Source organism: Polaromonas sp. (assembly GCF_029945685.1).
Taxonomy (GTDB): Bacteria; Pseudomonadota; Gammaproteobacteria; order Burkholderiales; family Burkholderiaceae_C; genus Polaromonas.
Window position 1 is genome coordinate 272,748 of the sequence record NZ_JAQSDA010000025.1, and the last position, 212,912, is coordinate 485,659.

The 212,912-nt window shown below is 63.4% G+C and carries 184 protein-coding genes and 3 tRNA genes (1 of these 187 only partly in view); 107 read left to right on the forward strand and 80 right to left on the reverse strand.

Going from position 1 to position 212,912, the window contains the following annotated elements:
- Positions 1-227 carry the 5' portion of a stomatin-like protein gene (locus tag PSV26_RS17165; RefSeq protein ID WP_300520460.1) on the reverse strand. 685 nt of this gene lie to the left of the window's left edge, so 227 of the gene's 912 nt are visible here — the first part of the coding sequence; it begins with the start codon at positions 225-227; its stop codon lies beyond the left edge, outside the window.
- Positions 228-290: 63 nt separating this feature from the next.
- Positions 291-719: an NfeD family protein gene (locus tag PSV26_RS17170; RefSeq protein ID WP_300572704.1), complete on the reverse strand. Its 429-nt coding sequence runs from the start codon at positions 717-719 to the stop codon at positions 291-293.
- A 173-nt stretch (positions 720-892) separates the two neighbouring features.
- Between PSV26_RS17170 and PSV26_RS17175 the strand changes: the two genes are divergently transcribed.
- Complete coding sequence (locus PSV26_RS17175) at positions 893-3,169, forward strand: arginine/lysine/ornithine decarboxylase (protein ID WP_300572361.1); 2,277 nt, start codon at positions 893-895, stop codon at positions 3,167-3,169.
- Between the two features lie 35 nt (positions 3,170-3,204).
- Here the strand turns inward: PSV26_RS17175 and PSV26_RS17180 are convergent, their stop codons facing one another.
- Positions 3,205-4,137 (reverse strand): DNA ligase, encoded by a 933-nt coding sequence (locus PSV26_RS17180; protein WP_300572363.1) that lies wholly within the window; start codon positions 4,135-4,137, stop codon positions 3,205-3,207.
- 184 nt (positions 4,138-4,321) lie between these two features.
- Between PSV26_RS17180 and PSV26_RS17185 the strand changes: the two genes are divergently transcribed.
- Positions 4,322-5,059 (forward strand): GNAT family N-acetyltransferase, encoded by a 738-nt coding sequence (locus tag PSV26_RS17185; RefSeq protein WP_300572364.1) that lies wholly within the window; start codon positions 4,322-4,324, stop codon positions 5,057-5,059.
- A 109-nt stretch (positions 5,060-5,168) separates the two neighbouring features.
- Here PSV26_RS17185 and fabI read toward each other — a convergent pair whose 3' ends face one another.
- A complete protein-coding gene (gene fabI, locus PSV26_RS17190; RefSeq protein WP_300572366.1) occupies positions 5,169-5,975 on the reverse strand; it encodes an enoyl-ACP reductase FabI in 807 nt (268 codons plus the stop codon).
- Between the two features lie 120 nt (positions 5,976-6,095).
- Here fabI and PSV26_RS17195 point away from each other — a divergent pair, with 120 nt between their 5' ends.
- The 12 genes from PSV26_RS17195 to PSV26_RS17250 all read left to right on the forward strand — a co-directional run bounded on the left by PSV26_RS17195 (position 6,096) and on the right by PSV26_RS17250 (position 22,700).
- Complete coding sequence (locus tag PSV26_RS17195; RefSeq protein ID WP_300572707.1) at positions 6,096-7,880, forward strand: extracellular solute-binding protein; 1,785 nt, start codon at positions 6,096-6,098, stop codon at positions 7,878-7,880.
- Between the two features lie 46 nt (positions 7,881-7,926).
- Positions 7,927-8,961, forward strand: coding sequence for a microcin C ABC transporter permease YejB (gene yejB, locus PSV26_RS17200; RefSeq protein WP_300572368.1), 1,035 nt, complete (start codon positions 7,927-7,929; stop codon positions 8,959-8,961).
- Positions 8,945-10,084, forward strand: a complete 1,140-nt coding sequence (locus PSV26_RS17205) for an ABC transporter permease (protein ID WP_300572370.1) — start codon at positions 8,945-8,947, stop codon at positions 10,082-10,084. Before yejB ends, PSV26_RS17205 begins: the two co-directional genes overlap by 17 nt.
- Positions 10,081-11,793 (forward strand): dipeptide ABC transporter ATP-binding protein, encoded by a 1,713-nt coding sequence (locus PSV26_RS17210; RefSeq protein ID WP_300572372.1) that lies wholly within the window; start codon positions 10,081-10,083, stop codon positions 11,791-11,793. Before PSV26_RS17205 ends, PSV26_RS17210 begins: the two co-directional genes overlap by 4 nt.
- Before the next feature lie 246 nt (positions 11,794-12,039).
- A complete protein-coding gene (rimP, locus tag PSV26_RS17215) occupies positions 12,040-12,615 on the forward strand; it encodes a ribosome maturation factor RimP (RefSeq protein WP_300562994.1) in 576 nt (191 codons plus the stop codon).
- Between the two features lie 19 nt (positions 12,616-12,634).
- On the forward strand, positions 12,635-14,155 hold the full coding sequence (gene nusA, locus PSV26_RS17220; protein ID WP_300520482.1) for a transcription termination factor NusA: 1,521 nt from the start codon (positions 12,635-12,637) through the stop codon (positions 14,153-14,155).
- Positions 14,156-14,182: 27 nt separating this feature from the next.
- The gene (gene infB / locus PSV26_RS17225) at positions 14,183-17,080 is read left to right on the forward strand and encodes a translation initiation factor IF-2 (RefSeq protein WP_300572373.1); all 2,898 of its coding nucleotides are present in this window, start codon (positions 14,183-14,185) and stop codon (positions 17,078-17,080) included.
- A gap of 59 nt (positions 17,081-17,139) precedes the next feature.
- Positions 17,140-17,508: a 30S ribosome-binding factor RbfA gene (gene rbfA / locus PSV26_RS17230; RefSeq protein ID WP_300572375.1), complete on the forward strand. Its 369-nt coding sequence runs from the start codon at positions 17,140-17,142 to the stop codon at positions 17,506-17,508.
- A gap of 89 nt (positions 17,509-17,597) precedes the next feature.
- Positions 17,598-18,614 carry a tRNA pseudouridine(55) synthase TruB gene (gene truB, locus PSV26_RS17235; protein ID WP_300572377.1) on the forward strand — a complete coding sequence of 339 codons (1,017 nt, stop codon included), beginning with the start codon at positions 17,598-17,600 and terminating at the stop codon, positions 18,612-18,614.
- Positions 18,615-18,649: 35 nt separating this feature from the next.
- The gene (gene typA, locus PSV26_RS17240; RefSeq protein WP_300520492.1) at positions 18,650-20,473 is read left to right on the forward strand and encodes a translational GTPase TypA; all 1,824 of its coding nucleotides are present in this window, start codon (positions 18,650-18,652) and stop codon (positions 20,471-20,473) included.
- 209 nt (positions 20,474-20,682) lie between these two features.
- Positions 20,683-21,567: a DMT family transporter gene (locus PSV26_RS17245; protein WP_300520495.1), complete on the forward strand. Its 885-nt coding sequence runs from the start codon at positions 20,683-20,685 to the stop codon at positions 21,565-21,567.
- The gene (locus PSV26_RS17250) at positions 21,564-22,700 is read left to right on the forward strand and encodes an enoyl-CoA hydratase/isomerase family protein (RefSeq protein WP_300572378.1); all 1,137 of its coding nucleotides are present in this window, start codon (positions 21,564-21,566) and stop codon (positions 22,698-22,700) included. The genes PSV26_RS17245 and PSV26_RS17250 overlap by 4 nt, the downstream gene beginning before the upstream one ends.
- Before the next feature lie 7 nt (positions 22,701-22,707).
- On the opposite strand, the gene PSV26_RS17255 is transcribed toward PSV26_RS17250, so the two are convergent.
- The 4 genes from PSV26_RS17255 to smpB form a co-directional block, all read right to left on the reverse strand.
- Positions 22,708-23,529 (reverse strand): anti-sigma factor, encoded by an 822-nt coding sequence (locus PSV26_RS17255; protein ID WP_300572380.1) that lies wholly within the window; start codon positions 23,527-23,529, stop codon positions 22,708-22,710.
- Between the two features lie 12 nt (positions 23,530-23,541).
- Positions 23,542-24,081, reverse strand: a complete 540-nt coding sequence (locus PSV26_RS17260) for a sigma-70 family RNA polymerase sigma factor (RefSeq protein WP_300520504.1) — start codon at positions 24,079-24,081, stop codon at positions 23,542-23,544.
- 27 nt (positions 24,082-24,108) lie between these two features.
- A complete protein-coding gene (locus PSV26_RS17265; protein ID WP_300520507.1) occupies positions 24,109-24,480 on the reverse strand; it encodes a hypothetical protein in 372 nt (123 codons plus the stop codon).
- Between the two features lie 128 nt (positions 24,481-24,608).
- Entirely contained in the window at positions 24,609-25,163 is a 555-nt protein-coding gene (smpB, locus tag PSV26_RS17270; RefSeq protein WP_240523512.1) for an SsrA-binding protein SmpB, read from the reverse strand.
- A gap of 55 nt (positions 25,164-25,218) precedes the next feature.
- Here smpB and PSV26_RS17275 point away from each other — a divergent pair, with 55 nt between their 5' ends.
- On the forward strand, positions 25,219-25,671 hold the full coding sequence (locus PSV26_RS17275; RefSeq protein WP_300520510.1) for a type II toxin-antitoxin system RatA family toxin: 453 nt from the start codon (positions 25,219-25,221) through the stop codon (positions 25,669-25,671).
- A 5-nt stretch (positions 25,672-25,676) separates the two neighbouring features.
- Positions 25,677-26,015, forward strand: a complete 339-nt coding sequence (locus PSV26_RS17280; protein WP_300520512.1) for an RnfH family protein — start codon at positions 25,677-25,679, stop codon at positions 26,013-26,015.
- A 14-nt stretch (positions 26,016-26,029) separates the two neighbouring features.
- On the opposite strand, the gene PSV26_RS17285 is transcribed toward PSV26_RS17280, so the two are convergent.
- Complete coding sequence (locus PSV26_RS17285; protein WP_300572382.1) at positions 26,030-26,566, reverse strand: DUF4124 domain-containing protein; 537 nt, start codon at positions 26,564-26,566, stop codon at positions 26,030-26,032.
- Positions 26,567-26,709: 143 nt separating this feature from the next.
- Between PSV26_RS17285 and guaB the strand changes: the two genes are divergently transcribed.
- The 7 genes from guaB (at position 26,710) to PSV26_RS17320 (ending at position 34,388) form a co-directional block, all read left to right on the forward strand.
- Entirely contained in the window at positions 26,710-28,179 is a 1,470-nt protein-coding gene (gene guaB / locus PSV26_RS17290) for an IMP dehydrogenase (protein ID WP_300520518.1), read from the forward strand.
- A 64-nt stretch (positions 28,180-28,243) separates the two neighbouring features.
- The gene (gene guaA, locus PSV26_RS17295; protein ID WP_300572384.1) at positions 28,244-29,857 is read left to right on the forward strand and encodes a glutamine-hydrolyzing GMP synthase; all 1,614 of its coding nucleotides are present in this window, start codon (positions 28,244-28,246) and stop codon (positions 29,855-29,857) included.
- A 126-nt stretch (positions 29,858-29,983) separates the two neighbouring features.
- A complete protein-coding gene (locus PSV26_RS17300; RefSeq protein WP_300520524.1) occupies positions 29,984-30,991 on the forward strand; it encodes a GAF domain-containing protein in 1,008 nt (335 codons plus the stop codon).
- Between the two features lie 52 nt (positions 30,992-31,043).
- Complete coding sequence (locus PSV26_RS17305; RefSeq protein WP_300520527.1) at positions 31,044-31,682, forward strand: FMN-binding negative transcriptional regulator; 639 nt, start codon at positions 31,044-31,046, stop codon at positions 31,680-31,682.
- A 1-nt stretch (position 31,683) separates the two neighbouring features.
- Complete coding sequence (locus PSV26_RS17310; protein ID WP_300572386.1) at positions 31,684-31,923, forward strand: hypothetical protein; 240 nt, start codon at positions 31,684-31,686, stop codon at positions 31,921-31,923.
- A 66-nt stretch (positions 31,924-31,989) separates the two neighbouring features.
- A complete protein-coding gene (tadA, locus tag PSV26_RS17315) occupies positions 31,990-33,390 on the forward strand; it encodes a tRNA adenosine(34) deaminase TadA (protein WP_300572388.1) in 1,401 nt (466 codons plus the stop codon).
- A 47-nt stretch (positions 33,391-33,437) separates the two neighbouring features.
- Positions 33,438-34,388: an LD-carboxypeptidase gene (locus tag PSV26_RS17320; RefSeq protein ID WP_300572389.1), complete on the forward strand. Its 951-nt coding sequence runs from the start codon at positions 33,438-33,440 to the stop codon at positions 34,386-34,388.
- Between the two features lie 69 nt (positions 34,389-34,457).
- On the opposite strand, the gene PSV26_RS17325 is transcribed toward PSV26_RS17320, so the two are convergent.
- Complete coding sequence (locus PSV26_RS17325) at positions 34,458-34,778, reverse strand: hypothetical protein (RefSeq protein WP_300561269.1); 321 nt, start codon at positions 34,776-34,778, stop codon at positions 34,458-34,460.
- A 312-nt stretch (positions 34,779-35,090) separates the two neighbouring features.
- On the opposite strand from PSV26_RS17325, the gene PSV26_RS17330 reads away from it, so the two are divergent.
- Together PSV26_RS17330 and PSV26_RS17335 are read left to right on the forward strand one after the other, a co-directional pair.
- Complete coding sequence (locus PSV26_RS17330; RefSeq protein ID WP_300572390.1) at positions 35,091-36,521, forward strand: aldehyde dehydrogenase family protein; 1,431 nt, start codon at positions 35,091-35,093, stop codon at positions 36,519-36,521.
- A gap of 82 nt (positions 36,522-36,603) precedes the next feature.
- Complete coding sequence (locus PSV26_RS17335) at positions 36,604-39,141, forward strand: penicillin acylase family protein (protein WP_300572392.1); 2,538 nt, start codon at positions 36,604-36,606, stop codon at positions 39,139-39,141.
- Between the two features lie 28 nt (positions 39,142-39,169).
- On the opposite strand, the gene PSV26_RS17340 is transcribed toward PSV26_RS17335, so the two are convergent.
- Both PSV26_RS17340 and PSV26_RS17345 read right to left on the reverse strand, forming a co-directional pair.
- Positions 39,170-41,347, reverse strand: coding sequence for a catalase (locus PSV26_RS17340; protein WP_300572394.1), 2,178 nt, complete (start codon positions 41,345-41,347; stop codon positions 39,170-39,172).
- Between the two features lie 76 nt (positions 41,348-41,423).
- Positions 41,424-41,681 (reverse strand): hypothetical protein, encoded by a 258-nt coding sequence (locus PSV26_RS17345; protein ID WP_300572396.1) that lies wholly within the window; start codon positions 41,679-41,681, stop codon positions 41,424-41,426.
- A gap of 406 nt (positions 41,682-42,087) precedes the next feature.
- Between PSV26_RS17345 and PSV26_RS17350 the strand changes: the two genes are divergently transcribed.
- From PSV26_RS17350 to PSV26_RS17420, 15 genes are all read left to right on the forward strand, one after another.
- A complete protein-coding gene (locus PSV26_RS17350) occupies positions 42,088-42,381 on the forward strand; it encodes a hypothetical protein (RefSeq protein ID WP_300572398.1) in 294 nt (97 codons plus the stop codon).
- 31 nt (positions 42,382-42,412) lie between these two features.
- Entirely contained in the window at positions 42,413-42,661 is a 249-nt protein-coding gene (locus PSV26_RS17355; RefSeq protein ID WP_300572400.1) for a hypothetical protein, read from the forward strand.
- Positions 42,662-42,949: 288 nt separating this feature from the next.
- Positions 42,950-44,533, forward strand: coding sequence for an FAD-dependent monooxygenase (locus tag PSV26_RS17360; protein ID WP_300572402.1), 1,584 nt, complete (start codon positions 42,950-42,952; stop codon positions 44,531-44,533).
- Positions 44,530-44,727, forward strand: a complete 198-nt coding sequence (locus tag PSV26_RS17365; RefSeq protein WP_300520554.1) for a hypothetical protein — start codon at positions 44,530-44,532, stop codon at positions 44,725-44,727. The genes PSV26_RS17360 and PSV26_RS17365 overlap by 4 nt, the downstream gene beginning before the upstream one ends.
- The gene (locus tag PSV26_RS17370; protein ID WP_300572404.1) at positions 44,717-45,166 is read left to right on the forward strand and encodes a MarR family winged helix-turn-helix transcriptional regulator; all 450 of its coding nucleotides are present in this window, start codon (positions 44,717-44,719) and stop codon (positions 45,164-45,166) included. The genes PSV26_RS17365 and PSV26_RS17370 overlap by 11 nt, the downstream gene beginning before the upstream one ends.
- Before the next feature lie 130 nt (positions 45,167-45,296).
- The gene (locus PSV26_RS17375; protein ID WP_300572406.1) at positions 45,297-47,783 is read left to right on the forward strand and encodes a YgiQ family radical SAM protein; all 2,487 of its coding nucleotides are present in this window, start codon (positions 45,297-45,299) and stop codon (positions 47,781-47,783) included.
- 127 nt (positions 47,784-47,910) lie between these two features.
- A complete protein-coding gene (locus tag PSV26_RS17380) occupies positions 47,911-48,705 on the forward strand; it encodes a helix-turn-helix transcriptional regulator (protein WP_300520560.1) in 795 nt (264 codons plus the stop codon).
- 66 nt (positions 48,706-48,771) lie between these two features.
- Positions 48,772-49,653, forward strand: coding sequence for a DMT family transporter (locus PSV26_RS17385; RefSeq protein ID WP_300572408.1), 882 nt, complete (start codon positions 48,772-48,774; stop codon positions 49,651-49,653).
- 221 nt (positions 49,654-49,874) lie between these two features.
- Entirely contained in the window at positions 49,875-50,189 is a 315-nt protein-coding gene (locus PSV26_RS17390; protein ID WP_300572410.1) for a hypothetical protein, read from the forward strand.
- Positions 50,190-50,293: 104 nt separating this feature from the next.
- Positions 50,294-51,823, forward strand: a complete 1,530-nt coding sequence (locus tag PSV26_RS17395; protein ID WP_300572432.1) for a serine hydrolase — start codon at positions 50,294-50,296, stop codon at positions 51,821-51,823.
- An 11-nt stretch (positions 51,824-51,834) separates the two neighbouring features.
- Positions 51,835-52,131, forward strand: a complete 297-nt coding sequence (locus PSV26_RS17400; RefSeq protein ID WP_300572434.1) for an EamA family transporter — start codon at positions 51,835-51,837, stop codon at positions 52,129-52,131.
- Between the two features lie 592 nt (positions 52,132-52,723).
- Positions 52,724-52,957 (forward strand): DUF1737 domain-containing protein, encoded by a 234-nt coding sequence (locus PSV26_RS17405; RefSeq protein ID WP_300520567.1) that lies wholly within the window; start codon positions 52,724-52,726, stop codon positions 52,955-52,957.
- A gap of 118 nt (positions 52,958-53,075) precedes the next feature.
- Positions 53,076-53,636: a GNAT family N-acetyltransferase gene (locus tag PSV26_RS17410; RefSeq protein ID WP_300572436.1), complete on the forward strand. Its 561-nt coding sequence runs from the start codon at positions 53,076-53,078 to the stop codon at positions 53,634-53,636.
- A gap of 80 nt (positions 53,637-53,716) precedes the next feature.
- Positions 53,717-54,271 (forward strand): NADPH-dependent FMN reductase, encoded by a 555-nt coding sequence (locus PSV26_RS17415; protein ID WP_300572437.1) that lies wholly within the window; start codon positions 53,717-53,719, stop codon positions 54,269-54,271.
- Positions 54,272-54,589: 318 nt separating this feature from the next.
- The gene (locus tag PSV26_RS17420) at positions 54,590-55,483 is read left to right on the forward strand and encodes an acyltransferase (RefSeq protein WP_300572439.1); all 894 of its coding nucleotides are present in this window, start codon (positions 54,590-54,592) and stop codon (positions 55,481-55,483) included.
- A 149-nt stretch (positions 55,484-55,632) separates the two neighbouring features.
- Here the strand turns inward: PSV26_RS17420 and PSV26_RS17425 are convergent, their stop codons facing one another.
- A complete protein-coding gene (locus PSV26_RS17425) occupies positions 55,633-58,476 on the reverse strand; it encodes an ATP-binding protein (RefSeq protein ID WP_300572710.1) in 2,844 nt (947 codons plus the stop codon).
- A gap of 243 nt (positions 58,477-58,719) precedes the next feature.
- Positions 58,720-59,454 (reverse strand): helix-turn-helix transcriptional regulator, encoded by a 735-nt coding sequence (locus PSV26_RS17430; protein WP_300572441.1) that lies wholly within the window; start codon positions 59,452-59,454, stop codon positions 58,720-58,722.
- Between the two features lie 163 nt (positions 59,455-59,617).
- On the opposite strand from PSV26_RS17430, the gene iaaH reads away from it, so the two are divergent.
- Positions 59,618-61,135 (forward strand): indoleacetamide hydrolase, encoded by a 1,518-nt coding sequence (gene iaaH / locus PSV26_RS17435; protein WP_300572443.1) that lies wholly within the window; start codon positions 59,618-59,620, stop codon positions 61,133-61,135.
- A 457-nt stretch (positions 61,136-61,592) separates the two neighbouring features.
- A complete protein-coding gene (locus tag PSV26_RS17440) occupies positions 61,593-62,348 on the forward strand; it encodes a hypothetical protein (RefSeq protein ID WP_300572445.1) in 756 nt (251 codons plus the stop codon).
- 108 nt (positions 62,349-62,456) lie between these two features.
- Here PSV26_RS17440 and PSV26_RS17445 read toward each other — a convergent pair whose 3' ends face one another.
- Complete coding sequence (locus PSV26_RS17445) at positions 62,457-63,203, reverse strand: sulfite exporter TauE/SafE family protein (RefSeq protein WP_300572447.1); 747 nt, start codon at positions 63,201-63,203, stop codon at positions 62,457-62,459.
- Between the two features lie 107 nt (positions 63,204-63,310).
- Between PSV26_RS17445 and PSV26_RS17450 the strand changes: the two genes are divergently transcribed.
- Entirely contained in the window at positions 63,311-64,201 is an 891-nt protein-coding gene (locus PSV26_RS17450) for a LysR family transcriptional regulator (RefSeq protein ID WP_300572449.1), read from the forward strand.
- A 21-nt stretch (positions 64,202-64,222) separates the two neighbouring features.
- Here the strand turns inward: PSV26_RS17450 and PSV26_RS17455 are convergent, their stop codons facing one another.
- Positions 64,223-65,389, reverse strand: a complete 1,167-nt coding sequence (locus PSV26_RS17455) for an FRG domain-containing protein (protein ID WP_300572451.1) — start codon at positions 65,387-65,389, stop codon at positions 64,223-64,225.
- Between the two features lie 526 nt (positions 65,390-65,915).
- Here PSV26_RS17455 and PSV26_RS17460 point away from each other — a divergent pair.
- Positions 65,916-66,824: a DMT family transporter gene (locus PSV26_RS17460; RefSeq protein ID WP_300572453.1), complete on the forward strand. Its 909-nt coding sequence runs from the start codon at positions 65,916-65,918 to the stop codon at positions 66,822-66,824.
- A gap of 136 nt (positions 66,825-66,960) precedes the next feature.
- On the opposite strand, the gene PSV26_RS17465 is transcribed toward PSV26_RS17460, so the two are convergent.
- Both PSV26_RS17465 and PSV26_RS17470 read right to left on the reverse strand, forming a co-directional pair.
- The gene (locus tag PSV26_RS17465) at positions 66,961-68,457 is read right to left on the reverse strand and encodes a CYTH and CHAD domain-containing protein (RefSeq protein ID WP_300572454.1); all 1,497 of its coding nucleotides are present in this window, start codon (positions 68,455-68,457) and stop codon (positions 66,961-66,963) included.
- A 131-nt stretch (positions 68,458-68,588) separates the two neighbouring features.
- Positions 68,589-69,515, reverse strand: a complete 927-nt coding sequence (locus PSV26_RS17470; protein ID WP_300572456.1) for a CoA transferase — start codon at positions 69,513-69,515, stop codon at positions 68,589-68,591.
- 197 nt (positions 69,516-69,712) lie between these two features.
- Here PSV26_RS17470 and PSV26_RS17475 point away from each other — a divergent pair, with 197 nt between their 5' ends.
- Together PSV26_RS17475 and PSV26_RS17480 are read left to right on the forward strand one after the other, a co-directional pair.
- Positions 69,713-70,282: a DUF2975 domain-containing protein gene (locus PSV26_RS17475; RefSeq protein ID WP_300572458.1), complete on the forward strand. Its 570-nt coding sequence runs from the start codon at positions 69,713-69,715 to the stop codon at positions 70,280-70,282.
- A gap of 3 nt (positions 70,283-70,285) precedes the next feature.
- On the forward strand, positions 70,286-70,498 hold the full coding sequence (locus PSV26_RS17480) for a helix-turn-helix transcriptional regulator (RefSeq protein ID WP_300520592.1): 213 nt from the start codon (positions 70,286-70,288) through the stop codon (positions 70,496-70,498).
- A 53-nt stretch (positions 70,499-70,551) separates the two neighbouring features.
- Here the strand turns inward: PSV26_RS17480 and pobA are convergent, their stop codons facing one another.
- Entirely contained in the window at positions 70,552-71,736 is a 1,185-nt protein-coding gene (gene pobA, locus PSV26_RS17485) for a 4-hydroxybenzoate 3-monooxygenase (RefSeq protein WP_300572460.1), read from the reverse strand.
- A gap of 115 nt (positions 71,737-71,851) precedes the next feature.
- Between pobA and PSV26_RS17490 the strand changes: the two genes are divergently transcribed.
- Positions 71,852-72,691: an IclR family transcriptional regulator C-terminal domain-containing protein gene (locus PSV26_RS17490; protein WP_300572461.1), complete on the forward strand. Its 840-nt coding sequence runs from the start codon at positions 71,852-71,854 to the stop codon at positions 72,689-72,691.
- Positions 72,692-72,706: 15 nt separating this feature from the next.
- On the opposite strand, the gene PSV26_RS17495 is transcribed toward PSV26_RS17490, so the two are convergent.
- The 9 genes from PSV26_RS17495 to PSV26_RS17535 form a co-directional block, all read right to left on the reverse strand.
- Positions 72,707-76,051, reverse strand: coding sequence for a PAS domain-containing protein (locus tag PSV26_RS17495; RefSeq protein ID WP_300572463.1), 3,345 nt, complete (start codon positions 76,049-76,051; stop codon positions 72,707-72,709).
- 194 nt (positions 76,052-76,245) lie between these two features.
- On the reverse strand, positions 76,246-76,983 hold the full coding sequence (locus PSV26_RS17500) for an ABC transporter ATP-binding protein (RefSeq protein WP_300572465.1): 738 nt from the start codon (positions 76,981-76,983) through the stop codon (positions 76,246-76,248).
- A gap of 85 nt (positions 76,984-77,068) precedes the next feature.
- Positions 77,069-77,818 carry an ABC transporter ATP-binding protein gene (locus tag PSV26_RS17505; RefSeq protein WP_300572467.1) on the reverse strand — a complete coding sequence of 250 codons (750 nt, stop codon included), beginning with the start codon at positions 77,816-77,818 and terminating at the stop codon, positions 77,069-77,071.
- Complete coding sequence (locus tag PSV26_RS17510; protein ID WP_300572469.1) at positions 77,811-78,824, reverse strand: branched-chain amino acid ABC transporter permease; 1,014 nt, start codon at positions 78,822-78,824, stop codon at positions 77,811-77,813. The genes PSV26_RS17505 and PSV26_RS17510 overlap by 8 nt, the downstream gene beginning before the upstream one ends.
- On the reverse strand, positions 78,821-79,684 hold the full coding sequence (locus PSV26_RS17515; RefSeq protein ID WP_300520605.1) for a branched-chain amino acid ABC transporter permease: 864 nt from the start codon (positions 79,682-79,684) through the stop codon (positions 78,821-78,823). The genes PSV26_RS17510 and PSV26_RS17515 overlap by 4 nt, the downstream gene beginning before the upstream one ends.
- A gap of 9 nt (positions 79,685-79,693) precedes the next feature.
- Entirely contained in the window at positions 79,694-80,320 is a 627-nt protein-coding gene (locus PSV26_RS17520) for a LysE family translocator (RefSeq protein WP_300572471.1), read from the reverse strand.
- Positions 80,321-80,415: 95 nt separating this feature from the next.
- On the reverse strand, positions 80,416-81,615 hold the full coding sequence (locus PSV26_RS17525) for an ABC transporter substrate-binding protein (protein ID WP_300572473.1): 1,200 nt from the start codon (positions 81,613-81,615) through the stop codon (positions 80,416-80,418).
- 146 nt (positions 81,616-81,761) lie between these two features.
- The gene (locus PSV26_RS17530) at positions 81,762-83,339 is read right to left on the reverse strand and encodes a benzoate-CoA ligase family protein (protein ID WP_300572475.1); all 1,578 of its coding nucleotides are present in this window, start codon (positions 83,337-83,339) and stop codon (positions 81,762-81,764) included.
- A gap of 76 nt (positions 83,340-83,415) precedes the next feature.
- Complete coding sequence (locus PSV26_RS17535) at positions 83,416-83,904, reverse strand: flavodoxin domain-containing protein (protein ID WP_300572477.1); 489 nt, start codon at positions 83,902-83,904, stop codon at positions 83,416-83,418.
- 99 nt (positions 83,905-84,003) lie between these two features.
- Here PSV26_RS17535 and PSV26_RS17540 point away from each other — a divergent pair, with 99 nt between their 5' ends.
- The 3 genes from PSV26_RS17540 (at position 84,004) to boxB (ending at position 88,159) form a co-directional block, all read left to right on the forward strand.
- Positions 84,004-84,912, forward strand: a complete 909-nt coding sequence (locus PSV26_RS17540) for a helix-turn-helix transcriptional regulator (RefSeq protein ID WP_300520614.1) — start codon at positions 84,004-84,006, stop codon at positions 84,910-84,912.
- The gene (boxC, locus tag PSV26_RS17545; RefSeq protein WP_300572479.1) at positions 84,909-86,612 is read left to right on the forward strand and encodes a 2,3-epoxybenzoyl-CoA dihydrolase; all 1,704 of its coding nucleotides are present in this window, start codon (positions 84,909-84,911) and stop codon (positions 86,610-86,612) included. The genes PSV26_RS17540 and boxC overlap by 4 nt, the downstream gene beginning before the upstream one ends.
- Before the next feature lie 122 nt (positions 86,613-86,734).
- Entirely contained in the window at positions 86,735-88,159 is a 1,425-nt protein-coding gene (gene boxB, locus PSV26_RS17550; RefSeq protein WP_300520617.1) for a benzoyl-CoA 2,3-epoxidase subunit BoxB, read from the forward strand.
- A 111-nt stretch (positions 88,160-88,270) separates the two neighbouring features.
- On the opposite strand, the gene PSV26_RS17555 is transcribed toward boxB, so the two are convergent.
- The gene (locus PSV26_RS17555; protein ID WP_300520619.1) at positions 88,271-88,663 is read right to left on the reverse strand and encodes a DUF488 domain-containing protein; all 393 of its coding nucleotides are present in this window, start codon (positions 88,661-88,663) and stop codon (positions 88,271-88,273) included.
- A 152-nt stretch (positions 88,664-88,815) separates the two neighbouring features.
- Between PSV26_RS17555 and PSV26_RS17560 the strand changes: the two genes are divergently transcribed.
- The 8 genes from PSV26_RS17560 (at position 88,816) to PSV26_RS17595 (ending at position 96,274) form a co-directional block, all read left to right on the forward strand.
- Positions 88,816-88,892, forward strand: a tRNA-Pro gene (locus tag PSV26_RS17560).
- 42 nt (positions 88,893-88,934) lie between these two features.
- Positions 88,935-89,011 (forward strand) — tRNA-Arg (locus PSV26_RS17565).
- 428 nt (positions 89,012-89,439) lie between these two features.
- Positions 89,440-89,985: a DUF4402 domain-containing protein gene (locus PSV26_RS17570; protein ID WP_300520620.1), complete on the forward strand. Its 546-nt coding sequence runs from the start codon at positions 89,440-89,442 to the stop codon at positions 89,983-89,985.
- Positions 89,986-90,134: 149 nt separating this feature from the next.
- On the forward strand, positions 90,135-90,593 hold the full coding sequence (locus tag PSV26_RS17575; protein WP_300572481.1) for a DUF4402 domain-containing protein: 459 nt from the start codon (positions 90,135-90,137) through the stop codon (positions 90,591-90,593).
- Between the two features lie 35 nt (positions 90,594-90,628).
- Complete coding sequence (locus PSV26_RS17580; protein ID WP_300572483.1) at positions 90,629-91,546, forward strand: molecular chaperone; 918 nt, start codon at positions 90,629-90,631, stop codon at positions 91,544-91,546.
- Between the two features lie 45 nt (positions 91,547-91,591).
- Positions 91,592-94,789, forward strand: a complete 3,198-nt coding sequence (locus PSV26_RS17585; RefSeq protein WP_300572485.1) for a collagen binding domain-containing protein — start codon at positions 91,592-91,594, stop codon at positions 94,787-94,789.
- Positions 94,779-95,354 carry a hypothetical protein gene (locus PSV26_RS17590; RefSeq protein ID WP_300572486.1) on the forward strand — a complete coding sequence of 192 codons (576 nt, stop codon included), beginning with the start codon at positions 94,779-94,781 and terminating at the stop codon, positions 95,352-95,354. The genes PSV26_RS17585 and PSV26_RS17590 overlap by 11 nt, the downstream gene beginning before the upstream one ends.
- A 236-nt stretch (positions 95,355-95,590) precedes the next feature.
- Positions 95,591-96,274 (forward strand): hypothetical protein, encoded by a 684-nt coding sequence (locus PSV26_RS17595; RefSeq protein ID WP_300520628.1) that lies wholly within the window; start codon positions 95,591-95,593, stop codon positions 96,272-96,274.
- A gap of 85 nt (positions 96,275-96,359) precedes the next feature.
- Here the strand turns inward: PSV26_RS17595 and PSV26_RS17600 are convergent, their stop codons facing one another.
- The 5 genes from PSV26_RS17600 to PSV26_RS17620 all read right to left on the reverse strand — a co-directional run bounded on the left by PSV26_RS17600 (position 96,360) and on the right by PSV26_RS17620 (position 102,067).
- Positions 96,360-97,619: an acyl-CoA dehydrogenase family protein gene (locus PSV26_RS17600; protein ID WP_300520630.1), complete on the reverse strand. Its 1,260-nt coding sequence runs from the start codon at positions 97,617-97,619 to the stop codon at positions 96,360-96,362.
- A 28-nt stretch (positions 97,620-97,647) separates the two neighbouring features.
- Positions 97,648-98,754 carry a phosphotransferase gene (locus PSV26_RS17605; RefSeq protein WP_300520631.1) on the reverse strand — a complete coding sequence of 369 codons (1,107 nt, stop codon included), beginning with the start codon at positions 98,752-98,754 and terminating at the stop codon, positions 97,648-97,650.
- Between the two features lie 4 nt (positions 98,755-98,758).
- Complete coding sequence (locus PSV26_RS17610; protein WP_300520633.1) at positions 98,759-99,484, reverse strand: Crp/Fnr family transcriptional regulator; 726 nt, start codon at positions 99,482-99,484, stop codon at positions 98,759-98,761.
- Positions 99,485-99,616: 132 nt separating this feature from the next.
- The gene (locus PSV26_RS17615; protein ID WP_300572489.1) at positions 99,617-100,396 is read right to left on the reverse strand and encodes an oxepin-CoA hydrolase, alternative type; all 780 of its coding nucleotides are present in this window, start codon (positions 100,394-100,396) and stop codon (positions 99,617-99,619) included.
- 150 nt (positions 100,397-100,546) lie between these two features.
- Positions 100,547-102,067, reverse strand: coding sequence for a 3-hydroxyacyl-CoA dehydrogenase (locus PSV26_RS17620; protein WP_300572492.1), 1,521 nt, complete (start codon positions 102,065-102,067; stop codon positions 100,547-100,549).
- A gap of 271 nt (positions 102,068-102,338) precedes the next feature.
- Here PSV26_RS17620 and PSV26_RS17625 point away from each other — a divergent pair, with 271 nt between their 5' ends.
- Together PSV26_RS17625 and PSV26_RS17630 are read left to right on the forward strand one after the other, a co-directional pair.
- Positions 102,339-104,105, forward strand: a complete 1,767-nt coding sequence (locus PSV26_RS17625; protein WP_300572495.1) for a hypothetical protein — start codon at positions 102,339-102,341, stop codon at positions 104,103-104,105.
- A gap of 165 nt (positions 104,106-104,270) precedes the next feature.
- Complete coding sequence (locus PSV26_RS17630; RefSeq protein ID WP_300572498.1) at positions 104,271-106,322, forward strand: hypothetical protein; 2,052 nt, start codon at positions 104,271-104,273, stop codon at positions 106,320-106,322.
- Positions 106,323-106,352: 30 nt separating this feature from the next.
- Here the strand turns inward: PSV26_RS17630 and PSV26_RS17635 are convergent, their stop codons facing one another.
- From PSV26_RS17635 to lexA, 3 genes are all read right to left on the reverse strand, one after another.
- Complete coding sequence (locus PSV26_RS17635; protein WP_300572501.1) at positions 106,353-107,360, reverse strand: D-2-hydroxyacid dehydrogenase family protein; 1,008 nt, start codon at positions 107,358-107,360, stop codon at positions 106,353-106,355.
- A 191-nt stretch (positions 107,361-107,551) separates the two neighbouring features.
- On the reverse strand, positions 107,552-107,950 hold the full coding sequence (locus tag PSV26_RS17640) for a hypothetical protein (protein WP_300572504.1): 399 nt from the start codon (positions 107,948-107,950) through the stop codon (positions 107,552-107,554).
- Between the two features lie 150 nt (positions 107,951-108,100).
- Positions 108,101-108,793 (reverse strand): transcriptional repressor LexA, encoded by a 693-nt coding sequence (gene lexA, locus PSV26_RS17645; RefSeq protein WP_176491238.1) that lies wholly within the window; start codon positions 108,791-108,793, stop codon positions 108,101-108,103.
- A gap of 127 nt (positions 108,794-108,920) precedes the next feature.
- Here lexA and PSV26_RS17650 point away from each other — a divergent pair, with 127 nt between their 5' ends.
- From PSV26_RS17650 to PSV26_RS17660, 3 genes are read left to right on the forward strand one after another with little or no spacing between them, the layout of a single operon-like run.
- Positions 108,921-109,880, forward strand: a complete 960-nt coding sequence (locus tag PSV26_RS17650; protein WP_300572506.1) for an asparaginase — start codon at positions 108,921-108,923, stop codon at positions 109,878-109,880.
- Positions 109,881-109,884: 4 nt separating this feature from the next.
- Positions 109,885-110,304 (forward strand): hypothetical protein, encoded by a 420-nt coding sequence (locus PSV26_RS17655; protein ID WP_300572509.1) that lies wholly within the window; start codon positions 109,885-109,887, stop codon positions 110,302-110,304.
- 27 nt (positions 110,305-110,331) lie between these two features.
- Positions 110,332-110,811, forward strand: coding sequence for a DUF6152 family protein (locus tag PSV26_RS17660; protein WP_300572512.1), 480 nt, complete (start codon positions 110,332-110,334; stop codon positions 110,809-110,811).
- A gap of 82 nt (positions 110,812-110,893) precedes the next feature.
- Here the strand turns inward: PSV26_RS17660 and adk are convergent, their stop codons facing one another.
- From adk to PSV26_RS17690, 6 genes are all read right to left on the reverse strand, one after another.
- Positions 110,894-111,550 (reverse strand): adenylate kinase, encoded by a 657-nt coding sequence (adk, locus tag PSV26_RS17665; protein WP_300572515.1) that lies wholly within the window; start codon positions 111,548-111,550, stop codon positions 110,894-110,896.
- A gap of 109 nt (positions 111,551-111,659) precedes the next feature.
- On the reverse strand, positions 111,660-112,427 hold the full coding sequence (kdsB, locus tag PSV26_RS17670; protein ID WP_300572518.1) for a 3-deoxy-manno-octulosonate cytidylyltransferase: 768 nt from the start codon (positions 112,425-112,427) through the stop codon (positions 111,660-111,662).
- Between the two features lie 45 nt (positions 112,428-112,472).
- Positions 112,473-112,655 carry a Trm112 family protein gene (locus PSV26_RS17675; protein ID WP_300572521.1) on the reverse strand — a complete coding sequence of 61 codons (183 nt, stop codon included), beginning with the start codon at positions 112,653-112,655 and terminating at the stop codon, positions 112,473-112,475.
- Positions 112,636-113,676 (reverse strand): tetraacyldisaccharide 4'-kinase, encoded by a 1,041-nt coding sequence (gene lpxK, locus PSV26_RS17680; RefSeq protein WP_300572524.1) that lies wholly within the window; start codon positions 113,674-113,676, stop codon positions 112,636-112,638. Before lpxK ends, PSV26_RS17675 begins: the two co-directional genes overlap by 20 nt.
- A 2-nt stretch (positions 113,677-113,678) precedes the next feature.
- Entirely contained in the window at positions 113,679-114,107 is a 429-nt protein-coding gene (locus tag PSV26_RS17685) for a biopolymer transporter ExbD (protein ID WP_300561119.1), read from the reverse strand.
- A gap of 115 nt (positions 114,108-114,222) precedes the next feature.
- The gene (locus PSV26_RS17690; RefSeq protein ID WP_300572527.1) at positions 114,223-114,864 is read right to left on the reverse strand and encodes a MotA/TolQ/ExbB proton channel family protein; all 642 of its coding nucleotides are present in this window, start codon (positions 114,862-114,864) and stop codon (positions 114,223-114,225) included.
- A 341-nt stretch (positions 114,865-115,205) separates the two neighbouring features.
- On the opposite strand from PSV26_RS17690, the gene xseA reads away from it, so the two are divergent.
- From xseA to PSV26_RS17705, 3 genes are all read left to right on the forward strand, one after another.
- On the forward strand, positions 115,206-116,501 hold the full coding sequence (gene xseA / locus PSV26_RS17695; protein WP_366946015.1) for an exodeoxyribonuclease VII large subunit: 1,296 nt from the start codon (positions 115,206-115,208) through the stop codon (positions 116,499-116,501).
- 58 nt (positions 116,502-116,559) lie between these two features.
- On the forward strand, positions 116,560-117,141 hold the full coding sequence (locus PSV26_RS17700) for a Fe-Mn family superoxide dismutase (RefSeq protein ID WP_300561113.1): 582 nt from the start codon (positions 116,560-116,562) through the stop codon (positions 117,139-117,141).
- Between the two features lie 240 nt (positions 117,142-117,381).
- A complete protein-coding gene (locus tag PSV26_RS17705; protein ID WP_300572533.1) occupies positions 117,382-119,619 on the forward strand; it encodes an NADP-dependent isocitrate dehydrogenase in 2,238 nt (745 codons plus the stop codon).
- Positions 119,620-119,704: 85 nt separating this feature from the next.
- On the opposite strand, the gene PSV26_RS17710 is transcribed toward PSV26_RS17705, so the two are convergent.
- The gene (locus PSV26_RS17710; protein WP_300520858.1) at positions 119,705-120,103 is read right to left on the reverse strand and encodes a DUF192 domain-containing protein; all 399 of its coding nucleotides are present in this window, start codon (positions 120,101-120,103) and stop codon (positions 119,705-119,707) included.
- Positions 120,104-120,283: 180 nt separating this feature from the next.
- Positions 120,284-120,733: a cell envelope biogenesis protein TolA gene (locus PSV26_RS17715; protein WP_300520674.1), complete on the reverse strand. Its 450-nt coding sequence runs from the start codon at positions 120,731-120,733 to the stop codon at positions 120,284-120,286.
- 147 nt (positions 120,734-120,880) lie between these two features.
- Here PSV26_RS17715 and icd point away from each other — a divergent pair, with 147 nt between their 5' ends.
- The 5 genes from icd (at position 120,881) to PSV26_RS17740 (ending at position 128,298) form a co-directional block, all read left to right on the forward strand.
- The gene (icd, locus tag PSV26_RS17720; protein WP_300572536.1) at positions 120,881-122,134 is read left to right on the forward strand and encodes an NADP-dependent isocitrate dehydrogenase; all 1,254 of its coding nucleotides are present in this window, start codon (positions 120,881-120,883) and stop codon (positions 122,132-122,134) included.
- Positions 122,135-122,359: 225 nt separating this feature from the next.
- Positions 122,360-122,728, forward strand: coding sequence for an ATP-dependent Clp protease adapter ClpS (gene clpS / locus PSV26_RS17725; protein WP_300520677.1), 369 nt, complete (start codon positions 122,360-122,362; stop codon positions 122,726-122,728).
- A gap of 82 nt (positions 122,729-122,810) precedes the next feature.
- Positions 122,811-125,147, forward strand: coding sequence for an ATP-dependent Clp protease ATP-binding subunit ClpA (clpA, locus tag PSV26_RS17730; RefSeq protein ID WP_300520679.1), 2,337 nt, complete (start codon positions 122,811-122,813; stop codon positions 125,145-125,147).
- Between the two features lie 197 nt (positions 125,148-125,344).
- Complete coding sequence (gene sbcB, locus PSV26_RS17735) at positions 125,345-126,814, forward strand: exodeoxyribonuclease I (RefSeq protein WP_300572539.1); 1,470 nt, start codon at positions 125,345-125,347, stop codon at positions 126,812-126,814.
- A gap of 638 nt (positions 126,815-127,452) precedes the next feature.
- The gene (locus tag PSV26_RS17740; RefSeq protein ID WP_300572542.1) at positions 127,453-128,298 is read left to right on the forward strand and encodes an SRPBCC family protein; all 846 of its coding nucleotides are present in this window, start codon (positions 127,453-127,455) and stop codon (positions 128,296-128,298) included.
- Positions 128,299-129,144: 846 nt separating this feature from the next.
- Here PSV26_RS17740 and PSV26_RS17745 read toward each other — a convergent pair.
- Entirely contained in the window at positions 129,145-129,777 is a 633-nt protein-coding gene (locus PSV26_RS17745) for a glutathione S-transferase (protein WP_300572545.1), read from the reverse strand.
- Positions 129,777-130,748, reverse strand: coding sequence for a rhodanese-related sulfurtransferase (locus PSV26_RS17750; RefSeq protein WP_300572548.1), 972 nt, complete (start codon positions 130,746-130,748; stop codon positions 129,777-129,779). The genes PSV26_RS17745 and PSV26_RS17750 overlap by 1 nt, the downstream gene beginning before the upstream one ends.
- A gap of 223 nt (positions 130,749-130,971) precedes the next feature.
- Here PSV26_RS17750 and PSV26_RS17755 point away from each other — a divergent pair, with 223 nt between their 5' ends.
- Complete coding sequence (locus PSV26_RS17755; RefSeq protein WP_300572551.1) at positions 130,972-132,111, forward strand: PHB depolymerase family esterase; 1,140 nt, start codon at positions 130,972-130,974, stop codon at positions 132,109-132,111.
- Positions 132,112-132,193: 82 nt separating this feature from the next.
- On the opposite strand, the gene PSV26_RS17760 is transcribed toward PSV26_RS17755, so the two are convergent.
- From PSV26_RS17760 to PSV26_RS17770, 3 genes are read right to left on the reverse strand one after another with little or no spacing between them, the layout of a single operon-like run.
- Complete coding sequence (locus PSV26_RS17760; protein WP_300572554.1) at positions 132,194-132,682, reverse strand: DUF1499 domain-containing protein; 489 nt, start codon at positions 132,680-132,682, stop codon at positions 132,194-132,196.
- Entirely contained in the window at positions 132,679-133,164 is a 486-nt protein-coding gene (locus tag PSV26_RS17765; protein WP_300572557.1) for an EVE domain-containing protein, read from the reverse strand. Before PSV26_RS17765 ends, PSV26_RS17760 begins: the two co-directional genes overlap by 4 nt.
- Before the next feature lie 23 nt (positions 133,165-133,187).
- Positions 133,188-133,958 (reverse strand): TSUP family transporter, encoded by a 771-nt coding sequence (locus tag PSV26_RS17770; protein ID WP_300520693.1) that lies wholly within the window; start codon positions 133,956-133,958, stop codon positions 133,188-133,190.
- A 255-nt stretch (positions 133,959-134,213) separates the two neighbouring features.
- Between PSV26_RS17770 and PSV26_RS17775 the strand changes: the two genes are divergently transcribed.
- The 3 genes from PSV26_RS17775 (at position 134,214) to PSV26_RS17785 (ending at position 136,700) form a co-directional block, all read left to right on the forward strand.
- Entirely contained in the window at positions 134,214-135,140 is a 927-nt protein-coding gene (locus PSV26_RS17775; RefSeq protein ID WP_300572560.1) for a 2-dehydropantoate 2-reductase, read from the forward strand.
- A gap of 233 nt (positions 135,141-135,373) precedes the next feature.
- Entirely contained in the window at positions 135,374-136,093 is a 720-nt protein-coding gene (locus tag PSV26_RS17780; protein ID WP_300572561.1) for a Crp/Fnr family transcriptional regulator, read from the forward strand.
- A gap of 232 nt (positions 136,094-136,325) precedes the next feature.
- Positions 136,326-136,700, forward strand: a complete 375-nt coding sequence (locus tag PSV26_RS17785; RefSeq protein ID WP_300572564.1) for a hypothetical protein — start codon at positions 136,326-136,328, stop codon at positions 136,698-136,700.
- A gap of 196 nt (positions 136,701-136,896) precedes the next feature.
- Here the strand turns inward: PSV26_RS17785 and PSV26_RS17790 are convergent, their stop codons facing one another.
- The 3 genes from PSV26_RS17790 to bla all read right to left on the reverse strand — a co-directional run bounded on the left by PSV26_RS17790 (position 136,897) and on the right by bla (position 138,927).
- The gene (locus PSV26_RS17790) at positions 136,897-137,490 is read right to left on the reverse strand and encodes a carboxymuconolactone decarboxylase family protein (RefSeq protein WP_300572566.1); all 594 of its coding nucleotides are present in this window, start codon (positions 137,488-137,490) and stop codon (positions 136,897-136,899) included.
- A gap of 161 nt (positions 137,491-137,651) precedes the next feature.
- Positions 137,652-137,927, reverse strand: a complete 276-nt coding sequence (locus tag PSV26_RS17795; protein WP_300572569.1) for a DUF1232 domain-containing protein — start codon at positions 137,925-137,927, stop codon at positions 137,652-137,654.
- Positions 137,928-138,021: 94 nt separating this feature from the next.
- Positions 138,022-138,927, reverse strand: coding sequence for a class A beta-lactamase (gene bla, locus PSV26_RS17800; protein WP_300572571.1), 906 nt, complete (start codon positions 138,925-138,927; stop codon positions 138,022-138,024).
- A gap of 123 nt (positions 138,928-139,050) precedes the next feature.
- Here bla and PSV26_RS17805 point away from each other — a divergent pair, with 123 nt between their 5' ends.
- Positions 139,051-139,911, forward strand: a complete 861-nt coding sequence (locus PSV26_RS17805; RefSeq protein WP_300572573.1) for a LysR family transcriptional regulator — start codon at positions 139,051-139,053, stop codon at positions 139,909-139,911.
- Positions 139,912-139,940: 29 nt separating this feature from the next.
- Here PSV26_RS17805 and PSV26_RS17810 read toward each other — a convergent pair whose 3' ends face one another.
- The 7 genes from PSV26_RS17810 to PSV26_RS17840 all read right to left on the reverse strand — a co-directional run bounded on the left by PSV26_RS17810 (position 139,941) and on the right by PSV26_RS17840 (position 152,277).
- Complete coding sequence (locus tag PSV26_RS17810; RefSeq protein ID WP_300572576.1) at positions 139,941-141,416, reverse strand: RNB domain-containing ribonuclease; 1,476 nt, start codon at positions 141,414-141,416, stop codon at positions 139,941-139,943.
- Positions 141,417-141,566: 150 nt separating this feature from the next.
- Positions 141,567-142,655, reverse strand: coding sequence for an ATP-dependent Clp protease proteolytic subunit (locus PSV26_RS17815; RefSeq protein ID WP_300572579.1), 1,089 nt, complete (start codon positions 142,653-142,655; stop codon positions 141,567-141,569).
- 55 nt (positions 142,656-142,710) lie between these two features.
- Complete coding sequence (locus tag PSV26_RS17820) at positions 142,711-143,874, reverse strand: Shedu immune nuclease family protein (RefSeq protein WP_300572580.1); 1,164 nt, start codon at positions 143,872-143,874, stop codon at positions 142,711-142,713.
- A 352-nt stretch (positions 143,875-144,226) separates the two neighbouring features.
- The gene (locus tag PSV26_RS17825; protein WP_300572713.1) at positions 144,227-144,865 is read right to left on the reverse strand and encodes a GNAT family N-acetyltransferase; all 639 of its coding nucleotides are present in this window, start codon (positions 144,863-144,865) and stop codon (positions 144,227-144,229) included.
- Between the two features lie 267 nt (positions 144,866-145,132).
- The gene (gene upp / locus PSV26_RS17830; protein WP_300572583.1) at positions 145,133-145,774 is read right to left on the reverse strand and encodes a uracil phosphoribosyltransferase; all 642 of its coding nucleotides are present in this window, start codon (positions 145,772-145,774) and stop codon (positions 145,133-145,135) included.
- A gap of 248 nt (positions 145,775-146,022) precedes the next feature.
- On the reverse strand, positions 146,023-150,522 hold the full coding sequence (locus tag PSV26_RS17835) for a hypothetical protein (RefSeq protein WP_300572586.1): 4,500 nt from the start codon (positions 150,520-150,522) through the stop codon (positions 146,023-146,025).
- Positions 150,523-150,795: 273 nt separating this feature from the next.
- Positions 150,796-152,277 carry a helicase HerA-like C-terminal domain-containing protein gene (locus PSV26_RS17840; protein WP_300572589.1) on the reverse strand — a complete coding sequence of 494 codons (1,482 nt, stop codon included), beginning with the start codon at positions 152,275-152,277 and terminating at the stop codon, positions 150,796-150,798.
- 88 nt (positions 152,278-152,365) lie between these two features.
- On the opposite strand from PSV26_RS17840, the gene PSV26_RS17845 reads away from it, so the two are divergent.
- From PSV26_RS17845 to PSV26_RS17900, 12 genes are all read left to right on the forward strand, one after another.
- Entirely contained in the window at positions 152,366-153,091 is a 726-nt protein-coding gene (locus PSV26_RS17845) for a YebC/PmpR family DNA-binding transcriptional regulator (protein WP_300572592.1), read from the forward strand.
- Positions 153,092-153,093: 2 nt separating this feature from the next.
- On the forward strand, positions 153,094-153,384 hold the full coding sequence (locus PSV26_RS17850; RefSeq protein ID WP_300520714.1) for a hypothetical protein: 291 nt from the start codon (positions 153,094-153,096) through the stop codon (positions 153,382-153,384).
- Positions 153,381-154,700, forward strand: coding sequence for a phosphoribosylamine--glycine ligase (gene purD, locus PSV26_RS17855; protein WP_300572595.1), 1,320 nt, complete (start codon positions 153,381-153,383; stop codon positions 154,698-154,700). Before PSV26_RS17850 ends, purD begins: the two co-directional genes overlap by 4 nt.
- A 5-nt stretch (positions 154,701-154,705) precedes the next feature.
- Positions 154,706-155,344, forward strand: coding sequence for a 1-acyl-sn-glycerol-3-phosphate acyltransferase (locus tag PSV26_RS17860; protein WP_300572598.1), 639 nt, complete (start codon positions 154,706-154,708; stop codon positions 155,342-155,344).
- Complete coding sequence (gene hemF, locus PSV26_RS17865; RefSeq protein ID WP_300572601.1) at positions 155,341-156,261, forward strand: oxygen-dependent coproporphyrinogen oxidase; 921 nt, start codon at positions 155,341-155,343, stop codon at positions 156,259-156,261. The genes PSV26_RS17860 and hemF overlap by 4 nt, the downstream gene beginning before the upstream one ends.
- A gap of 5 nt (positions 156,262-156,266) precedes the next feature.
- Positions 156,267-156,890, forward strand: a complete 624-nt coding sequence (nadD, locus tag PSV26_RS17870) for a nicotinate (nicotinamide) nucleotide adenylyltransferase (RefSeq protein WP_300572715.1) — start codon at positions 156,267-156,269, stop codon at positions 156,888-156,890.
- Between the two features lie 46 nt (positions 156,891-156,936).
- On the forward strand, positions 156,937-157,728 hold the full coding sequence (gene rsfS, locus PSV26_RS17875) for a ribosome silencing factor (RefSeq protein WP_300572604.1): 792 nt from the start codon (positions 156,937-156,939) through the stop codon (positions 157,726-157,728).
- Positions 157,725-158,192 (forward strand): 23S rRNA (pseudouridine(1915)-N(3))-methyltransferase RlmH, encoded by a 468-nt coding sequence (rlmH, locus tag PSV26_RS17880; protein WP_300572606.1) that lies wholly within the window; start codon positions 157,725-157,727, stop codon positions 158,190-158,192. Before rsfS ends, rlmH begins: the two co-directional genes overlap by 4 nt.
- Positions 158,193-158,326: 134 nt before the next feature.
- Positions 158,327-158,929 (forward strand): nucleoside triphosphate pyrophosphatase, encoded by a 603-nt coding sequence (locus PSV26_RS17885; RefSeq protein WP_300572609.1) that lies wholly within the window; start codon positions 158,327-158,329, stop codon positions 158,927-158,929.
- A gap of 24 nt (positions 158,930-158,953) precedes the next feature.
- Positions 158,954-160,435 carry a ribonuclease G gene (gene rng / locus PSV26_RS17890; protein WP_300520729.1) on the forward strand — a complete coding sequence of 494 codons (1,482 nt, stop codon included), beginning with the start codon at positions 158,954-158,956 and terminating at the stop codon, positions 160,433-160,435.
- A gap of 19 nt (positions 160,436-160,454) precedes the next feature.
- The gene (locus PSV26_RS17895; protein WP_300572612.1) at positions 160,455-161,204 is read left to right on the forward strand and encodes a polysaccharide deacetylase family protein; all 750 of its coding nucleotides are present in this window, start codon (positions 160,455-160,457) and stop codon (positions 161,202-161,204) included.
- Positions 161,201-162,382 carry a glycosyltransferase family 4 protein gene (locus PSV26_RS17900; protein WP_300572615.1) on the forward strand — a complete coding sequence of 394 codons (1,182 nt, stop codon included), beginning with the start codon at positions 161,201-161,203 and terminating at the stop codon, positions 162,380-162,382. The genes PSV26_RS17895 and PSV26_RS17900 overlap by 4 nt, the downstream gene beginning before the upstream one ends.
- 42 nt (positions 162,383-162,424) lie before the next feature.
- Here PSV26_RS17900 and PSV26_RS17905 read toward each other — a convergent pair whose 3' ends face one another.
- Both PSV26_RS17905 and msbA read right to left on the reverse strand, forming a co-directional pair.
- Positions 162,425-163,297, reverse strand: coding sequence for a glycosyltransferase (locus tag PSV26_RS17905; protein WP_300572617.1), 873 nt, complete (start codon positions 163,295-163,297; stop codon positions 162,425-162,427).
- Positions 163,294-165,048, reverse strand: a complete 1,755-nt coding sequence (gene msbA / locus PSV26_RS17910; RefSeq protein WP_300572718.1) for a lipid A export permease/ATP-binding protein MsbA — start codon at positions 165,046-165,048, stop codon at positions 163,294-163,296. Before msbA ends, PSV26_RS17905 begins: the two co-directional genes overlap by 4 nt.
- Positions 165,049-165,404: 356 nt before the next feature.
- Between msbA and PSV26_RS17915 the strand changes: the two genes are divergently transcribed.
- The 8 genes from PSV26_RS17915 to PSV26_RS17950 all read left to right on the forward strand — a co-directional run bounded on the left by PSV26_RS17915 (position 165,405) and on the right by PSV26_RS17950 (position 171,666).
- A complete protein-coding gene (locus tag PSV26_RS17915; RefSeq protein ID WP_300520733.1) occupies positions 165,405-166,169 on the forward strand; it encodes a glycosyltransferase family 2 protein in 765 nt (254 codons plus the stop codon).
- Between the two features lie 79 nt (positions 166,170-166,248).
- A complete protein-coding gene (gene tolB, locus PSV26_RS17920) occupies positions 166,249-167,472 on the forward strand; it encodes a Tol-Pal system beta propeller repeat protein TolB (protein WP_300572721.1) in 1,224 nt (407 codons plus the stop codon).
- 50 nt (positions 167,473-167,522) lie between these two features.
- The gene (gene pal / locus PSV26_RS17925) at positions 167,523-168,065 is read left to right on the forward strand and encodes a peptidoglycan-associated lipoprotein Pal (RefSeq protein ID WP_300572620.1); all 543 of its coding nucleotides are present in this window, start codon (positions 167,523-167,525) and stop codon (positions 168,063-168,065) included.
- 69 nt (positions 168,066-168,134) lie between these two features.
- A complete protein-coding gene (ybgF, locus tag PSV26_RS17930) occupies positions 168,135-168,842 on the forward strand; it encodes a tol-pal system protein YbgF (RefSeq protein ID WP_300520864.1) in 708 nt (235 codons plus the stop codon).
- 55 nt (positions 168,843-168,897) lie between these two features.
- Positions 168,898-170,013: a YeeE/YedE family protein gene (locus tag PSV26_RS17935; protein WP_300520735.1), complete on the forward strand. Its 1,116-nt coding sequence runs from the start codon at positions 168,898-168,900 to the stop codon at positions 170,011-170,013.
- Between the two features lie 84 nt (positions 170,014-170,097).
- The gene (locus PSV26_RS17940) at positions 170,098-170,922 is read left to right on the forward strand and encodes a tRNA threonylcarbamoyladenosine dehydratase (RefSeq protein ID WP_300520736.1); all 825 of its coding nucleotides are present in this window, start codon (positions 170,098-170,100) and stop codon (positions 170,920-170,922) included.
- Between the two features lie 80 nt (positions 170,923-171,002).
- Positions 171,003-171,078, forward strand: a tRNA-Lys gene (locus PSV26_RS17945).
- Positions 171,079-171,258: 180 nt separating this feature from the next.
- Complete coding sequence (locus PSV26_RS17950) at positions 171,259-171,666, forward strand: BLUF domain-containing protein (protein WP_300572623.1); 408 nt, start codon at positions 171,259-171,261, stop codon at positions 171,664-171,666.
- 107 nt (positions 171,667-171,773) lie between these two features.
- Here the strand turns inward: PSV26_RS17950 and PSV26_RS17955 are convergent, their stop codons facing one another.
- The 7 genes from PSV26_RS17955 to dapC all read right to left on the reverse strand — a co-directional run bounded on the left by PSV26_RS17955 (position 171,774) and on the right by dapC (position 179,859).
- Positions 171,774-172,283: a hypothetical protein gene (locus tag PSV26_RS17955; protein ID WP_300572626.1), complete on the reverse strand. Its 510-nt coding sequence runs from the start codon at positions 172,281-172,283 to the stop codon at positions 171,774-171,776.
- 93 nt (positions 172,284-172,376) lie between these two features.
- On the reverse strand, positions 172,377-174,398 hold the full coding sequence (locus tag PSV26_RS17960; RefSeq protein WP_300572628.1) for an ATP-binding cassette domain-containing protein: 2,022 nt from the start codon (positions 174,396-174,398) through the stop codon (positions 172,377-172,379).
- A gap of 72 nt (positions 174,399-174,470) precedes the next feature.
- The gene (gene prmB, locus PSV26_RS17965) at positions 174,471-175,361 is read right to left on the reverse strand and encodes a 50S ribosomal protein L3 N(5)-glutamine methyltransferase (protein ID WP_300572630.1); all 891 of its coding nucleotides are present in this window, start codon (positions 175,359-175,361) and stop codon (positions 174,471-174,473) included.
- Positions 175,358-176,551: a succinyl-diaminopimelate desuccinylase gene (gene dapE / locus PSV26_RS17970; protein ID WP_300572632.1), complete on the reverse strand. Its 1,194-nt coding sequence runs from the start codon at positions 176,549-176,551 to the stop codon at positions 175,358-175,360. The genes prmB and dapE overlap by 4 nt, the downstream gene beginning before the upstream one ends.
- 20 nt (positions 176,552-176,571) lie before the next feature.
- Complete coding sequence (locus PSV26_RS17975) at positions 176,572-177,765, reverse strand: PilT/PilU family type 4a pilus ATPase (protein WP_300520865.1); 1,194 nt, start codon at positions 177,763-177,765, stop codon at positions 176,572-176,574.
- A 58-nt stretch (positions 177,766-177,823) separates the two neighbouring features.
- The gene (gene dapD, locus PSV26_RS17980; RefSeq protein ID WP_300520769.1) at positions 177,824-178,651 is read right to left on the reverse strand and encodes a 2,3,4,5-tetrahydropyridine-2,6-dicarboxylate N-succinyltransferase; all 828 of its coding nucleotides are present in this window, start codon (positions 178,649-178,651) and stop codon (positions 177,824-177,826) included.
- On the reverse strand, positions 178,648-179,859 hold the full coding sequence (dapC, locus tag PSV26_RS17985) for a succinyldiaminopimelate transaminase (RefSeq protein WP_300572635.1): 1,212 nt from the start codon (positions 179,857-179,859) through the stop codon (positions 178,648-178,650). Before dapC ends, dapD begins: the two co-directional genes overlap by 4 nt.
- A gap of 334 nt (positions 179,860-180,193) precedes the next feature.
- Here dapC and smc point away from each other — a divergent pair, with 334 nt between their 5' ends.
- The 3 genes from smc to ligA all read left to right on the forward strand — a co-directional run bounded on the left by smc (position 180,194) and on the right by ligA (position 187,104).
- The gene (gene smc, locus PSV26_RS17990; protein ID WP_300520773.1) at positions 180,194-183,727 is read left to right on the forward strand and encodes a chromosome segregation protein SMC; all 3,534 of its coding nucleotides are present in this window, start codon (positions 180,194-180,196) and stop codon (positions 183,725-183,727) included.
- Between the two features lie 85 nt (positions 183,728-183,812).
- Positions 183,813-184,892, forward strand: coding sequence for a cell division protein ZipA C-terminal FtsZ-binding domain-containing protein (locus tag PSV26_RS17995; RefSeq protein ID WP_300572638.1), 1,080 nt, complete (start codon positions 183,813-183,815; stop codon positions 184,890-184,892).
- 121 nt (positions 184,893-185,013) lie between these two features.
- Complete coding sequence (gene ligA / locus PSV26_RS18000; RefSeq protein WP_300572641.1) at positions 185,014-187,104, forward strand: NAD-dependent DNA ligase LigA; 2,091 nt, start codon at positions 185,014-185,016, stop codon at positions 187,102-187,104.
- 5 nt (positions 187,105-187,109) lie between these two features.
- Here ligA and PSV26_RS18005 read toward each other — a convergent pair whose 3' ends face one another.
- Complete coding sequence (locus PSV26_RS18005) at positions 187,110-187,559, reverse strand: YbaN family protein (protein ID WP_300520778.1); 450 nt, start codon at positions 187,557-187,559, stop codon at positions 187,110-187,112.
- A gap of 104 nt (positions 187,560-187,663) precedes the next feature.
- Between PSV26_RS18005 and def the strand changes: the two genes are divergently transcribed.
- A complete protein-coding gene (gene def, locus PSV26_RS18010) occupies positions 187,664-188,203 on the forward strand; it encodes a peptide deformylase (protein WP_300572644.1) in 540 nt (179 codons plus the stop codon).
- Positions 188,204-188,221: 18 nt separating this feature from the next.
- Here def and PSV26_RS18015 read toward each other — a convergent pair whose 3' ends face one another.
- The 3 genes from PSV26_RS18015 to map form a co-directional block, all read right to left on the reverse strand.
- The gene (locus tag PSV26_RS18015; protein WP_300572647.1) at positions 188,222-188,752 is read right to left on the reverse strand and encodes an OmpA family protein; all 531 of its coding nucleotides are present in this window, start codon (positions 188,750-188,752) and stop codon (positions 188,222-188,224) included.
- Between the two features lie 217 nt (positions 188,753-188,969).
- Positions 188,970-191,612, reverse strand: a complete 2,643-nt coding sequence (locus tag PSV26_RS18020) for a [protein-PII] uridylyltransferase (protein WP_300520786.1) — start codon at positions 191,610-191,612, stop codon at positions 188,970-188,972.
- Between the two features lie 45 nt (positions 191,613-191,657).
- Positions 191,658-192,521 (reverse strand): type I methionyl aminopeptidase, encoded by an 864-nt coding sequence (gene map / locus PSV26_RS18025; RefSeq protein WP_300520788.1) that lies wholly within the window; start codon positions 192,519-192,521, stop codon positions 191,658-191,660.
- A 151-nt stretch (positions 192,522-192,672) separates the two neighbouring features.
- On the opposite strand from map, the gene purL reads away from it, so the two are divergent.
- From purL to PSV26_RS18040, 3 genes are all read left to right on the forward strand, one after another.
- Positions 192,673-196,731 (forward strand): phosphoribosylformylglycinamidine synthase, encoded by a 4,059-nt coding sequence (gene purL, locus PSV26_RS18030; RefSeq protein WP_300572649.1) that lies wholly within the window; start codon positions 192,673-192,675, stop codon positions 196,729-196,731.
- Between the two features lie 123 nt (positions 196,732-196,854).
- Positions 196,855-197,685, forward strand: coding sequence for a DUF2189 domain-containing protein (locus PSV26_RS18035; protein ID WP_300572652.1), 831 nt, complete (start codon positions 196,855-196,857; stop codon positions 197,683-197,685).
- A gap of 220 nt (positions 197,686-197,905) precedes the next feature.
- Positions 197,906-200,326, forward strand: coding sequence for a catalase (locus PSV26_RS18040; protein ID WP_300572655.1), 2,421 nt, complete (start codon positions 197,906-197,908; stop codon positions 200,324-200,326).
- Positions 200,327-200,409: 83 nt separating this feature from the next.
- On the opposite strand, the gene PSV26_RS18045 is transcribed toward PSV26_RS18040, so the two are convergent.
- The 5 genes from PSV26_RS18045 to PSV26_RS18065 form a co-directional block, all read right to left on the reverse strand.
- The gene (locus PSV26_RS18045; RefSeq protein ID WP_300572658.1) at positions 200,410-201,195 is read right to left on the reverse strand and encodes a peptidylprolyl isomerase; all 786 of its coding nucleotides are present in this window, start codon (positions 201,193-201,195) and stop codon (positions 200,410-200,412) included.
- A gap of 59 nt (positions 201,196-201,254) precedes the next feature.
- Positions 201,255-201,551, reverse strand: a complete 297-nt coding sequence (locus tag PSV26_RS18050) for a BolA family transcriptional regulator (RefSeq protein WP_300520796.1) — start codon at positions 201,549-201,551, stop codon at positions 201,255-201,257.
- A complete protein-coding gene (locus PSV26_RS18055) occupies positions 201,548-202,168 on the reverse strand; it encodes a septation protein A (RefSeq protein WP_300572661.1) in 621 nt (206 codons plus the stop codon). The genes PSV26_RS18050 and PSV26_RS18055 overlap by 4 nt, the downstream gene beginning before the upstream one ends.
- 113 nt (positions 202,169-202,281) lie before the next feature.
- On the reverse strand, positions 202,282-202,692 hold the full coding sequence (gene msrB / locus PSV26_RS18060; protein WP_300520800.1) for a peptide-methionine (R)-S-oxide reductase MsrB: 411 nt from the start codon (positions 202,690-202,692) through the stop codon (positions 202,282-202,284).
- Between the two features lie 38 nt (positions 202,693-202,730).
- On the reverse strand, positions 202,731-204,209 hold the full coding sequence (locus PSV26_RS18065; protein WP_300572663.1) for a YdiU family protein: 1,479 nt from the start codon (positions 204,207-204,209) through the stop codon (positions 202,731-202,733).
- Between the two features lie 334 nt (positions 204,210-204,543).
- On the opposite strand from PSV26_RS18065, the gene PSV26_RS18070 reads away from it, so the two are divergent.
- From PSV26_RS18070 to PSV26_RS18080, 3 genes are read left to right on the forward strand one after another with little or no spacing between them, the layout of a single operon-like run.
- The gene (locus PSV26_RS18070) at positions 204,544-206,595 is read left to right on the forward strand and encodes a hypothetical protein (RefSeq protein ID WP_300572666.1); all 2,052 of its coding nucleotides are present in this window, start codon (positions 204,544-204,546) and stop codon (positions 206,593-206,595) included.
- On the forward strand, positions 206,592-207,599 hold the full coding sequence (locus tag PSV26_RS18075) for an ATP-binding protein (protein ID WP_300572669.1): 1,008 nt from the start codon (positions 206,592-206,594) through the stop codon (positions 207,597-207,599). Before PSV26_RS18070 ends, PSV26_RS18075 begins: the two co-directional genes overlap by 4 nt.
- Entirely contained in the window at positions 207,580-209,313 is a 1,734-nt protein-coding gene (locus PSV26_RS18080; protein WP_300572672.1) for a hypothetical protein, read from the forward strand. The genes PSV26_RS18075 and PSV26_RS18080 overlap by 20 nt, the downstream gene beginning before the upstream one ends.
- Here PSV26_RS18080 and PSV26_RS18085 read toward each other — a convergent pair.
- Positions 209,307-210,545, reverse strand: a complete 1,239-nt coding sequence (locus tag PSV26_RS18085) for a hypothetical protein (RefSeq protein ID WP_300572674.1) — start codon at positions 210,543-210,545, stop codon at positions 209,307-209,309. The two genes, PSV26_RS18080 and PSV26_RS18085, sit on opposite strands and share 7 nt — an antisense overlap.
- Positions 210,546-211,424: 879 nt before the next feature.
- Between PSV26_RS18085 and PSV26_RS18090 the strand changes: the two genes are divergently transcribed.
- Positions 211,425-211,760, forward strand: coding sequence for a hypothetical protein (locus tag PSV26_RS18090; RefSeq protein WP_300572676.1), 336 nt, complete (start codon positions 211,425-211,427; stop codon positions 211,758-211,760).
- Between the two features lie 316 nt (positions 211,761-212,076).
- Here PSV26_RS18090 and PSV26_RS18095 read toward each other — a convergent pair.
- Positions 212,077-212,912 (reverse strand): efflux RND transporter permease subunit (locus PSV26_RS18095; protein WP_300572679.1); only part of this gene is annotated, 836 nt, incomplete at its 5' end.

Sequence of the window (212,912 nt, forward strand, 5' to 3'; positions counted from 1 at the left end):
TCGCGCGTGATACAGACCTGGCTGGGGACATCGAGCGGGATTTCCTTGAGCGAGTGTTTGTAGGCGACGCGGTCAATGAAGGGAATCAGGAAATTGAGGCCCGGTGTCAGGCTGCCGTGGAATTTGCCCAGCCGTTCGACGACCCAGGCGTTTTGTTGGGGCACGACCTTGATGCTGCGCGCGATAAAAATGACGGCAATCACCAGGATGACGAGTGCTATTTCCATGAAGTTCTCCGTTAGATCAAAGGGGGTGGACGTTTGCCGCCCACCGCGACAGCATGCAATGTCTCACACTTTTATGACGACCAGGCGGTTTCCGTCCAGCTCCTTGACCTTGAACAGGCCGGGTTCCGGCGCGGCGTGATGACCCGCCAGCACCACTGTCCACTGCGCACCGCGGTATTTCACGCTGGCAGTGGCATCGTCGTTCCATTGCTGCACATGCACGGTCTCGCCGATGTCCATCTGCACGTCCCGGTTGGCATTGGCCTGGGCGGGCTTGGGGCTCTTGCTGCGTTTCCAGTGCCAGGCCACCACGGCGCCGCCGCCGACCGCCGCCGCAACCACAATCTGCAGCATGACGGAGGCACCCAGATGGGCCGCCAGGGCCGCTGCTGTCATGCCGACGGCCAGCATGAGGAGGTAAAACGTGCCTGTGACGAGTTCCAGTGCCACGGCGGCACCTGCCAGCAACCACCAAATTGTCGAATCGGCCAGGGTTGTCATGTCGCGTTCCCTTCGTTTCCTAAAAGCCACATTCTGGGCTACAAACGTCCCGGGGCAAGCTTAACCCCAACCGGGAAAGGCCAAGCCGGCGCCACTGACCGCAAATATCCTTACACTTCGGCCCTGATTCGTTTTTTTTGGCAGCTCCAGGCAAAGGCCTTTTGATGAAATTCCGCTTTCCCATCGTCATCATTGACGAAGACTTCCGCTCCGAAAACACCTCCGGGCTGGGCATTCGCGCCTTGGCGCAGGCCATAGAAACAGAGGGTTTTGAGGTGCTCGGTGTCACCAGCTACGGCGACCTGTCGCAGTTTGCGCAGCAGCAAAGCCGTGCCAGCGCCTTCATCCTGTCGATTGACGACGAAGAGTTCACGCCGGGACCGGACCTGGACCCCGCCGTGCTGAACCTGCGCCACTTCATTGAGGAAGTGCGGCGCAAGAACCTGGACGTGCCGATTTACGTCTATGGCGAGACCAAGACCTCGCGCCACATTCCCAACGACATCCTGCGCGAACTCCACGGCTTCATCCACATGTTCGAGGACACGCCCGAGTTTGTGGCGCGGCACATCATTCGCGAGGCCAAGAGTTACCTCGAAGGCGTGCAGCCGCCGTTTTTCAAGGCGCTGCTCGATTACGCCGAAGACGGTTCCTACTCCTGGCACTGCCCGGGACACTCGGGAGGCGTGGCTTTCCTGAAAAGCCCGGTGGGCCAGATGTTCCACCAGTTTTTTGGCGAGAACATGCTGCGCGCCGACGTCTGCAACGCGGTCGAGGAGCTCGGCCAGCTGCTGGACCACGACGGCCCGGTGGGCGCCTCCGAGCGCAACGCGGCGCGTATCTTCAATGCCGACCACTGCTTTTTTGTGACCAACGGTACGTCCACCTCGAACAAGATGGTCTGGCACCATACCGTGGCGCCCGGCGATGTGGTGGTGGTGGACCGCAACTGCCACAAGTCGATCCTGCACGCGATCATCATGACCGGCTCGATTCCGGTGTTCCTGAAGCCGACACGTAACCACTTCGGCATCATCGGCCCGATTCCGAAAGAAGAGTTCGAGCCGGCTTCCATTCAGGCCAAGATCAAGGCCAACCCGCTGCTCAAGGGCGTGGACGCGAAGAAGGTCAAGCCGCGTGTGTTGACCATCACCCAGTCCACCTACGACGGTGTGCTGTACAACACCGAAACCATCAAGGGCATGCTCGACGGCTATGTGGAGAACCTGCATTTCGATGAAGCGTGGTTGCCGCATGCAGCCTTCCACCCGTTTTACGGCAGCTACCACGCGATGGGAAAAAAACGCGCGCGGCCCAAGCAGGCCATGGTGTATTCGACGCAGTCCATCCACAAGCTGCTGGCCGGCATCAGCCAGGCCAGTCACGTGCTGGTGCAGGACTCGCAGACTGTCAAGCTTGACAGGCACCTCTTCAACGAGGCCTACCTGATGCACACCTCTACCTCCCCGCAGTACAGCATCATTGCCAGCTGCGACGTGGCCGCCGCCATGATGGAGCCGCCCGGCGGCACCGCGCTGGTCGAGGAAAGCATTGCCGAGGCGCTGGACTTCCGCCGCGCGATGCGCAAGGTCGATGAGGAATATGGCGACGACTGGTGGTTCAAGGTCTGGGGCCCGGAAAAACTGGTGGACGAGGGCATTGGCCGCTCGGACGACTGGATCATCAAGGGCGAGTCCAAGAACGCCAAGGCCGGCGTCAACTGGCACGGCTTCGGCAAGATGGCGACCGGCTTCAACATGCTGGACCCGATCAAGTCCACGGTGGTCACACCCGGCATGGACCTGAACGGCAAGTTCGCCAAAACCGGCATTCCAGCCAGCATCGTGACCAAGTTCCTGGCCGAGCATGGTGTGGTCGTGGAGAAAACCGGCCTCTACAGCTTCTTCATCATGTTCACCATCGGCATCACCAAGGGCCGCTGGAACAGCATGCTGACGGCGCTGCAGCAGTTCAAGGACGACTACGCCAAGAACCAGCCGATGTGGCGCATCCTGCCCGAGTTCTGCCAGAAGTACCCCAAGTACGAAAAAATGGGCCTGGCTGACCTGTGTCAGCACATCCACAACCTGTACGCCAAATACGATATTGCGCGGCTGACCACCGACATGTATTTGAGCGACCTCACGCCGGCCATGAAGCCTAGCGACGCTTACGCGCACATCGCCCTGCACAAGACCGAACGCGTCGAGATCGACAAGCTCGAGGGCCGCATCACGGTGGGGCTGGTCACGCCGTATCCGCCGGGCATTCCGCTGCTGATTCCCGGCGAAGTGTTCAACAAGAAAATCGTCGACTACCTGAAGTTCTCACGCGAGTTCAATGCGCAATGTCCGGGCTTTGAGACCGACATTCACGGCCTGGTTGAAGTGGAAGACGCCAACGGCAAGAAGCACTACTACGCCGACTGCGTGAAAGAGTAGAGGCGCTGGGCCGGCAGGCAGCCGGCGGGGGAAGCTCAGGGCCGAGCCGGCGCCATGTCTTCCCGAACCCGCAGGAAGCTCGCAAAGCGGGGAATGCCGCTGTCATTCAAGCCGCGAAACCTGTAGGTCACAACGCTTCCCACGGGCGGCGGGTGGCGCCGCTGTTCGTCGCTGAAGCCGGTGCCCAGCTTGAAGCGTGTGCCCGGCACGCCGTCCTCCCGCACCGTCTCGACCAGCAAGGCGCCCAGCGCGGCGGCATATTTACCCTGGCCCGGCAGGTGAGCCAGCACACGGGCTTCCGCGTCCTCATGCGTCTTGACCTTGAGCAGGTCGTCGGTGCGCGCGGCCTTGTAGAGCGAGGCGCCGCGGTGCAGCATCAGGCCTTCGCCGCCCAGCCTGACAGTCCTGGCCAACAGGCGCTGGAGTTCGCCATGGCTGGCCACCCGAGACTGCGCCACCGCCTGGACCCAGGGTTGGTCGATGCGGCTGACCACCCCGTTCAGGGCCGGAATCCGCTCGGTGAAGGTTCCGGGCTGCGTCGGCAGATCAAACACCATGAAGCGCAGGGCGCGCCATGCGGCATCGTCAGGGGTTTGCTGGCGCACGGTGGAGACCGCCCTGGAGAATTGGCCGCGGCCAGCCCACAACTCGCCGTCCAGGGGCTGCCTGGGCCAACCCGCGGTGAACCAGGCCGGGGCGGCGATGCGTTCGCCGCCGCGTGTCAGCAACTTTTCGCCGTCCCAGTAACCGCGTACCCCGTCTAGTTTTTCACTGACCCAGTAGTCCTGCAGCGCGATGCCGGGGTGGTAGACATTGGCCAGCATCAGCGACGGGCTGTTGCCTGCCGCCGCCGCGGGAAGGGCAGGCGCCAGCAGGGCGGTCAACGCCAGCAGCCAGGGCAGCGCGCAGATGCGAAGGAAAGCGCCGCGCGCGCGGGTGAGAGTGAGCGTGAGTGGAGGTGCCGTCATGTTGCTGGATTTATTGCATGATTCATGCCGAGAGCGCCCGAGGGGAGGGCGCAGGCAGCTATCAAAACAGTAGTATTGCGTTTTCCCGTTCTGGCCGTTTTTCCCGTTTTCCGCGGCCTGCGGCTGACGATTGTGCGGTCTGGGACGGGCCTGCTGCAAGTCTGAACCGGTACAAACTTCATTCATGAACGCCAAAGATGTTGCTTCCATAGAACAGGCCACCCTGGCTGCCGTGGCCCCCGACACCGTGGAGCAGCGGGAAGGCTGGCTGTTGCCTGTCGATCACGGAACCATAGGCCGCGCCAGAAGTGCCGTGCCGCTGCAGCACACGGAGGCTGACCCGGGCGTGCTGGGCCGCATCGAGGCCTATTACGCGGCGCGAGGTCTTCCGGCGGTGTTTCGCCTGGCCACCGACGTCTGTTTTGACGGTTTGCGCCATGAACTGCGCCGGGGCGGCTACAGCGCCGACAAACCCACACTGGTGCAGCTGGGCACGGTGGCGCGCATGCGCGAAGTGTCTTCGCAGGCGAGCGCCGAGGTCCATGCTGCGCCGGATGCGGCCTGGACGGCGCTTTTCCTGGGCGAGGGTTTTGATCCGGTGGACGGCGCCTGCCGGGTCAGGGCACTGGGCCGGGCGCAGGGCTCGGTGTATGCCAGCGTACGTGAGGGCGGCGAAGTTCTCGCCGGCGGGGTGGCGGCTTTTAGCCATGGCTGGGTCAGCGTGCACGGCATGCGCACCGTCGCAGGCCATCGCGGACGCGGACTGGCCCGCCAGGTGCTGGCCGGGCTGGCCGACGCTGCGCTGGCGCGGGGTATGGTGCGGGTCCTGCAGGTGGAAGCCGGCAACACCACTGCGCAGGCGCTGTATCAGCGCGCGGGTTTTGACACCGCTTGGTCTTATGTGTACTGGCGCCGCGCCTGAGCAGCCGGTTCAGCACGGCTATGCTCACATTTTAATAGCTGTTGTCGCCCGTGCATCAAGGGCTGAAGCCATATTTGGCTTCAAACCCGGGATGAGACCCTGAGCCGGTTCAGCTCGCCTCGGCGTCGCGGCCGATGCCGGCCGTGTGGCTGAAGCCGCCATCCACATAGGTGATTTCGGCTGTGACGCCCGAAGCCAGGTCCGAAAGCAGGAAGGCAGCCACGTTGCCCACATCCTCGATGGTGACGTTGCGCCGCAGCGGCGAGGCGGCGGCCACCATGCCGAGCAGCTTGCCGAAGTCCTTGATGCCGCTGGCCGCCAGTGTCTTGATCGGGCCGGCGCTGATGCCGTTGACGCGCATGCCCTTGGGGCCCAGCGATTCGGCGAGGTAACGCACGCTGGCTTCCAGGCTGGCCTTGGCCAGCCCCATGGTGTTGTAGTTGGGAATGGTGCGCTGGGCGCCCAGGTAAGTCAGCGTGAGCAGTGCCGACTTGGGGTTGAGGTGGGGCAGGGCAGCCTTGGCCATCGCCGGAAAACTGTAGGCGCTGATGTCATGCGCAATCTTGAAGCCCTCGCGGGTCAGGCCTTCAAGGAAGTCCCCGGCGATCGCCTCGCGCGGCGCGAAACCGATGCTGTGCACAAAGCCGTCAAAGGTCGGCCAGGTCCTGGCCAGGTCCGCAAACAGGGCCGCAATCTGCGCGTCGTCGCCCACATCGCAGTCAAAAATCAGCTTGGAATCGAAGTCGGCGGCAAATTCGGTGATGCGGTCCTTGAAACGCTCGCCCACATAGCTGAAGGCTAGCTCGGCCCCCTGGGCATGGCAGGCCTTGGCAATGCCGTAAGCGATGGACCGGTTGGACAGGACGCCCGTGATCAAGAGTTTTTTGCCGGTGAGAAATCCCGTGGGTGTGCCCATGCTTGTGCTCCAGTGTGTGCGAGGAAACGGGCAAAGGGCGCGCTGCGTGCATGGCGCTCTTTGCCAACCTAAGTAGTGCAGAATTGTCGCATGCGGGATTTGTCGTTTTTGCGGGCCTTGATGACGGCCGTTCTGGTCTGCCTGGCGCCGGCGTCCTGGGCTGCCCACGCCTATGCGCAGTTCGGCGACATCAAGTACCCGCCGGGCTTCACCCACTTCGACTACGTCAACCCCGCCGCGCCCAAGGGCGGCGAGATCCGCATGGTGCCGCCGACCCGGCCCACCAACTTCGACAAGTTCAACCCCTTCACGCTGCGCGGCACCGCGCCCTACGGCATCGGCACGCTGATGATCGAGAGCCTGCTGACCGGCAACGCCGAGGAGCCGACCACCGCCTACGGGCTGCTGGCCGACGACGTCGAGGTGGCGCCGGACCGGCTGTCGGCCACCTTCCGCCTGCATCCCAAGGCGCGCTTTCAGGACGGCTCGCCGGTGCTGGCCGCTGATGTGCTGCATTCGTTCACGCAGTTGACCGGCAAGCTGGCCGCGCCGCAATACCGCAGCATCTACGCCGAGGTCAAGGCGGTGAAGGTGCTCGCCGAACGGGTGGTGCGTTTCGATTTCGCAGTGCCCAACCCCGAGTTGCCGCTGGTCGTGGGCGGCATGCCGGTGTTCAGCCGCGCCTGGGGCGGCGGCAAACCGTTTGACCGCATCGTGTCCGACCTGCCCATAGGCTCCGGCCCCTACAAGCCCGCCAGCCTGGCCATGGGGCGCGACATCACCTATGTCCGCGACCCGGCCTACTGGGGCGCCGAGCTGCCCAGCCGCAAGGGGCAGTTCAACTTCGACCGCATCACCTTCAAGATCTACCTTGACGAAACCTCGCGTTTTGAGGGCCTGAAAGCCGGCGAATACGACTTCATGCGCGAGTTCATCTCGCGCAACTGGGCGCGCCAGTACACCGGCAAGCAGTTCAGCTCGGGCGAACTTATCAAGCGGGCTTTCGAGAACCGCAACCCCGGCGACTTCCAGGGCTATGTGTTCAACCTGCGCAAGGAAAAATTCCAGGATGTACGCGTGCGCCAAGCCATCGGGCTGGCCATGGATTTCGAGTGGATGAATCGCCAGCTGTTCTACGGCATCTACAAACGTGTCAACGGCTATTTTCCGAACAGCGAGTTTCATGCCGCTGGGCTGCCCAAGCCCGACGAACTGGCGCTGCTGGAGCCGCTGCGCGCCAGGCTCACACCTGCAGTGTTTGGCACGGTGCCGGTGGCGCCCGCCACCACGCCACCGGGCAGCCTGCGGCAGAACCTGCGTCAGGCCCAGGCGCTGCTGCGCGAAGCCGGCTGGACTTACCGCGATGGCGCGCTGCGCAATGCCAAAGGTGAGGCCTTCACGATGGAGTTCCTCAACGACCAGCCTTCACTGGTGCGCATCGTCGGGCCTTTCCAGAAAGCGCTGGAAAAGCTGGGCATCACCATGACTTACCGGGTGGTCGATTTTTCCCTGTCCAAGCAGAAGATGGACGCCTTCGATTTCGAGATCACGACCTTGCGGCTGCCGGGCTCGACCGCACCGGGCAGCGAGTTGCTGGAGCGTTTTGGCTCTGAAGCGGCAAAGACGCCCGGCTCGTCCAATGTCTGGGGCATTGCCGACCCGGCGGTTGATGCCTTGCTGCAAAAGGTGGTGACCGCCAGAACCCGCCCCGAGCTGGGCGCCGCCATGCGTGCGCTGGACCGGGTGCTGACGCACGGCTTTTACTCGGTGCCGCAGTACTACGGCGACGCCTTCCTGATCGGTTACCGGCCTGCGCCGTTTGTGTTGCCGGCGACAATTCCACCGTACTACCAGGCGGACACCTGGGCCATGAGCACGTGGTGGGCTTCGAGCGCGAATAAATGACCTCCCACGCTTTTCACTTCATGCATTTGCTGCCCCCTGCATAACCATGGCCAGCTACATCCTCAAGCGCCTGCTGCTGATGATTCCCACCCTGCTGGGGGTGCTGCTGCTGACCTTTGCCATGGTGCAGTTTGTGCCCGGCGGCCCGGTCGAGCAGATGGTGGCGCAGCTGCAGGGGCGCGATTCCGGTGGCGAGCGGGCGGCGGCCACCGGCTCCGGCTACCGTGGCCGCCAGGGCCTGGACGCGCAGCGCATCGAGGAAATCCGGGCGCTGTATGGCTTTGACAAACCCGTGCACCAGCGCTTTTTCCAGATGCTGGGGCAGTTCGCGCGGTTTGATCTCGGGAAAAGTTTTTACCAGCACAAGGACGTCTGGCAACTGGTCAAGGAAAAGCTGCCGGTGTCCATCAGCCTGGGGCTGTGGACCTTTTTCATCAGCTACCTGATCGCCGTGCCGCTCGGTGTGGCCAAGGCGGTGCGCGCCGGCTCCCGTTTTGACTTTGTCACCACGCTGATCGTGCTGATCGGTTACGCCATTCCCGGCTTTGTGCTGGGCGTGGCGCTGCTCGTGATTTTTGGAGGGCAACTGCAGTGGTTTCCCTTGCGCGGGCTGACTTCGTCGAACTGGGAGACCCTCAGCTGGGGCGCCCGCATCACGGACTACCTGTGGCACATCACCTTGCCGGTCACGGCCATGGTGCTGGGGAGTTTTGCGGTCACGGCGGTGCTGACCAAAAACTCATTTCTGGAAGAAATTCGCAAGCAGTATGTGCTGACGGCGCGCGCCAAAGGCCTGTCCGAGCGCCAGGTGCTCTGGAAACACGTGTTTCGCAATGCGCTGATCCCCATCATCACGGGTTTTCCGTCGGCCTTCATCGGCGCTTTTTTCACCGGTTCGCTGCTGATCGAAACCCTCTTTTCGCTCGACGGCCTGGGCCTGCTCAGTTATGAAAGCGTGATCCGGCGCGACTACCCGGTGGTGCTGGGCACGCTGTACCTGTTCACCTTGATTGGCCTGCTGACCAAGCTGGTCTCGGACCTTTGTTATGTCTGGGTTGATCCCCGTGTCAAATTTGATTAGCCCCCCCGAAGCGGCCGAAGGCCGCCTCCCCCCCAGGGGGGCGCAGCCTGTGGACGGGCAAAGCCCGATCCACGGCGGCCCTGAAACAGACAAGCCCGTGTCCAGGTCTCCTTCTGGGCGGGCCTGGCAGCGTTTCCGGCGCAACAAGCTGGGCTACCGCAGCCTGGTGATTTTCTGCGTGCTGGTGGTGCTGAGCCTGTTTGCCGAGGTGTTGTCCAACGACCGGCCGTTGCTGGTGCGTTACGAGGGTGCGTTCTACTTTCCGCTGGTCCGGGACTATTCGGAGAAAACCTTTGGCGGGGATTTCGACACACCGACCGATTACCTCGATCCCTTTGTCCGCGCCAAACTCAGGGAAGGGGACAATTGGTCGGTTTATCCGCTCAATCCCTACGGCCCGCGCACCATCAACTATTTTGCGAAGGAGCCGAACCCGTCGGCGCCGTCGCGCGACAACCTGTTTGGTACCGACGACCGCGGACGCGACCTGCTGGCCCAGCTGATCTACGGCTTCCGCCTCAGTGTGCTGTTCGGGCTGGCGCTGACGCTGATCGGTGTGGTGGTCGGCATCATCACCGGGGCGGTGCAGGGTTATGTGGGCGGCAAGACCGACCTGGCCTTCCAGCGTTTCATTGAAATCTGGGGTTCCATGCCCGAGCTCTACCTCTTGATCATTTTCAGCGCAATTTTTGCGCCCAGCGTGGCTGTGCTGCTGCTGCTGCTGAGCCTGTTCGGCTGGATGGGCCTGTCCGACTATGTGCGCGCCGAGTTTTTGCGCAACCGGCAGATGGATTACGTGCGCGCTGCGCGCGCGCTGGGTGTCGGCAACCTGCAGATCATGTGGCGCCACATCCTGCCCAACAGCCTGACGCCGGTGGTCACCTTTCTGCCTTTTCGCATGAGCGCGGCGATTCTGGCGCTGACCTCGCTCGATTTTCTGGGCCTGGGTGTGCCGCCCGGCACGCCCTCGCTGGGAGAGTTGCTGTCCCAGGGCAAGGCCAACATCGACGCCTGGTGGATCTCCCTGTCGACCTTCGCGGTGCTGGTGATGACTTTGCTGCTGCTGACCTTCATGGGGGATGCGCTGCGGGATGCGCTGGACCCACGGAAAGCGGACAAATGACGGCCCCCACGCTCCGCACTGACGTGTCGTCGCTGCCCCCCGAGGGGGCTGAACTTGCTCGGGGCGGCCCTTCGCCGCGTTCGACGGCCCCCACGCCCGGCACGGAGGTGTCCTGTCTTCTTGAGGTCAAGAATCTGCGCGTGTCCTTCGCCGGCAAGGAGGTTGTGCGCGGCATCGACTTTTCCATCCAGCCCGGTGAAAAACTCGCGCTGGTCGGGGAGTCGGGCTCCGGAAAAACCGTCACCGCACTGAGCCTGCTGCGCCTCGTGCAGAACGCTGCCATCAGCGGCAAGGCGACCTTCGCCGGACATGACGGGGCTGTCGACCTGCTGTCCCTGCCCGAGCGGGCCTTGCGCGGTATCCGCGGCCAGGACATCGCGATGATTTTCCAGGAGCCGATGACGGCCCTGAACCCGCTGTTCACCGTGGGTGAGCAGATTGCCGAAGTCCTGCAGCTGAAAAAGGCCCTGACGCCCGCCGAATCTGCGCAGGCAGCTATTAAATTGCTAGCGGATACCGGCATCCCCGAGGCCGCCCGGCGTGCGGGCTCCTACCCGCACCAGCTCTCGGGCGGCCAGCGCCAGCGCGCCATGATTGCCATGGCGCTGGCCTGTCAGCCCAAATTGTTGCTGGCCGACGAGCCGACCACGGCGCTGGATGTCACGCTGCGCACGCAGATCCTGGACCTGCTGACCGGGCTGCAGCAGCGCAACGGCATGGCGGTGCTCCTGATCACCCACGACCTGAACCTGGTTCGGCGCTTTGCCGACCGCATTGCCGTGATGGAGGACGGGCGCATTGTGGAGACCGGGCCGGTGGCGCAGGTGTTCGAGCAGCCGCAGCATGCCTACACCCGCAAACTGATCGACAGCCGGCCGGCACGCGATGTGGTGGAGCGCCGGGTTGACCCGGCCGCCGCCGCGGTGCTGCAGGCCCGGGACCTGCGGGTGACGTACCCGCTGCCGATTCCCGGGGTGCGCGGCTGGTTTCGCAAGGGCGAGTTTGTGGCACTCCATGGCGCCAGTTTCCAGGTCCCCGCCGGCCAGACCCTGGGGGTGATCGGGGAGTCCGGGTCGGGCAAATCCACGCTGGCCCTGGCCGCGCTGGGCCTGCATCCGCACCAGGGGCAGCTGCTGGCGGCGGGCCAGGCCTGGAGCGGCGATGCGGCCGCCAACAAACGTATCCGCCGCGCGGTGCAGGTGGTGTTCCAGGACCCGTTTTCCTCGCTCTCGCCGCGCATGACGGTCGAGGAAATTGTCGGGGAAGGCCTGCGCGTGCACGAGCCGGGGCTGTCCGCCGGCCAGCGGCGTGAGCGGGTGCTGCAGGCGCTGGCGGAGGTGGGCATGGGCGAGACGCAGTTTCCGGGGTTGTTACAGCGTTATCCGCACGAGTTTTCCGGGGGCCAGCGCCAGCGCCTGGCGATTGCCCGGGCCCTGATCATCCAGCCCCAATTGCTGGTGCTGGACGAACCGACCAGCGCCCTGGACGTGACGATCCAGAAACAGGTGCTTCAGCTGCTGCAAAAACTCCAGCGCGAGCATGGCCTGAGCTACCTGTTGATCACCCACGACGTGGACGTGATCCGGGCCATGGCGCACCAGGTCATGGTGCTCAAGGACGGCGAGGTGCTGGAAGCCGGCAGCGTGGACGAGGTGCTGGAGCGGCCGCAGCATCCTTACACCCAGACCCTGGTGGCGGCACAAGGCTGACGCGAACTCTGTCAATTCAGGCCATTATTTTCTGATTTCGCCGCTTTCCCCGGAATTTGCGGATACCGCACCGGCCCGGCCTGCGCGAGCGGCAGTGAATTCCGGCATGTAAACTGCTTGCACAGGCGTCAGCAGCAGGTTACAATATGCGCTTCACGACCAAATGGGCGGGTTTTCACCGCCCATTTTTTTTGGGCGTTTGTTTTTGCAACCCTGACTTTTACGAAGCTGCTTTTTTAGAACTGAATGGCATTACACGAGACGATTGAGCAAACAGTCACAGGACTGGGTTACGAGCTGGTGGACATCGAGCGCACCGCCGGTGGTTTGCTGCGCGTGACGATTGACCAGCCTTATGTCCAGGGTGCCGAACAGTTCATCAATGCGGAAGACTGCGAAAAAGTCACGCGCCAGCTGCAGTTTGTGCTGGAAGTGGAAGGGGCCGCGTATTCCCGCCTCGAAGTGAGCTCGCCGGGCATAGACCGCCCCTTGCGCAGCGAAAAGGATTTCGAGCGGTTTGCAGGCGAGTTGATCGACCTCACGCTGAAGGCGCCCATCGGGGCGGCGGCCGCGGCCGGGTCCGGCGTGTCGGCCAGCCGTAAAAAATTCCGCGGCACGCTCGAGCGTGCGGCTTCCGGGTGGCAGATTGTGTGGAGCGAAGAGCCCGCCGTCAAACCCGGGCAAAAGATAAGCAAGAAGAGGATTCCCGCACCGCTGCAGGCGCTGGGTTTCACGCTGGATGAAATAGTGCAGGCGCGTCTGGCGCCCGTTGTCGACTTCAAGGGGCGCCGGCCGAAAAGCGCACCCGCCACAGAGATATAAAGAAAGGCAGGCTTGTGAAATGAATCGCGAACTGTTGATGTTGGTTGATGCCATATCGCGTGAGAAAAATGTTGAACGTGACGTCGTCTTTGGCGCGGTCGAGCTTGCGCTCGCCTCGGCCACCAAAAAGGTGTACGCAGACGGTGTAGACATCCGCGTGGTGGTGGACCGTGATAGCGGCAACTACGAAACCTTCCGTCGCTGGCTGGTGGTGCCTGACGAAGCCGGTCTGCAAAACCCCGAAGCCGAAGAGCTGGTCAGCGATGCGCGCGACGAGATCGCGGACATCGAAGAAGGCGACTACATCGAAAAGCCGGTCGAAAGCCTGCCGATCGGCCGCATTGGCGCACAAGCGGCCAAACAGGTCATCCTGCAGAAAATCCGTGACGCCGAGCGCGAGATGCTGCTCAACGACTTCATGTCACGCGGCGAGAAAATTTTTGTCGGCACCGTCAAGCGCATGGACAAGGGCGACATCATTGTCGAATCCGGCCGTGTTGAGGGCCGACTGCGCCGCAGCGACATGATTCCGAAGGAAAACCTGCGCTCCGGTGACCGCGTTCGCGCCATGATCATGGAAGTTGACAACACCCTGCGTGGTGCACCCATCATCCTGTCGCGCACCGCGCCCGAGTTCATGATCGAGCTGTTCCGCCAGGAAGTGCCCGAGATCGAGCAGGGCCTGCTGGAGATCAAATCCTGCGCCCGCGACCCTGGTTCGCGCGCCAAGATTGCCGTGCTGTCGCACGACAAACGCGTCGATCCGATCGGCACCTGTGTCGGCGTGCGCGGCACCCGTGTCAACGGCGTGACCAACGAACTCGCCGGCGAACGTGTCGACATCGTGCTGTGGAGCGAGGATCCGGCCCAGTTCGTGATTGGTGCGCTGGCCCCGGCCAACGTGTCGTCCATCGTGGTGGACGAAGAGCGTCACGCCATGGATGTCGTGGTGGACGAGGAAAACCTCGCCATCTCGATCGGCCGTGGCGGGCAGAACGTGCGCCTTGCCGCAGAACTGACCGGCTGGAAGATCAACATCATGACGGCCGACGAGTCTGCCGAGAAGCAGGCGACCGAGACCGACACCAGCCGCAAGCTTTTCATGGAAAAACTCGATGTGGACGAGGAAATCGCCGACATCCTGATCTCCGAAGGCTTCACCAGCCTGGAAGAAGTCGCCTATGTGCCGCTCCAGGAAATGCTGGAGATCGAGTCCTTCGACGAGGACACGGTCAACGAACTGCGCACGCGCGCCAAGGACGCCTTGCTGACGATGGAAATCGCCAGGGAAGAAGATGTTGAGGGCGTTTCGCAGAACCTTCGCGATGTCGAAGGCCTGACGCCGGAACTGATTGCCAAATTGACCGATGCGGGCGTGAGCACCCGTGACGACCTGGCCGATCTGGCCGTCGATGAATTAACCGATATCACCGGCCAGTCTGCGGACGAAGCCAAAGCCCTGATCATGACCGCACGCGCGCACTGGTTTGCCGATGAGGCTGCAGAGCCCGCCGCGCCGGCAACGGCCCAAGAGCAATGATCATGGAGGCCAGCAGGAAAAAAACATATGTCCAGTACCACTACCGTCGCTGAATTCGCAGCTGAACTGAATAAACCCACCGCCACCCTGATCGAGCAATTGACCAGTGCCGGTGTTGCCAAGGCGCAGGCCTCGGATCCCCTGTCAGAGGCCGACAAGCAGAAGCTGCTGAGCTATCTGCAGGCGGCCCACGGCACCGCCAGTGCCGAGCGCAAGAAAATCACGCTGGTCAAGAAATCGACCACCGAAATCAAGCAGGCCGATGCCACCGGCCGCGCGCGGACCATCCAGGTCGAGGTGCGCAAAAAACGCACCTTCATCAAGCGCGATGAAGGGTCGGAGCAGCCTGTCGAAGAAGTGGCCGTGCCGGCTGCCGCACCTGAAGTGCCGGTGATTGACAATGCCGAACTGGTTCGCCGCGAGGAAGAGGCCAGCCGCCACGCCGAACTGCTGCGTCGGCAGGAAGAAGAACTGACCGAAAAACGCCGCCTGCGTGAAGAGCAGGACGCCAGGGACCAGGCCATTGAAAATGAGCGCCAGGCCGCCGAGCAAAGCGCGCTGGCTGCTGCGCAAGTCGCCGAGGCTGCCAGGAAGCTGGAAAAACCCACCATCGGCAAGATCATTCCAGCCAAGGCTGCGGCTGCGCAAGCGCCTGCTGAGCCGGACAGCGCTGCCGTGGCGCTGGCGGCTTCGAAAGCCGCCGACGCCAGTGCCGCCCAGGCAGCCGCCAAGGCCAAGGCCACCGCCGAGTTCCAGGCCGACGCCGTGAAGGCGCAGGACCTGCAGGACCGCCGCAAGAAAGCCGAGGCAGAGGCCGCCGGCATTCGCGCCATGATGAACGCACCCAAGCGTGTTCTGGTGCCGCACGTCGACCCCAAGGCCGTCATCAAGGGCACGCTGCACAAGCCTGCCGTCGTCCCGGGCGCTGCGAAGCCGGCTGCGCCGGGTGCGGTGGCGGGTGCCGCGGGCAAGAAGGAAGTCAAGTCGGAGAACCTGTCTTCGACCTGGAAAGACGACGCCGCCAAGAAAAAAGGCGAGATCAAGACCCGTGGTGCGCCCGTCGTGCCGGGTCGTGGCAATTTCCGTGGCGGCCCGCGCGGCCGTCGCAGTTCGGACCGCGATTCGCGTTCCGAGTCCAGCTTTGTGGCGCCGACCGAGTTCAAGGTCATCGAGGTGCATGTGCCGGAGACCATCACGGTGGCCGAGCTGGCCCACAAGATGAGCGTGAAGTCGTCCGAGGTCATCAAGCACCTGATGAAGCTGGGCCAGATGGTCACCATCAACCAGCCGCTGGACCAGGACACCGCGATGATCGTCGTGGAAGAGATGGGCCACAAGGCAGTCACGGCTTCGCTGGACGATCCGGAAGCTTTTGCCGACGAGGACGTCCAGGGCCAGCAGGCCGAGTTGCTGCCGCGCGCGCCGGTTGTGACCGTCATGGGTCACGTCGACCACGGCAAAACCTCGCTGCTCGACTACATCCGTACGGCCAAAGTGGCCTCCGGCGAAGCCGGTGGCATCACCCAGCACATCGGTGCCTACCACGTGGAAACCCCGCGCGGCATGGTGTCCTTCCTGGACACGCCGGGCCACGAAGCGTTTACCGCCATGCGTGCCCGTGGCGCCCAGGCCACCGACATTGTGATCCTGGTGGTGGCGGCCGACGACGGCGTCATGCCGCAGACCAGGGAAGCCATCAAGCATGCGAAAGCGGCCGGGGTGCCTATCGTCGTGGCGATCAACAAGATTGACAAGCCCGGTATCAACATGGAGCGTGTCAAGGGCGAGCTGGTCACCGAAGAAGTGATTCCTGAAGAGTTCGGCGGCGACGTGCCTTTTGTCGGCGTGTCGGCCCATACCGGCGCCGGCATCGATGCCCTGCTCGAGCAGGTGCTGCTGCAGGCCGAGGTGCTGGAACTGAAGGCGCCGGTGGATGCGCTGGCCAAGGGCCTGGTGATCGAAGCCCGCCTTGACAAGGGCCGTGGCCCGGTGGCGACCGTGCTGGTGCAGTCCGGCACGCTCAAGGCCGGCGACGTGGTGCTGGCCGGTTCGACCTTTGGCCGCGTGCGCGCCATGCTGGACGAAAACGGCAAGCCGATCAAGACGGCGGGCCCATCGATTCCGGTGGAAATCCAGGGTCTGACGGAAGTGCCGCAGGCCGGTGACGAATTCATGGTCATGCTCGACGAACGTCGTGCCCGTGAAATTGCCACCTACCGTGCCGGCAAGTTCCGCAACACCAAGCTGGCCAAGCAGCAGGCGGCCAAGCTGGAGAACATGTTCTCCGACATCGGCGCCGGCGAGGTCAAGATGCTTCCGATCATCATCAAGGCCGATGTACAGGGTTCGCAGGAAGCGCTGGCGCAGTCGCTGCTCAAGCTCTCGACCGACGAGGTCAAGGTGCAGCTGGTCTACTCCGGTGTCGGCGGCATTTCCGAGTCCGACGTCAATCTGGCGATCGCCTCCAAGGCCGTGGTGATCGGGTTCAACACCCGCGCCGATGCCCAGGCCCGCAAGCTGGCCGAAAACAACGGTGTGGACCTTCGTTACTACAACATCATTTATGACGCTGTGGACGAGTTGCGCGCTGCCATGTCGGGCATGCTGACGCCGGACAAGAAGGAAGAAGTCATCGGTACGGCCGAGATTCGCCAGGTGTTCAAGGTCAGCAAGATCGGCTCGATTGCCGGCTGTATGGTCACCGCCGGTGTGGTTCGCCGCAGCGCGCGCCTGCGCCTGCTGCGCGAAAACATCGTCATCTTCACCGGTGAACTCGACTCGCTCAAACGTTTCAAGGACGACGCGAAGGAAGTCAAGGAAGGCTTCGAATGCGGCTTGAACGTCAAGGGCTACAACGACATCCAGGTGGGCGACATGCTGGAGTTCTTCGAAATCCGTGAAGTGGCCAGGACACTGGAGGCCTGATCGCCGCAAGGCAGGCTGTCCCGAAAGGGCAGCCCGCCGACCGGCAGGCCTACTCACCCATGCGTAAAAAATCATCCACCCCGAATCGCGGTTTTCGCGTCGCCGACCAGATCCAGCGCGATCTGACGGAGCTGATCGCGCGCGAACTCAAAGACCCGCGGGTCGGGATGGTGACCATCCAGGCCGTCGAGGTGACGCCCGACTACGCGCATGCCAAGGTGTTTTTCAGCGTGCTGATCGGTGACCCGAAAGAATGCGAAACAGCACTGAACCAGGCCGCTGGTTTTCTGCGCAACGGCCTGTTCAAGAAGCTGATGATCCACACGGTGCCGACCCTGCATTTCCAGTTTGACCGCACGACCGAACGTGCGGCCGACATGAACGCCCTGATTGCCAAGGCGGTTTCCTCCCGCTCCCAGGACGATTGAGTTCGCGCCGTTTCCCTTGATGACAGGTTCAGGGACAACGGTGCCAACGAAACGCCGGGCTTGCCCGCGCGTCGAGCCTGTCGGAATTTATGACGCAAACTTCTCCTCATCGCCAAAAGATACAGCGCCGTCCCGTGCATGGCGTGTTGTTGCTCGACAAGCCGCTGGGCCTGTCGAGCAATCAGGCCTTGCAGAAAGCGAAGTGGCTGCTGCGTGCGGACAAGGCCGGTCATACCGGCACGCTGGACCCGCTGGCGACCGGCGTGTTGCCCCTGTGTTTCGGCGCGGCCACCAAGTTCAGCCAGTTGCAGCTCGACGCCGACAAGACCTACGAAGCCGTGCTGCTGCTGGGCCAGAAAACCAGTACCGCCGATGCCGAAGGCGAGGTGATTGAAACGCGCCCGGTTCCGGCCATCACTTTGGCGCTGCTGGACGAGTTGACGCGTCGTTTCACCGGGTCGCAAACCCAGGTCCCGCCCATGTATTCGGCCCTGAAGAAGGATGGCAAGGCGCTGTACGAATATGCGCGCAAGGGCCAGGACGTGGAGCGGGAAGCCCGTCACATCACCATTTACAAGCTGAATATGGCTCCGGCCCTTGATCCACGGGCGCAAGCAGCTATCAAAATCATAGTGTCGTGCAGCAAGGGTACCTACATCCGCACGCTCGGCGAGGACATCGGCGAGGCCATCGGCTGCGGCGCCCACCTGGGCTCGCTGCGGCGGCTGGAGACCGGCGGTTACACCGACCGCCAGTGCGTGAGTCTGCCTGTGCTCGAAGCCATGAGCGAGGCCGAACGTGAGGCCTGTTTGCTGCCGGTGCAGTCGCTGGTGGCCGCTTTTCCGTCTGTCACATTGGACGCCGATGATGCAGGGCGCTTCCTGAGCGGCCTGCGTCGCCGCGGCAGCCCGGGCCAGTGGGGGCCTGACGCCGCGCTGGTGCAGGTCTTCGGGTCTGATCCTGCGGCTTTCCTGGGCTCGGCCCATGTCACCGCCGATGAATTGATCCCCGGGCGCCTGCTCAGCCCGATTGAAATCCAGGACATGCTGATTGCCTGCCCGTCCCCCTCTTCCAGCCCTGCGGCGCCTGCCGCACTGGCCCATTAACCAGCCACCGAATTGAAGTTTTTAGAAAGCGAACCATGAGCCACAAGCAAATCCGAAACATCGCCATCATCGCCCACGTTGACCACGGCAAGACCACCATGGTCGACCAGCTGCTGCGTCAGTCAGGCACCTTTGCCGAACACGAAAAAGTGGTCGACACCGTGATGGACAACAACGCCATCGAAAAAGAGCGTGGCATCACCATCCTGGCCAAGAACTGCGCCGTGACCTGGGAAGGTACCCACATCAACATCGTCGATACCCCCGGCCACGCCGACTTCGGCGGTGAAGTCGAGCGCGCCCTGTCCATGGTGGACGGCGTGGTGCTGCTGATCGACGCGCAGGAAGGCCCGATGCCGCAGACGCGCTTCGTGACCAAGAAGGCGCTGGCGCTGGGCCTCAAGCCCATCCTGGTGGTCAACAAGGTGGACAAGCCCGGAGCGCGCCCGGACTATGTGGTCAACGCCGCTTTCGACCTGTTCGACAAGCTCGGTGCTACCGACGAACAGCTCGATTTCCCCGTGGTGTATGCCTCCGGCATCAACGGCTGGTCGTCGATGGAAGAGGGGGCGCCCGGTGAGCAGTGGGGCCCCGACATGTCGGCCCTGTTCAACACCGTGCTCAAGCATGTGCCGCACCAGGAAGGTGATCCGGCAGCGCCGCTGCAACTGCAGATTTCCGCGCTCGACTTTTCGACCTTTGTGGGCCGCATCGGTGTCGGTCGCATCAGCCAGGGCACGATCAGGCCCATGATGGATGTGGTGGTGATGGAAGGCCCGGACGGCAAGGCCGTCAAGGGGCGAATCAACCAGGTGCTGACCTTCCAGGGCCTGGAACGTGTGCAGACCGAAGAAGCCGGCCCCGGCGAAATCGTTCTTATCAACGGCCTGACCGATATCGGTATCGGCGTGACCATCACCGACCCGGTCAACCCGGCGCCGCTGCCCATGCTCAAGGTCGATGAGCCGACACTGACCATGAACTTCTGCGTCAACACCAGCCCGCTGGCCGGCCGTGAAGGCAAGTTCGTCACCAGCCGCCAGATCTGGGACCGCCTGCAGAAAGAGCTGCAGCACAACGTGGCCCTGCGCGTCAAGGAAACCGACGAAGAAGGTATTTTTGAGGTCATGGGCCGCGGCGAGTTGCACCTGACCATCCTGCTGGAAAACATGCGCCGCGAAGGCTTCGAGCTGGCCGTGTCCAAACCCCGCGTGGTCTACAGGGACATTGATGGCGTGCGCCACGAGCCGATCGAGCTGGTGACGGCCGACATCGAGGAAACCCACCAGGGCGGCGTCATGCAGGCCCTGGGCGAGCGCAAGGGCGACCTCGTCAACATGGAATCCGACGGCCGTGGCCGCGTGCGCCTCGAGTACCGCATTCCGGCGCGTGGCCTGATCGGTTTCACCAACGAATTCCTGAACCTGACGCGCGGTTCCGGACTGATTTCCAACATCTTCGACAGCTACGAGCCGCACAAGGGTGAGATCGGTGGCCGCAAGAACGGCGTGCTGATTTCCATGGACGACGGTGAAATTTTCACCTACGCCCTGGGCAAGCTGGACGACCGCGGCCGCATGTTCGTCAAGGCCAACGATCCGGTGTACGAAGGCATGATCGTTGGCATTCACAGCCGTGACAACGACCTGGTGGTCAACGCGACGCGTACCAAGCAGCTGACCAACTTCCGCGTGTCCGGCAAGGAAGACGCGATCAAGATCACGCCGCCTATCGAATTGACGCTGGAATACGGCGTCGAGTTCATCGAGGACGACGAGCTGGTCGAGATCACGCCCAAGTCGGTCCGCCTGCGCAAGCGTTATCTCAAGGAAAGCGATCGCAAGCGCGCAGGGCGTTGAGCCCCCACGTTCGCTCATTTCCTGTAGCTCTCTGCCCCCCGGGGGGGCGCTGCGCCTGCGGGCTGGCAAAGCCAGTCCCGCGGCCCCGGCGGGCATGAAGTCGGGGAGGGCGGCGACAGGGTTGAGCGCCTGAACACGGCCGCTGTGCGCTTCGCTCCCAGCGGCCTTTTTACTTTGTACAGGGATGTCCGTCCGAAACTCTTGCAATCATGAAACTCACGCATTCCAGAGCCGTCCTCCTGATGATCGCCATCACGCTGATGTGGTCGATCGCCGGGGTGGTGACGCGCCATCTTGAATCGGCCCGCAGTTTTGAAGTGACCTTCTGGCGCAGTTTTTTCACGCTGCTGTCCTTGCTGGTCCTGCTGCCGCTGTTCCAGGGACGCGCGGTGTTCTCCAGAATCCGCCATGCGGGCCGCTTCCTGTGGCTGTCGGGGGTCTGCTGGAGCATCATGTTCACTGCCTTCATGCTGGCGCTGACCATGACCAGTGTGGCCAATGTGCTGGTCACCATGGCGCTCGGGCCTTTCCTGACCGCGCTGATCGCCCGGGTGTTCATCGGCCACCGGATCGCGCCCCGCACCTGGTTCGCGATTGCCGTGGCCGGCGTGGGCATTGCCTGGATGTACGGCAGCCAGCTCAGCTTGGGCGGCGGTATCGCGCAGTTCGCCGGCACGCTGGTGGCCTTGCTGGTGCCCATGGCCGCGGCCGTGAACTGGACGGTGGTGCAGCGCAGCCAGGCGCATGGCGAAAGAATCGACCTGGTGCCGGCCGTGCTGGTGGGCGCCGCGATTTCTTCGCTGCTCACGCTGCCGCTGGCGTTTCCGTTTGTGGCGACGCCGCACGACATCGGCCTGCTGGCCCTGCTGGGCCTGGTCCAGCTGGCGATCCCCTGCGTGCTGTCGGTGGTCTGTGCCCGGGTGCTGAAGGCGCCCGAGATGGCCTTGCTGGCGCTGCTGGAGATCATTTTCGGCATTCTGCTGGCCTGGGCCGGCGCGGGCGAGGTGCCGGCGGCCAGTGTGCTGACCGGTGGCCTGCTGGTTATCGGGGCGCTGGTGGCCAATGAATTGATGGGATGGAGACAAAGAGCATGAACCAGACAACAACACACACACCGGCCCACAGCGAGATCCTGACCGAGGTGCGCGGGCGGGTCGGCTTCATCACGCTGAACCGGCCCAAGGCGCTCAATGCGCTGTCGCTGTCCATGGTGCGCGAGCTGGCGGCAACGCTGACGGCATGGCGCGATGACGCGGCCGTGGTGGCCGTGGCCATTCGCGGGACCAACAAGGCGGGGCGTCCCGGCACGCCGGAGAGCCTGTTCGGCGGATTTTGCGCCGGCGGCGACATCCGCTTTTTTCACCAGGCCGCGCTCGCCGGCGACACGGGCCTGGACGCGTTTTTCACCGAGGAATACCGCCTCAACCACCTGATCCACAACTATCCCAAACCCTACATTGCCTTCATGGACGGTGTGGTGATGGGCGGTGGCATGGGAATCAGTGTCGGTGCCAGCGTCCGCATCGTGACCGAACACACCAGGATGGCCATGCCGGAAACCAACATCGGGTTGTTTCCCGATGTCGGCGGTGGCTACTTCCTGAGCCGCTGCCCGGGCAGTGTGGGGGAGTACCTAGCGTTGACCGGGGTGGTGATTGGTGCGGACGAGGCGCTCGCCTACGGCCTGGCCGACATCGAGCGGCCCGCTGCCAGCCTGCCGGGTCTGTGGCAGCAGCTGGGGGATCAGGCCTTTTCCGATGTTTCCGCGGCCGAGTTATGGATTGCTACTAATTTTGTAGCTGGTGGCGCCCGTCGTGAAAGGGCTGAGGGCAGATTTGATGCTTGTTTTTCGCTGGCCCGGGTGAAACACATCGTCGATGCCCTGGAAGCCGCGAAGGACGACGACTGGGCGCAAAAGACCGCTGTCGTGCTGCGCAAACGCTCACCGCTGATGCTGCATGTGACCCTGGAGCAGATCCGCCGCGCCCGCAGCATGAGCCTGGCGGACGATCTGCGCATGGAGCGCGACATGGTGCACCACTGCTTCCACCTCCGCCCAGGCGCGGCCGGCGAAACGGTCGAGGGCATACGCGCACTGGCCGTCGACAAGGACTACACGCCGAAGTGGAACCCGGCCCGCATTGAAGACGTCAAGCCGCAGATGGTGCAGGCGTTTTTCGCCAGTCCCTGGGCGGCCGACGCGCATCCCCTTCGCGACCTCCAGTGAAGCGGCGCTAAAGCTGCTGGTAGACCAGCTCGGCCAGCCGCATCAGTTCCTCGCGCGCGACCGGGCCGCTCATGGCATATCCAAAGCCCTGGTCGGTCCAGTAAAACGCCGGCACCGGGCCGTCGCTGCTGTAACTGAAAGCGGTTTCTGCGTTCGCCGGCTTGCCTGCCGCAGGGCTGCCCTCAAGCGCCCCCAGGTACAGGGTCACGCGCACGCCCGCAGCGTTCTGGAACATGAACTGCGCGCGGGCGCCGCCATCCCCGGGCAGCAGCCGGCCGCCCACCAGTTCATAGCCCTGACTGGACAGCAGCGGCAGCTTGAGCGGCTTGCCCAGGCGTTTGGAGAGCCATTGCACCAGGTGCTCCTGCTGGGCCGCGCCGACTTCCACCGGATGTCGCACTTCCGGCGCAAACACCGCATGGGCCAGCGTGGCCTGCTGCGCAAAAGCCTGGCTGGCGCGTGCTGCATGGCCTGCGGCATAAAAGGCCTTGCCGCCGAGCTGCCCGTGCGCCGTCCAGCCGACGGCAAAGGCCAGCAACACGCCGGCGGCCATGCCACCCCAGCGCCACCAGGGGTCCAGCGCCTGCCGCTCACGCGCGCTGCGCTGCACGGTCGCCAGCAAGGTTTCAGGGATGGATTCGTCCAGCAGCTTCTGGTGCAGGCCGCGCAGTGTTTCGCGCTGGTCCTGCCAGGCCTCCAAGGTCTCGCCAGCCACGGGATCTTCCGCGACGCGTGCCATGGCGGTCGCGCGCTGTCCGGCCGTCAGTTGTCCATCGACCAGCGCATTGAGCTCGTCGTGGGTCAGGGGAGGTGTTCTTGAAGCGTCCATGGTGTGGGCTTGTTAGGGAAGTCGCCGCAAGGCGGAAACGTTCCCGGGACTGTCTGTGGCCGCCTGAAACTGCGCCGGTTTGTCCATCAGCTCACGCAGGCGGCTGCGTGCCCGCGACAGGCGCGACATGACGGTGCCCAGCGGCACGCCCACCACGCGGGCGACCTGCTCGTAACTCATGTCTTCCATGCTGACGAGCAGCAGCACGGCACGCTGGTCTTCGGGCAGCCGGAGCAGGCAACGCTGCAGGTCCAGGGCCTGGTCCTGCCTTGCATCGGGCGCTGCCAGCGTGTGGGCCAGTTCATCCACATCGAGCGCAGGGCCCGCCTGCAGCTGCCGCGCCGCACTGCGTCGCTGGTTCATGAACAGGTTGTGCATCAGGGTGAACAGCCAGGCCCGCAGATCGGACCCGGCTGTCCAGAGACGCCATTTGCTGCAGGCGCGTTCCAGTGTGTCCTGCACCAGGTCGTCGGCGGTCCAGGCATCGCCGGTCAGCGCGCGGGCGTAGCGCCGCAGCCCGGGAATCTGTGCAATCAGCTCGGAACGATCCATGGATGGCGTTCAACCCGGCCTGCAAATTCAGGGCTTGACGATGTGCCAGACGTTCTGCACGCCGTCGCCGGTCTTGTCGCCAGCCTTGCTGTCCTTGATCCAGTAGTACAGCGGCTTGCCTTTCATGGCCCACTGCTTCTTGCCGTCATCGCGCGTGATGATCGTGTAGTCGCCCGAGGCCTTGTCCGTCTCGGCCGCCATCAGCGGCGGCCAGTTGGTGGCGCAGGGGCCATTGCAGACGGACTTGCCGCTGCCGGTGACATCGCGGTCAAAGGTGTAAAGCGTCATGCCGTTCGGGCCGACCAGCATGCCATCGGCGACTTTGGCGGGCGGGCTGGACATGGAGGCGCAGCCGCCGAGGAGGGCGGCGGTGAGGACGGCGATGGTCAGGAATTTCATGGTGGGCTCCGGTAGGTGAGTTTGGTTGGGCAGAACAGCTCTGCCACCGGATAAACACCCTCAGGGACCAGTTTATTCCCTGCCCTGCAAAATATTTCTCAATGCCAGGCTTCGGGCGGGCGGGGTCGTCAGCGGCTGCGCGACTTCATCGCGCGTTCGACCTCGCGCTTGCCTTCGCGGTCCTTGATGGTGTCACGCTTGTCGTGTTCGCCTTTGCCCTTGGCCAGTCCCACCTCGCATTTGACCTTGCCGGCCTTCCAGTGCAGGTTCAATGGCACCAGGGTGAAGCCTTTCTGCTCGATCTTGCCGATCAGGCGGCGGATCTCGTCCTTGTGCATCAGCAGCTTCTTGGTGCGCACCGAGTCCGGGCGGACGTGGGTGGAAGCGGTCCCCAGCGGGTTGATCTGGCAGCCGATCAGGAACAGCTCGCCGTTGCGGATCACCACGTAGCCGTCGGTCAGCTGCACCTTGCCCTCGCGCAGCGACTTGACCTCCCAGCCTTCAAGCACCATGCCGGCCTCGAAGCGCTCTTCGATGTGGTAGTTGAAGGTCGCTTTTTTGTTGTCGGCAATCCGCACGGCCGCAGCGGCAGCCTTGGGGGTCAGGTTGATCGCGGGCTTGCCAGTGGATTTTCCGGAGGACGCGGCGGCCGGTTTTTTGGAGGATGCTTCTTTGGTGGCCATGTGGAAAAGGTAAGGGCGGCGTCGACTAATACAATCGAGCGCAGCCCACGATTGTATGAAAACCGTTCACAAGTCCGTTTTGATCTGGTACAGCGCAGCCGAAATGTTCGCCCTCGTCACCGATGTCGCCAGTTACCCGCAGTTCCTGCCCTGGTGCGACCAGGCCAAGGTGGTCGAAGAGGGCGCGCAGGGGATGACAGCCAAAGTCGGCATCGCATTTGCCGGTATCCACCAGAGTTTCACCACCCGCAACACGCATGTGCCGGACCGACAGGTCTCGCTCAAGCTGGTGGACGGGCCGTTTTCAAAGCTGGACGGCGACTGGGACTTCACACCCCTGGGCGACGGCAGCCAACGCGCCTGCAGGGTGGATCTGACCCTGCGCTACGACTTCGACAATGCGGCGCTGGCAGCGCTGGTGGGCCCGGTGTTTGACAAGATTGCCGGCAGCCTGGTCGACGCCTTTGTAAAAAGGGCGACCCAGGTGTATGGCGAGGCCGCGGTCTGAACGACATGGTGGCGCTGGACATTTCCCTGCTGTACTCGCCCGGTCCACGCCAGGTGCGCGAGTGGCATTTGACGCTTCCGACCGGTAGCACCGTGGCGCAGGCCATTGCAACGAGCGGCATATTGGCCGAGTTTCCGGAGCTGGCGGCAGGCCGGCTTGGGGTCGGCATCTGGGGCCGGAAAACCACTTTGCGCCAGCAGCTGCACCAGCAGGACCGGCTGGAAATCTACCGCCCGCTGAGGGTGGACCCGAAGATCGCGCGGCGCGAACGTTTCAGCAAGCAGGGGGTGAAGAAATCGGGGTTGTTTGCCACTAAAAGGGCAGGGGCCAAGGCCGGGTACTGAGCGCGAGCGGCAGCCTACTTGCAGTCGCTGTCGATGATCGCCTGCAGGCGCTTGCTTTCCGCTGCACGCCCGGTGTCGTCCATGATCTCGCGCTCGCCTTTGGTGTTGGTCGTCGATATGCGCACACCCGACTGGATGGTCACCATGGCCTTTTTCGTACGTTCGCAGTTGTCAGCTCTGCCTTTGGCGACTTTTTCTTCTTCGGCCTTTTTCTTGGCCGCTTCTTCCTCTTCCAGCTTTTTCTTCCTGGCTTCCAGCTCTGTGTCCTTGCCGGAAATTTTCGGAACATTGGCCTTTACGGCCGGCGTCGCCGTTGCAACAGGAGAAACGGCTTCCGCGGGCTCGGTGGGAGCGACAGCCGCCTTGGCGCCACGCCGACCGCCGGGCTGCTTGAGGATGTCCTTGTCCTGGATGTCAGAGGGGGGCGGACGGTCACTGAACACCTTGCGGCCGTCCTTGCCAATCCACTGCCACTGGGCGGCGGTCGACAGGGCAAAAGTCCAGCCGGCAATCAGCAGAACAATGTGTTTGAGGGTGATTTTCAGTTCCATGGGTTCAGTGTACTGGTTGCGCTCCTGCACGCGACGATGGACACCGCCTGGCGTGGCCTTTTTGTAACGCGGCAGGGAAGACTTTGGGCGCTAGGGTTTGTACCGACCGGCGCGGGTACAATCGTGTTTTTGGAGCCATCCCTATGCGCCTACTCGGCAAAGCGCTCACCTTCGACGACGTATTGTTGGTGCCAGCGTTCTCCCAGGTCCTGCCCAAGGACACCTCGCTTTCCACCCAGTTCTCAAGAAACATCCGCCTGAACCTGCCCCTGGTTTCGGCTGCGATGGACACGGTCACCGAAGCCCGGCTGGCCATTGCCATTGCGCAGGAGGGCGGAATCGGCATTGTTCATAAAAACCTGACAGCGCAGGAGCAGGCTGCCCATGTGGCCAAAGTCAAGCGTTATGAGTCGGGCGTCGTGCGCGATCCGGTGGTCATCACGCCCGAACACACGGTGCTGCAGGTGCTGGAGCTGTCCGAGCAGCTCGGCATCTCGGGCTTTCCGGTCTGCGACGGCGGCAAGGTGGTGGGTATCGTGACCAGTCGCGACCTGCGCTTCGAGACCCGCTACGACGTCAAGGCGCACCAGATCATGACGCCGCGCGAGAAGCTGATCACGGTCAAGGAAGGCACGTCTGCCGCCGAGGCCAAGGCCCTGCTCAACAAATACAAGCTTGAGCGCCTGCTGGTGGTCAATGACGACTTCGAGCTCAAGGGCCTGATCACGGTCAAGGACATTACCAAACAGACCAACTTCCCCAATGCCGCACGCGACGCCTCAGGTCGCCTGCGTGTGGGTGCGGCGGTCGGCGTGGGTGAGGGCACCGAGGAGCGTGTTGAAGCCCTGGTCAGGGCCGGTGTGGACGCCATCGTGGTCGACACCGCCCACGGCCACAGCCACGGCGTGATCGAGCGCGTGCGCTGGGTCAAGAAGAACTATCCGCAGGTCGACGTGATCGGCGGCAACATTGCCACTGGCGCTGCTGCGCTGGCCCTGGTGGAAGCGGGCGCCGATGCGGTCAAGGTCGGCATTGGTCCCGGCTCCATCTGCACCACCCGTATCGTCGCGGGTGTGGGTGTGCCGCAGATCATGGCGATTGACAGTGTGGCCATGGCGCTGCGCGGTACCGGTGTGCCGCTGATTGCCGACGGCGGCATCCGTTACAGCGGCGACATCGCGAAGGCGATTGCCGCCGGCGCCGGCACCGTGATGATGGGCGGCATGTTTGCAGGCACTGAAGAAGCCCCCGGTGAAGTGATTCTGTTCCAGGGCCGCAGCTACAAGAGCTACCGCGGCATGGGCAGCATAGGCGCGATGCAGCAGGGCAGTGCCGACCGCTATTTCCAGGAAGCCACCACCGGCAACCCGAACGCCGACAAACTGGTGCCCGAAGGCATTGAAGGCCGGGTGCCTTACAAGGGTTCCATGGTCGCCATCATCTACCAGATGGCCGGCGGCCTGCGCGCCAGCATGGGTTACTGCGGTTGTGCCACCATTGAAGACATGCGCAACCAGGCCGAGTTTGTCGAGATCACGACGGCCGGCATTCGCGAAAGCCATGTCCACGACGTGCAGATCACCAAGGAAGCGCCGAACTATCGGGCAGACTGACCATCCCGATGGCCCGAGGCGTCCGCGAAGGACGCCTTTTCTTTTTTTGCCTGAAACGCCTCTCATGCAGCACCAAAAAATCCTCATTCTCGATTTCGGCTCCCAGGTCACCCAGCTGATTGCGCGGCGCATCCGTGAAGCCCATGTGTTCTGCGAAGTCCATCCCTGCGATGTGACCAGCGACTGGGTCCGCGACTACGCGCAGGATGGCACGCTCAAGGGCATCATCCTGTCGGGCAGCCATGCCAGCGTCTATGAGGACAGCACCGACAAGGCGCCACAGGCGGTGTTCGATGTAGGGGTTCCCGTGCTCGGCATCTGCTACGGCATGCAGACCATGGCGCACCAGCTCGGCGGCATCGTGCAAAGCGGGCACAAGCGTGAATTCGGCTCCGCCGATGTGCGGGCGCATGGCCATACCCGGCTGCTCGAAGGCATCCAGGACTACGCGACCTCCGAAGGCCACGGCATGCTGGATGTGTGGATGAGTCATGGCGACAAGGTCACCGAGCTGCCACCCGGCTTCAAGCTGATGGCCAGTACCGACAGCTGCCCGATCGCCGGCATGGCCGACGAGGAGCGCCGGTTTTACGGCGTGCAGTTCCACCCTGAAGTCACACACACCAAGCGCGGCGCGGCCATCCTGGAGCGTTTTGTCCTTGAAATCTGCGGCACCCGGGCCGACTGGATCATGGGCGACTACATCAGCGAGGCGGTGGAAAAAATCCGCGCCCAGGTTGGCAGCGAGGAAGTGATCCTCGGTCTGTCCGGCGGCGTCGATTCGTCCGTTGCGGCGGCGCTGATTCACCGCGCCATCGGCGACCAGCTGACCTGCGTGTTTGTCGACCACGGCCTGCTGCGCCTGAACGAGGGCGACATGGTGATGGACATGTTCGTCGGCAAGCTGCATGCGAAAGTCATCCGCGTCGATGCCGCTGACCAGTTCCTCGGCCACCTCCAGGGCGTCAGCGACCCGGAAGCCAAGCGCAAGATCATCGGCCGCGAGTTCGTGGAAGTGTTCAAGGCCGAAGCCGGCAAGCTCAAGAACGACCATTCGCGCCACGTGGCCTGGCTGGCCCAGGGCACGATTTACCCGGACGTGATCGAGAGCGGCGGCGCCAGGAACAAGAAGGCCATCACGATCAAGAGCCACCACAACGTGGGCGGCCTGCCCGAGCAGCTCGGCCTGAAGCTGCTCGAACCCCTGCGCGAGCTGTTCAAGGACGAAGTGCGCGAGCTGGGCGTGGCGCTGGGCCTGCCTTTTCACATGGTGTACCGCCACCCCTTCCCGGGCCCGGGCCTGGGCGTGCGGATTCTGGGCGAAGTCAAAAAGGAATACGCCGATTTGCTGCGCCGCGCCGACGCCATCTTCATCGAAGAGCTGCGCAACTTCATCGACGATGCCACCGGCAAGAGCTGGTACGACCTGACCAGCCAGGCGTTTGCGGTGTTTCTGCCGGTGAAAAGCGTGGGCGTCATGGGCGACGGTCGCACCTACGACTACGTGGTGGCCCTGCGCGCGGTGCAGACCAGCGACTTCATGACCGCCGACTGGGCCGAGCTGCCCTATGCGCTGCTCAAAAAGGTCTCCAGCCGCATCATCAACGAAGTGCGCGGCATCAACCGCGTGACCTACGACGTCAGCAGCAAACCGCCCGCAACGATTGAGTGGGAATAGCGCGGGGCCGAGCCGCTGCGCGTCCCGGGCCATTGCGGCCCGATAATGGCCGGCTGTTGCGCCCAGCCGCATGACCCTGATCCGCGCAATACTTCGGTATTCAGTTAGATTCCTCCGGTTTGATCCATGCTTCCTGCGCCTTTTCCCCTCAATGAAACTGAGCGCCTGCAGGCGCTCAGAGCGGGCTTCTGCGCCTATGCTCCGCGTGAAGAGCGCTTTGATCGCATCACCCGCACTGCCAGGCGACTCTTGCACGTGCCGATCGCGCTGATTTCCATCATCGAGCAGGACGAGCAATGGTTCCGTTCGGTGCAGGGCCTGGAAGTGGCGCACACGCCCAGGGATATTTCCTTTTGTGGCCATGTGGTGGCCATGAATCAGTCTTTTTGCATTCAGGATGCATTGAACGACCCGGACTTTTCCGATAACCCGCTGGTGACCGGTCCGCCGGGCATACGCGCCTACCTGGGCTGGCCACTTGAAATTGCCCCCGGTATTGCTGTGGGCTCCTTGTGCGTGATCGACACCATGCCGCGCACCTTCGACCGGGAAGACTACGCTGCCCTGTCGGACCTGGCGAGCATAGCGGCAGCGGAGCTGAAGATCAACGCCATGTCCAGCTTGCAGAACAAGCTGCTGATGCAGCTCAGCGCCTTGCAGCGTCAGGGCGCACTTGACCCGCTGACCGGCTGCTGGAATATTCGCGGGTTCAGGCAGTTGCTGACCCTTGGCGTCGAAGATGCCCGCAAACAGGGCACCGATCTGGCGCTGTGTCACCTGCATGTGGACAACCTGACCGAGGTGGCAAACGCAGCCGGATACGCCAACCATGATGCGGTGACGCTCATGCTGGCCCAGGTGTTGCGGCGGCGGCTGCCGGATCATGGCGCGCTTGCGCGTCTGGGCCCGCAGGACTTCTGTGCGATCGTTCCCTCGCCTTCTGCGCTGGACTTGGAGCAGGAACTCGCCCGGCTGACCTTCCCCAGTGTGACCGTGGACTTGCCAAGCGCCAAGCTGAAGCTGGACATGGCGCTGAAGGTTCAGGTTGCCTGGCTCGCAGAGTTCGGACCTGGCGCCACACCCGACAGCCTGTGGGCGCATGTGCTTGCAGCATCCAGAGCGGGGGTTCGATAACGCCGGAATGGCTTCAGATTCGGGCTGCAGGTTTTGTACGATACTCCGGCCTATGTACATGCCACCTCAATTCAAGGGCGACCGTATTCAGGCAGCGGCGCTGATCAACCAACACCCGTTTGCCACCCTGATCAGCGTGGACGACGCGGGGTTGCCTTATGTGACGCACCTGCCGCTGCATCTGGAAGCCAGGGGCGAGCAGCTGGTGCTGCTCGGTCATGTGGCCAAGCCCAACCCGCACTGGCGTTACCTGCAGGCCAGGCCGCAGGCGGTTGCAACCTTTCTCGGACCCCATGCCTACCTGTCACCCAAGGTCTATCCCGATCTGGCGCGTGTGCCGACCTGGAACTACCTGGCCGTGCATTGCACGGTGCAGGCCACGTTGATCGAAGATCCGGCCAGCAAGGACGCCCTGCTGAAAAAGCTCATCGGTGACCACGAGCCGGCCTATGCAGAGCAATGGCGCGGCCTGGGCGAGGAGTTTGCCCACAAGATGCTGGCCGGCATCATGGCTTTTGAATTGCAGGTTACCGATCTGCAGTGCAAGCTCAAACTCAACCAGCACCGGACCGAGGCACACGCGGCCATGAAAACCATGTACGCCGCTGGTACGCCCGACGAACAGGCGCTGGCTGGCTGGATGGACCGGCTGGGCATGGGCGCCGCCCCCAACGCCCGCGAGGAGACCTGACATGCGTGCCGTCTTTGGCGTTCTGAGCCTGCTGATTGTTGTCGCCATCATCGGCGTGCTGGCGAAAAAGCAGCTCTCCCCGGCGCCTGTGAAGGTGGCACCGGCAGACGCTGGCCTGGCTTTGCCCGCGCTGGAGTCCGGCGCCACACCGCAGCAGCAAAGCCAGCAGATCCAGAATCAGGTGCGCCAGTCGATTGAGAGCGCGATGCAGCAGACCCGGCCCATGCCGGAAGACAAATGATCCATATCAAATCGGGCTCTGGCCCTTGTGATAATTGCGCAAGCTGCTATTAAAAACGAAGCAATCATGAGCGATGCCGACTACATGCAACTGGCACTGGCGCAGGCCCGGCAAGCCGCCGAGGCGGGCGAGGTGCCGGTGGGTGCCGTGCTGGTGCGGCATGGTCAGGTGATCGCCACCGGCGGCAATAACCCCATCAACGGGCATGACCCGACGGCCCATGCCGAAATGCAGGCCCTGCGGTCTGCCGCCCAGGCCGGGGGCAACTACCGGCTCGACGAGTGCGAACTGTTTGTCACGCTGGAACCCTGCGCCATGTGCGCCGGTGCCATGCTGCATGCGAGGCTCAAGCGTGTGGTGTTCGGTGCACCGGATCCGAAAACCGGGGCCGCCGGGTCCGTCATCGACCTGTTTTCCAACCCGCAGCTCAATCACCAGACGCGGGTAGAGGGCGGGGTGCTGGCCGCGGAATGTGGCGTGCTGCTGCAGGATTTTTTCCGGCAGCGGCGCAGCGAACAGCGCCAGGAGACAAAACTCAACCATCCCCTGCGCGACGACGCGCTGCGCACGCCCGACAGCGCGTTCGCCGGTCTGCCGGACTATCCCTGGGCTCCCCGGTACATCAGCGACCTGCCGTCCCTGGCCGGCCTGCGCATGCATTACCTGGACGAGGGGCCGCGCGCCCTTCGTCAGGCTCAGGATGACCGGATGACGTGGCTGTGCCTGCACGGCAATCCGGCCTGGAGCTACCTGTACCGCAAGATGATCCCGGTGTTCCTGGCGGCCGGTGACCGGGTGGTGGCGCCCGATCTGATCGGTTTCGGCAAAAGCGACAAACCCAAAAAAGACAGCTTTCACAGCTTCACCGGGCACCGGCAGATCCTGCTGGAGCTGGTCGAACGGCTGGACCTGAAGAACATGGTGCTGGTGGTGCAGGACTGGGGTGGCCTGCTGGGCCTGACCCTGCCGATGGCCGCACCCGAGCGTTACCGGGGCCTGCTGGTCATGAACACGACGCTGGCGACCGGCGACGTGCCCCTGTCGCCGGGCTTTCTGGCCTGGCGCGAGATGTGCACCAAGAACCCGGAGTTCGATGTGGCACGCCTGTTTGCGCGCGGCAACCCGCAGATGCGTGCCGAAGAATGCGCCGCCTACAACGCGCCTTTCCCCGACCGGGGCTACCGCGCCGCCCTGCGCGCCTTTCCGGCCCTGGTGCCGGAGGCCGAAAACTCGGACGGTGCAGCTGTTTCACGCGACGCCCGCAGTTTCTGGCGCGAACGCTGGCAAGGCCGGAGCTTGATGGCTGTCGGTGCGCAGGACCCGGTACTCGGCCTGCCGGTCATGCAGCAGTTGCAGGCCATGATCCGGGGCTGCCCCGAGGCCACGGTGTTGCCCCAAGCAGGGCATTTTGTGCAGGAGCAGGGGGAAAGCATTGCCCGGCAGGCGGTGCGTTCTCTGGGCGGCTGACCGCCGGCTTGGCGGTGCCCGGTCCGGGCAGTGGGATACTTCGTCTCGTGAAAAAACATATCTACATCTACTCCCCCTCCAGCGCCGTGCGCGACAAGGCTGCTTTCAAGCGCGGCGTGCGGCGCCTGACCGCGCTGGGTTACGAGGTCGAGCTTGACGAGGCCGCGCTGAGCAGCTACCAGCGTTTTGCCGGCGACGACGAAACCCGGCTGGCCGCGATCGCCCGGGCGGCCGCCAGCGGTGCCGATGTGGCGTTGATCTCCCGGGGCGGCTACGGCCTGACACGCCTGCTGCCGCATATCAACTACAAGGCGCTGGACAAGGCCGTGTCCCGGGGAACGCGTTTTGTCGGCCTGAGCGATTTCACGGCCCTGCAAAATGCGCTGCTGGCCAAAACCGGGGCAGTGACCTGGGCCGGTCCGGCACTCGGCGAGGACTTCGGAACCGAAGGCCAGCCGGACGACATCATGGAAGCCTGCTTTGACGACCTGATCACAAGGCAGGGCGAAGGCACCGGCTGGCGGCTGCCGAAAATTGCTACGAAATCAATAGCTGGCGGCGCTTGGCAGGCGGGGGCTGACGGCCAATTTGGCGTGAAGAATGCAGTGTTATGGGGCGGCAACCTTGCGGTGCTGAGTTCGCTCGTGGGCACCCCTTACCTGCCTGAGGTGAAGGGTGGCATTCTGTTTCTGGAAGAGGTGCATGAACACCCGTACCGGCTGGAGCGCATGTTGACACAGCTGCTGCACGCTGGCGTGCTGGCGCGGCAGAAGGCGGTGGTGCTGGGGCAGTTCACCAACTACAAGCTCGTGCCGCACGACAAGGGGTTCAAGCTGGCCACGGTGGTGGCGTGGTTGCAGCGCCAGATCAAGGCGCCGGTGCTCAGTGGGCTGCCTTTTGGTCATGTGCCGACCAAGGTGGTGTTGCCGGTGGGAGAGAAAGTGACACTGGCCGTAGAGGACCGGGATGCTTTCCTTCTCTGGGGTCACAGCCATTGAGCAGGGGAAACCTACCTGACAGCCGGGCGTTTTTAATGGGCTGCGGCGCCTCGCCCGGTGGTGGGCGGCCTAGCTGGTCAGGGAGCTGCGGCGGGAGCCGAGACTGCCGGGCAACAGGCCGTCAAACATCTTGGTGATGCCACTGACCTTCTGGCGGGCGATCGTTTCGCCCTGCATGGCCGACAGCACGGCCATGACGTCACCACGGGCATACCAGAGACCTTGCGCATCCTGGGCATAGCGCACGCGCAGCGCAATTTTCGGGTAGTGTTTCTCGCCAAACTCACCGAGTTCGTTGAGCATCAACTGCCGAATGCTTTCGGTCCTCTTTTCCAGGCTGGAAGGCGTCACTTCACCACCATGGAGCAGACCCAGCAAACTGCTTTTCAAATCAGGTTTAATCCAGCGCATAGAGCTTGTGCTTTCGATAGTTGGGCGGTGCGGAGCCGTGCGGTCTGGTAGATTAAGCCTCCACGGTGACAGATGCAAGATCTATCCTGTGACATGGTTAACGTAAAACAACAAATAAATCAACGCGTTAGTAAGCAAATGTCATGTTGATTCTTGCATCGCATACCAAAGTAGTACTTTTTAATTCGTCACGCGTCGACCTTGCAATGAAAATTACCAGGATTTTCTTTGTGACTTATTTGCCTCTTGTCTCCCTGTTTTTTCCCAACAACCTCCCTTTTCGAGCCTGATATGACTACCTACCCTTCGCACTACATCAACGGCCAGTGGGTCAAGGCCCAATCGGCTGAGACCCTGCCGGTGCACGACTCCAGCACCGAGGAGGTCATGGCAACCGTGCCGGCCGGCACAGCGCTGGAGGCCGAGCGCGCCGTGCTGGCCGCCCGCGCTGCTTTTGACGCTTGGTCTGCCTTGCCCGTCGAAGACCGGGCGGCCTACCTCGACAAGATCGCGGCCGGTCTGAAAGCCCGGACCGATGAGATGGCACAGACCATCGCCCGCGAAGTCGGCATGCCGCTGAAAATGGCACGCGCAGTCCAGGTGGGTGGGCCCACCTGGCACTGGGGCAACTTTGCCAAAATCGCGCGTAATTTCGAATGGGAAAAGAAAATCGGCAACTCGCTGGTGGTGCGCGAGCCGATCGGCGTGGTGGGCTGCATCACGCCCTGGAACTTCCCGCTCAGCCAGATCACCCTGAAAATCGCGCCGGCGCTCGCCGCCGGCTGCACCGTGGTGCTCAAGCCCAGCGAGATTGCGCCCGTCAATGCCATGATCCTGGCTGAAATCATTCACGAAGCCGGCCTGCCGCCCGGCGTGTTCAACCTCGTCAACGGCATGGGCCCGGTGGTTGGGGAAGTGCTGGCCACCCACCCCGAGGTGGATATGGTCAGTTTCACCGGGTCCACACGTGCCGGGAAACGTGTCGGTGAGCTCGCCAGCCAGTCGGTCAAACGTGTGGCGCTGGAACTCGGCGGCAAGTCGGCCAGCGTCATTCTTGACGATGCCGACATGGAGGCGGCGGTCAAGGGCACGATCTCGGCCTGCATGCTCAACAGCGGCCAGACCTGCTCGGCCCATACCCGCATGCTGGTGCCGGCCGGCCGTTATGACGAGGTCAAGGCACTGGCGAAAACCGCCATCGCCAAGTTCAGCGTCGGCCCCAGCCTTGAGGAAACCAGCAAGCTCGGACCGCTGGTCAGCGCGAACCAGCGTGACCGTGTGCTGGGATTCATCCGCACCGGCATCGAGGAGGGCGCCGACGTGATTGCGGGCGGAGCCGAGCCGCCCGCCTTCGACAAAGGCTACTTCGTGCAGCCCACCATCCTCGGCATCAAAGCCACCGACACCCTGGCCCAGGAAGAAATTTTCGGACCTGTGCTGGTGGTCATTCCGTACAAGGATGAAGAAGAAGCTGTGGCGATTGCCAACAACACCATTTACGGTCTGGGCGGCGGCGTCTGGAGCGGCAACGACGACCATGCGATCAAGGTCGCGCGGCGCATCCGCACCGGACAGATCGACATCAACGGCGGCCCCTTCAACGCGAATGCGCCTTTTGGCGGCTACAAGCAGTCAGGCAATGGCCGCGAAGCGGGGGTGTACGGGTTCGAGGAGTTTCTGGAGATCAAGTCGCTGCAGCTCAAGCCGGTCGCGGCCGCCTGATCGCCGGCCGCCTGATGGCCGGCACCTGATTGCTGGGGGCCTGATTCGGTTAGGCTATCGCCACAACAAGGAGGAGGCAATCATGGTCTGGATCAAACGGTTTTTCTGGGTTTTGCTGGTGCTGCTCGCAGGGCTGGCGGCTGCGCTGGCCGTGTACGCCACGCGGGCCTTGCCTGCACTGGATGGCGAACTCAGGCTGCCCGCCCTGGCAGCGCCCGTGACCGTGGCGCGCGACGGTGCCGACGTCACCCACATCAAGGCCCAGACCCCGCGCGACGCCTGGATGGCGCTCGGTTACGTGCATGCGCAGGAGCGCGGCTGGCAACTGGAGTTCAACCGCCGGGTCATGCACGGCGAGCTCTCCGAGGTGCTGGGCGAGGCCACGCTGGACACCGACCGGCTGATGCGCACGCTGGGCATCATGGAGGCGGCGCAGCGCCAGTGGCAGGTGCTGCCGGCCGAGGCAAAACAGGCGCTGCAGGCCTACAGCGACGGCGTCAACGCGTTTTATGCCGGTGGCGCCCAGGCGCTGTCACCGGAATTCCACATCCTCGGCGTCAAGCCCGGTGGCGCCGGCCTGCCGTGGACGCCGCAGGACAGTGTGGGGTGGGCGCTGATGATGGCGCTCGACCTGGGCGGCAACTGGGGCAATGAGTTTGCGCGTCTTTCTGCAGCCAGGGTTCTCAGCACCCAGGAGTTGTGGCAGCTGTTCACGCCCTACCCGGGGGAGGCGCCGGCCTCCAGAACCGATTTCGCCAAACTATATGCCGGGCTCGGGGTCTTCCGCCCCGACGCTATCAAAACAGGAGCTGTCGCGCCATTACAGGAAAGGGATGGAGGCCTTTTCGGCATGCAAACCCTGGCCGCAAAGCCGGACCTGCTGGCGCTCGACATCAACGACTGGGCCGCCAACATCGGCAACGTGGAAGGCAAGGGATCGAACAACTGGGTGGTGGCCGGCGGCCACACCGTCAGCGGCAAACCCCTGCTGGCGAACGACCCGCACCTGGGTCTGTCGGCGCCTGCCATCTGGTACTTCGCCCGGCTGCAGGCACCCGCGGGCAAGGGGGCCGACGGCAAGGCCACCCCTGCGCTGGATGTCATTGGTGCCACTTTGCCAGGCCTGCCCTTTGTGGTGCTGGGCCGCACGGCCAGGGTGGCCTGGGGCTTTACCAACACCGGCCCCGATGTGCAGGACCTCTACCTCGAGCAGATCAATCCCGCCAACCCGCAGCAATACCGGGTACCCGGCAGCGGCGCGGTGCAATGGGCAGACTTCAGCACCCGCAGCGAAACCATCCGGGTCAAGGGCAAGCCCGACGTCAGCCTGAAGGTGCGCATCAGCCGCCACGGCCCGGTGCTCAGCGATGCGCAGAAAACCCATGCCGAGTTGCTGGACACCGCCAGGTACGTGATCGCACTGCGCTGGAGCGCGCTGGAAACCGAGAACCTGACCGCCGTGGCGGCCTTGCGCGCCAACCAGGCGCAATCGGTGGACGAGCTGATCGCCGCCTACGCCGACCACCACTCGCCGATGCAGAACGTGGTGATGGCTGACGTGACCGGCAAGGTCGCCTACAAGGCGATCGGCAAGGTGCCGCTGCGCAAGGCCGACAACGACATTCTCGGCATCGCGCCGTCACCGGGCTGGGACGCCAGATATGACTGGGCGGGCTGGTTGCCCTACGCGCAGACGCCGCAGGCCGATGCGACGACGATCGGCAAAAAGGGCTGGTTCTCCAATGCCAACCAGAGCGTGGTGCCGGCGGGTTCCGACCTTTTCCTCGGGCAGGACTGGGTCGTGCCTTACCGCTTCGACCGCATCGAAAAACTGCTGTCCGCCCAACCCCGGCATGACGCCGCATCCATGCAGGCCATCCAGTCCGACCAGCTGTCGTCGGCGACCTTGCGCTTGTTGCCCTTGTTGCAGAAAACCGTGTCGCAGCATCCGCTGGCCGCGCAAGCGCAGTCGGCGCTGGCCGGCTTTGACGGTGTGATGCGGGCTGACAGTGCGGCGCCGCTGATTTTTTCGGTCTGGGTCGATGAACTGACCCGCGGCGTGATCGGCAGCAAGCTGGGCGAGGCGCGCTTCAAAAGCATGTACGGCAAGCGCCATTTCCGCAGCGCGATTGAAGAGATGGTGGAGCGCGACGACAAGGCCTGGTGCGGGGCCGCCGGCTGTGCCGCCCAGTCCACGGCGGCGCTGGACCGCGCCCTGACGGCCCTGCAGGCCAAGTGGGGCAGCCAGCCTGCGCAATGGAAGTGGGGCGAGGCACACCCGGCGCTGTCGGCGCACCGGCCTTTCAGCAATGTGGCCGCGCTGGCGCGGCTGTTTGACGTCAGTGTGCCGACCGGCGGGGACTCGTTCACGGTCAATGTGGGCCAGTACTGGCCCAATGATGAAAAAATTCCGTTCGCCAACCGGCATGCCGCCTCGCTGCGCGCGGTTTACGACCTGGCCGACCCCGAAAAATCGCGGTTCATTTACCAGACCGGTCAGAGCGGCCTGTTTTTTTCCGGCCGCTACCGCGACATGAGCGGCACATGGGCCGACGTCGGCTACCGCCCGCTGCAGATGAACCCGGCCGGCTTCACCCACGAGCTGAAGCTCAAGCCCTGAGTCGGTCCCGCCTGAACCCCCGCGGGCTTCAGGCGGGGACAGCGTCCACGTTGAGCCGGTCCCAATGGCGATGTTGAGCCATGGCGCTTATCAGGGCCTGTGAGAGCTGGCCGTCGGCCGCCTTGCGCGAGTCCCCCAGCAGGATGCCCGCGGTGGGCTCCATCAGCGCGCCGTCCCTGGTGTCCAGCGCAAAGCCCAGCGTGCCGAGCAACTGCGCGCCCTCGTTGAGCGCGCAGACAGTCTTGCAATGTTTGTAAGCCTCAAGCACGAAATGGACCGCGTCACCCAGCAGGGCCAGGGCGGCAGTACTGGCCGTGCCGCCTGGTATGAGCACCGCATCAAACATGATGGACGAGGTGTTGGAAAACGTGTGGTCCGCAGGCAGCTGCTTGCCTGAGGAGGTGGTGACATGGCCGAGCTGGGGCGCAACCACCTTGCACTGGGCGCCGGCGTCCAGCAGCTCCTGATGCAGGCGCTTGAAACTCAGCAGGTCCACGCCATCGGCAACCAGAATGGCAACCTTGCGTGTGCGGATGTTGTCGCTGGCCGGCCGGCCGGACATGCTCAGCGCCGCGTCGTCGTCGACGCTCTGCGCAATACGGTATTCGCGAAAGCCCAGCCGTCCGGCTGCGGCCCTGGCATCGGGGGCGTTGATGCCCAGCGGCGCCGCCACCCGGGCGGCCAGCCGGGCATCCACGTGCGCCAGGTTGTCGACCATGCGCTGGCGGATGTCGGGCACCTCGACCTTGGACAGCTCAAACCGGAAGGCTGCCACGATGTGGTCTTTTTCTGCCGGGCTCTGGCTGTTCCAGAACAGTGTGGCCTGCGAAAAATGGTCGTCAAAGGAGGGACTGCGCCGGCGGATCTTCGGGGATTCCAGCACCTGGGGGTGGGTGTGAAAGCCCTGGGTGCCGCCATCGGCGCGAAATTCCGCGCCTGTCGCCAGGGTGTTGGGTTCGTAAGCCACCCGACCCTTGCTGATGCCTTGGCGGTGCATGCCGTCACGCTGGAAGTTGTGGAACGGGCAGACCGCCCGGTTGATCGGGATCTCGTGAAAGTTCGCCCCGCCCAGGCGCGACAGCTGGGTGTCCGTGTAGGAAAACAGGCGCCCCTGCAGCAGCGGGTCGTCGCTGAAGTCAATGCCCGGCACCAGATGGCCGGGGTGAAACGCCACCTGTTCGGTTTCGGCAAAAAAATTGTCCGGGTTGCGGTTGAGCACCATCTTGCCGATGAGCTGCACCGGCACCACTGATTCGGGAATCAGCTTGGTCGGGTCCAGGATATCAAAGCCGAGCTTGTCTTCCTTGCCTTCCTCGATGATCTGCACACCGAGTTCCCACTCCGGAAAGTCGCCCCTGTCGATGGCTTCCCAGAGGTCCCGGCGGTGGTAGTCCGCGTCTTTTCCGGCGATTTTCTGGGCTTCGTCCCAGGCCAGGCCGTGGACGCCGAGTTTGGGTTTCCAGTGAAACTTCACAAAATGCGAATCGCCGTGCGCATTGATGAAACGGTAGGTGTGCACGCCAAAACCTTCCATCATCCGGTAGCTGCGTGGAATGGTGCGGTCCGACATCGCCCACATGAGCATGTGGGTCGATTCGGGCATCAGCGAGACAAAGTCCCAGAAGGTGTCGTGTGCGCTCGCGGCCTGCGGCATCTCGTTGTGCGGCTCGGGCTTGAGGGCATGGACCAGATCGGGGAACTTGATTGCGTCCTGAATGAAGAAGACCGGGATGTTGTTGCCCACCAGGTCGTAGTTGCCTTCATCGGTGTAGAACTTGACGGCGAAACCGCGCACGTCGCGCACCGTGTCGGCCGACCCGCGTGAACCGGCGACGGTGGAGAAACGCACGAACACCGGGGTTTCCAGCTCGGGATTCTGCAAAAAGCCGGCGCTGGTGAACTGCGTCATCGGCTTGTAGAGCTTGAAAAAACCGTGTGCCGCGGAGCCGCGTGCATGGACAACGCGCTCCGGGATGCGCTCATGGTCGAAGTGGGTGATTTTTTCGCGGAGGATGAAGTCCTCCATCAGCGTCGGACCACGCACGCCAGCCTTGAGCGAATTGTGGTTGTCCGGAATGTGCAGACCCTGGTTGGTCGTCAGCGTGCTGGCGGCGTCTGCAGTAAAAGCCTGGAGCTGTTTTTGCTTTTCGGTGGCCCCGGGAGAAAGCTTGGGGGCGCTGGCTGTACTGCGCTTGGGTTGCGTCATCAGGGTTCCTTGGAAATGGTTCAAAAAGTGGGGGTTGTCGGCCGGACAGAAAGCCCCTGCGGCAACGGACGGGGCGCTAACTGGACTCGCAGTCGAGCAGACGCTCCAGGCCTTTGGCAATCATCATCACAGCCAGTGTCGCCACCAGGGCGACCATCAGCCAGGCAATAAAGGTTTGCAGCGACTCGACCATGCCATCGGGCAACATGGCCAACAAAACGCCCAGGCAGACCAGGGCGCCCACCAGCCAGACTGCGGGTTCGAAAGGAGAATGCCGCCGCCGAGTGCCCTGGGGGCCGGGGGCGTCGTCGGGGGAGGATGCTGCGAGTGCCATCGGGTGTCCTCATGGGAAGTGAGCGGTGGAACAAAGAACCCTGGGGGAAACATTGCATAAGAGCAATCGCAGCTTAAGAGCCCGCGCGGCCGGGGGGCGTAGTTGGGGGGCGCCAGTGGCTGTAAGGGCCGTCGCGAGCCCTTGTAAGACAGGTCTTACTTCAATGCGTCGCGCTGCCTGACTGCCAGTTGGTTCGCTCAAACGTTCTCCCATGCCGTGCCCCTGCCGCGGCCGGGACATCCTCCTACAGCGCGACAGTGGGCTTTCCCTCAGGCCGGACCGCTCAGGCCTCGTAAGGTTTCAGGACTGCAACAAGGGGGATACGGCCGGGTTTGAAGTCGCCCTTGTTCACTCATTCGTTTTAGTGCCCCGGAAGATCCGGATATGACATGGAGAAAGTGCCTTGATGATCACGCCACGCCACGAAGATGAAAACACCGGGTCTGTTGTGCCATCGTGGCCGCTGAACGACGATGTGCCGCAGTCGGCCGAACAGGCCGTGCTGAGTAACCCCGTTTCGGACGGGACTCCTGCGCCTGCCGGCGAAGGTGCGGGACCTGCGGGTGTGCTGGGTCATTACCGCGCAGCACTGGCCGGCCAGGTGGCGCGCAGGCCGGGGCAGTCCGCGTTGCTTGCGCTGGCGGCGGGCGCCTTGGGCGCCGCGCTGCTGCGGTCCGCGGTCAGCCGCCGCCGACGCTGACATCTGCGCGGCACCTTGTGGAAAAGCGTCCATGAGCCTTCATCCCACTCTTCCCGCCTGGAAGGCCCACCTGCCACCCGGTAGCCCGCCGCCAGTGATGCCGCCTGCACAGGACCCGTCGCCCGAGGTGATCGAGTTACCGCCGGGTGAGCCCGTCCAGCCGGTGCGGGAGCCAGGCCATGTGAGTCCGGCGCAGGCCTTCATCGGTCTCGAAAACAGCGCGCAGATGGCCCTTCGCGCTTTGGCTCGCTGCTGTCACCTCACGGCCGTTCAGCCTTGACACCTTCGTCCGGCGCATAAGGGCGAAACCACCGGTCTTCGGGCTGGTGGATGGTATGCCGCGGAACACGGCAGCCATCCTCTTCGTCTGTTGCAGCCTCATGGTCAGCAGCACCTGGCGGCCCCCTTCCGGCACGCGGCCAAAAGCAAACCGTCACCCGGCGCGAGCCAGTGGCCGGCCAGCTGCGCTGGCGGGGAACAACCGGATGGTAATGTCCATCTGGTTGCGCCTGCAACCACTTTGTCTTTTGCTTTATAGTTGTGTCTGCAACCAACCAGGCCGCTGCCCATGACCTCCATGATTTCCCCGTTCCCGGACCGCGTGCCGGTGCTGATTGCCGGCGGCGGACCGGTCGGTCTCACCCTGGCCGCGCTGCTCTCGCGTTACGGGATCGACTGCCTGGTGGTAGAGGCCGACGAGGCTTACTGCAGCGGCAGCCGCGCCATCTGCATGTCGCGCCGCTCGCAGGAAATCCTCGGCTGGATCGGCGCGGACAGGCCGCTGGTGGACAAGGGCCTGTCCTGGGTGGGCGGGCGCAGCTACTGGCGCGACGCCGAGGTGCTGCATTTCCAGATGCCCAGCGAGCCCACCCAGCGTTTTGCGCCCATGGTCAACATCCAGCAGTTTTATGTGGAGGAGTTTGCGCACCGTGCCGGTACGGCGCAGATGGACGTGCGCTGGTCCAGCCGCGTGACGGCCGTAAGCAATGTTGCCGCTGGCGTCGATGTCGAAGTCCAGAGCCCCTCGGGAATACACAAGGTTCACGCCGACTGGGTAGTCGCTTGTGACGGTGGGCGCAGCACCGTGCGCGAGCAGCTCGGCCTGCAGCTGCAGGGCACGCAGTACGACGGCAAATACGTCATCGTCGACATCGTGCAAAAAACAAAAAGGGCGGTCGAGCGTCTGGCCTGGTTCGACCCGCCGTCCAACCCGGGCTCGACCATCCTGATGCACCGCCAGCCCGACGATGTCTGGCGCATCGACTACCAGATCCGTGACGACGAAGACCCTGTCGAGGCGGTCAAACCCGAAAACGTCTTGCCGCGTGTGCAAAGCCATTTGCGCATGATCGGCGAGGACGAGCCCTGGGAGCCGCTGTGGATCTCGATCTATAACGCCAAATGCCTGAGCCTGGACAGCTACCGTCACGGCAGCGTGCTGTTTGCCGGCGATGCCGCGCACCTGGTGCCCATCTTCGGCGTGCGCGGCCTCAACTCCGGGCTCGACGATGCCGGCAACCTGGCCTGGAAGCTGGCCGCCGTGATCGAGGGCAGGGCGGCCGAAAACCTGCTCGATTCCTATTCCACCGAGCGGGTACACGCCGCGCGCGAAAACATCGCCTATGGCGCCAAAAGCACCGAGTTCATGGCGCCGCCCAACTTTGCGTTCAAGCTCATGCGCGAAGCCACCTTGCGGCTGGCGCTCAGCGACGACAAGGTGCGGCCGCTGATCAACCCGCGCCAGTCCTCGCCCATCACCTATGTGAACTCACCGCTGAATGTGCAGCAAGCCGGTGCCTGGGCCAGCGATCTGGCCGCGCCCGGTGCGCCCGCGCCCGAGGCCCTGCTGGCCGGCCCGAACGGCCCGCTGCATCTGACGCAATGTTTTGGCCGCGACATGCTGTGCCTGGTGTTTGCCGACGGCGCTTTGCCCGATGCGCTGCGGGACTTGCCGCAGCGCGGCGTGGCGGTGCTGGCGATAGAACCCGAGGCCGACACCCTGGGCCAGGCGCGCCAGCGTTACGGCCTGCCCGACGCTGCGGCCGAGGCCCTGGTGCTGGTACGTCCTGATGGTTATGTGATGGGCCGCTGGCGCGGCCTGGACCCGGCGCCGCTGCTGGCCGCCCTGGAACAGAAAGGATTCGCCGTATGACCGATGCCGACCTTGACCGGAGTTATTCCGCCCTCTGTGAAGCCCTGGCCCAGATGGGCGAAGCCCGGGCGCCGCTTCTGCTGGCCATGCTCAGCCTGTCACTGATGAGCCGCTTTGAAGATGCCGACGAGGTCTTGCCGCTGATTGCCAATGCGCAGACGCAGTGCGCCGCCGGGGCTGGTGATGCCGCGTAAACCCGCTGGTACCCTGCGGCTGGACGAGTTCCTGACCTACCGGCTGCACCTTGTCAACAAGCTGACCGACAAGTTCAGCAGCGACGCCTATGCCGACGAGTTCGGCCTGCCCGTTGGCGAGGCCCGCTGCCTGGCGGCCATCGGCAACTTTGCGCCGCTCTCGGTGATGGAACTGGCAGCCAAAGCCAACCTCAACAAGGGCCAGGCCAGCCGCGCGGCCCAGGCGCTGGTGGACCGCGGCCTGGTGTGCAAGGAGGCCAGCACCTCCGACGGTCGAGGCGTGGTGCTGACGCTGACCCCGGCCGGCCAGGGTTTGTGGAGCCGCGTGATGGCGTTGATTGCGCGGCGCAATGACGAGATTTTTGGCTGCCTGTCGGCCACGCAGCAGCAGCAGCTGGGCCGCATGCTGGACCGGTTGATTGCCCATGCCCGGGCCTGAAACAGTCGTTTAAACGCCAAATCGGCTTGATTTGGGTTGATTCGGGGTACGAAGTACCCATGTGAGGAGCACAAGCGGGCTTAAAACCTTAAAATCGAGGGTTGCCCTTCCAGGTCCTCTTTAGGCCCCCATGAACGCCCCCATCGACGTCTCCTTTTTCGCGCGCGCCGCCAAACCCCTGACCAGCTACCGTAAGTACTGGGCCAGTCGCTTCGGCACGTCGAAATTCCTGCCCATGAGCCGGGCCGAGATGGACCAGCTCGGCTGGGACAGCTGCGACATCATCATCGTCACCGGTGACGCCTATGTGGACCACCCGAGCTTCGGCATGGCCGTGATCGGCCGCATGCTGGAGGCGCAAGGCTTTCGCGTCGGCATCATCGCGCAGCCCGACTGGCAAAGCGCGGACCCCTTCAAGGCCCTGGGCAAACCGAACCTTTTTTTCGGCGTCACCGCCGGCAACATGGACTCGATGATCAACCGCTACACGGCGGACCGCAAGATCCGCAGCGACGACGCCTACACGCCCGGCGACATTGGCGGCAAGCGGCCCGACCGCGCCGCCATCGTCTATTCGCAGCGCTGTCGCGAGGCTTACAAGGACGTGCCCATCATCCTGGGCGGTATCGAAGGTTCGCTGCGCCGCATCGCCCATTACGACTACTGGTCCGACAAGGTGCGCCGCTCCATCGCGGTGGACGCCAAGTGCGACCTGCTGCTGTACGGCAATGCCGAACGCGCGATTGTCGAAATTGCCCACCGCATCGCCGCCAAGGAACCGGTCGCCACCATGACCGACATCCGCGGCACGGCTTTCATCCGCCGCACCGGCGACGAGAGTGCGCAAGGCTGGTTCGAGATCGACTCCACCAGCGTGGATGCGCCAGGCCGGGTCGAGGCGCACGTCAACCCCTACCTGATGATTTCGGAGCAGGCCAAAGAGCAGGGCGCCAGTTGTGCGCGGGAGGACGAGGCCGCTGAAGTCGCGGCACAGGCTGAGGTCGATGCCAAGGCCTCACTCCCTCTCCCGAGGGGTGAGGGCGCGGCGAAGCCGCTGCTGGCCGCAGCCCATGCCCGGTCTTCAGCCAAGACAAACGCGGGGAGCCCTCACCCTGACCCTCTCCCAGGGGGCGAGGGGACAAAAGCCAACCCCACCATCCAGCCGCTGACCTTCGTCCCCAACCCCAGCCTTTCCCACATGCAGGGCAAGATCAAGGTCCCGCCGCGCGACCGTTCGGTGATCCGCCTGCCGTCTTACGAGCAGGTCAAAAGCGACGCCGTGCTCTACGCCCATGCCAACCGCGTGCTGCACCTGGAAACCAACCCCGGCAACGCCCGTGCGCTGGTGCAGGCGCACGGCGAGGGCGCCACCGCGCGCGACGTGTGGATCACGCCGCCGCCGATTCCGCTGACCACGGCCGAGATGGACTACGTGTTCGACCTGCCGTACGCACGCGCCCCGCACCCGGCCTACCAGGACGAAAACGGCAGCCACGACGGCGCGACCAAGATCCCGGCCTGGGAAATGATCCGTTTCAGCGTGAACATCATGCGCGGCTGTTTCGGCGGCTGCACCTTCTGCTCCATCACCGAGCACGAAGGCCGCATCATCCAGAGCCGCTCCGAAGACTCCGTCATCCGCGAGATCGAAGCCATCCGCGACACCGTCAAGGGTTTCACCGGCGCGATTTCCGACCTGGGCGGGCCCACCGCCAACATGTACCGCATCGGCTGCAAGTCGCCCGAGATCGAATCGGCCTGCCGCAAGCCGAGCTGCGTCTACCCGGGGATCTGCCAGAACCTCAACACCGACCACAACCCGCTGATCAAGATGTACCGCCGCGCGCGGGCGCTCAAGGGCGTGAAGAAAATCCTGATCAGCTCCGGCCTGCGTTACGACCTGGCCGTGCAGTCACCCGAGTACGTCAAGGAACTGGTCACGCATCACGTCGGCGGCTATTTGAAGATTGCGCCCGAGCACACCGAGCAGGGCCCGCTGACCAAGATGATGAAGCCCGGCATCGGCAGCTATGACAAGTTCAAGCAGATGTTCGAGAAGTACAGTTTAGAGGCTGGCAAGAAGCAGTTCCTGATTCCCTACTTCATCGCCGCCCACCCCGGCACCAGCGACGAAGACATGATGAATCTGGCGATCTGGCTCAAGAAAAACGGCTTTCGCGCCGACCAGGTGCAGACCTTTTACCCGTCGCCCATGGCCACCGCCACGACGATGTACCACACCAACAAAAACCCGCTGCGCAAGATCACGCGCGACAGCGAGACGGTGGACATCGTGCGCGGCGACAAGCGGCGCCGCCTGCACAAGGCCTTTTTGCGTTACCACGACGCCAACAACTGGCCGCTGCTGCGCGAGGCCCTGAAAGCCATGGGCCGCGCCGACCTGATCGGCAACGGCAAGCACCATTTGATTCCGACCTTCCAGCCCATGACCGACGGCGGTTACGTCAGCGCGCGCAAGAAAAATTCGACCACCGTGACGGCCAAACCCGTCACGCCTGTGAAGGGGCGCATCCTGACCCAGCACACCGGCCTGCCGCCGCGCGACAACGGCTCGGGCAAAGCAGGCGCCAAGCCGTTCGTGCGCAAGGTGCGCTGATCGGAAAGGCCGGGGGTCTTTAAAAAAAATCGGCCGCTAGCCCTTATCTGGTGGGCGCCACCAGCTATTAAAAAAGTAGCGACTTGTTGGCGCTGGTCATGCCGGCGTCTGCGGTTTACAGTCAGGCATGCCCCAAGACCGAACCCTGCTGCAGCACAGTCCCCAACTGAAGGTGGAGCGTGTGCTGCTGCATGAGCGTGGCGTCCAGTGGAGCCCCAGCTACCAGGTGGCCACCCAGCGCCTGGTCTTGCCGGCCAGCGGCGCCACCGAGTTCCGCATCGCCGGGCAACACATCCTGCTTGACGGCCTGACCGCGCTGTGCCTGCCCACCGGGGTGCCCTACCAGATGAAACCCTGTGCGGATGCGACGCGCACCAGCATCGTCGTCAGCGCGCAGCCGGGCATGTCCCACACGCTGCCGCCGCCGGATGCCTGGCTGCTGACGCCGCGTGTGCTGTGGCGGCTGCGCCTGCACTGGCGTGCGTTGGCGCGTGGTGCCGCGGGCGCCCGGCTTGGCGATTCCACCCAGGCCTTGCTGCAGGCCGTGCTGCCGCTGGCCGGCCCCGCGCCACGCAGTGAAGGACGCAGTGCTGCGGCGGTGCAGCGGGCGCGTCGTTTCATGGTGGAGCGTACCGCAGCCATGGGCGCCACGCGCTGGACCCTGGACGACGTGGCCGACGCCGCCTGCGCCTCGCCGTTCCATCTCGCGCGCTGCTTTCGCCAGCACACCGGCCTGAGCCTGCATGGCTACCGCCAGCGCCTGCGCCTGACGACGGCGCTGCAGCGCCTGGAAGAGGGCGAACGCGACCTCGCCGCCCTAGCACACGACCTGGGCTACAGCAGCCAGAGCCACTTCGGGGCAGCTTTTGTGCGCGAACTCGGCATCACACCCGCACAGGCCCGGCGCGAACTCACGGCCTGAAACAAGCGCCGCCACAAACGCAGGAATCTGATAGCCGCCACTGGCCCGCGCAGCCAGACTGCGTGGATGAACCGCAACCTCGCTGTCGGCCTGCTGGCCGCACTTGCCGCCGCCCTGATCGGCAGCGGCTGGCAAATCGCCTCGCGCCACGGCGTGACCACCACCCTTGGGCCGCTGGAAATAGCCGTGCTGCGTTACGGCGTGCCGGCCGTTGTGCTGTTGCCGCTGCTGCTCCAAACGGGTTTGTTGCCCCAAGGTCTGCCGCGCCGCCGGCTCGGTGTGCTGGTACTGGGCGGCGGTTTGCCCTTCGGCCTGCTGGTGCTGGCCGGGGCGCAATGGGCGCCGGCCGCGCACATGGGTGTGTTCATGGCCGGCAGCGTGCCGCTGTTCACCGCGCTGGGCGCGCGGCTGGTGCAGGGCGAGCGCATCACCGGCCTGTGCCTGGCGGGCCTGCTGTTGATCGGTGCTGGCATGGCGATGTTCGGCGCCAGCAGCCTGGCCGATGCGGCGCAAACGTGGCGCGGCGACTTGCTGTTCATCCTGGCCGCGGTGGTGTGGGCGCTCTACACACTGGCGTTTCGCGGCAGCGGCCTCACGCCGTGGCAAGGGGCGGCGGTCATCAATACCTGGTCGAGCTTGTTGCTGCTGCCTGTGCTGCTGGCCTTCGGTGCGCCGCGCCTGTTGACCGCGCCATGGGTTGACGTTGCCTGGCAGGCGCTGGGGCAGGGTGTCATCGCTGGCCTGCTGGGGCTGGTGACCTACATGATCGCCATTGCGCGGCTGGGCGCGGCGCACGCCTCGTTGTCCGCCGCGCTGGTGCCGATCAGCACTGCTCTCGGCGCGGCTTGGTTGCTGGGTGAGCCACTCGGTGTGAGTACGCTGGCGGCGAGTGCGCTGGTGGCGGGTGGTGTGGCGCTGGCCGGCGGTGCATGGGGACGGCGTGTCTGAGGCACGTTTACCCGGACGGTCATTACAATTTCATTCTTTGGGGTTTGTGGTTCCATTTAATTGTGCGGGATAGACAACAGATGTACGGAAACAGAATCGTGACAAGTACTTACGCTGCCGGTCTACCAGATGAATCCGCAGTCGCCGAGCTATACCGCAGGTTTTGCGGCCTACATCACGTTAGACATCACAAACTCTCGCGCGAAAGCTCCACATGACTTTTGACCTGCCATCTGGTTGATCGCGACCTCGACCTCAGTGCACTGGATGCCCAATTCAAGAACGATGAAATGGGCGCCAGCGCCTACGACCCGCGCGTCATGCTCAAGATCGTTTTCAGCGCGGTCGCGCTTGTGTATCTCAACTCCGTCGCCTGGCACACCAGCCTCGCCTTCGCCTTTTCGCAAAAGGCAGTCCAACGCGCCTATCTGCGCAACTTCGCCCGCCTGACCAAGGTGTCAGGGGCGGTCGTCGGTGCCTTTGGCATGCGGCTGATCGTGGGAACCCTGCAGGAACTGCGCACCCGCATGCCGTGACACGCAGGCTGACCACCCAGCGGGATGGCGTGCGCTTTGTTGGCGCCCTTCGCCTTGGAGCAGAGTCCGGCTACGATGCTGTGCAGCACCTCCAAGGAGAAACCATGCGTCAGCCTGCCAAACTCTGGCCTGCCTTTATCACCGCCACTGCGCTCTGCATGCCGTTGGGCGCGCAAACTCATTCAGGGCCATGGCCTACCCAGCAATGGGCAACGGCCACACCGGAAGAGCAGGGCATGGACTCGCGTGGGCTCGCGGCGCTGGTGGACTTTGGTGCCGCCAACGAGATGGACAGCCTGGTGGTCACGCGGCATGGCCGCCTGGTGGCCGAGGCTTACTACGCGCCTTTCAAACCGGGCATGCGGCACCGGCTCAATTCGGCCACCAAAGGCGTGGTGGCAACGCTGACGGGCATCGCCATCCAGCAGGGCAAGCTGGCCGGCACCGAGCGCCCGGTGCTGGAATTTTTTGCAGACCGCACCGTCGCCCATGTGGACGACCGGAAGAAGGCGATGACGCTGCAACACCTGCTCGACATGACCTCCGGCCTGGACTGGAAGGAGCCGCTGACGGACCAACGGCCGGACTCCCTGTTCGAGATGCTGCGCAGCCCGAACTGGGTGCAGTTTGTGCTGGACCGTCCGATGGCGCAGGCGCCGGGCGCGGCCTTCAACTACAGCAGCGGCAATTCACAATTGCTGACCGCCATTCTGGCGCGCCAGACCGGCATGGCCGTGCCCGATTTCGCGGCGCAGCAGCTGTTCCGGCCGCTGGGTATTTCGGGTGAGCAGTGGCGAAAGGACCCGCAGGGAGTCGCCACCGGCGGGTTTGGCTTGTACCTGCAGACGCGCGACATGGCCAAGCTCGGTTACCTGTACCTGCACGGCGGCGAGTGGGAGGGAAAACAGATCGTCCCGCGCAGCTGGGTGGACCGGGTCTACCAGGCCATGGTGCCGATGATGCTTTCTGCCACCACAGACCTGCGTTATGGCGACCAGTGGTGGACCCTTCCCGCGCGCAAGGCCTACATGGCCGTGGGTTACCACCGGCAGATCATTCTGGTGCTGCCGCAGAGCGGTGTGGTCCTTGCGTTGACCGGCCGGAAAAACTACCCCCTCGACCAGATGCTGGACCTGGTGGACGCAGCCGTGAAATCAGACAAGGCCCTGGCTCCCAACCCGGACGGCGTGGCCCTGCTGGCACAGCGTGCCAAAGAGGTGGCCAGCGAGAAACCGCAGGCTGCAGCCGCACCTCCCCTGGCCCAGGCCATTTCAGGCAAGACCTACCGCCTGGCCCCCAACAACCTGGGCGTCAGGGATTTCACGCTGCACCTGGGGGGCTCGCCGTCGTATGAGATCGTCAGCTTCGTGGCACGCGGCAGCAGCGACACGAAGAAGGTGTCGCTGCCGCTCGGGCTGAACGGACAGTTCGCGCCGGCCGGCGCCACCGACGGCGCCGTCTTCGTCAGCAAGGCCAGCTGGACCGACCTCGACACCCTGAGCGTGCTGGTGCGTCAACCCGAGGAAGCCGAGACGGTGCGTTACGTTCTGAAGTTCACCGGCAACAAGGTGGCTCTCACCCATGTCAACGCGTTTGGCTTTCAGCAAAACCTGACCGGTGAAACCAGCGACTGACAGGGCTGCCGGTGCTGCTGGGGGTGGGTGCACCGCGCCTGCTGAGCGCGCCCTGGACCGACGTGGCCTGGCAGGCGCTGGGGCAGGGCGCAGTCGCCGACCTGCTGGGGTTGGCGACCTACATGATGGCCATTGCAAAGTTGGGCGCGGCGCGGGCCTCGCTGTCGGCGGCCCTGGTGCCGCTCCTGACGGCCGTGGGCGCTGCCTGGCTGCTGGGCGAGCCACTGGGTGCCAGCACGCTGGCTGCCAGTGCCCTGGTGGCTGGCGGCGTGGCGCTGGCCGGCGGTGCATGGGGACGGCGTGCCTGAGGCACGTTTACCCGGACGGTCATTACAATTTCATTCTGTGGGGTTTGTGGTTCCATTTAATTGTGCGGGGTAAACAACAGATGTCTGAAAACCGAACTGCGACAAGCACTTGCGCTGCCGGGTGTCCCAGATTAATCAACAGCCGCCAAGTTATGCAGCAGGTTTTACGGTCTAAATGACGTTAGAGCGCAATGTCCGCTTGGTTGCTCCTCGTTTTCACCTGCGCCTGCGCGGCGCTGGCAATAGACGCCTTCCGAATGCGTGAGCCATTGCGTGAGACACCGTGGCGCTTCTGGCCGACGGAATGGAAAAAGGGCCAAGGCCACCTTACCCTCGCGCAACAGGACGAACTGCAACGCCAATCCAGCGTGCGTCATTGGTCATTTCTTGGTTTGGGCTGGTTGGCGTGGTGTTTCTCCCTAATGACTGTTCTCCTTGCGGTTCTCACGGTGAGAGCCTTCGCGTCATGAGGGACCGGCAGCCTCTCGTGGAGCGCTCTAACAGGTTGTTCGACACGGACGCACACTTGCTTTCGTGCGCTTCGCTCACGCGCCTCATGTGCGCCGGTCAACGCCGACGTTAAGCATCAACTATGGATAAGAGCATCTCAATCGAATCACCACGACCCCCCGACGGTTTGCCGATGTATCGGCTGCTCACGGGACCAGACGACGCTGCTTTCTGCCGCCGTGTCAGCGAAGCCATTGCTTTGGGATACAAGCTCTACGGATCGCCCTCAGCAACTTTCGACGGAAAAACTGTCATCGTTGCGCAAGCCCTTGTTTGGCCGTCCGTCCAAACTGCAATAGCGCACTCGCAATCGTGATCGAGTTCACAGCTCGTTCTGGTCGCTTGATGTTGAACAGCCAACGCGGTCCCGCAACTCAAGGCTTCGACTTCGGCGCGTATGTTGTGGTCCTGTTGCCTTTAACCTCGGGCATCGCATGACTGAGACTTCCGAAATTGATCGCGTCGTCTTCCACGAAGTCACCGCCGACAGGTGGCCTGACTTCGAGAGGCTTTTCGAATGTCGAGGCGGCCCAAAGGCTTGTTGGTGTATGGTCTGGCGCGCCACGCCAGAGGAAGCAAAGCACACGGATGGCGTAAGCCGCAAAGCCGCCATGGCCAAACGTATCGCTGCCGGAACGATGGTCGGGTTGCTTGGCTATCTTGATGAAGAGCCCGTCGCGTGGTGCTCCGTGGCACCACGATCGACCTATCGTCGGCTCGTTGATGATGGCAGCCTCGACGAAGGTATTTGGTCAATCGCTTGCTTCTTCGTTGTTCGCAGACTGCGCGGTCAAGGTATTACTCAGCGAATCATTGCCGCAGCTACCGACTTTGCCAGGTCCAGAGGCGCGTCGATTGTGGAGGCTTATCCGGTCGATCCAGAGTCTCCGAGCTATCGGTTCATGGGTTTCGTTCCCACATTCGAAGCCGCAGGGTTTTGCGAGGTGGGGCGCGCCGGTACTCGGCGACATGTTTTTCAGCTGAGGCTTGCGTGAGTGAAGCGGTGCCCAACCCTACAGTCAAACGGACCTGCGCGAAAAGCCGCACAGGCCGCTCTCTTTAAACGCAAGTCGTCATGAACCTCCTCGCCATCTCTGGGAGCCTCAGGGCTGCCTCGATCAATTCGGCCTTCTGCCGAGTTGTCGCCCGGCTTGCTCCGGCGTCACTCCCGGTCACGGTGTTCTCCGGGCTCGGTGAACTCCCTCTCTTCAATCCAGACCTGGAATCCAGCCTGCCGCGCTCAGTGCAGGAGTTCCGCACCATCGTCGGCCGCGCAGACGCACTCCTCATCGCAAGCCCGGAGTACGCCCATGGCATTTCGGGTGTCATGAAGAACGCACTCGACTGGCTCGTCAGCTACGAAGGTACTGTTCACAAGCCAGTTGCGCTCATCAACACGTCACCTCGCGCGCGGCATGCCTATCAGTCCTTGCGCGAGATCTTGCAGACCATGTCGGCCAGCATCATTGACGAGGCATCGATCTCGCTTCCGTTGCTGGGCTCCTGCACAACTGAAGATGCCATGCTCTCCGCGCCTGAGGTGCACCGCTCTGCTCAAGCAGCTCTCGCGGCAATTGTTGCGCACCTGGCCGGCTCAAGCCCCAAAGGCCCAACATTCCCGTTGGCATAGAGCGCCGGCGCAGAGATGACGCCTGACCCTTCGTATACGGACTCCCCCACAAAGGCAGGGAACTGACCGATCGTTTTGTGCCAGCCGGTTCTCGCCGCATGGATTCAGGGCCAGGCCCAGGATGACGCGCGGAGGAGGGCGGGACGGGGTTTGCTTACTTCTGAATAAAATCAGCCGTCAGCCCTTATTCGACGGGCGCGACCAGCTATTAAATAAGTAGCATTCCGGTGCATTCCAGTAACGCCGTTGCGCTGCCTTTGACCTTCCACAAGGCCGGGCATGTCCGGGCGCGCAACAATTCAGGTTTTTGAACTGCCCATGCTCGGATTTCTGCCTTCCTTTCTCCGCGGTGTGATTGCGCTGCTTCTGCTGGTCATCAACACGCTGTTCTGGTGCACGCTGCTGTTTGCCGCGTCGCTGGTCAAGCTGGTGCTGCCTTTCAAGGCGGTGCGTGTGCGCATCGACCCCTTGCTCAACGCGATTGCCACCGCCTGGATCGCCTGCAACAGTGGCTGGATGCGGCTGACGCAAGCTACCCGCTGGGACGTGGCCGGTGTGGACGCGCTGCGTTACGAAGGCTGGTACCTGGTCAATGCCAACCACCAGTCCTGGGTGGACATCTTTGTGCTGCAGCATGTGCTGAACCGGCGCATTCCCATGCTGAAGTTTTTCCTCAAACAGGAACTGATCTGGGTGCCGGTCATCGGCCTGGCCTGGTGGGCGCTGGACTTTCCCTTCATGAAGCGCCACACCAAGGCCGACCTGCGCAAACACCCCGAGCGGCGCCTGCAGGACCGCGAGGCCACCAAACGTGCCTGCGAGAAATTTGCGCTGGTACCCACCAGCGTGATGAACTTCGCCGAGGGCACACGTTTCACGCGCGCCAAACACGCGTCGCAGGCCTCGCCCTACCGGCATCTGCTCAAGCCCAAGGCCGGCGCGCTGGCGCTGGCGGTCAACGCCATGGGCGAAAAATTCCACTCGCTGATTGACGTGACCATCGTCTACCCGGCCGGTGCGCCGTCCTTCTGGCAGTTTCTCTGCGGCCAGGCGCCCCGCATCATCGTGCACGTCCAGCAGTTGCCGATTCCCCCCGAGTTCAGCGAGGGGGACTACGCCGCCGACGCGGAGTTTCGCATGCGTTTCCAGCAATGGCTTGCCGACCTGTGGGAGCGCAAGGACCAGCAGATCAGCCTGCTGCTGCAGCGCTGAACTTTCCGGATGGGCAACAAGAATGCAAGAAAAACAGGCCTTTGGCCCTTGTCGGTCGTGCGCTGGCAGCTATAAATTCAGTAGCAACCGGCAGCCGGAAACCGGAAACAGCCATGAACTCCACCCAGCCCTGGCGCGGGCCTTGGGGTTCAGGCCGGCGCCGGGCCGGCCGAACGCGCCTTGGCAAGCACGCGCTTGAGGGTGTGCAGCACTTCCTCGTTCGAGGTGTTGGCTTTGACCAGTACCGCAGCAAACCGGGCGGCCTCGGCACGGCTCAGCGCCGTGGCGGAGAACACCACCACCGGCGGTGACGGGTGCAGCGCCTCGATGTCTGCAAGCACCTCCCAGCCCGACCCACCGCGCAAGGTCAGGTCCAGCAGCACCAGGTCGAAGTGCTGCTCCCGCAGCCGCGCACGTGCTTCCTCGGGTGAGGCGGCAAACTCGAAAACCGCAAAGTCCTGCGCAATGGCGGCCGTGATGCGCTGCATGTCGAAGTCGTCCTCGACATGCAGGATGCGCGGCTTGCCTGCGGCCATGCGGCCGATGGCAAGTTCAAGCGCGAGGATCAGCTGGTTTTCGTTGATGGGTTTTTCCAGCCAGTCCGAGACGTTCAGCGGCAGGTTGTTGCATTCGATCCGTTCCTCGCTGGCCGAGGCCGACACCACAACGATGGGCAGATCGCGCGTGTGTGCCTGCCGCCGCAAGGTCAGGACCAGCGTGATGCCGTCCTGGTCGGGCAGTCCCAGGTCCACCGTCATTGCGGCGTAGCTGGTCTTTTCCAGAAAGGCCAGTGCCATGGTGGCGGTGTAGGCGCGGTCCACGTCAAAACCGCCTTTTTCCAGCATCAGGCCGATCAGGTGGGCCATGTCGTGGTCGTCTTCGCACACGAGAATGCGCGGGCGTGTACCGGCCGCTGTGGTGGCAGCAGGCGTGGTGGTGGCCGGCGTTGCCAGGAGCTGGTCCTTGGGCTGCGGCCATTGTGATTGCGGCAGCTCAAGGAAAAAGGTGGTGCCCGCTCCGGCTTCACTGTCGAAACCGATGCTGCCGCCCAGGCGTTCGATGATCGCCTTCGAGATGTTCAGGCCCAGCCCGGTGCCGCTGGTCTGGCGCGTGTCGGACGAGTCGGCCTGCGAGAACTTCTGGAAGATACGCTTGCGAAACTCGTCGGGAATGCCGGGGCCGCGGTCGCGCACCTCGACCCGCACGCCCAGGCCGGCGCGCGTGACATGCACATCCACCGTTTCATCCGGCGGGGAAAACTTCATGGCGTTGGACAGCAGGTTGGTCACGACCTGGGTGAGGCGGTCGCTGTCCGCGTAGACCTGCAGGGTCTCGTCGGGGCAAAACAGGCGCAGTTGCACGTTTTTTGCGGTACCGAAACCTTCGTTGGCCGCCAGCGCCTGCTCCAGCAGGGGTTTGAGCAGCAGCACCCGCAGGTCGAGCTGCATCTTGCCGGACTCGATCTTCTCGATGTCCAGAATGTCGTTGATCAGGCGTATCAGGCGCTCGCAGTTGTTCTTGGCAATCTCCACCAGTTTCCTGACACCGTCGGGAAGCTGGCCGGCCACGCCGCCGGCAATCAGGCCCAGCGAGCCGCGGATGGAGGTCAGCGGGGTGCGTAACTCGTGGCTGACGGTGGAGACAAACTCGCTCTTGGCGCGGTCCAGCCGCTTCAGTTCAGTGACGTCATTGACCAGCGAGTAAAAACCGACGACCCGGCCTTCCTCGGCGTCCTCGCCGTATCGCGGGAAGTAGTGAACCAGGTAGTCGCGCAGGTCGCCCTCCGGGTTTTTTTGCGAGCGTTCGTAAACCACCGGATAGCCCGACATCACCTCCTCGATCCGGGGCCGCACCGCCTCATACAGCTTGTCGCCGGTAACCTCGCGCAGGGTTTTTCCGTTGATCTGCGCATACGTCAAACCGAAGGCTTTTTCATAGGCCTGGTTATGAAAGCGAAAGCGCTCCTCGGCATCGACATAGGTGATCCAGGCCGGAACGGTGTCCGTGATCTCGCGCAACTGGGCGTTGGCATCACGTGCGGCTTTCTCCGAGTGAACCAGTTTGCGCACCAGCGGCGTGACCAGAACACTGAGCAGCAGCATGCCGACAATCGCCAGACCCGCCAGCAGGGGCAGGATGTACTTGAGCTGCGCATAGACGGGCGCGTAGAGCTCCTTCTGGTCGATCTTGAGCACCATGCCGAACCCGAATGGCGCAAGGGGCGCGTAGGCGGCCGCCACCTGTTCGCGCCGGTAATCCTGGGCAACGATGATGCCGGTCTTCCCGAGCAGGGCGTGGTTCATGGGCAGGGCTTTACCCTCGACGACACGCGCAACGCGCCTGAACTCCGTGCCGGACAGGCGCCCCAGAAAACAATCCATGTCATTGCTGCCATTGTCCAGCTGTGCGCAGATGGCGGACTCGGCACTTTGGCCTATGGTGGCCACATCACCAAAGACCCTGGTCAGCAAGGGGCGGGCGGCCTCCGTCGTGACCTCGCCCACGCGGCGGCCCTGGGAGTCGAGGATGTCCAGGCGCGTCCGGACAATGAATCTGTCGTTCCATTGCAGGTAGGCGCGGTCCTTCTGGCTCAGCAGGACGTGTTGATGGTCATCGCGGGAAAAACTGCCGGCGCGGGCCACTTCACGGCCGTCCGCAGCATGAAAGGCCAGGCCATCGAAGCCGGTGGGAAGAAACGAGATCGCGGCCCGCTGTATGGTCAGTGCTGCCGCGGCATCGTCCGGCCTGGCCTCGAGAAGCTTCAGGGTTTCCACCAGAAAGGGACGCGTCGCCACGGTACGTGCGTCGGTCAGGGCCTGGCTGATCTGGCTTTCAAACAGGCGGGCATTGCTTTGCAGCGTTGCCTGCAGACTGCGGCTGAGAACAGACTCTGTCTGCCGCTCCATGACGACATACGCGGCCAGACCTGCTGCCAGATTCGCCGCCAGAAAGATGATCCCGCCGATGAGGCTGATCCGGTGATCTTGGCGCATTGAAAACAAGGGGACTCTCTTCGTATCGGGAGTTTGATTATCCAGCGTTGCCGCGCCGGTGCAGCGCCTTCCCACCTGAATACGTGTCAGGGAAAGCGCCGTGAGCGTCGTTTGCGCGTGCACCCGGGACGCTGCCGGGGACAGGCGGTGCCGGTTCTCACAATTCGCTATCGTTTTGGTAGCTGCAGGCGTAGATTTTACAAGGAATCCGGGCCTATTTTATGGAATGTCTGGCGGCCACATTCAGTGCAGGCGGTCAGCCAGCTGGGCCAGGCCGGCGCGGCGGTGCACGCCGAGTTTGTCGAACAGGCGCTGCAGGTAGGTGCGCACACTGGGCAGGGCAATCGCGAGTTCGCGCGCAATTTCCTTGTCGGTCAGGCCGCGGCAGACGCAGCGCGCCACCTCCATTTCGCGCCGGCTCAAGGGCACGGCTGGCAGGCAGTCCAGTGGCGCCGGCAAGGAGCGGCGCGCGCGCCGCAACGCGGCCACGAAGGCCGGCGCGATCAGGTCCAGCAGCTGCTTGTCGTGGGCCGTGAACTCGTTGCCGCTGCGGCCGCGCCAGATACGCAGGTCGCCCAGCGCCTCGTCGCCGTCGAAGGCATGCAGGTTGATGCCCCAGTACAGGCCGTCGCGCGCCAGGAAGTCGTTGAAGAACTCGGTTTGCAGGAACGCCTTGCGCGGCATCACCTCGCTGACCAGGGTGGCGTGGCGGCGTGACTGCAGCGCGAAGGTGATCGGGTCGCGGTACTGGTACCAGGCCTCGTAGCGCTGCAGGTTGGCCGGGTCCATGTTGACGGCCACCGGGTGGGCAAAGCAGCCCGAGGGCGCGCTCCAGATGTAAGAGGCAAAGTGGTCGGCGCGGAACAGCGCCAGCGTGGCCTGGCCCATGCGCTCCCGGATTTCGCGCTCGTTCAGGTCTTCGGCCAGCAGCGAAAAGCAGGTGGCCAGTGCGCGTTGCTCGGTGCCGGACAGGAACATGGCAGGCCTCTCAGGGAGAACAGGGGTGAACCGGTTGGAGCGGCAAGCCTAGCGCGAACAACGGCCACGGTCAATCTGCCATGTCATCGAATTCGATGACAGACAGCCAGGGCGGCGGGCGCGATGATTTTGCGGCAAGCACCACCATTCACCAGGAGCGACCATGTCCCGTTTTTCCCTTCCTCACACCTGCAGCGCCCTGGCCGCCGCAGCCGCACTTTCGGCCTGCAGCGGCCCGGGTGGTCTGCGCGGCGCGCCTGACATCGACACGCTCACCGCCACCGAAGCCGCAGCCCGCATCTGTAGCGGCGCGCTGAGCAGCGAAGCGCTGGTGCAGGCCTACCTGTCGCGCGCTAGGGCCCGGCCCGAGCTGAACGCCTTTGTCACGCTGGACGACACCGGCGCCCTGAAGGCCGCGCGCGCGGCTGACCAGCGCCGCGCCGGGGGCGGCCCCTGCCTTGCGCTGCAGGGCGTGCCCATCGTCGTCAAGGACAACATCCAGGCCCGGGGCCTGCCCGCCACGGCGGGCACGCCGGCACTGAAAAACTTCGTGCCCGCCGCCGACGCGCCCGTGTTGCAGAAGCTGCGCGATGCCGGCGCCATCGTGCTCGGCAAGACCAACCTGCACGAGCTGGCTTTTGGCATCTCGGGCTACAACCCGGCCTTCAACACCGGGCCCAACCCCGGCGTACGCAACGCTTACGACGCCAGCAAGATGGCCGGGGGCTCGTCGTCCGGCAGTGCGGCTGCGCTGGGCGCGCGCATGGCGCCCGCCGGACTGGGCACCGACACCGGCGGTTCGCTGCGTATTCCCTGCGCGCTCAATGGCTGTGCATCGCTGCGGCCCAGCATGGGCCGGTACCCGCAGGCCGGCATCGCGCCGATTTCCCACACGCGCGACACCGCCGGCCCGATGGCGGTGGCCATGGCCGACGTGGAGCTGCTCGACCGCGTGGTCACCGGCGCGCCCGCCCTGGTGGCCGCCGACCTTCGGGGGGTTCGCCTCGGCCTCGTGCCCGGCTTCCTGGCCAACCTTGACAGCGACACACGCGGCGCCTGGGAAGCGGCGCTGGCCCGGCTGAAAACGGCTGGCGTCACCGTGGTCGATGTCGCCATGCCGCAACTGGCCGAGCTCAATGGCAAGGTGGGGTTTCCGCTGGCGCTCTACGAAGCCTACGACGACATGGTGGCCTACCTGGCCAGATACAACACCGGCGTCAGCATCGGCCAGATGGCAGCAAGCATCGCCAGCCCGGACGTGAAAGGCACTTACGACGCGCTGGTGATTCCGCGCAAGCTGCCCGGCCCGAACGGACTGGTCGATGCCGCGCCCATCTATCAGGCGGCGATCACCGTGCACCGGCCCGCGCTGGTCAAGCTGTATGCCGACACCTTTGCCGGCCAGCGGCTCGATGCGCTGGTGTTCCCCACCGTGCCGCGCACCGCGCTGCCCGCCACGCCCGAAGCCAGCAGCCTGGAGAACTTCGGCCTGTTCATCCAGAACACCGACCCCGGCAGCAACGCCGGCATTCCCGGCATCCAGCTGCCCATGGGCCTGGGCGCCAGCAGCCGCCTGCCGGTCGGGCTGGAGCTGGACGGACCGGCCGGCAGCGACCGGCGACTGATTGCGATTGGTCTGGCGCTGGAAAAGGTGTTGGGGCGTTTGCCGGCGCCGCGCTAAGCGTTCGCCCTCCGCCTGGCCTGTCGAGGCGCTGTAACGGGACAGGTTTTCGGGATTGCTACTGTTTTCATAGCTGCTGGAGCCCGCCGGAGAAGGGCTAAAGGTCTTTTTTACTTGACGTTTTCAGTCAAGGGGCTTCCAGCCGGCCAGCCTGCACCCTCGGCCAGGGCGGCGCTGGCAGCCGCACCGCGTTGTTCATGCACCCGCCCATGCGCCGGCGGCGTCCGGCGCGAAGTCCTGACGATCTGCACCGTGCCTGCGCGTGAGCGTGCGGCCTGCCGCTGGTCCTCGTTATGATCTTGCCCGGGGCGCGTCCTGCCGTCTGCCCCCGCCGACTGTCATGCTCCGGGCCGCACGTTGCTGCTGCTACTGCGTGACTTCCCTTTTTTTGACGACCCGGCCTTCCCTGCGTGGAGGGCGGGAGACGTTTTTGCCAACCATCCCTGACGAATTCACCATGAACATCACGGTCAACCCAGAATTGCTTGCCTACATCGATCCGCTGACGGCCGACGAACGCGAGGCCCTGGAGCGCAGCCTGCTGGCCGAAGGTTGCCGTGATGCGCTGGTGCTGTGGGGCGACATGCTGGTGGACGGCCACAACCGCCACAGCATCTGTACCCAGCACGGCATCCCTTTCAACACCGTGCAGAACAGCCATTTCAAATCCATGGACGACGTGCACCTGTGGATGATCGACCAGCACCTGGGCCGGCGCAGCGTTTCCGACTTCCAGCGCGGCGTGCTGGCCCTGCGCAAAAAGGACATTCTGGCGGCGCGCGCACAAACAACGGCGGATGCCTCTTCCGCGTCCGACCAGGCGCCAGACGGCCCGACCCCGGCGCCCGGCCCCCTGCTGACGCGCGACGCGGTGGCCAAGGCGGCCCGCATCAGCAGCAACACCATCAGCCAGATCGAGAAGATCCAGAAGTCGGCCGCGCCCGAACTGATGGCGGCGGTGAAGTCCGGTGCGATTTCCATCAACGCGGCCGCCACCGTGGCCTCGCTGCCAGTCGAAGCGCAAGTGGCCGCCGCCGCCGGTGGCCGCAAGGAACTGCAGCAGGCCGCCCGCCAGGTGCGCGAAACCCGCGCCGTGGCGCGCACCGAACCCGAATCACCCGAGGGCGTGATTGCGCGGCTGCGGCAGACCATCAGCGAACTGACGGCGGAAAATGCCGCGCTCAAGGCGCAGCTTGCCGGGCAAGGGCGCTGAGTTGGCAGCACCGGTGAGTTTGCCTCTCACCGGGTTTTATGAGTCAAACAGGCCTACAGCCCTTATGCAACGTACGCAATCAGCTATCAAATAGTGAGCATTCGGGCGTCACCAGCCCTGCCACACCAGCCAGCCGCCCAGCACCAGCAACCCGCCCAGGAAGCACGCACGGAAGCCGTCCTGGCTCAGGTCGTCGCGCAGGTTCTGGCCCAGCCACATGCCCAGCATGGCAGGCAGCAGCATCAGCAATGACTGCGCAGCCGAGTCGGCATTCAGGTGGCGGCTTCCCGCCAGCGCCCCTGCCAGCGCGAGTGTGGAGACCGTGAACGACAAGCCCAGCGCCTGCGCCATCTCGTCCTTCTTCAGCCCCAGCGCCTGCAGCCAGGGCACGGCCGGCAGCACAAACACGCCGGTCGCCGCCGTCAGCAGGCCGGTCAGCGTGCCGATGAGGCCGGACAGGCCCGCTTCCCGCTTCGGCCTGGGTGGCGGCAGGCGCAAGCCCGCCAGCATGGCCAGCGCATAGGCGACCAGGCTCAGGCCCAGCCACAGCATCGCGTGCCCGCCCGGTGTGGCCATCCAGCCGCGCCCCAGCCAGACGCCCAGGCAGACGCCCGCCATCATGGGCCACAGCCGCCTGGCCAGCGCCCGCAGGTGCCCGCCGCGCGACATCTGCCACAGGTTGGTCGCCAGCGCGGGCAGCACGAGCAGGGCCGCGCCTTCGGCCACCGGCATCATCAGCCCCAGCAGACCCATGGCCACTGTCGGCAGGCCCATGCCCAGCACGCCCTTGACGCCGCCCGCTGCGAGAAAGACAAAACTCACCAGCACGAACTCGTGGACGTCGGGGACAAACATGTCTGCTCCTCAAATGCGGGATTGCAGTGTGGCCCGATATCGTCGCCCTGACCATCTGTCTTTGCTTGAGGTAGGCTCAGCGCTGTGTGTAGCCACCGGTGACCTCAATGCGTTTTGACTGGACCGACCTTCAGCTTTTTGTGCACGCCTGCGAAGCCGGCAGCATGACGGCCGCCGCCAGCCGCTCGCACCTCACGCTGGCTGCCGCCAGCGCGCGCCTGCGCGGCATGGAAGCGCAGGCCGGCGTGGCGCTGCTGCTGCGCCACTCACGCGGCGTGCGGCCCACGGCCGCCGGCGAAGCGCTGCTGCGCCACGCCCATGCCGTGCTGGCACAGATGGCCCAGCTGCGCGGCGAGCTGGCCCTGCATGGCCGCGGTGCCCTCGGAAAAATCCACCTCATGTGCAACACCTCGGCCCTGGTGCAGCACCTGCCGCCACTGCTGGCGGCCTTCCTGAAGGAGCACCCGTCCATAACCACCGTGGTCGAAGAAAGCGCCAGCCCCCTCACCGTGCAGGCGGTGAGGCAGGGCGCCACCGACATCGGTATTGCGTCCGATGCGGAAGACATTACCGGGCTGCAGACAGCTTTTTTCTGCAAAGACCCGCTGGTGCTCGTGCTGCCGCGCGGGCACGCGCTGGCGCGCAGCCGCTCTGTGGCTTTTGAACAGGTGCTCGATTTTGAGTTGGTGGGGTACAGCGCTTCGAGCGCCTTGCACACTTATCTCAGCCTGCAAGCGGCACAGCTGGGCAAGCCCATGCGTGTTCGCGCCAACATCGGCAGTTTTGATGCGATGTGTACCTTGGTGGAGCAGGGTGTGGGGGTGGCGGTGGTGCCGGCTGCTGTGTTGGGGCGAAGTAGTGGGAACGGGCGGCTCACTGTGCGTCCCATGTCGGATGGGTGGGCCAAGCGATCGCTGGTGTTGTGTGCGCCGATGGATCTGGTGGAGTCGCAGCCGGCGGGGCGGTTGTTTCAATTCTTAAATGCGAGCGACTTATAAGCTTTCTTTGAGCTGAGTAGCTCAATGCTCTACGGGGGGAGACGATAGTTCGGGAAGTGCGGCTGGAGGCAACTCTCTAGATTTGGAGATCATTGAGTATTTGATCATCCTGCTAATTCCGTCTAGTCCTGGGAACAGTGTTGCTGCGGTGAGTCCCATAAGCTCTAGATCCCTTAATGCTGCATTTGCGCAACTTATCGGAACGTCTGCTGCGTACATGAATGTTTTCCCAGCGACGTCTTCTATCTCGTGAATGAAGGCCTGCAAATTTGCCACATTAGTGACTAAAAATTGCCCCTGTTGAGCCAGTATTCTTGGGTTAAGTCTGGGGGAAACGCTCAGTGCGGCTACGTATGAGCTGATGATTGGTAGAGTAACAATACGCGGCGAAAAGAAATTTAAAAACTCGTGTGTTAGTGCATAGACGCGAACGTGAGTCGCGGTAGGCCGATAGATCTTCATTTCTACAGCGTCCGTGAACGCAAAGAATGCAGCGATGTAAGGGGATCTCGTCCAGTCTAGTAGTGGTGTTGGAAGTCCGTGATGCTGAGCGAGGCCTAATAGCATGCCGTAGTCATCCCCATTCCTCATATCAATGGTTTGGTTTAGTACGCCTTCTGAGAAAAATCTAAATGTATGTAATTCGTTCCAGCAATAGCGTTCAAGCCGGTTTCTACCAATTCGGTGTAAGGTTGTTGACAATTCGAATGAGTTATTTCCATGTCCTCTAAAGGATACGGCATTGCCTTCAGTTGTGATTCGGTCTGACCATAACTTAAAATCACTCCATGTTTTACAGCGTGTCGCATTCAATGCCTTCGTTTTTTGTGGATTGATGCGCACCTTGGCGATCACGAGCGCCCCCTCTGGCGATATCCAAGATCCGTGTAAGAAATTGCCCTTTTTCTTCAACTCCACTGTGTAGCCGCTCCTAATGAGCTCCGCTTGGGCTTCGGTCAACTTCGAATAAATAATTTCCCCATTTTGGGGGGACGCTTCATAGAGATTGGTCAGTGTTAACTTTAGCCCTTGCACTGAGTAAGTGCAGTCGGCTAGTGCGGCGCGCCGGAAGTCGTCTGTCCACCAGTGGATCATCGCTTTCGACGGTTCATCGGCGTCTACACAGAGCATGAGTCGTGCATGCTTCTCCGATATTGTTAGCATTCCGAAATGCTGTCCTAGCTTCATTTATCCCCCCTTGCCATACTGGCGCTGTTATGCGCCTTCCGCTCTCGCTGCCGCCGTTGTAAAGGCTTTTAGGTGGCAGCTTACGAGTGAACAGGCGTGTGATGAATAGTTAGCCTTCTAACCTATGTTGCTAGTGAAGTAAAGTGACCTTAAGTGAAGAAGATCGCTGTAGTCGCGTTGAACGTTCATCGGCGGTACTGGTACTCATAGCGTAATTTCGTACATCGGATTGTTTCCACTAATTGAACAAAACCATTTGTTGCCGGCTATAGCTGGTGTCAAGGCCAGCTGAAAAACAGTCAAACTATCTTGGCTATGATGCTGCAATGCACTTCCAACTATCTCCCCCTTCCGCCTGACTCGCACTGCACCCGGCTTCACGCCGGGTCGCGCATGCGGCCGCGCTTGTTCTGATTGACGCAGGACAACAGAACGCGGCCACGAGTTGACGCGCCTGCCTGCCTTTTTTTCTTTCCTCTGGCTGCATACAGCCTTGCAGCAGGCGCACGGATGGAGATCTTTTTTCATGAATTCCCGAACATCGGCCGCTTTGGCCTGGGGTGGCGTCCTGCTTGCGGGCGTCTTGTGGGGTGTGGGCGCGTTGGTTGCCCAGTCGGTGATGCAGGGCGGCGGCATGTCGCCTTTCAGTTTGTCTTTAGCGCGTTTTGCGCTGGGTCTGCCGCTGTTGTGGTGGTGGCACTGGCGGCAGGTGGCTGCCACGCCGGCCGCCGGTCAATGGCGGAACTTGCCGTGGCGGGAGAGGGCGCTGATCGTTCTTACCGGCCTGGCCATGGCGATGAACGTGACCTGCTGGTTCATGGGTGTCAGCTACATCGGTGCCGCCTTGCCGACCGTGATTTCGATTTGCTGCGCGCCGGTGATCGTGGCGCTGCTGTCGGTGTTGCGCGGCTATGAGCGTGCCAGCGGGCGGTTATTCGCAGCGCTGGTGCTCGCGCTGATTGGCGTTGGCTTGATCGTTTTGCCGGCTGAAGCGCTCGTGCTGCCGAAAGACTACGCAGCGGGCCTGGCCTGGTCGTTTGCGTCGGCGGCCTTGTACGCGCTGGTGGTGCTGGGCAATGCGCGCATGCCGGCGCATGTGCCGGCCGTCAGCGCCTCGGCCTGGGGCATGACGGTGGCGGCGCTGTTGATGCTGCTGCTGGCCGGCGCGCAGGGCATCACCTGGCCACGTGACGGCGTGGCCTGGCTGCAGGTGGCTTACACGGGTGTGGCGACTACCTCGGTTGCTTACCTGGCGTTTGCGTGGGGCGCGCGTCGGCTGTCACCGACGGCGGCCGTCGTGGGCACGTTGATTGAACCGCTGGTGGCGGCATTGGCAGCGGCCTGGTTGTTTGCCGAGCCGCTGACGGTGCGGCAGGGCGTGGGCGCCTTGTTGCTGGGTGCGGCGATGGTGCTGCTGGCGCGGCGTTCTTCTTGACGGGGCTCGGCGCTGTTCTCTCTGAGTTTGGCCTGTCCTGAGCCTGCTGAAGGGAGAAGGGGCGAAACGAGAAAGGCTTCGACAGGCTCAGCCCGAACGGGGTGTAGCGGGTCTGTCACGAGTTGCGAAAGTATCGTTAGTCCCAGAACGGCCGGGCCTGCCGGGCCAACAGGTCGCAGGCCTGCTGGCAAGCCTGCACATGCATTTCGCGGCGGGCGCTGAGCCAGCCCGCGCCGAACAGGGCGCGCGGGTCGTGGCCCGACAGGCCTTGCCAGACCTGTAGCGCCGCCACTTCGTCGTGGTAAGTGCCCAGCGCGTCCTGCAGCGGCTTGAGGGCCGCCAGGTAGGCGCCGGCCTTGCGTTTGGCGAAGAGGGGCTGCGCAAATTCGGCCAGGTAACGCAGGCGTTTGAGGCGCTTGCGCAGTGCGTGTTGTTCGGCTTCGGGCAGGGCCGTGAACTGGCTGCCTTGCGCCAGCACCTGCTTGTGCAGTTTGGCGAGGCGCTTGCGCAGGAATTTCTTCGGCGATGTGTCGTCAGGTGCGGACGCGCCCTCGTCGGGGGCGGTGTGAACAAAACCGATCAGGCCCAGCAGGGCCTGCTGGAAAACCGGTGTGCGTACCGACTCGGCGGTGCCGGGCAGGGCGCCCAGGGCCTCGTGCCAGTCCAGCGGCGGGCCGCCTGCGGCTTCGATCCGGGCCTGCAGCGTGCCGAGCAGGTAGTCGCGGTCGCGGTGCTGACCCAACGCGCGGAAAACGGCAGCCAGCGGCGCCTCCCATGCATCGCCCTGGTCACCCCAGCCGCCGGCGAGGGCCCCGAGTTCCCGCAGCGCGGTGCGCAGCCGGCGCAGACCGACGCGCAACTGGTGGATGTTCTCTGCGGCGCTGCAACCGCCGGCCACGTCGCTGGCGTTGGCCAGCACCTGTTCCAGGCAGGCAGCCACCGCGGCGGCAGCCACCTCGCGGCCCGGGGCGTGGCGGGGAAAGCGCGGCGCTTCGGCGCCCACGGCCGCGCCGAAGTCCTGGCCCAGCGCCAGGCGCTGGCCTTTGAGGGATTTGCTCACGTTGCTGAGCCACAGGCCATGCCTGAGGCACCAGGTGCTGGCCAATGCCACCGCGCCAGCTGCCTGGCCCTGCTTGAGTTCGAGCTCGAGCTCGCGCACCGGCAACGTTTTGTCGCCGGCGGTAATGTGGCCCTGGTCCAGCGCCAGCTCGACCAGCGCGCCGCGCGCCCGCACGATTCGCGTGAGGCGAACCATGTCGGTTGCGTAGACAAGGGTGAGGTCGGGAGCCGCCGCATCGGGCGGCTGCTTGTTCAGGGCCTGGCGGATGCGTTCGCCGACCGGCGTGCCGTCGTGGCGCGACAGGTCGGGCAGGGGCGCGGTCCGGCTGCCCAGCACGACGTTGTGTTCGAGCCGCTCCAGCGGCCGGCTGCCCGGGGCCTTGGCCGTCTGCACCCAGTGTCGGCCCTCCTTGCGCAGGCGCAGCACCACACCCCGTGCCGCCAGCGCACCGTCTGCCGTGTCGAAGTAGCGCGCCCGCAGGCGCTGGGTGCGTGTCATGCCGCGACGCAGCGCCGCCTCCACCGAAGCGAGCCGGGCGGGCGGGATTTCAAGCTTGAGTTCGAACTCGGTCATGGTGGGGCCTGTGGCGGGAGGGTGCCTCCATCCTACGCGCCCGGGCGCCATGCCCTACACGCAGCAGGCGGCCTTCTGCCGGTTTATGAAGCCATATCGGCCTCCAGCCCTTATGGGTCGGTCGCCAAAAGCTATGAATTCAATAGCGTGTGCAGGGGAATGTCTTTCGCCGTGGCCAGCTGGTCGAGCTGCGCGCGTGTCTGTGTGAGCATGAAAGCCGCTATCGCCTGGTGGGTGGCGGGAGCGAACATGGCCTGGATGCTTGCAGCCTCCACGCCCGCCGCGGCGCACAGGGCGGCGGCGAAGTGCGGCTCCAGCGCGGCCACCGCCACACGGCCGTCGCGGCAGGGGTAGACCCGGTAGCCGGCATGCGCACCACCGACCGAACCGGTAGGCTGTGTCAGGCCCCATTGCCGCGGCAGGGCCAGGTAGGCCGCCGCATCGGACAGGGCCACTTCGATGAAGGCGCCGCGCGGATGCGGGTCGCCCGAACCGGCATAGGGCTCCTGCCGCTGCAGGGCCGCCTGCAGAACGGCTTCGCTGGCCATCAGCGAGCCACTCATGTCGGCGTACAGCGTGGCGGGCAGCTCCAGCCCGGGCACCAGGCCGTTGTCGGCCAGGTAGGTCAGGTCGTGGCCGGGTTCCTCGGCGCGGGCGCCGGGGGCGCCGACGATGGCGACATGCGACAGGGCGGGGTAGAGCGTGTGGATTTTTTTCCAGCCCAGACCGAGCTTTTCTATTGCCGAAGGACGGAAGGAGGTGAGCAGCACGTCGGTTTTTTCAAGTTCGCGGTGCAGCGCCTTCTGGCCGGCGTCGGTTTTCAGGTCGGCGGTCAGCACTTTCACACCTTCATGCAGCTGCGCGTAGGCCGGTTTGTTGTACAGGCCCATGGGGTCGCCCGAGGGCGGCTCGAGCTTGATGCAGGTGGCGCCCATCTGCCGGCAACGCATCAGCGCGGCCGGGCCCGGCAGGTTAAGTGCCAGGCTCAGGATGCGGATGCCCTGCAGGGCCCGGAGGGGAGGGGTTTTGGCAGCGGCAGAGGGTGAGGAAGAAGACATCGGGGTGGTGAAGGGTCGGGAGGAAAAGCGGTGCTGGAGGGCGGCGCTGAAGCGTCCGGGTGCACTTGACCTTACCAGACTTTCTGGCCGCAGAGGCGATGGAATTATTTTGTAAAACTTAATGTTTTACAGATAATAATTATTGTATTACAGATATTTAAGGCCATAATACCTGCCACACGACACAGGAGTCATCCATGAAAAATGCATTTGCCGCAAGCACCCTGGCACGCCCTGACGTGCAACGCCTGAACAGTGCCTTTGCCTGGGTTTGCGCCCTGTTGGCGGTGGCCTTGCCGCTGGCTGTTCTCTACCAGCTGGTGACCACATCGACGGAGGGTTTGTTGCTCCGATCGGGCGTCAGCCTGACGGCGCTGCAGGCAGCCATGCTGGACGTGGAGCTGTGGCAGCGCATGCTGGTCGTGGTGCTGGGGATGGTGCCGGTGTGTTGCGCGTCCTACGGGCTGGTCTGCGCCATGCGCTGCTTTTCGGGCTTTTCCCAGAGCGAGTATTTCAGCCTGCGCAACGTGCGTTATCTGCGCGGTTTCGCTGCGGGTGTTTTCGCCTCGGTGGTGGCGGGGTTTTTCGGCGCCATGGCGATCAGCGTGGTGTTGACCCTGGGCGCGCCGGCTGGCCAGCGCGCGCTGTCCCTCGGTCTGGGCAGCAACGAGCTGCTGACGCTGCTGTTTGCCGGCATGGTGTGGCAGATCGCCGCAGTCATGGCCAAGGCCGTGGCCCTGGCGGAAGAGAACGCCCAGTTCGTCTAGCCCGTGGGCATCGTCGTCAAACTCGACGTGATGCTGTCGCAGCGCAAGGCCAGGTCCAAGGACCTGGCTGCCTACGTCGGCATCACGCCAGCCAACCTGTCACTGCTCAAGCAGGGTAAGGTCAGGGGCGTGCGTTTCGATACCCTGCAAAAGATCTGCGAGTTTCTCGACTGCCAGCCCGGCGACCTGCTGGTGCATGAGGCGGATGGCCAATGACGGGGAGCCGTCAGCCCATCCGTCCGTGAGACCGTGACCCCGACACACCGGCCTCAGTTGCCGAAATCGAGCGGCAGGCCGACGTAGTTTTCGGCGACCGAACGGGCGCCGGTCTCCGAGTGGACGATGTAATCCAGCTCCGCGTCCTGCAGCTTCTGGCCGATCGGGCCGTTTTCCGGGAAGTGGTGCATCAGGCTGGTGAACCACCATGAAAAACGTTCGGCGCGCCAGATGCGCTTGAGGCAGCGTTCGGAATAGGTGTCGATGCCAGCTTCGGTTTTGTCGGCGTAGAACTCGATCAGCGCACTGGACAGGTATTTCACATCGGTGGCGGCCAGGTTCAGGCCCTTGGCGCCGGTGGGCGGCACGATGTGGGCCGCGTCCCCGGCCAGGAACATGCGTCCGAAACGCATGGGTTCGGCCACGAAGCTGCGCAGCGGGGCGATGCTTTTTTCGATCGAGGGACCGGTGACGAGTTTGTCGCGGCCGCTGGCGTCCAGGCGCAGGCGCAGCTCGTTCCAGAAGGCGTCGTCCGACCAGGCTTCAACCTTGTCGGTCAGCGGCACCTGCAGGTAGTAGCGGCTGCGCGTGGCGCTGCGCTGCGAGCACAGCGCAAAGCCGCGTGTGCTGTTGACATAGATGAGTTCATGGTGCACCGGGGGGGTGTCGGAAAGCACGCCCAGCCAGCCGAAGGGGTAGACCTTTTCGTACTCGGTCACCGCGCCCTGGGGCACGCTGGCGCGGCACACGCCGTGAAAGCCGTCGCAGCCGGCGATGAAGTCGCATTCAATTTCATGCGTCTGCCCGTTTTTCTCGTAAGTCACGCGCGGCTTCTTCGTGTCGAAGTCGTGCACGGCGACGTTGCCGGCTTCGTAAATCGTGGGCAGGCCGGCCGCCTGGCGCGCATCCATCAGGTCGCGGGTGACCTCGGTCTGGCCGTACACCATGACGTTCTTGCCGCCGGTCAGGCCGTTCATGTCGATGCGGTGGCGCTCGCCCTTGAACAGCATGTCGAAACCGCCGTGCACCAGCCCTTCCTGGTGCATGCGCTGGCCGACGCCGGCTTCGTCGAGCAGGTCCATGCTGACCTGCTCGAGCACGCCGGCGCGGATACGGCCCAGCACATAGTCGCCGCTCTGCCGCTCGACGATCACGGCGTCAATGCCGGCCTTGTGCAGCAACTGGCCGAGCAGCAGGCCGGACGGGCCTGCACCGATGATGGCAACCTGGGTACGCATGTCTGTCTCCACTTCGTTTGGGCTAACCGGCAAGCGTAGGCCCTGCGTCTGCCCGCCGCCAGACCGACGCGCGGGCGATGCACGATCTGCAGGCGGTTTGTGCGATGATCGCGCAATGAGCAGAAATTCCCCACCCGACGGGCCGCCGGGCGCGGTCCTCCAGACCAGCCGGCCGATTGCCAGGGCCGACATGATCGAAGGCATGGCCAAGGGCATGGCGGTGCTGGAGAGTTTTGACACGCAGCGCCAGCGCCTGAACGCCACGCTGGCCGCCGAACGCGCCGGCATCACACGCGCCGCCGCGCGCCGCCACCTGCTGACGCTGGCGCACCTGGGTTACCTGGAGACGGACGGCAGCTATTTCTGGCTCGCACCCAAGGTGCTGCGTTTTTCAGGCAGTTACCTGGCGTCGGCACGGCTGCCGCGCGCCGTTCAGCCCACGCTGAACCGCCTGGCGGCGCAGACCCAGGAGTCTTTCTCGGCCGGGGTGCTCGATGGCGACGAGGTGGTGATCGTCGGGCGCAGCGGCTACGAATGGAAAAACGGAACCGGCGGCGCGGTACGCGTGCTGGCCTACGGCCTGCACCTGGGTGCGCGCCTGCCGGCCCATGCCACCTCCACCGGGCGGGTGCTGCTGGCCGCCAAACCCAAAACCGGCCTGACACAGTGGCTCAAGGGCCGGACCTTGCCGCGCCTGACCACCCGCACCATCATCGACATCCGGCAGTTTCGCGCGGTGATCGAACAGGTTCGCGTCGACGACTGCTGCCTGGCGGTGGAAGAACACGAGCTTGGGGTGCATGCGCTCGCGGTACCGCTGCGCAACATGCAGGGCAAGACGGTGGCTGCGCTCAATGTCGTCGCGTCGCCGCAGCGCCTGAGCGCCCAGCAGATGCAGCGTGACCTGCTGCCGCTGCTTTTCGATGCCGCCAGGGAACTGCGGCCGCTGATGTAGCCGCCCGGCAGGGCGTCATGCGTTGGTCGGCAGCGTGAAGAAGAAAGTCGCGCCCTGTTCCGGCGCCGACTCGGCCCAGATGCGGCCGCCATGGCGCGAAATCACGCGCGCGACGGTGGCCAGACCGATGCCGGTGCCCGCGTATTCGGCGACATCGTGCAGGCGCTGAAAGGTGCCGAAGAGCTTGTCGGCATAGGCCATGTCAAAGCCGGCGCCGTTGTCGCGCACAAAGAAGGCGCCGCGCGGTGACAGCCGGCCCACTGAAATTTCGGCGTTGGAGCAGCGAGCGCTGAATTTCCAGGCATTGCCCAGCAGGTTTTCCATGACGGCTTGCAGCAGCCGGCTGTCGCCATGCACCAGCAGGCCTGGCTCGACGCTGTACACCACATGCCGCGACAAGTCGGCGGATTGCAGGCGCGCGAGGATTTCGGAGCTGATGGCGCTGAGGTCCACCGGTTCGTGCTGGACCGCCTGCCTTGTCACATGGGCCAGGGACAGCAGGCCTTCGATCAGGTGGCCCATCCTGTCGACACCGGCCTGGATACGTGCCAGGTAGTGCTGGATCCTGGGACTTGCCTGGTCCCGGAGCTCCTTGAGCAGCAGACGACTGAAACCGTCCACCGTGGTCAGCGGCGAGCGCAGGTCGTGGGATACCGAGTAGGAGAACGCTTCCAGTTCCGCGTTCGACAGCCGCAGGGCGGTCTCGGTCGCCTTGATTTCCGTGATGTCCACATCAATGCCGACCCAGAACATCTCTTCGCCGGTCTCGTTGAACACCGGCGACACGCGGTAGGACATGAGGCGGTAGCTGCCGTCCGGCGTGCGCAGGCGCCGGGTTCCAGCGTGGGGCATGCGGGTCTGGCGGTGGTTCTGCCATGCGTCAAGCATGCCTGCCAGATCATCCGGATGCACCAGAGACATCCAGGCGGTGCCGTGCCAGTCGGGCGGCTCCCCACCGAAAAGCTGGTACCAGGCCTGGCTGACAAAGGTGGCATTGCCCTCCGGGTCAATAGTCCAGATCGGGTACGGCGCCTGCTCGGCCAACGCCCCGAGCAGTGCTTTCTGACGGGACAATTCGCCTGTGCGCTGGGCGATTTTTTCCTCCAGGCTGCTGTTGAACTCCTGGACCTGGGCCAGCAGCTTGACGTTGTCGATCGCGATCAGGGCCAGCTCGGCGAGTTCGGTGGCAACGTATTCGTCCTGCCGGGTGAACTCGCCCGCGTGTTTGTCCGAGAGCTGCAACAGGCCGACGTTGCTGCCGTCACGTCCGGTGAGCGGCACGGCGAGCCAGCCGCGCATGGGCGGGTGCCGGTCCGCATAGGCGCCGAAGCCGCGCCAGCGCGGATGGGCCTGGAGCTCCGCCTGCGTCAGACGCAGGGGCCGGTTGGTCTCGCCGATGACGGCGGAGATCCCGCTGCCATCGGGCGGCTCGATCAGATGGCGGTAGTTCGCGTATTTGTCGGACAGCGACAGCGCGGTGAGGACCTGGCCCTTTTCAGGGCCGCGACGCAGGCTGATGGCCGCCTGGTGGGCGCCGATGACCCTGCGCGCCTGGTCCGCCACTTCCTGCATGACCGCGTCCAGCGAGTGGTGCTGGGTGATGGCCTGGGCCGCCTCTGCGGCACGCTGCAGGGTTTGCAGATGGGCCTGTAGTTCATGTTCGGTCTTGACGCGTTCGGTGACATCCTGCAGCGCCCCCTGCATGCGGACGATGGCGCCGTGGCTGTCCCGTACGGCCTGGCCCATCGAGCGAACCCAGATGTGGCGGCCGGTGCCGGTCACCATTTCCACCTCGACATCGAAAGACGCGCCGCTTCTCACACATTCCTGAGCCACCCGGTCGGCCAGCGCCCGCGACTGTTCTGTGCAGAGGTCGATCGCAGACCTCAGGGTGGGGGTGCTGCCCTGGGGGTGCTCAAGGATCAACAAGGCTTCATCCGACCAGTGAAGCCGCATCTCGGGCAACTCCAGCGCCCAGCCGCCCAGCCGGGACAGCTGGCCCGCCATGCGCAGCAGCGCGGTTTGTGCATGCAGCGCCGCTTCGGCCTGTTTCAGGTCGTCAATGTCGGTGGAGGTGCCGTACCACGAGACAATGCGCCCGGTGGCGTCGCGATTGGGAAGCACCCGCGCCAGTTGCCAGCGGTAGCTGCCGTCAGCGCAGAGCAGGCGGTGTTCGTTGTGCAGGCTTTGTCCGCTGTCGATGGCGAGGCGGAAATCCGCGGCGGTTCTTTCCAGGTCATCCGGATGCACCCGGGTGAACCAGCCGCCCTGCAGCGAGGCTTGCGCCGGTTGCCCCGTCACCTGGGTCCATTGGTCATTGACGAAAGCCATGTGACCGTTGGCATCGGTGATGAAAACGATTTGCGGCATGGCCTGCGCCAACTGACGAAAGCTCAACTGGGTCCGTGCCCGCTGCTGGGAATAGCGGTAAAGCAGCATCGACATCAGTGCTACCGTCGCCGCCGCTGCCAGCCAGATCAGCCAGGCCAGCGTGGCGAACCGCTTCCAGGGGGCCAACACCTCCTCATAGGGAGCGCCGGCGTAGATCACCAGCTGGGGATACGCGTCGATGACGCGGTAGGCGATGATGCGGACGCGACCATCGATTGCGCTGGTGGTCTGATAGACGCCTTGCGTGCTCCGGGGGAGCTGTTCGGAAAACAGGGGTAGATCGGGAAAGGCCTTGCCCATGACGTTGTCGTCCATCGGACTGCGCATCATCAGCACCCCGTCGCGCCGGAACAGCGCAATCGCGCCGCCGGCGCCCAGGTCCACCCCGCGCCAGAGTCTGTCGAAGTAGGGTGGTTCCACCGCGGCCACGATGACGCCTGCAAAGGCGCCGTTGGCCGCCCGCAGTGGCCTGGACGCGCTGATCAGCCAGGTGCCTGTCGAGCGGCTGCGCACCGGCGTGCTGATGTGAAAACCGGTCGAGGGGTTCTGCTGGTAGATGTGGAAATACTCGCGGTCGGCCAGCTTGATACCGATGTTGTCGAGGTCTGAATCGAAAACGATGCGGCCGTCGGTATCGACCACCCAGATCGCGCGAACGTAGGGCAGGCCGCTGAGCTGCTCGCGCAGCATGGCGCGCGCCGAGTGTTCGTCCAGCCGTTTTTCCTCCTGCAATGCCCGCAGGCGGTTGGCTGCCAGTTGCAGGCGCTGGTCCACCGTCTGAAAGGATCGGCCGGTTTGTTCCTCGATCACCTGCACCAGGGACTGGATCAGTTTTTCCCCGGCGCGCACGGCTTCGCCGCGAAGGTAAAAAAGTGCGATGGCGACCGCGCAGGCGGAAACAAGCATCAGGCCGCCGGTCACCCAGGCAATCGGGCGGCCGATCGAGTCCTGTGCAGAGTCTGCATGCATCCGGGATGGCCGGAGCGGCGCATCAACTTGCCAGGGCCAACGCATGCATCCAGCCTTTCAGGGGGCCGGTCAGGACGCCCGGCATAAGACCATGATGCCATGCAGGTCGAACTTTGTCGATTCTGTCCGGCCCTTGCCGCGCCAGAACCGGTGAGGCTCGCTTCGTTGGGTGGCGTGGCCGCGGTTTCGGCGTGTCAGACGCCCAGGTATTGCGTGAGGAGCTCCGGCCGCGCCTGCAGGTCGGCCGAACTGCCTTCGAACACCACTTCGCCCTTGACCAGGATGATGTTGCGGTCGGTGATCTGGGTGACGTGTTTCCAGTTCTTGTCGACGATGACGCTGCTGATGCCGCTCTCGCGGATCACGCCGCAGATGCGCCAGATCTCGCGTGCGATCAGCGGTGCCAGGCCTTCGGTGGCTTCGTCAAGGATCAGCACGTCGGGGTTGGTCATCAGCGCACGGCCTATTGTGAGCATCTGCTGCTCGCCGCCACTGAGTTGCTGACCGCCGTGGCCGAGACGTTCTTTCAGCCGGGGGAAGGTCTCCAGCACGCGTTCGTAGGTCCAGTCGTGCCTTCTGCCCACGCCGTCTGCAGCGCTGCCCGGTCTGCCGGCGCGCGCGGCCATCTTGAGGTTCTCGACCACGCTGAGGTTGCCGAAGATGCCACGGCCCTCGGGCACGTAGGCGATGCCGAGCTGGGAAATCTCGTAGGGCGCGCGGCCCAGCATCGCCTGGCCCATGATGTCCAGGCTGCCCGAGCGCGGCTTGACCAGGCCCATGATGCTTTTGAGCAGGGTGCTTTTACCCATGCCGTTGCGGCCCATGAGGCCGATGGTTTCGCCGCGCGCCACGGAAAAGTCGATGCCGCGCAGGATGTGGCTGGCGCCGTAGTAGGTGTGGATGCCTTTGGCATCGATCAGCAGGTCGGCCATCAGTCAAGCCTCCGACGGGCCGCCCCTAGGAGGCTTGGGCCCCCTTGGGGGGCAGTGCAGTACACGAAGTGACAAGCGTGGGGGCTCATGATTCCTCGCCCAGGTAGGCGGCCTGCACGCCGGCGTCGGCGCGGATCTCGGCGGGTGTGCCGCTGGCAATCACCTGGCCGTTGACCATCACGGTCAGCCGGTCGGCCAGCGTGAAGACGGCGTCCATGTCGTGTTCGACCAGCAGGATGCCGTGGTCGGCCTTGAGTCTGAGCAGGAGAGCCACCATGCGCTCGGCCTCGGCCACGCCCATGCCGGCCAATGGCTCGTCGAGCAGCAGCACCTGCGGCTCGGTGGCCAGCGTCATGGCAATTTCAAGCTGGCGCTGTTCGCCATGGCTGGTGGCGCCGGCGATCGCCTGTTTTCGGTTCTCCAGACCGGAAAGCTCAATAGCCCTTTCCGCGCGGTCGTTGACTGCTCTCAAATGAGTAGCGCGGCTGAGCCACTGCAGGGCATGCGGCTGGCGCGACTGCGCGGCCAGGCGGACGTTTTCCCAGACGGTGAAGGGCAGGAAGATATTGGTTTTCTGGTAGCTGCGGCCCAGGCCCTGGCGCGAGATTTTTTCCGGGTTCCATCCGGTGATGTCGCGCTCGCCCAGCCGCACCGAGCCCGAGCTGGGCGGCAGGTCGCCGGACAGGAGGTTGGTCAGCGTCGATTTGCCGGCGCCGTTGGGGCCAATCACCGCGTGGATCTGCTTGCGGTGCAGGTCCAGCGACACGTCGTTGACCGCTGCCAGGCCGCCGAAACGTTTGGTCAGATGTTGGGCAGAAAGCAGAACCTCACTCATCGCCAGCCCCCCGACGCTTGCCGAAGCGTTCGACCAGGCCCAGGATGCCGCGCGGCGCAAACGTCACCAGCAGCACGATGAACAGGCCCATCCAGAGCTGCCAGTGTTTGCCGAGGTTCACCGTGCCGACGGTGGGCAGGTCCTTGAAGACATGCAGCAGGTACTCGAAGGCAAAGGCGCCGACAATCGCGCCGGCGAAGTTGCCCATGCCACCCAGAATGACCATCATGATGGCGTGCGCGCTCATGTGAAAACCCATGAGTTCGGGGTTGATATAGCCGGTTTGCGTGCCCCACAGGTAGCCCGCCAGGCCGGCCAGTGCGCCGGCCAATGTGAAGGCCGTGAGTTTGTAGCGAAAGGTGCCGTAACCCATGGCCCGCATGCGGTGTTCGTTGACCCGGATGCCGGCCAGCGCGCGGCCGAACGGGCTCCACAGCAGGCGGCGCAAAAAGGCGTAGACCCCCAGCATCACGGCCAGTGTGAAGTAATACAGCGTGCGTTTGTTGTCCAGGTCAAAGGGCATCCAGCCGAACAGGCTGGCGTCGGGCCGGAAATTGATGTACAGCCCGTCCGAACCGCCCAGCACCTTGTTGTCAAAGAACAGGAAAAACACCATCTGCGCAAAGGCCATGGTGACCATGATGAAGTAGATGCCGTGGGTGCGAACGACGAAAAAGCCGATGATCAGCGCGGCCAGCCCCGAGGCCAGCACAGCCACCGGCAGCGTCCACCACAGGCTGACGGCCTCGCCTTGCGGCATCAAAAAGGCCAGCGCATAACCGGCCAGGCCGAAGTAGGCGGCATGCCCCAGCGAGACCAGGCCGGTGACGCCTTGCAGCAGGTCCAGGCTCATGGCAAAAATCGCCATGATCATCATGCGCGTCACCATCTGGGTGTAGAAGTCGGTGCCGGCAAAAGGGAAGGCGACGAGGGCAACCAGGCCCAGCACCAGCGTGACCTGCACGCCGCGCGGCAGGACTTCCAGGTTGGCTTTCATCGTGCTCATTGCTTGAACAAACCTTCAGGCTTCCAGAGGAGAACTGCGGCCATCAGCATGTAGACCAGCATGCCCGCCACCTGCGGCAGCAGCACCTTGCCGAAGGTGTCGACCAGGCCAACCAGCAGCGCGGAAATGAGGGCGCCGCGCACCGAACCGATGCCGCCGATCACGACCACCACAAAACACATGATGAGCACCTGCGAGCCCATGTTGGGGTAGACACTGGCGATCGGCGCGGCGATCATGCCGGCCACCGCGGCCAGTGTCACGCCGAGGGCAAACACCACGGCGTGAATCAGCTTGATGTTGATGCCCAGCGCGCCGGCCATGTCGCGGTTGAAGGCGCCGGCGCGGATCTTCATGCCGAGCCGGGTTTTTGAAATCAGCAGGTACAGGCCGACGGCCAACGCAATACACACGCCGGACATGAAGAGGCGGTAGACCGGGTAGGACAGGTTCTCGGTCAGCGGGATGGAGGCGCTGAGCAATTCGGGAATCGGCACACCATGGACGTCGTCGCCCCACAGGATGGAGCGCAGTTCTTCAAAGATGTAGATCAGGCCGAAGGTCAGCAACACCTGGTCCAGGTGGTCGCGCTGGTAGAAGTGGCGAAACAGCAGCCATTCCAGCGCAAGCCCGAAAATCGCCGACAGCACGGCCCCGCCGAGGATGGCCAGCGTGAGGCTGCCGAAATAGGCGCTGAGCGACCAGGCGAGGTAAGCGCCCAGCATGTAGAAGCTGCCGTGGGCCAGGTTGACCACGCCCATGATGCCGAAAATCAGCGTCAGGCCGGCGGCCAGCATGAACAGCAGCAGGCCGTACTGGACGCTGTTGAGCAGCTGGATGAGAAAGTTCGCGAGATCCATCGTGTCGCTTCAGGCATGCCTGCGGGTGAGCAACAGGAGCCCGCCCATGAGTGTGAACAGCCCGCCCGAGACGCGATTGAACCAGCGCACCGCGCGGCTCGAACGCAGCAGCGGTGCAATGCGCGAGACGCCCAGCGCGCAGCCGCTGAGCACGCTGAACTCGAAGGCCATGAAGGTCAGCGCGAGGATGGCGAACTGCGGCACGAAAGGCTCGGCCGGATTGAGAAACTGGGGAAAGAAGGCGGCGAAAAAAAGCACGGCCTTGGGGTTGCTCGCACCGACGAGGAATCCGCGCAGGAAAAACGAACGGCGCGGCGTTTCAGCCGGGCCCGCATCGGCCCGCAGCACCGAGGCGTCATTGCGAAAGGTTTTGACGCCCAGGTAAATCAGGTAAGCCGCACCCAGCACCTTGGCCACCGTGAAGGCCGTTTCCGAGGCCGCCAGCAGCGCGCCCAGGCCCAGCGCTGACAGCAGCATCACGCCCAGCACGGCGCTGACGCTGCCGGCCACCGAGGTCATGGCCTTGCGTGGGCCATGGTTCAGCGAGGTCGTCATGCACATCAGCATGGTCGGGCCTGGGGTGAAGATCAGCAAGGCGACGGCCGCGAGGTAGAGGAAGTAGGTGGTGACGGTCATGGGGAAAGCGAAAAGGATGGTCGCTGCGAAGCCAAGCAATACGCGTAAAAAAAATGGGAGGTTTACGAACCTCCCATTTTGGCGGGAAAGAAAGCTTAGCCCATCTTGCAGCCGGCGCCGGAATCGGCCAGCGCCTTGGCAGCCACGCCGATCACCTTGTTTTCCTTGTTTTCGACCTGGCGCAGGTAGATGTCCTGAACCGGGTTGTGGGCCTTGCTCATGGTCCACTTGCCGCGCGGGCTGTCGATCACGGCGGACTCCATCGCCTTGTACAGGGCAGGCTTGCTGTTGAGGTCACCCTTGACGGCATTGGCTCCCTGGATCAGCAGCAGGCCGGTGTCGTAACCCTGCACGGCGTAGACGTCAGGCTGGCTCCGGTAGGCCGTGGCATAGGCCAGGCGGAAGGCCTTGTTGCGCGGCGTGTCCAGCGAGTCGCTGTAGTGCATGGTGGTGATGATGCCGTCGGCCGCGGGGCCGGCGGCGTCCAGCACACCTTCGGTCAGAAAGCCCGATCCGTACAGCGGAATCTTGCCTTTGAGGCCGGCCGCGGCATAGTCGCGGATGAACTTGGCAGCGCCACCACCGGCAAAGAAGCAGGCCACGGCGTCCGGCTTGAGGGCGGCGATTTCGGTCAGCAGCGCCTGGAACTCAACGTTGGGGAAGGGCAGGCCCAGCTCCTTGATGATGGTGCCGCCGGCCGCGGTGTAACTTTCCTTGAAGCCCTCAAAGGCCTCGTCGCCGGCAGCGTATTTCCAGGTGATCCAGACGGCTTTTTTGTGGCCGCGGGCGACCATGGCCTGGCCCAGCGCGCGGGTGGGCTGGGAGTTGCTGAAGGAGGTACGAAAGACGTTGGGCGCGCACAGGCTGCGGGTGGCGGCATGCACGCCGGCGTTCGGGATCAGGCTCAGCACGCCGGAGTCGCGCACCACTTTCTGGATACCCATCTGCACGCCAGAGTGCACCGTGCCAACCAGCACGTCGACCTTGTCGCGCTGCACCAGCTTGCTGGCGTTTTCAACGCCCTTGGAAGGCTCGGACTCGTCGTCCACCTTGAAGTACTCGATCTCGCGCCCGCCGAGTTTGCCGCCCTGCTGGTCGATAGCGAGGCGAAAACCGTTTTCAATCGCCACGCCGAGCTGCGCGAAGGTGCCGGTGTAGGGCAGCATGAAACCCACGCGCACCTTGCCCGATTGCGCCCGCGCCATCTGGGGGAGCAGCAGACCGGTGGAGGCGGCGCCGATGACGGCAGCACTCTGGCTCAGGATCAAACGACGTGAAGGAAGGCGTGAGGTCATGGATAACTCCTGGTTGGAACGGAAGGGCAGACGCCGGAAGGCCTCAATGGTAATGGCGGTCGGCGCCCGACACCCTAGTGAAAAACCCGAGATTGAAGATTAAATTGTTTATGCCTAAAGCAATTACCCTGCCAGCCCCTGTGCACTCAAGCGGTGCCCTGGCGCAGCTTGAAGCGCTGGATCTTGCCGGTGGCGGTTTTCGGCAGCTCGTCCACAAATTCCACCCAGCGCGGGTACTTGTAGGGCGCCAGTTGCTGCTTGACGTGGGCCTTGAGGTCGTCAGCCGACGCGGCCTGCCCCTTCTTGAGCACCACAAAGGCCTTGGGTTTGACCAGCTGGTCGGCGTCGGCCAGACCGACCACCGCCACTTCCAGCACCGCCGGATGTGTCATCAGCGACGCTTCCACCTCAAAGGGCGAGACGTAGATGCCGCCAACCTTGAGCATGTCGTCGGTGCGGCCGCTGTAGGTGTAGTAGCCGTCGGCGTCCACCGTGTATTTGTCGCCGCTGCGTGTCCACTCGCCGGCAAACGTGGCTTTGGTCCTGGCGCGGCTGTTCCAGTACATCAGGGCCGAACTCGGGCCGCTGATCTGCAACTCGCCGATTTCGCCCGCACCGCAGTCATGGCCGTCGTCACTGACGATGCGCAGCGCATAACCGGGCACGGCCTTGCCGGTGCTGCCGTAACGCACGTCGCCGGGGCGGTTGCTCAGGAAGATGTGCAGCATTTCGGTGGAACCGATGCCGTCGAGGATGTCGCAGCCGTACTCGGCGGTCCATTTGTTGCCAATGCCGGCGGGCAGGGCCTCTCCGGCGCTGGTGCAGACGCGCAGGTTCAGTTCGCTCCCTGGCGGCCGCGCCGGGTCCGCCAGCAGGGCGGCGTACAGCGTGGGTACGCCGTAAAAGAGGGTGGGCTGGTGCTCTTTCAGGATGCGGAAGACCTCGGCCGGGGTCGGTCGCGCCGGCAACAGGATGGCCGTGGCGCCCACGCTCATCGGAAAGGTCAGGCCATTGCCCAGCCCATAGGCAAAAAACAGCTTGGCGGCAGAGTAGACAACATCGGATGCCCGGATGCCCAGCACGCCGCGGCCATACAGCTCGGCGGTCTGGATCAGGTGGCTGTGCAGGTGCACCGTGCCCTTGGGCGTGCCGGTGGAGCCGCTCGAATACAGCCAGAAGCAGGCGTCGTCGGCACAGGTGGGCGCTACTGTTTTGGTAGCTGCCTGCGCACGCACCATCTGGGCCAGAGCCGTATTTGATGATGAATCGTCGCCGGCCGTGATCACCGTGCGCAGGGTCGGGATCTGGCCGATCAGTGGCTCGAACGCCGGCAGCAGGGCTTTGGAGACGATCAGGCCCTGGGCGCGCGAGTCGCGCAGCATGAAGTCGAAGTCGGGCGTGGTCAGCAGGGTGTTGGCCGCCACCGGCACCACACCGGCCAGAATGCAACCGAGGAAAGCCACCGGCCATTCCGGGGTGTCCAGCATCGCCAGCAGGACGCGGCTCTCGGGCGCGAAGCCCTGGGCCCGCAGCGCGTTGGCAAAACGGTGCGCCTGCTCGTCGAGTTCGCCATAACTCAGGGTGGCGCCGCTGACGGCGTCGATGAAAGCCGGCTTCCCGGGGTGGCCGGTATTGCGTGCCAGCAGGTCATGGGCGGCGTTGTAGTCGCGGGGGATGTCGACACGCGGGGGGCTCACCGAGTGGTCGGCGCTGCTCAGGTTCATGGGGTCTCCGGGTGCTCTTGTTTTTATAGCTGCCTGCGCCCGCTGTTATTGGGCTGGGAGCTGTTTTGAATGAAAATCAGGCAGCTTCGGTGCTGGGGGAACTGCTCAGGGCCAGCGCCAGCCACTCGCGGCACCAGGCGGCGCCCTCGGTTTCCGGCAGGGTGCCGGCGCTGGCGTCGTGGCACCAGACTTCACCGATGCGCTGGGCGCCCAGGCCCTGCAGGCGCTCGTCAAACTTCTTGCCGCCGAAACAGAAGGTCTGCAGGTAGGTGCGGTCGCCGAGGGCAATCACGCCGTAACGCACATGGCCCAGAAATTTGGGTTGGGCATCGAGCGAGTCATACAGCTGCCGGGCGTTGTCGGGCACATCCCCCTGGCCGTAGGTAGAAGAGCAGATGAGATATATCGCATCTTCATCAGTAGTGCTGTCGAAAACGCTGATGTCCAGACCGTCCATCAGCTGCACCTCGATATCACTGACGAGATCGGCACAATCCATCTGGATGGCCTGGGCTACATAGTCGGCCGTGCTGGTCATGGTGCCCACGAGAATTTTGAGTTTCATCAGTGATCTCCAAAAAGATGCAATAAACTGCTTGACAAGCGTTTGACGTGAAGTATAGTGCAATATTGATCTAACGCAAACTTTTTTCAAATAATGCAGATGTCCAGGCTCGAAACCCTGTCCGAACAGGCGAACAAGGCGACGCTCGTCGAGCTGGGCGCCCGCGTGCGGGCCTGGCGCGCCCGCCGCGGCATGACGCGCAAGGCGCTGGCGAGCGATTCGGGCCTGAGCGAGCGTTTCCTGGCCGATGTCGAAAGCGGCAAAGGCAATGTCTCGATCAATTCGCTGGAAGCCGCGGCGCGCGCGCTGAACATCTCCATTCTCGAACTGCTGCAGGACGCCCCCCGCCCGGCGCTGGCCCGTGTCCAGGGGCTGCTGGGCCGGCTCGACGACACGCAGCTCGACCAGGCTTACGCGCTGCTCGGCAGCACTTTCGGCCTGACTGATGCGCTCGGCCGCGAGCAGCGCATTGCCCTGATCGGCCTGCGCGGCGCGGGCAAGTCCACGCTGGGCCTGAAGCTGGCCACCGAGCGCGGCGTGCCTTTTGTCGAACTCGACCGCGAGATCGAGCGTGAAGCCGGCACCAGCATGAATGAAATCCTGCTGCTGCACGGGCAGGCCGGATACCGCCGCTATGAGCGTCGTGCGTTGTTCCGCATCGCGGAGGACCATGCCGACGGCGTCGTCATGACCACCGGCGGCAGCATCGTCAGCGAGCGCGAAACCTTTGACCTGCTGCAAAGCCGCTTTTACTGCGTCTGGCTCAAGGCCAGCCCGGAAGAACACATGGCACGCGTGGTGGCGCAGGGCGACATGCGGCCCTTCAATGCCACTCGCGGCGCCACGGACGAAGCCATGGAAGACCTGCGCCGCATCCTGGCCAGCCGCGAAGCTCTGTATGCCCGCGCCGACGCGGTGGTGGACACCGCCGCCCGAACCCTCAAACAAAGCCTGAAAGACCTGGAGCGCGCTGTTCCTGTTCAGGCGCTACCCAAGGAGACCCCATGAACGCGATGACCGAACCGCTGTTGTTCAAGCAGGTGATTGAAGGCCAGGAGCGCGAGCTCGTGAGTTTTGCCACCCACCCCACCAAGTACCAGCACTGGACGCTGAGCGTGGAGGGCGATGTGGCGCGGCTGAAGCTCGACATCAACGAGGACGGCGGCATCAAGCCGGGCTACAAGCTCAAGCTCAACAGCTACGACCTCGGCGTGGACATCGAGCTGCATGATGCGATCAACCGCATCCGTTTCGAGCACCCGGCCGTCAAGGTGGTGGTGTTTGAAAGCGGCAAGGAGAAGATCTGGTGCTCGGGCGCCAACATCTACATGCTGGGCCTGTCCACGCACGGCTGGAAGGTCAACTTCTGCAAATTCACCAACGAGACCCGCAACGGCCTCGAAGATTCCTCGCGCAATGATGGCCTGAAAGCCATCGCTGCGGTGACCGGCGCCTGCGCCGGCGGCGGTTACGAGCTGGCCCTGGCCTGCGACCGCATCGTGATGGTTGACGACCGTTCCAGCACCGTGAGCCTGCCCGAGGTGCCGCTGCTCGGCGTGTTGCCCGGCACCGGTGGCCTGACCCGCGTGACCGACAAGCGCAAGGTGCGCCGCGACCTGGCCGACATCTTCTGCACCACCAGCGAGGGTGTGCGCGCCGACCGCGCGAAAGACTGGAAACTCATCGATGCCTATGCCAAGCCGCAGCAGTTCAGCGCCTTGCTTGCTACTGAAATAGAAGCGCTCCGCGCCCAGTCCACAAGGGCTGCAGCCTCAAAAGGCATTGAACTGACGGCGCTGAAAGTGCTCATCGACGACGCCGGTTACCACTACAGCGTGGTCGATGCCCAGGTGGACCGCGCCACGCGCATCGCCACCATCACGGTGAAGGCCCCGGCCGCCGCGATTGAGTCCACACCTGAAACGATCGAGGCTGCAGGCGCCAACTGGTACCCGCTCAAGCTGCAGCGCGAACTTGACGACGCCATCCTGAATCTGCGTACCAACGAACTCGAAGTCGGCACCTGGGTCATCAAGACCACCGGCGATGCCGGGCAGGTGATTCGTATGGACGAGGTGCTGGCCAGGCTCAAGGACCACTGGCTGGTCAAGGAAACCACGGGCGCGCTGCGCCGCACGCTGGCGCGCATCGATGTGACCAGCCGTTCGCTGATTGCGCTGGTCGATGCCGGTTCCTGTTTTGCCGGGACGTTTTACGAGCTGGCCCTGGCCTGCGACCGCATCTACATGCTGGACCTGCCCGATTCGCCCGACGCCGCGCCCGCCCTGCAACTGAGCCCGGCAAATTTCGGCTGGTTCCCGGCCGTTAATGGCCTGACACGGTTGCAGACGCGGTTTTACGAAGACAGCACCACCATCAGCCAACTGGAAAAACTCGGCGACAGCAAGCTGCGTGCCGATCAGGCCCTGGAGCTCGGCCTGGTGACATTGACGCCTGACGACATCGACTGGGATGACGAGATCCGCATCATGCTGGAAGAGCGCGCCTCCATGTCGCCCGACGCCATGACCGGCATGGAAGCCTCGCTGCGCTTTCCGGGCAAGGAGACCATGGAAACACGCGTGTTCGGCCGCCTCAGCGCCTGGCAGAACTGGATTTTCATCCGTCCGAATGCGGTGGGTGAAGACGGCGCGCTGAAACTTTTCGGTACCGGTAAAAAAGCGAAATTCGACTGGAAGAGGGTGTAACCCCCCGAAGCGCCTGCGGCGCCTCCCCCCAGGGGGCGCCCGCTGCGGCCCGGCAAAGCCGGTTCCGCGCCGGCACTCGGTTTGATTGCACTTCTCGCAAGCACTTTTATTGAAAGATCACCATGAGCACCATTGACCTGCAAGCCCTGATCCCCAACAACGTCAACCTCGGCGAAAACCGCCAGCTGCAGCGTGCGCTCGAGCACTGGCAGCCGGCCTTCATGAGCTGGTGGGACGAAATGGGCCCGAGCGACTTCAACGCCAAAGAGGTCTACCTGCGTACCGCCGTCGGCGTGGACGCGTCCGGCTGGGCCAGCTACGGCTATACCCCCATGCCCGACTACCGCTGGGGCATCTTTCTGGCCGACCAGGAAGAAAACCGCAAGATCGGTTTTGGCGACCACATGGGCGAGGACGTCTGGCAGGAAGTGCCCGGCGAGTACCGCAGCGCCTTCCGCCGCCTGATCGTCACGCAAGGCGACACCGAGCCGGCCTCGGTCGAGCAGCAGCGTCTGCTGGGCCACACCGCGCCCAGCTTGTACGACCTGCGCAACCTGTTCCAGGTCAACGTCGAGGAAGGCCGGCATCTGTGGGCCATGGTCTACCTGCTGCACGCCCACTTCGGCCGCGATGGCCGTGAGGAAGCCGAAGAGCTGCTGACCCGGCACAGTGGCGACGCCGACAAGCCGCGCATCCTGGGCACTTTCAACGAACCCATGGACAACTGGTTGAGCTTCTTCATGTTCACCTATTTCACCGACCGTGACGGCAAGTTCCAGCTCAAGAGTTTTGCCGAAAGCGCCTTCGATCCGCTGGCGCGCACCACGCGTTTCATGCTGACCGAAGAAGCGCATCACATGTTTGTCGGCGAGACCGGCATTGGCCGCGTGATCAAGCGTACGCTGGAAGTCATGAAGGAGCTGGACACCGACAACGTGGACACGCTGCGCAAGGCCGGCGTGATCGATTTGCCGACGATCCAGAAATTCATGAACTTCTGGTTCACGTCGTCGCTGGACCTGTTCGGCTCGGAAGCTTCGTCGAACGCCGCCAACTACTTCAGCAACGGCATCAAGGGCCGGCCGGACGAAGCCAAGTTTGCCGACCACGTCGAACGCGACAGCGAAATGACCATCCAGGTGCCGGACGGCAAGGGCGGTTTGAAGAACGAAACGATCTCGACACGCAACGGCATGAACGAGATCACGCGCCTGGAATACGTGAAGGACTGCAACGTCGGCGTGACGCGCTGGAACATGGCGATCAAGCGCGCCGGCGTGGATTTCGAGCTGAGCCTGCCGAACACGCGTTTTCGCCGCAGCGTCGGTGCCTGGTCGGCCGCCCACACCGATCCGCAGGGCAACCCGATCAGCGCGGCCGAATTTGAAGCCAGAAAAGACGCCTGGCTGCCGACGGACGAAGACAAGACCTTCATCCACAGCCTGATGCACCGTGTGACCGAACCCGGCAAGATGGCCGGCTGGATCGCACCGCCGGACCGCGGCATCAATGCCAACGCAATTGAATACGAGTACGTCAAGCTTTGAATATGGCCCCCACGCTTGCTCACTGCGTGTAGCCGCTGCCCCCCGCGGGGGCCGCTGCGCCTGCGGCCCGGCGAAGCCGGTTCCGCGGCCCCTGCTTGAAGGGGGGGGCGGTCAGCGCTCGGCGATGGCCGCGCCGCGCTCCTTGAGCAGGTCCCGCAGCAGCGATCGGTGGCAGCGCGCCTCGTTCTCGCAGTAACAACCCATGGCGAAATTGGTTTGGTGTGAGAGCGCTGCCAGCAGGTCGAGGTTGCGGCTGGCATCGGGCTCATTCATTTCAGCGCGGTACTTCCTGCCGAAGGCCGCCCAGTCCTTGTCGGATTCGACGGATTGGCCGAGCTTCATGGTCTCCGCGCTCGGGGCGAGGTTGGGGTACCAGACGTCGTACCAGTCCTGCGCGGCGAATTCACTCTTGGGTACGCCGCGTGGTGGCCGTCTGACCGTGCCTATGCGCAAACCTTCACCCGCCTGCCGGGGTGTGCCCAGCCTCACGATGCGTATGCCCATGGGCGTCTCCTGTGTTGACGGTGTGTCAGGGGTGCCATTGTGAAACCTTTTGTGCGGCTCTGACCGGCACCGTCCTTGGCCGGGCCGTCTCTGCAAATAAACGCAATGAGACGCAAAGTAGGGCCATGTTCGAGCTATAATATTTGACTAGTCGGAGTGTGGCGCAGTCTGGTAGCGCACCTGGTTTGGGACCAGGGGGTCCAAGGTTCGAATCCTTGTACTCCGACCAAGAATCCAATGAAAAAGCTCACTCTGTGGGCTTTTTTCATATCTGCCCGTAGCTCAGTTGGATAGAGCATCAGCCTTCTAAGCTGAGGGTCGGGGGTTCGATCCCCTCCGGGCAGACCAATGCTCCACGCATTGCGTCCTCCAACCCTCCCCATTTTTCAGTGTTCTGACCATCGCTGGCGCCGCCTTGCTGCCTTGCGCGGTGTTTTGGCGCGCTCATGCGTTGCGAAATCACGTCGGTTTGCCCGGCCGTCGGGAAATGGAAATAAGCCCAAAGTCATAGAACGGGCAGGCTGGATAGATGGAAATTTGGCCTTTTAGCATAAAAATTATTGATCTGTAAAAAGATCACCAAATTCATCAAAAATTTCCCCACAAAAGTCACATATTGATAAATAAAATTGCAAAAAAGATACAAAAAAAGTCTGCCAAAAGGACGAGGTAGATAGTCCGCCGGCCTGGTGTGCAGCTTTCCCACCTCCGCGACAAGGCGCAGGCCTGGTCAGGCGGGGGCAAGTAGAAGTTGATTCATTAACGAAGGAGTGATCATGAAATCGGAGAATTTTTCGACATTCAAGCGCCGCGCCCTGCATACCGCACTTGTCTCAGCCCTGGTTCTGGGCACGGCGGGGCACGGCATCAACTCGCAGGCTGCGACAGCCTCCAACGATGCCACCGCGACCGTGGTGGCGCCGATCGCCATCGCGGCTGGTTCGACCTTGCGCTTTGGATCGTTTTCGACCAGCGCGGCCGGCCAGACGGTGAGCGTCAACGCGACGAGCGGCGCGCGCACCAACAGCGGCACCTTGCTTGTCACCTCAACGGTTGGCCGGGCCACATTCAACGTCACCGGAGAAGGGACGCTGACTTACGCAATTACCCTGCCGTCCAACGGAACAGTGACCATCACCACGGGTGGGGCGACTGCACCCGAAACCATGGCGGTCAGCAATTTCTCCAGCGACCCGTCCGGCACCGGTGCATTGACTGCCGGTGCGCAGACGCTGGGGGTCGGGGCCACCATCACGACCGTGGCCAGCCAGGTGGCCGGCGCATACACCGGAAGCTTCAACGTTTCGGTGGACTACAACTAAACAGTCCCTGATTGCGGCAGGACGGGCCACCTGGCGAACGTCCTTGCCGAAAGAATGGGATCTGGCCGGCGAGCCGGCGTGGTTTCCGGGCCCCAGGCCCCCCCACACCTGGCCTCGGGTTCCAACGGGGTTGTCGGGAAATACCTGCGATGAAAACGCTCAAGCTCCTGTTCGCGCTGGCCTGCGCGGCCGCCACCGCATCCACGGGTTGGGCGCAGGCGCTGGTGGCCAACCAGCCGCTGGCCTTTGGCAGCTTTGCTCCAGGCGTCAGCAGCGGAACGGTGACCGTCAGCGCTGCCGGCGCGCGCAATTCTGGGGGAGGTGTTTTTCTGGTGCCTTCGGGTTCCGGTTCCGTTGCGTCGTACACCGTGAGCGGCACCAGCAGTGCCACCTATGCGATTACCTTGCCATCGAACGGTGTGGTGGTGTTGACGAGTGGCCCGAACTCCATGGCGGTCAACAACTTCGCGAGCAGTCCGGTGGGTGCCGGCCTGATAGGTGGCGGTGGGACGCAGACATTGACCGTCGGCGCCACGCTCAGCGTCGGAAGCAACCAGGCCACGGGCAGTTACAGCGGCAGTTTCAACGTCACGGCTGAGTACAACTGACAAGCCACGCTTCATGAAATACGAGGTACCTCCGCATGACACGCTTTTTTTTTGATGTCCATCCAGCCACAGCAGGGGACGCGCGGTTGTTGGCGATCCTGAAGGCCCACTGCAAGCTGCGACGCATCGGCTGGCTCGCGGGGGCATGGTTCATTGTGCTGGCCACGCCTCCCGCGCTGGCAGACCTGATGCTGTTCCCCACGCGAGTCGTGTTTGAAAAAAACCAGCGGGCGGCCCAACTGGAGCTGATCAACAACGGACAGGAGAGCACCACGTACCGCGTCCACCTGGTGAACCGGCGCATGAACGAAACCGGTGAATTCACTGCGGCCGAACCTCCCTTGCCCGGGGAGCATTTTGCCGATGCCCTGCTGCGTTATTCGCCGCGGCAGGTGGTGCTGGCCCCGGGCCGGGGCCAGACCATCCGGATCCTGTTGCGCAAGCCGGCAGACCTGCCGGTGGGCGAATACCGCTCACACCTGCAGTTTGATCTGGTGCCTGAGGCTACCGGCGCCAGCAGCATTGACGCCCAGGGGACCAAGCCGGGTCCGGGTGAAGTCGGGGTCCAGCTGAGGGCGCTGGTCGGCGTGTCGATTCCCGTGATCGTGCGGCATGGGGAAACCTCGGCCACCGTCACGCTGACCGGGCTGGAACTGCCCAGGCCCGCAGCCGGCCAGCCTGCCGCGCTCGCCGTGGTGCTGGAGCGCGCCGGCAACCGCTCTGTGTACGGCGACCTGGTGGCGACATTCACGCCGCAGGGAGGTGTGCCGCAGGAGGTCGGAAGAGCCGGCGGCGTGGCGGTGTACACGCCCAATGCCTTGCGTCGCGCGAGGCTGGAACTGCAGCCGCCCGCAGGCGTGGTGCTGGCACGGGGAACCCTTCGCCTGAGCTACCGGGAGCGCGCCGACACTGGCGGCAAGTTGCTGGCTGAAGCTTCCATCGAATTGCCCTGAGCGGGGACAGCGGCTGCGCCCACCCATGACGCAGCGGCTTTCAGCATGAGGGGTCACGCATTTTTTTTCAACCTCGCCAGCGGGGTTTCGATGCGCCGTTGCAGGATCCGGGTGCTGCTCCCGGCGGCACTGGTGTTGGTGCCGGGCCTGGCGCTCGCCAGTGTGTCGATCAGCGCGGCGTCTCTGGAAAGGAGCGAAGCCCGAACCCGCATCGTGCTGGAGTCCCGCACGGAGTTGCGCTTCAGCCTGTACATCCTGCGCCAGGCCGGGCGCGTGGTGCTTGAGCTTGAAGAGGTGGAACTCAATGCGGCGCTCACGGCGCTGGCCGGCCAGATCGCTGCCGATCACCCCTACCTGCAACCCATGCAGGTCAGGCCTTCCTCCTCCGGCACCGGGGCGGTTCTTATCGAGTTCGGACTCAAGGCAGAAGCCGAACCCAACATTTTTTCGATCAAGTCCGAAGGGGGCAGGGGCTACAAACTGGTCCTGGACATCACTCCCTCTGCCGCACCACCAGCACGGGCGCTGCCCCCGGCAGGAGCCCCGCTCTGGCAGCAGCCGATGCTGGAGGCAGCAACGGCCCCGCCGGCGCCGGTCACGGCTGCCGGGCCCGTGCGCCGCGCCGATGAGTTGAACCTCGTGTTGCTGGAGGTGCAGCTCGATGAACATGTCCTGACCGATGCCATCACGACCTACCAGGCGGGCCGCGAGACCTTTCTTCCGCTGGGCGAACTGGCCAGGCTGCTGACGCTGGCCATCCGCACGCAGGCTGACCAGGGCACGGCCGACGGTTACGTGCTGAGCGAGGCACGGGGCTTCAACCTGGATGCGGGGCAGGGCAGGATCACCCTGGCCGATCAGACCCAGCTGTTTGACCGGACGCTGGTCCGTCTGCAGGGCGACGACATCTATGTCGCGGCTTCGCTGTTGTCGCGCTGGTTGCCGATCGATTTCGAGGTGGACGTGAGCAGCCTGACGCTTCGGGTCAAGCCCAGGGAGCGCCTTCCCTTGCAGGAGCGTCTGGAGCGTGAGCGCCGGGCAGGCAAGCTGGGCGCCCGCCCCGGTTACGAAGACCCGGGCTACCCACGGGTGGACATGCCTTACCGCCTGCTGGGCGTGCCGTTCATCGACCAGACTTTCGGGATGGGGCTGCGAAACGGCAATGGCAGCCGGCAGACCAGCGCCAGCTACACCGCCTACCTGACCGGCGACCTGCTGGGAATGGAATCGGCCTTTTTTGTCAGCAGCACCCGACAGGACCCGTCGCCGGACGTGCGCTTCACGCTGGCACGCCACGACCCCGATGCCGGCCTGCTCGGCCCTTTGCGCGCCCGGTCGGTGATGTTCGGCAGCGGTGTGTCCTCCCCCAGCGTGACCCACATCGCCGGCCGCAGTGCAACCGGCAAGGGTTATGGGCTGACGCTCAGCAATCGTCCCATCACCCAGCCGACCAGTTTTGACCGCCATACGCTGCAGGGCGACCTGCCGCCCGGCTGGGATGTGGAGTTGTATTTCAACGAGGCGCTGGTCGGTTTTCAGAGCTCGCGTGCGGACGGCCGCTACAGCTTTGACGACCAGCCGCTGGCTTATGGGACCAATGAATTTCGCCTGGTGTTTCACGGACCACTCGGCCAGCAACGCGTGGAGCGACAGAGCTTTTTGCTGGAGCAGTCGAGTACACCGCTCGGCGCGTTTTACTACAGCCTCGCCCAGCACCAGGACAATGCAGGCCAGTCGCGCTCCGTGGCCCAGTTCGAGTGGGGTCTGAACAAGTACCTGACCGGAACCGGCGGCTTTGTCCGTTTGCCGTCGTCCCTGACCACCGGCAGCACCGCCGCGGCGGCCACTGGCGCCGCCGGTAGCGACGGACAGCTGTACAGCAACCTGGGCCTGCGCGGCTTCTGGAAATCCTTCATTCTCAGCAGCGACCTTTTCCGCTCGCCCAACGGCGGATGGCTCAATGAGTCAGGCCTGAAGACCCGCGTCGGACCTGTCGCATTGAGTTACAGCCACCTGCAGCTCAAGGACTTCTACAGCGAGCTGTTTTTGCCCACCACCGATCCTTTGCGCACGCGCGACAAGTTGCGGCTGGACGGCACCATTGCAGCGGGCTTGTTGCCGCGCTTGCCGGTGACCGTGGAAGTCCAGCGCGAGCAGTTTCAATCCGGCCTGAGCAACATGGCCCTGACTGGCCGTGTGGCCGCCTATGTCAAAGGCACCTCAGTGGCCAATCAGCTGACCTGGCTGAAATCGGGCAGCACGACCACGGCCACCGGTGCCCTGCAACTGAGTTACCGGGTGGGGGTCACCGGTTTGAGTGGCCAACTGGGCTACAGCCTCAAACCCCGGGCAAAACTCGATACCGTGGTGCTTTCGGGCGACAGGCGACTGGGCGAAGGCTATCTGCTCAACCTGGGTCTGGTTCGATCCATCAGTAGCCGGGAGACCCTGTACACGGCAGGCCTGAACAAAAGCCTGGGCAGTTACGGGCTGGGCCTGAGCACCAGCTATTCCAGCACGGGGGTGCTGACCGTGGGCGTGCAACTCTTTATTGCCATGGGCCGGGAGCCGCGCCAGGGGCAGTGGCGTTTTGACGCGTTGCCCAAGGCCGACAGCGGCGCAGCATCGGCGCGTGTTTTTGTGGACGCCAACGGCAATGGCACCATGGACGCTGGCGAAGAGCCGGTTGAAAACGCGGCCATCACTGTCAACGGAAGCCGGGCACCGGTGCGGACGGATGCCACGGGGATTGCCTGGCTGGACCGCTTGCCGACGCGGCAACACGTGGACCTGGCTGTCGACACGCAGACACTGGAGGACCCGTACTGGGCGCCGCAGCGCAAAGGGGTGCGTGTGGTGCCGCGTCCCGGGCATGTGGCTGAAATCGATTTCCCGATCATTTTGACCAGCGAAATTGATGGCACCGTTTACCTGGTCGAGGGCAATACACGTCGCGGCATCGGCGATGTGGTGATCGAATTGCTTGACAGCAACCGGCGCGTCGTCACTACAATCAAAACCAGTTCGGACGGTTACTACATTGTCCCGGCCATCCCCCAGGGCCGCTACCATGTGCAGGTCTCCATGGAGCAACTGGGGAGGTTCGGTCTGGTCGATCCAGGTGTGCGCGAGATCAACATCCTGCCCGACGGAAAATTCATCAACGGCGTGGATTTCCTGCTGCGAAAGATGTCCGCCGGCGCGGTGTCTGGTCTTCCCCGTGAGGAGCATCATGAAAAATAGCGAACGGCGACCAAAAATTCCCCAACCGGCCATGGCCTGCGCGCTCCTGATCGGTGGCCTGGGTCTGATGACCAGCAGCAGCCAGGCGGTGACCGCAGTGGGCACCGCCAGCGCAACCGTGGTGGGGTCGGTAGCGGTCATCATCACCGGCCCCACACCGGCGCCCGTACCCGTACCCGTGTCGACGCCTGTGCCCGCGCCTGCACCAGCGGCTGTGGTGGACGAAACGCCCCCGGCCTTGTCGGGAACCGTCTTCACGGTTGAGAGTTTCACGAGCAGCCTGTCCACCAGCGGCCCTTTGCTGCGTATCGGAGGGGCGCCTCCCGCCGGCACCGGCGGGAGTGGCGTCCCGGGCGGCGGGGCGGCGGAAGCGGGGCCCGGGACGCAGGCCCCCACGGCTGCGCAGGGCAGCGTGGGCGCGGGCGCCGCGCCGGCGGGCGCCAGCACCGCGACCGTCAATGTGACGCGCAAGGCCGATGGCTCCCTGGCCGTCAGCGGTGGCTCAGGGTTGACCTTCGCCGTGTCGCAACCGGTCAACGGCTCGGTCAACATCGAGTACAACTGACTCGACTGCCACTTCGCTTGCTCGCGGTGATGCTGGCTGGAATGGCTTGCCGGTCGCGCCCGAAGCGAAAGCCGCACGCTTACCGCAGCCCGTGGACCTGACGACAGTTGGGTGAAGGCACTCATTGACCTGGAACATGACCGCAAACTTTGGAACTATGATGGCGAAAAGGCTGCCTGCGCCAATTGCTCGCAGATGGACCACTTCTCGAGCACTTCAAGAGAAAAGCCGGAATCATGTTTGAGCGACTGAAAAAGGTCTTTGTGCGAAGCGAGGCTCAGCCGCCGGTGGCGGCAAGGCCCGACGCGGTTTCGGAGTGGGCCGGCACGCACGGCTTCAGTTACGCCAGCCAGGACAAGGGCGCCGGTTTTGTGCTCACTGGCAAGCTGCGTGGCAAGAGCTGGAAGCTGGAGAGCGGGGCGGCATCGCGCGACTACATCGCCGGTGAGGAACTCCGCGCCCGCGCGGCGCTGGATATCAACGAAGATGTAGCGGTGCTCATCATGAACCGGCCACTCAAGGAGTCGCTGGAAAAACGTGCTTATGCTATTTACACCGACACCTTGCAGACCACGGCCGATCCCAGCCTGCCCGAGGAAATGCGCTGGCTTGCGATGTACGAGGAGTTCGGCTGGAGCAGCCTGGTGCCCGAGTTCTGGGAACGTTACACCGTGCTGGCCGACCGGCGCGAAAATGCCCTGGCCTGGCTGGACAGCAACCTCGCCGAACTGCTGCTGCACTGGCCCGAGCCGGGTCCGGATATGCAAACCCCTTTCATCCTCATGCTGCTGCGCGGCAAGGCCTACCTTCGCATGCAGTACAGCCCGCCCAGCATCGCCACACTCCAGCATGCCGCGATCGTTTACACCAGCGCCTGTGAGTCGGCGCTGTCCGGCCTGTCGACGGATATTCCCCTCTGATTCAAGCCAAAAAAGGCCTGAGCCCAATAAATACGGGCGCAGCCAGCTATTGTTTATATAGCTGAGCAGCGCCCGTTTCTTTCTTTCAGCTGCCGCGGGTGATCGGCATCTCGACCTCGCCCGGCATGGCCAGGTGTTTGGCCAGTTCCAGCTTGGCCAGCGAGGCGCGGTGGACTTCATCGGGGCCGTCGGCCAGGCGCAAGGTGCGTTGATGTGCGTAGGCATAGGCGAGCGGGAAGTCGTCAGACACGCCGCCGCCGCCATGCGCCTGGATGGCCCAGTCAATGATCTGGCAGGCCATGTTGGGCGCCACCACCTTGATCATGGCGATTTCGGCCTTGGCGACCTTGTTGCCGACCGTGTCCATCATGTAGGCTGCTTTCAGCGTCAGCAACCTGGCCTGGTCGATCATGCAGCGCGCGTCGGCAATGCGTTCGTGCCAGACCGACTGGCGCGCCACGGGCTTGCCAAAGGCGATACGGGTGTTCAGGCGCTTGCACATCAATTCAAGTGCGCGTTCGGCAATGCCGATGCTGCGCATGCAGTGGTGAATGCGTCCGGGGCCGAGGCGGCCTTGCGCAATTTCAAAGCCACGGCCTTCGCCGAGCAGCAGGTTGCCCACCGGCACGCGTACGTTGGTCAGCCGCACTTCCATGTGGCCGTGCGGTGCGTCGTCGTAGCCGAACACGCTGAGCGGGCGGATCACGGTGATGCCGGGCGCATCGGCCGGCACCAGGATCATGGACTGCTGCTCATGGCGGCCGGCGTCGGGATTGGTCTTGCCCATCACGATGTAAATGGCGCAGCGGGGGTCGCCGGCGCCCGACGACCACCATTTCAGGCCGTTGATCACATAGTCGTCACCGTCGCGCACGATGCTGCACTGGATGTTGGTGGCGTCGGACGAAGCCACTTCGGGCTCTGTCATCAGGAAGGCCGAGCGGATTTCGCCCTTGAGCAGGGGTTCCAGCCAGCGGTCCTTGTTGGCTTCGGAGCCGTAACGCGCAATGGTTTCCATATTGCCGGTGTCGGGCGCCGAGCAGTTGAAGATTTCGGGCGCAAACGGCACACGACCCATGATTTCGCACAGCGGCGCGTATTCGAGGTTGGACAGACCTTCCGGCGCGCGCGGCGAATGCGGGAGGAACAGGTTCCACAGACCGGCGGCACGCGCCTTGGGCTTGAGCTCCTCGATGATGGTTGTCGGGATCCACGGGTTGCCCTTGGCGCGGTTTTCGGCAATTTCGCGGAAGAAACGCGCCTCGTTCGGGTACACATGCAGGTCCATGAAGGCCAGCAGGCGGGCCTGCATCTCTTGTACCTTCGGGGTGAAGTTGAATTCCATGTAGCTATCTCCTGGGTAAAGGTTTCTTTTAGCCGGGCTTGTGGCTCGACTGGCTTTTTTGCGCAAAATCCCATGCCATGCGGGCCAGTGCAGGCGCGCCTTTGGCAGAGGCGACGGCCTGGGCGCTGGCTGCAGTACCCGCTTCGACCCGTTTGGCAATGCCCTGCAAAATGGCGGCAAGCCTGAACAGGTTGTAGGCGAGGTAAAAATTCCAGTCGGCCTTGATCAGCTCGGGGCTGGCAAAGCCGGTGCGTTCGCAGTACAGGCGGATGTACTCAGCTTCCGTGGGAATGCCCAGACTGGCCACGTCCAGGCCGCCAATGCCGCGGAAAGCGCCGGGCGGAATGTGCCACGCCATGCAGTGGTAACTGAAGTCGGCCAGCGGATGGCCCAGGGTGGACAGCTCCCAGTCCAGCACGGCCAGCACACGCGGCTCGGTCGGATGAAACATGAGGTTGTCGAGCCGGAAGTCACCGTGCACGATGGACACCATGGCCTCGTCGCGTGCGCTGGCCGGAATGTTCTCGGGCAGCCATTTCATGAGGGCGTCCATCTCGGGAATGGGCTCGGTGATGGAGGCGGTGTACTGCTTGCTCCAGCGGCCGATCTGGCGCTCGAAATAGTTGCCGGGCTTGCCGTACTCGGCGAGCCCGCGCTCGGCGAACTTCACCTTGTGCAGCGCGGCAATGACGCGGTTCATTTCGCGGTAGATATCACCGCGCTGGGCATTCGTCATGCCCGGCAAGGCCTGGTCCCACAGGACGCGACCTTCGACAAACTCCATCACGTAGAAGGCGCGGCCTATCACGGCCTCGTCTTCACACAGGCAGTACATTTTGGCGACCGGCACGTCCGTGCCCTGCAGCCCGGTCATGACCTTGAACTCCCGCTCGACCGCATGCGCCGAAGGCAGCAGTTTCGCGACCGGCCCCGGTTTGGCGCGCATCACGTACGAACGCTGCGGCGTGATCAGCTTGTAGGTCGGATTCGACTGTCCGCCCTTGAATATTTCGGCACTGAGCGGGCCCTGGAAACCCGGCAGGTGCTTCTCGAGATAGGCACTGAGCGCGTCCATGTCGAAAGCGTGCTGGCCCGAAACCGCGCGGGTGCCCAGGAAATGGTCAAAGTTGCTCATTGCTTCATTTTTCCAGGTCGGCTTCAGAAATGCGCATCAGCGCTTCACGGTTGCGCACCACCAGGCCGCCCGGCTCGATACGTATCGCGTCCTCGCGCTCCATGGCCTTGAGTTCCTGGTTCACACGCTGGCGCGAGGCACCCAGCAGCTGCGCCAGTTCCTCCTGCGCCAGTTGCAGGCCGATGCGCACTTCCCGTCCGTCGCTCAGGCTGCTGACGCCGTAACTGCGCACCAGGTGCAGCAACTGCTTGGCCAGCCGTGCGCGCAGGGGCAGGGTGTTGAGGTCTTCCACCAGACCGTAGAGCTGGCGGATGCGGCGCGCGTGAAGGCGCAGCATGGCTTCGTACAGCTCTACATGCGCAGCCAGGATTTTCCTGAAGTCGGCCTTGGCCACACACAGGATGGTGGTCTCGCCATGGGCGTAGGCGTCGTGCGTGCGCCGGTCGCCGTCGAAGATCGCCACATCGCCAAACCAGATGCCGGGTTCCACATAGGTCAGCGTGATCTGCTTGCCCGAAATGGATGTGGAACTCACCCGCACGGCACCTTTCGCGCAGGCAATCCATTGTTCCGGTGGGTCGCCGCGGGCACAGATCAACTGGCCATCCTTGAAACGTTGGACGAATGCGCATCGAAGTATGTCGTGCCTGAGTGAGGGAGATAGGGATGAAAACCAGCGACCACCGTTGATGGCCTCTCTTTCGTCTATCGTAAGAATGGGATCGTCCATAGCCTGTCTTTTGGGTGACTCACAAAAGAGCTATTGTCACGCCAGCGACGGTGCCACAGACCTCCATCTGTCGCCTCGGTGTCCCGGTCGCGCGCCGACTGCACAGGCACGGCCTGCGCTCGTGCGGCCGGCTCAATCGTAGGCCGGCGGCCGCTTTTCCAGAAAAGCCGCAATGCCTTCCCCGCCATTGGGGTGGTGCAGGTTGCGCACAAAATGCCCGCGTTCGGCGTCCAGCTGCTGGCTCAGGGTGTTGCCCTGTGCGTCATTGATGAGTTCCTTGATGCTGGCCAGCACATTGGGCGCGCGTGTATTGAGCGTATCGGCCAGTTTCAGCGCCTCGTTGAGCGCATCACCGGCGGCAACGCTGCGATTGACCAGGCCCAGGGCGTGGAGCCGCGGTGCGCCTATTCGCTCGCCGCACATCAGAAGCTCCGCAACGAGCGTGCGCGGCAGGGCGCGGCCCAGCGCCCAGCTGCCGCCGCCGTCAGGTGACAGCCCGACGTTGCTGTAGGCCATGACAAACACCGCGTTGTCTGCCGCAACCACGAAGTCGCAGGCCAGTGCGAGTGAAAACCCGGCGCCGGCAGCGGCGCCCTCGACCGCAGCAATCACCGGTTTCGGGAAGGTGCGTATCGAGTCGATCCAGCTGTGCAGGCCGCTGATGCTCTGGACCTGCACCTCCGGCGGCTGTTGTCGGTTGCCCTGCAGTCGATGCAGGTTGCCGCCAGCGCAGAAGTTTGCGCCCTCGCCGGTGATCACCACGCTACGGATGTCGGGGTTGTTCTCGGCCGCGTTGAGCGCTTCCACGCCCGCGGCATAGATTTCCGGGCTCAGCGCATTCTTGAATTCCGGGTTGCTCAGGGTCAGCACCAGGGTGGCGCCGTCGCTGGTGCTTTTAAGTGCGCCTGCCATGTCAGTTTTTCCAGTTCAGCGAAATAGGGAACAAGCAGGAAGCGTGGTCTCGTGCAAACGGGGGCCGTGGATCCGGCTTCGCCGGTCCACAGGCGCCGCCCCTTCGAGGAGGGAAGGCGCTACACGCAGTGAGCGTCCGACGGGGGGGAGTCATGACTCTTCGTGCATCAGACTCAGGCCGATCGCACCGCGGCGACGCAGCCACGGAGAAGGGCGGTAACGCGGATCGCCGTAAACAGTCTGCATGTTGAACAGCACTTCGAGGACGTTGGTGGGGCCGTAACGGTCGCCCATGGCGAGTGGGCCCATCGGATAGCCCAATCCCAGCGTGACGGCGGTTTCCAGGTCTTTGGGGCTGCAGATGCCCTGCTGGCAGATGTCGCTGGCGATGTTGACGATGGCGGCCACCACCCGTTGAGTGACAAAGCCGCCGCTGTCGCGAATCACGCTGACGGCCTTGCCGTCGCGCGCAAACAGCGCGTGCGCGGCGTCACGCATGTCGCTGCGGGTTGCCGGGTTGGTCGCCAGCACGCGGCGCTTGCAGGCTGCGTCGTCGATCAGCATGTCGATGCCCACCGTGCGCGCCGGGTCGAGTCGCTCGACCACAGCCACGGTGGTGATGTCAAAGCCCAGGGGCGCGACCAGCACGAGTGCATTCATCGAAGGTGATGCACCGGTCTCGATGCTGGCGCCTAGGTTCTTGAGCAATTGCAGCAGCTCCGACCTGCGCGCCGACCGAGGTGACACCCAGACCGGCGGCATCTCGGCGACCAAAGGCACAGGCGGCTCTGCAGGGGTTTGCGCGACGCCGTCTGGGTACTGGTAAAAGCCTTCGCCGGTCTTGCGGCCCAGCAGGCCACCGGCCAGACGCTGTGCGGTAATCACGCTTGGCCGGTAGCGCGGTTCCTCGTAGTACTGGTGGTACACCGACTCCATCACAGGGTGGGAGACATCCAGCGCCGTCAGGTCCATCAGTTCAAACGGCCCGAGTTTGAAGCCGGCCTGGTCCTTGAGGATGCGGTCAATGGTGGCGAAATCGGCAATGCCCTCACTGACAATGCGCAGGGCCTCGGTGCCATAGGCCCGACCGGCGTGGTTGACGATGAAGCCCGGCGTATCCAGGGCCTGCACCGGCGTGTGCCCCATCTGCCGGGCGTAGTCCGCCAGCGCGCTGCAGGTTGCGGCGTCCGTCTTGAGTCCGGCAATCACCTCGACCACCTTCATCAGGGGAACAGGGTTGAAAAAATGATAGCCAGCGAATCGCCCCGGGTGCTTGAGTCCGGCGGCAATCGCCGTGATGGACAGCGAGGACGTGTTGCTGACAAGGATGGTTTGCCCGGAAACAACACTTTCCAGTGACAAAAACAGTGACTTCTTCACATCCAGACGTTCTACAACCGCTTCGATCACAAGGTCACAATCGGCCAGATCGTCCAGGGTTTCCGCCCGAAGCAGGCGGGCTTTGTGGGCGCTGGCCAGTGCGCCATCGATGCGGCCCTTGTTCACCAGCTTGTCCCACTGCCCTGCCAGCGCGTCGCGTGCCTTGTCGGCTGCACCCGGCTGGGTATCGAACAGCTTGACTGTGCTGCCCGCCTGAGCCGCGATTTGTGCAATGCCCCGGCCCATGGCGCCTGTGCCAACCAGGCCTACAGTTTGATATAGAGGTTTCATGGAAAAGTATTATCCAGCAGCCCGGACCGCATCCGGCGCCCGGCTGGAGGGGCGCATGCACGCCCTGCGCCGTTTGCGTGCTCCCGTAGCGCCGGTTAGACTTGCGCGTCGGGTTCATCCGCGACGGTTCAGGGGTGCGGGCTGCAGGGGCCAGGCGGCTCGGCTCAGCGCCTGAAGGGCATGGGGCGTTGTCTCTTTTTCGTCCCAGCGACCGCTGTCTGCGCCTCCCGTATGTGCCGGACATGCCAGAATCAGCCAAGTGAATACCTTTATGCACCCACTCAAGCGCCATGCCCTTCTGACCGGGGGCTTGTGGCTGTGTCTGTCGGCGGGTGCTTTGGCGGTCACACTCGGGCCCAGCACCCGCTCAGCCGTGCTGGGTCAGCCGCTCGATCTTTCCATGCAACTCATGCTTGACGCCGGTGAAGACCCGCAGGCCCTGTGTCTTGAAGCCGATGTTTTCTATGTGGACAAGCCGCTCGACAAGGCCAGTGTCCGGATAAGCCCTGAAAAGGCTTCCGGCGCGCAGGACTGGCTGGTCCATGTCCGCTCTGCGATACCCGTCGAAGGACCCGTGGTCACCGTGCATCTGCGTGCCGGGTGCGTACAAAAGACCATGCGTCGCTATGTGGTGCTGGCGGCGGCCAAACCGCGCGCGATGGGCGCCAGTGTGCAAACCGCGCTGGCGGCGGCAGATCAGCAGCCACTGCCTGCGGGCCTGCCTCCGGCACAGTCAGCGTTGGGCGGCGCGACAGAGAGCAACAAGGTCCAGACGCTGGAAGCCGAAGTTCGCCAATTGCGCGCCGACATGATGCGCAACGAGGCGGCGCTGGCCGAAAGCCGGCACCAGCTCGAGCAGGCCGAGAGCGCGCGATTTGGCAAGGTGGTTGTGTATGGCCTGGCAGCACTTTTTTCCATCGCAGTCATGGGGCTGCTCTTTCTGCTGTACCTGCGCTCCACCGCTCGGGCGGAGCGCACCGGTCCGTCCCCGGAACACAGCAATTTCAGCCCGGAATCCGTCTTCTCGACGGGCGTGACGCTGGCAACTGCAAGCCGGTCCGCCAAGCTCGAGGTCAATGAATCCCTGTTCGACGGGCTGAAGCGTGCATCCCGCTCTCCAGAGAGCGAGTCGATCCCGTCGCTGCCGCAGCGCGACCGGCCCCGCTTTTCGGTCAGCGTGCCTTTCGTGCCCCGTACCGTCAAGGTTCCGGAACTGTTCGATCTTCAGCAGCAGGTGGAATTTTTCAGTTCCCTGGGGCAGCAGGACAAGGCCATTGCGCTGCTTCGCAAGCACCTGGTTGACAACGTCAAAACCAGTGCGCTGGTTTATCTGGACCTGCTCGATCTCTACCACCAGGTTGGCAATAGGCAGGACTATGAAGACTTGCGTGACGATGTCAACAAGGTCTTCAACGCCCGGGCCCTGCCTTTTGACCGTTACACAGCCACCAGTGCCGGGGGCGCCGCCTATGCTGCCATTTTGTTGCGGATTCAGGCCGCCTGGCCGACGCGGCAGGTCTTCAAGATCATTGAAGAGGCCCTGTTCAGGGAGCCGGGGGAGGGCGCCGAGGTGCTGGCCCTGGAGGAGTACCGCGAACTGCTGCTGCTGTATGCCGTGGGCCGCGAAATCATCGACCTTGAATCGGGCACGGCAAGCGGTCGCGGCGACACCCAATGGCCCGATCTTGCAATGCAGCCGAGGTCCTCACCGCGACTGGGTCTGGACATCGACCTGACCCAACTGGCTGGCGGTAGCGACAGCAAGCCTGCAGGCAACCGGGCAACGGCCACGACCTCAGCGGCGGGGCGAGGTGCCCGAACGGAAAGTGCGCGTACCGATTCCGCCTCCAGCCTTGCGGAGCTGCTGCATGCGGCACGGCGCAGGGACAGCCAGCGTACCGGAGCTGCAGCCCTGGCCTCACCGCTGTCCATTGCGCCCAACTCCGTGAGGCCGACAGGGCTGGATTCGCTGGTGGACTTTGACGACTACGACACCGGCTACCGCCCCGACGACTTCGACAAGTCCAGCAGATCCTGAAGAGTATTGCTGCTGGCCAGCCAACCGGGCCTGCAGGGCCGGCAGGGCCGGCACGGGGCCGGAGTTTCCTTAGCCTTCACCATCCGTTCCTGGCACCCTCCAACGGACCGCCTGCCGTCTTGCGTTGTGTCAAAATGTAAGCATGCATACTTTTTTATTCACCCCTTGAGACCTTCCCGGTTCCTGCTGGCGGTGATGCTGGGATGCTGGATGACGAGCGGGATGGCCATTTCGCTGGGTCGCAGCCAGGGAGCCGTCTTTGTGGGGAGAGCCCTGGACATCTCCATCCAGGCGGTACTCGACGGCACCGAGAACTCAGCCACCTCCTGCCTGGCCGCCGAGGTGTTTTATGCAGATAGCCGGGTGGAAAGTTCCCGGGTCCGTATTTCCCTGGCGAAGGCCGGCCCCGGCCGGGAAGCCCTGATCCGCGTACGGACCTCCGCTGTGGTGGACGAGCCAGTGGTGACGGTGCTTGTACGTGCCGGCTGCGGCTCACCGATGGAAAGGCGTTATGTCCTGCTGGCCGACCTGGCGCCCCAGCAGGCGAGCGCCGTTGCTGGGAGCCCGCCGGTGTTGTCCCCCGAGCGTGACGCGCTGCTCCCCCTTCCTGTGGGAGCCCCGCCGGTGTCTGCTGTTGTGAAGCCAGGTCCGTCGACCAGCCGTCTCCGGCAGCAAGTCAGGCGCGATGCAGACCCCGCAGCACCGCTTCCGGCAAGGTCAGTAATCCGGGTGCCTGGAAAACCTGCTGCGCGACTCACACTCGAGCCGCTGGATCTCCTGCTGGAATTGCCCCCGCAACTCAAGGCTTCCCGGGAACTGCTGAGCTTGCCAACGGTCAGCATCGAGCAACGCGCCATGGCAGCAGCCATGTGGAAAGCCCTGACCGCGGAACCTGGCGACGTTCTCCGGGATGCTGAAAAGATGAATGCGATGGCGTCGGACCTGCTGCGCCTGAGCGCCGAGACCCGGGTCCACCGGGAGGCACTGGTCGCTCTCAAGGGTCAAATGCAACAGCAGGACGTCGCGAGGGCCTGGGTCTATGCAGGCATTGCCGTGCTGAGCCTGGCTCTCCTCATCGCGGCCTATGTGTTGCGGTGGCGCCGCGCCGCGTTGCGGATGGACGAACCCGATGGACCCTGGTGGCGCAGTAAAAAGCCTGGCGAGGGGAAATGGTTTGCCCGGGACACCGGCGCCTATGCCAATGATCGTGCGGACAGCATTCCGGTGGACAGTGATCTGCTGTACCTGGCACCGCAGGAACGGCAGGAGAGCGCGCCACGCCAAGGCGATGCGCCTTTGCCGCCAGCGCGAAGGGCCACTGCCGGCCCCCTGTCTCCCGTGTCCCGCCGCGACAGGATGGATTTCGCGCTGAGCATGCCCCACACGCCTCGTCCCGTCAAAGCCGAAGAACTCTTCGATGTCCAGCACCAGGCTGAATTTTTCATCTCCATTGGAAAGCCCGAACAGGCCGTGGCCGTGCTGCGCAGTCATGTGTCCGAGGAGGTTCAAACCAGCGCGCTGGTTTATCTGGACCTGTTCAGCCTCTACCACCAGCTCAAGCGCCGCGAGGACTTCGAGGCCTTGCGCGTGGAATTCAACCGGCTGTTCAATGCCGACTTGCCTGCGTTCGAGTCGTACTCGGGCACCGGTCCGGGTCTGGAGGCCTACCAGGCGGCCTTGTCCCGCATCGTCGCGTTATGGCCGACGCCCAAGGTCCTGGAAGTGATCGAAGAGTCCGTGTTCCGCAAGCCGGGGTCTCGTGCGGAAGCCTTTGGCCTGGAAGCCTATCGCGAACTGCTTTTTCTCTACGGTATCGCCAAGGAGATCGTCCATTCCCAGCCTGCTGCGGGGGAGAGCCTGCTGGATTTTGATCTTCCTTCCCTGCCGGACGCCGACCCGACTGGCCTGGCCCAACGGCGCGTGCCGGCGGAGCTTGCCGGTCGTACGGCGATCCAGCCGCTTTCGGCAGCGTCTGGCGGCGAGCGCGAGGCGGCTTTCCCGTCCTTGCGTGCCGACACCGCCCTGGACATCGATCTGGGCACACTGGAGGCCGACAGGCCCCACCTGACAGCAGGATTCCCTGCCGGCCTTGCCCCCCCACTGAAAACGGCTGTTCCGGCGGCCCTGACGGATGCATTTGGCGATTTCAACCTGATCGACTTCGAAGTGTCGGGGTCCTCAGGCTCGCCTGCGGCGGTCAGGCCGGCAAAAATGTAGGACCCGGTGGCGGGCTGGATGAACGTCGGATCAGCGGCGTACCTGCAGCGCCCCGGGGTTCACGATATTGGTGGGCGTGCCCTTGATGAAGTTGACCACGTTGTCAAAGGCAGAGCTGAAATACATTTCGTAGCTTTCCTGCTCCACATAGCCGATATGCGGCGTGCAGATGCAGTTTTCGAGGCGCAGCAAGGCATGGCCCTGCAGGATGGGTTCGGACTCGAACACATCGACGGCCGCCAGTCCCGGGCGCCCGCGGTTCAGGCTGGCGATCAGAGCTTCGGGTTCGATCAGCTCGGCGCGTGAAGTGTTGACCAGCACCGACGAGGTTTTCATCTGCGCCAGGTCTTCCAGTGTCACCGCGCCGCGTGTGTCGTCCTGCAGCCGCAGGTGCAGGCTGAGCACATCACTGTCCCGAAAAAACTCACCTTTGGAAAGGGCCACCTCATAACCGTCGGCCTGGGCGCGCGCCCGCGAAGCCTGGCTGCCCCAGACCAGGACGCGCATGCCGAAAGCGCGGCCATATCCGGCAACAATCTGGCCGATCTTGCCGTAGCTCCAGATGCCCAGGGTCTTGCCCTTGAGTACCGAGCCAATGCCGAAGTTGGCCGGCATCGAGGCATTTTTCAGGCCGGCCTGCTGCCACGCGCCATGTTTGAGGTGCGAGACATAGTGCGGAATCCGGCGCATCGCGGCCATGATCAGGGCCCAGGTGAGTTCTGCCGGCGCGGTCGGGGAGCCGATGCCCTCGGCCACGACAATGCCGCGTTCGGTGCAGGCGCCGACGTCGACATGGCTGCCGACCCGGCCGGTCTGGGCAATCATCTTGAGTTTGGGGAGTTTCTCGATCAGCTGGCGCGGCAAATGCGTCCGTTCGCGGATCAGCACGATCACATCGGCATCCTTGAGTCGTACCGAGAGCTGGCCTATGCCCTTGACGGTGTTGGTGTAGACCTTGGCCTGGTAGGCGTCGAGTTTTGCGGCACAGGCGAGTTTGCGCACCGCATCCTGGTAGTCGTCAAGGATCACAATATTCATGCCGATATTGTGCCTGCAAGTTTCCCCCTCCGAGACGCTGCGCGCACAGGAACGGCAAGCCGTCCGAAAGGAAAGCAGCGTCCCTCGCGCTTGCTGGCCGCCGCGCGGCAGCAAGCGCCGCAAGGGTTCTTGCCTGCCTGTCCAGGACGGAACCAAGGACGGCAGGCCCACCGCCCGACGGTCGTGTTTTTTCAGGCCACCTGGACCGCGGTCTCTCGTTGGGCCATGCGATCGAGCTCGGCGCAGACATCGGCCATACGGCCCGAAATGACCATGCGCCCGGCGCAGGAGGGGCTCACGCCGGCCTCGAATTCGCGGACGATTTTCAGTCGGCGCGGCGACGTGGCCTTGACCACGGTTTGACACGGCTTGTGGCCTGTCATCGACGCCGGGCGGGCACCGGCGGCAGTGTTTTTGAGGGCCGCTGGCAACTCGCCCGTCGCCTGGCGGCGTGACACCGTGACAAATCCGGGCAAGGGGGGCGCTGGCCGGGCCGGCCGCAGCAAGGCGGCAAGCGCCTGTAGTGGTGAGCGCAGCAAGGACAGAAGGGGTGAGAGAGCGGGTGAACGTGAAAGAACGGCGATTCCCATGAGAACTCCAGAAGTAGAGGTAAACACAGGCAGGATTGAAAACTGAACAACCGCCGCACCAGGGTGTTGGTCCACGCGACCAAACGCCCGCCACCTGTTGCACGGAAAAAATGGGGCGCAGTCCCTGCATGGGTACTGCCCGGACCACGGCTACATCAGCATGGTGTTGCGTATGAGGCCCACAGCCAGCCCCTCGATTTCAAAGGCATCGCCAGGCTCGACCACGATGGTTTTGAAGTCGGGGTTTTCGGGAAGCAACTCGATCAGGTTCTTGTTGCGGCGAAAGCGCTTGACGGTGACGTCATCACCCAGGCGGGCCACCACGATCTGCCCGTTTTTGGCCTCCTTGGTCTGTTGCACGGCCAGCAGGTCGCCGTCCATGATGCCGGCATCGCGCATGCTCATGCCGCGCACCTTGAGCAGGTAGTCGGGCTGGCGCTGGAACAGGCTGCTTTCGAAATAGTAGGTGTGGTCCACATGCTCCTGCGCGAGAATGGGGCTGCCAGCAGCAACCCGCCCTACCAGGGGCAGGGCGAGTTGGGCCAGGCTTTGCAACGGCAGGGAAAACTGTTTGATGCGGGATTCGTTGATGGAGCGCAGGGTGTCGCTGCGCAGGCGGATGCCGCGCGAGGTGCCGCTGACCAGCTCGATCACGCCTTTGCGGGCGAGCGCCTGCAGGTGTTCTTCGGCGGCGTTGGCGGACTTGAACCCGAGTTCATTGGCAATTTCGGCCCGGGTGGGCGGGGCGCCGGTGCGGGCGATCGCGCTTTGAATCAGTTCAAGTATCTGCTGCTGGCGCGCAGTCAGTTTGGGCATTTCAGAAAAATCGTTGAAGCTGCTCATCACGGGGCTCCTTGTCAAACAGGGGGTTCCATCGTCCAGAATGGAGTGGGAAACCGGGGCAAGCTGTTTTAATATCCAGTAGCTGTATTTTCATCCAGTTTTTTAAAGAATGCAAGTCTCAACGCTTATGAACCGAAAAATCGTGATTCTGGGTACCGGCGGCACGATTGCCGGCACCGCCGCCAGCTCCTCGGACCATACCGGCTACACCGCCGCGCAGGTGGGTATTGCCCAACTGGTAGGTGCCGTGCCAGCCCTGGCCGGGGGCCCTTGCGATCTGGTGACCGAGCAGGTGGCGCAGATCGACAGCAAGGACATGAGTTTTTCCGTCTGGGCCCGGCTTGCCGAGCGGGTCAGCCACTTTCTGGCGCAGCCCGAGGTGCAGGGCATCGTCGTGACCCACGGCACCGACACACTGGAAGAAACCGCCTGGTTGCTGCATGCCTTGCTCGTTCCCGCCAAGCCGGTGGTGCTGACCTGTGCGATGCGACCGGCCACAGCGCTGGCGCCCGACGGCCCGCAGAACCTGCTGGACGCGGTGGCTGTCGCCGCGCATCCCGGCGCACGCGGCGTGCTGGCGGTGTGCGCGGGCGTCATTCACGGCGCGCCAGACGTGCAGAAGGTGCACACCTACCGCCTCGACGCCTTCAGCTCCGGCGATGCCGGGCCGGTCGGTTATGTTGAGGAAGGGCGCCTGCGTTTAATGAGAAACTGGCCAGAAGCCCCCGTCCATAAAGCGCTAGCAGCTATCAAAAAGATAGTGACACAGCAGGACGGCTCCGGCTGGCCGCGTGTCGATATCGTGATGAATTACGCCGGCGCCGGCGCCAGCGTGGTGCAGGCGCTGGTGGCCAGTGGGGTGCAGGGTCTGGTGGTGGCGGCGACGGGCAATGGCACGCTGCACCAGGATCTCGAGGCGGCCTTGCTGCAGGCGCAGGCGGCCGGCGTGCGCGTGGTGCGTGCCACACGCTGCCTGGAGGGCAGGGTGCTCCCTAGGGCCGGCGACCTGCTGGCCGATTCGCAGGGCCTGAGCCCGGTCAAGGCGCGGGTGGCGCTGATGCTTGAATTGATGGCCAACGGCAGTTGACGCGATGTTTGCAGCATTGAAATCCCACGTGTGGGCTTACCCGGCGCTGGAGATGGTGCATATCAGCGGCATTGCGCTGCTGCTCGGCAACCTGGTGCTGCTGGAATTGCGCGTGTTTGGCCTGGGTGCGGCCTTGCCCGTGCGGGAGCTGGCGCGCCTGAGCCTGGGCCTGGCGCTCAGTGGCTTTGTCATCGCTGCTGCGTCCGGCCTGTTGATGTTTGCCTCCCAGCCGGCCGAGTTGCTGGCGAATCGGGCTTTTACCCTGAAGATGCTGCTGTTATTCAGCGCGGCGTGTAATGCAGCCTGGTTCCACGGGCGCGGCTCGCTCGACAAACTCGATGTCTGGGCGCGCGTGCAGATGGGGGTGTCCACCCTGATCTGGCTGGCCGTGCTGGCATGTGGCCGCTGGATCGCCTACCGCTAGGCACACCATTCTTCAAGGAGTTGACCCATGAAACGACGTGACCTGATCGGAGCAGCATGTGCCGTATCCAGTGCCGGCCTGATGCCTTTGGCGTGGGCGCACCACGGCTGGAGCGGCTTTGACCAGGACCGGCCGATCTACCTCGAAGGCAGGGTGCTCAAGTCCCTTTGGCAGAACCCGCATGTGGAGCTGGAAATTGAATTGCCGGCCACCATGAAGCTGCCGGCCGACCTGGCCCAGCGCGCGCTGCCGGCCCAGAGCGCCCCGGTCGATGGCAAAGCCTTGCTGGCCAAAGCCGTGTTGCCCACGCGCCAGGACAGGCGCTGGGAGATCGAGCTGGCGCCCCTGACGCGACTGCAGGCCTGGAAAGTCGCTGAAATCAAACCCGGCGCGCTGGTCTCGGTACTGGGGTTCACCTTTGCCGGTGAGAAGGGGGACGCGGTGTTACGCGCCGAGTACCTGTTTGTCGACGGCAAGGCGTATGGCCTGAGGTCCAGTCCGGCCTGAGTGACGGTGAATGGTGCCGAGTGACGCCCAGCAAAAAGGCCGTCTGCAGACGGCCTTTTTTTTTAATGTGCGGCGAGAGCGTTCAGGCCGACAGCGCTTCAAAGGCCCGAGCAGTGATTTCGTCCACACCGCCCATGCCGCTGATCGCGCGGTATTTCGGCGCGGCTTCCGGCGCCGCCTTGGCCCAGCTCGAGTAGTAGTCCACCAGCGGGCGGGTTTGTGCGCTGTAGACCTCGAGGCGCTTGCGCACGGTTTCTTCCTTGTCGTCTTCGCGCTGGATCAGCGGTTCGCCGGTCACGTCGTCCTTGCCGTCCACCTTGGGCGGGTTGAACTTGACGTGGTAGGTGCGGCCCGAGGCCGGGTGCGAACGGCGGCCGCTCATGCGCTCGATGATGGCCTCAAACGGCACGTCGATCTCCAGCACGTAGTCCAGCTTCACGCCGGCGGATTTCATCGCGTCGGCCTGGGGAATGGTGCGCGGGAAACCGTCGAACAGAAAACCCTGGGCGCAGTCCGGTTGGGCGATACGTTCCTTGACCAGGTTGATGATCAGGTCGTCGCTCACCAGCGCGCCCGAATCCATGATTTTTTTGGCCTGGATACCCAGTGGCGTGCCGGCCTTGACCGCAGCCCGCAGCATGTCACCGGTGGAAATCTGGGGGATGCCGTATTTCTGGCAGATGAAGGTCGCCTGTGTTCCCTTGCCAGCGCCTGGCGCGCCCAACAAAATCAGTCTCATGGATGTCCTTGGATTTTTATGAATTCAGCAGCGGACGGGTGGCCTGATGCCGGCCCCAGCCTCACATTATTTTGACTTGGAGGATAGCATGCGTCCCCCTGCGTGCAGCTTACACAAACAGCCGTCGCACGCGCTCCAGGTCCTCGAGGGTGTCGACGCCGGGCCCGGGCGCCTGTGCGGTGACGTGGACGGCGATGCGGTGGCCGTGCCAGAGCGCGCGCAGCTGCTCGAGTTGCTCGAGCCGCTCCAGCGGCGCTTGCGGCAAGCCCGGGAACTGCCGCAGGAAGCTGACGCGGTAGCCGTAGATGCCCACGTGGCGCAATGGGAGCGGCAGATCCTGCGCCGCCGCGGCGGCCTGCCACCAGGCCTGACCGGAAAAATCCCGCGCGGCCGGGATAGCGGCGCGGCTGAAATACAGCGCGGTGGCGCGCGCATCGAGCACCACCTTGACCACATTCGGGTTCCGCAGTTCATCGAGGCTGGTTATGGCATGGGCGGCCGTGCTCATGGCGCAGTCGCTGCGGCTGTCCAGCAACTTCGCGACGGCGTCGATCAGCGCCGGGTCGATCAGCGGCTCGTCGCCCTGCACATTGACCACACATTCCGCATCAGCCAGGCCAAGCAGGTCGCAGGCCTCGGCCAGCCGGTCACTGCCGCTCGGGTGGTCGGAACGGGTCAGTATGGCGGTCACGCCAAAGTCGGCGCAGGCCTGCACGATCTGGGGGCTGTCGGCCGCCACCACCACGCGTGCGGCGCCACTCTGGAGGGCGCGCTGCGCCACGCGGACCACCATGGGCACGCCGGCGATGTCGGCCAGCGGCTTGTCGGGCAGGCGGGTGGACGCGAGGCGGGCCGGAATAAGGACGGTGAAACTCATGCGCGGCAGGTCACAGGCCGAGTTCCTCGTCGAAAGCATCCAGGATCACAGCCCGAGTTCCTTGTCTGTGAGGGTGCGCGCCTCGCTCTCGAGCATCACCGGCAGGCCGTCGCGGATCGGGTAGGCCAGACGTGCGCTGCGCGAGATCAGCTCCTGTTTTTCACGGTCGTAATCGAGCGGGCCCTTGGTCACGGGGCAGACCAGCAGTTCAAGCAGTTTGGTGTCCATGGGAGGATGGTAATGGAGAAAGCAGGGGGTCCAGCAGGGCGTCGAACGCCGTGAAGAAGGCCGCCTCGGGGGAAAACACCAGCGGCACGGCCAGCACATCCGCTTGCCGGGGAAACAGCTTGACCGCGTCCTTTTCGGTGCAAATCAGGGTGTAGCCCTTGTCCTGCGGGCGCGGGTAGCTATCAAAACTGTAGTGGTCGGGCAGGTCCCGCGTTTCAGCCAGCACCAGGCCACGGGCGCGCAGCATGGCGAAAAAGGCTTCGGGTTTGGCGATGCCGGCCAGTGCGAGCACCGGCTGGCCCGCCAGGCTGTCGAGTGGGACGCGGCTGCCGTCGGCGCGCCGTGCGTGGTCGGCCAGCTGCCGGCTTGACCGGAAGCCGTCGAAGGCCGGCAGCGCCGCGGTGTGCAGCACCAGGTCAATGCCGCGTCCGCCGGCGCGCACGCCGCGTTGCAGGCGCTCCGGCCAGGGCTCGCGCAGGGGGCCGGCCGGCAGCAGCCAGCCGTTGCCGACGCCGCGCTCGTCGAACACCGCGATCTCGATGTCACGCTGCAGTGCGTAATGCTGCAGGCCGTCGTCGCAGACGATCACCTGTGTCTGGTGGTGCGCCGCAAGCAGCGCACGCGCGGCTTCGGCGCGCCGGGTCGCTACAAAAACAGGAGCGCCTGTCGCCCGCCGGATAAGGGCTGGCTCGTCGCCCGAGGCTTCGATGGGGGTGCCCGGCAAGACCTCGAGGCACTGCGCACTGGTGCGCCCGTAGCCGCGCGAGACCACGCCGACCTGCAGACCGCGGGCCTGCAGGTGCTGCACCAAGGCAATCACCGCCGGCGTCTTGCCGGCGCCGCCGGCCACCACGTTGCCCACCACCACCACCGGGACGGACAGGCGTTCAGATTTGAAGTAGCCGGCCCGGAAGGCCAGCCGGCGCAACTCGGCCAGGAGGCCGTAGAGCCGTGACAGCGGCCAGAGCAGGCAGGCGAGCAGGCCGCGCCGCAGCCAGGCCTGCTGCAGCCGGGTCGCCACGGTCAGCGGGCGCCGGCCTGCGCCGCGCTCTGGGTGGCAAAGGTGATTTGCGTCAAGCCGCTGCGCCGGGCCGCTTCCATCACGGTGATGACCGATTGGTGGGTGGCGCTGGCATCGGCACTGATGATGATCACGCTGTCCTTGCCGGCCTTGGCCGCCGCGCTGATGGCGGCGCTCAGCGCCTCGATGCTGCGGCCGGACACAGGCACCTTGCTGACCATGTAGCGGCCGTCGCTGCTGACGGCGACGATCACTTCCTTGGGGTAGTCGCGCTGCTGGTCGGCGTCGGCCACCGGCAGCTTGATCTGCAGTTCGGTGAACTTGCTGTAGGTGGTCGACAGCATCAGGAAGATCAGCACGACCAGCAACACGTCGATGAACGGAATCAGGTTGATCTCGGGTTCATCGCGCGATGAGCGGCGAAAGTTCATGCCGCGCTCCTGAGGGGCTGGGTGGTCGGAGTTTTTTCGCCGGGCCGCCCCAAGAAAATATGTGCCCCCTCTGGGGGCAGCGAAGTACGCGAAGCGACGAGCGTGGGGGCCTGATTCATGATTTCCGGAGGGTGTTCAGGTGGCGCACAAAACGCTCGGAGGCGATTTCCATCGTGAGCAGGTAACCGTCCACCCGGGCGCGGAAATAGCGCCAGAAAATCAGCGATGGAATCGCCACGATGAGGCCGAAAGCGGTGTTGTACAGCGCAATCGAAATACCTTGTGCCAGTTGTGCGGGGTTGCCGCCGGCGGCATTGGCCACGCCGCCACTGCCGGCCTGCGAGCCGAAAATCTCGATCATGCCGATCACCGTGCCGAGCAGACCCAGCAGCGGCGCGGCCGAGGCGATGGTGGCCAGAGCTGCCAGGTAACGCTCCAGCGTGTGGGCGGCGCGCCGACCCGCGCCTTCGAGGGTGGAGCGCAGATCGTCCTCGCTGATGCGCGGGTTGGTGTTGAGCGCACGAAAACCGCTGGCCAACACCTCCCCGAGCAGGGAGTTCTGCTCAAGATGCGAGACCACGTCGGGGGCGGGCACGGAGCTGCGCGAGACAGTGATGGCCTCATCCAGCAAGCGGGGCGGGGCAATTTTTCCGGTTTTGAGGCTGACAAAACGCTCGATGACCAGGGCCAGCGCCAGGATGGAGCAGGCAACCAGGGGCCAGATGGGCCAGCCTGCGGCTTGTATGATCGAAAACAAGTAAACGTCTCCCGGCAAATAGTTGCTGTGGATTATGGCCCAGCCCAGAACGCGAACCGGACGCGTCCTCGGGGGCCCGCCCCGTTGTCGCCAGCTGCCCGCTTGTAGGACCTAACTCACAGATCTTGTGGATAACTTTGTTAGCAAGTGGCCGCCAGGGGCCCGCGAGGCCGCGCCAAATGGGCGATGTGACAGAACGATGAAAAAATAAGCAGAATATAGTTCTTATAAATCAATGAGTTACACGAATTCTTCTAGTCATTCCCGGCAAACCGCGGGTTTCACCCTGCGTTCATGCGGCACTGTGGAGTATTACCCCCGGTTCTTCGAGGGGTTTACGCGTGTTTGAGTCCGCGGGCGCGTCAGAAAGAGTGTCGCCGGGCGTGCGCGTCTGGCCCGTGGGTTCCTTGCTGCGCGCGATTGCCGACAGCCTGGAGGCACGTTTCAACCCAGTGGCCGTGCAGGGGGAGGTCAGCGGGTTTTCGCGGGCCGCCAGTGGCCATTGTTATTTTTCGCTGAAGGACGCGCAGGGCCAGATCCGCTGCGCGATGTTCCGGCGGGCCGCCGGCCTGCTGGATTTTTCGCCACGCGACGGCCTGTTGGTCGAAGTGCGTGGCCGGCTTGGCGTCTACGAGCCGCGCGGCGAACTGCAGATGGTGGTCGAGTCCATGCAGCAGGCCGGGCAGGGCAACCTGTTTGAGCAGTTTCTCCTGCTCAAGGCCAGGCTGGAGGCCGAAGGCCTGTTCGACGCGGGCCGCAAGCGGGCCTTGCCGCTGCTGCCGCGCGCCATCGGCGTGGTGACCTCGCTGGGCGCAGCCGCCCTGCATGATGTGGTGACGGCCTTGCAGCGCCGCGCGCCGCACATTCCGGTGGTGATCTACCCCGCCAGCGTGCAGGGCGCGCAGGCGCCCGAGGAGTTGCGCCATGCCCTGCGCCAGGCCAGCGAGCGCGCGGAGGTGGATGTGCTGCTGCTGGTGCGCGGCGGCGGGGCCATGGAAGACCTGTGGGCCTTCAACGACGAGCAACTGGCGCGCCTGATCGTGGCGTCGCCGGTGCCCGTGGTGTGCGGCGTCGGCCACGAGACCGATTTCACGATTGCCGATTTTTGCGCTGACCTGCGCGCGCCCACCCCCACCGCGGCGGCCGAAATGTGCGCCCAGCCGCAAAGCGTCTGGCTCGGTGCGCTGGACCTGGCAGAGGATCGCCTGCAGGACGGCGTGGAGCGGCAACTGCAGGCCCAGAACCAGCGACTCGACTGGGCGGCCTCCCGTGTGAGCCGGCCGTCACATCTGGTCACACGTCAGCAGGCCCGGCTGGCCGGACAGACGCAGCGCCTGCGGCATGCGCTGCAGTCAGGTGTGCAGCGGGAGAACCACCGCCTCCAGGGACTGGCGCTGGCTTTCCCCCAGGCCGTGGCGGAAGCGCTGGCCCGACAACAGCGCAGGCTCGAGCGTGCGCAACTCAGGCTGGAGCCGCTCGATCCCAAGCTCGTTCTGCAGCGCGGTTATGCGTGGCTGGCCGACCTGCAGGGCCAGGCCGTCACCAGCGCCCGCGCTACCCACCCCGGGCAGGCGCTGCGCGCTACCCTTGCCGATGGCGAGGTCGATTTGACCGTTTCTGCACCGCGGCTGATTTAGTTTTTACAATGGCCGTCGACACCGGCTTTATCAACAACACCTCACGAGGAAAAAAAACATGGAACACAAACTCCCCCCACTCCCGTACGCCATCGACGCGCTGGCCCCCCACTACAGCCAGGAAACGTTTGAGTACCACCATGGCAAGCACCACAACGCCTATGTGGTCAACCTCAACAACCTGCAAAAAGGCACCGAGTTCGAGGCCATGACGCTCGAAGAGATCATCAAGAAATCCAGCGGCGGCGTGTACAACAACGCGGCGCAGATCTGGAACCACACGTTTTTCTGGAGCTGCATGAAGCCCGCCGGTGGTGGTGAGCCCTCCGGCCCACTCGCCGCCGCCATCAACGCCAAGTTTGGTTCCTATGCCGCTTTCAGGGAAGCCTTTGTGAAATCGGCTGTCGGCAACTTTGGTTCGGGCTGGACCTGGCTGGTGAAAAAAGCCGACGGCTCGGTTGACATCGTCAACACCGGCCCCGCCGGCACGCCGCTGACCACCGCCGACAAGGCGCTGATGACGGTGGACGTGTGGGAACACGCCTATTACATCGACTACCGCAACCAGCGCCCCAAGTTTGTCGAGACTTTCCTCGACAAGCTGGTGAACTGGGACTTTGCAGCGGCAAACTTCGCCTGAATCTGCCAGGCGCTTGCGCTGCGCCGCTGACCCCAGAAAAAGCCCGAAGATGTCTTCGGGCTTTTTTTTGCCCGATAAAAAACGCACTCCAAATGGCGTAATTTCGTATCGTGGCATCGCATTGCATAAAATGCTTGTCAGGCAGGTCCCGTTCCCTCAAGGAATCGGGCACCATCCGATCATGCCCGCCGGTCTGCGAACCAGCCGGTGGCGTTCCCATAACAGTTCTGGAGATAAGCGATGAGCAACGAGCAACCCACCATCATTTACACGCTGACCGACGAAGCCCCGTTGCTCGCGACCGCCTCCTTCCTGCCCATCGTGCGCACATTTACGGCGCCGGCAGGGGTCAAGGTCGAGACCGCCGACATTTCGGTGGCCGGCCGCATTCTGGCCCAGTTCCCGGAATGTCTGACCGAGCAGCAACGCGTGCCCGACACCCTGGCAGAGCTTGGCAAGCTGACGCTCAAGCCGCAGGCCAACATCATCAAGCTGCCCAACATCAGCGCGTCGGTGGCCCAGCTCAAGGACGCGATCAAGGAACTGCAGGGCAAGGGCTACAAGATCCCCGACTACCCCGAAAGCCCCAAGACCGACGAAGAAAAGGACATCCGCGCGCGCTACAACAAGTGCACCGGCAGCGCCGTGAACCCGGTCCTGCGTGAAGGCAACTCGGACCGCCGCGCCCCGAGGGCTGTCAAGGAATACGCCCGCAGGAACCCGCACAGCATGGCTGACTGGAGCCAGGCCTCGCGTTCACACGTCTCGCACATGCACGCCGGCGATTTCTACCATGGCGAGAAGTCGATGACGCTGGACCGCGCGCGCGACGTCAAGATGGAACTGCTCACCAAGAGCGGCAAGACCATCGTGCTCAAGCCCAAGGTCGCGTTGCTGGACCGCGAGATCATCGATTCGATGTTCATGAGCAAGAAGGCGCTGGTGGCGTTCTACGAGAAGGAAATCGAGGACGCGCACAACACCGGTGTCATGTTCTCGCTGCACGTCAAGGCGACCATGATGAAGGTGTCGCACCCCATCGTCTTCGGCCACTGCGTGAAGATTTTCTACAAGGAAGCGTTCGAGAAACACGCCAGGCTGTTCGAGGAACTGGGCGTCAACGTCAACAACGGCATGGTCGATCTGTACAACAAGATCGGCACCCTGCCGCAGAGCAAGCAGGACGAGATCAAGCGCGACCTGCACGCCTGTCACGAAGGCCGTCCCGAACTGGCCATGGTTGATTCGGCCAAGGGCATCACCAACTTCCATTCGCCCAACGACATCATTGTGGACGCCTCCATGCCCGCGATGATTCGCAATGGCGGAAAGATGTGGGGCGCCGACGGCCGGTTGAAGGACGTCAAGGCCGTGATGCCGGAGTCAACCTTTGCCCGCATCTATCAGGAGATCATCAACTTCTGCAAGTGGCACGGCGCGTTCGATCCCAAGACCATGGGCACCGTGCCCAATGTCGGCCTGATGGCCCAGCAGGCCGAGGAATACGGCTCGCACGACAAGACCTTCGAAATCGCGGAAGACGGCGTGGCGAACATCACCGACCTCGCAACCGGCGAGGTGTTGCTGAGCCAGAACGTGGAAGCGGGCGACATCTGGCGCATGTGCCAGGTCAAGGACGCGGCCATCCGCGACTGGGTCAAGCTGGCCGTGACCCGCGCGCGCAACTCCGGCATGCCGGTGGTGTTCTGGCTGGATTCCTATCGCCCGCATGAGGCGCAGATGATCACCAAGGTCAAGATGTACCTGCACGAGCATGAGACAGCGGGCCTGGACATCCAGATCATGAGCCAGGTGCGTGCCATGCGTTACACGCTGGAGCGCGTCGTGCGCGGGCTGGACACCATCAGCGCCACCGGCAACATCCTGCGCGACTACCTGACCGACCTGTTCCCCATCATGGAACTCGGGACCAGCGCCAAGATGTTGTCGGTCGTGCCCCTGATGGCCGGCGGCGGCATGTACGAAACCGGTGCCGGGGGGTCGGCGCCCAAGCATGTGCAGCAGCTGGTCGAGGAAAACCACCTGCGCTGGGACTCACTGGGCGAATTCCTGGCGCTGGCCGTGTCGCTGGAAGATATGGGCATCAAAACCGGCAACGCGCAGGCCAACATTCTGGCCAAAACGCTGGATGCCGCCACTGGCAAGCTTCTCGACAACAACAAGAATCCGTCGCCCAAGACCGGTCAACTGGACAACCGCGGCAGCCAGTTTTACCTCGCCATGTACTGGGCACAGGAATTGGCCACCCAGACCGAAGATGCTGCCCTGGCGGCCCGCTTCGCTCCGCTGGCCAAGGCGCTGGCGACCAACGAGCAGGCCATCATCGCCGAACTTCAGGCCGTGCAGGGCAAGGCGGTGGACATTGGTGGTTACTATCAGCCCGACCTGACCAAACTGGATGTTGTGATGCGACCGAGCAAGACCTTGAACGCGACACTGGCGTCTTTCAAGGGGTAAACCAACTTGACGCCTTGACCGGGGCACAAAAAAGCCGACTTCGCGTCGGCTTTTTTCATGGTGCCGCCAACGCAGCGCGTGGCGTTCAACGGGGTTGCGCGAACACCGGTCCCGACAGTTTGCTGCCCGCCTTGATGCCTTTTTTGGCAAACCAGCCGACGTTCATCTCCAGCACGTAACGCACCGGTTTTTCCGAGCAGTGCGAGTCTGTCGTCTGCGGTTTCATGTCGGCCAGGTTCACGATGGTGCCGTCGTCGGCGACAAAGGCAGCGGTCAGCGGCAGCAGGGTGTTTTTCATCCAGAAGCACTGTTGGGCAGGCTGTTCGAACACAAACAGCATGCCTTCGGTGGCCGGCATCTCCTTGCGAAACATCAGGCCGATCTGCCGCTGCTCCGGCGTCAACGCGACTTGCGCGTCGACCTGGTGCATGCCTGCCGACAGTTTGGCTCGCGGCAGGTTGGTTTGCGGCGTTCCTTGCGCCATCGCGCATCCGGCGCTCAACACCAGGGAGCAAAGTGCGAGCGTCAGCCCGCGCGGGGGCGACTTGAGGGCAGCAGGCAAAAAGGTCATGAAGCGTTCCACCGTAGAGGGGTCAAGCTGCCAGCATAAACGACAGCCATGAAAAATGCCCGCAATGCGGGCATTTCGGGTGCGCGCGAAGAATTACTTCTTGGCAGCAGCGGCTTTGTCTTCTTTGGCTTTCTTGGCAGCAGCGGCTTTTTCAGCTTTGGCGGCTTTGGCAGCAGCTGCTTTTTCTTCCTTGGCTTTCTTTGCAGCAGCGGCTTTTTCAGCTTTGGCGGCTTTGGCTGCAGCTGCTTTTTCGGCTTTTGCGGCTTTAGCGGCCTTGGCGGCAGCAGCTTTTTCGGCCTTGGGGTCAGCTTTGGCAGCTGGCATGGCAGGCGTGGCAGGGGTAGCAGGCGTTGCCGGAGTGGCAGGCGTTGCTGGCATGGCAGGCATCGCTGGCTTGGCCGGCTGTGCCGGCTGGGCAGGCGTCTGAGCAAACACGCCAACGGCGAAAAGGCCAGCGATCAGGGCAGCAAGAATCTTGTTCATTTGGAGTTTTCCTAAATAAGTTTTTGAACCAGGTCCCCCGAAAAACTCGTGGACCTGCATGTAACGAGGCCCGTTTGCAAACGGTTGACACGCCGGCGCTTAAATATGTCGGCGGAAGTTTTGGGGCTAAAATTTCAGGGTTACCCCTTAAACAGCGCCCGGCAGTCATTCACTGCAAGGTCAAGCGCGCACCGGAGACTTCATTACATGTACCAGCACATCAAGGTGCCCACGCAGGGTCAGAAAATCACTGTCAATGCCGACAATTCATTGAATGTCCCGGACGAGCCGATCATTCCCTTCATTGAAGGTGACGGCACGGGTGCGGACATCACGCCTGTGATGCTCAAGGTGGTTGATGCGGCCGTGGCCAAGGCCTACGGCGGCAAGAAAAAAATCCACTGGATGGAAGTCTACGCCGGGGAAAAATCAACCAGGATCTACGGTCCCGACGTCTGGCTGCCGGAAGAAACCCTGGCCGCGGTCAAGGACTACGTGGTCTCGATCAAGGGCCCGCTGACCACGCCGGTCGGCGGCGGCATCCGCTCGCTGAACGTGGCCCTGCGCCAGGAACTGGACCTCTACGTCTGCCTGCGTCCCATCCAGTACTTCAAGGGCGTGCCCTCCCCGGTGAAAGAGCCCGAGAAGACCCACATGGTGATCTTTCGCGAGAACTCGGAAGACATCTACGCCGGCATCGAATTCGAAGCCGAGTCCGACAAGGCCAAGAAGCTCATCAAGTTCCTGCAGGAGGAAATGGGCGTCAAGAAAATCCGCTTTCCCAATACCTCGGGCATCGGCATCAAGCCTGTGTCCAGGGAAGGCACCGAGCGTCTGGTGCGCAAGGCCCTGCAGTACACCATCGACAACGACAAGCCCAGCCTGACGATTGTCCACAAGGGCAACATCATGAAGTTCACCGAAGGTGGCTTTCGCGACTGGGCCTATGCGCTGGCTGCCAAAGAGTTCGGTGCGGTCGAGATCGACGGCGGCCCGTGGATGAAGTTCAAAAATCCGAAAACGGGCAAGGAAATCACCGTCAAGGACAGCATTGCCGACGCCTTCCTGCAGCAGATCCTGCTGCGCCCGGCCGAATACTCGGTGATCGCCACGCTGAACCTCAATGGCGACTATGTCTCCGACGCGCTCGCCGCGCAGGTGGGGGGTATCGGTATTGCGCCCGGTGCCAACCTCAGCGACACCATCGCGATGTTCGAGGCCACCCACGGCACCGCCCCCAAATACGCCGGCAAGGACTATGTGAACCCCGGTTCCGAAATCCTGTCAGCCGAAATGATGTTGCGTCACATGGGCTGGACGCAAGCCGCCGACCTGATCATCAGTTCGATGGAAAAGTCGATCGAGTCCAAGAAAGTCACCTACGACTTTGCCCGCCTGATGGACGGCGCGACCCAGGTCAGCTGCTCCGGCTTCGGCCAGGTCATGATCGACCATATGTAAGAAAAGCAGGCTGCCGGGCAGCCCGCCGTGCCCGCCAGGGCCCGCGCGGCCGGGAAACCCGGCAGAACATGCTGCAAAGCCGTCGCGGCGCAGGTCCGGCGGCTTTTTTCATGGGCTTTTGAACCGTCAGGTAAAAAGTCAAATGTGCGCGCTTGATTGTCGCGTTCCCGCCACCAATTTCCCTGTCAGACGCACTGGACAATTCCGGTCGCTAGAATGAATTCCATGGCCAGCAAACCTCCCAAAACCCCCGCACCACCCAAGGCACCGGCCTTCAAGCCCGATGATGCCAACGGCGGGGATGCGGTTGTGCTTGAACGCCGTCCGCAGAAGACGGAGCCGCCGCAGATGTACCAGGTGGTGCTGCTCAACGACGACTACACCCCGATGGAGTTTGTCGTCGTGGTGATCCAGGAATTTTTCAACAAGGACAGGGAAACGGCCACGCAGATCATGCTGAAGATCCACCTCGACGGCAAAGGGGTGTGTGGCGTGTTTTCCAAGGACGTCGCGTCCACCAAGGTCGACCAGGTCACGGAAGCGGCGCGAAAGAATGGCCATCCGCTGCAGTGTGTGTGCGAACCCATTGAATAATTGAAATAACAGCCCATATCGGCTTGAAGAGTTACACAATGATCCCGTCAGATATCCCAGCAGCAAGCCGAAAGGAAAAGCAATGATTGCCCAGGAACTAGAAGTCAGCTTGCACATGGCCTTTGTCGAGGCCCGCCAGCAGCGCCACGAGTTCATCACCGTGGAACACCTGCTGCTTGCCTTGCTCGACAACCCGAGCGCCGCCGAGGTGCTGCGCGCATGCTCGGCCAATATCGATGACCTGCGCAAGTCGCTGGCCAACTTCATCAAGGACAACACGCCGCAGGTCGCCGGCAGCGACGACGTGGACACGCAGCCCACGCTGGGTTTCCAGCGTGTGATCCAGCGCGCCATCATGCACGTGCAGTCCACCGGCAACGGCAAGAAGGAAGTCACCGGCGCCAATGTGCTGGTCGCCATCTTCGGCGAAAAAGACTCGCATGCCGTGTATTACCTGCACCAGCAGGGCGTGACGCGCCTTGACGTCGTGAACTTCATCGCGCACGGCATCAAGAAGAGCGACCCGCCCGAGCCCACCAAGGCCGGCGAGAGTGCTGCCGAGAACGAAGAGGGTGGCGAGAAGAACGAAAAAGCCTCGCCGCTGGAGCAGTACACCCAGAACCTGAACCAGCTCGCCAAGGAAGGCAAGATCGATCCGCTGATCGGCCGCCACTACGAGGTCGAGCGCGTGATCCAGATCCTGTGCCGCCGCCGCAAGAACAACCCGCTGCTCGTCGGTGAAGCCGGCGTGGGCAAGACCGCCATTGCCGAGGGCCTGGCCTGGCGCATCACGCAAAAAGACGTGCCCGAGATCCTGGCCGAAGCACAGGTCTATTCGCTGGACATGGGCGCCTTGCTGGCCGGCACCAAGTACCGCGGCGACTTCGAGCAGCGCCTCAAGGGCGTGCTGAAGGCGCTGAAAGACAAGCCCAACGGCATTTTGTTCATCGACGAGATCCACACCCTGATCGGTGCCGGTGCGGCCTCGGGCGGCACGCTGGACGCGTCCAACCTGCTCAAGCCCGCGCTCAGTTCCGGCCAGCTCAAGTGCATTGGCGCGACGACTTTCACCGAGTACCGCGGCATCTTCGAAAAAGATGCGGCCCTGTCGCGCCGCTTCCAGAAAGTCGATGTGGTCGAGCCGACCGTGCAGGAGACGGTGGACATTCTCAAGGGCCTGAAGTCGCGCTTTGAAGAGCACCACAGCGTCAAGTACGCCGTGGCCGCCCTGCAGGCTGCGGCCGAGCTCAGCGCCAAGTACATCAACGACCGCCATTTGCCCGACAAGGCGATTGACGTGATCGACGAGGCCGGCGCCGCCCAGCGCATCCTGCCGCCGTCCAAGCGCAAGAAAATCATCACCAAGGCCGAAGTCGAGGAGATTGTGGCCAAGATCGCGCGCATTCCGCCCGCCAACGTGTCCAACGACGACCGCGGCAAGCTCAAGACGCTGGAACGCGACCTCAAAAGCGTGGTGTTCGGGCAGGACAAGGCGCTCGACGTGCTCGCGTCTGCCGTCAAGATGGCGCGCTCCGGCCTGGGCAAGGACGACAAGCCGATCGGCTCCTTCCTGTTCTCCGGCCCCACCGGCGTCGGCAAGACGGAAGCGGCCAAGCAGCTCGCCTACATCATGGGCATCGAGCTGATCCGCTTCGACATGTCCGAGTACATGGAGCGCCATGCGGTGAGCCGCCTGATTGGCGCGCCTCCGGGTTACGTCGGTTTTGACCAGGGCGGCCTGCTGACCGAGGCCGTGACCAAGAAGCCGCATTGCGTGCTGCTTCTCGACGAGATCGAAAAGGCGCACCCGGACATCTTCAACGTGCTGCTGCAGGTCATGGACCACGGCACACTGACGGACAACAACGGGCGCAAGGCCGACTTCCGCAATGTGATCATCGTCATGACGACCAATGCCGGTGCCGAGACCATGAACAAGGCGACCATCGGTTTCACCAACCCGCGCGAGGCGGGCGACGAGATGGCCGACATCAAGCGCCTGTTCACGCCCGAGTTCCGCAACCGCCTCGACGCGGTGGTGAGCTTCAAGGCGCTGGACGAAACCGTCATCCTGCGCGTGGTCGACAAGTTCCTGCTGCAGCTCGAAACGCAACTGGCCGAGAAGAAGGTCGATGTCACCTTCACCGACACGCTGCGCAAGTACCTCGGCAAGAAGGGCTTCGATCCGCTGATGGGCGCACGGCCGATGCAGCGCCTGATCCAGGACACGATACGCCGCGCGCTGGCCGACGAGTTGCTGTTCGGTCGCCTGATGGACGGCGGGCGCCTGACGGTCGACATGAAGGTCACGACCGACGACAAAGGTGTGGAAAACGGCGAGGTCGTGCTTGACATCCAGCCGCTGCCCAAGAAGGAAGGCAAAGCCAAGCCCGAGCCGGAAGAAGCCACCGCCGACTGACGCAGAGTCCCCGGGCCGCCGGAAAATGGCGTCACGGTCCCCAAGAGCCTGAAAATGCCCAAAAGGCCGGTAGCATCACGCTGCCGGCCTTTTTCTTTGGCTGCGGAAAATGCTCCTGAAACCATAGCTGCTCGCGCCCGTGCTGTAAGGGCCGGAAGCACTTTTGACACACTACCCTGGCTGACAGACCCCCACCGATGGCGACGCACACCTTTCTCTGGCACGACTACGAAACCTTCGGCCTGAACACGCGCCGCGACCGGCCGGCGCAGTTTGCCGGCATACGCACCGACGCCGAGCTCAACGAGATCGGCGAGCCGCTGATGATGTACTGCCAGCCGGCGCGCGACTACCTGCCCGACCCGTCCTCCTGCCTGATCACCGGCATCACGCCTCAGCTGTGCCTGGAACGCGGCCTGCCGGAGCATGAATTTGCGTCCCGCATCGAAGCCGTGCTGGCCGAGCCCGGCACCATCGGCGTCGGCTACAACACCATCCGTTTTGACGACGAGGTCACGCGCCACCTGTTCTGGCGCAACCTGATCGACCCCTATGCGCGCGAATGGCAAAACGGCTGCGGCCGCTGGGACCTGCTCGACGTGGTGCGCATGGCCTACGCCCTGCGGCCCGAAGGCATCCAGTGGCCCATGAAGCCGGACGAACGCCGGCCTGCTGAAGCGGGGGCCATGCGGCCCAGCTTCAAGCTCGAAGACCTGGCGCGCGCCAACGGCCTGCTGCACGAGACGGCGCATGACGCGCTGTCGGACGTGCGCGCCACGATTGCGCTGGCCCGCGTGATCCGCACGGCCCAGCCCCGGCTGTTCGACTTCTGCCTGGGGCTGCACAAGAAGGACCGCGTGGCCGCCGAACTGGGCCTGCCCACCAGCCCGCAGACGGCCCAGCCCTTTCTGCATGTGTCGGGCATGTTCCCGCCCGAGCGCGGCTGCCTGGCCGTCATGTGGCCGCTGGCCATGCACCCCGCCAACAAAAACGAGCTGCTGGCCTGGGACCTGGCGCATGACCCGGGCGAGCTGCCGCTGCTCGACGTGGCCACCCTGCGCCAGCGCCTGTTCAGAAAAAGCGCCGACCTGCCCGAAGGTGTGCTGCGTCTGCCGATCAAGTCGGTGCACCTGAACAAATCGCCCATGGTGGTGCGCAAGCTGTCCACCCTGAGCCCGGAGATGGCAGCCAGGTGGGGCATCGACATCGAAGCCGCGCTACGCCATGCCGAAAAAGCCGCCGACCTGCCCGACATGAGCGCGGTCTGGCCCGAGGTCTTTGCGCGGCCCAAAGAGGGCGCGCCCGACGTGGACGAAGACCTGTACGGCGGCTTCATCAACAACGACGACAGGCGCCGGCTCAACAAGCTGCGCGCCTTGCCGCCGGCCGAACTCGCGCACAGCCGTACCGGCTTCGACGACGACCGGCTCGAAGAGCTGGTGTTTCGCTACCGCGCCCGAAATTTTGCCGAGACACTCTCGGCGGAAGAGGCCGAGCGCTGGGAGGCGCACCGCACTGCGCGGCTGATCGAAGGCGAGGGCGGGGCGCGCCATGTCGATGCGTTTCTGGCCGCGCTCGATGTGCTGTCGGAAACGGCGGACGAGCGCGGTGAGGAAGTGCTGGGGGCGCTGTACGAGTATGTGGAGATGGTGGCGCCGGAGGTCTGAACTGGCGCAACTGCGTATTCCGGTCTACTTGACCACCAGTGCCGGCAATCGTTGACCAGCAGCCCTATAAGTTCTGGTCTTGACCATGTTGACTACTGACTTACACGGCAGAGCGACTTGGTTCTATCGGTCAAGCAATAAACATTTGCTTCGATGGCAGAATGCGGCCAGAAGCGGGTGATGGCGCGACCCCAAGCGACTGTCCGCTACAGACTGAACAGAGTCATTCGACTTTGCGATCTGCTGACTCCAAGGCGACCATTCAGGGGCGCCCCAGTAAATCTGCGCTGTAGGGCCAATTTCGCCATACCGAGCCCCCGCAACCGGCCAGGAGATGACCTCGGCTGGCGCCAACCGGGTCCCTGCTTCAGCCTGGATGCTGTCTGTCAGTTCTGGATGCCCGATGGTCGCTATATCGGATACCGGCCATTGAGCCCATGGCGAGCCAACCTTTTAGGCTTGAGATGAACTTGCCCCTACGTCACAAAACGCATCAGCAGCCTTGGGCTGTTCTGACGCTCGCCGGGCAAAGGTTTCGCAAGTTGAGCGCAGCGGTACACAGATCAATTCCATTTTTGGGGGCCTGAGGCTAAGCGAAAGGCGAGCTGCAATGAGATGCCTCACTGCATCTCCAGCATATGTCCAAAAAACCCGGTATCGCCAATCAGGCACAGGAACAGATCAACCGGCAACTTCGGGCTGATCATCTTCGCGCTGGCCGTGATCGTGGGGTTTTTCACGCCGCCATTGTGCAATTGATGCGGCGTTTTGTGGCCCTGTCCGGCTTGCGCTTCAGTGAGGCTTCTTTTGGGATCAGTCCAGATTTGTTACTAGCGCATTGGGCTACTAGAAAAATAAGATGTGACTTCAGCAAACAGCCAGACGACTGCAAGCGTTCAACCTTGGCTACTTTGCTGAAATTCCAGCGATTTGCCTATTGGGGCGTTCGCACAACACTGTTAACAGAATTTTTCTGGAGCATCACTATGAATCGATTTATCTACAACAGTTTCGGAGCAATCGGGCTCATGCTGTCGATTACCAGCTTCGCAGCCGGCAATTTGACGGTCGCCCGAGAGGTCACGGTTGATCAGCCACCAGCGACGGTCTGGAAGTTGCTGCGCGAATTCAACTCACTCGACGTCTGGTTGCCGCCGGTGCAAAGCAGCGAGGCAAAGGGCAATTTGACCCAACCTGGGGCCATGCGCATACTTGACCTGGGCGGCGGTGCAAGTGTTACCGAAAAGCTGTTGGCTTTCGATGATGTCAAACGCAGCTATAGCTATGCCTTCATCAAGGTACCTTTGCCTGTAAAAAACTATGTTGCCGCGATAGAGTTGACTGATGCACCGGGCGGCAAGACTCTCATCAAGTGGCATTCGACCTTTGACGCTTTCGGAGCACCAGACGAGAAAGCGAAAGAAGCGATTCAAGGGATCTATGACGCCGGCCTGGGGAAACTGGCAATAATTTTCAAGAAATAGAGTCGATATTGATGGATTGGACACTGGCACAGGTCAAGGTCAATGTCTCTTCCATCCAATCAACCATGAATCACTTGATTGACCATTTCGGTTGAAATTCTTTTAGAGCCATTGTCGATACTTGGAATCACCAAAGCATCGACATTCGTCTTTCGCGGCCAGTTCCTCTCCTTCTTTTCGTCCAACGTCATGCATGACGCGTAACCGCTCAAGAGAATTTCTTGTGAGATATTTGCCTGTCAGGGCATAGACAACTGACATCCGCCCGCAGCTCAGAACTGGATTTGAGTCGCCTTGATGGTCCGCTGGCCGCACTAACTCCGGCTCTGCTCTGTCGGCGAGTTTCACAGGCAGTTTGATATTCCGTGCTTATTCCTGAGTGCATTTGTCGGGGAGAATATTCAAGCCCAGGCCAGGCTGACCAATCCGGCCCGCTATATGGCCAAACCGTTCACTGAATTTAAGTTGCGTACCGCCGTGGCGGCAGCGTTTGAAAATCCCTGAAATTGACCACCCCATGCCGGGCATTCGTGACCGGCCGGTAACGCGGCGAAGCAGTCGTCGGCTCTTGCCGACCGTAGGACTGCATTGGGCCCTTGGCGGTAGTTGCCTCTCCTTCAAAGGCAACATTCGGTGGTCAACACCAGCGAGGTGGTCAGCGTTTAGCGGAATGGTGCTCAATGATTATCAGCAGATGCAGCAACAGAAGTGCTGGCCTTGCTTCTTGATTGACAGCTGATTGCGCTTGTCCCTCAAGGGCCTGAGGCCGATTTAATGCATGAATTTTCACACCGGCCCGAAAGAACAGGTGAACCGGTATCACCGCTACGCGGCAGCGGCCGCTTGTCAGGGCGGCTGTTTTTGCATCACGCCCGCGTACAGCTCGCTGCCCTCGAAAGCCGCCAGCCAGCCCTGCAGGCTCGGCCACGGCTGTGCGGCGAACCAGTCGGCATCGGTGTGGGCGAACTGGCGCACGAAAGGCAGCAGGGCCATGTCGGCCAGGCTGGCCTGGGCGCCCATCAGCCAACCGCCCTTCAGGCGCGCGTCGAGTTGCGCCAGCCAGTGCGCCGCTTCGCTGCGGTGGTGCAAGGCAAAGTCGGCGGGTGATGCGCCAGACTCTTGCGGGTAACGGTTCGGGTATTTGTAGCGGTCCAGGTGCTGCTTGAACTCACCATCGTTGGCTGCTATCAGCGCATCCATGTCCTGCTGCAGAGCCTGCAGCGGTGACAGCCACTGCGCCGGGTCGTGGCGGCCCAGCGCCCAGCGCATGATGTCCAGGCTTTCGTCGATCACCTCGCCGCCGGGAAGCACCAGCACCGGCACCGTGCCCTTGGGCGAGGCGGCCAGCAGGTCGGCGGGTTTGCTTCTCAGCACCACTTCGCGCAGCTCGTGCGCTTGCTGGCTAACGGCCAGTGCCAGCCGCGCACGCATCGCATAAGGGCAGCGCCGGAACGAATACAGAACAGGCAGGGCGCCCATCAGGAGCCTTCTTTGTCCCCGGCACCCGACGATGGCAGCTTGGCGCCGATGTGCGGCTGGCGCCGCCGATTCGCGTAGTCGACCTGGCGCTGGCGCTCGATGAAGCCGCGTTTCTGTTCGTCGGTTTTCTTGTCGTGGCAGGCCGGGCAGCTGACGCCGGGAACGTACAGCGGTGAGGCCATGTCGGCCTCGCTGATCGGGTCGCGGCAGGCGCGGCACAGGCCGTAGTGGCCGGTGGCCAGGCCGTGCACCACCGACACCCGCTCGTCGAAGACAAAACATTCACCTTTCCAGAGGCTCTCGGTTTCGGGCACGGTCTCCAGGTACTTGAGAATGCCGCCTTCCAGGTGGTAGACCTCGTCAAAACCCTGGGTGCGCATGAAAGCGGTGGATTTTTCGCAGCGGATGCCGCCGGTGCAGAACATCGCCACCTTCGGCTTTTTGCCGTCTTTGGCGGCCAGCACCCCGCCCGGCGCAGACTGCGCTGCCACCCAGGCAGGCAGTTCCGAAAAGCTCCGGGTTTTGGGATTGAGCGCGCGCTCGAAGCTGCCGATGCCGAACTCGTAGTCGTTGCGGGTGTCCACCACCACCACCTCGGGGTCGGCGATCAGGGCATTCCAGTCCTGCGGCTTGACGTATTCGCCGGCCATCTCGTTCGGGTTGATGCCGGGCACACCGAGCGTGACGATTTCGCGCTTGAGGCGCACCTTCATGCGGTAAAACGGCAGCTTCTGCGCCCAGGATTCCTTGTGTGGCAGGTCGGCCAGGCGCGTATCGGCATGCAGGTAGGCCAGCACGGCGCGCACGCCGGCTTCGGGCCCGGCAATCGTGCCGTTGATGCCTTCCCGGGCCAGCAGCAGCGTGCCGCGCACGTCCTGGGCTTCGCAAAAGGCCTGCAGCGGCGCCTGCAGATCGGCAAAGTCGGGAAGATCGACAAATTTGTAAAGGGCGGCGGTCAGGAAATCAGGCATGGCAGGCAGAGATGGGGAGAAAAGCGTGCAAAAACAAGGCCGCAGGCAATGCGGGCCCGCCCATCGTACCAAGGGCCGGGGCGGCACCTCTTGCGCCACGTCAGCGTCCTGACAGACGTGCGGCGTGAACGACCACACCAAGGGCAGCCGATGGTGCAGACGCATTTGCTGCAATGCAGCAAAATGGATGCATGCCAACCCATTCAAGCCAACGCGGCACCCCATGGCCAAAAGCCTGAGCAGCCTCTGGCTCAAAAGCCTGCGCCGCATGGGCAAGGCCCAGCAGGCGCAGGGCCGCAAGCTGTTCCTCAGCCTGGTGCCCCAGGTTGCCGCCAGCCCGGCGCGCCGCGCCAAACCCGTCAAGCGGCCCTCGCCCAAGGCGGCGAAAGCCCTGCGCAAGCCCGCCGCGCCGCCGGCCCGCGCCGTGTCCGGCCTGCCCGGGAGCTGGCAGAAGGCATATTTTTCCGTGCCGGCCGCCGGCCAGCTTGCACCGGCGCGGCGCATGGCGTACTGGCTGTACCTGCCGGCCACGGCCAGCCCGGTGCCGCGGCCGCTGGTGGTCATGCTGCACGGCTGCCAGCAAACCGCCACCGACTTTGCCCTCTCCACACGCATGAACCAGCTGGCCGAACGCAAGGGTTTTGCCGTGCTTTACCCGCACCAGTCGGCCGCGGCCGATACGCACCGCTGCTGGCACTGGTACCAGCGCGCCACCCAGGACGGGCAGGGCGACGTCAGGCTGATCGCGGAAATGATGGGCCATGTGCAGGCCAGACACGGGCTGGACCCGACGCGCACCTATGTGGCGGGCCTGTCCGCGGGCGCCGGCCTGGCCAACATCCTGGCGCTGCGCCACCCCGATCGGGTGGCCGCTGTGGGCCTGCACTCGGCGCCGGTGTTCGGCACCACCGACTCGCCGATGAGCGCTTATCGGGCGATGCAGCACGGCGCCGGCGCGGCCCACAGCGAGGCGGCGCGGTCTTTCACGGCGGCCCAGCCGGCGTTTGCGGGCATGCCGGCGATCCTCATTCACGGTGCGCGCGATGCGGTCGTGCGGCGCATCAACATGACGCAGTTGAACGAACAGTTCAGGATCTTCAACGCCGCGGCCATCACCCGCGCAGATCCCGTGCTGCGCCGCTACCCGGCGCGCAGCACCGGGCGCCATCCACGCCACGCCTATGAAAGCGCCACGTATTACGCCGGCAGAAAGCCGCAGCTGGTGAGCTGCGAGATCGAGCACCTGGGCCACGCCTGGAGCGGCGGCGACGCGAGTGTGGATTTCAGCGCGCTGGAAGGCCCGGACGCCACGCTCATGATGTGGACCTTTTTTGCGCACCATCGCCGGCCGACAGCGGGCTGAGTTCCGGTCACATGCGAAATAGGCCTGCAGCCCAACAGGGACGTGCGCAAGCAGCTATTTTTTTTATAGCTGAGCAGGGGTGTCAGGTTTTTTCGAAGCGTGCGCGCAGGGCCTCCACGCGCGCACGGTTCACGCCAAAGTCCTTGCGCCCCAGCCGGCTGGCCGAGCGCACCTGAATCACATGGGCCGCCTCGTCCAGCGCGAACTCCACATCGTCTGTGAACTTCAGCCAGCGGGTGTGGCACTGCGCGTACAGATAAGCCGGCTCCCGCGTCACCAACACGCAGCCGGGGGTTGACTCCAGCAAGGTGGCCAGGCGGCCCAGGGCGGCCCTGGCATCACCGGTGTAATGAAGGGGCGCGATGTCGGCGCCACTGCGCTGCGGGTGGTCGGCATGGCTGGCGGCCTGGCTGGACACGCTGTTCGGTGTGAGGGACGGCGGTTTGAGCCGGCCACCCCGGACGCCCAGATCCTGCGGTGGCTGCCCCGCAAGAAAACCCAGTTGCCCCGCCACCAGCAGCAAGGCCGCGGCAAGCAGCAACACACCCAGAAGCAGTCCGGCTATTTTCATGACCCCACCTTGTCGGGCTGGACGCCCGCGTTGCTTGCCGTGATGGCCTGCCAGTGGCGCGGCTCGACCGGCGTGATGGACAGGCGGTTGCCCTTTTTGAGCACCAGCAGCTCGCCCAGCTCGGGCCGGGCGCGCAGCGCGGTCAGGGGGATGGTGGGGATTTTCCGGAGCACCTGCACGTCCACCAGCAACCAGCGCGGTTCGTCGGGTCTGGATCTGGCGTCGAAATAGGGCGATGCCGGGTCGAACTGCGTCGGGTCAGGGTAGGCGCTGGACGCCACGCGCGCAATGCCGACGATGCCCGGCTCAGCGCAGCTGGAGTGGTAGAACAACACGCCGTCGCCCACCCGCATGGCGTCACGCATGAAGTTGCGCGCCTGGTAGTTGCGCACGCCCACCCAGGGCACGGTGGCGTTTTTCGCGGCCAGCGCGTCGTCGACCGAGCATTCCCCGGGTTCGGATTTCATCAGCCAGTAGTTCATGGGTTCAGGCGTCCAGCGAAGGTTCACAGGCCGGTTCTGGCGATCTGCAGCAGCGCCGGAACCAGCAGGCCGACACCGGTGAGCAGCAGCAGCGCGCAGACCAGTTTGAGGACCGTGGGCCGCGACCAGCCTGGCGGGTGCCGTTCCAGCCACCAGCTTAGCGCGAACACCAGCGGCGCGGCAAGCAGGCACAGCTTGAGCGCGTTGGCGCTGAACTGCCCGGTGCCCAGCACCATGACCAGCCGCATCAGCGAACTGGCCGCCAATGTTGCCACCAGGGTGTCGCGCACCGTTCGCAGCGGCATCGGCTGGCGGTAGAGGTGGTAGACCAGCGGCGGCCCGCCGGTGGAAAAAAGGCCGGTCAGCAGGCCCGACACCATGCCCCAGGTGCGAAACGACGCGGCGGTCGAGCGTTCGCGCAGGGCGGTGGCCTGCAGCAGCACCACGATGGCGCAGGCCACCACCGTCAGGCCCAGCAGCACACGCAAAACCAGCGTGACGTTGCTGCTGAGCCAGCCGACCAGCAGCACGCCCGCCAGAATGCCCACGGCACTGCCCAGCGTGGTGTCGCGCAAGGCGGGCACGTCCAGCGTGCGGCCCGAGCGGCGCAGGGCAACCATGGCGTTGGCCAGCGCCAGCACGGTGGCCACGTTGGCCAGGTCCGCCAGAGGGGCGAGCTCCAGCAGGCCGGCCAGGCCCAGCAGGATCAGCGCGAACGCGAAGCCGCTGAGGTTCTGGGCACAGGTCGCCAGGGCCACACACAGCAGGAAAAGCGCGATCTGCCACGCCGTCATGGCCCCGCACGCTGCGGCTTGTCTGCCCGCCGCTTTGAAAAGTCGATACACATGCGGGCAGGATAACCTGCCGGCCGCGTGCCGGCCGCGTGCCGTCAGCGTGAAGGGGCAGGGTAAAGGGACAGGGTGACGGCTCTGCCGGCACAGTGGCTGAAGGTTTCCTAGAATGGCCATTCCTTCCTCCCCCAGGTCTGCCTTTCCTTCACCTGCCGCACCTGCCGACCAGGCCGGAAACGCCCCTTCAGAACATCCCCCATGACAAACCCCCGCCCTCCCCACAGCATGTTCAAGGTCGCCGTCATGGGCGCAGGCGCCGTCGGCTGCTACTACGGCGGCATGCTGGCGCGCGCCGGCCATGACGTGACCCTGATCGCCCGGCCACAACACGTACAGGCCATCACCCGCGACGGCCTGCACATGCAAACCCGGAGTTTTGACGAACAGGTGCGGCTGAGCGCCAGCAGCGATCCCGGCGCGGTGCGGGGCGCGCCGCTGGTGCTGTTTTGCGTCAAGTCCACCGACACCGAAGCCGCCGGCGCACTGATACGGCCGCACCTGGCGCCCGACGCGCTGGTGCTGTGCCTGCAAAACGGGGTGGACAACGCGGACAGGCTGCGCGCCGTGCTGCCGCAACACGCGGTGGCCGCCGCCGTGGTGTACGTCGCCACCGAAATGGCTGGCGCCGGCCACGTCAGGCACCACGGCCGGGGCGAGCTGGTGATCGAGCCTTCCCCGGCCAGCGCGGCCGTGGCGCAGGCCCTGATCGCCGCCGGCGTGCCCACGGACATCTCCGACAACGTGCGCGGCGCCTTGTGGGCCAAGCTGATCCTCAACTGCGCCTACAACGCCGTCTCGGCCATCACCCAGCTGCCTTATGGCCAGACGGTGGCCGGCGAAGGCGTGCCGGGCCTGATGCGCGACGTGGTGGCCGAATGCCTGGCCGTGGCCCGGGCCGAAGGCGTGCAGGTGGCAGGCGACGTGTATGCGGCGGTAGACAAGCTCGCCGCCAGCATGCCGAGCCAGTTGTCATCCACCGCGCAGGACCTGGCGCGCGGCAAGCCCACCGAGATCGACTACCTCAACGGGCTGATCGTCCAGCGCGGCGCCGCGCTGGGCGTGGCCACGCCGGCCAACCGGGTGTTGTGGGCGCTGGTGAAGCTGATGGAGCGCAAACCAGCCTAGAACACGCCGACGGGGCGGGCGCTTCGCCTACAGAAGGAGCCGACTCCCGGCCGTTCGCCATCGCACAGACCAACGCGTGTCACCACCGTATGCTGAAAGCTGAGTCTGTCCAGCTGCCACCTCGGCATGCTGGAAACACAGGCCCTTCACTTGGTACCACATTGCCCACGTCTCCACCCAAATCAAAGCCGCCCCGGGCTTCCTCCTCGCCAGGCGCACAACCCAAGGCTGTGGTGGCCAGTTCGAGCGAGATCAAACTCAATCGCCTGCTTGCCGCCTTGCCCGACGCGCAGCTCAAGGCCTGGTTGCCGCATCTTGAACTGTTCGAGATGCCGCTCGGCGAGGTGCTGTATGAATCCGGAAAAATCGAGCATCACGTCTATTTCCCCACCTCGGCCATCGTGTCCCTGCTGTACGTCATGAAAAATGGCGACTCGGCCGAAATTGCGGTGGTCGGCAACGAGGGCATTGTCGGCATCTCGCTTTTCATGGGCGGAAACACCACGCCCAGCCGTGCTGTGGTGCAAAGCGGCGGCATGGGTTATCGCCTGAATGCCAGGTTCATGAAGGACGAGTTTGACAAGGCCGGGCCGGTGACGCATTTGCTGCTGCGTTATACCCAGGCGCTGATCACGCAGATGTCGCAAACGGCCGTCTGCAACCGCCACCACTCCCTGGACGAACAGCTGTGCCGGTGGTTGCTGCTGAGCCTGGACCGCCTGCCTGGCAACGAGCTGGTGATGACCCAGGAGTTGATTGCCAACATGCTGGGCGTGCGCCGGGGCGGCGTCACCGAAGCGGCGCTCAAGGTGCAGGAGGCCGGACTGATCAGCTATGCCCGCGGCCGCATCAAGGTGCTGGACCGAAAGGGGCTGGAGCAGCGTTCCTGCGAGTGTTACCAGGTGGTCAAGGACGAATACGACCGCTTGCTGCCGATGGAGATCGCCGGCTAGGCGCAAAGCCGGCCGGGCGAAGCCCTGAACGGCCCACATCCAGACGGCGTGACGTCCTACATATTTATATTTTTTATCGGCTAAGTCCGCTACCGGACCGACCGCCGCGCATGAAACTTCTATAAACGACCCAAGGCAGTGGCGTACCGAGCCTCGGTCGCATTAGCGCCTTGTCGTCGCTGCAGCGTTATGCAGCAAGTTCTGCAGGTCCCGCATGAAGCGAACAGCCTCCTTGCCCACCAGACAGGTCCGGTATCTGGCACACAAAGCCCTCAAGGCGCTGGGTTTCGTCAATCTGGGGCTCATTTCGAAGGCGCCTGATTCTTCGCCCGTCCCGCTTGCCGGCACAAGCGGCTTGCACGAGCCAGCCGACACCGGTTTGCCGGGAGCAGCGGCCCCGGCTGAACAGGGTTCCGCGCACCATCTGCAGATTGCTCCCGACGACTGGGACTGCCTGTTCCGCTCTGTCCAGTCGCGGCTCAGTAAAGCCGCTGGAGACAGCCTCACGTCCTCCTCGTCGCCGCCGGCAGACGATGCCGCAGGCCAGCTGGCGGCGCTTGTCCTCGAGTGCGTGGCTGCGCTGGAGCTGCTGCGCAAGGCCCGGTAGCAGGAACGCGGGTAGCGCCGGCTGCCGGCCGTCAGCGGCAAGCGGGCAGCGCGGGTTTGCTATTCTATTCATAGCTGTCGGCGCACAACCAGCAAGGGCTGTGGCCCGATTTGTCTTGTATTGTTTTGGCTCGGAGGCCGCGTCAGCGTCGGCCATCAAGGGCCGCAGCAGTGTCGGTGCCCCTGAGCTCGCCCGGTCAGCGGTGTTTGCCGGCTTCCCAGCCCACGCCGCCAATCGCGCGCTCGGCGACTTCCACGGCCAGCGGCTCCAGCGCCGTCGCCATGGTGTCGTTCCAGCGGTTGAGGTAACCGAACAGCGCGATGGCTGCCACGATCTCGACGATCTGTTCGTCGTTGTAGTGTTTCTTGAGTTCGTCAAAATCGGCGCTGGACGCTTCGTTGGGCACCGCACCGGCCTTGAGCGCCAGGCTGATGGCGGCGCGTTCGGCGGGGCTGAACAGCGCGCTGTTCTCGAAGTCCCACAACGCCGCGATCTTGGCGTCCGAGGCCTTGTAGATGCTGGCCAGGTTGGTCATGTGCGACTGGCAGTACAGGCAGCCTGCCGCATAACTGCTGGCCAGGCTGACCAGCATCTTGGTTTCTTCCGGGACCGTGCCTTCGTACAACACCGCCTGGTTCAGCGCCATGAAAGCACGCACGATGTTGGGCCGCCGCACCATGGTCATGATGCTGTTGGGCGTGAAGCCGCGGGTCTTCTTGTAATGCTCGAAGCGCTCGCGGATGTCGTCTTCCTTGACGTCGGCGAGGGGGAGGGGAGACAGGTGGGGCATGGGGATTCCGTGTGGATGGAAGGGGTTGAACGTGGGCCCAGTTTATAGGTGCGGCCCTGCACGCCACTTCAGCGCCGGCGCCGGGCCCGTTCACATCATGGATGCAACCGGGGTGCCGCCCGGGGGGCGGGCGAGGGTCCAGCACCGCAGCGCGGCAGCGCTTAACCCGCGCGGCGTGTGCTCACCGGCTCGGCCAGCCCGGGCGGCAGCCGCTTGAGCAGCCAGTGGATCGCCAGGGGCACCAGCACCAGGTCGTCCACCACGCCCACAAACGGCAGCACATCGGGAATCAGATCAATCGGTGAGATCAGGTACAGCGCAATCAGCGCGGTGCCCCATTTCAGCCAGCCCGGGGCCTGGGGGTGGCGCAAGGCGGTCCACAGCCGCCGCGCATCGCCGCGCAGCAGAACCCACAGCAGGGTCAGGCGTTTGAACATGGAATCTCCTTGGGTGGGCGCAGCCCCGGCGGGCTGCTTCCATGCAGATGGCGCCGCTTGCCTTTGCTGCAAGAGCTTTCACAGGGCGTTACATTCAGCCCGAAGAGCCCACCAGCGTCGCCACCAGCTGGCCCACCTGCGCAATCGCGCGGTCACGTACCGGCAGCTCGGCCTGGGTCTGGGTCAGGTAGGCCGTCACCAGAATGGGTGCCCGGCCCGGTGGCCAGAAAATACCGATGTCGTTGTTGCTGCCGTAGGCGCCGCCGCCGGTTTTGTCGCCCACGCGCCAGCCTGCGGGCAGCAGCGCGCGCAATTTACGGTCACCGGTTTTGTTGTCCAGCAACCAGCGCGTGATCTGCGCGCGGGAAGCGGTCGAGAGCGCCGTGCCCAGCAGGATTTTCTGCATGCTCTGCAGCATGGCCTGGGGCGTGGTGGTGTCGCGCGGGTCGCCGGGCGTGGCTTCGTTCAGCTCGGTCTCAAACCGGTCCAGCCGGGTGATGTCATCGCCCAGGCTGCGCATGTAGGCCGTCAGCCCCTGCGGTCCGCCCATGTCGTGAAGCAGAAGATTGGCAGCGGCGTTGTCGCTCAAGGTCAGGGTGGCTTCGCACAGCTCGGCCACCGTCATGGGCTGGCCGCCCACACGCGGCTGCGTGGCGGGCGAGTGCGGGACGATGTCGGAGGCCCGGACGGTGATGCGCCGACCCAGCGCTTCCCGGCCCTGGTCCACCCGGGACAGGATGTGCGCTGCCGCCAGAAACTTGAAGGTGCTGCACATGGGAAAACGTTCTGCACCCCGGTAAGCGTAGCTGGCGCCGGACTGGGTATCGAGCATCGCTGCCCCGAGGCGGCCACCGCTGGCGCTTTCGATTTGCCGCAAAGCCTGCTCGAAACGGCTGGCCTGCGCAGCGTTGGCTGGGGCGCCGAGGCTGCGCGCGCAGCCGCTGGCGAGAAGGGTGGTGGCGGCCAGACCGGCCGCTTGAATCCATTGACGTCTCTGCATTTTTCCTTGGGGGGTTGGGTTGAAAGGACCTGATGATCCACTGGCGTGGCCTGCAGCGCAAACGGTAATAATCAGGCTCAGACCCCAGAAAAACTTGGCCTCGTTGCTCATCTCTTCCCCGTCATGCACCTGCCCCTGAATGCCTTGCGCGCCTTTGAAGTGTCGGCCCGCCATCTCAGTTTTACCCGGGCCGCCCTGGAACTCAATGTCTCACAGGCCGCCGTGAGTCAGCATGTCAAAAATCTGGAGGACCGGCTCAAGGTGCCGCTGTTCCGCCGGCTTCCCCGTGGCCTGGCCTTGACCGATGAGGGGCTGGCCCTGCTGCCCGTGCTGGCCCAGTCGTTCGAGCGCATCGGCCAGGTGCTGGACCAGTTTGACGACGGGCGCGCCCGTGAGGTCTTGACCGTGGGTGTGGTCGGCACCTTCGCCGTGGGCTGGCTGATTCCGCGGCTGCGCGATTTTCAGCTGCGCCACCCCTTCGTGGATTTCCGCCTGTTCACCAACAACAACCGGGTCGACATCGCCGGGGAGGGCCTGGACTACGCCATCCGTTTTGGTGACGGCGCCTGGCACGGCACCGAAGCGCAGGCCCTGCTTGCCGCGCCGCTTTCACCCATGTGTACACCCGCCCTGGGTGCGCTTCTGCGGGCGCCGGAGGACCTGGCCGGTCAGGTGTTGCTGCGCTCCTACCGGGCCGACGAGTGGGTGTCATGGTTTGCGGCGGCGGGGGCGCCATGCCCGGTGCTGCGTGGGGCCGTGTTCGACTCCTCATTGACCATGGCCGAAGCCGCCGCCCAGGGCGCGGGCGCTGCCCTGCTGCCCGTGCGCATGTTTGCGCGCGAGCTGCAGCAGGGCAGGCTGGTGCGGCCTTTTGCGGTGGAGGTCAGCAATGGCCGCTACTGGCTGACCCGGCTGAAGTCACGGCCGGTGACACAGGCCATGCGGGCGTTTACTGCCTGGCTGCTGGAGGCCGGCGCCCGGTGAGCGTCAGTGGTGGTTCCGCGCGCAGGCGCTCAGGCCCGCTCGAAGTCGATAAAACTTCGTTCCGCGTTCACTGCCACCAGCCTGACACGCGCCGTGTCGCCCACGTCCAGCCCTTCAAACCCCTGCACCACCCGGCCTTCGAGCAGCGGGCTGCTGATGCGCACAAAGGTGCCCTTGGCCGCCGCACCGGTGACGATGGCGTCGAACACATCGCCGATGCGCCCCTGCAGCAGCCAGGCCCCTGCGGCTTTGAGCACCTGGCGCTCGACCTTGCTGGCGTTGTCTTCCTGCAGCGTGCAATGTCTGGCGATCTCTGCCAGTTGTTCGGCGGAGTAGGGCGGCGCCTCGCCGGCCAGCGCCGCTTTCAACAGGCGTTGCGTCACCAGGTCGGGAAAGCGGCGGTTCGGCGCGGTCGAATGGGCATAGTCGTTGATCGCCAGGCCGAAGTGGCCCTGTCCGTTGCCGCCGGCCCTGGCGGCGCCAGGGGCCAACGCCGGCGCCGCCACATACTCGCCCGAGCCCAGCATCTTCACCACGGCCAGCGACAGGTCGGCAAAACCGGCCGGGTCGGCCGCACGCCGTGCGCCCAGGAAGCCGTCCAGCGCCAGCGCATCGGGCTGCGCCGGCAAGTCCACGCCATGGCTGGCGGCGAGCGCCACGATGCGGTCCCAGCGGCGCGGCGCCTGCAGAAACCGACGTATCGAGGGGAAGCCCTGGTCCACCAGAAAACGCGCCGTGGCGCCGTTGGTGGCAATCATCACGTCGGCGATCAAATCCTTGGCGCGGTTTTTCTCGTCAGGCTGCAGGTCCACCAGTTGCCCGCCCTGGAACACCGGCCGCGCGGCGATGGTGTTGACATTGAGCGCGCCGCGCGACTGGCGCCATAAGCGCAGCTTGCCGGCCAGGGTGTCATGCAAACGCACCTGTTCCTCCAGCCCCGGCACGCTGGCGACCTGCGGCGGCGCTGCGGCCGAGCCGTCCAGCCAGGCCGACACACCGTCGTAAGTCAGCTTGGCGCGGTTCAGCACCACCGCGCGGTAGATGCTGGAGCCGGACACCGTGCCGTCTGCGGCGACGCGCATGTCCACCACCACCGCCAGCCGTTCCTGGCCTTCGTGCAAGGAGCTCAAGTCGGTGGAGAGCACCTCGGGCAGCATGGGGAAAATCCCCGCCGCCGTGTACACCGAGGTCGTGTTGGCCGCCGCATGGCCATCGACTGCGCTGCCGGGCCGCACCAGGCCATCCACATCGGCAATGGCGACCAGCAGGCGCGCCGCGCCATCAGCCAGCGGCTCGGCCACACTGAGCTGGTCCAGGTCACGCGTGTCCTCGTTGTCAATCGAGAACCAGGTCAGATGCCGCAGGTCGCGGATGTTTCCGTTGCGTTCCGGGCCGGTCTGGCGGGCCGCTTCGGCTTCCTGCAAGGCTTGGGGGGAAAAGGCGGGCAAGAGGCCGCGGGAGCGCATGGCTTCGACGGCGAGTTGGTGGAGGTGGGTGGGGTCCATGAAGTGTCAGTGAGTGATCCGTAGCAAGGTACCCGCTGGGCCTAACCATGACTCACGCCGGCAGATTACCCTGTGCTAGGCACCGAGGAGCCGGTGCCTAGAGGGCTAGCATTATTGCGTGGTCTTGAATTCAACCAATTTTCGCAAAGTCTATGGACAAGTTCGTAGAAAGGCGTTTATCTTTGGCCTTTGAGCTTCGGGTATTTCTATTGTGTAGCCGACGAAGCTGGGTGCTTCGCGGGTGACTTGGATAGCATGCCCGACCTTCTTTGCTTTCAAGACTTTCTGAACTTGCTCGGAGGTCAGCAGGAATTGTGTGTTTAGAAAGTATCCGTCGTATCGGCCTTTACCCCCGGGCTCAATTGGGAAGTTTTCCGCATCAACTAAAAGCGAATGAAACCATTCGCCCCGGATCATCGATCGAGATTGATCCTCACTTACCGGTGCGAAGGAGTTAAAAACCACTCCTTTCCCGCAGATAAAGATGGCTTTACCTTCGCCCCAAACGGTCTCCTGCTGTCCCCTCAAATACATACCACCGTCGACTGCCTCAATTGTCCAGCTTGGACGCTTGCGCCCGTTGTTGGTAACGTTGAGGTCGTGAAGTTGTTGTGTGCTTAAGATATAAATCTGGTCCTTACCTGTGCGGGCCATCAATTCAAACAAAGACGGGTCGACATCCATCTCGCGGATGTAAGTGTTGATTCTGGCTGAGGCAACTTGCGCAACATCCAAGTCGTTCGCGGACGCAACCCCGCTAGAGAAGCGGTGTACGCCGAATTCAGATCCCTTACTTATATATCTGTAAGGGCCTCCAAGGAATGCAAGTGCACATGAACTGTAGCAACCGCCGGGCTTACTTTGTATCTCCTCCCCAGCATAGATTCCAATATTTGTAGCCATCCCAGTTTGTCGGATGATTCGCCCGATCTCCATGCCCACGGACATAACCCCACCAGGTGAATTCAAATAGAAGTTAATCGGACTTGCTTTAATAGCTTGTAGGCGGGAGCGTAAGCGACTCGCAGCATTTTCATCTAAAGGCCCGTCGAGTTGAACCGTGAAGTGATTTAGGTTCATAGCCATGCTTCCGAGACCAGGCTTCCAAATTGTGATCTTCATCAACTTCGTGTCTGAAGAGTGAGATTCTGAGGCTGCACCGAGAGTTAGCAGCAAAGTTAAAGCTCCGTTTAACACGAATAAACGAAGCTTTCTCAAACAGGAGGCGTTTGTCATCATGTGTTAATTGACTGGTTGAGTCGAATGGATGGCGTCTCGAGTGGACTAAAAATGCTTACTGTTCATGACTAGCCGTGTCGACGATAAACTTTGTTCGCTCGTAGAGTTCATCAAAGGTGAGAATATCTATACCAGTAATGCTGGAGCGATATAGTTCGAAGGAGCGAAGCTTCTCTTGATTTACACCATGTTCGTTGATAAATTCGCTCAGTGATCCGATTACGATGAAGGCTCGTGGCTTAAAGTTAAAAACATCTTCGCCGGTTGGATGTCCATCTTCGTCGTAGATCCTTTGCATCCCGTGAAGCTTATGCATCGCAATAGCGACCGTGGCTTGAACCTGAGCGACTGCTCCAGCCATTTCTTTGGAAGGTGCCCAGCAACCAGCACGGTAAGCACCTCCCTCAAGCAGACTTGTATTGTGATGTTTGATTTCTGCGAAGCAAAGCGAATTGATAATCCCTCGAGTTTTCATAACAGCATCAGCGCGTTTTCCCCGTGTTAGTAAGTCATACCCCTGTACAAGCTGCTCAAGCTTCTTACCGTCAAATCCGCTTACATAGAAGTAGCTTAGTCCGTAGCCGAAGACCCAAGGGTTCTTCTCAAAAAAGGCCTGCCAAAGAAGTTCATTTCCTTGAATGTGCTTTTGTTTTTTGCACAAATCAAAAAACTCAGAATCAGCGAGAAGCTGGGAAAAAATGCCAAGTTGCTTTTTTCTGTAGCCTAATGCAACGATGTCGTCTTTCGTGATTTCCGCGCGAACCGCTTCAAGGAACACGTCCTGGTTGTCATGCACAAGTGTGGCTGCTTGAGACTTTGACAGGACCAATTTACGAAGCTCAGTATCTGTGATGTTCACTGCGCCCGGATGTTTGAATTCCACCGCCGCGATATCGTGTAGAAAGCTGACAAGTCGCGGGATTTCACTTCCGACAAAGGAGAAGTTTGTTCTATGCGGAATGCCCGTTTTGCCGTTAAAAGCTTGCAGGGTCAAGACGGTCAACTTTCTGTCGTCTTCCAGAAACTTGGCGACGATTTCTGTGCGAGCAGAAGGCGTTCTTCGGAGGACGATCTCCTTCTTGACTTTCGCGTAGTAAGCGCCGTCAGAATCAATTACTTTTGACGCAATGCGAAGAGGGCCATTCAGTGTTGGGACCTGTGGGCTAATGTAAGTCTTGTTCGTCAGCTTATTACGGTGGATATCTTCCTCTTCAGGCATTGCCATCTCCCAAATAACTTGTTTGCTGTCACATAGTAGCGGTAGTGAGCAACCTTGCCGTCAATTACAAGGGGATTGCAACTCAAAAAAGATGAGTAATGCGTTTTGAATTGGGACTAAGCAGGCACCTCTGAAGTCTTCATGATGAAAACCGACCACTGCGGTTTGAACTTGAAGTCAAACGCCGAATGTGTGATTGTTAAAGCTTGTGGTGACAGGTCGGTGCGCCAGCCAATCGTGGCCGAAGGCGACGTTGACGCCGACGGCCATCAGCTCAGACACGCGGGCCATGTCGCGGCGTTGGGTAGGTGTCGTGGCGGTCCTGCAGGAAATCCATCACTCCGTGCGCCTTTCAGCTTTGATTCTGAAGGTTCCCCGCCAGGCTGTTGGCAGACCAGCGCGCACGCGACAGGCGGTACACACAGCAGCGCCTTTCGGGGCTGTCAGCCGGAAAGGCGTGGTGGTCGAATTCGTCGGCCACGCTTTCCTGCATGCCCAGACGCTGCATGACGGCTTGCGAGCGGGTGTTGCGCAGGGTGGTCACCGCGACGATCTCTTCCAGGCCCACTGACTCGAAGCCGGCCCGCAGGGCCAGGCGCGCGGCTTCGGTGGCCAGGCCCAGGCCCCAGAACTGCGGCGCGAGTCGCCAGCCCACTTCCACGCAGGGGCCGAAGGGCAGTTCCGGGGCGGGAATATTCAGGCCGGTGAAGCCGGCGAAGGTGGGCGCCGGTGCGCCTTCCGCCAGGTAGTCCATGGCCCAGAAGCCCCAGCCGCGCTGGTTGATCTTCTGCATGGCCCGGTCCACCCAGGCGTCGCTTTCTTCGCGGGTAAGCGTTGCCGGAAAGTGCCGCATGACTTCGGGGTCGGCGGTCATGGCTGCAAACGGCGCGCGGTCGGCGTCTTTCCACGGGCGCAGCTGGATACGCGGGCTGGCCAGCAGCGAGGGTGCGATGGCGCTACCGGCCGCCCATTCAATGGCTTCGGCTTGCATTCCGCCGCTCAGGGCGTCGAGCAAGACCTGCCGTTCCGCCTGTTTGCGCGCGGTCTTTTCATCCAGGAAAACCGGGTCGGTTCTGTCCGGTGGGCGGCTTCGCATCAACGTTCTTCCTTGCGGTATCGCTTTGTCAACAGCTGGTCCGGCCAGTTGCTCCACCCAGCCCCGGGCTGGAAGGCCAGGGGCGGGCCCGGCAGCCTCATGAATCTTGAATTTGCTATCAAAACTGTAGCCGCTTGCGCACGTTCTGATTGGGCTAGCGGCCTATTTGGTTCCAAAAATGCGGTCACCCGCATCACCCAGGCCGGGCAGGATGTAACCGTGTTCGTCGAGCTGCCGGTCAACGGCGGCGGTGTAGATGTCCACGTCGGGGTGGGCCTTCTGCAGGGCGGCAAGACCTTCAGGGCAGGTCAGCAGGCAGACGAACTTGATGGACCTGGGTTTGAGTTTCTTGAGCCGGGTCACGGCGGCAATCGCCGAGTTGCCGGTGGCCAGCATGGGGTCGACGATCACGATGTCGCGTTCTTCCATTTCCTGCGGCATCTTGAAGTAGTACTCCACCGGCTCCAGGGTCTTCGGGTCGCGGTACAGCCCGACGTGGCCGACGCGCGCACCCGGCACCACACTGAGCATGCCCTCCAGGATGCCGTTTCCGGCGCGCAGGATGGACACAAACACGAGCTTCTTGCCGTCGATGGTCTTGCCGGTCATGGTCTCCAGCGGCGTTTCCACCTCGATGTCCTGCAGCGGCATGTCGCGGGTGACTTCATAGGCCATCAGGCTGCTGAGCTCGTTGAGCAGCGTGCGAAAGGTGTTGGTGGAAGCGTCCTTGCGGCGCATCAGGGTCAGCTTGTGCTGCACCAGCGGGTGGTCGATCAGGTGGACTTTGTCGCTGCGGGTGGTCATGCTCGGGGGCCTCAGGGTTCGGTTTCTGGAAAACGGTGTCGCCGCTCCGGATCCCCAGAAGCGGTTTGCCGCCATGCAACTGCCGGGCCAGTGCGCACCCGGCGGCTTGTGTTCAGCGCTCCATCCTAACTGGTCGCGCAGCAGCTAGGTCCACGGCGGCAGGCCCCGGCAATGATCACCCTCGCGCTGACAGTAAAAGGCCCCGTCTCGCACAATTTTAAAGTCCACCTAGGTGCCATCTACTTGGGCTATGAATGGTCAAAATCTGCAACTCCGGATGTACCTGTTTCCGCACGCGGGCCAAGCGGCGACGCCGTACTCGCGGATTGCGCTGACGATTTTTTGTCTGTTTCGGTTGCGCCGCTCACATCCTTACGTACGCGAATCAGCGGTGGAGACGCAATTTTCAAGACCGACACGCGTAGCGGTTGGTCGGGCTTGATATGCGTCAATGCGGCGAATGTGGATGCCACAACATTTTGAATATATTGGGAGTTGTTTGCCCCGAAGTCTTCAAGCGACTCCGTCAGCCGCTCAGCCACCTGGGCTCTAAGGTTATTGGTGCATTGCTTATGCTGTTTCAGCCCCGCAACGATGACTTCAAGCAATTGACTGATGACGCCAAACTGGCAGTGCCCCGCTCTGAAAAGCAAGCCAAGGAACTGCATGCTAACGCGCAATGCGGACTCGAACTCGACCTCGCCTTCCGAAATATGTTTTGCGAATCGGCGAACGCCAACGTCGAGCCAAGTGTCTCCTTGATAGGCCATCATCGTCAAATCGGCAGGGCCTAGAGAGATGAATGTTCTGTTGGCGAAGAACATTTTCAGGCAAGCTACCGAATAATCGCGCGCGTCGATTGCTCCTTTTTGCAGTGCGTGCCTCAACAGCGCCTGCGGCCACACTCCGCGCGTTGCGAACAAGCCAGCTATATTTCGAAGTCGCGCGTCGAGACTCAAAAGGTGAGCTTTTTCCTGTAGGCTCAACAAGACAACGGCAAACTCTTCGCCGGATAAAACTTTGCGCAGTTCGGCTGGCATTTGAGAAATATCGTCTGGTCCGTAGGCCGGCAAGACATCGCAGTGATGCTTGATCGCGTTGTCAATTGCTTCGTAGTATCTGATCTCGCGTTCGCGATCCTCATCAGTGAATTCGGAGAATCCCAATTGACCCTCATGTTGGAATGCGGTGCCTTGTTGGCGAGCGGTTCGCACCTGCGCGAGTTTTCCAGCGATCAGATCTCGTGTTCGCGTAGACACGAATAGGTGCGGGAGTAAAGATAGGCATTCGAGACATTCGATGGTTGCCAGTTCAGCCAGAGTGGCTGCGTCAATAACGAAGCGCAAGTCGTCACCTTCCAGAAGTTTCGCCGCAGCTTCGCGCTCTAGCGGGTCACCTCCGCCGACGTGCAAGCGACTGGCTTGCTGTTGCCAGCCACGCACAAGATCAATGCAATCGCGTCCAAGCATCTTCGCCACCCCCCCTAGCGTGATGGGTGACGTGCGATAGATATCAAATACTTGCGCGGCGTGGGTAGCCTGCTCCTGCAATTGTCGCGTCAGCTCGCTAAAGTCTGCCTTGCCGTCTGCGTCATTGCCAATCGACATCATCGACACAATCTTCGACGGGTTGAGTGACTGTGAGGTCATTCGCCCGGATAGATCCAAAAGCCGACGATAAGCGCTTTGGATCTGCACAACCTCATAGGCCCGTTCTCCAGAAGTGAGTTTCTCCTGAATGACCAGCCGGGAGCCTACGCGAAGTCCCAATAGCGCGCGAATGTCCTCTGAACTGACATGGCGGAACTCCTCCGTCAGCGGCAAGGTTTGACACTCTGATGGATCGATGGTCCGGACAAGTTCCTGCCCGTCGGAATCACGAAGTAGGACAGAGGTGCCGGGTCCGACACTGTCTGGGACGGTGTGAAGCAAAGGAAGCTCATCACCCTGCATCAAATGTGCTGCAAGGTGAGCTGCCGCCGCTTCGGTATCGTCCAAACTCGCTCTACGCATGCGATAGAGCCGTCGTAGAGCCTTCGCGCGGTCGCCATATGTCAGTTCGACGCTTGCTAAGCGGGCGAGTTCATCGATCGAACCAGAAGCAATTTCTGGAGCATCTCCGACCATTGCTGGCAGAGTTTCTTCGTTTTGGTGGATTGCTACAAAAAACTTAAAGTTCCAGCTCACGGCAGCAGTTGGATGGCGATCGATTTGCGGCGCGACTAGCATCGCCAAAAAGTCCCAGTCTCCTGCACGCTGGCCCAACTCTATTGCAAGGTGTCTTGCGTCGTCATCGGCGGCCCATCCGACGGGAAATGATTGGATGAGGTGCTGAGCCTTTGCAAGCTGTCCGCTCTTGAGAAGAGCCCGCAACCGATGGGTGTGCAGTTCGCTGATTTGACCCTTCGGAAGAATACGGTCTAAGAACTCGGCGGCCTGCGCAAAGCGCCTCGCTTGCATTAAGACCATGGATACAAGATATATTTCACCAGCATCGCTGTCGTTGGTAATCAAGCTTATTGCGCGCTCAATCACGTGATCAGCTTCGCGCCGGTTGCCATACAGCTTAAGCCCCCTTGCAGCGATAGCGAGGAGCGAAATGGATTTGCCGGCGAGGATTCCATTCATTTCCTGGCGGATTTCCGTCAGGGCCGCCGCGCGCAACTCTGAAATTGTCAGCATCGTGTCCCATCTAAGGGCTTGGAGGGCGTTGATCGCGCGTTGCTCTAGGCCACGCCTTGTAGCCGATTCGAGCGCGCCTTCGATGGCGCCGACATCGTGTGCATTTGATGCCAGTTGCGAAAATGCCACCAGAGCCTCAGGAGCCATGTCGTTCACAGAGCGCGCGCCAAGTGCAAGGGCCTCATTTGGCTTGCCGCAAGCTGCCAGAGCCTCAATACCTAAACGTAAGAGTGACGGCGCTAGCATTGAACGAGCATGAGATTCCTGATAAACAGCTAACGCATCTTCACTCCTGTCCAGCAGCAGATATGCCATGCCGAGCCGGGCTGCAGATTCAGCCACAGCATTCGGTGCCTGGATCGACCAGAGTTTCTGTGAGCGCGGTTCGAACGCTGCCACGGCAGTCAACAGGTCGGCACGGGACGCATCGTCGAATATGCGGAAGGCTGCCTTTAGCCCGTCGCCGGCTGCGTTTTCCAGAGTAATGGCCAAACTAGCATCAGCAACAAAAAAGCCAGATGTTGGCAATGAAAGCGCCTTCAAAGCGATTTTTGCGGCTTCCACATTTCTTCCGTCCGCTTTTAGGCTGAACGCTATAAGCTGAAGCGCGTCCGCTTGACTTCGGTGAATAGGCGGAATATCTGCTTCGGTCAAAGTCTTGCCGCTGATCATCTGGGCATTCGCCAAGGCGACCCACGCCGACAGCGAATTGGGAAAGCGATTCAGAGCGGATTGTGCGGCAGCAACTGCCTGAGGTATCTCCTTACGAAGCAAGTGCCCCCTAGCGCGACCGGCGGCCAGCTTGTCGTCGTCTTCGCAGAGGTCAGCTGCTTGAATGAATTCCGATGCCGCATCCTCCTCACCTAATAAGTGCCAGTAGCAAACGCCCCGAAGCAGGTGCCAACGGGCCTTTTGATGGGCATCGAACAAAGAATGATCCTGTCCTAGGTGTTCAATGTCTTCGAGCGCCGTTTTATACTGACAAGCCTTGATCTTTGTGTTGATATGGTCAAGTTGTGCAGATACAAGTTTGTTGGTCGAACTGTCCCTGGCGGCTGGCAATTGCTCCTGTAAGGTAGGCGTTATCAGCGTCTGAGCTGTTCCCACCGCGACTACGGTTGCCGGCGACGCCGGTGCCCTAGCGGCCGAATGATGACCAGGAAGTGAGGTCGTTAGAGACGACAACCCAGTAGCGAAGAAGGACCGGTGCACGGCAAACCACGCGCTTAGCTCGCCTCCAACAAAGTCCTTCAGATTGCCTAGGTCAAGTCCGCCTGCGACCTCGTTCAATTCCATGCATGTAGTCACCAATTTTGACCAAACCAAGCCCGCGTTTTGCCTGATCGGATGCCCCGGCGAGGCGGTTTGTATCTGGTGGAGGTAGCTTTTGCACTCGGCGGTAATGTCCGAATCCAAATCCTGCGCGAGGAAGTAAACATGAGCTAAGAAACCCTGTAGCTCATCTGGGCCGCAATCGCGCCCGGCATACAGATCGACGGCCTCCTTGATCAAGGTATAGGCGTTGCGCTTAGGTTCATTACCGGAACCCGCGTCGAAGAGCTTCTGCCGCCAATCGTCGTAGTTCAACGAGGATCGGGCGCTGGTGGCAACGGCTTCGGCCCCACGCATCTGGCTCTTCGTAGCCATGTCGTGAACGATTAGCAAGACGTCGAAGCTTTTGGCGAAATCATCGGATTGGTAATCGAGCCAAGCGTTGCCTACGGCTTGCTTGAAATTTGCATCACTCCTCCGGGCGGTCAGCCCGCTTTTCATTTGCATGAGTGCCCGGCTGCGCTGGCCAGCACCGTTTTCTACGGTACAAACTAGATCGTCAGTAAAGCGCCCGTGAACACGTGCTTGAAATCGCAGTTCTATAACGCGGCTGTCATCCGGCAAGCCCGCCGTCGGACCTCCAATGCACATAGCCAGCAGCTTGGTAGCTTGGACGCGATTCTCGAATCGATAGCCCTTGCCACCAGTGGAGGAAGATGGAGCCACGTTCTTTGGCTTGCCAACCTTCGTTGATGGTTGGTCGCCTCGCATATATTTTTCTGGCGTCTTCTTCATTGACGAATCAACCCTGGGTTCTCTAGTTAGGATTGGACGATACATCAACTACTGGCTGTAGAAGATGGTTGTTTTCGATGAGTAGTTTTAGCCGGCTGGCCCATCGGGGGGGCAAATCGGTGTACCGAATCGTCCACGGGGAGGTGGCTTCTTGGTAGGTAAGGCTCCGCGCGGGGAAAATGCTCGCGAAGCCACCCACAGTCTGCGGATGGAGGCTCAAGCAACGCGCACGCAGTTATGCGTATGTCATCCCAGTGCTGGATCGTGGAGTTTCTAACGCTTCTTGCCGCCCAGGATGCCGCCCAGCGCGCCGCGCAGCACCTGGCGCGCCAGGTTGCGGGCTTCGGACTTGAGCACCTGCTGCACCAGCCCGTCGCGCGCGCCGCCGCGCGGACCTTTGGAGCCGAACAGCACGTCGCTGAGTCCGCCCATGAAACCACCGGAAGCTTCTGCCGCCTTGGTGGTTTCGGCCTGTGTCGCCGCGACGCGGGCCTTGAGCATTTCATACGCCGATTCACGGTCCACGGCTTTTTCATACACACCTGCCACCAGCGAGCTCTGCATCAGGGCCTGGCGCTGCTGCGGCGTGATCGGGCCGATCTGGCTGCCCGGGGGCAGCACGTAGGCGCGCTCGGTCACGCTGGGCCGGCCCTTGCTGTCGAGAAAACTCACCAGGGCCTCGCCCACGGCCAGCTCGGTGATGGCGGTTTCAATGTCCAGGCCGGGTTTTTGCCGCATGGTCTGCGCCGTGGCCTTGACGGCTTTCTGGTCGCGCGGGGTGTAGGCGCGCAGCGCGTGCTGCACCCGGTTGCCCAGTTGGGCCAGCACCGAATCAGGAATGTCCAGCGGGTTCTGCGTGACGAAATAGACGCCAACGCCCTTGGAGCGCACCAGTCGCACCACCAGCTCGATGCGCTCGATCAGCGCTTTGGGCGCTTCGTCGAACAGCAGGTGCGCCTCGTCGAAGAAAAACACCAGCTTGGGTTTGTCGGGGTCGCCGATTTCCGGGAGCAGCTCGAACAGCTCGGAGAGCATCCAGAGAAGAAAGGTCGCGTACAGCCGCGGCGAGTTCATCAGTTTGTCGGCAGCCAGGATGTTGACCACCCCCTTGCCGTCCACGGTCTGCATGAAGTCGCTGATGTTGAGCATGGGCTCGCCGAAGAACTTGTCGCCGCCCTGGGTTTCGATCTGCATCAGGCCGCGCTGGATGGCGCCCACGCTGGCGGCGCTGATGTTGCCGTATTCGGTGGTGAAGGTGCTGGCGTTGTCGCCCACGTGCTGCAGCATGGCGCGCAGGTCTTTCAGGTCCAGCAGCAGCATGCCGCTGTCGTCGGCGATCTTGAACACCAGGTTGATGACGCCGGCCTGCGTCTCGTTCAGGCCCAGCATGCGGCCCAGCAGCAGCGGACCCATGTCGGACACGGTGGCGCGCACCGGGTGGCCCTGTTCGCCGAACACATCCCACAGCGTGGTGGGGCAGGCCAGCGGCACGGGCTTGTCGATGCCGCGCTCCTTGAGCACGGCCGCCATTTTTTCGCCCATGTTGCCGGCCTGGCTGATGCCGGCCAGGTCGCCCTTGACGTCGGCCATGAAGACCGGTACGCCGATTTTGGAGAAGTTTTCGGCCAGGGCCTGCAGCGTCACCGTCTTGCCGGTGCCGGTCGCGCCGGTGATCAGGCCGTGGCGGTTGGCCAGCGCCGGCAGCAGTTCACAGTGGGTGGAAGCGTTCCGGGCAATCAGAAAGGGCTCGGCCATGGGGTGTCCTGTAGGTTGGAGGAAGCTGTGGGCAGCTGCCTAAAAGTAAAATGCGCTTTGTAGATTAAATCAATTCCAAAGGATTTCCGTGGCTGGTCACAGTAAATGGGCGAATATTCAGCACCGCAAGGGTCGCCAGGACGAGAAGCGCCAACGTGTCTGGACGCGTGTCATGCGCGAAATCATGGTGGCGGCGCGCATGGGCGGCGGCGATTTGAGCACCAACCCGCGCCTGCGTCTGGCCGTGGAAAAGGCCAAGGCGGCCAACATGCCCAACGAAAACGTCAAGTACGGCATTGCCAAGGCGACCGGCAGCCTGGAAGGCGTGCATTACGAAGAGGTCCGTTATGAGGGTTACGGCATTGGCGGCGCGGCCATCATCGTGGACTGCATGACCGACAACAAGGTGCGCACCGTGGCCGAGGTGCGCCACGCGTTTTCCAAGCACGGCGGCAACATGGGCACCGAGGGCTCGGTGGCTTTCCAGTTCAAGCATTGCGGCCAGCTGATTTTTGCCCCGGGCAGCGACGAAGACAGGATCATGGAAGTGGCGCTGGAGTCCGGCGCCGACGATGTGATCACGCATGAGGACGGCGCCATCGAGGTGCTGACGCCTTACACGGCGTTTGAAGCCGTCAAGAACGCCCTCGAAGCGGCCGGCCTGACGCCCGAAGTGGCCGAAGTGACCATGCGCGCCGACAACACCATCGAGCTCACCGGGGCCGAGGGCCAGAAGATGCAGAAACTGCTGGACGTGCTGGAAGACCTGGACGACACGCAGGACGTGTTTCACAACGCCTCACTGGACAACTGACCATGGACGGCAATACGGATTCGTCAGAGCGGCTGGCCCGCATCGAGCAACTGCTGCAGGAGGGTAACCGGCTGCGCGCGGAAGCCATCGCGCTGCAGAAGGAATCGCTGACGATGCAGAAGTCGCTGGTGGAGGACACCCGCGCCAACATCGTGAAGGCCGGCACCGTGAACGACCAGGCGCTGGAGCTCCAGCGCCGCAGCAAGGCGGCGGTCAAGGTCATCTTCGGCATCGTTCTGCTTCTTATTATTTACCTCAGCTATCTGCTGTTTTTTAGGTTGAACCTCCCGTGAAAGTTCTTGTTATTGGCGGCGGTGGCCGTGAACATGCGCTGGCCTGGAAACTCGCCCAGTCCCCCAAGGTGCAGGCGGTCTACGTCGCGCCGGGCAACGGCGGGACCGCGCTGGATCCTCGCCTTGAGAACATCAATATCACGGATGTCCAGGCGCTGCGGGCGTGGGCAGCTACAGAAAAGATAGCGCTGACGGTGGTGGGGCCGGAGCAGCCGCTGGCCGCCGGCATCGTCGACGAGTTCCGCGCCCACGGCCTGCGGGTGTTCGGTCCGACCAAAGCCGCTGCCCAGCTGGAAAGCTCCAAGGCCTTTTCCAAGGCCTTCATGAAGCGCCACGGCATCCCGACCGCCGAGTACGACACCTTCACCGACGCCACGGCGGCGCACGCGTATGTGGACGAAAAAGGTGCGCCGATTGTGGTCAAGGCCGATGGCCTGGCGGCCGGCAAGGGCGTGGTCGTGGCCATGAGCCTGCACGAAGCGCATGAAGCCATCGAGTTCATGCTCGCGCCCGACCCCAGCTTCAACCCGCTGGGCGTCACGCACAACGCCGGCGGCGCGCGTGTCGTGATCGAGGAGTTTTTGCAGGGCGAGGAAGCCAGTTTCATCGTGATGTGCGACGGCAAGAACGTGGCCGCCATGGCCACCAGCCAGGACCACAAGCGCCTGCTGGACGACGACCAGGGGCCGAACACCGGTGGCATGGGCGCCTATTCACCGGCGCCGGTGGTCACACCCGACGTGCACGCCCGCGCCATGCGCGAGATCATCCTGCCCACCATCAAGGGCATGGAAAAAGACGGCATCCCGTTTACCGGCTTCCTGTACGCCGGCCTGATGATTTCCCCCGACGGCAAGGTCAAGACGCTGGAGTTCAACTGCCGCATGGGCGACCCGGAAACCCAGCCGATCATGATGCGGCTCAAGTCCGACCTGTTCGATGTCATGCTGGCGGCCACCTCGGGCAAGCTCGACGAGGTGGAGCTGGAATGGGACCGCCGCGTGGCGCTGGGCGTGGTGATGGCCGCGCACGGCTATCCGTTGAACCCGCGCAAGGGCGATCTGATCACCGGCCTGCCGGTGGTGCATCCGTCCGAGGCGCCTGATGACGTGGTGGTGTTCCACGCCGGAACCGCCACGGCCGCAGGTGGCGTCAAGGCCGGCGTGGTGACCTCCGGTGGCCGCGTCTTGTGTGTCACGGCGCTGGCCAGTTCCGTGCGGGAAGCCCAGCACCTGGCCTACGAGGCCACGCAGGCCATTCATTTCGACGGCGCGCAGTTCCGCAAGGACATCGGATTTCGGGCCATCAAGTCCTGATGGGCATGGATTTCCAGCCGCCGCACCCCGTGCAGTTCCAGGGGAGCGGGCTGGCCCGGGCGCTGGTGCGGGCCCTCGGCTGGCGCATTGATTTTGCGGGGCTGCCAACGCTGCAGGGCGTGATTGTGGTGTACCCGCACACCTCGAACTGGGATTTCCCGGTTGCGGTGCTGCTGAAATGGGCGGTCGGCCTTCCGGTGCAGTTCTGGGGCAAGGACACGCTGTTTCGCATTCCGCTGTTCGGGCCGTGGCTGCGCTGGTTGGGCGGCGTGCCCGTCAGGCGTTCGGCGCCCCAGGGCGTGGTCGGGCAGATGACGGCCATGATGAAACAGAAAAAAGCCGACGGGCAGTACTTCTGGCTGGCCCTGTCACCGGAAGGCACCCGCCGTCTCACAACGGGCTGGCGCAGCGGTTTTTACCGGCTGGCGCTGGAAGCCGATGTGCCGGTGGGCCTGGCCGGGCTCGACTATTCGCGCAAGCGCCTGGTTTTTCGCGATTTTGTGCGGCTGACCGGCGATGAAGACCGCGACCTGGAGCGCATGGCCGGGGCCCTGCAGGATTTCCGCGGCTTGCGGGCCGGTGCCGCGGCGCCCGTGCGTTTGATCAATTCAGGCCTGCCCCGGGCCGATACCATCCTGAAATGAGCACCATGACCGATTCTTCCCACGTCCGCAGCTACTTGCTGGAGTTGCAGGAGCGCATCACGAGCAGCGTCGCCGCGCTCGACGGCCAGCCTTTTGTGGCCGACCACTGGCGCAAGGAACCCGGTGAAACGCTGCAGGGCGATGGCATCACCCGGATTCTGGAACAGGGCAGGGTGTTTGAGCGCGCCGGCTGCGGTTTCTCGCATGTGCGCGGCCCCCAACTGCCGCCGTCGGCCACGCAGCACCGGCCCGAGCTGTCCGGCGCGCCGTTTGAGGCCATGGGTGTGTCGCTGGTGTTTCACCCGCGCAACCCCTATGTACCCACCGTGCACATGAATGTGCGCATGATCGCGGCAACACCGGCATCGGGCCCGACCGCCTACTGGTTCGGCGGCGGCATGGATCTGACGCCGTATTACGGGTTTGACGAGGATGCGGTGCATTTTCACCAGACCTGCAAGGACGCCCTGGAACCGTTCGGCGACGACAAATACCCGCGCTTCAAGACCTGGTGCGACGAATATTTCTACCTGAAACACCGCGAGGAGCAGCGCGGCATAGGCGGCGTGTTCTTTGACGACTTTCAGGAACTGGGCTTCGAGGGCAGCCTGGCGATGATGCGTTCGGTCGGCGACGCCTTCCTGGCGGCCTACCTGCCCATCGTCGAGCGCCGCAAGGACATGGCTTACGGCGAACGCGAGCGCGATTTCCAGCTGTACCGCCGCGGCCGTTATGTGGAGTTCAACCTGGTCTGGGACCGCGGCACCCACTTTGGCCTGCAATCGGGCGGGCGCACCGAGTCCATCCTGATGTCGATGCCGCCGCTGGCCGCCTGGTCCTACCAGCGCCCCGTCGAGGCCGGCTCGGCCGAGGCGCGGCTGTCCACCGAGTTTCTGGTCAGGCGGGACTGGCTTTGAGTGCAGTGCCGTCAGCGGGCGCAAGGCGTGTGGGCATCTTTGGCGGCGCGTTTGACCCGCCGCATTTGGCCCACGTGGCCCTGGCGCAGGCGGCAACGGCGCAGCTCGCGCTCGATGCCCTGCACATCATTCCGACCGGCCAGGCCTGGCACAAGACCCGCACGCTCAGCGCGCCCGAACACCGGCTGGCCATGGCCCGGCTGGCGTTTGCCGGGCTGGACCGGGTGGTGGTGGACGACCGGGAAATCCGGCGTGCCGGCCCCAGCTTCACCATCGATACGCTGGAGGCCCTGCAGGCCGAAAACCCCGGTGCCCAGCTCTACCTGGTCATTGGCAACGACCAGTTCGCCGCCCTGAAGACCTGGCACCGCTGGCAGGCGATTCTGGAAATAGCTATAATTTGTATAGCAAACCGCGCTGGTTCGACAAGCACTGGTGCCGGTTTTGACCCTGAAAATCTGGCCGGGCACGGGGTTTTGACCCTGCAATTGCCGCTGATGCCGGTCAGTGCCACCGACATCCGGCGGCAAATCAGTTCAGGCAGCGCCGGCCCACCGGGCTGGACCCCCTTGGTTCCGGAGCCGGTTGCGCGTTATATTGAGCGCCATCATCTCTACATTTCTCCGTAATTTTCAGTAATTTCCCGTCAACTCACTCTTTGAAGCAAACCACTGCATGACTTCCACTCCCAACACCGCCAGCACCGCTGCGAAAAAAGACGTCCAGAAACTGCAGCGAGCCATCATTGATGGGCTGGAAGATGTGAAGGCGGCTGACATCCAGGTGTTTGACACGGAGCACATCACCTCGCTGTTCGAGCGCGTGATCATCGCCTCGGGCAGCTCCAACCGGCAGACCAAGGCACTGGCCGCCAGCGTGCGGGATGCCGTGCGTGACGCCGGTTTTGCCAAGCCGCGCATCGAGGGTGAAGAAAACGGCGAGTGGATCATTGTGGATTGCGGCGCCGCTGTCGCGCACATCATGCAGCCGACGATTCGCCAGTACTACCACCTCGAAGAGTTGTGGGGCGACAAACCGGTCAAGCTCAAGCTGGGCGCGCCTGCACCGCTGGTCAAGGCATCCAGGCCCGACGTCGAGGAAGCGCCCAAGCCGGCCAAGTCGCGCGCTGGTGCGAAATCGTCAGGGAAGGCTGTTGCCAAACCTGCCGCCAGAAAAGTCGTCGCCCGGACCGATGACGGCACTTACGTGGGCCGCGTCGGCAAGATGACCGACTGGACCGCCAAACGCAATGCCGCCGCACCGGCTGCCGAGCCCGCTGCCGAACCCGTCAAGGCGGCTGCCAAAACGGCTGCCAAAACGGCGGTGAAAAAGGCTCCTGCGAAAACACCCATCGTGAAGATTCCGGTCGCCAAAAAAGTGGCAGCGAAGAAAACGGTTGCCAAGGCTGCAGCCAAGACGGCTGCCAGGAAACCCGCTGCGAAGAAAACCACGACCCGGAGCAAATGAGGCTGACGATTGTCGCCGTCGGGCAGAAGGTGCCCGATTGGGCGCAAACCGCCTACGACGACTACGCCAAGCGTTTTCCGCCAGAGCTGCGGGTCGAACTCAAGGCCGTCAAGACCGAGCCGCGCGCCTCCAAAACCCTGGACACCCTGCTGGCGGCTGAACGCCAGCGTATCGAAGGCGTGATTCCCAAGGGAACCCGCATCGTCGCGCTGGATGAACGAGGCAGCGCCATGACCACGGTGGCGCTGGCCGACAAGCTCAAAAGCTGGCAGCGTGAAGGCGACGACGTGGCCATCGTCATCGGCGGCCCGGACGGGCTGGACCCCGTGTTCAAACAGGCCGCTCACGAGCGCCTGCGCCTGTCGGACCTGACCCTGCCGCATGCCATGGTGCGTGTGCTGCTGATCGAGCAGCTCTACCGCGCCTGGAGCATCACGGTCAACCATCCCTATCACAGGGAATGAGTGGCCCCCACGCTTGTCGCTTCGCGTACTGCGCTGCCCCCCGAGGGGGCCGCTGCGCCTGCGGACTGGCAAAGCCAGATCCGCGGCCCCTGCTGGGCTGAATCGGGGACGTGGCTCGCCTCAGGACTTCAAACATGAACGACTTCATTTACCTTGCTTCCCAAAGCCCGCGCCGCCGGCAGTTGCTGGAGCAGCTGGGCGTGTCCTGCGAACTGCTGCTGCCCGGCGCCAGCGAAGACAGCGAGGCGCTGGAAGTGGTGCTGGCTGGCGAGGCGCCGACCGCCTATGTCCAGCGCGTCACGCAGCTCAAGCTCGACGCCGCCGTGGCGCGTCTGAAACAACGCGGTTTGCCGCCGGCGCCGATTTTGTGCTCGGACACCACGGTGGCCATGGGGCGCCGCATCTATGGCAAGCCTGACGATGCCGCCCATGCTGAAAGCATGCTGGCCGAACTGGCCGGACACACACACCGCGTGCTGACGGCCGTGGCGGTGCAGCATGGCCGCAAACGGCTGCAGGCGCTGAGCGTGTCGCGGGTGACCTTTGCGCCCATGAGCCGGACACAGATTCGCGCCTACGTCGCCACGGGCGAGCCGTTGGGCAAAGCCGGCGCCTATGCCATCCAGGGGAGGGTGGCGATGTTCATCTCGCACATGAGAGGCAGTTATTCCGGCATCATGGGCCTGCCGCTGCATGAAACCGCGCTGCTGCTGCAGGCCGCAGGCCTGAAAATATAGATAAGCGCCCCACAAGAAGACACCATGCAACAAGACATCCTGATCAACTGGTCGCCCCAGGAAACCCGTGTGGCCGTGGTCGAATATGGAGCCGTGCAGGAGCTGCATGTCGAGCGCACGCTGGAACGCGGCCTGGTCGGCAATGTCTACCTCGGCAAGGTCGTCCGGGTGCTGCCGGGCATGCAGTCGGCTTTCATCGACATCGGCCTGGAACGCGCCGCGTTTTTGCATGTGGCGGATCTGATGAGCAGCATCAACAGCCGGCACGCCGACGCCGACAACGCGGCGACCCCCGCGGCAGCACCGCAGCCGATTGAAAAGCAGCTGTTTGTCGGCCAGGCGCTGATGGTGCAGGTGCTGAAGGACCCGATTGGCACCAAGGGTGCGAGGCTGACCGCGCAGGTCAGCATTGCCGGCCGCCTGCTGGTGTTTCTGCCGCAGGACAACCACATTGGCGTGTCGCAGAAAATCCCCGCCGCACAACGCGAGGAATTGCGCCAGCGGCTGCAGACCCTGACCGGTGACATGGGCGGCGGTTTCATCCTTCGCACCAATGGCGAGGACGCCACCGATGCGGAGCTCGGCGAGGACATCGCCTACCTGCGCAAGACCTGGGCCCGCATCAAGGACGCCGCGCTGCGCCTGCCACCGACCTCGGTGCTGCACCAGGACCTCAACCTGCTGCAGCGTGTGCTGCGCGACATGGTGCTGGAAAACACCCAGAGCATACGCATCGACTCGCGCGAGCAGTTCGACAAGCTCAGGCTGTTTGCCACGGAGTTCATGCCGGCGACCCTGCAGCGGCTGCAACTGCACAGCGGCGAGCGCCCGATTTTTGACCTCTTCAACATCGACGAGGAAATTGCCAAGGCGCTGGGCCGTCGGGTGGACCTGAAATCGGGCGGCTACCTGATCATCGACCAGACCGAGGCGCTGACCACGGTGGACGTCAACACCGGCGGTTTTGTGGGTGCGCGCAATTTTGACGACACGATCTTCAAGACCAACCTGGAAGCTTCGCAGGCGATTGCGCGGCAACTGCGGCTGCGCAACCTCGGTGGCATTGTGATCGTCGATTTCATCGACATGTTGCGTGACAACCATCGCGACGCCGTGCTGGCGGAGTTCCTGAAGCAGCTCGCCCGCGACCGCATCAAAACCAGCGTGAACGGCTTTTCGGCGCTGGGCCTGCTCGAGATGACACGCAAGCGCACACGCGAGTCCCTGGCGCACCAGCTGTGCGAACCGTGCAGCGCCTGCCAGGGCAAGGGCGTGGTCAAGACGGCGCGCAGCGTCGGCTACGACATCCTGCGGGAAATCCTGCGCGAGGCCCGCCAGTTCAATCCCCGGGAGTTCCGGGTGATTGCCTCGCCCAAGGTGATCGAGCTGTTTCTCGACGAGGAAAGCCAGCACCTGGCGGGCCTGAGCGACTTCATCGGCAAGCCGATCTCGCTGCAGTCCGAAGCCGCCATGGCGCAGGAACAGTACGATATCGTCCTGCTCTGAAGCATCGCCACCGTCCTGCATGCCCGCCACGCCCGCCACCCCTCAGCGCCCGATACCGATCCTGGTCTACCACCAGATCAGCGCGGCGCCGCCCAAGGGAGCGCCTTTCCGCAGTCTCTACGTCTCGCCTTCCTCCTTTTCGCGCCAGATGGCCATGCTGAAGCTGCTGGGCTACCAGGGCTTGTCGATGAGTGCGCTCCTGCCCTATCTGCGCGGTGAAAAAACCGGCAAGGTGGTGGGTATCACCTTTGACGATGGTTACCGCAACAACCTGACCCATGCGCTGCCGGTGCTGCAGCACCGGGGGTTTTCCTCGACCTGTTATGCCGTCAGCGGGTTGCTCGGCAAAACCAACGAATGGGACCGGGACATCGGCATGGCACAGGTGCCCCTGATGACCGCAGACGAGTTGCGCCTGTGGGTGGCCGGTGGCCAGGAGGTCGGATCCCACACGGAAAACCACGCTCGCCTGCTTCAAAGCGACGAGACCACCGCACGCGCTGAAATGACAGGGGACAGGACGGCGCTCGAAGGGCTGCTGGGCACTCCCGTGCGGCATTTCTGCTACCCTTTTGGTGAATACGCGCCGCAGCATGTGGCCATGGCTCGCCAGGCCGGGTTCCAGACCGTCACCACGACGCGGCGCGGCCGCAGTTCCAGCGCGAACGACCTGATGGAATTGCCGCGGGTGCCGGTCGTGCGCTCCACCAGCCTGCCGGTGTTCTGGCTCAAGGTTGCGACGGCCTACGAAGACCGGGATCGCAAGTGAGCGACTCGCCCGTCCCGCCAGAGACCCCGCGCAGGCTGCGCATCGCGGTACTGAACCGTGTTTTTGACCCGGCCGGGGGCGGCGCCGAGCGGTATTCCATCGCGCTGGTGGAACAGCTCGCGCAGCGCCATGAAATCCATGTGTTTGCACAGCAAATCAGGCACCACGCACCGGGCGTGACTTACCACCCTGTTTCCATGCCGCTGCGCAAGCCGCGCTGGCTGAACCAGCTTTGGTACGCCAGCGCCACCTGGTGGGCCACGCGCCGGGGCTTTGACGTGGTTCATTCCCATGAAAACACCTGGCAGGGGCAGGTGCAGACCGTGCATGTGCTGCCGGTGAAATACAACCTGTTTCATGCCCGGACCGGCTGGCGGCGCCTGCTGGCCTGGACCAAGGTCTGGACCAGCCCGCGCCTGCTGACCTACCTGGGGTTGGAGCGCCTGCGTTTCGCGGCCCGGGACGGGCGCTGCGTGGTGGTGACGTCAGCCAGCCTCGGCGACACCCTGGCCGCGACCTATCCGGGCACGGCGGCCGCCACCACCGTGATCACGCCCGGGGTGGTGTTGCCCGTGGCGAGCACCAGTGCAGCGGAAAAATCCGCGGCCCGTTTGCAGCTGGGCCTGCCAGAGGGGCGCTGCCTGCTGCTGGTAGGAAATGATTACCGCAAGAAGGGCCTGGGGACGCTTCTGACGGTGCTGCGCGAGTTGCCGGCGGACGTGGTGCTGGCGGTGGTGGGCAACCCGGGGCAGATACCGGTCTTTGAACGACAGGCGCAAGCGGAAGGTGTGGCCGGACGTGTTTTTTTCCTCGGCTCACTGCAGGACGTGACGCCAGCGTACCGCGCAGCGGACTGCCTGGTGCACCCGACGCTGGAGGACACCTTTGCCATGGTGGTGCTGGAGGCCATGGCGCACGGCCTGCCGGTGGTGGTCAGCAGCGCGGCGTATTGCGGCATCTCCAGTCTGCTCAGCCACGGCGCCGATGCGCTGCTGCTGGACAATCCGCAGGATGCCGCACACCTGGCAGCCACCCTTGAGCAGGTCCTCGGCGACGAGGCGCTTCGGCAGCAACTGGGTGCGCAGGCGAGGGCGTTTGCAAGTCGCTACCAGTGGCCGGCCATTGCGCGCCAGCAGGAAGCGGTGTACCTCGCGACGCGGGCCTTGGCGCAGCGCTGACCCGCTGCATTCGGGCGACCGGACCTTCTGGCCCTCTGGCCTTTACGCCACCAGCTTGAAGTGTTTGCGGCTGAAGTCCAGCCCGGTGAGCAGCTCGATTCTGCGCATCAGGTGGTATTTGTTTTCCTTGCGGGTGGGCTGGTAGGCCGGGTCGATTTTCAGGTCCTGCTCGGCGCCCGTGAGCAGCCATTCCTGCACGGCTTTCGGGTGGCTTCCCTTGAAGGCCTCCAGCGCGCGCGCATCGAACTGGCTGTACTTGATCTGCATGGTTGTTGAGTCGGCCCAGTACTTGCTGACCTGGTCCAGCTTTTTCTGCATGTCTTCGTTGCGGCGAATCCAGCCGTAGTGGTAGATGTGGGCATTGGCCAGCGCCGCCTGCGGATTGCGCGGTCGCTTGTGCTCGGTCGTCACCAGCCAGTACTGGCCGTCGGGCGCGTAGGAGCGGATGGTGTTCCTGATGAGCCGGCACTCGCGGCGGTACCAGCCGGGGCTGACCGAGACCCACTGCGCCGAGCCGTAAAAGTGGTGGTAGTCGAAGACCAGGGCTTCCACGGCCGGATTGTTGTGGTGCCGCTCAACACTGGCGCGGATGGCGGCCAGGTCCTCCTCGTGGACCACTTCGTCACCTTCGAGGTAGAAGGCCCAGTCGCCGGTGCAGGAGTACTGGGCAATCATCTTCTGCTGCGCGTAGACGAAGCCGCGGTCGGCCATGCGTTCGTTCCAGAGGGTTTCGATCACGCGGATTTTCGGGTCGCCAATGGCCAGTACGCGCGCCAGCGTGTCGTCGTTGCCCCGGCCCACCGCCACCACGAACTCGTCGACCAGCGGCAGCAGGGAGCGGATCGAGGCTTCAAACGGGAAGGCCAGCTCGACGCCGTTGCGGATGAAGGTGAAACCACTGATGGAAATTGTCATGAGAATTGAGGCACGGAAGGACTTTGCGATAGATCGGCGTCGTACAGCCCGAGCCTGTAGAGGCGGGAATAGGGGCCGTCGCGTTCGATGAGTTCGGCGTGCGAGCCGCTTTCGATGATGCGGCCGGCATCCATCACGACGATGCGGCTGGCGTGCTGAACCGTGGAAAGGCGGTGCGCAATGACCAGCGTCGTGCGGTTGCGCATCAGCCGCTGCAGCGCTTCCTGCACCGCCCGTTCGGATTCCGTGTCCAGCGCCGAGGTGGCTTCGTCCAGAATGAGTACCGGCGCATCCTTGTACAGGGCGCGGGCAATCGCCAGGCGCTGACGCTGGCCGCCCGACAGCTGCGTGGCGTTGTGACCCACCAGCGTGTCCATGCCTCGTGGCAGCTCGTCGACAAAACGTTCCAGGTTGGCAGCCTTGAGGCAGGCCAGCACCTTGTCCTTGTCCACCGCCATGCCCAGTGCCACGTTGGCGGCCACGGTGTCGTTGAGCATCACCACGTGCTGGCTGACCAGCGCGAACTGGCCACGAAGCGCGTCGATTTGCCATTCACGCAGTTCATGGCCGTCGAGCTCGATGCGTCCTGAAGTGGGCTCGACAAAACGCGGCAACAAATTGACCAGCGTGGTTTTGCCAGCCCCTGAAGCACCGACCAGGGCCACGGTTTCCCCGGGGCTGATGGTCAGGTTCAGCGCGTCCACCGCGGGCGCGCCGTCATCGCTGTAGGCCACACGCGCATTGATGAAACTGATTTTGCCTTCCGCCCTTGGTTTCGAAAAATCGCCGCCTGGTTCGTCGGGCGTTTTTTCCATCAGGTCCAGCCCGCGCTCCAGCGCCGCCAGGCCGCGTGTGATCGGGCTGGCGACTTCCGACAGGTGCTTGATCGGTGCCACCAGCATCAGCATGGCGGTCACAAAAGCCACGAACGAGCCGACGGAGGTGGTGTCGGTGGAGCTTTGCAGCAGGGCGACTGAAATGACAGCCGACAGCGCGGCCGCCGCCAGCATCTGCGTGGCCGGGGTCATGGCCGCCGAAGCCACCACGGATTTCATGGACAGGCGCCGCAAGGCCTCGCTGAGCTGCGCAAAACGCGTAGCCTGGCTCTCCTGCGCCGCATGCAGCCGGACATCGCGGTGGGCCAGCACGTTTTCCTCGACCACATAGGCCAGTGAGTCGGTGGCCGCCTGGCTCGCCTTGGTGAGCCGGTACAGGCGGCCGGAAAGCACGCGCATGACCCAGGCAATGGCGGGGATCAGCAGCGTGACAATCAGGGTCAGCCGCCAGTTCAGGTAAAGCAGGTAACTCGACAGCGCCAGCAGGGTCAGGGTGTCCCGGGTCAGGCCCATCACCGAGTTGACCAGCATGGATGAGCCGTTTTGCACCTCGTAAACCACAGTGTTGGCCAGGGTGCTGGCGGACTGGTTCGAAAAAAGGTCCAGGCGGGCGGTCATCAGCTTGCCGAACATGGCCTTGCGCAATTCCAGCAAGCCGATGTTGGTGACCTTGGCCAGCGCAATCTGCGCGAGAAAACCCGCGAAGCCGCGCACGCCGAACAGCAGCAGCAGCGACACGGGCACCATCCAGATATCGATACCTCCCTTGCGAAACCCCTTGTCGAGCAGGGGCTGCAACAGGGCGGGCACCAGCGGCTCGGTGGCGGAAGCCACCACCGTGGCACCCACCGCGACGGCCCATGCACTCGGAGACTGGCTGAAGTAAGGCCAGATGCGGCGCAGGCGCTGGCCGATGGGCGCCGGTGTCACCGCGCCCGTGGCGGCGGTTTGCCCGGGTCCGCTTGTCAAACCGGAACCTCACCGCCGGCCGTGGCCGGGGCAACCGCGGCCTGTCGCAAGCGACAACCAGTCACAGACACCCCGCCCGAAGCAGGAGACAGGTCAGCAGTGACCGCGCGGGAAAGGACTGCAATTTTTGGCATGGGCGCCGCATCAGGACCGTGAAGTGAGCAAGCCAGCATTATCGTGGAACAATTGGCGACCATTTCCTACAGACACCTCCGCTGGCAGCGCCCACAATCAACCCCTTGTTTGCGGAGCGTTAAAAGAGGGCGGCTGGCTTGCGAAATTCAACCAACACCCGAGCGCCCATGACCCTGTCCGTCATCATCATCACGAAAAACGAAGAGGCCAATTTGCAGGCATGTCTGGATTCCGTGCAGTTCGCCGACCAATGGGTCGTGGTTGACAGCGCCAGTACCGACAACACGCGCGCCATCGCCAAGGCCTTCGGGGCCGAAGTGACCGAAACCGCGACCTGGCCTGGCTTTGGCCCGCAAAAAAACCTTGCCCTGCGCCTGGCCAACCGGGATTGGGTGCTGTCCATCGACGCGGATGAACGTGTGACGCCCGAGCTGGCCGCCGAGATCCAGCAGGCGATCCTCCATCGCGGCGCTGACGCCTTTGAAATCCCGCGCCTCACCCAGTTTTGCGGCCAGTGGATTCATCACTGCGGATGGACGCCGGACCCGGTGCTGCGTCTTTTCCGGCGCGGACAGGGCCGCTTCAGCGACGATCTGGTGCATGAACGCGTGATCCTGAACTCCGGCGCTGTCTCACGGCTGAACAGCAAGCTGCTGCACTACAGTTACCCGACACCTGCGCATTACTGGCGCAAGCTGGAGCAATACAGCCTGGCCTGGGCCACACAGGCGCATGCGCGCGGGCGGTCCAGCTCCATGCCGAGGGCGGTAATATCGGGCGTGGCCGCTTTTGTCAAAAGCTATTTTTTTCGCCTCGGCATTCTCGACGGCAGCATGGGTTTCGCCGTGTGTGCCATGCAGGCTCAAGCCGCATTCGGCAAGTACTTCACCCTGTATTGTTTGAACCAGAAAAATGCAACCCCAAAAAACTGACCCTTCCCCAGTTCGAGGCCTGTCTGCAGGCCGTCGCAGCTTCATCGCCGGTCTCACCGGCAGCCTCGGCGTTCTGGCCATGCATCCGGCCTGGGCCCAGTTCCGGGTCGAGGTGTCCGGCGTTGGCCTGACCCAGTTGCCGATCGCCATTGCCAGCTTTCGCGGCGATGCGCAGTCACCGCAGAAAATCGCAGCCATCGTGCAGGCCGACCTGGAGCGAAGCGGCCAGTTTCGCGCGGTCGACACCGCCGGCCAGAACCTCGACGAAAGCTCCCGGCCCGACCTGTCCGTGTGGCGCCAGCGCGCCGCCGATTCCCTGCTGACCGGCAGCGTGACACGTCTGGCGGATGGCCGCTTCGACGTCCGCTGCCGCCTTTGGGACGTCGTTCGCGGGCAGGACCTCGGTGGGCAAAGCTACGTGATACCGCCGGGCGACCTGCGCCTGTCGGCCCACCGTATCGCCGATTTTGTCTATGAAAAACTGACCGGCGAGAAAGGTGTTTTCTCCACCCGCATCGCCTATGTGACCAAGGTCGGCCCGCGCTACAACCTGTGGGTGGCCGACTCCGACGGCGAAGGCGCACAGTCGGCGCTGACCAGCCCCGAGCCGATCATTTCCCCGGCATGGTCGCCCAATGGCGCACAGCTGGCTTATGTGTCGTTTGAATCGCGAAAACCGGTGATCTATGCCCACGATGTCGCTTCGGGCAAACGCCGCCTGCTGGCGAACTTCCGCGGCTCCAACAGCGCGCCGGCATGGGCTCCGGACGGCAACCAACTGGTCGCGACGCTGAGCCGCGATGGCGGCTCGCAGCTGTATGCCATTGCGGCAACAGGCGGCGAGGCACGCCGGCTCACGCAATCAGCCAGCATCGACACCGAGCCGGCGTTTTCGCCAGACGGAAAATACGTCTATTTCGTCAGCGACCGCGGCGGTTCGCCGCAGATCTATCGCATGGGCGCCAGCGGCGGCAATGTCGAACGTGTCACCTTTACCGGGAGTTACAACATATCGCCGGCCTTGAGCCCGGATGGCCGCTGGTTGGCCTATATTTCACGCATAGGTGGCGCCTTCAAGCTGCACCTGATGGACCTTGGCAAGGGAACCGCCATCTCGATCACCGACACCAGCGCCGACGAAAGCCCGAGTTTTGCGCCCAACAGCCGGCTGATCGTCTATGCCACCCAGCAACAGGGCAGGGAAGCCCTGTTGACCACCACCCTGGACGGCAAGATCAAAGCCCGCCTGACCGGCGCCGCCGGAGACATCCGTGAGCCGGACTGGGGTCCTTTCCAGAGGTAACCCGCCCGCCTTCTACCACTCCCTTTGTTTTTTACGGAAAGTACACACTCATGAAGCGCATCCTGATCTCACTGGCCTCCCTCATCACCCTGACCGCCGCACTGGTCGGCTGCAGCTCGGGCGTCAAACTCAATGAAGTGCCTGTCGAAAACCGGACCCCGGTCAGCACCGCACCGGCAACCGGCGACGCCGCCGGCGTGAGTGGCCGCGATGTGGCGCCTGTCCTGATCGGCGCCACCGACCCTTCGCTCGCGGGCCCGCCCGGCGCAGCGCGCGTGATCTATTTCGACTACGACAGCTTTGTCGTCAAGCCGGAATTTCAGGCGACGGTGGAAGCCCATGCGCGTTTCCTCAGCGCCAACAAGGCACGCAAGCTCGTGATTGAAGGCAGCACCGATGAACGCGGCGGCCGCGAGTACAACCTGGCCCTCGGCCAGAAGCGCGCCGAGGCCGTGCGCCGCGCGCTGGGCCTGCTGGGCGCCAGCGATGCGCAGATTGAAGCCGTGAGTTTCGGTGAGGAAAAACCTGCCGCGACAGGCTCGGACGAAGAGTCGTACGCCAAAAATCGCCGCGCTGAATTCAACTACCGTTAAGCGGGAGCCATGACCTTGAAGAACCTCCGGACGTCGCTGGGAGCCGTGGCTTGCGCACTGGCCTGTGTCATGACGTTCAGCGCCCACGCGGCGCTGTTCGAAGATGATGAAGCCCGCAAGGCGATTCTTGAATTGCGTCAGCGGCTCGATACAACAACGAGCGAGCTGCGCAAGTCTGGTGATGAAACCGCGCAGCTGCGTCGCAGCCTGCTCGAGTTGTCCACCCAGATCGACCAGTTGCGCAGCGAGCTGGCCCGCATGCGCGGGCAGGACGAACAGTTCACCCGCGAGCTTGCCGAGGTCCAGCGCATGCAAAAGGATTTGTCCCAGGGCGTGAATGACCGGCTCAGCCGGTTCGAACCGTCCAAGGTCAGCGTTGACGGCCGGGAGTTCGTGGCCGACCCTGCAGAAAAGCAGGAGTTCGATGCTGCGCTGGCGGTCCTGCGCAAGGGCGAGTTCGCACCGGCCCAGGCCGCCTTCACGAACTTCCTCAAGCGTTATCCCCAAAGCGGCTACAAGGCGCCAGCGCTGTTCTGGCTCGGCAACGCCCAGTACGCGCTGCGCAACTACCGCGATGCCCTGGTCAATTTCCGCGCCCTGGTTGCCGCCGACCCCGAGCATATGCGCGCGCCCGAAGCTGTGCTGGCCGTGGCCAACTGCCAGGTCGAGCTCAAGGACGTCAAGGCGGCGCGCAAGACGCTGGAAGACCTGCTCAAGGCCTACCCGCAGTCGGAAGCTGCTTCGGTCGCCAAGGAGCGCCTGGCCAGGCTCAAGTAGACCCCGCGCAGACGTCCAGTCAGCGCATTTCGTGACCAGCCCCTAAAATCAGGGGATGGATATCTCCCAGCTCAACTCACTCACCGCCCAGGTTCTCTGGGCGGCCTTCATTCTGGCAGCGCTGTTCGGCGCCGTTGTCCAGCGCACCCACTTCTGCACCATGGGCGCCGTCAGCGACATCGTCAACATGGGTGACTGGACACGCATGCGCATGTGGGCCATGGCCATCGGCGTGGCCATGATCGGCTTTTACGGCCTGGCCGCGGCCGGGCTGATTGACCCAGCCAAAGCCGTGTATGCCTCGAACCGTTTCGTCTGGCTTTCCGCCCTGGTCGGCGGATTGCTGTTCGGCTTTGGCATGGTGCTGGCTTCGGGCTGCGGCAGCAAGACGCTGGTGCGCATTGGCAGCGGCAACCTCAAATCACTGGTGGTGTTTGTGGTCATGGCGGTAGCCGCATTTGCCACACTCAAGGGCATTACGGCGGTGCTGCGCGTGGCCACGGTGGACCGTGTGGCCATCGATTTTTCCGGCAATGCCGCCTTGTCCAACTGGGCGGGCAGTTGGCTCGGCGTGTCTCCGGTACTGGCCGGACTGGTGCTGGCAGGCGTGCTGGGGGGAGGCCTGATCGTCTGGGCGCTGGCGGGCCCGGAGTTTCTCCGCTTTGACAACCTGCTCGCCGGGCTCGGCATTGGCCTGCTGATTGCCGCCATGTGGTGGCTCAGCGGTCACATGGCTTATGTCGCGGAACATCCGGAGACGCTGGCGGAGACGTTTCTGGCGACCAATTCCGGCCGCATGGAGGCCCTGAGTTTTGTGGCTCCGATGGCCTACACCATCGATTGGCTGATATTTTTCAGTGACAAGACCAAACTGCTGACGCTGGGCGTTGTGTCCGTTTTTGGTGTGGTGCTTGGTTCGGCGCTGTATTCCCTGTTGTCACGAAGCTTCCACTGGGAAGGCTTTCGCAATACCGAAGACACGGCCAACCACCTCGTCGGGGCCGTGCTGATGGGCGTGGGCGGGGTGACCGCCATGGGTTGCACCGTCGGGCAGGGCTTGTCCGGCATCTCCACGCTGAGCGCCACCAGTTTTGTCGCTGTCGCGGCCATCATCGCCGGCGCAGTGGCGGGCCTGAAATACCAGATCTGGCGGCTGGAGCACAGCGTCTAATGGCCGCCACGTTTGTCGCCGCGCGTGCTGCATGGCCCCCGAGGAGGCTGATTTCCCTTGGGGCGGCCCGGCAGGAAATGGCCAGTGACTGAAATTTCTTCTGATCTCCCGGCCGACCTGGAGCGGCGCTTCGGCGGACTGGCGCGTTTGTATGGTGTATCCGGCGCAAGAAAAATCCGTGCCGCGCATGTGGTGGTGGTGGGCCTCGGCGGCGTGGGCTCCTGGGCCGCAGAAGCGCTGGCGCGCAGCGGCGTGGCCAGGCTGACCCTGATTGACCTGGACCACATCGCCGAGTCCAACATCAACCGCCAGATCCACGCACTCGACACCACATTGGGGCAGGCCAAGGTCCAGGCGATGCGCGAACGCATTGCCCACATCCACCCCGGTTGTGTTGTGCACTGCATCGAGGAGTTCGTCGATGCCACTAACTGGCCGGCGATTGCGGGGCTGGAGACACACGGCGACAGCGGGTTGTCGGTCATCGATGCCTGCGACCAGGTACGGGCCAAAACTGCCATGGCCGCCTGGGCGATGCGCCACAAGGTCAACTTCATCAGCGTCGGTGCGGCCGGCGGCAAGCGCCACGCGCACAAGGTCGACATTGAAGACCTGTCGCTGGTCACCCACGACCCTCTGCTCGCGCAACTGCGTTACCGCCTGCGCAAGGAGCAGGGCGCAGCGCGCAAGGGAAAAATCGGTGTGGCCTGCGTGTTCAGCCGCGAGGCGGTGATGCAACCTGCGGCGCCGGCCAGCGGGCCTGATGCTGCGCCGGATGCCTGTGATATCGGGGCCGATGCATCTGGCGATGGCAGTCTCAATTGCCACGGGTATGGATCGGTGGTCAGCGTGACTTCCGCATTCGGTTTGTGCGCTGCAGGTTGGGTGCTCAACAAAATTGCTGAGTAGTTTTTTAAAGAGCCGAAAAATAACGCTATAATTTGAGGCTGTTCTGCATCACGTGCAGTACAGACCAGGGAGCAATCCTTGGGGCCTTAGCTCAGTTGGTAGAGCAGCGGACTTTTAATCCGTTTGTCGTGGGTTCGACCCCCGCAGGCCCCACCAGACACGCCTTCGTGGCACGGAAAGCCAGCTATCAAACTGATAGCTGGCTTTTTTGTTTCTGCTCGGTTGTTTATCACTGGAAGACGCCGGTGCGCAACTCAAGGCAGAATCAGGGCTGCCGAGGAAATATGGGTCTGCCAGTCGTCTCCAGCGATTTTTGACCTCCAACCTGAGTGATCCATGCTTAGACTGCTCTACATCAGCGACGCCACAGAAGGCCTCACCGATGATTCCATCGACGCCATTCTCAAGAGCGCTGCAAAAAACAATCCACCCCTGGGCATCACCGGCCTCCTTGTTTTCGGCGGAGGTTTGTTCACGCAAGTCCTGGAGGGTCCCGAGCAGAGCGTGCTCAAGAAATACGTGCAAGTCATGTCTGATCCCCGGCATCGCAATTGCCGGATTGTCTACATCACGCCCACCGAGGAACGCATCTTCAAAGACATCTCCATGGCGGCACTCGAAGCCCTTCCCTGGGAGCTTGAGCACATCGCGGAGCTGGATGCACATCGCAAGGAAACAACACCTGCAGATGCGTTCACCAAGCTCATGAATGTATTTTTCTCCCGGCTCAAGGCCGTGCCCTGACGGAGGGCAGAGGTTTGCATCGGGCGCGCACGCCTCATTCGTGCATTTTTACCAGCTCCGGCCGCCATGGCTGCGAATGCCTGCGCTGAAGAGCTTCGGATAAGGCGTCAGCCCGGCGCCGAGTAGCCCAGAAGGGGTACTTCCAGCTGCGCCTGCCGCGCCACACGAATGCAGTCCTTCATGTGTTCTTCGCCCAGATAACGGATCGCTGCATAACCGACGGTGGCGGCGACAATCTGGCCGGCGAAGGGCACGTACTTGGCGAGTTGTTTGGTGGTCAGCCGCATGCCGATTTTGGTAGCGGCCTTGAGGACCAGGTCCCGGCTGATGAACTTGCCGATCAGCACCGACCCGACCAGGGTGACCGCTTTCTGGACCTGGTCACGCTTGGTGGGATCGAGCTGATCGAGCTGCTGCGGCGTGAGGCCAAACTCCCGGTTGATCTCAGGAATCAGCTTCGACAGCATCGCGGCATCGACCGCCCAGTCGAGGCCAGGCACCGGCACGGCGCTGGCCGCTGCGGCGACCATGGCGCGTTTGTTGAGGAGCTTGCGGCTGCGCATCACCGCGGCCGCAAGGGCCGCGTCGTCGGAAACCATCTGGAGGGCGGTAGGCATGAATGCACTTTAGCGCGAAACGCCCGGCGGGGTTAGAGCCGCAAGCCCAACCCCGTCCGCATAACGCCGGATCAGTGCCCGATCAATGCCCGATCAGGCCAGCGAGGTTTCGATCTGCTCGGTGAGTTCCAGCCAGCGCTCTTCCAGCGTGCCCAATTCGGTGTCAATGACCTTCAGGCGCTTGCCCGATTGGGCCAGCTCAGCCGGCGCGGTCGTGGTCGCCAGCGAGGCTTGCAGGCTGTCGCGTTCCGCGCTCAGCGACTGCATGCGGGCGTCGATTTTTTCCAGTTCCTTGCGCATCGGTTTGGTCGTATCCGACTGCTGTTGCCGGCGCTGCGCATCATCCTTCTTGCTGCCCGGCTTTTTGGCATCAAAAGTGGCTGAAGCCGCCGGCAGCTGGGCGCCAGCAGCTACTGTTTTGGTAGCAGCGGCAGCCGGCGCAGCGGTGCTGGTGGACTTTTTGGCTTCTTCACGCTGGCGTTTGGCTTCGTCGAGCAGGTAACGCTGGTAGTCGTCGAGATCGCCGTCGAAAGGCGCGACGCCGCCGCGCGAGACCATCCAGAACTCGTCGCACACGGCGCGCAGGAGGGCCCGGTCGTGGCTGACCAGCATGACGGTGCCTTCAAACTCGTTGAGCGCCATGGACAGCGCCTCGCGCGTGGCCAGGTCCAGGTGATTGGTCGGCTCATCAAGCAGCAGCAGGTTGGGACGCTGCCAGACGATCATGCACAGCACCAGCCGGGCTTTTTCGCCGCCGCTCATGCTGCCGACGGCCTGCTTGACCATGTCGCCGCCGAAATTGAAGTTGCCCAGAAAGCTGCGCAGGTCCTGCTCTCGGGTTGGCTGGCTGCCCATCTTGCCGGCGGCGGTGACTTCCTTGACCAGCCGGATCATGTGTTCCAGCGGGTTGTCGGCGGGGCGCAGCACGTCCAGCTCCTGCTGCGCGAAGTAGCCGATGTTCAGGCCCTTGCCTTCGGTCATCTCGCCACTGATGGGCGCGAGTGCGCGCGCAATGGTCTTGACCACGGTGGACTTGCCCTGGCCGTTGGCACCCAGGATGCCAATGCGCTGGCCGGCCAGCACCGACTTGCTGACGTTCTGCACGATGACCGTGGGCGGCGTGCCTTCCGTCGCATCGGCCGGCGGCGGGTAGCCGAAGTCGACGTTTTGCATTGACAGCATCGGGTTGGGCAGGTTGGCCGGTTCCTTGAACTCGAAGGTGAAATCGGCTTCGGCCAGCAGCGGCGCGATTTTCTCCATGCGGTCCAGCGCCTTGACACGGCTTTGCGCCTGCTTGGCCTTGCTGGCCTTGGCCTTGAAGCGGGCAATGAATTTCTGCAGGTGGGCGATCTTGTCCTGCTGCTTGTTGAAGGCACCCTGCTGAAGCGCCATCTGCTCGGCGCGCAGGTCTTCAAACTTGCTGTAGTTGCCGCCGTAACGCGTGAGTTTGGCACTTTCGATGTGCACCGTGACCTCGGTCACGGCGTCCAGGAATTCGCGGTCATGGCTGATGACCAGCATGGTGCCCTGGTAACGCTTGAGCCACGCTTCCAGCCAGACCAGCGCGTCCAGGTCCAGGTGGTTGGTCGGTTCGTCGAGCAGCAGCAGGTCGGACGGGCACATCAACGCGCGCGCCAGTTGCAGGCGCATGCGCCAGCCACCGGAAAAACTGTTGACCGGGTTGTCGAGTTCGCTGAGCTTGAAACCCAGGCCGAGGATCAGCGCCTGCGCCCGGGCCGGCGCGTCGTGCGCGCCCGAGTCGTAGAGATCCATGTAGGCATGCGCCATCCGGTCGCCGTCACCACTGGCCTCGGCGGCCTCCACCTCGGCCTGTGCGGCCTGCAGCACCACGTCGCCTTCGATCACGTAGCTGGTGGCGCTTTGTTCGGTTTCGGGCATGTCCTGGGCGACCTGCGCCATGCGCCACTGGGCGGGGATGTAGAACTCACCGCCGTCCTCATGCAGCGTGCCGTTGAGCATGGCAAAAAGCGAGGACTTGCCCGCGCCATTGCGCCCCACCAGGCCGACTTTTTCGCCGGGGTTGAGGGTGACAGACGCGCTGTCAAGAATCACTTTGGCGCCGCGACGCAGCACCACATTTTTAAGGGTAATCATTTAAACCAAGCAGACACAAGAAAAATAGCCAGTCGGCGCGCCGCGCCTCCATGACGGCCCGAGACGCAAGTCTCAAGCCAGTTGTTGGCGCGTGAGGAGCAGAACCTGGTCGGGGCCGGCGCTGGTTTCAAACCAGAGCGGTTCCAGGTGCGGGAAGGCGCGTTCAAAATTCTCGCGCTCATTGCCGATTTCCAGCACCAGAACACCATTTTCGCTCATATGGCCGGCTGCGTTTAGAAAAAGGCTTCGAATGAAGTCCATGCCGTCCTCGCCACCGGCCAGCGCCAGCGCCGGTTCGGCCCGGAATTCGGCCGGCAGGGCGGCCATGGTGGCCGCGTTGACATAAGGCGGGTTGCACAGAATCAGGTCATACGGGCCGGGGCAGGCGGCCAGCCCGTCAGAGGCGATGAGGGTGATGCGCGCCTGCAACTCATGCACGTCCACATTGATGCGGGCGACGGCCAGCGCCTCGGTGCTGATGTCGGCGGCGTCCACAGCCACATCGGGCCAGGCCATGGCGGCGAGGATGGCCAGGCTGCCGTTGCCGGTGCAAAGGTCCAGCACGCGGCGGGTGGCTTCACTCAGCCAGGGGTCTATGCTTTCATCAACCAGCAGTTCGGCGATCAGGGAACGCGGAATGATCACGCGTTCATCGACATAAAAGGGCACGCCCTGCAGCCAGGCTTCGCGCGTCAGGTAGGCGGCGGGCTTTCGGGTGTTGATGCGTGCTTCCAGAAGAAGAGCAACCTTTTCAGCATCGGCGGGGGCTACCGGCGTATTTTCCTCTTCATCGAGCTCGTCCAGCGGCAGCCCGAGCGCCCACAGCACCAGCCAGGCGGCTTCGTCAAAGGCGGTGAGGGTGCCCTGGCCAAAACCGTCGGCCTGCGTCAGGCCGGCCGCTTCCAGCCGGTCGGCCCAGTGCTCCACCAGGGCGATGACGGTGGTCGCCTGCGCGGTGCTCACAGCGCGGCCAGGCGCTCCAGCACGCCCTTGTAGATGTTTTTCAGCGGGTCCAGCGTGCTGACCAGCACGTTTTCATCGATCTTGTGGATGGAGGCGTTGATCGGGCCGAACTCGATCAGTTGCGGGCAGATGGCGGCGATGAAGCGTCCGTCGCTGGTGCCGCCGGTGGTCGAGAGTTCGGTCTGTAGCCCGGTCTCGGCCTGGATGGACAGACTGACGGCCTGCACCAGTTCGCCCGGCGTCGTCAAAAAGGGCTGGCCGCCCAGCGTCCACTTCAGGCGGTAGTCCAGCTGATGTTTTTGCAGGATGGCTTCGAGACGGGCCTTCAGGCTGTCGGCGGTCGATTCGGTGGAAAAACGGAAATTGAAGTCCACCACCAGCTCGCCAGGGATGATGTTGGAGGCGCCGGTGCCGCCATGCACATTCGAGACCTGCCAGCTTGTCGCCGGGAAAAATGCGTTGCCCTTGTCCCACTCGGTCGCCACCAGCTCGGCCAGCGCCGGCGCAAAGCGGTGGACCGGGTTGTCGGCCAGATGCGGGTAGGCGATGTGGCCCTGCACCCCCTTGACGGTCAGCTTGCCGCTCAGGGTACCGCGCCGGCCGTTCTTGATCATGTCGCCGAGCCGGTCCACCGAGGTCGGCTCGCCGACGATGCAGTAGTCCAGCACTTCGCCGCGCGCCTTCAACTGCTGCACCACGACAGCCGTGCCGTCCACCGACGGGCCTTCCTCGTCGCTGGTGATCAGGAAGGCGATGGAGAGATTCGGTTGCGGGTTGGCAGCCAGAAATTCCTCGACAGCAACCACCATGGCGGCAATCGAGGTCTTCATGTCGGCCGCACCACGGCCGTACAACACGCCGTCGCGGTGGCTGGGGGTGAAGGGCGGGCTGGTCCACTGATCGAGCGGGCCGGTCGGCACCACATCGGTGTGGCCAGCAAAAACCAGGGTTTTGGTTGCTATCGAATTGGAAGCTGCCTGCGCCCGTCCCGCCTGGGCTAGAGGGCGAAAACCCTTGAACTTTGCCCACAGGTTGGTGACCCGGAAATGTTCCGGCCCGCTGACGATGGTTTCACACTCGAAACCCAGCGGCTGCAGGCGCGCGGCCAGGATGGCCTGGCAACCCGCGTCGTCGGGCGTGACGGACGGGCAGGTGATCAGTTGTTCGGCAAGGCGCAGGGTAGAGGACATGCAGGGATTCAGAACAATATTTACAGCGGGGTAAAGCCGGTGGTGCCGTATTTCGAGTTGGAACCCGAGTCCGGACGAACGTCGAGCGTGATCTCGGTGAAGGACGCCTGCTCGTCCTCTTCCTCGGGCTCTTCCGCTGCCTTGGTGGCCGTCGCAAAGTCGTTTTCCAGGCGCCACATCAGGTTGGTCGGCGAGTCGGCATGCAGCAGGCCCTCCTTGCGCGTGACGGTGCCGTTGACGATCAGCCTGGCGATGTCCTGCTCGAAGGTCTGCGAGCCTTCCGCCATGGACTTCTCCATCGCCTCCTTGACGCCGGAGAAGTCGCCTTTTTCGATCAGTTCGGAGATCAGCTTGGTGTTGAGCATGACCTCGACCGCCGGCGCCCGGCTGCCCGCCTGGGTGCGCAGCAGTCGCTGCGAGACGATGGCTTTCATGGCCGCCCCGAGGTCGCCGAGCATGGTGTTGCGCACCTCGACCGGGTAGAAACTCAGGATGCGGTTGAGCGCCTGGTAGCTGTTGTTGGCATGCATGGTGGCCAGGCACAGGTGGCCGGACTGCGCGTAGGCAATCGCGGCCGACATGGTTTCGCGGTCGCGGATCTCGCCAATCAGGATCACATCGGGCGCCTGGCGCAGCGCGTTTTTCAGTGCCACCTGCAGTGACTGCGTGTCGCTGCCGACCTCGCGCTGGTTGACCACCGACTTCTTGTTGGTGAACAGGAATTCGACCGGGTCCTCGATGGTCAGGATGTGGCCGGGCTGGGTCGCGTTGCGGTGGTCCATCATGGCCGCCAGGGTGGTGCTTTTGCCGGCGCCGGTGGATCCCACCATCAGCAGCAGCCCGCGTTTTTCCATGATCAGGTCGGCCAGGATGGGCGGCACGTTGAGGCTTTCGAGCGGCGGAATTTCACCGGGCACGTAACGGATCACGGCCGCATAGGTGCTGCGCTGCCTGAAAGCGCTGATGCGGAAGTTGCCGACGCCGGCCAGCGGAAAACCCATGTTGAGCTCGCCGAGTTCTTCCAGCTCCTCGATGCGTTCGGGCGGCAGCACCTCGGCCAGCAGGTTGCGCGGTGCTTCGGCCGGAAGAATCTGGCTGTTGATCGGAATCGCCTCGCCGTTGATCTTGATCAGGGCCGGTGAGTGCGCCGACAGATAAACGTCCGAGGCCTTTTTATCGGCCATCAAACGGAGAATTCGTTCCATCGTGCTCATGGTCTGCGCATTCATCGTCGGTTCCGATCAATCAGTCAGTCAGTCAGTCAGGGGGCGATCAGTCACGCAGCAGGTCATTGAGGCTGGTCGTGGCGCGGGTTTTGGCGTCCACCTTCTTGACGATCACGGCGCAATACAGCGAGTATTTTCCGCCGGCCTTGGGCAGATTGCCCGACACGACCACCGAACCGGCCGGAATGCGGCCATAGGTCACGGTGTCCGCCTCGCGGTCATAAATCGGTGTGCTCTGGCCGATGTAGACGCCCATCGAGATGACCGAGTTTTCCTCGACGATCACGCCTTCCACCACTTCAGAGCGTGCACCGATGAAGCAGTTGTCTTCAATGATGGTCGGGTTGGCCTGCAGCGGTTCGAGCACGCCGCCCAGACCGACGCCACCCGACAGGTGCACGTTTTTGCCGACCTGCGCGCAGCTGCCGACGGTGGCCCAGGCGTCCACCATGGTGCCTTCGTCCACATAGGCGCCGATGTTCACGTAGCTGGGCATCAGGATCGCGCCCTTGGCGATGAAACTGCCGCGGCGCGCCACAGCGGGCGGCACTACACGCACGCCGCTTTCCTTCATTTCCTGCTCGCTCAGGTGCGAGAACTTGGTCGGCACCTTGTCATAAAAGCCCAGGTCGCCGGCGCGCATCAGCACGTTGTCTTTCAGGCGAAAGCTCAGCAGCACGGCTTTCTTGATCCACTGGTGCGTGGTCCACTGGCCGACACCCTGGCGCGTGGCGACACGCAGGCGGCCCCCGTTGAGTTCGGAAATCGTGTGTTCCACCGCATCCTGGACTTCTTTCGAAGCGGCCTGCGGCGAGAGATTCGCGCGGTCTTCCCAGGCGGCGTTGATGATGCTTTCGAGTTGGTCTTGTTTCATGTTGGATGGGTTCTGGATTGGATGAAGGAAACGATTCTTTCAGCGGCTTCGACACACTCGGCGGTTTCAGCCACCAGGGCCATGCGGATTCTGCCGGCGCCCGGGTTCTGGCCGCGGGCTTCGCGGGCCAGGTAACTACCGGGCAACACCACGACATTGTAAAGAGCGAGCAGCTCGCGCGAAAAAGCCGCGTCGTCGCCGGCAAAACATGCCGGCACCTGGGCCCACAGGTAGAAGCCCGCGTCCGGTAGCGCCACATTCATCACTGCGGCCAGCAGCGGCGTGACCTTGGCAAATTTTTCCCGGTACATCGCGCGGTTCGCCACCACATGCGCCTCGTCGTCCCAGGCGGCGATGCTGGCCGCCTGCACGATGGGACTCATGGCACTGCCATGGTAGGTGCGGTAAAGCAGAAAAGGCTTGATCAGCGCGGCGTCACCGGCGACAAAGCCGCTGCGCAGGCCCGGCACGTTGCTGCGTTTGGACAGGCTGGTCAGCGCGATGATGTTCTTGAAATCGTGCCGGCCCAGCTGCGCCGCGGCCTGCAGGGAGCCCAGCGGCGGCTCCTCACGGAAATAGATCTCGCTGTAACACTCGTCCGAGGCAATCACAAAGCCGTAGCGGTCGCTCAGTTCAAACAGCAGCCGCCATTCGTCCAGACCCATCACCGCGCCGGTCGGATTGCCGGGCGAACAGACAAACAGCAGTTGCGTTTTTGCCCAGACCTCCTGCGGCACGGCGGCCCAGTCCACCGCAAAATTGCGCGCCGGGTCACTCGGTGCGAACCAGGTGTCGGCGCCGGCCAGCAGCGCCGCGCCCTCGTAGATTTGATAAAACGGGTTCGGGCTGACCACCGTCGCACCAGCTTGGGTCGGGTCGATGATCGTCTGCGCCAGCGCGAACAGCGCCTCGCGCGAGCCGTTGACCGGCAGGATCTGCGTCGCCGGGTCCAGCGCCAGGCCGTAACGGCGCTGCATCCAGCCCGCCATGGCCTGCCGCAGTTTCGGCTCGCCGGCGGTCGCCGGGTAGCTGGCCAGGCCGGCCAGGCTGGCGCTCAAGGCGGCCTTGATCAGCTCGGGCGTGGCATGTTTGGGCTCGCCAATGCCCAGGCTGATGGGGCGGTAGGCCGGGTTCGGCGTGACATCGGCGTGCAGCTGGCGCAGCCGCTCGAAAGGGTAGGGCTGCAGGCGTTTCAACAGTGGATTCATGGTCCGGATTATCCCGTGTGAACGCCACGCGCGCGCTGGATGCCCATCCTCTGCGCCCGTAGCGCTACTAAAAAGATAGCTGTCTGCGCAGGGCAGACAAGGGCCGGAGGCATTTTCGAGGCATGAATTCAGGGTAGAACCGGTGCGGCCGGCCCGTGCCGCCAGCGCCCCCGTGGCCCGCATGGCGCCGGTCACCATTTTTTACAGCGGCCGGCCGGTCCGCCTCGGGTAACATTGCAGGCTCTGCATTGCTGGAAGCAGGTTGGGCGCCTTCCAAAAGCGCTATAAAAATCAATAACTTAGCTTCAAAGCGCCAAGAAAAACAGGGTCCGCCGTGCGTCTCAATTCAATCAAGTTATCCGGCTTCAAATCGTTTGCGGAGCCGACCAATTTCGTGCTGCCCGGCCAGCTGATCGGTGTTGTTGGCCCCAACGGTTGCGGCAAGTCCAACATCATGGATGCGGTGCGCTGGGTGCTCGGCGAGAGCAAGGCCAGTGAACTGCGCGGCGAATCCATGCAGGACGTGATCTTCAACGGCACCAACTTGCGCAAGCCGGCCAGCCGCGCCAGCGTTGAGCTGGTGTTCGACAATGCCGACCACCGTGCCGGCGGCCAGTGGGGCCAGTTCGCCGAAATCGCCGTCAAGCGTGTGCTCACGCGGGACGGCACTTCCAGCTACTACCTGAACAACCAGCCGGTGCGCCGGCGCGACGTGCAGGACGTGTTCCTCGGCACCGGTCTGGGCCCGCGCGCCTACGCCATCATCGGCCAGGGCACGATCAGCCGCATCATCGAATCCAAGCCCGAAGAGCTGCGCCTGTTCCTCGAGGAAGCGGCCGGCGTCTCCAAGTACAAGGAGCGCCGGCGCGAAACCGCCAACCGCCTGAGCGACACCCGCGAGAATCTGACCCGCGTCGAGGACATCCTGCGCGAACTCAATGCCAACCTCGAAAAACTCGAGAAACAGGCCGAGGTCGCGCTGCGCTACAACACCCTGCACGCCGACGCCACGCTCAAGCAGCACCAGCTCTGGTTCCTCAAACGCGCCGAGAGCGAGGCCGACCAGGCCAAGGTCAAGGCCGACGCCGCCAAGTCGGTCAACGACCTGGAAAGCCGCATCGCCGACCTGCGCCACATCGAAGCCGACCTGGAAACCATCCGCCAGGCGCATTACGCGGCCGGTGACCAGGTCAACCAGGCCCAGGGCAAGCTGTACGAAGCCAGTGCCGAAGTCGGCCGTCTGGAGGCTGAAATCCGGTTTGTGGTCGAAGGCCGGCAACGTGTCGAGCAGCGCCTGGCGCAGCTCAAGGAACAAACCAGCCAGTGGGCCACGCGCAAGGAAGAAGCCGCGCTGGAAACCGAAACCCTGAGCGAGCGGGCGATTCAGGCCGAAGAGCAGGCCGAGCTGCTGGCCGCGCAGAGCGAAGACCAGGCCGGGCAATTGCCCGCGCTGGAAGAAGCACTGCGCGCCGCCCAGTCCAAAGCCAATGAGCAGCGCGCCAGCGTGGGCCAGGTGCAGCAGCAGATCCAGGTGCTGGCCGCCGACCAGCGCAACATCGAGGAGCAGTCCCGTACCCTGGGCCTGCGTCATGAGCGTTTGACGGCCGACAAAAACGCCCTCAACGCCCCCGACGAGGCGCGTCTCGTCAACCTGAACACCCAGTTCGCCGCGGCGAAAGAAGCGCAGGACGAAGCCGAGGCCCGTCTGCACGAGCTGACCGACAGCGTGCCGCAGTTCGACGAAGACCGGCGCAACAAGCAGCAGGCCGTCAACACCGAATCGGCCAAACAGGCCGAGCTGTCGGCGCGTATGGAAGCGCTCAAGGCGCTGCAGGAAAAAGTCAAGACCGACGGCAAACTCAAGCCCTGGCTGGCCAAACACGGGCTGGACGGCTTGCAGGGCCTGTGGAGCCGCATCCATATCGAGCAGGGCTGGGAAAACGCCCTGGAAGCCGCGCTGCGCGAGCGGCTCGGTGCGCTTGAAGTCTCGCGCCTGGACATGGTGCGTGGTTTTGCGGGCACGGACGGGCGCGACGCGCCGCCGGCCAAACTCTCGTTTTATTCGCCGCCAACGGCCGCGGCACCGGCCAGCGCTTCCGCCAGTGGCCTCAAACCCCTGGCCGATCTGCTGCGTCTGGGTGATGCCGGACAGACGGCGCTGCTGGGCGACTGGCTGCACGGCTGCCTGATCGCGGCCAGCCTCGATGAAGCCCTCGCGGCCCGCCAGCAGTTGCAGGCGGGTGAAGTCATTTACGTCAAAAGCGGCCACGCGGTCACGCTGCACAGCGTGAGTTTTTATGCCCAGGATTCCGAGCAGGCTGGCCTGCTGGCCCGTGCGCAGGAAATCGAAAACCTCGAAAAACAGCTGCGCGCGCAGGCCCTGATCAGCGACGAGGCGCGCAGCGCCCTGATTCGTGCCGAAGCGGCCTATGCGGATGCCGCGCAGCGCCTGGCGACGGCACGCCGCGAAACCGCCGAAGGCCAGAGCCGCACCCACGAGCTGCAGGTCGAGGTGCTGCGCCTGACGCAACTGGCCGAACAGACGCGCGCGCGCAGCGAGCAGATCGCCGGCGACCTGGCTGAAATCGACGCGCAGATGAACGAGCTGCAGGAGCGCAAGGTCACGGCCGAAGCGCGCTTTGAAGAGCTGGACATGCAGCTCGCCGACAGCCAGGAGCGCCATGCCCAGCTCGATGACCGCGTGATCGAGGCCGAGCGCAAACTGAACGAATCACGCGAGCAGCAGCGCGCGCTGGAACGACAGTCGCAGGAAGCGCAGTTTGCGCTGCGCAGCCTGGCCTCGCGCCGCGACGAACTGACCCGCTCCATGGACATTGCCGCGCAGCAGGCCGCCTCGATTGCCGGCGAGGAAGAACGCGCCAAAGAGGAGCTGTCCCGCCTGAGCGACGCCGCAGCCAAGGCCGGCCTGCAGGACGCCCTCAACCTCAAGCTCGAGCGCGAGGCCGACCTCGGCGCCAAGCGCAGCCAGTACGACGACCTGACCACCAAGCTGCGCGCCAGCGACGAACGCCGCCTGCAGCTCGAGCGCGAACTCGAGCCGCTGCGCCAGCGCATCACCGAGTTCCAGCTCAAGGAGCAGGCCGCACGCCTGGGTTTCGAGCAGTACGCGCAGTTGCTCGAGGACGCCCAGGCCGACATCGGCGCCGTCGAGTTGTCGATCGAGACCGGCCATGTGCGCCTCTCGGGCCTGCAGGGCGAGATTGACCGCATCAACCGCGAAATCCAGTCGCTGGGCGCGGTCAACCTGGCCGCGCTGGACGAACTCAGCAGCGCGCGCGAACGCAAGCAGTTCCTCGATGCCCAGTCGGCCGACCTGAACGAAGCCATGACGACGCTGGAAGATGCGATCAAGAAAATCGACGCCGAAACGCGTGATTTGCTGTCGACCACGTTTGAGACGGTGAACCGGCATTTCGGCGAGATGTTCCCGCGCCTGTTCGGTGGCGGAAACGCCAAACTGATGATGACCGGAGAGGAAATCCTCGATGCCGGCGTGCAGGTGCTGGCCCAGCCGCCAGGCAAGAAAAACCAGACCATCCACCTGCTGTCGGGCGGCGAAAAGGCCCTGACCGCGATTGCGCTGGTGTTTGCGATTTTCCAGTTGAACCCTGCACCGTTCTGCCTGCTCGACGAGGTGGATGCGCCGCTGGACGACGCCAACACCGAGCGGTATGCCAAGCTGGTGGGCAGCATGAGCAAGGAAACGCAGTTCCTGTTCATCAGCCACAACAAGATCGCCATGGAAATGGCCGAACAGCTGATCGGGGTGACCATGCAGGAGCAGGGCGTCTCGCGCATCGTCGCCGTGGACATGGAAGCGGCCCTCGGTTTTGCGGAGGCCGCATGACGAATCCTCCTGGAGCCGCCATCCTGCGGGTGTTCAAGTCGGGAAGAAAGCACTGCGCCAGGCAAGCGAACGTGGGGGCCCTGTCTTGAGCACACTTCAAATCAGCCTGGCGATCATCGGCGGCTTGCTGCTGGCCGTCGTGGTGGCCCACAGCGCATGGTCGACCCGCAAAAACCTGCCCATGCAGCCCACACCCGACCCGGTGGCCCCCGGCATTGAGCCGACCGGCGGCGAGATCCCGCCCGGTGGCCAGGACACCCCGCCCGAACGCCTGGAACCGGGCTTCGATGGGGACTCGAGTCTGGATGCCCTGACCGCGCTGACCGTGCCCGAGAAAAAACCGGGCCTGGACGCGCTGATCGACGTGATCGCGCCCATCATCATTGATTCCGTGGTTTCGGGTGAAGCCGCGCTCGCCGCCATGCCGGGCTCCCGCCGCGCCGGCAGCAAACCGTTTGCGATCGAGGGCCTGAGCCTGGCCACAGGCGCCTGGGAAACCCCGGCCGCCGGCCAGCGTTACAGCGCCTTCCAGGCCGGTGTGCAGCTGGCCAACCGCACCGGCGCGCTGAACCAGATCGAGTTCTCTGAATTTGTCATGAAGGCACAGGCCTTTGCCGACGCGATTGACGGCCAGCCCGAGTTCCCGGACATGATGGACGAGGTGGCGCGCGCGCGCGAGCTCGACAGCTTTGCCAGTGCCCACGATGCCCAGCTGGGTTTCACCCTGCGCGCCAGGCATACGGCGTGGAGCCCCGGTTATGTGCACCAGAGCGCCGCGAAGCTCGGTTTTGTTGCCGGTTCCATCCCGGGTCGCATGGTGCTGCCGGCCAGCCAGTCCGGACCGCACGCGCCCCCGGTGCTGGGCCTGTCGTTCGACACCCAGGCGGCCATGGCAGAAGAGCCGGAACAGACCGCGCTGCGCGAGTTGACCTTGTCGCTGGACGTGCCGCAGGTGCTGCGCGCCGAGCAAGCGTTTGTGCGCCTGTGCGAGGCGGCGATTGCGCTGGCCTCGAGCATGGAAGGCGTGATCATCGACGACCAGGGCCAGCCGATACGCCCGGAAGCCATGGAGGCCATCCACGCCGATCTGGAGCAGCTCTACAACACGCTGGAAGAGCGCGACATACCGGCCGGTTCGGCGCTGGGCAGGCGCCTGTTTTCCTGAAATATGGCTCCCCCCCGTAGTGACCTGCGGCCGCTTCCCCCCTGCAGGGGGCGCCGCCTGCGGCCCGGCGAAGCCGGTTCCGCGGCGACCTGGTTAAAAAACCCTTCCTGGAATTGCCGAGATGGCCACCCCTGACCTGTTTGCGTCCCCCGGGCCGTCGCCTGCCGAGCGTATGGCCCAGTTGCGCACCCAGTTGCACCGGCACGCCCACCTTTATTACGTGCTGGACGAACCCAGCATTCCCGATGCGGAGTACGACCGCCTGTTCCAGGAGCTGCAGGCGCTGGAAGCTGCGCACCCGGAACTGGCCAGCCCGGATTCACCCACCGCACGCGTGGGCGGCAAGGCGCTGGACCAGTTCGCCAGCGTGCGCCATGCGGTGCCCATGCTCAGCATACGCACGGAGACCGACACCGAGGCGAGCGGCGCGCAGAACTTCGACACCCGCGTGCGCAAGGAACTTGGCCTGGGGGAGGGCGATCCGCCGGTGGAATACGTGGCCGAACTCAAGTTCGACGGGCTGGCGCTCAACCTGCGTTACGAGCAGGGCGTGCTGGTGCAGGCGGCCACCCGCGGCGACGGCGAAACCGGCGAGGACGTGACGCAGAACATCCGCACCATCCGGCAGATCCCGTTGCGGCTTCCTGAAGACGCGCCCAGGGTGCTGGAAGTGCGCGGCGAGGTCTACATGCGTCGCGACGATTTCGAGTCGCTCAACGAGCGGCAGCGCGAAAAAATTGCCAGAGGTGTCAAGGGCGAAAAAACCTTTGTGAACCCGCGCAATGCGGCGGCCGGTGCGGTGCGCCAGCTGGACCCGGCGATTGCCGCGCAGCGCCCGCTGAGCTTTTTTGCCTACGGCGTCGGCGAAGTCACGCCAGCGGAAGCAGGCGGGCCCGATTTCGACACCCACTTCCAGTTGCTGCTGACCCTGAAATCATGGGGTTTTCCGGTCGCAGCCCAGACGCAGACTGCGCAAGGCGCTTCTGAATTGATAGCATTTCACGAGCAGATGGGGCGCGGGCGCGACCAGCTGCCCTACGACATCGACGGCGTGGTTTACAAGGTCAACAGCCTGGCCTTGCAGAAAAAGCTCGGTTTTGTGACACGCGAGCCGCGCTGGGCGGTGGCGCACAAATACCCTGCCCAGGAGCAGATGACCACGGTGCAGGCGATTGACGTGCAGGTGGGGCGCACCGGCAAACTCACGCCGGTGGCCAAGCTGGCGCCGGTGTTTGTCGGCGGCGTGACGGTGACCAACGCCACGCTGCACAACGAGGACGAAGCCAGGCGCAAGGACGTGCGCATCGGCGATACGGTGATCGTGCGCCGCGCCGGCGACGTGATTCCCGAGGTGGTCAGCGTGCTGCTGGACAAGCGCACGCAGGACGCGCCGCAGTTCACCATGCCGCGCACCTGCCCGGTCTGCGGCTCGGCCGCTGTACGGGAGGAGGGCGAGGCCGACTACCGATGCACTGGCGGCCTGTTCTGCGGCGCGCAGCGCAAGGAGGCCATCCTGCATTTCGCGCACCGCCGCGCGGTCGAAGTCGAGGGACTGGGTGACAAACTCGTCGAGCAGCTGGTGGATGCCGGCGTAGTCCGCACCCTGCCGGACCTCTACAAGCTGGGTCTGACGGCGCTGGCCGGCCTGGAGCGCATGGCCGACAAATCCGCGCAAAACCTGCTTCAGGCGCTCGAAAAATCCAAGTCAACAACCCTGCCGCGTTTCCTGTTCGGCCTGGGCATCCGCCATGTCGGCGAAGCCACGGCCAAGGAGCTGGCGCGCCATTTCGGCAAGCTCGACGCGGTCATGGACGCGAGCGAAGCGCAGCTGCTCGAAGTCAGCGACGTCGGCCCCATCGTCGCGCAAAGCATTCGCACCTTCTTCGACCAGCCGCACAACCGCGAGGTGGTCGAGCAACTGCGCGCCTGCGGCGTCAACTGGCCGGAGGGCGAGCCGGCGGCGCGTGCGCCGCAACCGCTGTCGGGCAAGACCTTTGTCATCACCGGCACGCTGCCGACCTTGAGCCGCGACGAGGCCAAAGACCGGGTGGAAGCCGCTGGCGGCAAGGTCGCGGGCTCGGTCAGCAAAAAAACCGATTACGTGGTGGCCGGCACGGAGGCGGGCAGGAAGCTGACCAGGGCGCAGGAACTGGGCGTGGCCGTCATCGACGAGGCGGCCCTGCTGGCCATGCTGACCGCTCCCGCGGCTTGACAACTTCAAGTCTCTGGTGGCGAAGCGTCTTCGTTGAGGTGTTCGGGCCGGCGCCAGAGCCAGGCCAGCACACCCGCCATGCAGCCGATGGCCAGCAGGGCCACCCAGCGGTTCGGTACCACCACCAGCATGAAGGCGGCACTCGCGCTCATGAGCACCGTGGCCGTCCATTTGGCGCGCCGGCGCACCACGCCTCCGCGGCGCCACTCGACCAGCATGGGCCCGAACGAGGCGTGGCTTTCCAGCCAGGCCAGCAGGCGCGGCGAGCTGCGCGCAGCGGCCCAGGCCGACAGCAGGACAAAGGGCACCGTCGGCAACACCGGCACAAAGATGCCGATCACACCCAGGGCCAGGCTCAGCAACGCCAGCACCAGCAGCGCCCAGCGCGTCACCAGGGGAAGGGGGGTGGCGGGTTCAGCGGGAAGGTCGGGTTGGCGGCTGGAGGGTTCGGGCATGTCCCATTTTGCCGTGCCGGAAGCCACCGGAGGCTGGAACGTCTCGCCTTCGTTCGTGGTTTCTGTATGCTTGCTGTTTCGACGACAGAGCACACAGGATTTTCATGACCGTACGCGACATTCTCAAGATGGGTGACCCGCGCTTGTTGCGGGTGGCCCCACCCGTGACCGGCTTCGACACCGACGAGCTGCACCTGCTGGTAGCCGACATGTTCGAGACCATGCGCGCCGTCAATGGTGCCGGCCTGGCCGCACCCCAGATCGGCGTGGACCTGCAACTGGTGATTTTCGGCACCGATGCCGTCAACCCGCGCTACCCCGATGCGCCGCTGGTGCCGCGCACGGTGCTGCTGAACCCGGTCATCACGCCCCTGTCGGACGAGGAAGAAAACGGCTGGGAGGGTTGCCTGTCAGTGCCGGGCCTGCGCGGCTTGGTGCCGCGCTTCTCACGCATCCGCTACACCGGTTTTGACCCCTATGGCGACCCGATCGACCGGACGGTCGATGGTTTTCACGCCCGTGTGGTGCAGCATGAATGTGACCACCTGATGGGTGTGCTGTACCCGATGCGCATCCGCGACTTCACGCAATTCGGTTTCACCGAGGTGCTGTTTCCGGGACTCGATGCGTCTGAAGACGATTGAGTTTGCCCTTGTCGCGTATCAGCCGGCTTGCGCCGCCGGGCGGTCGGCCGGCAGGCGTGCCTTGCCGCCGGAACCGAACACCGAGTGCCACCAGGCGGCCGAACCGTCGGGCGGCACCGGCGGCGTGCTCGCCATCCGGGTGTCCAGGTAGTCCAGCGTGACGCGACGGCGGTACTGCGCGACCTCCTCACCGGCCAGCTCGATCAGGGGCCGCGCAGCGCCCCGGCTCTGGATCAGCACCTGCTTGCGTCCGGCGCCGGCCTTGATTAGTGCCGAGCGCACCGCCATGGCGCGGCGGTCGCCCATCAACCAGAAAAAGCGGTGGCTGCCGGTGCCGCAGCTGTGGCCGGAGACCAGCACCCGCTGCTCGGGCCGCTCGGCCAGCCAGGCCGCGTGGGCAGCCAGCAGGTCGCCATAACTCTCGGGCACCAGCCAGTTGTCGGGTTCAAAAAAGACCTGGCGGGCCAGCGGCCGGCCCTCGTTGTCGCACTCGCCCGAGGCGAGCAACTGCTGCTCACGGGTCAACAGGGTGTGGGTCTGGGCATGCATGGCAAGCTCCTTGGAGTGAAATGTCCGGGTGCCGGAGCGGCAGCTTTGGCTTGCTGCTTGCCGATCCGCAGTGCGTTCATTGTCTGCTTCTGAGAGCCCACCACAAGGCTTCAATGGTGATCATGTGTAACATGAAAAACACCGTTCAACCTATTGATTTAAATACAAATTTTTAGAGAACTTCAAGACCGAAATCCGGCAGTTCCCGCCCAGACGCTCAGGCGGCCAGGGCTTCGAGCAGTTCGGTCTCGATGGCGATCTGCGCCTTGTTGTGCTGCAGTTCCGGCCCGTCGATCAGGAAGGTGTCTTCCACCCGTTCGCCCAGGGTGGTGACCTTGGCCAGTTGCAGGTTGATGCGGTGGCGGGCCAGTACGCGCGCGATGGAATACAGCAGGCCGACCCGGTCGCTGGCCGACACGCTGAGCAGCCAGCGCTGGGCTTTTTCGTCGGGCCGCAGGTCCACGCGCGGTGTGACCGGAAAACTCTTGACGCGGCGCGACACCCGGCCTTTGCCCGGCGGCGGCAGCGGGCCGTTTTCTTCAATGGCGCGGTCCAGGTCGGCTTCGACCATGGCCACCAGTTCGCGGTAGTGGTCGGCCAGGGTCGGGCTGACGACCTGGAAGGTATCGAGGGCGTAGCCGGTGGATCCTTTGGTCGGCTTGGCGGTGTGAATTTTCGCGTCGAGAATGCTGAAACCGGCTTCCTCGAAATAACCGCAGATGCGGGCAAACAGGTCGGGCGCGTCAGGCGTGTACACCAGCACCTGCAGGCCTTCGCCGGCGGCCGAGCGGCGTGCCCGCACGATGCATTTGGCCGTGCCCACGTGGCGCGACAAGTGGCGCGCATGCCAGGCAATGTCGCCGGCCTCATGGCGCATGAAGTAGCTGACGTCCAGCGAGTCCCACAGGGCCTTGTGCGCCTCGAAAGGCTCGGCGTGCAGGGCCAGGATGGTCAGGGCCTCGCGTTTGCGCGCCTCGACCTCGGCGTCCGCATCGGGCGCCCGACCGCCCAGCACGCGCAGCGTGTAGCGGTACAGGTCTTCGAGCAGCTTGCCTTTCCAGGCATTCCACACCTTGGGGCTGGTGCCGCGGATGTCGGCCACCGTGAGCAGGTAAAGCGCGGTCAGGTAACGTTCGTTGCCGACGCGTTGGGCAAAACCGGCAATGACCTGCGGATCGCTCAAATCTTCCTTCTGGGCGATGCGGCTCATGGTCAGGTGTTCGCCGACCAGGAACTCGATCAGTTTCGCGTCTTCGGCGGCGATGCCGTGCTGGCGGCAGAACACCCGCACGTCCTTGCAGCCGAGTTCGGAGTGGTCGCCGCCGCGGCCCTTGGCGATGTCGTGGAAGAGGGCGGCAACGTACAGTATCCAAGGCTTGTCCCAGCCGGCGGCCAGCTGTGAACAGGCTGGGTATTCATGCGCGTGTTCGGCCATGAAAAAGCGCCGCACATTGCGCAGCACCATCAGGATGTGCTGGTCCACCGTGTAGACGTGGAACAGGTCGTGCTGCATCTGCCCGACGATCTGGCGGAACACCCACAGGTAGCGGCCCAGCACCGAGGTCTGGTTCATCAGCCGCATGGCATGGGTGATGCCGGTGGGCTGCTGCATGATCTGGCGGAAAGTGTTGCGGTTGACCGGGTCGCGCCTGAAGCGCGCGTCCATCACGCCGCGGGCGTTGTACAGCGCGCGCAGGGTGCGGGCCGACAGGCCCTTGACGCCCACCGTGGTCTGGTAGACCAGAAAGGTCTCGAGGATGGCGTGCGGGTGGGTCAGGTACAGGTCGTCGCTGGCCACCTCGATCATGCCGGCCTTGTTCAGGAAACGCTCGTTGATCGGCTGCGGCGCCTGCCCGCTGGGGTGCAGCCGCTCCTCGATGTTGAGCAGCAGGATCTGGTTGAGCTGGGTCACCGCCTTGGCGGCCCAGTAAAAGCGCTTCATCAGCGCCTCGCTGGCGCGCGAAACCACCCGTCCGCTGTCGCTGTCGGTCACCGTCGCATAACCGAAGGACTCGGCCACGACGGTCTGCAGGTCGAACACCAGGCGGTCCTCGCGCCGGCCGGCCAGCAGGTGCAGGCGGGCGCGTATCAGGCTCAGCAGGGCTTCATTGGCCTTGATCTGGCGAACCTCGAAGGCCGTGGCCAGACCGTTGCGCTCCAGGTCGTCCCAGGACTTGCCCAGCCCGGCCGCGCGCGCCACCCAGAGGATGACCTGCAGGTCGCGCAGACCGCCGGGGGACTCCTTGCAGTTGGGCTCCAGGGAGTAGGGCGTGTCTTCAAACTTGTTGTGGCGCTGGCGCTGCTCCAGGGTCTTGGCCACAAAAAACGCCTGCGGGTCCATCACCCGGCCGAGTTCGGTGACCAGCGCGGCAAAAATCTTGGTGGAGCCGGCCACCAGGCGCGCTTCCAGCAGCGAGGTCTGCACCGTCACGTCTTTGGCCGCTTCCTCGGCGCAATCCCTGACGGTGCGCACGCTCGAGCCGATCTCCAGCCCGCTGTCCCAGCAGGCGCCTATGAAATTTTCAATCCTGCTTTTCAGCGCCGGGTTGCCCTCCACCTGGGAGTCATCGCGCAGCAGCAGCAGCACATCGACGTCCGAGTGCGGAAACAGCTCGCCACGGCCAAAACCGCCGACGGCCACCAGCGCGCAGCCGACCGGAAAATCCGAACGCTGCCAGAGCTGTCGCAAGGTGGCGTCGGTGTGACGGGCCAGCCTTCGCAACAGGCCGTGGATGCCGCGTGTGGCAGCACCACTGGCGGCGAGCGAGGCCAGCAGCGCATGTTTGCCGCCGCGGTACTGCTCGCGCAGCTGGGCCGCTCCGGTGGCGGCGGGCAGGGCGGGCGACAGCGCGGAAGGCATGGGCAACAGGCGCGGGGGGCGCGGGAGAGCGCGGACGCCGCCGGCTCAGGCGGCCGACTCGGCGGTCGAGCGGGCTTCGGCAGCCTTCACCGGCGCCGCCTGCGGCACAAAGTCCGGGATGGCCGGGCTGCCGGCCGACAGGGTCAGCACTTCATAACCGGTTTCGGTCACCAGGATCGTGTGCTCCCACTGCGCCGACAGCGAGTGGTCGCGCGTCACGATGGTCCAGCCGTCTTTTTCGGGGCCGTCCTTGATGTCGCGCTTGCCGGCGTTGATCATGGGCTCGATCGTGAAGGTCATGCCGGGCTTGAGCTCTTCGAGCGTGCCGGGCCGGCCGTAGTGCAGCACCTGCGGCTCTTCGTGGAAGCGCTTGCCGATGCCGTGGCCGCAGAACTCGCGCACGATGGTGAAGCCCTGCTTTTCCGCAAAGGTCTGGATCGCATGCCCGATGTCACCCAGCCGGGCGCCGGGCTTGACGCGCATGATGCCGTGCCACATGGCTTCATAGGTGACGTGGCACAGGCGCCGGGCCGCAATCGAGACGTCGCCGATCATGTACATGCGGCTGTTGTCGCCGTACCAGCCGTCTTTCGTGATCACGGTGACATCGATGTTCATGATGTCGCCCTTTTTCAGCGGCTTGTCGTTGGGAATGCCGTGGCAGACCACGTGGTTCAGCGAGGTGCACAGCGAAGCCGGGTAGGGCGGGTAACCGGGCGGCTGGTAGCCGAGCGTGGCCGAGACCGTGCCCTGCACATTGACCATGTAGTCGTTGGCCAGCTTGTCGATCTCGCGCGTGGTGACGCCGGCCTTCACGAAGGGCGTCAGGTAGTCCAGCACCTCGGAAGCCAGTTTGCAGGCCACCCGCATGCCCTCGATACCTGCGGCGTCTTTGTACGTAATACTCATGCCGCGATTATCCCACTTGGGCTCCAGGAGGGCAGGCGCGGCGGCCATCGCTGATAAAATTCAGGGTTAACCAGCACCCCGGCAGGCCTGCAGCGCTGCCAAACCCCTGGCAGGACCGCGTTCTGCCGACAACCACAAGGCCACCGCCACCGTGACCCTGCACCTGACGACTTTCGAGGGCGACGCCCACGGGATCAGCGCCCTCAGCGAGTTCCGCGTCCAGCAACTGCTTCCCCGCCTGCAGGCCATGGCGCCCGCCATCAGCGGCCTCAGCGCGCGATTTGTACACATGGTGGCCACCGACAGCCCGCCAGACGATGCGCTCAAGGCCCGCCTGGCCGCGCTGCTCAGTTATGGCGAGCCGGCAGCGCCGGCCGATGCCGACAGCCTTCTGTTCATTGTCTCGCCGCGTTTCGGCACGGTGTCGCCCTGGGCCTCCAAGGCCACCGACATCGCCCACAACTGCGGGCTGGCCATCAAGCGCATCGAACGCATCACCGAATACCGCGTCAGCCTGAAAGCCGGCTTTTTTGCCAAAGGTGCGCTCAGCGATGCCCAGCGTGCGGAGGTCGCGGCGCTGCTGCACGACCGCATGACCGAAAGCGTGATGACCGACCGGACGCAGGCCGCCGGCCTGTTCACCGAGCTGCAGGGCGCGCCGCTGCAAACCATCAACGTGCTGGCCGGCGGCAAGGCCGCGCTGGAAGCGGCCAACCGCGAGTTCGGCCTGGCACTGGCGGCTGATGAAATCGACTACCTGGTGAATGCCTTCACCGGCTTGCAGCGCAACCCGACCGACGTCGAACTCATGATGTTCGCCCAGGCCAACAGCGAACACTGCCGCCACAAGATCTTCAACGCCGACTTCACGATTGACGGTGTGGCGCAGGGCATCAGCCTGTTCGGCATGATCCGCAACACCGAAAAGCTCAACCCGCAACACACCGTGGTGGCCTACTCGGACAACGCCTCGGTCATGGAAGGCCTGCCGGTCCAGCGCTTTTATGCCAAATCGGCCTCCAGCCCAGCAGGGGCGGGCGCAACCAGCTACCAAAGTTATAGCGCCACGAACGACGTCCTGACCCATGTGCTGATGAAGGTGGAGACCCACAACCACCCGACGGCGATCTCGCCCTTCCCCGGCGCCTCGACCGGCGCGGGCGGCGAGATCCGCGACGAAGGCGCCACCGGCCGCGGCTCGCGGCCCAAGGCGGGCCTGACCGGCTTTACCGTGTCGCGCCTGTTTGATGGTGATTTCGGCAAACCCGAACACATCGCCAGCCCGCTGCAGATCATGACCGAGGGTCCGCTGGGCGGCGCCGCCTTCAACAACGAGTTCGGCCGGCCGAATCTGGCCGGCTACTTCCGCGAGTACGAGCAGACCGTGGGCGGCCAGCGCTGGGGTTACCACAAACCCATCATGATCGCCGGCGGCGTCGGCACGATTGACGCCGGCCTCACGAAGAAAATCCTGTTCCCGGCCGGCACGCTGCTGATCCAGCTCGGTGGCCCCGGCATGCGCATCGGCATGGGCGGCAGCGCGGCCAGTTCCATGGCCTCGGGCGCCAATGCGGCGCAACTCGACTTCGACTCGGTGCAGCGCGGCAACCCGGAGATCGAGCGGCGTGCCCAGGAAGTCATCAACCAGTGTGCCCAGCTCGGCAGCGCCAACCCGATCCTGGCGATCCACGACGTGGGCGCCGGCGGGCTGTCCAACGCCTTCCCCGAACTCGTCAACGACGCCGGGCGCGGCGCACGTTTTGATCTGCGTGCCGTGCCGCTGGAAGAAAGCGGCCTGTCGCCCAAGGAAATCTGGAGCAACGAAAGCCAGGAACGCTACGTGATGGCGATTGCGCCGGCGTCGCTGCCGCAGTTCCAGGCCTTTTGCGAGCGCGAGCGTTGCCCGTTTGCGGTGATTGGGGTCGCTACTGAAGAAAAGCAGCTGGTGCTGTCGGACGCCGATCAGGCGGCACCGGTCGATATGCCGATGAATGTACTGCTTGGCAAGCCGCCCAAGATGCAGCGCGACGTGACGTCCGTCCACCATGAGATCAAGCCGATAACCCTCACCGGCGTCGACCTGCAGAAAAGCGTGATCGACGTCCTGAGCCACCCGACCGTGGCCTCCAAACGTTTCCTGATCACCATCGGCGACCGCAGCGTGGGCGGCCTGACGCACCGCGACCAGATGGTCGGGCCCTGGCAGGTGCCGGTGGCCGACTGTGCGGTGACGCTGGCCGACTACGCCGGTTTTGCCGGCGAAGCCATGAGCATGGGCGAACGCACGCCGCTGGCCGTCGTCAATGCCGCTGCTTCGGGCCGCATGGCGGTGGCCGAGGCCATCACCAACCTGCTGGCTGCGCCGATAGCACTGCCGCGTGTCAAGCTCTCGGCCAACTGGATGGCGGCCTGCGGTGAGCCCGGCCAGGACGCGGCACTGTATGAAACCGTCAAGGCGGTCGGCATGGCGCTGTGCCCGGCGCTGGGCGTGTCGATTCCGGTCGGCAAGGATTCGCTGTCCATGCGCACGGTCTGGACCGACGACGGCACCAGCAGGAAGGTCACCTCGCCGGTGTCGCTGATCGTGAGCGCGTTTGCGACGCTGGCCGATGTGCGCGGCACGCTGACACCGCAACTCGACGCGAAGGAAGCGGATACCACGCTGATCCTGATCGACCTGGGCCGCGGCCAGAACCGCATGGGCGGCTCCATCCTGGCGCAGACGCTGGAACTCGAAGACGGCGCGGTGCCGGATCTCGACGAACCACAAGACCTGGTGAACCTGGTCCACGCCATCAATACCCTTCGCGCCCAGGGCCAGCTGCTGGCCTACCACGACCGCAGCGACGGCGGCCTGCTGGCCACGGTCTGCGAAATGGCTTTTGCCGGCCATGTGGGTGTTTCGCTCAACATCGACATGCTGCTGCTCGAAGGCGACGGCATCTCCGACAGCCGCATGGACACCGGCGACAGCAAGAACTGGGCGTCGCAGGTCGGCGCGCGTCGCGAAGAGCTCACGCTCAAGGCGTTGTTCAACGAAGAACTGGGCGCCGTGATCCAGGTGCGGACCGAGACCCGCAACGCCGTGATGCAGACCCTGCGCGAGCATGGCCTCTCGAAGTTCAGCCACTTCATCGGCAAGACCCGTCCGCAGCATGCCGCACTCGACGTGGGCAAGGGCGAGATCCAGGTCTGGCGCGACACCAAGGCGGTCTTCAGCGCGAAACTGCAGGACCTGCACCAGGTCTGGGACGCGGTGAGCTGGAAGATCAACCAGCAGCGCGACAACCCGGCTTGCGCCGATGCCGAACACGCCGCCGCCGGCGACCCGCTGGACCCCGGTCTGCACATTGTCCTGAAGTCAAATCGGGCTGCAGCCCCCGTCCCCTCTACGCAAGCAGCTCCTGGATCGATAGCAAGCCCGGGCAGTCCCGCCGTGCTGCTGTCCCGTCCCAAAGTCGCGATCCTGCGCGAGCAGGGCGTCAACTCCCATGTCGAGATGGCCTACGCGTTCACCCAGGCCGGCTTCGAGGCCTTCGACGTGCACATGACCGACCTGCAGACCGGCCGCGCGCAGCTGGCCGATTTCACCGGCGTGGTGGCCTGCGGCGGTTTCAGCTACGGCGACACCCTGGGCGCCGGCATCGGCTGGGCCCGTTCCATCACCTTCAACCCGGCGCTGTCGGACCAGTTCCAGGCGTTTTTCGGTCGCGCCGACACCTTTGGTCTGGGCGTGTGCAACGGTTGCCAGATGTTTGCCGAGCTGGCCGACATCATTCCCGGCGCCCAGGCCTGGCCGCGTTTCACCACCAACCGCAGCGAGCGTTTCGAGGCGCGCCTGAGCCAGGTCGAGGTGCTCGATTCACCCAGCCTGTTCTTCGCCGGCATGGCCGGTGACAGGCTGCCGATCGCTGTGGCCCACGGCGAGGGTTACGCCAACTTTGCGCACCGCGGCGACGCGGCCCAGGTGATGGCCGCGATGCGTTTCACCGACCACCACGGCCAGCCAACCGAAGCCTACCCGGCCAACCCCAACGGCAGCGCCGGCGGCCTGACGGCGGTCACCACGGCCGACGGACGCTTCACCGCGATGATGCCGCACCCCGAGCGGGTATTCCGTAACGTGCAGATGAGCTGGACGAACCAGGACATCAGCGCGCCCAGCCCCTGGATGCAGCTCTGGCACAACGCCAGAAAATGGGTGAAATAGGCCTCCAGCCCTTGTTGGGCATGCGCAGGCAGCTACTTAAAAGATAGCAAAACAGCAGGCCAGACCCGGCTCGCCCCGGGTTGGCCCTGATGCGCCGGGGCAGGGCGCGCGGTTCAATGCCGCATGAACGCCTCCGCCCACCCCCCCGAGCCCATTCCCGCCGCACCAGCCGAACCGCCAGCGCCGCAGGTTCGCGTGTTGCAGCCGCTCCACCTGGGCGACCCGGTGCGCTGGCTGCGCGCCGGCTGGGGCGACCTGGTGGCGGCGCGCGGCATTGCCCTGTTTTACGGCATCTGTTTCTGGCTCATGGCCGTGGTGCTGGGCGCGGTGTTTCGCAACCTGCCGCAGTACACCCTGTCCTTTGTGTCGGGCTGTTTTCTGGTCGGCCCCTTCCTGGCCATGGGGCTGTACGAGGCCAGCCGGCGCCGCGAGCAGGGGTTGCCGCAAAGCCTGGGCGCCTCGCTGACCTGCTGGGATCAACACCTGGGCAGTATGGGCATGCTGGTGCTGGTGGTGCTACTCCTCGAGTTGCTGTGGGGGCGGGCCTCGCTGGTCGTTTTTGCCGTGTTTTTCAACACCGGCATGCCGAGCACGGCCGGGGTGCTGAAGGCGGTGTTCAACCCCCAGAACTGGCAGTTCATCGCGGTGTACACCTTGGTCGGCGGTGTTTTCGCCGGCCTGGTGTTTTCCACCTGCGTGGTGTCCATCCCGATGATCCTGGACCGCGACACCGATGCCATCACCGCCGGCATCGCCAGCATCCAGGTGGTGGCAGGGCGCACCGGCCCCATGCTGGTCTGGGGCGTGCTGATCGTGGGGCTGGTCCTGGGCGCGATGCTGCTGCCCTGGGCGCTGGGCCTGCTGGTGGTCGGCCCCTGGCTGGGCCATGCCAGCTGGCATGCCTATCGCGGCAGCTTCACCTGGGAGGCGCCAGCGCCGGCCGTCCCCGCCTGACGGGAGGATGAACGGGCCCGAGCGGGCCGGTCGCCGCCGTCACACTGGCCGTTGGGGGCCGGCTCGCCCACCGGGATGCCCAGCGGGTCGCCCGGTTTCCCCGCTGATTTCGCGCTCCGGTTTTCCGTCCTGCGCTCAGGATCGCGTCCTACACAGCGCAGCGGAGCGCAATTTTAGGGTGGTGGCTGGCGATTTTGCCTCTACCCATTTCCTCAAAACCATGCCCAAAACCAATCCGCCGGCCGACAAACGCAAGCCGGGTGCCCAAGCCGCCGCTCGCAACACCGACAGTCGTCCCGCGCACCTGCCTTCCGACGCCGGTGCTGACCTGCCCGCCGAAAAAATGGCCCAGGTGGAGGCCCTGGTGGCGGCCATGCCGTACAACCCGACCAAGGCTGCCGAGCACGGCTTTGCCAACGCCATCGCCCCCCAGCGCGGCGCCACGGTGAAGCCCGAATCGAGGCTGCCCGGCGGCAGCACCCTGACCGAGGAAAACGGTTCCGAAAAAACCGGCAGCGTCGCGCCAGAAGGCCTCAATGCCACCATCGAGCCGCTGGACCGCGTGCGTGTCGATTCCGCCGGTCGGGTCCTGACCACCAACCAGGGCGTGGCCATCTCGGACAACCAGAACTCGCTCAAGGCCGGCCTGCGTGGCCCGGCCCTGCTGGAAGATTTTGTGTTGCGGGAAAAACTCACCCACTTCGACCATGAGCGTATTCCCGAACGCATCGTGCATGCGCGCGGTTCGGCCGCGCACGGCTTTTTCGAAGCCTATGAACCGTTGACGCGTTTCACCAAGGCTGCGCCCTTCAAGGAAGCCGGCAAGGTCACGCCGGTGTTCGTGCGCTTCTCGACGGTGGCCGGTGAACGCGGCTCCAAGGACACGGCGCGCGACGTGCGCGGTTTTGCCGTCAAGTTCTACACCGACGAAGGCAACTGGGACCTGGTGGGCAACAACATGCCGGTGTTTTTCATCCAGGACGCGATGAAGTTTCCCGACCTGGTGCATGCGGTCAAGCCGGAGCCGCACAATGCGATGCCGCAGGCCGCCAGTGCGCATGACACCTTCTGGGACTTCGTCTCGCTGATGCCCGAGTCCACCCACATGCTGATGTGGGTGATGTCCGACCGCGCCATCCCGCGCAGCTACGCCACCATGCAGGGCTTCGGCGTGCACAGCTACCGTTTTGTCAACGAGGCGGGCGAGTCGGTGTTCGTCAAGTTCCACTGGGAGCCGAAATACGGCACGCATTCCCTGGTCTGGGACGAAGCCGTGAAGATCTCCGGCGCCGATCCGGACTTCCACCGTCGCGACCTGTGGGAGCGCATCGAGTCGGGCGCCTACCCGGAATGGGAACTGGGCGTGCAGATCTTCACCGAAGCGCAGGCCGAGGCCTTCAGCTTCGACATCCTCGACGCCACCAAGCTCATTCCGGAAGAACTGGTGCCGGTGCAGAAGGTCGGCCGCATGGTACTCAACCGCAACCCCGACAACTTTTTTGCCGAAACCGAGCAGGTCGCTTTCTGCACCGCGCATGTGGTGCCCGGCATTGATTTTTCCAACGACCCCCTGCTGGCCGGACGCATCCACTCCTATGTGGACACCCAGATATCGCGGCTGGGCGGGCCCAACTTCCATGAGATCCCGATCAACGCGCCGATTGGCCAGGTGCACAACAACCAGCGCGACGGCATGCACCGCCAGGCCATCCACCGCGGGCGGGTCTCCTACGAGCCCAACTCGCTGGCCGGCGGCTGCCCCTTTCAGGCCGGCGCGGCGCAAGGCTTTGTGAGCGTCGCCGCCCGGCTGCAGGCCAGGGAAGAGCAGGCCAAGGTGCGCGGCAAGCCCGAGAAGTTTGCCGACCACTACACCCAGGCCACGCTGTTTTATGAAAGCCAGACGCCGGTCGAGCAGGCGCACATCGCGGCCGCCTTCCGCTTCGAGCTGAGCAAGGTCACCGTGCCCGCCATCCGCGAACGCATGGTGGCTTCGCTGCGCAATGCCTCGGAGGCGCTGGCCCGCGAAGTGGGGCAGGGCCTGGGCATGGACACCTTGCCGGCAGCGCTGCCGCGGGCGCTGGCGAAACCCGCGAAACCCGAGGTCACGGTGTCGCCCACGCTGTCCTTGCAGGCCCGACCTGGCGACGGCTCGGTCCAGGGCCGCAAGGTCGCCGTGCTGGTGGCGCCCGGCGTGGCCGGCGAGTCGATCGCGCAGGTGCAGGCCGCGCTGTTTGCGCAGGGCGCGGTGGCGCGCCTGGTGGGGCCGCGTATTGGACCGCTGCCCACCCTGGAAGGCGACACGCTGGAGGCCGACGCCTCTCTGGAGAACGAACCCGGTTTCCTGTTTGACGCCCTGGTGCTGCCCGACGGCGAGCAGGCCGTGGCGGCGCTGGCCAGGGACGGGCACACGATGGAGTTCATCAAGGACCAGTACCGCCATGGCAAAACCCTGCTGGTGCTGGGCGCCTCACGCGCCCTGATTGACCGGGCCGGGGTGCCGGCCACCCTGCCAGGCGGCAAGGCCGACCCTGGTCTGCTCATGGCCGAGGCCGCCAAGACGGGCGGCGCGATCGAGGCTTTCATCGCAGCACTCGCCGGGCCGCGCCATGCAGAAAGGGAAACCGACCCACCCCTGGTCTGAGGACCGGGGCGACATAAAAAAAAGCGGCTCAAGAGCCGCTTTTTTCGCAGGGATGGCAGACGCGCTGGCGCCCGCTGCGGTGATCACTCGACCTTGGCCTTCTCGCGCAGGCCTTGCTGGAAGGCACCGAGTTTTTGCTGCTGCATTTGCTGGGCGATCTGCGGCTTGAGTTCTTCAAACGGTGGCAGCTGGGCAGTGCGGATGTCGTCCACGCGGATGACGTGGTAGCCGAACTGGGTTTTCACCGGCACATCGGTCAGCTGGCCCTTGTTCATCTTGGTCATGGCTTCGGCAAACTCGGGAACGTAGCTGCTCGGATTGGCCCAGTCGAGGTCGCCGCCGTTGGCGCCGGAGCCGGCGTCCTTGGAGGACTTCTTGGCGATGTCTTCAAACTTGCCGCCTTTTTTCAGGCTGGCGATGATGGCCTTGGCCTCGTCTTCCTTTTCCACCAGGATGTGGCGCGCCTTGTATTCCTTGCCGCCATTGGCTGCGACGAACTTGTCGTACTCTGCCTTGAGATCGGCATCGGTCACCGGGTTTTTCTTCTGGAAATCGGCGAACAGCTCGCGGATCAGGATGGCCTGGCGGGCCAGTTCCATCTGCGTCTTGAAGTCGTCGCTGGCCGACAGGCCGCGTTTCTCGGCTTCCTGCATGAAGACTTCGCGGGCGATGACTTCTTCCTTGATCTGGCCCTGCATTTCAGGGGTGACCGGACGGCCGGAGCGCGCCAGTTGCTGCGCCAGCGCGTCCACACGGGCCTTGGGCACGGCCTTGCCGTTGACGATGGCAATGTTCTGGGCAAATGCACCCGATGCGCCCACAGCCATCAGGCCGGTCAGCGCGCTTGCCAGTAAAAGATGTTTTTTCATGGTTTCCTTGGGGACTCTTTGGAGGGGTGAGAGGCGGCCCCGTTGCCGGGGTGCCCAAATCAGGGCGTTTTAATAATTTCAATGGCCAGTGCATGCAGGCCCTGGTCAATGAAATTTTGCAGTGCATCATACACAAGCCGATGGCAGGCCACGCGGCTCTTGCCGTCAAACGCCGGGCTCGCAATACGCACGCGAAAGTGGCTGCCGAAACCTTGCGCATTGGCGCCCGCATGGCCGGCGTGGGCGGCGCTTTCGTCGATCACCTCCAGCAGGCCCGGGCTCAGGCGCTCGCGCAGCTGTGCCTCGATGCGGGCCGCGTGAACGGGCAGGGCGGTGGAGGGGGCAGCGGGCATCATGGTTCGGTCTTGACGTGTTTGTTCAGGAACACCGCCTGTGCCAGCACAAAAACCAGCATCAGGCCCAGGCCGCCGAACAGCTTGAAGTTGACCCAGGTGGCTGTGGGGAAATTGAAGGCCACCCACAGGTTGAGCACCCCCATGACCGCGAAAAACGCGATCCAGCTGTAGTTGACCTTGCGCCAGATCGCGTCCGGCAGCGTCATCTGCGCGCCCATCAGCTGCTGGATGCCGTTCTTGCCGAACACCAGCTGCCCGACCAGCAGCGCGCCGCCCATGACCCAGTACAGCACGGTGGGTTTCCACTTGATGAAGCTTTCGCTGTGGAAATAAATCGTGGCGCCGCCCAGCAGGGTGACCAGTCCCAGGCTGACCCAGAGCATGGTGTCGATCTTGCGCCCGCGCGCCACCAGCCAGAGGATCTGCGCCAGGGTGGCCAGGATCACCACCACGGTGGCGAGCAGCACCGGCGCCTCGGCCGGCCCGACCACGCCGCCGGAGACCATGAAGCCGAACCAGTCGGTCGCCGTCTGCGCCGACCAGGCGGTGTTGGCCTCGGCGTACTTGAACATGCCGAAGAAAAGAACAATGGGCAGGAAGTCGAACAGGATTTTCATCAGCAGATTATCAGGGGCAACGCCCCGTTCTTTTCAAGCAGGGGCCGCGGAACCGGCTTCGGCCTGTGTCGAAGGGCCGGGCCGCGGGCGCAGCGACAAACGTGGAGGCTTGGTCACTTTTTCTCAAAATCAAGGGATGCGGAGTTCATGCAGTAGCGCAGGCCGGTGGGCGTGGGGCCGTCCGGAAACACATGGCCCAGGTGGGCGCCGCAGTTGGCACAGACCGTTTCGGTGCGTGTCATGCCGTAGGCGCGGTCCACATGTTCTTCGATCGCGCCTTCCTTGACTTCCTGCGAAAAGCTGGGCCAGCCGCAGCCCGCGTCAAACTTGGTCGAGGCGTCGAACAGTTCGGCATCGCAGCAGATGCAGCGGTAGGTGCCCGGCTCAAAGGTCTTGTCGTACTTGCCGGTGAAGGCGCGTTCGGTGGCCGCGTGGCGGGTCACCTCGAAAGCACCGGGCTCGGCACCCTTCTCGGCGAGCAGGGCTTTCCACTCGGCATCTGTCTTCTGGATCTTAGGGGGCATGGCTTTACCTTTGGGGATGTTCTGGGATCTGCTGACGCCTACGAACTGCAGCTGATTTCGATGGAAGCCGCCCAGTCGGGCGGAAAACCGGCATGGCTGTCGTGACCTGGATGCTCTTCAAATGGGGCCTGCAGCAGGGTGAGCAAGGTGTGGACCCCGGAAAAGTCTTTTAGTTTCGCCGCCTGGATGGCCTGTTCGCCGAGATGGTTGCGCAACACGTACTTCGGATTGTTTTTAAGCATTAAATCGGCCGCCAGCCCTTGATCCACCTGCGCAAGACGCTCTGAATACTGTAGCGCCCAGGCGTCGAAGGCGGCCCGGTCCAGGAACAGGTCGCGCACCGTTTCACGGCCCTGGGGCGTCTGGAAGTGGCACAGCCGGCGCCAGAAGATGGTGTAGTCCACCTTGTCAGCAGCCAGCAGCTTGAAGGTGGCTTCGATCAGGGCCTTGTCTTCGGAGCGGGCATCCGGCAGGCCCAGCTTGGCGCGCATGCGGGCCTCGAGCGCCTCGGGGAAAACGGTCTTGTAGGACTCCAGCGCGGCCAGCGCCTGGTCCTGCGCCTCGATCAGCGGCAGCAGGGCCTGGCCCAGGCAAAACAGGTTCCAGTAGGCGATGTTGGGCTGCTTGTTGTAGGCGTAACGGCCCTGGGTGTCCGAGTGGTTGCAGACGTGGCCCGGGTCGAAGGCATCGAGAAACTGGAAAGGACCGTAGTCGACGGTCAGGCCCAGGATGCTCATGTTGTCGGTGTTCATCACACCGTGGCAAAAACCAGTGGCCTGCCAGGCCGCCATCAGGTGGGCAGTGCGTTCGCTGACGGCCTGAAGCAGGGCGGCATAAGGCTGGGCGCTGTCGCGACAGGCGGGGTAAAAGTGGTCGATCACGAAGTCGGCCAGCACCTTGAGCTGCCCGTGCTGGTCGCTGTAGCTGAAATGCTCGAAGTGCCCGAAGCGGATGAAGCTCGGCGAAGTGCGGGTCACCACGGCAGCCGTTTCGATCTCTTCACGCCGGACCTTGGCATCCGAGCCGGTGACACACAGGGCGCGGGTCGTCGGGATGCCCAGGCCATGCATGGCCTCGGAGCAGAGGTATTCGCGGATCGAGCTGCGCAGCACGGCGCGGCCGTCGCCCATGCGGGAATAAGGCGTCATGCCGGCGCCCTTGAGCTGCACTTCCTGCGGCCCGCCCGGGGTGGCCAGTTCGCCCAGCAGGATGGCCCGGCCGTCACCGAGCTGGCCGGCCCACTGGCCGAACTGGTGGCCGCTGTAGACGCTGGCCAGCGGCTGCGAGCCGGGGGCCACCTGGTTACCGGTAAACAGCGCCAGGGCTTCCTGCGATTCAAACCAGGCCTCGTCCAGGCCCAGCTCACGGGCCAGGGCCTGGTTGCGGCTGACCCAATACGGTGCCGGCAAAGGGCTGGGAAGGCGGTCGGTGTAGAAGTCCGTACCCAGCCGGGCAAATCGATTGGCCCACTTCAGGCCGGGAATCACAACAGGCGGCGCGCTGATGACAGAGTTCATGAAACCATTGTCCTATGGCCCAGGCCGCCTCGCGCCGGTGGGGTTAAAGCCGGCCCCGGGTTTCATTTGTGAAGGGCCGCAGCCGCGTGAAGGCAGCTCAAGAATCGCAGGCCGGGTGAAGAAAGACGTTACAGCGGGTCAGGGCTGTTTTGCCTGGCCTCATGCGGCGTTTACTTAAGCAAAGTTGTAAACAAATCGAGGCCGCGGTCAGGCTCTCGCCATGGGCAAATTTCAACGCCTTTTTTACTTCTACGTCCCAAGTTGCAACCAAAGTTGACAACACTTGACTTGCATAACCGAAGTTGTATCTTTGTAGCGCACTTAATTCATTACCATGGGCAAGCGCCGTCGGATTGGGGCGAGAGAACGCCTAACGTCTATAGCTCGCACTGAGTTAGATACTGATGCGTGGCCAGATTTTGATGTTGGTGCCCTAACTGAGAAGAGAAGGGAACTCTTTCTCCGACGTAAGCAGGGCATCCTGCTTTACTTGCAGGGAGCCAGCGAAGATGACATCAAGGCCGAGACAGGTTTTGGGCGCGGCTCTATTCACAGGCTCATTACCGAAAGATGCCTGGTGACCCACGAAGATGGACGGCTTTATGGTTGGAGAGGCATCAACCCCCATCAACGTATCAAGGCGTATATCCGCCGCAAACCGCTTGAGCCCGATCCGTGGGGAATGGGCACTGTAGGTGCTTTACAGCTGCTTTTTTCAACCGAAAAGGGCAGCAAATTGAAGGACCGCTTCATAAACCAGATTCTCAAGAAAAACCGGCGCCACTTTGAAAGCCACAGACAACCCAAGCAGGATTTGATTCTCTGGTTTTTGGAAGAGGCAAGAAAACTTACCCCTGACGCAGGCAGCAAGTGGCCGTTCACCGTTGCCAAGCAAGGCCAGGTCACCATAGGCGCATTCATCAACAAAGTGCTGGCTGAGAATCCACAGGAAGCTCGAGCCATCTTGGGCGGGCCCGAAGTAGTCAAAAAAGCCAAGGCCGGAGATGGCACGAAACGGCCCCATTTACCCCTATACCGGCGGGTTGAATGCGATGGCCACAAACTCGACGTCCGCTGCACAGTTCTCGTTCCAAGTCATGACGGCAGGTTGGAGCCTGTTTTGGTGCATAGGCTTTGGGTTATTGTCATCATCGAAGTGCGCAGCCGCTGCGTCCTGGGTTATTTCCTCTCCTTAAGGCGGGAGCCCTCCGCTGATGACGTGATCGGTGCGATCAAGTTCGCCCTGCAGCCCTGGAGACCGAAGCCGCTGCAGTTTTCTTTAGATAAGGGGTACAGCAGCGGCGCTGGATTTCCTGGCGGCTTTGACCCGAAGTTGGTGGGCGCCTGTTGGGATGAGTTCAGTGTAGACGGCGCGCTTGCCAATGTATGCCAACGCGTGAGGCACATCCTGAAGGATGTTGTGGATGCCAATCTGGTGTGTCCTCAAGATTCTGACTCATACAGCAGCCGGCGAAGCCTTGATGACCGGCCTTTCATCGAAACTTTTTTCAGGCAAATAGCTTCGATATTGAAAAAGCTTTCGATGAGCACCGGATCCAAGCCGAGCGAAAGGCGTGGCCGTGACCCAGAGGAGGAGGCCATTAAGAGCGGGTTTCAACTGGAATATTTGCACGAGCTGCTGGAGGTCACCCTAGCAAACTACAACGCTACGCCCCATTCTAGTCTCGGCTATCGCAGTCCGCTTTCGCAATTGCTTTTCCTGGCCTCCAAATCGGAAAACTACATCCGCCAGGCGGATCCTGCTTTAGTCCGACGCCTTCTTTGCCGCCGAAAACTCTGCCCAGTCTTGGCCAGTTCCAATGGTCTGACAGGTATCCATGTCAATTTTTTCAACGCAGAGTATTCGAGTGAATGGCTTCAGTCAAGGCTGGAACTGGTTGGCAAATTGCTGTGGGTATCCGCTGAGGACGAGGACGATGTCCGGCTGGTTTCTGTCTCCACGGAAGATGGCGAAGACCTCGGCTTCATGAATGCGGCGCCCCCCTGGAATCACAGCCCACACAGTTTGTACGTGAGGTCTGCTATCCGCTCATTGTCCAATCGCAAGTTGATCCATCTCAGCCGAAACACCTGTCCCGTCATGCAACTTATCGACTATGCGGAAAACAGTCCTGACCGCAAGCTCGCCCCCCACCCGGCCTATCTGGAAGCGCGGCGGATCATGCAGGTGACCGCGGAACGCCTGGTTGGAGAATCCATGGTGGAGCGGGCAAGGCGTGGTGCCCCGTCGGCAAGCAATGCGCCTGACTTTGATACTGCCCGCCCGGCAAACCCCTCGGATGCTCCTGTGAATCAGGCCCGCCCCATTCAGGCGCAAGAGCAGTTACCCCAACGGCGAAAGGCCGCCAACCGGAGTTCTTTATGATCCCGCCCTTGGTACCCAGTCAGGTTGATTCCAGGCACCCCGTGGTGCTCAAAGACTACGGCCTTTTTACGCCAGCGGCCGCGGAGATGGCCGACGTCGTATTCGTCTGGCTTTACAACCGAATCAAAGGCGCCATCATCTACGGCCCCTCGCAGTTCGGAAAAACCCATGTGCTCACATACTGGCTGCGAAAACTTCTTTCCGAGCGAATGGGGGGCCCGGTTCCCTTGGTGATCTGGTCACACCAAGATGGAGGTTCGTCATCACCGGGGATGCTGCATGGCAAGCTCTTGGCAGCAACGGGACAGGGCCCAGTGGGACAGCGGCGCGGCACTACGATCTCGAATCAACTGGTGGAGCGCTTTGTCCAGATCGCCTGTCTTTCGTCGGACCGTTATGTCGTCCTAGTCATCGACGAAGCCCAAAGTATGAGTGAGCGCGAGTGGCGCTGGCTTGTGCAACTGCATGCGACCTTGGAGGGCGAGAAAGTGCAACTCTGTGTCATTTCGGTGGCCGCGTTCCAGTTCAACGACCGGCCGCGCACCCTTGCCTTAACTGGGAGTGCCCATGTGTCAGCGCGGTTTATGCTGCACGATTGGCCTTTCCGGGGAATTCGAACCCCCGAAGAACTTAAGTTTGTTCTACAGGGTTACGACGAGGACAGCGAATGGCCTGAAGGTTCGGGCATCAGCTACACGGCCGGTCTGGCACCACAAGCCTTTGCCGAGGGTTTCCGCGTCAAGAATTACACGCACGAACTATGGAGCTCTTTGAATACGCTCCTGCCGGCTAACTACAGTGGCCCCATCGAGTTTCCAATGCAGAGCATTACGATTGGAGCGCGGCAGGTACTGCTCAAGACCGCTGCTGCCGGATCGGCATGGGAGCAATGCACGAGCTTTGACGCGTGGAAGCAAGCCGTGTCCGATACCGGCCATACGAGGCTCATGAGCCTCGTGTTTATTCCCGGGCGGTCATCGAAAAATGCTCAAACCTACCACTGAATCCTCCGAATTGTCGGACCTGACCTGGCATGCTGGGTCGCTGTTGCCCTATGCTTCCCTATGGCACACCATGCACAGGGTGGTGCAGCTCAACGCTCTTACGCCCCGTACGATAGACCCCTATGCGAAGCGACGCCTTGGTTATTCGGCAAAACATAACAGTCTGATCACCAACAACAGTGTGATTGATCTGGAGAAGTTTGCCCAGGCTCTGGGCGAGCCCATCACCAACTTCCGCCTTGCCACGTTGGAGGCGTTGGCCCCGTGGACCTGCCACCTGTTTCATACCGCTACCGTGCGATTTTGCCGGCAATGTCTGGGACTCGGCTACCACAGCACATTGATGTCCATGCGGGCTGTGGAGCGCTGTCCCATTCACGGTTGCGAGATCGAAGATAAATGCCCATGCGGGCGCACCATCAGCGCTTGCACCAGGTCAAAGCTCTACCAGATCCCCGGTCGGTGTGATTGCGGAAAAATCGGCTTCTTCACCCGGGAAACCGCGCGGCGGCCGTTGCTGGAGCCCGGGGAGACAGAAGCGTTCGATGAACTGGCGCAGTGGCTTGAACAAACCTCTGATCGCGTCATCATGATGAGTGTGAGGGATAAATGGGAAACCTTTCAGGGAGAAGGAAGCCTGGAGTGCTCCGCGCAGCAGTGGAGCGATTTGACCAAGATTCGCCTGCCTTCCGCCTTTATACCTCCTGCTGCCGTGCAGTCCCTGATAGCGGAGTTTGAGGCGATGGGGGGGCCATTTCCTAGTTCTTCGGATCAAGCTGATCAGCCGAAGGACGAAATCGTTTCCCTGCGTCATCAGGTTTTCAAATCGTTTGACCGGCATATACGCAGGCACTTCCTAAAGGGACAGTATTGGATCGATCGCATCTCGATGTCCAGCGACAGTGACGTGATTTTGAGTTTTTTGCAACGGTATCCAGACGCCCGTTCCGCATTTACCTACCTGATATGGCTGGCCGCCGTATGGGGCAGCCACGACCTGCGGCAAGTACGTACCACGGTCGCGAGAAATGGTTACAGGCGCGGAGCCAGGTTGCCGGGTCTGCCGCCCTATAACCTCAAGATCGCCGTCGGCAACGCTGCCCGTGGATGGCTGGAGATGCACGCGGCCGGCCTCGCACTGTCCGCGATGTGGATGGAAGCCCACGAGCAGATGCTTGGCATGGTGGCGCAGCAGTCCGTATCGTGGGGCTGGGACACTTCCGTCATGGCCGGCAAGTACCGGTGGTGCGCCACCGTGGAGCAGGACGGACGTTGGAAGATCGGCAAACGCGCGAGGCCGTGTACTTACCTTCCTGTCAGGCACCGTGAAGACTCCGCCCGTGCTCCCAGCAACAGGCCGCAAGCGCCCCAAGCGAGGGAGTTTCTCGAAAAACTTGCCCGGGTGGGCCTGATCAAAACCCGCCGCAATGAATGGAAAAGTGGCAAACTGTGTCTGCCGTCACCACACTCAGGATTGGCTCTGAAACTCCATCGCTTGTTCGGCGTCAAAGACCGGCTGAACTATGTGGTGTTTCCCCGGTATGGCAAGCTGTTTATTGCCCGGCTGGTCGAGCGTCCGATAGAAGCTCACGGCCTGACGTCTCGCAGCGCTGTCAATTCCCTGAGGGCCGCCGTGATCCAACATCAAGGAATGTACGGGAGTTCCAGTCCCGCTAACCCAGGCGCTACGAGCCGGGGCACTGGCCTTCACTGAGGGTCCGTGGCGTTAGGAAAAGGCCACGCTCGCGCTTCCAGTATGGCGAAGAGCTCTTTACGCTCAACATCCGGTTCATCCACTACTTCCCTGCAGGTGAGCCCGAGCTGCTTTTTGAGCAAAACCTGCCGACGTATCGTTTCCGTTTGCCGTGCCGGATCGCGCAACCAGTGGGCAGCGATGGCAATAAATTCCTCTTTTTTTGCCAGCAGTTGTGGGAGATTCGACAGCTCTTGCATGAAATCCATGATGAGATCGCGGATGCATTTTGCGCGCTGGTCACCGGTTAACGTGGGCTGGGTCAATTTCTCTGTGGGCCTTTGCGGCACTGCGGGTTCGGTTTCCCGCGTCGTGCTGATCTCAAAAACGCTCAGGAGTGGGATGTTTTCCTCGGGAACGTCGGAGAATCGGGCCATCCGCCCCTCGGCCACATAAGCTTGCCTGTCCATATTGTGTTCGAGCAGCGCCTGCAGAACAACCTCGTCGAGCACGACACCCGTCTGGTTGCGACCTCTGCGTTTTGCCAGGGTCGTAGTCCAATTATTTCCCGAGAACGTTAGGTCGCCGTAGAAGAGCTCCACGGCCTCCCTGCAACTTACACCGGCCCTTTGCAGCAGGAGGATTGACGCTCGCAGCAATCGCTGCCTGGGGGAAGGAGGCAGCTGTTCCAGCTGTTGATGGATGATGCTCCAGTGCCGACGCGTGAGCCAGTAATTGTGCTTGCGCTCAGGCTTGGGGCCCTCCAAGGCGGCACGGTGCCCCAACATCGGGTCCACCTTCAGATAGCCCGCCGCGTACCAGTCCGCGTACAACATCAGAATCACCTGCATAACCTGCAAGACGGTTCCGGTGGACAAGGCTTTGCGAAACGGTCGCCATTGCGGCGCCGCGCGTAGGAACGGGCAGCTTTCCGTCCAGTTGGAAGGCGGGTTGCGCAGGAAGCATTTGAACAGTATCAAATCGTCATGCTCAAGCGAAGACAAGGCTTTGAGTCTGATCGCGATGGCCCAGAAAATGAGCTTCTCGATATCGCTTGTGTAACTATCAAGACTCGTCTTTGTCACACGAGTTTGCTGTCTTTCAAGCCAAGCGCGCACAGCGGCGGCATCGTCGTTGGCGTTGTAATAGTTGGGGCCATCGTTACGCCACTTCCCATTAGCGCCCAATAGTGCGCCTGGCCACAGAACTTCGAACTTCAGCTCGAGCTTTTCAGGTCCAGCTTCGCTATGCATTTCAGCTCATCCGAAACGCGACTCAAGAGTTTTTGAACATCCCTGGCGGCTAGCTTAGACACGTAGGCTAGGCGGGGGGCTGACATACGTGCGGCTCGAGGCCAAGCCAAATTGTTCCTGTGAAACGCCCAGCAATCCCCTGGCCATTTTCAGGACTTCAGAGAATTTGTGTTTAGGTCGTTTCGATGCAGTTATTTTTTTGTGATTCGAGCATGACGATCTCTAAAGGACTACAACTTATAGAATACATTTTCACTAACATATTGCCGATCAAAGTCTCAGGTGTCTAAGGGCCCTAAGCCTGAGTTCCGCTTATAGGCCCAGTGCCCGGCGCGCCGATTGTGAAACGGAAAATTGAGCACCATGCTGGGCGGATCTGGGTGGAGGCTGCATTGGGCGAAGGCGCGTGTTTCTACTTTACTCTGGGAGACGTTCTTGCTGAAGAGGGAAAATTCAGCATTAGGGAGTGAGAGCACGACCTTAGGGTCAAGGCCTATTTCGAATGTGTTCATCCAGGCATTTATTCGGGTACCTAACTTCAGAAAAATTGTGTAAGAGCTGCAATTGGTACCAAGGTACCCCGGGTGCGGTAGTGTTGCAAACGGCACCGATCAGAAACTCGCTGAGGCTACAGCGATCTATAGAGCGATCCGTCGGTATCTCTGGCGACATCGTGTTTGCGGTCACCGGGCTTGCGCACGCTATGCAATGAAGTCACTTTGGTGGGACCTCGACGGTGAAAAAACTGATGCATTCTGTGCGACGGCTTTAGCGTTTATGCGATGGCGTATGCATTAGGAGGGCAGGCGGGTGCCATCGAGAATGTCGGAAAGGCCCGAACGCCCAGCTGTTGCTTATGGATTGCTGGGTTGGATTTCAATGACCGCGCCTATTCCTTCTGTGTATTGGACTAAAAAATTTGAAGCCTGGTTGAATGGGGGCATTCTGGCGGCCGCCTGTTTCGACAGTTTCCGCGCGTGGGAGCAACACTGTGCGGCGGATGTACGCAAAGGAAAGATTGCATGGGACTTTCGCGATCACGACAACTACGCACGTCGCCACTGGGCCTGCAGTGGCCGAGGTACTAGTTTTGAACCAGGGCTGTTTTTTTGGGAACCATTACTTGGAGCGACGTCGCAATTCGGCGAGCAGGAGCGGTTTGATCGGATGCATTACCTCCATTCCCGTCAGATCATCGACCGGCTCAAGCGGTAAGCGATGTGGGATCGTTTGCGGATCAGCCATTACTGAATACTTAGAGGCCCTCACAGATGTCTCCCGCTCACTAAGGCATACCCGCCTTGCGCCTTCGAATTGCTTCTTCTACCCGAGTACGCCAAGCTTCGAAATCCTCAGTTGTCGGCGCCGGGCCTGTCCCATTCTGGTAAGCCATCATGGAATCGCAGAGAATTTTCAAAGTTTCTAGTCGCTGCAAGTTTTCCAAGCGTTCGGCGTCTATCGAGGTACGCAGATTCTGAAGAGGATCTTTAAGGGGCATTGTGGAAATGTAAAAAATTCACCATGCGAAGGCTTAGTGTGATGATGCGCCTGCTGCTTGGCCAGATTGTGCGCGCCTCCGACGGATTAAAAAATAGACCGCAGGTATCACGAACATGGATAGCAAAGGCGCAGTGATCATGCCGCCCACCATCGGGGCGGCAATCCGTTGCATGACCTCCGAACCGGTTCCCGTTCCCCACATGATCGGAAACAGACCTGCAAGAATGACGGCTACCGTCATCGCTTTTGGCCGTACGCGCAATACAGCGCCTTCGCGAATGGCCTCCAGCAAATCAGCGGTGCTGGTCTTTCCTTGTTTGAGCTTGTCGTCCCAGGCTGTCTTCAGATACAGCAGCATGATCACCCCAAACTCTGCGGATACACCGGCAAGGGCGATAAATCCTACGGCGCCGGCCACCGACAGGTTGTAGCTCAGGATGTACAGCAACCAGATGCCACCCACCAGAGCGAACGGAAGAGTGGCCATTATCAGAAACGCTTCATCGAAGCGCTTGAAAGTGAGATACAGCAGCACGAAGATGATGAGCAGGGTGAACGGTACCACCACCTTAAGCTTGGCCGTCGCGCGCTCGAGGAATTCAAACTGCCCCGACCAGGAGACGGAATAGCCTGGCGGCAGTTTGACCTTGTCGGTGACAGCTTTTTGCATGTCTTGCACGGCCGAGCGCAGGTCGCGACCCCGGATGTCCACATAGACCCAACCTGACAAGCGGGCGTTTTCGCTGCGCAGCATGGGTGGACCGTCGGTGATACGGATCTCCGCCACGTCGGATAGGACCAGGCGCTGCCCGCGCTCGGTTACAAAGGGCAGGCTGCGCAGCTTCTCCAGCGAATCCCGGATTTCAC

Coding starts and splice junctions, on each gene's coding strand:
- PSV26_RS17415 (WP_300572437.1), top strand. CDS start 53,717: ATGAACCTCCTCGCCATCTCTGGGAGCCTCAGGGCTGCCTCGATCAAT.
- PSV26_RS17580 (WP_300572483.1), top strand. CDS start 90,629: ATGACACGCTTTTTTTTTGATGTCCATCCAGCCACAGCAGGGGACGCG.
- PSV26_RS17330 (WP_300572390.1), top strand. CDS start 35,091: ATGACTACCTACCCTTCGCACTACATCAACGGCCAGTGGGTCAAGGCC.
- PSV26_RS17275 (WP_300520510.1), top strand. CDS start 25,219: ATGAAAACCGTTCACAAGTCCGTTTTGATCTGGTACAGCGCAGCCGAA.
- map (WP_300520788.1), bottom strand. CDS start 192,521: ATGAGTATTACGTACAAAGACGCCGCAGGTATCGAGGGCATGCGGGTG.
- bla (WP_300572571.1), bottom strand. CDS start 138,927: ATGCAGAGACGTCAATGGATTCAAGCGGCCGGTCTGGCCGCCACCACC.
- PSV26_RS18040 (WP_300572655.1), top strand. CDS start 197,906: ATGCCCAAAACCAATCCGCCGGCCGACAAACGCAAGCCGGGTGCCCAA.
- PSV26_RS17625 (WP_300572495.1), top strand. CDS start 102,339: ATGCACCCACTCAAGCGCCATGCCCTTCTGACCGGGGGCTTGTGGCTG.
- PSV26_RS17860 (WP_300572598.1), top strand. CDS start 154,706: ATGGATTTCCAGCCGCCGCACCCCGTGCAGTTCCAGGGGAGCGGGCTG.
- PSV26_RS17635 (WP_300572501.1), bottom strand. CDS start 107,360: ATGAATATTGTGATCCTTGACGACTACCAGGATGCGGTGCGCAAACTC.
- PSV26_RS17575 (WP_300572481.1), top strand. CDS start 90,135: ATGAAAACGCTCAAGCTCCTGTTCGCGCTGGCCTGCGCGGCCGCCACC.
- PSV26_RS17465 (WP_300572454.1), bottom strand. CDS start 68,457: ATGACCGAGTTCGAACTCAAGCTTGAAATCCCGCCCGCCCGGCTCGCT.
- PSV26_RS17675 (WP_300572521.1), bottom strand. CDS start 112,655: ATGGACACCAAACTGCTTGAACTGCTGGTCTGCCCCGTGACCAAGGGC.
- PSV26_RS17360 (WP_300572402.1), top strand. CDS start 42,950: ATGACCTCCATGATTTCCCCGTTCCCGGACCGCGTGCCGGTGCTGATT.
- PSV26_RS17500 (WP_300572465.1), bottom strand. CDS start 76,983: ATGGCCGACCTGCTGATCGATGCCAAAGGCATCCACACCTACTACGGC.
- PSV26_RS17975 (WP_300520865.1), bottom strand. CDS start 177,765: ATGAGCACGATGGAACGAATTCTCCGTTTGATGGCCGATAAAAAGGCC.
- PSV26_RS17260 (WP_300520504.1), bottom strand. CDS start 24,081: ATGGATCGTTCCGAGCTGATTGCACAGATTCCCGGGCTGCGGCGCTAC.
- PSV26_RS17470 (WP_300572456.1), bottom strand. CDS start 69,515: ATGTCTTCTTCCTCACCCTCTGCCGCTGCCAAAACCCCTCCCCTCCGG.
- PSV26_RS17265 (WP_300520507.1), bottom strand. CDS start 24,480: ATGAAATTCCTGACCATCGCCGTCCTCACCGCCGCCCTCCTCGGCGGC.
- clpS (WP_300520677.1), top strand. CDS start 122,360: ATGGCCAGCAAACCTCCCAAAACCCCCGCACCACCCAAGGCACCGGCC.
- PSV26_RS17710 (WP_300520858.1), bottom strand. CDS start 120,103: ATGGCGCAAGGAACGCCGCAAACCAACCTGCCGCGAGCCAAACTGTCG.
- PSV26_RS17280 (WP_300520512.1), top strand. CDS start 25,677: ATGGTGGCGCTGGACATTTCCCTGCTGTACTCGCCCGGTCCACGCCAG.
- PSV26_RS17895 (WP_300572612.1), top strand. CDS start 160,455: ATGCCCGCCACGCCCGCCACCCCTCAGCGCCCGATACCGATCCTGGTC.
- PSV26_RS17810 (WP_300572576.1), bottom strand. CDS start 141,416: ATGGACCCCACCCACCTCCACCAACTCGCCGTCGAAGCCATGCGCTCC.
- PSV26_RS17245 (WP_300520495.1), top strand. CDS start 20,683: ATGAAACTCACGCATTCCAGAGCCGTCCTCCTGATGATCGCCATCACG.
- msrB (WP_300520800.1), bottom strand. CDS start 202,692: ATGCCCCCTAAGATCCAGAAGACAGATGCCGAGTGGAAAGCCCTGCTC.
- PSV26_RS17305 (WP_300520527.1), top strand. CDS start 31,044: ATGTACATGCCACCTCAATTCAAGGGCGACCGTATTCAGGCAGCGGCG.
- PSV26_RS17405 (WP_300520567.1), top strand. CDS start 52,724: ATGGATAAGAGCATCTCAATCGAATCACCACGACCCCCCGACGGTTTG.
- PSV26_RS18045 (WP_300572658.1), bottom strand. CDS start 201,195: ATGAAAAAACATCTTTTACTGGCAAGCGCGCTGACCGGCCTGATGGCT.
- rlmH (WP_300572606.1), top strand. CDS start 157,725: ATGAGGCTGACGATTGTCGCCGTCGGGCAGAAGGTGCCCGATTGGGCG.
- PSV26_RS17365 (WP_300520554.1), top strand. CDS start 44,530: ATGACCGATGCCGACCTTGACCGGAGTTATTCCGCCCTCTGTGAAGCC.
- PSV26_RS17355 (WP_300572400.1), top strand. CDS start 42,413: ATGAGCCTTCATCCCACTCTTCCCGCCTGGAAGGCCCACCTGCCACCC.
- adk (WP_300572515.1), bottom strand. CDS start 111,550: ATGAGACTGATTTTGTTGGGCGCGCCAGGCGCTGGCAAGGGAACACAG.
- PSV26_RS17420 (WP_300572439.1), top strand. CDS start 54,590: ATGCTCGGATTTCTGCCTTCCTTTCTCCGCGGTGTGATTGCGCTGCTT.
- dapD (WP_300520769.1), bottom strand. CDS start 178,651: ATGAAACAAGACCAACTCGAAAGCATCATCAACGCCGCCTGGGAAGAC.
- def (WP_300572644.1), top strand. CDS start 187,664: ATGACCGTACGCGACATTCTCAAGATGGGTGACCCGCGCTTGTTGCGG.
- PSV26_RS17955 (WP_300572626.1), bottom strand. CDS start 172,283: ATGCCTACCGCCCTCCAGATGGTTTCCGACGACGCGGCCCTTGCGGCC.
- PSV26_RS17525 (WP_300572473.1), bottom strand. CDS start 81,615: ATGACCTCACGCCTTCCTTCACGTCGTTTGATCCTGAGCCAGAGTGCT.
- lexA (WP_176491238.1), bottom strand. CDS start 108,793: ATGAGCAGCTTCAACGATTTTTCTGAAATGCCCAAACTGACTGCGCGC.
- iaaH (WP_300572443.1), top strand. CDS start 59,618: ATGTCCCGTTTTTCCCTTCCTCACACCTGCAGCGCCCTGGCCGCCGCA.
- PSV26_RS17715 (WP_300520674.1), bottom strand. CDS start 120,733: ATGCAGGTCCACGAGTTTTTCGGGGGACCTGGTTCAAAAACTTATTTA.
- PSV26_RS17750 (WP_300572548.1), bottom strand. CDS start 130,748: ATGCCTGATTTCCTGACCGCCGCCCTTTACAAATTTGTCGATCTTCCC.
- PSV26_RS17935 (WP_300520735.1), top strand. CDS start 168,898: ATGGATATCTCCCAGCTCAACTCACTCACCGCCCAGGTTCTCTGGGCG.
- boxC (WP_300572479.1), top strand. CDS start 84,909: ATGAACGCGATGACCGAACCGCTGTTGTTCAAGCAGGTGATTGAAGGC.
- PSV26_RS17380 (WP_300520560.1), top strand. CDS start 47,911: ATGCCCCAAGACCGAACCCTGCTGCAGCACAGTCCCCAACTGAAGGTG.
- PSV26_RS17195 (WP_300572707.1), top strand. CDS start 6,096: ATGACGGCCGTTCTGGTCTGCCTGGCGCCGGCGTCCTGGGCTGCCCAC.
- PSV26_RS17370 (WP_300572404.1), top strand. CDS start 44,717: ATGCCGCGTAAACCCGCTGGTACCCTGCGGCTGGACGAGTTCCTGACC.
- PSV26_RS18020 (WP_300520786.1), bottom strand. CDS start 191,612: ATGCCTTCCGCGCTGTCGCCCGCCCTGCCCGCCGCCACCGGAGCGGCC.
- PSV26_RS17495 (WP_300572463.1), bottom strand. CDS start 76,051: ATGCATGCAGACTCTGCACAGGACTCGATCGGCCGCCCGATTGCCTGG.
- PSV26_RS17440 (WP_300572445.1), top strand. CDS start 61,593: ATGAACATCACGGTCAACCCAGAATTGCTTGCCTACATCGATCCGCTG.
- PSV26_RS17705 (WP_300572533.1), top strand. CDS start 117,382: ATGAGCAACGAGCAACCCACCATCATTTACACGCTGACCGACGAAGCC.
- PSV26_RS17595 (WP_300520628.1), top strand. CDS start 95,591: ATGTTTGAGCGACTGAAAAAGGTCTTTGTGCGAAGCGAGGCTCAGCCG.
- PSV26_RS17335 (WP_300572392.1), top strand. CDS start 36,604: ATGGTCTGGATCAAACGGTTTTTCTGGGTTTTGCTGGTGCTGCTCGCA.
- PSV26_RS17520 (WP_300572471.1), bottom strand. CDS start 80,320: ATGACCGTCACCACCTACTTCCTCTACCTCGCGGCCGTCGCCTTGCTG.
- PSV26_RS17615 (WP_300572489.1), bottom strand. CDS start 100,396: ATGGCAGGCGCACTTAAAAGCACCAGCGACGGCGCCACCCTGGTGCTG.
- PSV26_RS17840 (WP_300572589.1), bottom strand. CDS start 152,277: ATGGCCGAGCCCTTTCTGATTGCCCGGAACGCTTCCACCCACTGTGAA.
- PSV26_RS17600 (WP_300520630.1), bottom strand. CDS start 97,619: ATGGAATTCAACTTCACCCCGAAGGTACAAGAGATGCAGGCCCGCCTG.
- PSV26_RS18035 (WP_300572652.1), top strand. CDS start 196,855: ATGAACGCCTCCGCCCACCCCCCCGAGCCCATTCCCGCCGCACCAGCC.
- PSV26_RS17740 (WP_300572542.1), top strand. CDS start 127,453: ATGTCCAAAAAACCCGGTATCGCCAATCAGGCACAGGAACAGATCAAC.
- PSV26_RS17640 (WP_300572504.1), bottom strand. CDS start 107,950: ATGGGAATCGCCGTTCTTTCACGTTCACCCGCTCTCTCACCCCTTCTG.
- PSV26_RS17310 (WP_300572386.1), top strand. CDS start 31,684: ATGCGTGCCGTCTTTGGCGTTCTGAGCCTGCTGATTGTTGTCGCCATC.
- PSV26_RS18080 (WP_300572672.1), top strand. CDS start 207,580: ATGCTCAAACCTACCACTGAATCCTCCGAATTGTCGGACCTGACCTGG.
- infB (WP_300572373.1), top strand. CDS start 14,183: ATGTCCAGTACCACTACCGTCGCTGAATTCGCAGCTGAACTGAATAAA.
- PSV26_RS17605 (WP_300520631.1), bottom strand. CDS start 98,754: ATGAGCAACTTTGACCATTTCCTGGGCACCCGCGCGGTTTCGGGCCAG.
- PSV26_RS17905 (WP_300572617.1), bottom strand. CDS start 163,297: ATGACAATTTCCATCAGTGGTTTCACCTTCATCCGCAACGGCGTCGAG.
- PSV26_RS17285 (WP_300572382.1), bottom strand. CDS start 26,566: ATGGAACTGAAAATCACCCTCAAACACATTGTTCTGCTGATTGCCGGC.
- PSV26_RS17745 (WP_300572545.1), bottom strand. CDS start 129,777: ATGGGCGCCCTGCCTGTTCTGTATTCGTTCCGGCGCTGCCCTTATGCG.
- truB (WP_300572377.1), top strand. CDS start 17,598: ATGACGCAAACTTCTCCTCATCGCCAAAAGATACAGCGCCGTCCCGTG.
- PSV26_RS17490 (WP_300572461.1), top strand. CDS start 71,852: ATGAGCAGAAATTCCCCACCCGACGGGCCGCCGGGCGCGGTCCTCCAG.
- rimP (WP_300562994.1), top strand. CDS start 12,040: ATGGCATTACACGAGACGATTGAGCAAACAGTCACAGGACTGGGTTAC.
- tolB (WP_300572721.1), top strand. CDS start 166,249: ATGCATCCGGCCTGGGCCCAGTTCCGGGTCGAGGTGTCCGGCGTTGGC.
- hemF (WP_300572601.1), top strand. CDS start 155,341: ATGAGCACCATGACCGATTCTTCCCACGTCCGCAGCTACTTGCTGGAG.
- PSV26_RS17505 (WP_300572467.1), bottom strand. CDS start 77,818: ATGAGTGAGGTTCTGCTTTCTGCCCAACATCTGACCAAACGTTTCGGC.
- PSV26_RS17790 (WP_300572566.1), bottom strand. CDS start 137,490: ATGCCCCACCTGTCTCCCCTCCCCCTCGCCGACGTCAAGGAAGACGAC.
- typA (WP_300520492.1), top strand. CDS start 18,650: ATGAGCCACAAGCAAATCCGAAACATCGCCATCATCGCCCACGTTGAC.
- PSV26_RS17445 (WP_300572447.1), bottom strand. CDS start 63,203: ATGTTTGTCCCCGACGTCCACGAGTTCGTGCTGGTGAGTTTTGTCTTT.
- yejB (WP_300572368.1), top strand. CDS start 7,927: ATGGCCAGCTACATCCTCAAGCGCCTGCTGCTGATGATTCCCACCCTG.
- PSV26_RS17915 (WP_300520733.1), top strand. CDS start 165,405: ATGACCCTGTCCGTCATCATCATCACGAAAAACGAAGAGGCCAATTTG.
- PSV26_RS17555 (WP_300520619.1), bottom strand. CDS start 88,663: ATGGGCATACGCATCGTGAGGCTGGGCACACCCCGGCAGGCGGGTGAA.
- PSV26_RS17620 (WP_300572492.1), bottom strand. CDS start 102,067: ATGAAACCTCTATATCAAACTGTAGGCCTGGTTGGCACAGGCGCCATG.
- PSV26_RS17255 (WP_300572380.1), bottom strand. CDS start 23,529: ATGGACGCTTCAAGAACACCTCCCCTGACCCACGACGAGCTCAATGCG.
- kdsB (WP_300572518.1), bottom strand. CDS start 112,427: ATGAGTTTCACCGTCCTTATTCCGGCCCGCCTCGCGTCCACCCGCCTG.
- PSV26_RS17530 (WP_300572475.1), bottom strand. CDS start 83,339: ATGAACCTGAGCAGCGCCGACCACTCGGTGAGCCCCCCGCGTGTCGAC.
- PSV26_RS17395 (WP_300572432.1), top strand. CDS start 50,294: ATGCGTCAGCCTGCCAAACTCTGGCCTGCCTTTATCACCGCCACTGCG.
- PSV26_RS17655 (WP_300572509.1), top strand. CDS start 109,885: ATGTTTGCAGCATTGAAATCCCACGTGTGGGCTTACCCGGCGCTGGAG.
- PSV26_RS17825 (WP_300572713.1), bottom strand. CDS start 144,865: ATGCAAGCCGAAGCCATTGAATGGGCGGCCGGTAGCGCCATCGCACCC.
- icd (WP_300572536.1), top strand. CDS start 120,881: ATGTACCAGCACATCAAGGTGCCCACGCAGGGTCAGAAAATCACTGTC.
- PSV26_RS17760 (WP_300572554.1), bottom strand. CDS start 132,682: ATGAAAATAGCCGGACTGCTTCTGGGTGTGTTGCTGCTTGCCGCGGCC.
- PSV26_RS18005 (WP_300520778.1), bottom strand. CDS start 187,559: ATGCCCGAACCCTCCAGCCGCCAACCCGACCTTCCCGCTGAACCCGCC.
- PSV26_RS17660 (WP_300572512.1), top strand. CDS start 110,332: ATGAAACGACGTGACCTGATCGGAGCAGCATGTGCCGTATCCAGTGCC.
- PSV26_RS17795 (WP_300572569.1), bottom strand. CDS start 137,927: ATGTTCAAACGCCTGACCCTGCTGTGGGTTCTGCTGCGCGGCGATGCG.
- PSV26_RS17375 (WP_300572406.1), top strand. CDS start 45,297: ATGAACGCCCCCATCGACGTCTCCTTTTTCGCGCGCGCCGCCAAACCC.
- tadA (WP_300572388.1), top strand. CDS start 31,990: ATGAGCGATGCCGACTACATGCAACTGGCACTGGCGCAGGCCCGGCAA.
- rng (WP_300520729.1), top strand. CDS start 158,954: ATGCAACAAGACATCCTGATCAACTGGTCGCCCCAGGAAACCCGTGTG.
- PSV26_RS17950 (WP_300572623.1), top strand. CDS start 171,259: ATGCTTAGACTGCTCTACATCAGCGACGCCACAGAAGGCCTCACCGAT.
- PSV26_RS17850 (WP_300520714.1), top strand. CDS start 153,094: ATGGACGGCAATACGGATTCGTCAGAGCGGCTGGCCCGCATCGAGCAA.
- PSV26_RS17650 (WP_300572506.1), top strand. CDS start 108,921: ATGAACCGAAAAATCGTGATTCTGGGTACCGGCGGCACGATTGCCGGC.
- PSV26_RS17385 (WP_300572408.1), top strand. CDS start 48,772: ATGAACCGCAACCTCGCTGTCGGCCTGCTGGCCGCACTTGCCGCCGCC.
- PSV26_RS17540 (WP_300520614.1), top strand. CDS start 84,004: ATGTCCAGGCTCGAAACCCTGTCCGAACAGGCGAACAAGGCGACGCTC.
- PSV26_RS17455 (WP_300572451.1), bottom strand. CDS start 65,389: ATGAAGCTAGGACAGCATTTCGGAATGCTAACAATATCGGAGAAGCAT.
- PSV26_RS17210 (WP_300572372.1), top strand. CDS start 10,081: ATGACGGCCCCCACGCTCCGCACTGACGTGTCGTCGCTGCCCCCCGAG.
- PSV26_RS17300 (WP_300520524.1), top strand. CDS start 29,984: ATGCTTCCTGCGCCTTTTCCCCTCAATGAAACTGAGCGCCTGCAGGCG.
- PSV26_RS17450 (WP_300572449.1), top strand. CDS start 63,311: ATGCGTTTTGACTGGACCGACCTTCAGCTTTTTGTGCACGCCTGCGAA.
- PSV26_RS18085 (WP_300572674.1), bottom strand. CDS start 210,545: ATGCATAGCGAAGCTGGACCTGAAAAGCTCGAGCTGAAGTTCGAAGTT.
- PSV26_RS18065 (WP_300572663.1), bottom strand. CDS start 204,209: ATGAACTCTGTCATCAGCGCGCCGCCTGTTGTGATTCCCGGCCTGAAG.
- PSV26_RS17425 (WP_300572710.1), bottom strand. CDS start 58,476: ATGCGCCAAGATCACCGGATCAGCCTCATCGGCGGGATCATCTTTCTG.
- PSV26_RS17350 (WP_300572398.1), top strand. CDS start 42,088: ATGATCACGCCACGCCACGAAGATGAAAACACCGGGTCTGTTGTGCCA.
- rsfS (WP_300572604.1), top strand. CDS start 156,937: ATGACTTCCACTCCCAACACCGCCAGCACCGCTGCGAAAAAAGACGTC.
- PSV26_RS17410 (WP_300572436.1), top strand. CDS start 53,076: ATGACTGAGACTTCCGAAATTGATCGCGTCGTCTTCCACGAAGTCACC.
- PSV26_RS18055 (WP_300572661.1), bottom strand. CDS start 202,168: ATGAAAATCCTGTTCGACTTCCTGCCCATTGTTCTTTTCTTCGGCATG.
- rbfA (WP_300572375.1), top strand. CDS start 17,140: ATGCGTAAAAAATCATCCACCCCGAATCGCGGTTTTCGCGTCGCCGAC.
- PSV26_RS17960 (WP_300572628.1), bottom strand. CDS start 174,398: ATGATTACCCTTAAAAATGTGGTGCTGCGTCGCGGCGCCAAAGTGATT.
- PSV26_RS17185 (WP_300572364.1), top strand. CDS start 4,322: ATGAACGCCAAAGATGTTGCTTCCATAGAACAGGCCACCCTGGCTGCC.
- PSV26_RS18070 (WP_300572666.1), top strand. CDS start 204,544: ATGGGCAAGCGCCGTCGGATTGGGGCGAGAGAACGCCTAACGTCTATA.
- PSV26_RS17700 (WP_300561113.1), top strand. CDS start 116,560: ATGGAACACAAACTCCCCCCACTCCCGTACGCCATCGACGCGCTGGCC.
- PSV26_RS17340 (WP_300572394.1), bottom strand. CDS start 41,347: ATGACGCAACCCAAGCGCAGTACAGCCAGCGCCCCCAAGCTTTCTCCC.
- dapC (WP_300572635.1), bottom strand. CDS start 179,859: ATGAATCCACTGTTGAAACGCCTGCAGCCCTACCCTTTCGAGCGGCTG.
- PSV26_RS18090 (WP_300572676.1), top strand. CDS start 211,425: ATGACCGCGCCTATTCCTTCTGTGTATTGGACTAAAAAATTTGAAGCC.
- PSV26_RS17590 (WP_300572486.1), top strand. CDS start 94,779: ATGAAAAATAGCGAACGGCGACCAAAAATTCCCCAACCGGCCATGGCC.
- PSV26_RS17770 (WP_300520693.1), bottom strand. CDS start 133,958: ATGACGGCGTGGCAGATCGCGCTTTTCCTGCTGTGTGTGGCCCTGGCG.
- PSV26_RS17610 (WP_300520633.1), bottom strand. CDS start 99,484: ATGGACGATCCCATTCTTACGATAGACGAAAGAGAGGCCATCAACGGT.
- PSV26_RS18075 (WP_300572669.1), top strand. CDS start 206,592: ATGATCCCGCCCTTGGTACCCAGTCAGGTTGATTCCAGGCACCCCGTG.
- PSV26_RS17755 (WP_300572551.1), top strand. CDS start 130,972: ATGGCCAAAAGCCTGAGCAGCCTCTGGCTCAAAAGCCTGCGCCGCATG.
- PSV26_RS17570 (WP_300520620.1), top strand. CDS start 89,440: ATGAAATCGGAGAATTTTTCGACATTCAAGCGCCGCGCCCTGCATACC.
- dapE (WP_300572632.1), bottom strand. CDS start 176,551: ATGTCCTCTACCCTGCGCCTTGCCGAACAACTGATCACCTGCCCGTCC.
- PSV26_RS17515 (WP_300520605.1), bottom strand. CDS start 79,684: ATGGATCTCGCGAACTTTCTCATCCAGCTGCTCAACAGCGTCCAGTAC.
- PSV26_RS17885 (WP_300572609.1), top strand. CDS start 158,327: ATGAACGACTTCATTTACCTTGCTTCCCAAAGCCCGCGCCGCCGGCAG.
- fabI (WP_300572366.1), bottom strand. CDS start 5,975: ATGGGCACACCCACGGGATTTCTCACCGGCAAAAAACTCTTGATCACG.
- PSV26_RS17685 (WP_300561119.1), bottom strand. CDS start 114,107: ATGAACTTTCGCCGCTCATCGCGCGATGAACCCGAGATCAACCTGATT.
- guaB (WP_300520518.1), top strand. CDS start 26,710: ATGCGCCTACTCGGCAAAGCGCTCACCTTCGACGACGTATTGTTGGTG.
- PSV26_RS17510 (WP_300572469.1), bottom strand. CDS start 78,824: ATGAGCACGATGAAAGCCAACCTGGAAGTCCTGCCGCGCGGCGTGCAG.
- PSV26_RS17805 (WP_300572573.1), top strand. CDS start 139,051: ATGCACCTGCCCCTGAATGCCTTGCGCGCCTTTGAAGTGTCGGCCCGC.
- PSV26_RS18050 (WP_300520796.1), bottom strand. CDS start 201,551: ATGATGCCCGCTGCCCCCTCCACCGCCCTGCCCGTTCACGCGGCCCGC.
- PSV26_RS17835 (WP_300572586.1), bottom strand. CDS start 150,522: ATGAAGAAGACGCCAGAAAAATATATGCGAGGCGACCAACCATCAACG.
- ligA (WP_300572641.1), top strand. CDS start 185,014: ATGGCCACCCCTGACCTGTTTGCGTCCCCCGGGCCGTCGCCTGCCGAG.
- guaA (WP_300572384.1), top strand. CDS start 28,244: ATGCAGCACCAAAAAATCCTCATTCTCGATTTCGGCTCCCAGGTCACC.
- PSV26_RS17775 (WP_300572560.1), top strand. CDS start 134,214: ATGACAAACCCCCGCCCTCCCCACAGCATGTTCAAGGTCGCCGTCATG.
- PSV26_RS18015 (WP_300572647.1), bottom strand. CDS start 188,752: ATGCATGCCCAGACCCACACCCTGTTGACCCGTGAGCAGCAGTTGCTC.
- smpB (WP_240523512.1), bottom strand. CDS start 25,163: ATGGCCACCAAAGAAGCATCCTCCAAAAAACCGGCCGCCGCGTCCTCC.
- PSV26_RS17175 (WP_300572361.1), top strand. CDS start 893: ATGAAATTCCGCTTTCCCATCGTCATCATTGACGAAGACTTCCGCTCC.
- nusA (WP_300520482.1), top strand. CDS start 12,635: ATGAATCGCGAACTGTTGATGTTGGTTGATGCCATATCGCGTGAGAAA.
- boxB (WP_300520617.1), top strand. CDS start 86,735: ATGAGCACCATTGACCTGCAAGCCCTGATCCCCAACAACGTCAACCTC.
- PSV26_RS17250 (WP_300572378.1), top strand. CDS start 21,564: ATGAACCAGACAACAACACACACACCGGCCCACAGCGAGATCCTGACC.
- PSV26_RS17460 (WP_300572453.1), top strand. CDS start 65,916: ATGAATTCCCGAACATCGGCCGCTTTGGCCTGGGGTGGCGTCCTGCTT.
- PSV26_RS17820 (WP_300572580.1), bottom strand. CDS start 143,874: ATGCCTGAAGAGGAAGATATCCACCGTAATAAGCTGACGAACAAGACT.
- upp (WP_300572583.1), bottom strand. CDS start 145,774: ATGACCACCCGCAGCGACAAAGTCCACCTGATCGACCACCCGCTGGTG.
- PSV26_RS17815 (WP_300572579.1), bottom strand. CDS start 142,655: ATGATGACAAACGCCTCCTGTTTGAGAAAGCTTCGTTTATTCGTGTTA.
- ybgF (WP_300520864.1), top strand. CDS start 168,135: ATGACGTTCAGCGCCCACGCGGCGCTGTTCGAAGATGATGAAGCCCGC.
- PSV26_RS17585 (WP_300572485.1), top strand. CDS start 91,592: ATGAGGGGTCACGCATTTTTTTTCAACCTCGCCAGCGGGGTTTCGATG.
- PSV26_RS17180 (WP_300572363.1), bottom strand. CDS start 4,137: ATGACGGCACCTCCACTCACGCTCACTCTCACCCGCGCGCGCGGCGCT.
- PSV26_RS17345 (WP_300572396.1), bottom strand. CDS start 41,681: ATGGCACTCGCAGCATCCTCCCCCGACGACGCCCCCGGCCCCCAGGGC.
- pobA (WP_300572460.1), bottom strand. CDS start 71,736: ATGCGTACCCAGGTTGCCATCATCGGTGCAGGCCCGTCCGGCCTGCTG.
- PSV26_RS17765 (WP_300572557.1), bottom strand. CDS start 133,164: ATGAACTACTGGCTGATGAAATCCGAACCCGGGGAATGCTCGGTCGAC.
- PSV26_RS17535 (WP_300572477.1), bottom strand. CDS start 83,904: ATGAAACTCAAAATTCTCGTGGGCACCATGACCAGCACGGCCGACTAT.
- clpA (WP_300520679.1), top strand. CDS start 122,811: ATGATTGCCCAGGAACTAGAAGTCAGCTTGCACATGGCCTTTGTCGAG.
- PSV26_RS17475 (WP_300572458.1), top strand. CDS start 69,713: ATGAAAAATGCATTTGCCGCAAGCACCCTGGCACGCCCTGACGTGCAA.
- sbcB (WP_300572539.1), top strand. CDS start 125,345: ATGGCGACGCACACCTTTCTCTGGCACGACTACGAAACCTTCGGCCTG.
- PSV26_RS17430 (WP_300572441.1), bottom strand. CDS start 59,454: ATGTTCCTGTCCGGCACCGAGCAACGCGCACTGGCCACCTGCTTTTCG.
- pal (WP_300572620.1), top strand. CDS start 167,523: ATGAAGCGCATCCTGATCTCACTGGCCTCCCTCATCACCCTGACCGCC.